The sequence below is a fragment of the Vibrio sp. L85 genome (genome assembly GCF_963871815.1).
GTDB lineage: Bacteria > Pseudomonadota > Gammaproteobacteria > Enterobacterales > Vibrionaceae > Vibrio > Vibrio harveyi.
Window position 1 is genome coordinate 1 of sequence record NZ_CAWMYL010000011.1, and the last position, 181787, is coordinate 181787.

The window sequence follows — 181787 nt, forward strand, 5'->3', positions numbered from 1 at the left end:
AATCGTACCAGCATCACTAATAGATACCGTTGGACGGTCATCATCTGGATCGGGATCAGGGCCAGTACCATCATCGACAACGGTTGCGGTACCCGTGTCAGTGCCTTGGACAGGACCGAGACCGGTCACGTCTACCGTGAAGTTCTCTGGTCCTTCATAAACTTCATCATCAATAGAATCGATTCGTACATCGAACTCAGTTAAGCCTGCTGGTACAGTCACTACGCCATCGACAGGAACGGCAACCCAACCTGAGCCAGTGTTGTACTCAAGGGTACCAAGGTCACCTGCTTCGGTATCACCAAGGTTAAGGTCGAGTTGCACTTCAACTGGGGCTTCAGAAGCGTTAGTTAACGAGACAACGAAATTGGCGGTGTCACCTTCGTTAATTGTGCCTGCATCACTAATAGATACCGTTGGACGGTCGTCGTCCGGATCGGGATCAGGGCCAGTACCGTCATCAACGATGGTTGCGGTACCCGTATCAGTGCCTTGAACAGGACCAAGACCTGTTACGTCTACGGTGAAGTTCTCTGGACCTTCGTAGACTTCATCATCAATCGAAGCGATTCGAACATCGAACTGAGTCATACCGGCAGGAACACTCACCACACCATTAACAGGAACGGCTACCCAACCTGAGCCCGTGTTGTACTCAAGAGTACCGAGATCGCCTGCTTCGGTGTCACCGAGATTAAGATCCAGTTGAACTTCCACTGGGGATTCAGATGCATTGGTCAGCGAGACAACAAAGTTAGCGGTGTCACCTTCGTTAATTGTGCCTGCGTCAGTGATAGATACCGTTGGACGATCGTCGTCCGGATCTGGACCAGGTCCCGTACCGTCGTCGACAATGGTTGCGGTACCCGTATCAGTGCCTTGAACAGGACCGAGACCGGTCACATCTACGGTGAAGTTCTCTGGACCTTCGTAAACTTCGTCATCAATCGATGCAATACGCACATCAAACTCAGTTAACCCTGCTGGCACAGTCACTACGCCATCGACAGGAACGGCAACCCAACCTGAACCGGTGTTGTACTCAAGAGTGCCGAGGTCGCCAGCCTCTGTATCACCGAGGTTAAGGTCGAGTTGCACTTCCACTGGGGCTTCAGAAGCGTTAGTTAACGAGACAACGAAATTGGCGGTGTCACCTTCGTTAATTGTGCCTGCGTCAGTGATAGATACCGTTGGACGATCGTCGTCCGGATCTGGACCAGGTCCCGTACCGTCGTCGACAATGGTTGCGGTACCTGTGTCAGTACCTTGGACAGGACCAAGACCTGTTACGTCTACGGTGAAATTCTCTGGGCCTTCGTAGACTTCGTCATCAATCGATGCGATTCGAACATCGAATTGAGTCATACCAGCAGGAACGCTTACTATGCCATCGACAGGCACCGCAACCCATCCTGAGCCAGTGTTGTATTCAAGGCTACCAAGGTCACCTGCTTCGGTATCACCGAGGTTAAGGTCGAGCTGCACTTCCACTGGGGCTTCAGAAGCGTTAGTTAATGAGACAACGAAGTTGGCGGTGTCACCTTCGTTAATTGTGCCGGCGTCACTGATAGATACCGTTGGACGGTCATCATCCGGATCGGGGTCAGGACCCGTACCATCATCGACGATGGTTGCAGTACCTGTGGCTGTGCCTTGGACAGGACCAAGACCAGTTACGTCTACCGTGAAGTTTTCAGAACCTTCATAAACTTCATCATCAATAGAAGCAATACGCACATCGAACTCAGTTAAGCCAGCTGGTACAGTCACTACGCCATCGACAGGGACGGCTACCCAACCTGAGCCAGTGTTGTATTCAAGAGTGCCGAGGTCACCCACTTCGGTGTCACCAAGGTTAAGGTCGAGTTGAACCTCAACCGGGGATTCAGAAGCATTGGTCAGTGATACAACGAAATTGGCGGTATCGCCTTCATTAATCGTGCCAGCATCACTAATAGATACCGTCGGACGGTCATCATCTGGATCTGGCTCTGGCCCCGTACCATCATCGACGATGGTTGCAGTACCCGTATCGGTACCTTGGACAGGCCCGAGACCGGTCACGTCTACCGTAAAGTTCTCTGGACCTTCGTAGACTTCGTCATCAATCGATGCGATTCGTACATCGAACTGAGTCATACCAGCAGGAACGCTTACTATGCCATCGACAGGCACTGCAACCCATCCTGAGCCCGTGTTGTACTCAAGAGTACCGAGGTCGCCCACTTCGGTATCACCAAGGTGTACCCGTATCGGAACCTTGAACAGGGCCAAGACCTGTTACGTCTACCGTGAAGTTTTCAGGACCTTCGTAGACTTCATCGTCAATCGATGCAATACGCACATCAAACTCAGTTAACCCTGCTGGCACAGTCACTACGCCATCGACAGGAACAGCTACCCAACCAGAGCCGATGTTGTACTCAAGAGTACCGAGGTCACCTGCTTCCGTGTCATCGAGGTTAAGGTCGAGCTGCACTTCCACTGGAGCTTCTGATGCATTAGTTAGAGAGACAACGAAATTGGCGGTGTCACCTTCGTTAATTGTGCCAGCGTCACTGATAGATACCGTCGGACGGTCATCATCTGGCTCAGGCTCTGGTCCCGTACCATCATCGACGATAGTGGCTGTGCCCGTATCGGAACCTTGAACAGGACCGAGACCGGTCACATCTACCGTGAAATTCTCTGGGCCTTCATAAACTTCGTCATCAATCGATGCAATACGCACATCAAACTCAGTTAACCCTGCTGGTACAGTCACTACACCATCAATAGGCACTGCAACCCAACCAGAGCCGGTGTTGTATTCGAGAGTGCCGAGGTCGCCTGCTTCGGTATCACCAAGGTTAAGGTCGAGCTGAACCTCCACTGGGGCTTCTGATGCATTAGATAATGAGACAACGAAATTGGCGGTATCGCCCTCGTTAATCGTACCAGCATCACTAATAGATACCGTTGGACGGTCATCATCTGGCTCAGGCTCTGGTCCCGTACCATCATCAACGATAGTGGCTGTGCCCGTATCGGTACCTTGAACAGGACCAAGACCGGTCACATCTACCGTGAAGTTTTCAGGACCTTCGTAGACTTCGTCATCAATCGATGCAATACGCACATCAAACTCAGTTAACCCTGCTGGTACAGTCACTACACCATCGACAGGCACCACAACCCAACCAGAGCCCGTGTTGTATTCAAGGGTACCAAGGTCACCGGCTTCGGTATCGCCAAGGTTGAGACTTAGCTCGACTTGAACATCATCTTCAGAAACATTCGCCAAAGTAACAACAAAATTAGCCGTATCACCCTCATTGATGACACCAGCATCACTAATAGTAACGCCCGGGCGATCGTCGTCCGGATCTGGACCAGGTCCCGTACCGTCATCAACGATGGTTGCGGTACCTGTGTCAGTACCTTGGACAGGACCAAGACCTGTTACGTCTACGGTGAAATTCTCTGGGCCTTCATAAACTTCGTCATCAATCGAAGCGATTCGTACATCGAACTCAGTTAAGCCTGCTGGCACAGTCACTACGCGCCTGAGCCGGTGTTGTATTCAAGGGTACCAAGGTCACCTGCTTCGGTATCACCGAGGTTAAGGTCGAGTTGCACTTCTACTGGGGCTTCAGAAGCATTGGTCAGTGATACAACAAAGTTAGCGGTGTCACCTTCATTAATCGTGCCAGCGTCACTGATAGATACCGTCGGACGGTCATCATCTGGCTCAGGCTCTGGCCCCGTACCATCATCGACGATAGTGGCTGTGCCCGTGTCAGTACCTTGGACAGGACCAAGACCTGTTACGTCTACGGTGAAGTTCTCTGGACCTTCATAGACTTCATCATCAATCGAAGCGATTCGAACATCGAACTCAGTTAAGCCTGCTGGTACAGTCACTACGCCATCGATAGGCACGGCTACCCAACCTGAGCCGGTGTTGTACTCAAGAGTACCGAGGTCGCCCACTTCGGTATCACCAAGGTTAAGGTCGAGCTGAACCTCCACTGGGGCTTCTGATGCATTAGATAATGAGACAACGAAATTGGCGGTATCGCCCTCGTTAATCGTACCAGCATCACTAATAGATACCGTTGGACGGTCATCATCTGGCTCAGGCTCTGGTCCCGTACCATCATCGACGATGGTTGCAGTACCTGTGTCTGTGCCTTGGACAGGACCGAGACCGGTCACATCTACGGTGAAGTTCTCTGGACCTTCGTAAACTTCGTCATCAATCGATGCAATACGCACATCAAACTCAGTTAAGCCTGCTGGCACAGTCACTACGCCATCGACAGGAACGGTCGCCCAACCTGAACCGGTGTTGTACTCAAGGGTACCGAGGTCGCCTGCTTCGGTATCATCGAGGTTAAGATCCAGTTGAACCTCAACTGGGGCTTCAGAAGCGTTAGTTAACGAGACAACAAAGTTAGCGGTGTCGCCTTCGTTGATCGTACCAGCATCACTAATAGATACCGTTGGACGGTCATCATCCGGATCGGGATCAGGCCCTGTACCATCATCGACGATGGTTGCGGTACCCGTATCGGAACCTTGAACAGGACCAAGACCTGTTACGTCTACCGTGAAGTTCTCTGGGCCTTCATAAACTTCGTCATCAATCGATGCAATACGCACATTCAAGGCTACCAAGGTCACCTGCTTCGGTGTCACCGAGGTTAAGGTCGAGTTGCACCTCAACTGGGGCTTCAGAAGCATTGGTCAGTGATACAACGAAATTGGCGGTGTCACCTTCGTTAATTGTGCCAGCGTCGCTAATAGAAACCGTTGGACGGTCGTCGTCCGGATCGGGATCAGGATCCGTACCGTCGTCGACAATGGTTGCGGTACCCGTATCAGTGCCTTGGACAGGACCAAGACCAGTCACGTCTACCGTGAAGTTCTCTGGACCTTCGTAGACTTCGTCATCAATAGAATCGATTCGTACATCGAACTCAGTTAAGCCTGCTGGCACAGTCACTACGCCATCGACAGGAACGGCTACCCAACCAGAGCCCGTGTTGTACTCAAGAGTACCGAGGTCACCTGCTTCGGTATCACCGAGATTAAGGTCGAGTTGAACTTCCACTGGGGATTCAGATGCATTGGTCAGCGAGACAACAAAGTTAGCGGTGTCGCCTTCGTTGATCGTGCCAGCGTCAGTGATAGATACGGTTGGACGGTCGTCATCCGGATCGGGACTAGGACCAGTATTGTCATCGACAATCGTTGCACTACCTGAATCAGAACCTTGAACTGAGTCCAAACCTGTCACACTAACACTGAACTCTTCAGGACCTTCAAACACTTCGTCATCAATAGTAGCAACGCGAACATCAAACTCGCTTAATCCCGCAGGTACCGTAACTACACCATCGTTTGGTACTGCAACCCATCCTGAACCAGTGTTGTATTCTAGGACGCCAAGATCGCCCGTTTCGGTATCACCAAGATCAAGACCTAGTTCTACTTGGACTGGAGAATCAGCTTCATTAGTTAGAGACACAACGAAGTTTGCCGTATCACCTTCATTAACAACTCCCGCATCGCTAATGGATACCGTTGGACGGTCGTCATCAGGGTCAGGTCCCGGGCCAGTACCATCATCAACAATGGTCCCTGTTCCCGTCTGAGGAATCGCTTGATTGCCAGTGTTTCCAGACAAAGTAAATGTTTCTGAGCCTTCAAAGAGGTCGTCATCAATCGTACTAATAGTGACACTGTAGCTTATATTGTTCGCTGGCACGGATACATCAAAGCTACCATCTGGATTGACGTTTACGACTTGAGTGCTGTTGTCTTCGAAAGTAATCGTAACAGACGTATTGGTGTAATCTATTCCACCTTCAGCGCTACCATCAGCCAGATTCATACTGACCACAGTATCGGTCGTACTTAGGTTACTAAGCGTCACATCTAATATGGCTAAATCGCCCTCATTAACCGTAGTATCACTAATAGATGCAACTGTCGGTCTATCGTCATCCGGATTGAGGCCGGGACCAGAACCGTCATCAACGATGGTTCCCGTTCCTGACGTTGTGCCATTTTGATTCTCTGTTGAGCCCGATAACGTAAACGTCTCCGTTCCTTCAAACAAATCATCGTCTATCGTATTTATCGTGACATTGTAACTAACCTCATTCGCAGGGACAGTGACAGCAAAGCTACCGTCTGGGTTTACATTAACAATCTGAGTGCTGTTATCCTCGAACGTAATAGTGACGGAAGTGTTTGTGTAATCTAATCCACCCTCCGCAGTTCCATCAGATAACGTCATGTTCACCGTCGTTTCTAACGCACTCGGGTTGCTAAGCGTTACCTCAAGCACAGCTTCCTCACCCTCGTTTACGGTTGTATCGCTGACAGAAGCAACGGTCGGTCGATCGTCATCAGGCTCTTCACCCGGGCCAGTACCATCATCTGTTATTGTTGCCACACCTGTAACGGGTTCCGGTTGGTTCTCAGTACCACCGCGTAACGTGAAGGTTTCGTTTCCTTCAAATACGTCGTCATCAATCGTATCCACCGTGATTACGAACGACTCATCTCCAATGGGGATTGAAACAGAAAACGTCCCATCTTCTCCGACATTTATTTGATCCGTACTTCCATCTTCGAAAGTAATAGCAATAACCGAGTTGTCATAATCAGCTCCCCCTGTCGCAGAATCATCACTAAGGGATAGAGTCACCTCAGTTTCTTGTTGTGTCGGTTGGTCGAGAGTGACTTCAAAAGACGCCTGGTCGCCTTCGTTTATTGTGGGGCTGGATATGTCTTGAACAATAACTTGAACAGGGGTGAGTATTTGTTGGTTGATAAATTCAAGCAATGAGAGCTCTTGCGTTTCTGATAGGAGTATTGCGGTACCGACCGTTTCGAAGTCCGTACTTGCGAGAGCTTCTGCACCAGTTCGGTCAATTGCGCCTGTTGATTGAGGACTTGAACCGTTGCTTTCACCCGCTGCAGGTTCAAAGTCACCTTCAAGCTGTGCAGGGTCTTCCCCGGCTGCGATTGCCTCAATTAGTGCGGTGATATCGTCCGTTACATTAATTGAGCTGCCATCAGGGGCTATTTGTTCGAAATTCAATTGAGAAGTGTCAGACACTTCAGTGATAACCAATTCCCCAGATGCAGGGACCTGACCTGGTTCTAAGGTCCTAATTTCCCCGTCAATTCCAATAACTACGATATTACTCGCAAGCGAGCTAAAGGTTACTCGATCCATAAATCACCCCACAAGGCTTTCAAGTTGTCAAAAGTTTGTCACCCCAACAAATACGACTATAGTTTAGTCAAAATCATCGTGTTTTCTTTGTATATGGCGACAACGAGATGGGAACGAGTTCCATAGGCGGGGATCGTTTTACTTTTGGCGCGAAACAGGTTGTAGGACGCTATGATATTAAGAATTCAAGCTTTTCTTCTGATAAAGGCTGCCAACCAAATGAGCACTCTGGCTCATATGTGCTAAGGTTTTATTAGGCGGATCACTGGATTTTCTGAATAAAAGCCTAGGGTTAACAGAATGTTGATTAATTCATCGACGATAAGCTGTTATTTGTGATGTTTCGTCTCAATCTTGAGATGAAATAACTAAAAAGCTATACAAATTTTCTAGGAGAACCACTGTGAAATGGAATCGACTAAAAATAGCTTGCTGCTGCAGTTTCATATTGACGTCACCCGTTTTCGGTCAAACTTTAGAGCAAGCCGTAGCGCTAACGCTGAAGAACAACCCAGATATCAAGAGTGCGTTCAATGAATTCAACAGCCGTAAATACATCAATGAAGCATCGTCTGGTGCTTATTTACCATCCATCGATTTAGATGCGGGCATCGGTTATGAAGGGATTGACCCGGCTGAAGAAGTGAGCCGTGGAGACACGGATTTAACACGAAAGGAAGCGTCCATCACTTTAACCCAGCTCATATGGGATGGCAGCGCAACAATGAATGATATGGACCGAACCGCAGCAGATGCTGAATCGGTAAGGTTTCAACTACTCGCTGACGCTTCAGACACCGCGTTAGAAGTAACCAGAGTTTATTTAGACTCAGTGAAAGCGTATGAAATATTAACGCTGTCAGAGAACAACCTTGCAGTGCATAAGAAAATTTACGCAGATATTAAAAAGCGCGTAAATTCTGGGATTGGATCGACTGCCGATTTAACGCAAGTTGAAGCTCGTTTAGCGAAAGCGCACGGTAACTTGGCGGCTGCACAGAACAACCTTTTCGATTCTCATACCATGTTCACTCGTTTAGTGGGTCAAACACCACAAGGTTTGATCTTTCCACGAGCCGATGAAAACTTCCTTCCTTATACCGTGGACGAAGCAATCGGATTAGCATTTGAAGTCCACCCAGTCATCCAAGTCGCGTTGGCTGATGTGGATTCAGCAAAGTTCCAGTACAAACAATCTAAGGGCGTTAACTATCCAACCATCTCTATCGAAGCTTCTCAGACTTGGCGTGATGATGCCGACGGTCTAAAAGGCAGAAGCGACGAAACACTAGCTATGCTCAGATTGCGTTACAACCTCTACAACGGTGGTAGTGACGCAGCGAACTCCGAAAACTTCGCTTACCAACTCAATAAAGCAAAAGAACTTCGTGAAGGTGCATATCAAAATGTTGAAGAAGGTTTAAGGCTGTCTTGGAGCGCATTGGATCTTACGCTGCAACAAAAAGAGTTCCTATCCGATCACGTAGATTCAGCCGCAAAAACAGTCATTGCTTACGAGAAACAATACCGTATTGGTAAGCGTACCCTACTTGATTTGCTCAACACAGAAAATGAGCTGTTTGAGGCACGTAAGGACTACTTGGATGCCAAATATGCTGAGCAATACGCAAAATACCGCGTAATGAACGCTACCGGTCAACTGCTTAACTCTTTGCGTATCGATATACCACGAGAGTGGCTAGAGAAAGTGGAGTATTAATATGAAAGTAATACCTATTTTTTTAATGGTTGGTTTGATTTCCGCTTGTAGTGGCTCTAATTCAAACAGAGTAACTGGTGATGAATACGAATACATGGAAACACCGACAGCTAACCAGATTGCTGACTTAATCGACGATGACAGAGACGGTGTTATTAATGCACGAGACCTGTGTCCTGGAACACCAGAAGGCTCTTTGATCGATAACGACGGCTGTGGGGAATACGCGAAATCATCCCAAGAAATGCAGATTCGAGTTCTATTTGCTAACGACTCTTCTGAAATCAACCCTGTCTTTGCTCAGCAAATTAGCGACCTTTCTGATTTCCTTAAAGAGTACCCAACAACGTCAATTGAACTGCAAGGTTACACCAGTATCACTGGTACGGATGAATACAATCTTGCCCTTTCGAAACGCAGAGCCGAAAGCGTTCGTAAAGAGCTGATAAAAAATGGAATCTCACCAGATCGCCTAAGAATCGTCGGCTTTGGTGAAACCAAGCTTGCCGCTCAAGGGACAGATGAAAGAAGCCATGCACTCAATCGCCGTGTAACCGCAACCGTGGTTGGATACAAAGGTGAAGTCGAGAAAGAATGGACTATCTTCACAACACTACCTAAGAATTAATAGTTAATAATTAATGGTTAAAGCCACTCTGTTAGGTAACCATCTCAAGCAATAACAAAAAAGCCAGCAAAATATCATTGCTGGCTTTTGTTTGGGCTTTCTACACCGAACTGACCAAAGGTACTTCAATCATCGATGAGTGGTAAAACTTGTAGCGCCCCTTCCCTAGTTGCTTTGCGCGGTACACCGCCATGTCTGAGCAATGGAGAAGCGTCTCAATATCTCGCTCTACATCCTCAGTCATCACAACACCAATCGACGCGGTTAGATTAATATCAATACCTAAACGGTCTGCGGTTGCTTGGAGTTGCTGAAGAAACTGATCCAACTTTAATTCTAGCTCTCGCTTACTTTTAAACTCTTGCGTCAGAACAACAAACTCATCCCCACCAAAACGACCGATGAGGTCTCGTTTGTGAGCAAAGTGTTCTCGCAAGACTGCCACAAACAACGCAATCACTTTATCCCCAGCCATATGCCCATAGGTGTCGTTGATAAACTTCAAGTTGTCCATATCAAAGAAGATACATGCTTTAGGACTGTTACTGAGCGACAGTGACTTTTCAGCGCCACGCAAGAAGTATTCACGAGTCAGCAAGCCACTTCGTGAGCAAAAAACACCATTCCGACTTGCTTGAAGAACTTGTTCAAAATGTTCCTTTAGCTCCATGGACGTGTCGTTGAACACAACTTGGCTTTCTTCTAAAAATCGATCGAGTGGCTGTGTTAAACCTACGACTTGTTTCCCCATCATACGAGCAATCACAACGTAAATAGCAATGATCATGAGAACATTCACACCAAACATCATGGTGCCTTCACCCAACAAACTGCTGAACTTAGCTTTGGATAACAGAATCCAAGGTGTCCCATCTACTTTAGTGAATTCAACGTAAGATAGATCAAATGGCGAACTGTAAGTAAAGAATCCCCCATTATTTGCCCCGGTAAGTGCTTTCAGATTCCCTTTGCGATCAAACAGCTTCTCATAACCGTAGTTGAATAAGTTTACCCCTACATAGAACTCATCTTTAGAGTGGCTAATGATATTCAGATCTTCGTCCAGCAAAACGCTGTAGATATCATTTTCGCTATCGCTTTGGAGCGCGGTTTGAATTTCGCCAAAATGAATAGAAGCTGAGATGGTACCCATTAGGTCTCCCAATTCATCGAACATAGGGCGACATAACACGTATACGATATTGCCGTTTGAGATATCAGTGAGAACGTCGGTCATCACTGCTTTTTTACTGCGAATCACTTGATGAAAGTAATCTCGATGAGCGATGGAGTGCACCTTATTGTTGTGCGTGCTTACCATGTTCCCGACTCCATCACTAAAGCCAATACCCGCAAGCTCAAAGGCTTGCTTGTAAGGGACAGCACGATTTGCCCGTTCTTGCAACGTAATATCGGGTTCGATGAAGTGTTCGTCTTTGCTCATTGCTCGTAGTAAATCGCGGTATCCATCGACGATGGTTCCTAGGTTGATCTCCGCCGATTTTACATGGTATCGAGCTAGGTTTTTCGCCTCATCAACTTGTTGATACGCCCAATAAGTAAAGTTAGTAAAGAGTGCTATCAACACTATTGGGACAGTGTAACGCAGGGTGACTGACTGAAGACTTCGAGATACGTTCATGATTTAGTTATTGTTATTTGCCATCGATTAGCGGTTTATTTAAGCCTTTTTCCAGCTCATGGGCCTTGAATGTTGGCGTACAGATTTTAAAAAATACAAGTACGTTTACACTACGGTCTCACCAGCAAGAAAATCCGCCAATTATACTCACCCCTGTATATCGAAACAGACATTTTAGTAGTCTTGACGACAAAACATTTTAATCATTCAACAAATGAAATTTGTTTATAAATATTAGTAAATTGAATAATTCTCACTGAATGAGAAACGCAATTTTTATTGATAGATTTAAAGTTTTATATCCTTAACAAATCGAACTTTTGTCGCAGGTGTCACAGTTTTCATATGGCAAAAGTACGAATTTTTGTGCTGAATTTCTAACAATTGAGATAGTTAGCCTACACTTTTCATATCAACTTATTGGATATGGACGTGCACAGTGGTCGGATCGTTTTCATGGAATAACCTATCGGTAAAACACAAGCTATTTAGCTTGGTTTTCTTACCCATCATTTTGCTTCTCTTTCTAGCCGGACAGCAAGTTCATCGACTATCTAGCCAAGCGCAAGATCTTGAGAAAGCGCAACTGTTCTCTGACTATATGGACAAAGTCTCTTATCTCTATAATTTGCCGAATAACACTGAAGTTACCGATGTTGAAGCAGAAATAAAATCGGTAACTCAATCACTCAGCAATGGTGCCAATGGCATTTTCTTGGATAAAGGCGCTGAGATGAAAGACCTTCTTTCTAGCCTCGAAGAAGCGAACCTCTCTCTGTCGGCAGCCACCGACATGGACGAGCGTCTCGATATCGCAGAGTGGCGTGCAGATACCTACAAACAGATTTTATTGGCATTAGAAAAGGTGCCATTCAATGATGCAACTTTTGAAATTCAAGCCCACCTTTCAGCATTGATGCAAATTGAGTGGTTAATGTTCTGGTCTCAAGAAGAGAACCAGCTGAGCCAATACCTGATTTACTCCGTTGAACAAAATCAACAATATGACAACGAGCTCAGTGGTGAAATTGAGTCGTTGGTTAAAAACCAACAGCTATTCTTAGAGCGTTTCGTTACGCTCAACGCTAACCAACAACAAGTCGAATTGCTCATTGAAACCTTCACCAATGATGTTTTCGTGCTTAGCCAGGAATTTAGAAGCTTTCTACTTAGAGAAGCAGCTCTAAACACCCTGCCTCCGGAGGAAGTCGCAGCTGGTTTAACAGCTCTAAACGGTCGACTCGCTCTGCTTAAGGCGGTCGACAACAAAATGACGGAGCAATTGCAAGCAGACGTAGAACATGCCATTTCCGCGGCAAACCAACAACGACTGATGTTCATTAGCGTCATGTCAGTCATGACAATTCTCGTCGTGAGCTTAGCCGTGCGTTTGGTTCGAAAAGTAACCAGTAATCTTCAACTGGTTCTTGAGTTCTTACGTCGTGACAGTTATAGCGAAGAATCCCCCCTTGTCGAATTAGTCAAAGGTAAAGACGAGCTGAGTAAGTTTGCCCAAGAAGTCGAGAGGCTCAGTTATGAACGAGAACAAGCCAAGGTTAAATTAACTCAAGCGAAAGAAGACGCAGAGCGCGCAAAAGACGATGCAATTAAAGCAAGCAAAGCGAAAAGCAGCTTCTTAGCCAACATGTCCCATGAAATCCGCACCCCTCTTAATGGCGTTATTGGTATTTCTGAAGTGCTATCTGATACATCATTAACCGCAACACAGCGCGACTATGTTGATACGATTGAAACGTCCTCCCAACTGTTACTTAGCTTGATAAACGACATACTCGATTTCTCTAAGATTGAATCCGGTATGTTATTGATCAGTCCGCACTCGACCTGTGTGCGTGAATCCATTTACGATATTGCTTCTATCGTTTCACCAAAAGCAAAAGAGAAAGGCATCGACCTTAAAGTAAACATCAGCCGCAACACGCCTTTCCGCTTAATGATCGACGATCACCGTTTACGCCAAGTCGTAATGAACTTTATGTCTAACGCCGTTAAATTTACTGATAAAGGAACGGTGCTCCTCTCTGTTACAACTCATGTTGTTTCTGGTTCAAATGCCGTAATGGAGTTTTCTGTTCAAGATTCCGGTATTGGTATTGATGAGCAACAACAGAAAAAGATCTTCGAACCATTTGCGCAAGAAGATGACTCCACTACTCGTCAGTTTGGTGGTACTGGACTTGGTTTGGCAATTAGCACCCAGTTGGTTGAACTCATGGGCGGTAAAATTCAACTCGAATCAGAAAAGGGGCAAGGCAGCCGCTTCTTCTTTCAGTTAAATCCCTCTATCGTACAGCTGGACTTTGATACTAAGCGCGCAGTAAGCAACAACCAAATCTGGTTGGTTTGCGACGATACCAATATGGAGAATACCTTGCTCGATGAACTAAGCTTTTATCGAACCTCTGTTCACCAGCGTGTAAGAAATTTGGATAACCTACCAACGTGGATTAACGATAAAAAACACATCATCGTTATCTACGCCGAAACACAACCTAACGCAGCAATAAAAAATGAAGGCAGTTTCCATAAACTTGAAGCTCAAAATGTGCACGTATGTTTAGTGAAACATCTACATAGCGACCAGTTTGATTTTGGGGAAAGTGTGAGCGCTATTATTACTCAGCCACTTCTCGGTCAACGTTTAGTAAAAGCACTTGAAACTTGTGAGGCTAAATTCAACCAAACATCTCAACACGCTTCTTTAGGAACAACGACCAATACGCAAAACAAAATCCTCATCGTTGACGATAACACGGTAAACCAAAAAATTGCTGGTTTGCATGTTACCAAAGCAGGCTTCTCTTTCGACCTTGCCGCAAACGGCTTGGAAGCAGTAGAAATGTTCAAAAGAAATCAGTATTCCCTCATTCTTATGGATTGCATGATGCCAGTTATGGATGGGTTTGAAGCGACTCAGAAAATCCGTCTATTTGAGCAAGAGCAGAACGGTAGCGATAGGATTCCAATCATTGCTTTAACAGCAAGCGTGGTCGATGATGATATCCAGAAGTGTTTTGATGTTGGCATGGATGATTACGTACCGAAGCCATTCAAAGCAAGCGTATTGAAAGAGAAGTTAGCGAAAGCAACAGATACGCCAATCGTTGAAAGCTCAGAATTACAGCCCCCTTCTAGTCATCATGACAACGCTCAAGCGAAACCTCAGATGAAGCCTGAACCTGCAACGATCAATACGCTCCCTAGCCGCACAGAGCGAATTTTACTTGTTGAAGATAATACGGTGAACCAGAAAGTTGCCTCGTTATTGCTGAGTAAAGCTGGGTATCAGTTTGAGATTGCCGAAAATGGTCAGATCGCCGTTGATATGTTTCAACAAGATAACGGTTTCGACATCATTTTGATGGATTGCATGATGCCTGTAATGGACGGCTTCGAAGCGACGAAAGAAATCCGTGCTTACGAAAAAAATTCGGGATTACCCAAAACGCCGATTATTGCACTGACAGCAAGTGTTGTGGACGATGATATCCAGCGTTGCTACGACTCTGGCATGGATGCATACGTACCGAAGCCTGTCAGAAAAGAAAAACTTCTGCACCAGATTGAAAGCGTCATTTAAGGGGTAATAGTATGGATACCCACTTCTCTATAGCTAAAAATAACGTTCTCAAATCGCTCTCTACAGCTTTGATGGCTTTTGCTTTGCTGATGTCGTTCGATAGTGAAGCTCTCGCAGCCGATAGCTATGCGATTTTTTCCCTCGACTCTAATTTTGATGAGCTCAACATAACCAAAGCGAGAAAACTGTATCGTGGTAAAACCAAGCGTTTACAAGGTAAGCGAATCGAGCTGTCTGATTGGCCGGATGCATCATCTGAACGTTCAGAGTTCTACCGTTATTTACTCAATAAAAACGCGGCGCAAATGAATGCGCACTGGGCGAGCTTGTCGTTTTCAGGAAAAGCTCGCCCACCGAAAGTCATTGATAATTCCAGTATGGAAGCCCTTTTAGAATGGATGAAAGAAAAGCCTAACCGCATTGGGTATGCACCAGTGAGTAGCCTTCCTTCAAATGCTCAAATCCTCTACGTTGTAAGTTCGGAGAAATAATATGAAGAAAACACTCATCGCATCCATCACGGCAACAACACTAAGTAGCGTCGCTTTCCCGAGCTTGGCAGCAATCGAACTCACCGATAACTTATCGTTAAGTGGCTTTGGCTCAACCTCGTGGGCGACAACAGACAACAAAACGCCAGTATTAGTGAATCGTTTTATCGATGACGAAAACTGTTATGACTGTGACACAACATTAGGTGTTCAACTGGATTTTTACTACGACGCGTTTAAAGCATCCGCGCAGGTGGTGAAAAGACCGCAAGACCATTGGAGTGACCCGCAACTAGAGTGGGCTTACCTCGCCTATACCTATGGCAATATTGAGTTTCGTGGCGGTCGCCTGAGAATGCCCGTGTTCTTAGCCTCTGAATACTACTATGTCGGACACGCATTTACCCCTGCTCGCCCACCTAATGAAGTTTATGACAGTATCTTAGGCATCACCGCGTTTAACGGCATTTCATTCTTGTGGAACTATGACATCAATGACAGCATGACACTGACGACTACGCCATTTGTCGGTTTCCACGATGAAAGCACGATCGACTTCAATGACAGGACTGAGCTAACATTTACGACCAATGAAATGTACGGTATTAACTTCATTTTAAGTGGCGATTATTATCGATGGAACTTCACGTACATGGATTCAAGTTATGACCAAGAGACGAAGTTAAGTAACTTCCCGGTACAGTTGCCAGATGGCTCAGTGATGGTTCTACCTTCCTTTACTGATAAACTGAAAGATCAAAGCATAGAGCTGTACTCATTAGGTGCAGAATATGAGTTTGATGCCTTCACGTTAACCGTCGAAGGTCAAACCAATGATATCGCTTCCTCCTGGTACGCTCAGGGCGCGTATAACCTGAACAAATTTACCCCTTACGTGACTTATGGTCAGCAGTTTGATGACCACGAGCACAAGGTTGGGGACAGCTACCTACTTGGTGTGAGATACGATCTTCACTACAACGTGTCACTCAATGCAGAATGGCAACACTTCAAAGCTTATCGCAATGCATCTGGCGCATTCGTCGATACACCAGAGGATGATAATGCAAACATGTACACCATCATGGTGAACTTTGTCTTTTAGCGCCATGGCGGGTCGAGTAATACCGACCTGCCCGCTTTTCCGAAATGCTCAAACGATGTTCATGTAACGGGCTAACCATTAAACATGTTTTGCTCAATCTTACGATCTCTAAAGTAAAACTCTTTATCGTGCTCGCCGATTTCTCGTAATACTCGACAAGGATTGCCAACCGCAACAACATTAGCTGGGATATCCTTTGTCACGACACTACCCGCGCCAATTACGGAGTTTTCGCCGATTGTCACGCCCGGTAATACCACCGAGTTCGCCCCTATCCAAACGTTATTACCAATATGAACTGGGATATTAAACTGAGCGATGTCGCGCCTTAGTTCCGGATCAATTGGGTGCCCAGCAGTCGCGATGGTGACATTCGGTCCAATCATGACATGATCGCCGATATAAATATGAGTGTCGTCAACTAAAGTCAGATTAAAGTTAGCGTAAACATTGTCACCTAGGTGAGTATGGCAGCCCCAGTTAGCTCTCAATGGCGGTTCGATGTAGCAATTCTTTCCAACCGATGCGAGCAAGTGATTCAATATGTTAGAGCGCTTCTCTCCCTCCGAAGGACGTGTTTGATTGTAGTCGTATAAGGTCTCTAGACATTCAGTTTGCATTGCTGCCAACGCTTCATCATTGCAGAAGTACACCTGTTGGCTGTGTAGCATGATTTTCTTATCCATTGCCGTTCCTGTTTAGGATGTTCTTTGCAAAAACTTAGCAAAGAGACGCTCAAAGAATCTTGGCAAAAATCATGAAAGTAGCACCGCATCGCAATCAGAAATAAATAATGCTATCAAGCGCACAATTTCACGCGATACGAGCAACAGACAAAAATGGGAGATGGTTAAACACTAACTGAATGGAGATGAGACAAGACGAAAGAATGAAACGTTGAAATGAAAGTTGCCATCAAAAATGCCGCGAAAATTGAATCTTACGGTTTACGTCCAAGTGACTTTGATATGCGGAGTTTAGAGTGTTGTCATTGATTCGAGGTTACTTGGGTATGTTATCAAACGGTCTTATTTCTTCTTTTTGCGGTTTTCTAATCGAGCTTTAAACTTCTTGTTTCGACGCTTTAGAGCACGGAAAAATTTAGACTCTTCGTGATACCAACCTATCACGCTAATCGGAAAGCCCACCAGCATCACGATAAATAAATCCGCAGGAAACTGCTCCGTGATGTCTTTAAAGGTTTGCAGCTCACCGAATATAAACAAGCCAATGACTTTGCCAAGCAGCAACGCACAGCAGATCATCAAGAAAGACTTAATAATATAGTGCCACTTGCCTTTCTTGCGCTCTTCTCGCCAATACACGTATTTGTGCTCGCGGTTGTACATTGCCCCTCCAAGTTCGTGACATTGTCACGGACACTATCGCGAATGGTTACCTATTTTGTTAATGGGCGTAGGCGCATTGCTTACGCACTACTTCTAATCATAGTGCTGTTGGAGGGAGTTGCTTGTCAGACCAATAAGAAATGACGTGAATTTTACCTAGACTGCCACATCTGCTTGTATGAACGGAGCTCCTTGTTCGACTCATCCAAACCAAAAAGTGCCGCAAGCGCTTCTAACTCTTGCTTATAACGAGCAAGTGAACTTTCGTCATCGGTCATAATGGCGAATTCCGCAAAGTGCCCAATGCCTTCTAGATGGTCGAGAGTAATATGGAACGAGCCGATAAAGTAAATGCTGCGTACTTTTTTGGTTTGAAGAATCACTTCGTAGCCCATGTTTCCTAGCATACTTTTGGCAGCATGTGACTTAGTAATATCGGTGGCTTCACAGCGATCCTCTTCCGGTCCTTTGACAATCCAAAGTTTGATACCAGACGGCTCGATTTCTCGGATTACCAGACTTTTTCCTTCATGACTGAGTTTGCGTTCTGGCGTGTCGTAGAACCAATCAGACTCTTGATTGTCTTCAAACATGACTTCATGTTCTAAACCACTCAACACCGCTAAAAAAGCTTGTTTATCTTGTACACGGTATTTCAATTCGACTTCAAACTGACCTTGAAAATGCTGATCTGCACTCATGTGGCAACCTCATTACTGCTCCACACCTCATACCTCTGGGTGTTTCAAAGCAGCAGGATGGTAGCACAGCCTAAGTCGCGAATCTGATAAACAGACCTTTCTTTTAATGTTTACGAAAGACCCAGATTGGTCCTATCAAAAGAAACTGAATATCTTCGAAAAACGAGGGCTTCTTCCCCTCTATCTTGTGCCCGATAAACTGGAATATCCAAAGGATTCCAAATAGCAGCATTGAGATGTGGAGTACCGGCCAACCAAGTATCTCCATTGACCATATCAAGCCAATACACGCAACCGTGTAGCCAATCATCATCATAAATACGCTTAGGGAGAGTCGGAAATAAAAGATCCAAGCTGGTAGCGCCGCCAGCCATACCCAATTGAGATTGAACCCAAACAAAGGAATCTGCGGAATGGACCATATCAACCCGACGACAGAAAGAAAGATGCCAGGGACAGCAACTTTATGAATTTTCTGGTTGATTGGATTTTGATGGCTTTCACCGTAAGCTTCTAACCATTCAGAGAGTGCACGCATAACTTCACCTTTAACATCACCATAACATTTATATAGTCGGTGCGAGTTAAAGGTGCGAGTTTTTGTTTATTGATATTGATAATAAGCCGAATATCTGTGAGCAATAACAAACTATCTTACTGATATCCCAATGAAATACGCTGAGCTTTGGTTAATTTGGCGACCACAAGATCATATGAGCGTTCACACAAATTTTGTACTAACCCGTCTTCAGGCGTTACTTTAACGCTTACGTACTCTCTCCCATTTCACTCGGCTAGAATGGCGAGCATCTTCTCTTTGATTTTAAAAACCAACGCATCAGGACCGAACGGAAAGTCACTTTCTGCACACATCAATGTATCGAGAAACTGCGCTAACTATCTAATGCTCGCGATTCACCCCTATCCTAAACCTTTGAATTCATTTATTCATATTGAGGCAATAACAATTTTAATGCCTGATTAACCTGTTCTCTTTCGTCACGAGTCAACGACCCCATTAATTCATGCTGAGCCTGTAAATGTTGCTCAATAAGCGCATCGATCAGCTCAAAACCTTTTGAAGTAAGCTGAACACTCACACTGCGGCGATCTTCTTTGCTGTGCTCGCGAGCGATCAATCCTTTTTTTTCCAGCTTGTCGAGTCGGTTGGTCATGGCACCAGACGTTAGCATCATCGATGAGATCAACTCCGAAGGGGTTAAACGATAAGGTTCACCACTACGACGCAACGTAGCTAATACATCAAACTCACCCATTTTAAGATCGTAGCGCTTATGCACCTCGGCAACGCGGTTTTCCATATATTTAGCAATCCGCATTAAACGCCCCATGATCGCCATTGGCTCGGTATCGAGATCAGGCTTTTCCGTAGCCCACTGACTTACCACTCTATCAATTGCGTCCATTTATCCTTTTATCTCCAAAGACATTTTGATTGACCAATTTATTTTAACATAAAGATACTTTACAAGAAGCAATAACGAGCGTACCTTTACATCAAATTATCTCAACGTAAAGATATTTAACATGAACATTTTACTCGCGATGATTCCGGCGTTCTTCTGGGGCACAACGTACGCTGTGACACAGTTTACTTTGCCAGACTGGCCGCCAGTGTTACTTGGTGCACTGCGAGCATTGCCAGCTGGTCTATTGCTACTTGCTATCAAACCTTCTTTACCAAAGAAACAAGATTGGAAGATCTTGCTTGTGCTTGGCACGATTAATATTGCCCTCTTTTTTGGTCTCATTTTCGTGATGGCGTTAACCTTGCCTTCTGCAATCTCTGGTGTGGGTATGATTTCAGTACCTGTCTTTGCCATGCTGTTTGGGTGGGTAGTTTACAAGCGCCAACCGAGCCTTATTCAAGGAGTCAGCGGGGCCACCCTTATCGCCCTGGCTTGGTTTTTGTTCGACCCAAGCTCGATTACACTAAACCCGATCGGTCTAGTGGCTATGCTCTCTGCCATTATGTGTATTGTGATCGGCAGCAGCGTAACTAAGTCTCTAGGTTCAAGAATGCATTGGTGGACGGTACTCACTTGGCAACTTATTTTAGGCGGCGTTGTTTTATCTATCGCGGCAGGTGTACTAGCAAGCATTAACCCTGAGCCATACGTTCAAGCAGTCGAAAACATCACTCTAAAAAACCTAAGTGGACTACTGTGGGTAATCATACTCAACACCGCACTCGGCTACGGCATGTACGTGTGGTTATTGCAGCGTATGTCGGTTGTGGACTTTACTTTCGGTGGCATTGCTAACCCTGTTGCGGGCATTGTTTCTGGTTTGGTTTTGATGGGTGAAAGCTTCACGCCTATTCAATACAGCCTAATGATCGGCATGATTACGATGTCACTTGTGCCTCAGTTGGTTCTTTCATTCAAAGAAAAGCGCAATGTCAGCCTCACTAAACCTTGTGAATCCAAATAACGCAGAGCGTTAACAGATCTCATTAATTCACAATAAAAGCCCGAGTTGATGATCGGGCTTTTTGTTGTTTCGTTAATCCCTTCACCTTTATCGTTCTATAAAAAATGCCCACCGAATCGGTAGGCACTTTGTACTGTTCTATACCCAAGTAACCTCGAGATACTAGATGGCGCTCTTTAAGAGAGCTTCTTCATTTGCATCCCCATAAAGATAAAGCTAATGCCTTCAATCAATAATGAGATACCAACAAAAGTGCCTAGCAATGTAGTCGAGAACGCAGGATCGTCGAGCAACATAAAGAAGTAGCCACCAATCAGAACAGAAATCACGCCACTGAACACGATCACATTACTACTTGGTAAACTGCGATTACTTAAGCCGAAAAATACACGGGTTAAACCATTTAGAATCATCACGATCACCATCAACATAGTAATGGTCACCAAACCTGCCAATGGTTTAAACAGAATGAACAGACCGCCGACAATATACAGCACAGCACTTAATACGTACCAAAGCTTCTCTTTCCACACATTAATAGAAAACGTGTGGTATGCCTGAACCAAACCACTGAACAGTAGTACCGCACCTACGATAGTCGATATCGTTACGCCCGCAAGCACTGGCAAACTCATAGCACCAATGCCCATTAAAGAGATAATAACGCCAACGATAACGAAGTATTTCCAGCCTTTAGACAAAAATGTAGGCTGTTGTGATTGATTAGAATTTTCCATTGAATGCCTCTTGAATTAAACGCGAGCCGCCTTCTCAGTCTAGTCTAATAAAACATAGGGAGTTCACAGACTTAACAGAAATACGTGTCCCGTTTGCATAATTGGATGTTAAACCTGTATCACATCATCGGCTATACGCTATTTTTGAATAATAAGTTTCAAGATTGCTGGATTAAACCAGTGCAAAACAAAGAGATGGAGAGTAGGATGAGCGGCTTTCTAACGCCTGTTGCCTGACCTCTTCAAAGAAGTTCTCACTTCTTCATTCAGGTTACATTTTGAGGATGACATTTTGCTCGATCATCACATTCGCACTTTCATAGCAGACAAACTCAGTTCCGTGGGCATCAATAGTGACCCTTATGGCATCGAACTCACAACCGTTTTCATTCTTGCGAGCTTAACCGCAGCAGCGATCAGCTACTTGATAGTGCATCACCTGATCGTGAGGTCAGTCAATAATGTTCTACAAAAAGCCAATAAACCACTCGCTGAAAGCTTGGCGAAGTATGATGTCTTAGAAAAGCTCTCATTACTGATCCCAATCATGGTGTTGGATGTCTTTATCCCTCTCGCCGTAGGTCACTACGATTGGTTAGCGAACATCTTTGACCGGATTCTAAGCATCTCTATTTTAGTCATTTTTATCTGGATGATCTTTGCCCTGCTTGATGCGTTAAATGACATTGCGACGTTTAAAGGCATCACGAGAAGAATGCCGATCAAAAGCTTCGTCCAACTGATAAAACTGTTCACCTTCTTTGTTGGTGTTGTGGTTTCCATGTCGATTCTTGCCAACGAATCACCGGTGATTTTCCTATCAGGTTTAGGCGTTGCGACGGGCTTCGTCATGTTGGTGTTTAAGGATACGATATTGGGCTTTGTTGCAGGCATTCAACTATCTGCAAACCGCATGATCAGCCTAAACGATTGGATTCAAATGGACTCTTACGGTGCGAATGGCACAGTAGAGGAAATCTCACTCACCACAGTAAAAGTTCGAAACTTCGATAACACTGTGAGCATGCTGCCTGCTTACGCATTGGTGCAAAACGCCTTCATTAACTGGCAAGGCATGTCAGATTCTGGCGGTCGCCGTATCAAGCGCTCCGTGAATGTTGATGTCACATCAATTCGCTTCTTATCTGATGAAGAAATTGAAAAGCTAAAAAGCATTCGAATCCTTCGTCAGTACATTTATGAAAAATCGCGTGAAATCAGTGATTACAATCAAGAAATGAGTGAGGAACCCGCCTTCGGCAACCTACGTCAAATGACCAACTTAGGTATGTTCCGCGCTTACATTAATGCTTACTTGAAAGCGAACAAAGACATTCACCAGTACATGCTGATTATGGTGAGGCAGCTAGAGCCGACACCAGAGGGTATTCCGTTGCAGGTTTACGCTTTTACCAATAATACTGACTGGGCTTACTATGAAGGTGTGCAAGCGGACTTGTTCGATCATATCTACTCAATCATGCCTTTGTTTGGTCTGCGTCCATACCAAATGTTCACAAGTAATGATGCTAAACAAATCGCTTTAGAAAAAGTAACCAGCAAAAGCAATTCATAAGACATCTTAGAGAGTGGAGCTTACTCTTCACTCTCTAAATTTAGGCTAAGACGTTTTCGATCATAACGATGCTCGGCAAGCGCGCCCCCTTCTACCTTATATCTCAAGCCATATTTACCAATACAGCCTCGCAACCTTAAACGGGTTAAGTCCGACAAATCAGAAGCAGTGCCAGCTTTATCAACCAACTGAACCCAATATCTCTCCATTTTATCCTTCACGCCACTTCCCCAACTAACATTTATATATTTAGGGAGATTCTGGCAAATATCCGAGAAAGTCTGGATAGCATACGCTAGAACATTTCTGAAAGAATGCCTATGAGAATTGCATAAAACCGAATTAAAAGGCTAAAAACAGCACTTTCTGCCTGATTTTCTAATCTTAGTTATATACCTCGAGATACCTGATTCAGCGAGAACGACTGGGTTTAAACACGCGGCGGCGATTTAAAGGTCTAGTGGGTCTAAATCAAGAATCGGCTACAAAGCATGCAAGCTAAGCCCCTTACTATTTGCAAAAGATGCCCTTTGGGAGCTTGTCGTTGAAAAAGAGAGATTTACGAAAAGAGAAGGGAAATAAAAGGAAAATGATTGAAAGAGAACAGGCTCTCACCTGCTCTCTTGGGTTTATGAATTAAAGACGGATTTCTTCAACTGTAAACGAGCCGTTATCAAGCTGACGTTTAAGCTCCTGCTTTTGGTTAAAGTCTATCTTTTTCAAATCAACCTTTTTAATTCGGCTGTCATGCATGGTTGTGTAGTAAAGCGCACCATTTCCTTGGTCGATCACTGATGTCCATTGAGTGGCACTTGGCAAATTTGGGATATGCTCACGATATTCGGCGTTAAACTCAGTACCAATTGGAATATCGAAGTTGTTTAGAATATGGAACGCTTGAGAGACCGCTTCTTGCGAGTTTTTTGATTCTGGCGCGGTATTAACAAAGAACGCAGCACGAACAAAACGTGATGGCGGCGTAATGTCTCCCGGCAAACCTAAGAAACCAGAGCCAATACCAAAAGATTTCGCTTCAACGTCACCAAACTTGGTCGGCGCACTGGTGCCCGGTTGCAGATGGATGTAGTTGTTCAAGTTCGTTACTTGCCATGGGAAGGTTGGCGAATTAGTCAGTACACCCACCTCATTGTCGTAAATATGTACCTGACCACCATCCATAATTTCAATTACGATGTTGTTGCCTGCTTTATCAGTAACACGCCAATGTCCGGTTGGTGATGGCTGCCCTTTTTCATCGATATACACTGGCACAATATCGATGTTTTTCATTGCGGTTTTCACTTCTTCAACGGTTTTAAATTGTGACAACATCCAACGGACAAAGTCCATGTCAGCGATACTATTTGCGCGATCTTTCGGGTTGTAAGCCTTTAAAGAACCGTACCCTTTAAAGTAGAACAAACCAGCTGTTAGCCCTTCTTCGTTAATACCTTCGCCAATAAAGCGGTCATCACTCACTGAAATACCAACAAATCCATATTTGCTCTTCCAGCTTAAACCGTGCTTTTGGTCTGGCATGGTTGATGTGAACGTATAGTCACGCGGGGCGACAATCAGTTTACTATTGAGATCGCTCTCGCCCCATTCAATCGTTCGAGCGTGAATATGGTCATTTGCAGTAGTTGAAAGAGAGATGCCAGTACAAGCGATTGCAGGCGCAATAATACTGGCAGAAAGTGCCATAGCTAGGAGGGTTTTCTTTATCATTTTTAGATCCACCAAGGAGGGGTAATATTTCGCGATTGTATTCCTTTTTAAGTAACTTACAATCGAAAATATATAAAATCGGTAGAATATAGAGAATGAACAACTAAAGCGCTCAAAGTGATTAGCTTTGAGCGGACCTAGCTAAGACAAAGGGCTATAAATAAAAAGTGACACTGTCATTGATTTCCAAGGTATAAGAAATCGTCCTCTAACCCAGTCCCTCCCAATTGAAATCACAACAACCCCTAGTTATTACAATCGTAACTAATGCCCTCATACATGGTACTTATGTCGATGTACTTTTCGTAGTTCAGGTACGCGACAATTCGAGCATCGGTATTGAACATCAATCGATTTACCGCATGTATCGCATCATAAAGATCTTTACCGTCCACCCCGGCTTCCTTAAAGCAATGTCTGACATAACGGTAATCTTTGTAGATCTCGTATGCCAAGAGCTGATTATTCGCATCGTTACTCGAGAAGTCGTGTTGCAAAATGCTTGAAGAATATTGTACGTAACGCAAAAGAAAATCGTGATTAATTTCGCTGATTTTGAGTGCTTTCAACACAGCTTCCACGTCGTCACGGATGTGATTGTGATTCTTGTCGATTCCTAACAATGAATCGGATACGTCCTTCTTAATAGAAGGATTTGATATCACCCTCTCTAATTGCGAACTCATACTTGGTCCAATAATGAGCTCCGCTGAATATACTGGGTGGCTAATGAATAGAAAAAAGGTAGAAGCGATAACGCATCGAGAAATAGACATTTTAATTATCGTTGTATAAAAACAAAATTAAATGCTATCGATTAATGATTGAAAAATGAAATAGACATTTATTATTCCATAATAAATATCAGTAATAAAAGAGCTTGGTAAGTACCAAGCTCTTTTACTAAACAACCCCACTTAATAGTGAGCACATAAAAATTATAATGACAACAGCAAAAAGTGGATTACACATTAGTCTATCGTTAATACAACTCGACGGTTACAGCCAGATACTTTGTTTTCATTTACCTTACAAATCGGCGCAGACTCACCGAATGCTTTTTCAACAATCCTGTTGCCTAGACCTAACCCTTGTTTCAGGTATGTTGTTGCGGCATTCGCGCGACGAGCAGACAAGCCTTTGTTATAAGCCTGAGAGCCGACCTCATCAGTATGCCCTTCAACAAGAACACGAGTACCTTCGTCAACCAGTTCCAAGTATTGCGAAATCGCTTGTTTGTGAGTGTCTGTTAAACGATATTTATCAGTATCATAGTTGAGGATCAACGACATCGAGTTCTTATCAAAGGTGCAGCTGTCGGTCGCATTCAACCCTTCAACCTTAACTACTCTCTTATCCTGTACAATAGAGCGTTCTTCATTTACCGTCACCGCTAACTTACCAACAACCTGAGTGACTTTTGTTTCGGAACTTTTAAGAATTTTAGAGCTCACGTAGTTTTCATCATGATTAATACAATTAGCGAGTGCGACATTTGAGGTAAAAATAATCGCGATTGATAATAATTTTTTCATTTTAATCTTTTAATCGTCCTGTCTCTTCGTTAATCAGATTTAATATGTATTTGTAGACATCTTTACCATTTTTTGCGTGATAAATATTTTTCTCGCCAACACAATCACCGAATCCATCGTCCTTTTGTACGTTGTAGTTAACACCTATAACGCCCATAGTGACTTTTGTTTTTTCACCTTCTAACTTCGCGTGTTCACTTTGAAACTTATTTTCTTTGCTAGAAATTCTTTTCTTGAGCTGTTCACAAAGGTTGTGTTCACGCACTAATGACTTCAAGAACTTGTCGTAAACTTGTTGATACTGAATATAACCATAACTGTCTCGATAACTTTTCGTGACCACGTCGTATTTGTTTCTATACGTACTGTTTCGATGGAGATAGTCAGGGAATCGTACGTCTGTATCTGCACCATCAGAAAGGAAGATAAACACCTGTTCTGGGTTACGCTCTTCTTTCTTAACTTTGTCTGCCTCTTTCGCTGCTGCAATCAGGCCTAACCAAGAGTTGGTGCCGCCACCCCTAGCAGGCATTACCTTGTTCGAATTCAAGATATTGATAAATTCCTGATAGTTGTCTGTTATTGGAATATCTCGTGCCTGATTATAATAACTAGAGTGGTACACGTTTTGTTCATCCACAGACTGGTCAAACATATCATCGACAATGCTTTGGAAAGATGCTTCTGTGTGAGAAAACTCACTTGCATAGTCGTAGAATTTTAGTCTGCGATCTTTTTTATCGTATTTCACGTTGTAGGCATTGTAAGTCAACAAGGCAACGCGACTCTTCTTATTCTCACCGGTTTTGAAGTCCTTCAAATCTTCGACAACTTTGGTGATCGTTTCCTTCACCACCTGCATCTGGGTTTTGTTGTTTTGCCCATACCACAGGTTACTCATCGATTGACTGGTATCCAGTATGAAGTAGATATCCACTGGTTGAGGTAAGTATTTCCGGGTGATCGAATCGCCAGACACTTTGAATTTTGGCTCTACGCCGATTTCATTATGTGAAATCCATGAATCATGCTCAGAGGTGGCAACCACGGTGAAGTCTGCAAATGGCGATAACTCATTGGCTTTCTGAACACATCCGTCTTTGTACTCACACTTCTTGGTCGATACGTTGATCTGAATGTCGCTAATATTGTCGGTAATATATAAGTCGACAATTCTCTGCGCATAGTCTTTGTCTTCTTGGTTGTCTTTGCCTGGACTAGCAATCAAGGCAAGACTCGCAACTTCAGCCGCCTCCTCTATTTTTGAGTGCGCAAGCAAACGTTGCGTATAGCCAACAGAAAACGAGAAAGTGATGATTAATATAGGGAGAAACGAAAGAAATATGATCCCAGCAACCCCTTTTTGCTTAGTGAAGCGCTTCATATTAAATCCTTGCAAATGAATAGGAACTGGTCACGACTTTGATCGGCTCACCGCTCATAAGACCGATAATGTTAAACGGCGTTTTGTAGCAAAGAGACACATGATAAAGAGGAAGGCGTCGGTTCTGAGTAGTCAAAGGCAATAGTTTTGTTGCTTTTTCCACTGTAATTTCCTCTAGATCCGGAAAATTACACCCCGCCGTCATGCCTTTTAAGGCGGTGGTTCTAACAAGCTTCTTATCTTTATCAATCAAAGATAGCTCTATGACTCGCATCCCCAGCTCATTTTCGTCAAAATCTGGTAGTGTGCGTTTCAACATGCCTTTCGCCATATCGAACGAATTGTTCATGTGTGTCTCGCACTGCTTACCTCCTGCGCCACAAATATCGAGCTCATTGGCAAACAACTGTCGGCGTTCACTAATAACACTGACGATCGAATACACAACCCTATCCAACTGCCCTTTTTTATTAACGGCGATGGTGTAGTTGATATGCATGGCAATAATGGAGCCAAAAAAGAGTAAGACCAATGCAAGCTCAACAATAAAAGCACCGGTTTGCTTTGACTTAGTTACCACAACTGATCTCCTCTCCTAACTTGAACGTACAGCGCTCGTACTCCTGAACCGCGACCATCTCGCGACTAATGTTCATGCTTGGCATAACAAAGTTAAACAGAGGCTGATAGGTGAAGCTCAATTGGTATATGGCAATTGGCATGTTGACTGAGTTTTCAGCAGTGTCGCCTTTCTTGATGTTTGGGCATTCACTCAACACTTTTCCACTGCGATTACAATGGATAAAGTCAGTTAGGTTTTTAAAGTAATAAACCGATGCCGAAACCGTTGAGTGATCAACAACTTTTGACCATAGTGCACCACCACTTGATTCAAGCTTGGTTTTGATTACGTCTTGGTAATCGATTTTTTCAGTACTGTGAGAGCTGCCTTGCTTTTTACTGCTCATCACTGCTGTGGTTAATGCATGATCCGTCACACCCATTGAGTACGTTAAAACCGACAAGTCAAACCAAGTAAACAGAACCATTAGTAAAACTGGCAAGCCCATTGCGGTCTCAACCGTCAAACTTCCCTTTTGAAACTTGATCATAGCTCGACGTACCTTTTCTTGGTGTAATCAACAACAAAGGCACCTTTGACATCCATGTTTTCAAGAAATTTCTTTGCGTCATTGATGTCACTGAACTCACCAATGCAGTAACGCTTCCATAAGCCGTGCGTGTAGGAATACACACTTCCATAATTGCCTTTCAGATAGTTTAAGTAATCCGAAGGAATCACCTTATAGGTTGCCAAAACTTGAATTCGGTAAATTGACGGCGCTTTAGGGCGTAAATTTTTTGGGTCTAGAACTGAGCGTGCTACGTACTTTGGTTTCAAATCGACTGATTTCGTTTCCATTTCCATATTTTTCTTTTCCTTTACTTTAGCGACCTGCTTTGGTGGAGCTTTTTTCGTTACTTTTTTAGGAAGCGGTTTGACGCTCTGCATGAGTTTTTTCAGTTTGACTCGCGCTTCTTGTTCACTGCTGTCGTGCTTTAACACTTCCAATGCCACATCAGGTCGGTGTGATCGAGTCGAAGCTAATAGAAGATTTGAACGGACTTTTTCATCGTTCGGATTAGCCGCAAACAAGCTGTATAGCAACTCCATTGCAGGTTCTGGACGACCTTGCAGCATCATCACGACGGCAATATTGTTATTCGCTTCTCGGTCAGACGCGCCGTTTTTCTTGCTGTCGTTGAAGTTGGCGATTGCACCGCTGTAGTCTTTCTTACGCGCTAAAATCTTACCCTTTAATAGATAATAATTACCTTCCGGACCACCATTTTCTAAATAATCATCTAAATAACGATCACTTGCGTCATAATTACGCTTTAGATATTCCAACTTAGCTAAGATGTAAATAATCTCTGGATCTTCGAGGTCTTTTTTCTCAAGAGTATTTATATATAATTCGGCAGACTTTTGATCTTTGTTATCGAGATATAAGTTAATCAGTTTTATCTTATAGCTTGGAACTTCAACCAAATTTGCTTTATAAAACTCGATCAATTGTTCAGTTTGTCCAGAGTTAGTCAGCAATTTTTCTTTGGTTACTAATTCCTGATTGATGGTGGAACACCCACTTAAAAGCAATAAAACAAAAAGGGAGATATAGTTTTTTACATTCATTATCCTAGCATCCTCATTATCCCTGGCGCTGCGATTAGAACAACAATAGGAACCATGATAAAAGTGATCATTGGTATGGACATTTTTGCCCCCATCTTTCCTATTCTTTCTTCCAAATCGAGCATGTTTATTTCTCGAATATCAGAAGCGAGGGAGGCTAATACCGCACCTACTGATGAGCCGTACTTCAAGCTTTGAGTAAGTGTCATAACAAAGCTTTGTGCCTCTGGGGTTGGAACCAGATCATAGAACTCAGTAAGTGCTCGATCCAAACCAACAATTTTGGCTCGTTCTGAAGTTTTTTTAACAACATAAGCCAGGTTTTCATCGACTGTTTTTAACTCGTTCGATAAATATTCCAAGCTCGCTTCGAGCGTCATCCCGGTATGCACACACACGTTCATTAAGTCGAGTAAGAAAGGCAGTCGACTACTCACGTGACGAACATTCGCATTCCCTTTCGAAGAGATGTACATATCTGGCGCAATCAAACACACAAGCATCGAGACTGAGAATGAAATAAACGCAGATGAAAACTCCATGTCTCCTTGCATGTAAGAATAGCCAATAAATGCTAAACAAAATAACAGCGGTATAATCTTCAGCAGGTAATAGGCCTGTGCAATAAAATCACTATGAATCCCTGCTCTAACTAAGTTGTTTTTCGTTTCTTCTTTATTAAAAGACAGACGCGAAAGTTGTACTGCTAACTTTTCAGAAAAAGGCGTCTTTTCTTGGGTTGAGTCAATGATCTTTTTTGTCGAAATATTCGCTTTGGTTTTATCAAACACTTTTAATGAGTAATACGCGACAGATAATGAAATAAACAACCCTAATGCTAAAAAGATTAATTTTATATCGACCACTACTTCACCCCTCTTAATATCATGTAGATAAAGAAGAATCCGATGGCTTCACTGATCAACACGTAATAGAAAATAGGCTTTCCCCCATCTTCGAACATCACGAAGTTATAGTTATCTGGGCTTGTGAACTTCAAAATCATGATAAAGATAACTGGCAGAGCCGCGATGATTTTTGCTGAAGCACGCGCCTCTGACGTCAGTGCATTTTTCTTCTTCTCGATCGCCCTTGCTTCAAACATGATTCGGTTGATACGGTTAATGACGTCTTTTAGTTGGCCACCTCGACTCAAGTTGATTCGAATCGTCGCCGCAAAGAAAAAGTACTCAACATAAGGGAAAGACGAAGCACTTCGCGCCAATACATCATCTGGGTCTTCACCGATAAGTAGACGCTCTGACATCTTCTTGAACTCTTCGCCTACTTCATTATCAAGCTGAGTACCCACGTATTCGAACGCATGGACAATACTCTGACCCGAGGAGAGCGCACCAGAAAGAATGTTCAGCGCATCCGGGAAGTTATCCTTGAATCGCTGCGCTTGGATGCCACTAAGTTTGAGAATAAACATCACAAACAATATTGGCTCCAAAGCAAGCAGCACTTTCCAATACTCAAACATGAAGAACCAATCGTTAACGAAGTAAACCGCTAATGAAGATCCCGCAAAAAAGCCAATTAATTTGATTCCTGCATTAGGACTCAACAGCTTTTTCAACTGCTTAAATTTATCCTTAATCTTTTTTCGGTAGCTGATATCAAAGCTTTCTGAATCGATAACCGCTCGAGAGCCAGAAACGCCCTCGAACGTATTAGATTGCTCAATGATCGATGTGATTTCTTTCTGTTTTTTCGAATGCCCAATAAACAGAAACAACGCAATTACAACCCATAGCAAAATGACAATCAGCATCATGAGAACAGCTCCTGCAGCGCCCCATCCAAGCCAAAGAACTTCGCACGCTCATAAATTACAGAGCGCTTAGAAAGACCTGGCGTTCGAAATTCGCCCGAGATTTTGCCTTCATCACCCATTCCGTTGTTTTCAAACCGGAAGATATCTTCCATAACAACGTTGTCACCTTCGAGACCAACAATTTCACTGATAAACAAGATCTTACGACTACCATCATGGAGTCGTCGTACTTGGACTATCAGGTCAACCGCACTCACGATGGTTCGACGAATCGCCTCAAGCGGTAGACTGGCTGTCGCCATCATTACCATACTCTCCACACGAGCAATCGCATCACGAGGGGTGTTCGCGTGAAGCGTAGACATTGAGCCATCGTGACCAGTGTTCATTGCTTGAAGCATTTCAAACGCTTCACCACCACGACACTCACCAACAATGATTCTATCTGGTCGCATACGCAGGGCGTTGATTACCAAATCTCGCGCAGTGATTTCACCCGTCCCTTCAACACTTGCTTGACGAGTTTCCAATCGAACAATGTGTGGTTGTTGCAATTGAAGTTCGGCCGCATCTTCAATGGTAACGATACGTTCACCACTACCAATGAAACCGGACAATGCGTTCAACAAGGTTGTTTTACCTGAACCCGTACCCCCAGAGATAAGGATGTTGCACTTACAATGGCTGGCAATCGAAAGCAGCTTTGCCATTTCAACCGATAGCGCGCCAAACTGAACCAAGTTTTCTAGCTTGATTTTTTGCTCTTTGAACTTACGAATCGAAATGGATGTCCCATCGATTGCAAGAGGCGGAATAACAATGTTTACACGACTTCCATCTTCCAAACGAGCATCACAAAGCGGTTTTGATTCATCAATTCGACGCCCCACATTTGAGGCAATACGCTTAGCAATGGTGTTGAGCTGTTTCTCGTTGACGAACTGAATTGGTGACTTTTCTACCTTACCGTTCAATTCGATAAAAATGTCTGAGGGACCATTGATCATGATGTCCGAGATTTCATCGTTATCGACCAACGCTTGAAGGGGTCCAAGACCTTTCAACTCGTCAAGCAGTGCTTTAACCAGCTCTAAACGCTTTAAGCTACTGATTTGAAGTTGCTTCTTCTCAATAAGAATATTAACGGAATCTTTTAGTTGGCTCTCAAGCTCCAACGGTTCAACGTCAACTAACGAGGCTGCATCTAAGGCGTCAAAGATTTCGTCCCGGATCTCGATATAAACTTCTTTCAAGTGATTCATTTCTTAAACCACGCGAACTTTTTCTGTACTTTGACTTTTTTACCCGTCAACGAATTCACAATATTGGCAATGGCAGGTGCAAACTTAAGCTTTGCCGTGTTTTGAATGCCTTGTTGAATAATGAGCTTCTCTAGATTGGCTTCATAAGCAAAATCAATCGCGTCTTTTGCTTTGATTTTCTCTTTCGCCCCTTGAAGCGGCATCATGTAGTCCTTCTGAGATCGCGTCATCGAGAAAATCACTCGATGCTCAGACTTACCCAACTTCTTCTTGATCGAGTGGTACGCTCTTAGTGACGCCACGGAAGGTTCACAAACAATAAAAATACGGTTGTATCGGTCACTGATGTCTTCTGCTGTCAGCTCATCAATCGCACTAAGCGGCATGGAATCAATGATAAAATTGTATTGATCAACCAGTTCGTTAGAGATGCGAAACAACGAATCTACATGATCGCTCAAGCAAGCAACGTTCTTTTCTAATGTGAGGAAGTTGAGCTTATCTTTAACGGGTTTTACATAGCTTCCAGCAATCGCGGCATCCAGTTCAGACTGGTTCAAATCAATGCTGTTTTGCTGCGCTTTTAGCCCTTTTAAGCCTAGAAATATGTCTGAGTTTAGTGCGATGGTGTCATGCTCAACAAGCAAGGTTTTTAAGTTCGCTTGTTGACTCAAACTGTGTGAAAGAAAGGCACTGATCGTCGACACGCCCACCCCACCTTTGCTACCAAGCACTAAGACTCGCTTGGCAATGCGAGACTTCTTCTTAACTGTTGGTGAGAATGTTGCAGCACTTGACTCTTTAAGCGCCCCTAACAAACCATCGAGTTCAGGGTCCCAAAGAATGTAGTTGGCACCCAATGACAGGACTTTATCTCGCATCAGTATTGAGTCCATGTTACTCACTACAATAAGAGAAATGCTGACGTCTAATCTTGAAGAGATCTCCGCAACTTCTGAAATCAACTCACCACATGCTCTTAAGTCAAGAATGACATGTTTTATTTCAGCGTTAGTTTTATGCCAACTTTCGTCATCAATATCGTCGACTTTTAAAGGTGAAGCGAAACCTTCGATTGCATAGAGCTCGTCGATTGCTTGAAGAAAAGCCAAATCATCTGAAACAACCAGATCAATGGTGTTGTTCTTCTTATCTTTGCTTGATGAAGTCGTTTTGAATAGGTTATCTAAATCCATTTTTTACTCCGCCACAGGATTCGTCATACTCAAGCGTCTGTTGTATTCCAAGCTGCACCCAAATGGATGATGTTTAAGGGTGTTGAATGAAACAGCATCACAAGTTTGCTCTTGCATCTTGTGGTATTTCGCAACGATTTTTACGCCTTTGCTTTCGCTGTTTGCGTTTAGGGTATAACGCAACTTGTTTACGCCTTTGGCTTTGATTTCTTTTACAAAACCATCAACAAACTGACTTTCTTTGGCGTCGTAATTGATCGCAAATGTCGACTTTGGATACTGAAGATTAATTTGATTGACGAAGTTAACTGACTTATCCATCGCCACTTCTTTGTTTGTGACTCGAAACTCAAAGGTTTCTACAATTGTGTCTACGGTTGTTTTGTTTGGTGTTACCGATACCGAGCAACCCGAGAGTAATACAGAAACCACCAACAATAGGTTTGCCTTCATTAGTTAAAGCCTCCCGCCTTTATCGTATTTTCCAGCTCTTCGTCATCAACATTTGAAAGATCAAGTTTCAACAAACGCTCAAGGTCACTTGTTCGTTTAAACTTCGGCAGTTTGATATCGGTTTCTTTAACAGGATCGACGAGGTTAACTGTCGCTACGATAATCAGCTCAGTCTTTCTTCTTTCAGTATTGGTTTTACTAAACAGTGCACCCAAAATCGGGATATCACCCAGGTAAGGGATTTTGGCTAATGATTCCTGTTCTTCTGATGTCAACAGACCCGCTAGAACAAAGCTTTGACCATCTTTCAATTGCACGGTCGTTTGGGCTTTGCGAGTCCTCAAAGAAGGCACACTGATGAGTCCAGAATTTACACCATTGGTCTTATCAATAGAGCTCACTTCCGGTAGCAGTGACAAACGAATGTTTTCAGAATCCGTTACCTTAGCCACCATAGACAGCTTTACCCCGTACTCTTTATAAGTAACAGAGATACCATCGTTATCGCGAACTGTAATAGGGATTTCACCACCAACTAGAAAGCTTGCAGACTCACCGGAAATCACAGATAGATTTGGTTCGGCAAGCACTTGTCCAATGCTGTCATTACCACTCGCTGAAATAACCGCAACGATATCCTCAGCAGTAAAGTCCAAAATCTTATTGACGAACTGACCAGCACCACCAATGGACTTACCGTTTGTTTCAGCGTATGAAACCCCTAGCTCGGTCAAGAATGAACTTGAAACTTCTGCAACCGTCAGCTTTACGTTGATTTGCTCTGTCGTGAGAACTTTCAGGTTGTTAATAATGTCTTCATACACATAGCTCGCTGTGTAATCGAGAGGGTCGCCATCTTCGCCGTTTGCGTTAGTAAGCTCAAAAGTATTTCTTTCTTTGCTCTTTTTCAGCATTTCACCTACGTGGCGATACACCTTGTTTTTGATTTCTTCGCTGCTCACGACACCATCAATGACAACCTGCTCACCAATGTTGGTCAGCTTAATATCTTCATCGGGATATCTTGCAATAAGTGTTTGTTTTAAAAGCCTTAAGCTTTTATTTACGACCACTTCTGCGTTGTAAATTTCGTTTCCTGCTCGGTCGTAAGCGATAATGGAAGTGGCACCACGGCCAATGCCGTAAATCACTAATTTCCCGTTTGCGATGACCTTGTAATCCGCAATTTGGGTATCCGCGACAAACACGGTATCAATGTTGCGTTTTACATTAATCGTCTTCGCTGCACCTTTATCAAGGCTTAATAGATCCCCAGCTGACGCGGAAGCTGGGAGAAGCAAAACCAATCCCAGCGTGACTGATAATATATTTTTATTGAACACCCTTAATTCCCTCTCAGCTGTCGAACGCCAAATCGATGCTCAATCAAATCGCTACTTTTGACAGATAAGTATTTATGAACCATCTTTGCTGGAACCAAGGTAATGGCTCCGATCTTCTGCGCCATTTCTAGCTTAAGTACCTGTTTAACGGTCAACGCGATAATCAAGCCATATTCTTCATTTGATGAATCATCATCTTCAGCAACGTTCATCGCTTGCAAGACCAAAGCCCCGTCAATGATGACGTTGCTTGTTAAGCTATCGATATCGGAATAGCCACTTTCTAATAAATTGGATTGAGATGAGGTTGTGGCTACAAAACTGACGCGATCGCCAGGTTGAATAGGAAGCGCTTCCACAATGCTACTGCCTTGCGACAAGTAGTAATAAGGCACTTGGTCTTTTTTAAGTGAAAGATACATGTAATCTTTTTCACCAGGATTAGAAACCAAGTCTGGTGTTAATTGCATACCTTCTTTGACGTCTTTCGCCCATAGCGCACCTGAATCAATCTTAATGCTCGAGTAAGGAACGTATGAATGCTGTTTTGCTTCCGACTCGGGAAACTCACGAATATCTATTGCATTGGCGTTAACCGGCTCAGCTTTGTTTACAGCTTGATTAACGAATGCGACCTCTACAAACACTTCATTTTCGACCACTGCCACTGGCTCAGGCTGATCAAAAAAATCGCTGACGTAGAAAAAAGCCAAAAACATAGTGATGGCAACAAATACAAAAACTAATGCTCTACTCATAGAATAAAAACCTTAAAAGAGAGGGAATCCCCTCTCTAGGCGCTTTAATTTTATAATTGCCCGTTCGTATAATTAAACAGACCCTTTTCCACTATTTTGCAGCGCTACTCATCGAAGTCTTAATTGCAGTCATGGCTTCAGTAAGAGTGTCTGATAATGTGCCATTCTTGAACACAAGCAAAATGATTGATGACATTGCAACCGCGATGATTGCGTATTCCACCGCAGTTACACCACGTTTGTCTGCCTTGAATTTATTACGGATATTACGAAGTTTAGAATTGATATTTAAAAGCATGTTTACCTCTATTTATTCAAATTAGTCACTCATTTCGTGAACGTAGAAAATCTACCTCAATAGAAACAATCACACCAATTAAGCTTTTTTATTCATTTATAAATAGTTGTTATAAACACATGTAATCCGTTACATAATAATTTATTATTAGGAAGCAATTGAATTCCAATCTCCCTCCATTAAAATAGTAAAATGAATTATATAAAATTTATCTTTTGGCTAACCTGCCTTGCCAGCGTGATGTGTATTTTTTATGGTGATATTCGCTATAGGATTGTGAAGCATCGATTCATTTTTCTTATCAGTGTTACCTCACTAGCTAGCTTGTATTATTCTCCAGCTCCTTTTAATCAAGTTCTGGTGAGTACATGTATTTTTATTGCATTCTTTTTGCTTTGGATGATGAACGTAGTTGGAGGTGGGGATGTAAAATTAATCGGTGCACTATTTTTAGGTGTACATAGTGAATATATGTTATTAGCAATGATTGCTATTGGATTATTGGGCGGAATTCAAATTCTTTTGATGTGGATGACGGCCATTTTTCGTCAAACTCCTCCTTTTAAAAATGGCATTCCTTACACAATACCGATCGGTATTAGTGGACTTTTTTTCTTTTATCTATCCCTTTTTTCTTGACTATAAATACAAACGCCATGCCTATTTATAATAGGCATGGCGTTTTACTACATTACTTCACAACTGGTCAGTAAGGAAGTGGGAGGTTTTCTACTTACCACTCCTTTAGATGTGAGTCGGAAAGTTTCGGTAATCAAACTTCTTAAACGTTCTTGATCAATTTTCTTGGCTGCCGAATCGTTGCACCAAACATACATCTCAATGTATTTTGGTAATAAATATTGGCTACATTTGTGATCACCTAAGGTCCAACTTGGACAAACGACAAACGTGTTTGCTGCTTGTAGTTCGTTAATCATCAGTCGTGATGATGAGGTCGTAAGCCAATGTTTTACCTTAGAAATATCTACACCAAAAGAATCAAGAAGCACCTCGGCATCTCGCCTAGAAAGAGAGTTACAAAAGACGATTCGCTCGGGATAGCACTCTTCAGGATCAACCGCGCAGTCACAAGCTAAAATGTATTGTTCTCTGTTTAGGGGAAATACACGCCCTTCCACAGATGTGGTATCACCGATGGCAAACACCAAATCGTGGTTTTCTTTATCGACACAATTAAGGTCGCTATAACTTGTCACAGCCAACTCGACGTCGTTATATACTCTGAAAGAACTGATTACTTTTGCGACTAACTCAGGGGCGAATGAATCAGAAATCGCAATAGAATACCGATCAAACATATCAACTTGAGCCAACTCATCAAATAATTGATCATATAACGACATCGTCTGATCCGTATAATCTAGTAATATTTGACCATGTTTAGTCAAGTTAAAACCATCCTTTCGGTCAAAGACTTCTGCGCCTATAGTACATTCAAGTTTTTTAATATGTTGTGAAACGGCTGGTTGGGTTAAATATAGACTTTCTGCAGCTGCAGTAAAACTTCTATGTCTTGCAACATGTGAAAAAGTGCGTAAGTACTTTACATCAATGGTTCGTTTATTAGCTTTCATTTAATTAACACCAAGACCCAATAATTATCCGATAGTTATAATTGTTATACATCCATAAAGCTACACATTGAGCCAGTTAATAATTGGCTTCCCGCTATAACTCAGCGTCTTATTCTACGTCTAACTATTCAACAGTTGTATAAGAAACACGTTGCTTATTTCTCAAATTTGCAACTGATCAGAGGAGATTTATTTTGGTGTAAATGACTGTTTTATTTATTATTTCGCATTGCGAAATAATTAGTTAAAAAAAGATAATTTTATAATATTGTGTCTTAATCACCCCCTTTATGAGGCCTAAACCCCCCCTTTATATTTCGAGTGACTACTTAATAATATGCATACAGTTTTAATTTATAACAAACGATATACATTATAAGAACGACAATATTATTAATGGAAATTAAGTCATTATAAGTATCCATGTATGTGAGTATAAGCTAACGTTATTAAAAATCAATCTAAAACCAACTCATTTATATTCGAACGAAAATAGCAAACGTTTGCCATTTTCGTTCGAATGACCGAGCAAGCATTAAACGACTAAAGAAATGATAATCTTATTAATAACATTACATGTAGAGTGGCTATAGACCATAAGATAAATTTATAATTAGACTTTTGCTTGCTTTTTCTTGCGATATTCAAGTGGTGAGCAATCATTTTCTCTCTTGAATATCTGCCTGAAAAATTGTGTATCCACATAGCCAGAACGACTAGCGACCTCATCAATGGACAGTTTTGTTGATCTCAACAACTCTTTAGCGAAAGACAAACGACCTAGTTGAATAAACTTAAGTGGACTAATAGAGGTCGCATCTTTAAAACGGCGCTTTAATTGCCTCTCTGACAAACAAGCTTCATTCGCTAGGTCGCTGATGGTAACGATGTCCAAGTCCATAGTAAGAATCCATTTTTGGATTTTAAGAATTAGCTCATCCTTGTGTTGCATGTAGCGAAAGACATCACAATATGAATGCGAGTTTCCACTCCCTTCTATTGTGCTTAAGAATTGGTTACCTAGGTTTCTAGTCTGTTTTCCGAAGTACTCTTCGACAATCTCCAACATGACGTTTGAGTGAGAGTACGGTCCTGAAGATAAGTAGAGATTCCCATCGATGAGCGCTTTCTGCTCAGTCACTAACATGATCTCTGGGAAAAGCTCTCTAAAAAGGTGGGCGAAGTATGAGTGCATTACCGCTTTGTTCTGCTGCAAAAGCCCCGCCTTCGCAACGACAAAAATACCGGTATCAATGGCAACTATTTTGCTGCCTTTTTTATGTAATTTTTTGATCCAATCAACCAGTGCAGGATCAATCTTATCAAGCGATTCTAAGGGGTCTCCTATGGAGCCAATAATTAGTATGTTAGTAAAATCAAAAGATTGCCATTGAGAAGTTGGTTGAACGCTTATCCCTCCTCGACCGCTCAATGGCCGGTTGTTTGGCGTTACGATATGTGTCATGAAACCCGGGAACTCAGCAAACTCAGCCGCTGTTTCTAGGATCTCTAATGAGCTTATTATTGACGCAAAATACCTCCCTGTCGGAGCTAATGCTACGACACGGAGGTTTTTCTTATTGTTTTCCTTCAATCTGCATTCATCCTGTGCATATAAGGCAATGAATTATAATGCTTTTCTACGGAATATCATTCCTTATTATGAATCTGTACAAATTATTACTCTTTGTTCTTAGGCTAATTAGCATCATACACAAAGTAATCCACAAGCCCATTGAGCCACCTTCTTCACTTTTACCAGGATCGGTTTCCGACACAACAGCTTGCTTAACGACCACTTCAACGGTTTTGGTAATGATCGCGCCATCTTTGTCGTTTACCGCCACTTCAAACGTCAGCTTTTCACTTTTCTTGCTGACTTTCGGTAAAGTCACTTCCACATTTGGTGTCTCTGTGGTGGTAAACTTAGCGGTAGTTCCTGAAACTTGGCGCCATTTGAACGAGTGATCAGCTGAGTCAACATCTTTTAGATCAAGGGCTGATAATGTAACTTTGTCGTTTTCTAGGCCCTCTTTACGGCTTGCTTTTACCACAAACGTTGGCTCATCATTGACCGCTTCAATCGTTATTACAGCCGTTGCAGTGTTAGATTCACGCCCGTTTTCTTTCACAATTGCAAATTCAAACTGGTCGTTACCAAAATAGTTTTCATCACTTTGGTAGGTATCGCCATCTAACTTACCATGCTTAGGCGCGGTTTTAATCACGATGGTGTCACCCTTCTCCAATCCTTGCTGCTGACGTAATTCAAGTGCTAAAGGCTTGTCTTCTTGGGTTTTGTATTGAAGGTTGCTCGCTGTAACAACTGGAGAATTGACGGTGATAACAACTTCACCTTCAGCCGTCGTACCAAAATCGTCAGACACTTGATACTTCATCACTGTTCTCTGCTCAGGAATATCTGAAACAGGTACTGAGTAACGAATTTTCTGCCCAGCAATTTCTGCACTGCCAATCGCTGGCTTTGTCGTAATTTTGTCCAACTTAATGGTGTTATTTGCATCAGAAGAACGATCGTTCGCTAATACATCAATCGTAACGCTTTCACCACTCATTAACGTCACAGAGTCTCTCTGGGCAGTAATGCTCGGTTTTGCTTGAGGTTTTTCTAACAAAGCAGCAAACGGATAGTTACGACCACGACCTTCGCTTAAACCATTCGTCTTGTACGTATTTGTAGTACCGAAAAACTGTTTCTTTTTCTGTCCGTTAGACAAGTAAGCATCCAAGAATGAGTAGCTGTACTCTGGCTTCGCGTTTTCTAACTCAATCACCAACAGCTGTTCGCCGTCATCAATCTCAAATGGTGCAGCAAACATCACTCGACCGCCCGAATCAGGAATCGCACCCGATGACACTTCAACTTGTGTATCAACGTTGATAGATGCATTCCCCCAGCGGTTAGTCGTTAAGTCATACTTAAACATGCGGTAGCGCATATCGGCATTTGGCTGAATTGGTTTCGCATACAAGTAGAAACCTACCAATGTCTTGTAACCTTCGTTGTTATCTAACCCAAACCCTATTGTGTTATTGCGTGAGTCTTCATAAACGTAAGTTCTTGACAGTGAGGTGATCCACGCCGATTTATTGTTTGAAGAAGGAATTGACGCTCGTAGCGATCCATTTTGCGCTGTGCTCGCAATATCATTAATTGAGATATTGGTTTCGCGCCCGCCAGTGATTGTTTTTAGCGAAGGCGATGTATCGTCCGTAACTGTCACTACATTGCTTGAACCAGGGAACACGTCCCCCTGATCAGACCAACCACGCGTTTGTAATTCATCAAGCCCATCCGCTTGGAAAACCTGTACTTGCATTGGACCATTGTCGTTAAAGCGATTGTCCACGCTCACTGCTGTGATTAGTAGCCCTTCACCAGATAACGCACGGTCATATTGGTTTTTGCGGCGGTTTTCGAAGTACGCTCTAGGTCCTTGTTGCTTCAAGTAAGGGTCGAGATACATCACTCCCTCGCCTTGTGCCGTTTCAATGGTCGCGGAACCAGAAGTATCAATGACCTTAGGTTTAATGAAACCAGCAGCTTCCTTACTCCACGCCAGCATATTGACCGGAGTTTCCCCTGCGTAGCTATCGCCTTGTTTTCTTGCCCAGCTTCCTCCGCCCATAAGACCCCATTGGCCCACGGAACCAGAATGCTTGTAGGAGTATAAATCCGGAAGTCCAAGCATCAAGTGTCCAAGCTCATGGGCAATGACCCCCATCGTAGACTGATGATTGCCTTGGAAGTCCGCAAACAAACAGTAATCACGGATCGTCTTACCATCGATCTCAACTGTATTGTGACTGAAGCGGTGAGGCCAGATATATGGTGTGTTAATTGAGCCCGCAGATTTATCGTATCCTGCAAATACAAACATCACCGACAGCTCATCAGGGCTAATTTTGTCATCGTTGTTATCGTCGTAAGTCGACAAATCTACGTAACGATCTAACTTATCGTAAGCCGCCTTGAACGCCGCTTTTAGCTTACCATCACACGTCGAATCATTTTTTGAATGGCAATTCGGATGTGCAATGTCCAGCGTAATATCGATAACACCATCATTCGCTGTGCCTTGTGTTTCTCTTGCCGGTTCAACGATATAACGTCCGTAACTGTTCTTGTGGAAGTAGTCTTTGACGCTTTGTTGGTTGTCACCAAAAATCACATCGGTAAAGTCGTTCACAAACGCTTCATCATTGAAGCTTACTTGGACAACCAACAAAGGCTGATGCTTTGGGTCATCTGTCGCGTTAACCGCTCGAAGTGGCGTTTGCTCAAAATAGGCATCGCTTAGCGGATCAATACGACTAGAAGGTACTAAAGAGGACGTCGGACTGACTTTTTCTTTTAACAGTGCTTTCACTGATTGTGGTGTTTCTAATTTGGCTTCCACACCAATTGAAGTCGCAACAAAGCGACCATCAACCACTTCGTGTTGACCATAAAACCATCCTGTATCTTCGTCATAGACGTAGATAATGCCTTCCCGGTCTTGATACCAAAAAGATTCTTGGTCGCCATAAAGTTTTAGCTCTTTCCTAGAGCCGTCATTTAATTGGAATTCATGCCAAGTAGGTGCAGGTAACGTATTAGCATGGGCAAAAGAAGCCATCAGTGTACTGATGATCGGAAAATATATTTTTTTCATATACTCGTCGACTAAGGTTAAAAAGTGACGTTATGTATATCAAAATCAATTTTTCCTTCCCAATTAACAATTCTACTAACGTTATAAAAAATGGTTATCTGATTAATATCACATTTAAATATCCTCAAGGATCATAAGACATATTTATTTTCTTATTAAATCCTATTATTTAACTATGGATTAGTAAAAATATATATTTAAATCCCATTTTAATTACAATACTAATTCTATGAAAAATATTACAACCGCATGTCTTCTTTTATCCATGCTTGGTGTTTTAACTGGATGTGGTGGCGATGATTCTTCCGGAGGTGTCACGACGGTTCCTATCGCTGATGTGGATTCCGGCGATAAAAATGATGACACCACTGACGCAGATTCAGATTCAGATTCAGATTCAGATTCAGATTCAGATTCTACAGCAGATGATGACGATACGGATACTGTCAACGATGACGACACCGTTACCGATGATGATACAACATCAGACGATGATAAAGACTCAGATGATGACACTACGGGTGATGATGACTCTACCAAAGACGACGGAACCACTGACGACGATACTGACGTAGATGACGATACCGAGCTTTTCCCACACAAAGGAAAATGTACTGTTACGGAACTTAACCTTGACCGAGTTAATATCGAATCACGTGTCGCCAACAGCGACTACGAGTGTATGAGAACTTGGTTCTCCCCTTCTGCTGAACAAGCAGATACCGTTTTTAGCACATTGAGTGTCACACGAATTAGCGCTGGCTTAAAAAAAGCAATTGAAGCTTATAAAGGGAAAAAGGAACAAGCTCAGCAGATTTATTACTTGGGCGAGTTTATCAAAGCAGCGTATAAGAACCGACACGACACGTTTGCACGAGACTTACAGCCTTTCCCTTCGGAATTGGGCGCAGAGATCGCCGCTACGATCCAAGAGTTTTTACGCTCACCACACGCATTAACAGATGGACGTGAACAACAAGAAGCACTGGCATCCATGTTGATTGTTGTTGATAGCATTAGACAACTTGCCATTGCCGCTCCCGATGTATTCGCTGTCCTCGATACCTTTTCTGAAGACAAAAGCGAGAGCTACTATTATCGCAAAGCGATCAACAATGTTTTTATCGCTATGGCAGGCCATTCCCAAACCAAAGCGTTTTACGATCTTATCGAGTCTGACCCACGTTATATTCATCGTTTGAGTGCTTTTATAACCAACAACGAATGGGCGATCGGAACGGATTCTGAACAATTACTCGGCAACGCCGCCCGTGAGCTCGCTAGACTTGTCAAAACCCAAGATGCGAGCACAAAACAAGTCGTCATCGATACTTTACGTAGCTTGTTGGCACGTTACCCACTCGGTGGTAAATCGGACCGAATATGGGTTGGTATTGCTGAAATGGTCAATGCTTATGCGCCGGATTACCTAGAACAACTCGGGCTTGGTAATGCGAAGCAAGATCTAAAACAGAAAATCATGACATTCAGTTACGACTGTCGTGGACCTGCGCAAATACTCGCTCAGGAAATGACTGAAGCTCAAGCAGTGACAAGCTGCGAAACATTGAACCTGAAAGAAGATGACTTCCACCAAATTGTTAACACGGGATATCAGCCTGTCGCTGATGATCATAGCGACAGTGTTGACGTTATTGTTTTTAAAACCAAAAACGACTATTCAACCTACTCTAGCTTCCTATTCGGCAACACGACCAACAACGGCGGACAATTCCTCGAACGAGACCCTTCCAAGCAAGGAAATGTACCTCGATTCGTCGCTTATCAAAACGGATGGGATGACGACTTTTCGATTCTAAACTTAGAGCATGAATACATTCACTATTTGGACGGACGATTTAACCAATACGGTGACTTCCACGAGACAATGCGCGAAGGTAGCATCGTTTGGTGGTTAGAAGGCTTCGCTGAATACATGCACTACAAAGACGGCTATACCGCGGCATTAGTACTTGGTAAAGACAAAACTCATACATTAGATGAAGTGTTCCGTACCAACTACAGCGACGGTTTGAATCGTGTTTACCGTTGGGGCTACCTAGCCGTACGCTTTATGTTAGAAAAGCACCCTGAAGACGTAACCGAGCTTTTGGGATATTCACGTACCGGACAATACAAAGAGTGGGTTAAACTCCTTGAACGACTCGGTCCTGCCTACAATACAGAGTTTCACTCCTGGCTAGATGAAGTAACCAAAGACATCGATGACACGGACATTTCTAAGCCGAAGCCAAAAGAAAAACCGAAGAAAATTGAGCTCAATACCAGTGTTCAAGTTAGTGGTGAAAAGTTCGCAGAGAAACTTTTCTTCGTCGACGTGACGCAGAACTTCAATCAATTGGAAGTATCGATTACTGGTAGCGGTGACGCCGATTTATATGCTTGTTATGACAAAGTCTGTCACTACTTTGAGTACGAGTGGACCAACTTTACTCATGGCAGTAACGAATCCATTTCGATTCCAAAGAATGAAGACGGCACCATAAAAACGGGTCAATACTATTTCAGCATCAGTGGTCGTGACGAGTTCGACGTAGAGCTATCAGTGGTCGCGAAATAAGCCACTCTCAACCTTCATTAAGCACCTGCTTTCCTCACGGTGCTTAATGAACATTAAATATAATTTATAGCGCTATTATAATTCTTAATTTCCTGAAGTAATTACTTTGGATATAAAATGCAAAACAATGCTTAAGTGTAACGTCGTAATATTAAATTGAAAAAGTGAATAATATGCAAAGGAATAAGCCTTACCTGCCTAACTTCAAATTGACTGACTTTGATATAGAAACATTAGTACAACCTATCATTTGCCCTAAAAGTCAAGAAATTCAATATTACGAAACGTTATCGAAGATTTGTACTTTTGACAAAAATAACATTAATAACGACGTCTTCTTTTCAATTGTAGATAATTCGTTTATTCAAACGCTCGCTTTACAGCAAATTCAATTTTCTCTCGCCCAATACCCACACCAGCGACACTCATTTAATATTAAGCTTTCATGTTTGGCTGACGAGCACTTTGTACAAAAGCTCTTAAGCTTCAACGGAGCCAAGTTCGCATTAGAAATCAGTGAACTTGATTGCTATACCGAATCGAAAGAAATACACCATAACTTGTCGCAGTTACAGGCAAACAACATCGAAATTTGGTTGGATGATTATCATAGCAACAACAAACTCGCCAATATGTCGCTCGACACCATCTTTTGGGACCGTATTAAAATCGACAAAAGCTTCCTCAAGTACGCGGATCTAGAGTCTATACAAGCGTTAGAGTACTTCTTAGCACCATTTTGTTCTCGTGGTTTGATTTTTGAAGGTGTTGAAGACGCTCAGCATCATCAGATGCTTAAAGAGTGCCACTCTTTGGTCCAAGGCTACCACTATTCGCGCCCTTACCCATTGCAGTCTGAAGAAGCTGTTTCGTTGTGTTCTTAACAAACGACTTTCTTTTCCTAGCCATTCCTCCAGATAACGAAACGCCCAAAGATTCCCTTTTTGGGCGTTTTCACTTTCAAGCCGCGTTCAAACTCAATCATCCGTAATCTAGCTAAGGTATTGATCTCAGTTTGCACATCCAATTTATGTTGTTTCAGGCCAAGTAACCACACTATAAACATGGAAATATTACCTTTCTGATACAACACTTAATAAAAAGGAGGTGCGTATGAAAAGATTCAAAAACATCTTGTTCGTTAGCCAAGGATTGGCTGGCAAAAGTGACTCACTGGAACAAGCAATGAAACTTGCCACAATCCATGACGCTCGCTTATCTGGGCTTATCGTGTGCCCTGAGATGCCATCCAATATGCGCGAATACCAACAGACCTACGAAAATTCTCTGATAGACTCACTATTTACTGACATTAAAACCGCACAGTTGAACGATCCTTTCTCTGACGATGTAGAGCCGTTCCCAATCAGCGTTGAGAGCGGTGACAAACCTGTTGTCTCTATCATTCAACAAGTTAATAAACACCACTACGATCTGGTAATCAAAGATGCTGAGCCACTGGATGAGGGAACAAAAGGGTTTAAAGCGCTCGATATGAAATTATTGCGTAAATGCCCTTGCCCTGTATGGCTAAACCGAGCAGCAAAACATGTAACGGTATCGAAACGAGTGGCGGTGGCTATCGATCCCATCATTTCCAGTGAAGAGCAGCAAGAATTAACCATCCATCTTCTCCAGTTAGCCCACTCCATCGCAGACTCCTACAACCAACAATTGCACATCGTGTCTTGTTGGGAGTATCAGATGGAAAGCTATCTTAGGCATCATATTTGGATTCAGATTGAAGATGAAGTGCTCGATCAACAAATCGATGCTCACCGAATCGCACACCGTGAAGCATTGGATTCCATCATCCAAATTTCTGAAATTGATGGTGAGTTCTTTATCCATCACTTGCACGGTTCCGCTGATGAGCAGATACCAAACTGGGTCAATAAAGAGGATGTAGATGTGCTTGTAATGGGCACCATTGCTCGAACGGGCATTCAAGGCATGGTCATTGGTAATACTGCAGAGAATGTCTTGCAGTCACTCGACTGTTCTTTGGTGGCGTTAAAACCAAAGAGTTTCGTTTCTCCCCTTTCGGTTTGAATCAAAACTCCAACACCTGGAGGGAATATAAGGACGAAATATGCCTATATGCCCAAGTGACTTCAAGGTATGGATTCTGAGCGTTACGTTAGATTTGAACCCAAGGAGCACAGGTTGCAACAGTCATTAAAAAAGGATGCCACTTGGCATCCTTTTGTTTTAAATCACTAAAGCGCAATTAAACGTCGTAAGTTGTCGACGCTGTGTTACCGCCTGTACCAGTCCAGTTTGTGTGGAAGAATTCACCACGTGGACGATCCGTACGCTCGTAAGTGTGAGCACCGAAGTAGTCACGTTGAGCTTGAAGCAGGTTAGCTGGTAGACGAGCAGTTGTGTAACCATCTAGGAAAGATAGCGCAGAAATCGTACATGGCATTGGGATACCAGACTCTAGAGATTTCGCTGCTACTTTACGCCATGCCGCTAGGCTGCCTTGTAGGATGTTTTTGAAGTACTCATCAGAACCTAGGAATGCGATATCTGGGTTCGCTTCGTACGCATCACGAATGTTGCCTAGGAACGCAGAACGGATAATACAACCACCACGCCACATTAGTGCTACGTTACCGTAGTTTAGGTCCCAACCATTTTCGTTCGATGCTTCGCGCATTAGCATGAAGCCTTGAGCGTAAGAGATGATTTTAGATGCTAGTAGTGCTTGACGTAGTGCATCAACCCACTCTTGCTTGTCGCCTTCAACTGGTGTGATTGTCTTACCGAATAGAGACTCAGCTTCAACACGTTGGTCTTTCAATGCAGATAGGCAACGAGAGAATACAGATTCAGAGATAAGAGTCAGTGGAATACCTAAGTCTAGTGCGTTGATACCAGTCCATTTACCAGTACCTTTTTGGCCCGCTGTATCTAGGATCTTCTCTACTAGTGGTTCACCGTCTTCATCTTTGTAGCCAAGGATGTCAGCAGTGATTTCAACAAGGTAGCTATCTAGCTCAGTCTTGTTCCAATCTGCGAATACAGCTTGCATCTCATCTGCAGACATACCAAGACCGTCTTTCATGAACTGGTAAGCTTCAGTGATAAGCTGCATGTCGCCGTATTCGATACCGTTGTGTACCATCTTAACGAAGTGACCTGCACCATCGTTACCAACCCAGTCACAACAAGGCTCACCAGCGTCAGTTTTCGCTGCAATACCTTGGAAGATAGGCTTAACAGCTTCCCACGCTTCAGCAGAACCACCAGGCATAATTGATGGACCGAAACGAGCACCTTCTTCACCACCAGATACACCAGTACCGATGAAGTGGATGCCTTTTTCACGTAGTGCAGCAACGCGACGGTTTGTATCTGGGTAATTAGTGTTACCACCGTCAATAATGATGTCGCCTTTGTCTAGTAGAGGTACTAGAGCTTCGATGAACTTGTCTACAACTTCACCTGCGCGAACCATCAACATCACTTTACGTGGCGCTTCTAGCTTCTCTACTAGTTCTTCTAGAGAGTATGCACCGATGATGTTTGTGCCTTTCGCCGGACCTTCCAGGAACTCGTCTACTTTAGCAGCAGTACGGTTGTGAGCCACAACTTTAAAGCCGTGGTCGTTCATGTTTAGGATAAGGTTTTGACCCATTACAGCAAGGCCGATTACACCGATATCACCTTTCATTGTTTCTCTCCAATTGTCTTTTATTCGACCAGCGACCGTCTTAAACGATTTTCGCCGCTGCGTCTAAATCTAAATACCATTCCGTCAGACCCGATGTCGCTTGGATCTTCGCCGCCGGATATGGAAGTACGCGTGCTGGTGAGCTGTTAATCTCCTCAATGATATCTGCTTTACCAGCACCAAGTACTAAGTAACTGATGCGCTTCGCTGCTTCTAATACGCGTGCCGTCTTTGATACGCGAATCTGACCAGACTCAGGATGAGACGCCAACACTGATAGGTTCTCATCATCGTAGTTTGTCTGACCTGGGAACAGTGATGCAGTATGACCATCTGCGCCAACACCAAGCAAGATCCAATCAAACACAGGAGTGCCATTTTCAGTTGGAATCACTTCTGCCATCTCTTTCGCAAAACGTTCTGCTTCTACTTTTGGCTCTTCTTCACCACGGATACGGTGAATGTTCTCAGCAGGAATATTGACCTGCGTAAAGAGTAGAGCATTTGCTTCGCCATAGTTGCTTTCTGCATCATCAGGTGCAACGCAGCGCTCATCACCCCACCAGAAGTGGAGGTTTTGCCACTGAATTGACGTCGCGTAAGCCTCTGTTGCCAGAAGCTTAAACAGCATTTTAGGTGTGCTGCCGCCAGAAAGAGAGATGTGAACAGGTCGGCCCATTTCGCTAAACGCTTTCATATCGTTAGCAAGGCTTTCTACTACCTGCTCTGCTGTTTGGTAGATCTTGTGGTTGATCATAGTTCGCAGTAGTCCGTATCTGTTAGGTTTTTACAAGGGAAACGCCATGCGCGGTTAGCTCGCTGTAGTAAGTCGTCCGCTTCTTTTGGTCCCCATGTACCACATGCGTATCCGAATAACGCTTGTGGGTCTTGCTTGAAATCTAGAATTGGTTGCACGTATTTCCAACACGCTTCAACCGCATCGCTACGAGCAAATAGCGTCGCATCACCGTTTAGGGCATCAAGAAGTAGACGCTCATAAGCAGTTAGCATTTGGGTTTCTTGCAGGTCAGCGTAGTGGAAGTTCATTTTCACTTCCTTCGCTTTAAAGCCTGCGCCCGGCTCTTTCAGACCAAAGCTCATTTGGATGCCTTCGTCTGGCTGAATACGAATAATCAGCTTGTTCTCTGGTGCGTTTTGTCCAAACACTGGGTGTGGTGTTTGTTTAAAGTGGATAACCACTTCTGTCACGCGAGTCGGTAGACGCTTACCTGTACGTACGTAGAAAGGCACGCCATTCCAACGCCAGTTGTTGATGTAAGCTTTCAGACCGATGTAAGTCTCAGTACGAGAATCGTCTGCTACGCCGTTCTCTTCACGGTAACCTGGAAGTTGTTGACCACGAACTTCAGACGCCGTGTACTGACCCAATACAAGGTCGTTGCGAAGTGCGTCTTCATCCAGTGGTTTAAGACACTGAAGCACTTTCACGACTTCATCACGCATCGCGTCAGCATTGATTTGTGCAGGTGGCTCCATACCAACCATTGCCAGTACTTGTAGCAAGTGGTTTTGGAACATGTCGCGAACCGCACCTGAACCATCGTAGTAACCGCCACGCTCTTCTACGCCTAAGAATTCTGCGCCTGTGATTTCCACGTAATCAATGAAGTTACGGTTCCACAACGGCTCAAACATAGCGTTAGAGAAACGAAGTACAAGCAGGTTTTGAACCGTTTCTTTACCTAGGTAGTGGTCGATACGGTAGATCTGATGCTCTTGGAAGTGTTCGTGGATCTCTTTATCCAGTAAACGCGCTGATTCAAGGTCGTACCCGAATGGTTTCTCAATGATCAGACGCTTCCAACCATCTTCCTCATTGTTCAGACCGTGAGCTGCAAGGCTTGCAGGAATCACGCTGTATAGGCTTGGTGGCGTTGCAAGATAGAAAAGCGTATTACGTTGTTCGAATTGGTATTCGTTTGCCAGTTGGTCTAAGCGTGTCGCCAACTTGCTGTAATCTTGTGTGTCAGAAGTATTGATTGCTTGGTAATGCAGGTGATTGATAAATGCATTAAGCGTTTCTGGCTCAGTTTTCTCCATTTCCTGAAGCGATTTTTTCAGCTTTTCGCGGTAAGAATCGTCGCTGTACTCAGTACGACTTACGCCAAGAATGGCAAAATTCTCTGGAAGCTGTTTGTTCGCATAGAGGTGGTAGAGAGCAGGAATTAACTTACGGTACGTAAGGTCACCTGAAGCACCAAAAATAACGATGCTGCTGTTTTCTGGTATTACCATCATCTTTCCCTTAAAAACGAGGTACTTATTGTGTGCCCGGATACGGCTAAAGGATTGAGCCAACCCTATCAATGGCACTCAAAAATAGAAAATTGGTCTTACCTATTACGTTGATAGGTAAAGCCTATAGTCTCAAATCACTACAACTACTGAGCCCCTTAAACATAGTCTGGTTCTCAACATTTGGAGGTCATATAAGACGCTTATGTCTCTCGAGTACAACCTTGCACTCTTCGGAGGAGATTTCCGACACGGGGGCGTATTGTCTACGACTATTTGATTTACATCAACACTTGGCGGTGCAAACGTTTAAATAATTTACACGAATCATCATAATTAATTGAATTAAAAGAAATAAATACCCTGCCCAGTCTAGTGATAAAATTTAAGCAAAAACTCTAAAAAGATTATTTATTGTTCAATTTTGCAATCCATTACATAAGCTCTGTGCACTATGCAGAATTTACAACTCTACTTCATAGTTGTTGATAATGATACTTAATTAAAGATAATGGAGAATTCTATCAACACACGTTAGGACTGCTATGAATCAGGGCTCAGCAAAACAGCAATCGACGCATCGTATTCAAGGCGTATTGGATTACATTCATAGTAATCTTGATTCCCCTTTGAGCGTTGATGACATCTCGCAACAAAGTTGCTGGTCTCGCTGGCAGTTGCAGCGCGTGTTTCAGCAGCAAACAGGACTTTCGGTTGCAAACTACGTTAGAGAGCTTAAGTTAAGCTACGCAGCAGAGCGATTAGTCGGCGGAAGTGAGCGCTCTTTGGATATTGCGCTGGAAATGGGGTTTGCCTCCGAGCACGCATTCAGCCGCGCATTCAAGCAGATGTTTTCTGTCAGCCCTCGCGAATATAGAAAGAACCAACAGTTATCAGGGTTACGTAAACCATTTACGTTACGCCACCTTCCAGAAGCGTCACACAATGACGGGCACTTTATCGAAGTAAAGATAGAAACGAAACCAAGCTTTTATCTACAGGGGCTTTCTCAACCAATCAGCGGTTTGTTCTCCCCTTCTCCAAACTTCCATTACAAAGTCCCGCAGTTGTGGCTTCAGCTTTCTCTTATTGCCGATCAAGTCGAAGAGTCACCAGTTCGCCATCTCGGTGTTATTGATGTTACCCACCCTCACTTTGATGGTTCGAATCTTCAATATTGGGCAGGTTATGAACTCGACGACAATGTCCATTTACCAAGCATTCCAAATGCAGTGTCTGACCAGTTAGAGACCTTATTCGTACCACAGCAAACTTATGCCGTAATCACTCACATCGGTAAGGCAGCGAAACTTGCACAAACCCTTGAGTGGTTCATCATGTGTTGGTTACCTGCTTCAAATTATCGCGGCGTCGATGGGTATGAGCTTGAAAACTATCCGGCAGACTACCAACCCGACAGTGATAGCGCCCAAATGCAATACTGGTTACCCGTAGAGCGTTGTTACAGCCGACACTCGAAGTAAGAGAAAAGTCCTATCCTTTAGAGCGAGTTGCACCAAATTGTTAACTTTTCTATTTTTCCTATCTATAAAATACAAATGACAATCATTATCAATAAATAGAAAAAGTAGTGGAATTAGGAAAAATGGAAACCCCGATTAAATTTCATCGCTCAACACTTGCAGTTGTTGTTTCTGCGCTGATCGCAGGACACGCTGTTGCTGACGAAGACGTAACTCAACTCGAAACAATGACCGTATTAGGTAAGACTTACCGAAATACGGCAACAAAAACGTCATTAGAACCAGAAGAAACCCCACAGGCAATCACCATCATCACGAAGGATGAAATGGATTTACGCGGAGTGAGCACGGTCAGCGAAGCACTTCGTTACTCATCTGGTGTAAATACCGAACTGCGCGGTGGTGCCGTTACGCGTCTAGACCTATTCAATATCCGTGGTTTCATTAACTACACCAACTTCTACGATGGTCTCCCTCTCCTATTCAACGGTTGGAACTTACAGCCACAAATTGATGCAGCTGCGGTTGAGCAAGTTGAAGTGTTCAAAGGACCTACGTCTGTTTTATATGGAAACATTCCACCAGGCGGCATGGTCAACATCATCGCAAAGACTCCGCAATCCGAGCCAGCTAACACGGTATCAGTCAGTACTGGCACCAACAGCCTGAAAGAAGTGAACTTCGACACCACTGGGCAAATTGGTGACTCAAACGTGAACTACCGCATCGTAGGGATGGCGAAACAGCGAGATGGTCAAGCAGAGACATCAGAAGACGAGCGTTATCTGATTGCGCCGTCATTCGACTGGCAAGCGACAGACAACACGCTTGTTAATGTCAACGTGTACTACCAAAACGATCCTTCGGCAGGTATTTACACCACAGTTCCAGTAGCGGGCTCCGTTCTCGATAACCCACTCGGTTCGTTGTCTCCTGATACTTACTTGGGCGACAAAAACTGGAACACCTATGAACGTGAAGTGTTGATGATTGGCTACAAAATTCTGCACGACTTCAACAACAACTGGCAGTTCTTGCAAAATGCACGCTACATGACAGCTGACTCGTACCAAGAAAACACGTACAACAGCCCATTAGCCGCTGATAATCGTACGATTGGTCGTAATGCTTACCTCACGGATGAAGATTCAACTTCATTTGTGATTGATAACCAATTATCAGGTTACGTTGCCCATGGCAATTTCGAGCATAACTTGCTACTAGGGTTAGATTACCAATACCTAGATTCTGATGTGAAATACAAAGACACCTTAGGTTACTCACTTACGCAAGACATCTTTAATCCTAATCACAATCAGATTGACCGCGACGCTCTAAAGTTCGCTTACCAGCAGGCACTGGATATCAAGACGAAACAGCTTGGCGTTTACTTCCAAGACCAACTTCGCTACAACAACCTTGTGATGATTGCCGGACTTCGCTGGGATAAATACGAATCCGACACCAACACTGTGAGTGATTACCTAGGCACAGTCACACCGAGCAAGGAAAAGCTTGATGAAAACAACGTATCTTTCCGAGTTGGTGCGTTATACGAGCTTGATTTTGGTCTGTCTCCTTACCTGACTTACTCAGAGAGTTTTGAACCAATCGCGGGGGCTGATGCATCAGGTAAAGCGTTCGACCCTTCTACTGGTCATCAATGGGAGCTGGGCTTCAAATACGCCCCTCTGGGTGGTGACGTATCAGGCAACCTAGCGCTGTTCCATATCACCAAGAAAAACGCGATCTTGACCGATCCTAACAACCCATACGCACCGCAATACCAAGCTGGTGAAGTGGTTTCTCAAGGTGCAGAGCTAGAAGCGAAATGGCAAGCAACGCCGCAAGCTGACCTAACGCTAAACTACACCTATATCAATATGGAAATTAAAGAAGACAGCTATTACCACCAAGAAGGCAAAACGCCAGTGTGGGTACCAGAACAAACCGCTTCTTTATGGGCAAATTACTACTATGAAGGTACTTTAACAGGGCTTCGCACCAGTGCTGGCGTTCGTTACGTAGGTAAAACAGAAATGGATGCACAAAATAGTGACCAAGTGCCAGATTACACCTTGGTTGACCTAGCGGCGAGCTATGACTTATCGGCGGCTTCACAATCACTCGACGGCGCAAGCGTCACGCTGTCTGCGAGCAATATCTTTGATGAGGAATACTACAGCTGTTACGACAAGAACAACTGTTGGTTTGGTGCTGAACGATCTATCGAAGCGAAGCTTGAGTACAAGTTCTAACGCCTAACAAGCCGCTCAAACAAGTTCTTTTTCGAGAACATAAAAACAAACTGTATATTTCACAAATCAAAAGCGGTGGCTACCAATAAGCCACCGCTTTTCATTTCTCTTAGCTTTTACTACAGAGCGCTTCTGAACAGTATTTAAAGTTCGAGTTGAGTTACCTTGTCACTTTTCTGTAGCAACGCTCAGGTCGCCCTACCGTGCCATAATTTAAGTCTGCCTCTAATTCACCAGAACTGATCAAGTATTCCAAATAACGTCTGGCCGTTGTTCGGCTGGCACCAATTTGCTCTCCAGCGTCATCCGCCGTATACATCTCTTCACCGACGAACAATCCTCGAATTTTATCCAAAGTTACCCCATCAATCCCTTTGGGCAATCTGTGCGACGACGTGTCTGGTACCACATTTGATTGCAGCATCTTATCAACTAAATTCTGGTCCAAGCTTTCTGCGACATGGAGTTGTTGGCGTTGCGAAATGTACTTTTGCAATGCAGCCTCCAACCTTGGAAACATCACTGGCTTAAGCAGATAATCAACTACACCACCTCGCATCGCTTGTTGCAGTGTATCTACGTCTCTTGCCGCGGTAATTAAAATCACATCACAAGTTTGATTGTTCGCACGAAGCGTATTGAGGATCTCTAATCCTGTTCCATCGGGTAAATACACATCCATGAGCAGCAAATCAGGCTTGAGCACCTCAAGCTGTAATTCTGCTTCCATCCGTGTCGTTGCAATGCCCACCACTTCCAAGCCAGAGAGTTGGCTCAGATATTTATGATGTAGCTCTGCAATGGCAATATCATCCTCGATGATCATGACTCGCGTTGCCGTATTCATACTTGTTCTTCCTTAGGCAAATACACGGTAATTCTCGTTCCATGTTCTGTATTTGGTAGCATCTCAACATAACCGTGATAACGCGTCGCCAGTTGATTAACAAGATGCAATCCCACACCTCGATTCTGACGCGACTTGGTTGAAATGCCCTTTTTCAAAAGCTCTTGTGGCTCAATGTTTTCCGGCAGTCCACACCCTTGGTCGACAACCTCTAAAATCACTTCGTTGCCATAATCACTGATCGACACATCAATGCTGCGGCGCTCTAATGCAAACGCAGACTCAACACGAATAGCAGACAGCGTCGCATCGAAAGCGTTGTCGATTAGGTTGCCAAGTACCGTGACCAGATCTTCTGCATTTAACCACTCAGGTAATGGCTCCAATCGACTGCCTTCTTCTACCACTAACTGTAATCCCAGTTCACGTGCACGCTCGGTTTTACCCAGTAACATGCCAGCAATAAGCGGGTCTTTGATGGTATCGCGTAAAAACTCTATCATCGCTTGATAGTGTGCTGTCTCTTGCCCAATCAATTGTTGAACCGCTTCGAGTTCTCCCATCTGAACCAATCCGCTGATCGTATTAAGCTTATTTCTGTGCTCGTGAGTCTGAGAGCGAAGCAAATCGGCGTATTCTTTAGTTTGCGAAAGCTGTTCAGTAAGTTCGTTTATTTCATCACGCAGACGGAAACTGGAAACCGCACCGACGATTTTTCCTTCGACGTAGATTGGCGAACGGTTGGCAATTAAACGCTTGTGATTAAGGAAGATCTCGATATCGTGATCTTCTTGCCCTGTTTCCAGCACGGTATACAAATCGCTGTCTCGCAGGGTATCTGTCAGCGGTTTGTTTAGAGCCGATTCCCTTTCAATTCCTAAAATCTGACACGCACTTCGGTTGATGGAACGCAATACACCTTGGGCATCAATACTCAATACCCCTTCTTTAATGGTGCTCATGGTGACGTCGAGTTCACCGTACAAACGTCCAATTTCCTCTGGTTCAAAACCCAAAATGGCACGCTGAAATTTTCGGGATGCATAGTTGGAAACAATCGCGTTGGCAGCAACAACGATCAATGCCATTAAGATAAGGAATGCAAAGAAAGGCTCGATGCGGTCTTGTAAGCGTTCCAGCAAATAACCGACCGAAACCACACCAATGATGTTGCCTTGTTGATCGAAAATTGCCGCTTTACCACGGACGGAATAACCCAATGATCCTTGAGCCGTCGAGATGTATGACTTACCTTCCACCAGCGCTCGTTGGTTGTCGCCGCCTTTCATTGGCTTACCGATGCGCTCGTCGACAGGGTGAATCAAACGCACACCATTTTTATCCCCAATCACAATGAACGCAGCACCAAGTGCCTCAGTCATTTCACGAAACCGCTGTTGATAAGGATCGGTATTCTGAGACTCAATCATTTCGCGAACAATATGAGAAGTAGACAAGAAACGAGCAACGCCAAGCGCTTTCTCCCCCATCTCTTGTTCTTGGTCGAATTTTAGGTAGGTAAAGCCCGCAGCCACCAGAATAAGAAGTTCGATCAAACCCGACAGCGTCATAATAATAAGCATGCGCTTACGAAAGCTGATCCGACTCCAACTCATTGATATTTCCTTTATCTTCGCCAGTTTTCCACGTCACTGTGGCACACTTGCATAAGTTAACACTGAGTTAACATGCTCGCTCTAATCAAATGACAAATCTGTGAACAGACGAAACGTTCTGAACGGTTTACGGTTAATTTATAGGCGTGCCGTGCTTTCTTCAGTTCGAACAAACCCGTTCCAACACTTAGCTCTGTCACTCATGGCTCATTTAGCGCATTTATAGCCGCCGTGAAATATCAAAATTCAATCATAATGCTAACGAAATAATGTTGTAATTTATTCAACATCATACATAAATTGCCATCTAAATCTTGAACATGATCACACCAAATTTAGCGGTTTTTGAGGCGTTTTTAGACTTTCGATCGTATAATTTTTAGTCAAGAAGCCTAGCAGAGCTTCGAATAAAGAAAGCAGCCAACTGGAAGTCTATTTAACGCTCAACACTTGCGTCAGTAAATTGAAGATACATTGATAAAAATACAAATACTGACCGTAGGACAACCACTTAGACACCATCTGCAATTGCAATAACTATAAACAGAGGTGCTTTTATAGTTAGAAGGAACACCAAAACATGGAACGCGATACATTTGGAATTTGCCTGAATAAGGCTATGCTGTCAGAGAATATGTATTCAACGTTTACGCACGTCAGGGCTTATGAAAAGAGTGACACCAGTTCTTCTGATCTCAAGGTGCTGCTTTCATTCCCACAGATGAGTGGTAAAGACTTACTGAATACTATGCGAGGCTCTCGTCAGCTTGAGTGGAGAGCAGAATTTCACTGCCCTTCGATGAAGTGAATCAGTACAAGTCACACAACAACGGTGCGTCCAGCTAAGCCCCACTTAACTGGGCGCAACATTTAACCAACATTTCTTTTGCCCAATCACTTAACACTTTGTAGTGAATACTTTATATTAGAGCTTATACTCTAAAGCAAAGTAGCCACTATGAAACAAACCGGAAAGTTCTGGATTTTGGGTCTTCTCAGCAGCTCAATTTCTCTTGCCTGTCACTCGGCTCCCATCACATTCGATGATGCATGGAATTTGTTGTTAGAAAACAACTATTCCCTTAAAGCACAACGTGCCAATGTTGAAAGCTACGAATACCAACAAAGCGCAACTGATAACCTCAATTTGCCGCAAGTCAGTATTGGTGCGAACTACACACGCTTAGATACCGACGTAACACTGTCTGGTCAGCAAATTCTCGACAGCACTGGGCAACACATTAGCGTGCCACCTGTTTTCCAACCTATTTTTAGCGCTCTTGCGAATACCACATCGACGATCACCGAACGCGACATCTTCTCTTCTTCGATTCGTGCTATCTGGCCGATATTTACTGGCGGTCGCATCAATGCAGCTCAAACCGCCGCAGAAGGTAAAACGGACGAGGCAAAAAGCCAACTCGCAATGGAGCAGCAAGCTCGCTTTGAAGATCTCTCCAAATACTACTTCTCGGTCGTGCTCGCCAAAGAAGTATTAGCAACACGTCAAGCCGTAGAAAAAGGCTTAACCAAGCACCGTGATTTTGCGATTAAAATGGAAGAGCAAGGTCAAATCGCCCGTGTTGAGCGCCTTCAAGCGGAAGCGTCATTAGACAAAGCTAAGGTCGAGACGCGCAAAGCCGCCAGTGACCTGAGTATTGCCCAAGCGGCTTTGGGCAAGATCTTAGCGCAGAGCGATTCAGTAGAACCTTCAGAAACGCTGTTTATCAACAACAACCTTCCACCGTTGAGTGCGTTTGTTGATCAAACACTACTGACCTACCCCGGCTTAGATTTGTTGGATGCCAAGCACAAACAAGCGTCGAGCTTAATCAAAGCCGAGAAAGGCAAATACTATCCGGAAGTTTACCTATACGGTGATTACAGCCTATATGAAGACGATTCCCTTGCCAGCCAAATGAAACCGGATTGGCTAGTGGGTGTTGGCGTTAACATCCCTCTGATTGAGTCCACTGGTCGTAGCGAGAAAGTAAAAGCAGCACAAAGCATGGTCACCCAAGTGGATGCGCTGAAATCACAAGCGAAGCAAGACTTGTCGCTTCTGGTACAAAAGACCTACCTAGAAGCACAACAAGCCATTGATGAAGTGCAAGGTCTAGAATCTAGTATCGCTCTTGCGGACGAGAACCTACGCTTGCGCGAAAAAGCATTCACTCAGGGCTTATCGTCCTCTTTGGATGTCGTTGACGCGCAACTGTATGTCGCCAGCGTAGAAACACAGCAATCAGCGGCACGTTTCCGTTATCTGATTTCTTTAACCAAACTATTAGCACTGAGCAGCGAAATGAACAGCTTCGCTCAATACCAACATACTGCTTACGTTCCAACATCAGCATCCAAAGAGGCAAAATAAGTCATGGCAGCAAAATCTCTAAAACCCGCTCTACTATCACTGTGTGCTTTGGGTGTCGCTTCTTGGGTTGGCTACCAGTTCTACCAAGCATATCAACCAGAACCGGCACGTTTACAGGGGTTGATTGAAGCGCAGCAATACAGCATCTCTTCAAAAGTCCCAGGTCGTATTGATGAAGTCATGGTGCGCAAAGGCGATGATGTCGAAAAAGGTCAGTTGATCTTTACCCTTCACAGCCCAGAAATAGAAGCAAAATTGGAGCAAGCCAAGGCAGGTGAAAAAGCCGCTGGCGCATTGGCCCTAGAAGCAGAAAAAGGTGCACGTGAGCAACAAATTCAAGCCGCAAAAGACCAATGGTTGAAAGCGAAAGCGGCTGCAGATTTGATGGAAAAGACCTACCAACGTGTAAACAACCTTTATAAAGATGGCGTAGTTGCGGAGCAAAAACGCGACGAAGCCATGACGCAATGGCAAGCATCTAAATACACAGAAAGCGCTGCATTCCAAATGTACAACATGGCGAAAGAAGGCGCGCGTAGCGAAACCAAAGTCGCAGCAGCAGAGAAAGCACGCATGGCGGCTGGCGCAGTAGCGGAAGTAGAAGCGTACGCCAAAGACACGCAAATCTACAGCTGGTTTGATGGTGAAGTCTCTCAAGTTTTACTGCAAAGCGGCGAACTTGCACCTCAAGGCTTCCCGGTTGTGACGGTTATTGATACCCAAGATTCTTGGGCAACACTGAACGTACGCGAAGATTTGCTCAAACACTTCACCAAAGGCACGACCTTTAAAGCGTACCTACCAGCGCTGGATAAAGACGTTGAATTTAAAGTGACTCACGTTGCTGTAATGGGTGATTTTGCTACATGGCGCGCGACAGACGCATCGAAAGGTTTTGATCTTCGCACATTCGAAGTTGAAGCTCGCCCTACCCAACCAGAGCCTGAGCTACGCATGGGCATGAGTGTTGTGGTTGAGCTGTAATCGCGTTGGCTTAAGACTATGACGATTCAAATCTCACAACGACAAATCCTGCGGCGCGATAAGTGGTTATTATCTTGCCTGACATGGGTGCCGATCTTATTGGCCGTCACTATTTGGGGTGTTTTCTCTGCAGGTATTGCAAGAGATCTCCCGATTGGTGTGGTTGATTTGCAGCACTCGCAGTTGTCACGCAAGATGATTCAATCTCTTGATGCCTCTTCCACTCTTTCTGTTGATTATCACTACACTAGTTCAACAGAAGCGAAGAACGCGATGATCGAGGGTGATATCTACGCTTATGCTGTGATTCCCCCTCAATTCGACCAAGACATTCTTTTGCATCGACAACCTCAACTATCGGTCTTCTTTAACAGCCAATACATTTTGGTTGCCAAGTTGATTAACTCAGCGGTCGCGCAGTCTCAAGGGTATTTTGATGCGCAGTTAGAAACCATGGGTAACCTAGCAAAAGGCAACACCACAACACTTGCAGCTATTGGTCAAGCCGTGCCGATTTCCACCCAGATTACAGCCTTGTTTAACCGCAACACCAACTACGCTCAGTTTTTGGTAACAGCGATTGTTCCGGCGATCTGGCAGATCTGTGTCGTGGTCAGCACCATTTTGATCCTCGCAGCGCATTTTCGCCTTTATGGTAACGGCAACAATAGTTTTGCTTTCTTAGGCGAGCGCCCTTTCACTCGACTAAGCAAAATTCTAAGCCAGTACATTCCTGTCTTTATGGCACAAGGCGCGCTGTTCTTAGTCTGGTTCTACATGGTGCTTGATTGGCCGATGGAAGGCAGTTATCTGGTGATGCTATTAGCGCAGTTCGTAACGACTATCGCATGCATCATCATGGGAGCGCTTTTCTTCTTCCTATCGATGGACCCAGCACGTGCGATGAGCTTTGCTGGCGCATTTACCGCACCGAGCTTTGCATTTATGGGGATAACCTTCCCGGTTTCCGACATGAACGCGTTGGCGCAGGCATGGCGAGGATTGCTGCCAATTACGCATTACATCGAAGTTCAAGTGGACCAAGCAAGCTACGGCGCAAGTGCGGCACAATCTATCGGCTCACTCTGGCCGATGGTTGGGTACATTATCCCGCTACTGATGACGGCAGCGTTATTAGCAAAACATCGCAACACAGCTTTGCTAAACAGCGCATCTTCAACAGATAGCAAACAGGAGGCAGTATGACACTGTGGCAACTGATTAAAACAGAACTTCGCTCAGTGATGACCAACCCTGTCGTGGTACTGACGGTCTTTGGTGGCGTGGTATTTTACTCCTTCTTATACCCGCTTCCATACGCACAACAAACACCGAGGGAACAGCCAATAGCGATTGTGAATCTCGATGGAAGCCAAACCAGTCTAACCTTAGAGCGCATGGTCGATGCCACGCCTCAGGTTAAGGTAGTGACACGTTTACATACTATTGCCGATGCGAAACAAGCATTCTTAAACCGAGAGATAACTGGCTTCTTGGTGATTCCAGAACACTTCTACAAAGATTTGATGCTTGGCAGCAGCCCTACTCTGGCTTATGCCGCCGACGCTTCTTACTTCTTAGTGTACGGCACAGTCGTCGAAGGTTTAGCACAAGCTGGTGGTACGCTTGGCGCTCAAGTTAAAGTAAGCAAGATGGTGATCGATGGCGTGCCACTAAGCATGGCGAGCCACGACTACTCAGCAATCAAGCTCAACATGAAACCAACCTTCAACCCAACCATGGGCTACATCGAATACGTGGTGCCAGCGGTGTTTGTATTGATCCTTCAACAAACGTTGATCATGGCAGTCGGGTTGCAAACCGGTACTCAGCGCCATGGTCGTGGGTATTGGTCACAAGTGCCAACAGGCGCTCTGTTGCTGGCCAGAACCTTGGTCTTCGTTGCTATCTACTACTTACTCAGCGCCTATTATTTTGGCTTCAGTTTTGAACGCTTGAACGTCAACCATGTTGCCAACGCAGGTGAGCTACTCACCTTGTTATTGCCATTCTTACTTGGTTGCTGTGGTTTAGGTTTGTGGCTCGGATACTTGTTACCGAGACGCGAGTTGGTGACATTGGTCGTGCTGGTTAGCTCAATGCCATTAATCTTCTTAGCAGGCTTTATTTGGCCGGTTGAGTCGATTCCTGCACCGCTGCTTTGGTTTGCTGATTTGAGCCCGAGCACATGGGCAATCAAAGGCTTTTTAGCACTCAACCAAATGGGCGCAACATGGCAGCAAGTCGCAAAACACTGGACTGCTCTTTGGATACTGACGGTACTTTGGGGCGGCGTTGCTTATTGGATCGCCAAACGCAATACCAAACCAGTAGTAACAGAAAGCTTAGGTTAACGGCTTTTCATCCAATTAAGAAAGGGGCTCACGTAGCCCCTTTTTGTTTGTGTCGATGTACTAGTGATTAAGTCAGAAGAGTCGTTGGCTTATTTCTGGACAGAAACGTTTTAGGCGTGCTGCTCTAAACCATTTCGATTAGATTAGAAAAAGTATCTTGAAGCCTTAAACGTTTGTTATAACCCGCCCCCCGGTACATTTGGGTAACTTACAATCCAACGATCAGATGACTCAGAGTTTTTGTACCAGTTTATCCAGGGAGTAGGTAGGACCGTTCACGAAAAGAAGATATTTCATTGCATGACTGCGATAGCAGTGTTCTTGGTATAGAGAAGATACCTACGTTCCTCTTCACCTACCTCGATTACATAATATAGCGATTGGTACAAGTACGGTCTAAGGTCGGGTAAGGTGCGCCTGACTTTGTTTATATTGAGGAAATAACCGCCTCGTGCCATTAATACTGCAAGTTGCACATTTGAAATACGGTCAGTGTCAACAGAGTAATCAATAAATATATCTGACAGGCTAAGCCCTGCACCAACATATGGGTAGAGAATTCCTATACCAAGGTTGAACGCAGATGAATACAAAGCAAATTCTCTATCATCATGATCTCGTCTCTCAAAAAAGCCTTGCCAAAAAATCGTTGACTCTTCATCTAGATATGTCTGCTTTGCTAAGTAACCATCGTATCCCTCACTCTCAATAGTTTTGAGTGTTGACTTGGGTATTTCTAGGTATTGCTTACCTAGTTGTATTTGTCCGGATAAGCGGTAACTTTTCAGTAGGTAACCTTGCCCATATTTTATGATATTGAAAGGGTCCCACCTATCAGGTTTAGCATTTAAATACCATGGGTCGTTATCATATTCACAACTGTCCGGTAATCGCTTAGTCTGATCTAACCTACGGTAGATGTAACTTGCGTTATATTGCCACTTTGTATCCCACTTTAGGTTATAACATCCTCCAAGCAAACTAACTCGAATTGCTCTATTTAAACGTGGGTCATTGTCCTTAACTTGAAGATAAACATAGTCTGTTGTTCGATAAGACTCCTGTACAGCAGTCGGTTCAAATAGCTCCCATACTTTGTCTGGCTCAACATAAAAGCGACGTAGTTGCCATTCATTGGCAACTCTAGTCAAAGTATCTTTTTCTATTGCTCCTTCACTATTGACTATTTCAGAGACATAGCTGAGTGGCTTACTTAGCTCACTCACCTTTAGGGTTCCAACCATGTCTACATCTGGCAAAACACTAGACAAAATTTCAAACGCTGCATTCTGCCCTTTAATTTGCTTACTAAAAGATGTGCCGCGTCTGTTTATTGCTGTTCCGATGAAAAAAGATTCAGCGTGATCTGGTCGCGTAATCAATAGATTGACTTTATCCCCACTAATCTGAATTCGTTCACCATCTAATCTTGATATATTTATGGGATAAGTACCTACAGGTATTGAAATACTTGGCTTCTCCAATGTAAGTGAGATGAGGGTGTTATCGATATAGAGTTCACCAATAGCATGACCTTGAAAGGTAGTGTCAGTCCTCAACAAAGTGAGATCAACCGCGCTTACACTGAAGGTTGCGAAATACAGCAAACATAGGCCAACAACTACCTTTGACATGATCTATTCCTCGATATCATCGAAACCTTCTTCAATTTCAGCATCCGGCACCTCTGTCACATCAGGCACAGTACCTTCAACATCGATTGGGTCAATAAAAGTTATAACCGTTTTTTCATTACCGTGATCATCTATCTCTATGTGCACATCATGTCGGCCGGCACCGGCTTCACTATCCATTTCCTGCTGTGCTAACGTCATGAATGACAATAAGACAGATATCATTAATATGAATATGCTTTTCATAAAGGTTCTCCTATAGAATCCCTATAAAAGTATGATTCATGGAAAACAGTAGGAATTATTTATTGTGGGATATTCATGAACAAGTTGATATAGATCAAGCTTGCATCATCTGAAACGATAGAGATACTTTTTTAGACATGCTCGTCTTAATGAATATTCTAAAAAAACTTTGTCAAGTTCATCGTTAAAAAATAACTGAGACCTTGGACAGTACGTTCTTCAAGGTAAGCTAAAACCGCTTGGATTCAAGGATGTACTAAAAGTTGAATTCGATAAGGCAAATGATGCCTATGTTGAGTTGAAGCCTAATCAGAAATGCTTTTGTGGCTCAGGAGTCAAATTCAAGAAGTGCTGTCGAGGTAAGACAACTGCTCGTCATAAACATTATGAGTTCATTGAGATAGGCCTAATAGACGACTAGGCACTCCGACCACATTATGAAAATCAATCCAAAATTAACATCCTCAGAGCAAGCTGAGCATTTATGCTAACAAGCTTTGGGGCAATTTCGTGTTACATACCTCGTCAGCACGCCTTTGGACAAAGATACGTTACTAAGAATTGACCATTAGCAATTCATGAAGAACATAGTGATTGGAAGAGCAGTTCTTATAAGAGTCTAATCTGTCTGATAAGATCTACACACTAGAGGAAGACGGTGAAACAATATATTTCATCAGAGACATCAAGCTCATACAATGACTCCAACCTCAACCGATACATTAATAATAAGTTCACTGATGGTCTCGCTTTGAACGAGCTACAGATCCAACTTCGGCTGAATAAAATCAATGAACGCAGAAATCCTCTTGGCGACAGAAGAAGATTTATAATAAACCGCATTGATTTGCTCTCGACCGGAATGACTGATTTTCTCTCCCTCTAATAAAGAAATTAATCTTCCCTCAGCAATGTCTTTCTTAACCATAAACCCAGACAGACAGGCGATACCATTTCCCATCAAAGCAAGTTGTCTTACTGTTTCACCATTACTTGAAGTTAGCGTTGGTATTAGTCCAGAAAAACCTTTCAAAGGCCATTCATTAAGCGTTTTCGGCGTTGAAAACCCTATCGTACTATGATGCTCTAAATCACTACTTTGGCTCGGAAAGCCACGCTTTGCTAAATAATCAGGTGAAGCCACAATGTAAAGTAAACTTCTACCCAAAGGCTTCGCATGTAACGTTGAGTCACTTAATGCACCGATTCGAATAGCGACATCGGTTTTCTTCTCTAGCAAATCTACGAACCCTTCGTTGGAGGTCAGCTCCAAATCAATATCAGGGTAAGCTTGATTAAACGACTGTACCAAAGGCACTAACTGATGAAAGACAAATGGACTGGCGGCATCGACGCGTAACTTCCCTTTGGGTAATTCACCACGGGATATGATCTCATCTTCTGCCAACTGCAACTGCATTAATCCTATTCGTACCGAATCAACAAATTGTCGCCCCTCATCCGTTAATTCAATCCGCCTTGTCGTTCTGTTTAATATCGTCACACCAAGTTGGCTTTCCACCTTACTTACCGCTCGCGATGCCCGTGCCACCTGTATATTTAAACTGTCTGCTGCCGCTGTAAATCCGCCAGTATCGATCACAGAAAGTAGAATTTCTAAATCATCCGATTTTGTACGCATTTTTGCCTACCATTTTCTGAACCGTTTAATTTTAATTATTGCATTTATAACAAATATCATTTGCTAAATAACCTATTTTTTGCAATGGAATTTCAACGCAGAATCTCTCCACCAAATCAGGACTCAGCAACATCTTGATAAACACATTCGTTGCTATGTACCTGAACCTAACAAACAAGAGAGTAAATGAAATGCCATTAGCACTACTCGCATTGACGCTTAGCGCCTTTGCCATTGGAACAACAGAATTTGTGATCGTAGGGTTGATCCCAACGATGGCTTCTGACTTAAATGTCTCACTACCATCCGCAGGACTGTTGGTGAGCCTTTATGCACTGGGTGTTGCAGTAGGCGCACCTGTATTGACAGCCTTAACAGGTAAAATGAATCGTAAACACGTGTTACTTGCGGTTATGTCACTATTTGTGATCGGCAATCTATTAGCCTGGCAAGCACCTGGTTATAACACTCTTATCTTTGCTCGCATTTTGACTGGTTTAGCCCATGGTGTATTTTTCTCTATCGGTTCTACGATCGCTACAGGTCTTGTGACTAAAGAAAAAGCAGCAAGTGCGATTGCGATTATGTTTACAGGATTAACTGTTGCGCTAGTGACAGGCGTACCACTTGGGACTTACATCGGTCAAACCTTTGGTTGGCAATCGACTTTTCTGATTGTTGCGTTATTGGGGCTAATTGCGTTGGTTGGTAGTGCTTTCTTAGTTCCCAGCAACCTAAAACAGCCTCCTGCAGCTAAACTGTCATCACAGTTAAAAGTGTTAACTCAGCCAAGACTTCTACTCGTTTATGCGATTACAGCGCTAGGTTACGGTGGTACATTTACTGCTTTCACTTTCCTTGCTCCAATTTTGCAACAGGAAACAGGATTCAACGCCAATGCTATCAGCCTTATTATGCTGGTATACGGTGTATCCGTGGCGATTGGTAACATTTGGGGCGGTAAAATGGCCGATAAGATGGGACCAATTAAAGCGCTGACAATTATTTTTTCTGGGCTCGCCGCTATCCTAGTTATATTTAACTTTACTGCAGTTAACCCTATCACAGCGGTAGCGACCATTTTAGTTTGGGGGGCTTTTGCATTCGGTAATGTACCTGGTCTACAAGTTTATGTAGTGAAACTAGCTGAAAAATACACTCCTGATGCGGTAGACGTCGCATCTGGTCTAAACATTGCGGCGTTTAACGTTGGTATTGCTCTTGGTTCTTGGGGAGGCGGTATGATCGTGTCTGAAATGGGGCTGATGCATACCCCTTGGATTGGTGCCGTGATAGTTCTCGTTGCGCTGGCTCTGACTCAAGTCAGTGGTAGTCTTGATAGACGTACAACAATTCATTTGTCAGAAAAAAGCGTACTTGTGAAATAAGCCTTGTAATGTCCACTAGAAGCTGGTCAATGCTCTGTATTGACCAGTTCATTCTTAATTTGAATGAATTTAGGTACTACACAATGAAAACCATTTTATCACCGGAGCAATTCGGGACCAAAAACGGTTTAGTTCAACAGAACTAAACCGTTTCTATCAGGTTAGAAAAATGTTCTTCAAACCATAAATCGTACGATGAGCCTATCTAACGAAAACTTGGGATAATTGCTGGAATCCCCGGAAGTAAGCCAACCAATGCCATTACGCTCGTTAGCACAACAAACATAATGCCAGGCAATACCCAACGACTCATTTTACTGAGTTCCCCACTACGTTCTTTACAGCCGACTAAGCCTAAATTATCTAGCAACATGGTGAGAGACCAGCCAAATGCAGGGTTAACGAGCGCTGAAGAAAATACAACAATCGCTGCCGATTGAGTGGTTTTACCTTCACGCGTCATTTCCATTCCTGCTTCTAGCAAAGGCACAAATACCCCAACAATAAGCGCAACACAAAGTACAGGTTGCCAGATCGCTAAGTCCATTGGGTAGCCCCAAACCGCGGCGATGATACAGAACAGTGCTGTTAGCAAAGCACCAGCAGGAATTGGGCGTTTAGCGATAGCCGCCGGAACGATGTAAGTTCCCCACGAAGACGTAAAGTTAGTACCACCGAGCAAAGAGCCGAACGTCTGACGAATGGAAGCGGTAGTCATCGTATCGTCGATGTTCATATGTACTTTTTCTGTACGCTCTGGATAGCTGATTTTTTGAAACACTTGATGCCCTAAAAAATCAGGCGACCACATGGCTACGGCTAAAATAGCAAAAGGCAATACCACCATGAAATGCTCAATCGTAGGTAAACCTAGCATCCAACCCGTATCTTCCCCCCACCAATACATCGGATTCATATTAGGTAAGCCGGGCTCGGTTTGAAAAGAAAACGGAGCGCCCATAGCAAAAGCTAAAGTACCGCCTAGCAAGCAACTAAGAGGAACCGCTAGCCAACGCTTACGAAAGTGTTCCAGTAATGCATATAAAATAATGGTGCAAAAGATCACAACAAAAGCAATGTGGCTCATCCCTATTCCCTCTGCCCATGCGAACAGCTTTTTGACTTGAGAGACGGTTCCAACAAAGCCAAGGTAGAGCAATAAACCACCACACACGCCTTTACTGGTGAGATTTGCCAACATGCTGCCACCTTTACTGATGGCTAACAGTATGCCAAAAGCGCCAATCAGCAGACCAAAAGCCATTGGGTGCCCGCCTGCTGCAACGACGATAGGAATTAATGGGATGAGCGGGCCGTGTGTACCCGCGAGGTTTGCAGTCGGCAATAGAAAGCCTGAGAAAAGAATAATGAAAACAGAGGCGATGAGCAGTTCATAACGTACATTTTCTAAAATAAAGCCTTCATTCAACCCTAGCGCTCCGGCAAAGGTTGCAGCAATGGCTCCCACCATAACAACTTTACCAATAGTCGCGGCCATCGCTGGAATGGTGTCTTCTACCTCGAATCGATAATCTTTAAACGGCAAATTGGGACGCCAACGTTTAGGCGCCATGATCTGTAACTCGTGCTCTAAATATTGTTCTCGGGACTCAAACTCCGAGCTAGGTTTATGTTGTTGTTCATAAGTGAGTTCATCCTCACTGGCTTTAGGCTTATCTGTTCGAATATGTACGGACTCTAAAGTGCTGCTCATTGTGATTCCTTTCGTTCACACTCTAAGGTGTGTTTTTCCAACCAACGTTGTTTGCTCAATAAACGAAGATTAAGCAAGTCGTTGTCTCTATATTCTCTGCGACAAGAACTCGATAACTGACGTTTATGAACCCTTTAAATTAAGTTGCTAGTACCTTATACCAAACGAAAAAGTACAAATAGTCTCAGATGGTTAGACATTAGTCGTAGGGTTCGGGCTAACGGTATGAGCGTTGTGATGGGATCTGATAGACCTAGCTCAAGGTCTTTGGTGAAAGCGAACGAAAGGTGTGGAAGCCTGGTGAGCCAACAGCAACAGAAAGCTTGGGTTAGCGGCTTTTTATCCAATGAAGAAAGGGGCTCACGTAGCCCCTTTTAATTTATCGATTCATGTGTCGCAATTAGTCTAACAGCGCATCAACTGGATAATAGTTTTCGAAACACTCGCTGTTTTAATGTCTTCCATCGAGCAAAAAGCAAACCAATAGCGATTAAAATGTAGATCGTCGGCTCTGCTACCTCTGACTTCACCGACCAATAGAAATGAATCGGCGCCAATATCGCAGCTAAGTAAACCCAGTTATGCAGCTTTTGCCATTTAGGACCCATCTTGCGTTGTATAGATTGAGTCGAAGTCACCGCCAGAAGTAACAAGATTACCCACACTGCTGCACCAACGGTCAAGTAAGGGCGTTTGACGATTTCAGAGGCAAGTAAGCTCCAATCTAACCCTAAATCAAGAACAGCAAACGCAACCAAATGAAGCACTGCCCAGAAAAAGCTGTAGAGCCCGAGTAGTCGTCTGACTCGAACTAACAATCCCTGCTTGGTCCAACGCGCAAGCGGAGAAACCAACAAGGTAATAAACAGCGTATTCAGCGCGCTAATACCCGTGTAATGGATAATGCCTTGAACAGGGTCGCCACCTAAGTTGTCGGTATTAATCGCAATAACCAGCAGACCTAAAAAGCCTAAAGAGACAAGATGGATAAGGACCTTAAGCGCAATGATGTGTTTTGGCGTCAGCTTTCTCAATAGAACTTCCTCAGGTCCATATTCTTATAGAGATGCGCCACCTCTTCCTCGTAACCGTTGAACATCAATGTTGGCTGTCTGCGAGTGCTGAGTACACTGCCCTCACCGATGAAACGCTCGCTTGCTTGGCTCCAACGTGGGTGGTCAACATTTGGGTTCACATTAGCGTAAAAACCGTATTCATTTGGTGCTAAACGATTCCACGTTGTTGGCGGCTCTCGGTCAGTTAAACGAATTCGAACAATAGACTTAATGCTTTTGAAGCCATACTTCCACGGTACAACTAAGCGAAGTGGCGCACCGTTTTGTGGTGCAAGCGTCTTCCCGTATAAACCGACAGAAATCAGTGCGAGCGGGTTCATTGCTTCATCAAGACGAAGCCCTTCGACGTAAGGATATTCAATACTGCTAAACGAGCCTTGGGCTGGGAACTGTTTCGGGTCGTAGAGGGTTTCAAAAGCAACGTATTTCGCGCTACTTTTTGGATCCGCCATTTTGATGATGTCTGCTAGAGGAAAACCAATCCACGGAATGTTCATTGACCATGCTTCGACACAACGTAAGCGATAGATTCGCTCTTCTAGTGTGAACTTGTTAAAGATGTCATCGTAGTCGAGCTTAATCGGGTTATTCACCAAGCCGTCGATCTCAACCGTCCATGGGTCAGACACAAATTCAGAAGAGTTTTTCGCTGGGTCAGATTTATCGGTACCAAACTCATAGAAGTTATTGTATTTCAAAACCTTGCTCTCAGGAGTAAGAGAAAGATCCGCTTGATACTGCTGTGGCTTAGTCACACTAAGATCAATTCGATTATCTGAGACTGGCTTTTCCTTTGACGAGAAGATGTCCAAAATACCAGCTTGTGCATTCGCAGCGAGTGGCATACCGACAACCGCAATGCCTAACTTTTTCAATATTTCACGACGCTCTTTATAGACGGACTCTGGCGTCGCTTCGTTTTCAGATAAAGCCCAGCGATGATTCTTCTTAATCCACATAATCTTCCCCGAATGTGTTCATACTTTAGTAAATAGCGAACTGGTAATACGTTGATTAAGACAGACCGTAGCAATGGCAGTTCTATTTCATAGAAAACGAAAAACCGATATGCATATAAGTTTGCAATTACTATTCAGCCGCACTGTGGAACACGCAACGACTTCATTATTAACCAAATCTAAAAACTGATTTAGGGATTACCCCTCTTATCATTAACAATCACAACTCTATACTGGCATTGTTCCCAAACTTTCCAATCATGAGCCTTGTGATGCTAGCGATTTCCTCGACTTTAAAATCCGTTCTCGAAAAAACACTGCCGTTAACGGTCGGTCTCTTTGCGATCATGTCAGTACAACTTATTGATGCAGTGTTTATCGGCAAGCTTGGTGTAAACGAGCTTACGGTGCAAGGTATTACCATGCCTTTCCAAGCTGCATTTATCGGCATTCAAGTCGGCATCGGTGTCGCGGCAACATCGATCATTTCTCATGCTTTTGGTGCAAATGACACACGACGAGCTACCAATACGGCTTCACTTGCATTGCTTGTTGGCAGCGCTTTTATCGCACTTATTGGAGTTACATTGTGGTTGATGGAACAAAGTGTGTTTTCCGCATTTATCTCTGTGGAAGACGGCGGCACCCAGTATCAGCAACTCGAAGTGTTATTTGGTCAGTTCTGGGGCTTGTGGTTGTTGAGCGCACTATCGAGTGCTGTGCTGTATTTGATGACCTGTGTTTATCGTGCGAATGGTGACACTAAAGTCACTGGCTCCGTTTTTGTCATCGCAAGCCTTATCAACCTCGTACTTGATCCAATCTTTATGTTCGTTCTTAACATGGGGATCGCAGGTGCAGCGCTAGCATCTATGCTTGGTTTTGCTATCAGCGCGGGTTACATGATGCAAAGAGCCAAAGGTCGCCATTGGTTCGCTCCTTTCTCTTGTGCTTTAGCCAGCAAAGAGGATTTCAATCTACTGATCAAAACCACGATTCCAACCATGATGAACCAAATCTTACCGTCAGTCAGCGCGTTCGTGACTGTGATGTTCATCGCTCATCTTGGAACCAATGAAATTGCGTTTTGGAGTTTGCTCAACCGAGTCGAGAGCTTCTTGCTAATCTTCACATTGGCGCTCACCATGTCGTTACCACCGATGATTGGTCGTGAGCTCGGTGCCGAACGTTTCGATTCAATCCAAGCGCTTGTTCAATCAGCTTCTCGCTTTGTGATCTTGTTCCACTTGGTCATCGCAACTTTGTTGGTGGTAAGTTTACCAATCGTTGTTCCTCTACTATCGGCGGACAACACAATGCAAGATTGGTTGAAGCTAGCCCTTTGGGTGATTCCGTTTAGCTACGGTCCTTTAGGCTTATGTATGGTTGTCACTTCAATCTTTAACGCATTGGGTAAACCCAAAACCGCCCTTTTCGTTTGCTTCGTTAGATTGCTGGTTCTGTACATCCCAGCGATTGCGATTGGTTCGTTACAGGGTGACATTTTTACTATCGTCATTGCGGCAACAATAGCGAATGTACTCGCTGGATTGTTTTCATGGTTACAGTTAACGAGCTATGCAAAACAAAACTTATCCGCTACTCATGCCCTCTTGATGAAAGTAAAAACAGCAGAACAATAACAGATAATGAATTAGAAAAGAGAAACGCCCACACCTTCATATAAGTGTGGGTGTTTGTGTTTGTAGAACTGAGAACGCAAAATGTTTAGCTGCTCTTTCTTTTGCTTTCTTTTGGCATGTTTTTTGGGCAAGGCGATTTAGCTCTAGCGCGTTAGTATCAGACGAGGTGACATTGGTAAGAATAAATCTTGTTGCACCCTATAAACGAGATCAGTATTCAATCACTTAGACAGTACAACAAAGCGACGCTACATTTTATTCATACGTATTAAACAATCTATCACCTGTATCAGGTCCCTTTCCACCAGAGATGACTTGAACCTTTGCTCCCTCGTACTTGTTATTTGATACTCGTACAGTATATAAATCATAGCTCTCAAGTAGCTCAGTCGAAGAACTTGGGATCACTGTTGTAGCAAGTTTTACAGAGGTAGTATCTGGGAGCTGGTCAATTAGATCAAAAACACTTTTACCCGAATTGATTACTGCATCAACAATTATAATGTCTTTGTCTTTAATAAGTTCGAGGTCTTCATTAGAAACCTTATCATCATAGACGAAAATTATTGATGCATTACTACCCAATTGTTCAAGCTTGTCTGCAATGCCATTGCCAAAACACAAACCTGCACGCATCAAAATCAGTACGGCATAATTTTTTTGTTGATTTGAAGCTTTTGATATTGGTTCTGCAATTAGCTCTCCTAGCTGATAATGTGCGGTTCTAAGTATATAGCCCATCGACATTGAACCGCTTTTACAAGTCTCAATCAGTTGTTCAACATTATTATTTTGAATGCTTTCATTTAATACGTACATAATTATACTTCTTCTAGTTCACAGAATTTTTTAAGGTCATAAGACACTCCAACTTCAAATATTTGCTCAATATTTGTACACACAATCCCAGCTAAGTAAGATTCCACTGCCTTGTTTAATTTTTCGTGAGCAACCAAATACCCTTGATTTGCTGCTTCTAACATTGGAATATCAATCATCGAATCACCAATAGCCACAACGTACTTCCCTTTTTCCCTTAGTAGATTCGCTATTTCCTTCTTGAACAATGGAGTAACAAAATACTCAATTTCTGGTTTACAACTATTCCCCAACAAAACATCAAAAATTTGATGCTTTTCGTTAATTAAGCTCCAAATATCGAATACGCCTGACGTAACACCGATAACGATTGAATCTTTCTTACTCGATAAATAGCTAGATAAACTCTGACTTAGTTTTATCTTTTGCAAGCTTTGATTCGCAGCTTCTTCCACTTTAATAGAGCTATTCTTTTTGTACAGATTCCAAACTTTAAAGAATTGGTATGACGTATACCTATCATTTCTAAATATATATTTTAACTCTTCTTTTCTTAAGCCTAAATGTCTACAGAAATCATAAGTCCCGTCATTAATTGAAACTGTCTTATCACAGTCAACAAGGATAACCTGATTTGATTTTTCTAGTAATTCTTTATGCTTATTATAAAAACTTAGAGCTGAGCTTTGATTGCAAAGCTTTGAAGAATATGATCTCAACCAATAAGAAATAAATTGAATACTAGATCGGGTATCTTCATCTAAGATCACTAACTCTTTTCTCTGATTGTTACATATTTTATCCAATTTACATTTTTCATATTTCTTCCAATTTCGAACTTGTTCCACAGTAATCTCTAAATTTCTTTTATCTCCTTTACTTTTCCTCGAAAAATCTACAACCATTTCTGATGGAGTATCCAAATAAAAGAAGTGATCGTAAACATGTTCATCCTGTTCAGTGAAGACTACTTGGTAAGAATCGCCATCTATAAAAGAATAATGACCATCTACTAGTACGAGATCGTATTCTGAATTTTTTTCATTCACGATATCAGTAAATTTTTCTCGCAATGTTCTTTTTCTTGACTCTTCGAGACTTTTAAAGGGCTGTGAGAACATATCTTGAGCAAGAGCATTCAACGTCTTTGAACCCTCAATATGAATAGCTGTTAACAATGTAGTTTCCTGTAAATAGGCAATTACATTTTTGATTAGATAGTCTTTACCAGATCGAGATACTCCATAGATAGCTAACTTCATCATTTAACCTCAACATATTTGTCATAGTAACATTCACCATCTTGTAGAGGCTTCATCCTACCCATTTGAAATTCTAAATTTTCAAGGTCCATATCGAATGCACCATAGTTGTAATCTTCATTTCCATAGAATCTGCCGCACGGATAGATACCACGTTTAGTGATGAAAATATTGGTTCGACCTACTCCACAGAGTGTGCCATACATTGTACAGTCATATTTCTTTTTATTATTTTCATCAAGTTGACGAACTTCGAACTGGCTACCTCTAAAATCTTCAAGCAAAGACTGGTATTCGTCCTTTGATATTGTCATACTTTGATCGTGAGAATCAAAAAGGCGTGAAAACGTTACATCCTTAAAATTATTATCTTCAAGGTATGTTCTAAGTTTAGTTTTATTCAAAATAGTTTTGCTGTGCACTGTACAGTTTATAGGTGGCTTGTTCCCAAATTTAGATTCATACTTTTTCACTCCACTAAAAACAACATTATATTTCTCCCGACCTAAATTATGAAGCTCTTCATAACCATCCAATGAGAAGCACATCTTTATCGAGTCTTTGTGTTCCAAGAAAAAATCTAATATTTTTTCTGTTAAAATAGTTCCATTTGTAATGGTATAGAATGCTAATCTATCCAGATTATTGTTCTTTACATACTCGATAAGACCAACAATTTTCCTATACTGTAAAATAGGTTCACCAGAACCAACTATTCCAATTTTGAAGGTGGTTAAATTGTTAACTCGTGCATAATCATTTAGTTTTTTTGCTATTTTGATTAACTCATCAGTAGTAAACTCTTGCGGTATTCCACTTAACTTCCCATTATCTTCATTATGAAAATGGCAGTAAGCACATTTTAAGTTACATTGCTCTCCAAGAGATATACAAGCTCGATCAATCACTTCAAATTTCCTTTAAATATTTCAAATATATCGCTACTTTTCGGGTTATTTGCATCTAAATAGTCGATTGCTGTCTTGTTATTTCTACACCTAATCATCAAATCAGTTTTTTCAATTAGCATTCTGACCATTTTTATATCGTGCTTAATACAAGCTTTCATCAAAGGTGTATAACCGTTATTATCTTGTTGATTTGTGCAAGAATCGTGAGACAAAAAGTAATCTGCCGCTTGTAAAAAACCACTCCACGCAGCAATCATTAGAGGTGTGTTGCCAGCATTCTTACCTCCACTCCCATAGTCAAGATCAGCCCCGTTTTCGACCAACAGCTTTATTATTTCCAATTTCTTAACCTGCGTTGCATGATGGATAGCTGAGAAGCGGTATTTGTGTTTATCCCTTACATCAAGGTTTATTTCTTTTAATGTGAGAAGGTATTTGATCATCGGTAGGTCGCGATTTCTTACGGCACAAATCAATGGTGTTAAGCCACTATCAGGACTATGAAAATTAACATCAACACCCAGCATATCGAAATCCATAACTTGTTGAAGTTTCTTCGATTTGACTAAAGAACCAAACTCTATAGAGCGCACGACATCATAATCATTGTCTGCGGTGTGAAACTTCTCTATGTACATATTGGGAGTTATCGCTGTCAGATTTCTTGGTTCTCTAGTCAAAAACTGAAAATAGATATCATCACTTAACAAATAAACATCATCGTAAGGACAGGCTTTAGATCTCCTAATTGCTACATCAGCGATCTTTTCGTCATTGTTTCCATCCGTTTTGATGCTTCTTTCTATGCAGAATTTTGCTTTCTTCTCGGTAATGGATTTCATTACCAACCAAGCTTTTTGTTTTGTAGAAGGGTTGCCCCTGTCTTTCAGATTATTCAGTTCTGAAATCACAACTTCTGGTATTACGACTTCTTCAAAAAACTCTTCAAGCTCATCAATGATCGACGGTCTTTTGATCAACGCAGAGGTATCAACAACGATAACCTTTTTCTTGATTGAGGTATTACCAACCAACTCGTCAGTAGAAGTTTTAAATATTTTCGAGAGTTTTAGCAATTGAGACGAAGATGGCTCGTTTTTACCGTTTTCCCAATTTGATATCACAGGTCGAGCAACGTTAAGTTGCTCCGCAAGTTCTTTTTGAGACAGTTTTTGCTCATCTCTAAATGTTTTGATGTTCTTTCCAATTAACTCTGTCAGCATAATTTACACTCATATCCCTTAGCTATGCAACCAACGCCTTATGTGTATTGAAACATAACAGGGCGTTGCCATGGGCACAAGAAACAAGTTGCTGATGTATAAATACTTTACAGCGTGTAACTATGCGTGACACGTATTCTGTCTAGAATGACCTGATTGGGCGATGTTTTGAACATAACTATCACTAGAAAATGCTTAAATGCTGGGACCTTTCCCCGGGATCTGTATTCAACAAACCAAAATAATCTATTACAGAATCGATTAATAAGCGCATACAAAAATAGTTCCCGATTGAATAAAATCATCAGGTTCACATAGCCATATTGATTATGCATTTAGTTGGGTAATAAAGGCATAATGCTGCCCCAACTCTTTCGAGGCAAACACGTATTCCCAACATTCGCTCCTACACGCCTTTCAACAGAAACAAGCTTCGATGACTAAATATTACCTCTAGAGCATTTAAGTGAGCCGTGCGATTTGCTCTCTGACGGTCTCTAAAGCAGACTGCAATTGTGGGCGGCTTAGTGGACCGGCGAGTGATATCCTCACCGCTGCTGGCACTTCATACCGACCCACGGCAAACATTTCTGCTTCTCTCACTCTGACCCCATGTTTCAACAACGATTGGTTAAAGTGATACCCTGTTAATGGCTCAGGCAAAGGTAACCATACATTGTAGCCAGGGACGCCTATCTGGATTTCGGGAAATACAGCCTTCCAGATCCGATGACGCGCACTGAGTTCCATCGCGATCTCTTCGTCCACCGCCTGCATCGCTCCGCTGGTTAACCAACGACAAACCAGATCGATTATCAAAGGGCTAACATACATACAGCTGGCTCGTAGCGCTCGTTGCAGTAACTCTTTGAAAGACAATGGAAGAATGATAAAGCCCAGTCGCAACCCACCCGCGAAGTACTTAGAAAAACTGCCCACGTATAAGGTAATATCCGGAGCAATAGCGACTAAAGGACTCTTTCGATGAGATGGCGGGCAGTAGAGAACGTCGTCTTCAATAATCAACACATTGTAACGACGGCATATTTCTATGATTTTTAGTCTTCGGCTATCTGTTAATTGAGCTCCGGTCGGGTTTTGTATTCCCGGCGTGAGATAAAGCAGTTTTGGGCGATGCCTCTTACAGTGCAATGCCAGATCTTCTGGATCTAGTCCATGTTCATCGACTTTTACTGGCACTAGCTTTCGTTCGGATTGCTGACATGCATAGATGAACTCTGGATAACACAGCCCTTCGGCAAGAATAGTATCTTTTGGACGGCTTAATGCTTGAATAATCAGCGAGATCCCGTGTTGCCCTCCATGAGTCCACATTAGACGCCGTGCGTCAATATCGATATTAAACTTGCTCATCAGCCATTGTCGAAGAGTCTCGTTATGACCCTGAATGCCATCAGCGGAGTAGTAATCCAGCACGGCTGCCTGCGCGATCTCCTCGTGAGATAACTCTTTCAACGCATTCGCCAGAAATTTCGGCTGCGATAATAACAAAGGTCGGCAGCGGGCCAAATCAATGTCTTGTTCTTCCAATACCGGATGATAGAAATGGTTCAGTTCAGTTTCTCTGTTCCGAACATAAGTTCCACTTCCTACTTTTGGCTCTGTTAAGCCCCTCCGCTCAAGCTCCTGATACGCCCTTGTCACCGTTCCAACCGTCACACCCAAGCGATAAGACAAAATACGCTGAGGGGGTAATTTCGTATCTGGTTCGAGTTCACCACTCTCTATCACCTCAGCAATCGCATCAGCCAGTGCCATAAACTTAGGTCCGGAACGACCCGATATATCAGGGACTAACATTGTCTCTCTCCGAAGGGGTACAATTAATTCTTGTATTCAGGATAAATAAGGCCTGACGAAAATGAAATCAAAGAATTGTCACCATGACGCATTAACTGTAGGTCTCTCTCACTTTGCCCCTTTACTCTTGGCTCAGCTGCACTTATTTGAGAGGAAAGGAAATGACAACATTATGGGACCTAATGCCAGCGATGAGTTTATTTGCGTTTGTTACCGCCATCACGCCCGGTCCAAATAACTTATTGCTCGCCAACTCAGGGGCACAATTTGGTGTCCGGAAATCATGGCGACACCTAATTGGTATCCGTATTGGTGTTATCGGGTTAATTCTGCTTTGCGCGTGTGGTGCTGGCGTTGCTCTCCAGACTCATCCAAGTTGGTATCTCGCCATAAAATACATCGGTCTGGCTTACATGTTCTGGTTGATAATAAAGCTATTGTGTACCAACTCTTTCGCAGGTAAAGCCACCAAAAGCAAACCAATCAACGTAACTCAGGCTACGTTGTTTCAACTAGGTAATATGAAGGCTTGGATGGCATCACTTGCTTTGGTCACAAGTTATAGCCTCCCCTCTAGCTATTGGTTATCTGTCGCATTGATTACTTTCGTGTTTACGACATTCGGACTGCTTGCCAATATGACTTGGGTCTGGGTTGGTCAAAAAATCCGTGTTTATCTCAATACCACATTAAAGCAGCGTATGTTCAATATCAGCCTAGCAGCGATAACATTCATATCATTGTTACCAGTGTTGGAGCACTCAATCTGAGTACTAACGGTTAAGTAATACTGGCTGGTGAATCAAAAGAGATAAAACGCCCACACTGCTGAACAAGTGTGGGCGTTTTTGATTTTGGCGCCGTACCGAGTAACTGGATGAGCTCAATACTCTTCTGCGCGCTCTACAAAACTGGGACGTGGTGCGCTTCCACTTTTGTTTTATGAATATGGCTCATCTTATGGGTATTAACGAAATCTGTTCCATCCGCAAATTTCTTTTTCACGCTATTTGTCAGTATTGTAATGGTGTTACCAAAAACGGCGTCAGTGTGGCGGGGATATTCACACATCGTTGTCTTAACGCCACGTTCAGCAAATTCCTTCTCCATCTTACGAGAATAAGTAACGAATTCAGCCGGCGTGATTTGCTCGTCTAATTTCGCATTATCTACAACCTTGCTTATCACCTCATTTGGCGTTAGTGATTTATCGAGATTGTCTAAGATCTCCACTGCTTTTTTAGGATGCACAGTTGGCGCTCTTTCACAGGTGTACAATCCATAGAGGAACTCGACAACCATTTCGATCGCTTCTTTGTCGTGTCCACCCATCAGATAGCTTCCGTTACCTACTGCACCGCCAGAAAATTTGCTCTCGCCATTAAGGTGCTTAGCTAAATTGCCGTCTGGCTTTATGCTGACACCGATATCGAAGAAATAATCTCCGGCATTTAGGGCGAGTAAGGAGACCATGTTCTTTGCAAAGGCAGGACTACCGTAGTTGATGCTTGCCTCATACAGCTCTGTCATCTTCTTCGCAATGGCAGGTGTTGCCATGTTTTTCTTCGTCAGTAATTCATCAACTGAAACGAATTTAACATTCTCAGGAAGCTCTACACGTGAGTCGTAACAGGTTCGACCTTTCGTACGTCTATCGACATAAATAACGTGTTTCACCTTTGGAGTGACTTTAGCATTACTAATTACATTCAGCAGACCATGTTCTTTTTCAACACTTGGAATAACATTGTCTTCGCCACTTTCTGCTTTTGTATTGACCCAGCAATAAGCAACTGTCTTGGTCGGTAGTTTGGAAAAACTCGGTTTTGCACACAACAATGAACTGAGACCACTCTTTTTCTTTTTTTCTTTTAATGGCGTTAGTGCGACGTCGGTGTTTTCGTTGTTGCGCTCAGCAAGGACTCTTTCTCGGTTAGCAGCCCAGCGTTTATTGTCTGCTTGCGTAACTTTTAGTTCTTCCCTTCGAGCTATACGCTGTTGTTCAGCGCGTTCTTGGACGGATTGTTGTGCTTGTTCGGTGTGGTCACTTGGAGGAGATTGATATCGCATTAAGTTTGCCCTAATTACCAAATGTAAGAATTTGTTACAATATGATAAATTTGACACTTAGAATAAAGAGTGGTGATGAAGTAACCGTTCAAGAAGGTATTATTACTAAACAAAAGCTCATTATGAAGGGGAAAATTCATTTATTTTCTCTTCGACCTGTTCGCTATTAATACGTTAAAACCAATAAATAATTTATAGTTAAGGTCTCGTCAACGACATTTAAAAAGGGACTCAAATGAGTCCCTTTTTAGTTTCAAATCATCTTAAGCATTCGCTAGTTTTTGTAGCTCCGCTTTGTTTGCTTCTAACCAGGCTTCAAAGCTTTGTGGCTGCTTACCAGTTAGCTTTTCAAATGCCTCACTTGTGCCGTCTGAATAGTTTCCACGGTTGTGTTTGTCCATTGTTACACATAACTCTACGATTGGTGCAGGCAATTCAAACGACTCTAACTGTGCTTGGTAATCCTCATCAGACAAGTTCACCATAGTGGTCGATGTACCCAACACTTTATCTATCACCTTCGCCATTTCAGCGTGTGTCATAGATTGCGCACCGTTCATTGGAAGTATAACTTTACCTTGCGCTGGTTTTACTAATGCAGATGCCGCTGCAAAAGCCAAATCTCTACGTGATAACTGAGCCGAGCGACCTTCTGCTGCCGACGTCAACCAATGACCCGATTGTAGAATGCTTGCGAAGTACTCTGCCAAGTTTTCAAAATACCAATTGTTGCGCATGATGGTGGCATGAGGGATGCGACTTTGATTAATCGCATTTTCAGTAGCTTCATGCTCATGAGCAAACATCACTGGCGAACTCTCTGCAGAAGGCATCGACGTATAAGCGATATGGCTCACCCCTACTTTTTCCGCTGCCGCTACAGCATTCAAGTGTGCTTGAGTACGAGGACCAGAAGCGTCGATGCTAATAAGCAGCATGCTGTCTGCGCCGAGAAATGCTTTCTCTAGTGACTCTGGGCTAGAAAAGTCTGCTTCGCGAACATCCACACCTTGGCTTGCTAACGCTTGCAGTTTGTCTGCATGGCGAGTAGTTACAATCAATTGACTTGGTTGAACATTTAGCTCTTCAAGCAGTGCTTTTACTACTTGTGAACCTAGTTTACCTGATGCACCTGTTACTAGAATTTTGCGATCTGACATGATGGTTTCTCCATTCAATTCTTAAATAATTTCTTTTTAATAACGCGGAGATGACCAAGCTGCTGTGGCTCCCCGCTGTCGATGGAGACACTATATCGTTTGATGATTGATAGATAATTACCCTTTGATTAAACTGATTGTTAATTACTACTAAACAATAGTGAATAATAAGAACTTCCGGACAATAAGCTATATGATTTCACTCGATGACATGATGGTCTTTGCTAAAGTGGCAGAGAAACAATCCTTTACTCAAGCAGCGGATGAGCTTGATATCGGTAAAGCGCGTGTATCGCAGATCGTCTCTAAACTTGAGCAAGCGCTAAATACACGTTTACTGCATCGCACTACTCGCTCTCTTTCATTGACCGACGCAGGGTTGCGTTACTATGAGAAATGCAAACTGATTGGCGATATTGCATCTGAAGCGAATGCAGAAACGCAAGATGCTAACCAGATTCCAAGCGGTACGATTCGGATATCCACACCTAGCTCAGCGATGGTGGATATACTGAGTGAGTTCATGCACCTCTACCCGGAAATCAAACTCGATATTATTGAGAGTGACAGTTACAGCAACCTGATTGAATCTCGTTGTGATATTGCACTGCGTGCCTCCTCCGCCCTTGAAGATTCGAGCTTATATTCAATCAAGCTTGGTTATTTCCGAGATATGCTTTGCGCTACCCCAACCTATCTAAGCAAAGTTAAGGCGGTATCCACACCTGAAGATCTCTTAACACTGGATTGGATTAGCCACCATATCGTTCACGGTGATAAGCAGCTTACGATGACCAATAGCAAAGGTCTGGTGACACGTTTGATTCACAGCCCAAAGGTACAAGTGAGGACTGCTGCGACAGTCAAAGCGTTCGTTCTGAATCATCTTGGTTTTGCCATCATGCCGAGCTTTATGATGAAGGAAGAGTTAGCGCGAGGAGATCTCGTACGTATCCTACCTGATGTGCACGATTTAGAAATTCCGATTTATGCGGTGTACCAAGAGAAAGCGCTAATGCCGCTAAGAGTCCGCACACTGATCGAGTTCTTAAAACAAAAGAGTGATGCGTTTGAATAACGTCAATCACGACTCATCAAAACAGCGCCATAAAGCAAAGCCCACCGACAAGTGGGCTTTGTATTTTACTGCTATCGATACTTTCTACTATGCGTAACAGTAACTAGTAACTCGCTTGGATGCTTACACCGTTGTAGCTTGAATAGCCTTGAATCATTACGTGGTAACGTCCGCTTTGAGTGGCATTAACTGTACATGTCTCACTGTTGCCGTATCTGAAAGGTCGACAATCCCAAGCATTAATCGTTGGCTTAGAGCCAAAGCGTAGATACAAATCTGCATCACCGCTGCCGCCATACATTTGTACCGTTAGACGTTGCCCTGCTTCTACATCTACGTAGTAATAAGCTACCTGCCCTGTCGAACCGCTCAAGCCACTCACTGGTACACCAGAGGTCAATTTACCTTCTGGGTCTGGCGTTGGATCAGGACCACCACAATCTTGACCACAATCGGCATCCGTTAAACTGTAAAGCAATTTATTCACACTGCCTCTTGTGTCCGCGACTTTGCCACTGGTTGCGCGCTCAACGATCAGCGCTTCCACTTGGCTTGGTGAAAGTGCACTGTTTTCTTGGAGATAAAGCGCAGCAACACCAGCAACATGTGGGGTTGCCATTGAAGTACCACTTATCGTCTTATAACCGCCATCATACCAAGCAGACTTGATTTGTGATCCCGGAGCGAAAACATCGACACAGCTACCCCAGTTTGAAAAACTAGAACGTGCGTCAGAGCTCGTCGTCGAGCCGACAGTAACACCAGAAGAAACACGCGCAGGTGAGTAGTTACAGGCATCAGCATTGGAGTTACCAGCTGCAAGCATAAAGCTAACGCCGGACTGAACTGCGCTTTGCACTGCGCTATCAAGAGCAACAGATTGCCCACCACCTAAACTCATGTTGGCAACCGAAGGACCAGATGCATTGGCAGCCACCCAATCAACACCCGCAATAACGCCAGACGTTGAACCTGAGCCAGAACAGCTAAGCACTCTGACACCAACAATGCTCACGTTCTTTGCCACGCCATACAAAGATCCGCCGATCGTGCCCGCTACGTGTGTGCCGTGTCCATTACAGTCACTGGCATCCGCATCATTGTCGACAAAGTCATATCCCGAAATGGAGCGTCCGGCAAATTCAACGTGCGAGTTGTTCACACCCGTATCGATAACGTAAGCCGTTACGCCCGTTCCATCAAAGTTGGCGCTGTAATTGTTATTGAGAGGCAGGCTACGTTGATCAATTCGGTCTAGCCCCCAAATTGCATTACTTTGGTTTACTTCTGCCGAGACTATTGGGTCTAGTGTGAGAATTCTGTCTTGCTCGATGTATTCAACACGTGGATCAGCACGTAACGCTTTCAGCTGTTCAGGAGCTAACGTCGCAACGAAACCACTGATCGAATTGTCGAATACTGATTCCACTTGTATTGAGTACAAACCAGACATTCGGTCCACAGATTGTTGTGTGAACTGCTGTAATTCAAGTGAATTATTCATCATCATTTGAGGTTGATGAAATACAACGATATAACGATCAGCGATGGCGACGTCTTCAGGCGCAAGCATCAGTGACGCAGGTGTCTGCGCTAAATCCGCATCATTTGGGAGTTCTGTCGATTGCGAAAAAGCGAGAGAAGAATGGAAACAGAGTGCCGAGGTGATACAACAACTTAGTAGTTTCTTTAACATAGAATGTTCCTTGAAATCATAGTCTTGTTGATTTTTACCTAGTACCAAACTGTCAACACGAAAAGACAGAAAATCAGCGTAGTACGCTCAATACGTGCTGCAGTGACGTTACACCATCAAATTAGACAATAAGCAATAACATGCATAATTGATAATAATTCGCATACTCAAAAACATGATCAATGACCAAGCTTTATTGAAATTGAAATGTAAAAGCCCATCTAGATTTAGAGCAAAATCCCTAAAATGGAATAACTCTAAACATCGGAGTTGTTAGTTGTTAAATATCCTCTATCCAACCTAAGCTAGCGAGATAAAACCTTCAATCGTGGACTTTGCTAGGGACTCCCTCCTATGGTTCTCACTTAATTGCATAATTGACCTAAATCAACGAACCATTCGTTTATATTCTTTACATATTTGTAAATAAAAAGTAACCACCACCGCTGAAAGCAAGCAAAATCAAATCGTGCAAACTTTGTTCGCTTTTAACATCGTTTTTTGCCATAAAAGCCATCGATTTTTTGCATTTTATAGAAAAAAACGATTGCTATACCGTGACTTCCAGAGCGTACCAATAAGAAGTGCGCCGCCCTAGTGAGAGTGAAAAATCACTTAAAAAGGAAGTTATTATGAAAACTCTTATAGCAGTGAGCGTCTTGTCAGTCCTATCTTTCGGTGCTTATGCTGAGCGCCAATCCGCAGAACCCATTAAGGTGATTGAACCGGTTGCTGGTCTTGATGCGAAAAAGGTAGAACTGGGTAAAACGTTGTGGTTTGAACCTCGATTATCCGCCTCCAACACCATTTCTTGTAACTCTTGCCATAACATCGCAAAAGGTGGCGTCGATAACCTACCAAGTTCCATTGGTCATAAATGGGCGATTGGTCCTATCAACTCACCAACGGTGTTTAACTCAGACTTAAACTTCGTTCAGTTTTGGAACGGACGCGCCAAAGATTTGCAGGAACAAGCAGCAGGTCCAATTGAGAACCCACTCGAAATGGCATTCACTCACCAATTGGCTATCGATACGCTAAAATCGATTCCTCAATATCGTGAGTGGTTTAAAGAAGCTTACGGCAGTGAGACAATCACCATCGATAATGTAACCGATGCGATTGCGACGTTTGAGCAAACGTTACGTACACCAAATGCGCCGTTCGATCTTTGGTTGAAAGGCGACGACAATGCACTAACAACAGCGCAAGTCGAGGGTTATAACTTATTCAAGGCAAAAGGTTGTACAGCGTGTCATAGTGGTCCATTGGCTGGCGGGCAAATGTACCAAAAAATGGGCTTAGTGAAGCCATTTGCAACAGACAACCCAGACATAGGGCGCAAAGCGATCACGGGGAATGATTTCGATAAGTTTGTGTTTAAAGTACCGACACTGCGTAACATCGAACTCACCTACCCGTACTTCCACGACGGCTCTGTTTGGGATCTAGAAGAAGCAGTAGCAATGATGGCTGACCTTCAGCTTGGTCAGAAGCTGACGAAAGAGGAATCGGTTAAAATCACTGAGTTCTTACGTTCGTTAACCGGTGATCAACCAGAGGTGACTCTTCCTCACCTACCTCCTTCAACTAACGAGACTGCTCGCCCAAATATCTAACTCGGTCGTAAATGAATAACAAAGGAGCCATGATCGGCTCCTTTGCTTGGTTATCAAACCATTCCAACAAACCGTCTCATCTAGCAAAAATAAGGCTTTTCAGTTTGACCTTCATGCTGATACCCCGAAGGCATTATCTTATCTCAATAATCCCCAAATGGGTTCATCGAGAACTCTCCATTTTCAAGCGCTTTGTCAGCCAATTGCCCGCAAGATAACTGCATACAAAAGCTCGTGGGGCGATTGCATCTAAGCTGCCTTGCGTCGACTCAATATATGCCGCCACTCCTAACCGTTGCATATCTCATCGCATGCGCTCACCCTACTTTTATTAAGAAATACAATGTAATTGAATCTTTTTGTACGAACTTCCAATAATATGTCGATTCGTTGGATTAAGTTCGAGGTCTAAGGATAGAGCAAGATGGGATTCAAAACTTTTCAAACACAATCACATTATGTCGATGGCATACTCGTCATTGCCGAATATCATCGCCTGTCGACAAGATTTACCTTGCGAATTGGCGAAGAGATCCTCTATTCAAAACGGCTTTATGCTATTGCGTTTAGAAATGCCCCAATGACCATTAACAACCAGTGTTATCGTGTTAGGGTCATTTGGTGCTTAATTTGGCGAGCAAGGTTAACTAAAGAAGACACAGTGGTGATAGAAGAACTGATTGATAAACGACGCTCAAAGTCATTATTTACACTTGTATTCTCTACTATCATGCGAAGTTTAAAGTATGTATTCAGTTAAGCAGTTTCAAATAGAGATTCCCCGTATTTAAAACTGCAACATGATCAGGCAAGTCGATTAAGCAACATTCACCGACTTTTTCGCTCCGCGGTCTTGTTCAAAAAACTCTTCATGTAATGCGCAAATCGCTTGTTGGTATTCATCATCACTGACGACAAACTGCACATTCACGTTTCTCATTGATGAATGGAGTGCTATCGGTGTGACTCCTCGATTCATCAGGGCTAACACGCCTTTCGCCAGTGTTTTGTTAGTATCAATTTGAGAGCCAATCACAGAAATCAGCGCAACCATTTTGCCGGTAATAGAAGCTCGTGGATGGCGCTTTTCCGCCTTATAGAGCACTTTATTTAAGCTATCGATACTGCCACCTAGGTAATACGTTATTGAATTCGCATTCATCTCTTTACCGATAAGATTGACGCGGGCATCAGCAATGATTTCCATCAGTTCGTAACTGACATTATCCACTTTTCCAACCATGGTTTGGTCAAACAGGTGAAGCGCAAATACTTTCTGCTTACCCGCAATAATTTCAATGCGGTCACTTTCCGGACGGTAATCCGCAGAGATTAGAGTACCCTTGTGCTCAGGTTCAAAGGTATTTTTGATCTGCAATTCAATACCACTTTCGCGAAGACCTGCGGCGGCATTAGGGTGAATGGCTTCCATACCAAGGTTTGCCAATTGATCAGCCACATCATAATTCGTAAATCCAATCGGATTGACACTGTCGACACCGACCACTTTTGGATCGGCAGAACTTAAATGGTATTCCTTATGAATAATGGCTAAATCGGCTTTGACTGTTGCTGCAATTCGGCTGAAAGTCATCTCGCTGTAACCACGGTCATACGTATGCATCAACCCTTCTTTGCAGTACGCGTAACCTGTCACGATTGGAAGTTCTTGGGTAACATCAATCCCTTCAAAGGCTTCATGTATTGTGTCATCCAAGCTTAGAGGCTGCTGATTATCCCAACCGGACAGATCAACAAAAGTCGAATTAATCCCCATGTTCTTGAGCTTTAATGCCGTATTGTAGGCACTGTGTGCTTCACCAATTGAAGAGAGAAACTCACGGATTTGAGGTAAGTAATGACGCAGAGAGAACTGCCCGTACTGACAAGTTTCTAGGATGTTAGTCACGCAAGTTTTTGCTTCTGAAATGCGAGACCTAATGAACTTATCAGCTCTCATGCGATTCATCGGGTCAGCAAAAATGTGCTCGTTGGTCAGGAGCATACGGCTTTCAACATACGCTAACGCGTCTTGCCACGCTTCATCTCGTTTGGCAATCAATTGGTAGACACCTGGTTTACTGGTCTTTTTGCATTCCAATAGCGCATCGGTCATTCCGCCATAAGCAGAGACAACAAAAATACGGTTATATGGATTTTGTGGACGAAGGAGAATATTGTCGAGCACAGCATCAAATGCTGTCATCGATGTACCGCCGATCTTTTCTACGGTAAGTGTCATGATGGACCTTAATGGTTGGTAATTTGAAAGAATGGATAAGAAAAAGGGGCGAAGCCTCGCCCCTTTAAAACCTTAATGGGTTAATCAACGAGAGGATAAACGCCGTTTTCATCGTGAACTTCTGCGCCTGTGATGGGCGGGTTGAACACACAAGCCATGGTCATTTCTTTGTTTTTATAAGCTCGTAGATAGTGCTCGTCATGCTTGTCAAGAATATATAGCGTACCCGGTTTAATTGGGTACGTTTCACCGCCGACTACTTCGATCTCACCTTCTCCACTCATACAAAATACAGATTCCAAATGGTTTTGATAATGAATGTGCGTTTCCGTACCCTCATAGATAGTCGTGATGTGAAATGAAAAGCCCATGTTGTCATCTTTCAAGAGCATGCGGACACTTTCCCAGTTATCCGATACCACGCGCCTTTCGCTATTGCGACACTCGTCGAGTGTTCTAACGATCATGATCTGTTCCTTATTTATGATGCTTGTTTGAAGTGTTTGTTTGCGATGGCTTCTACCGAGCCCTCGAAGATATTAAGCCCTTGGGTAAGTTCGGCTTCAGAAATGGTCAATGGGCAGAAAAACTTCACCACTTCATCATTTGGACCAGCGGTTTCAATGACCATACCATTGTCAAAACAGGTTTTTGCAATGTTGCCCGCGATGCCACCACTCTTACATTCAATACCAATCATCATGCCGCGACCTTTACGCTGCACGAACAGCTCAGGATAACGCTGTACGCAACGTTGGATCACGCTCTCAACTTTGTTGGAACAAGATTTGATATGAGCTTCAAAGTTACTCGTCGACCAATAGGTTTCTAGCGCTTTGGTTGCCGTTATGAAAGCATGATTGTTACCGCGAAACGTTCCGTTGTGCTCGCCTGGTTTCCATTTATCTAATTCAGGTTTGAGCAAAACAATCGCCATTGGCAGACCATAACCGCCAATAGATTTTGAAAGCGTCACCATGTCCGGCTTGATAGCTGATGGCTCAAAGCTAAAGAAAGTACCTGTGCGACCGCACCCAGCTTGGATGTCATCAACAATCAGTAAAATATCGTGAGCTTTGCACAGCTTACTAAGTCGTTGCAGCCACTCGTTGGAGGCAACATTCAAACCGCCCTCACCTTGCACGGTTTCCAGTAGAACTGCCGCTGGCTTGTCCATGCCTGCCGAATTGTCAGTCAGCATGGTTTCAAATAATTTCAGACCATCAATACCCGCATAGCCTTCGAATGGAATTCGCGTGACGTTGTTTAAACTTGATCCCGCTCCTTGACGGTGGTGTTGATTACCCGTCGCTGCAAGCGCACCTGCCGTACAGCCATGAAAACCATTAGTAAAGGCCACAATGCTGCTACGACTCGTTACTTTTTTGGCGAGTTTAATGGCAGCTTCAACAGCGTTAGTTCCCGTTGGACCTGTAAATTGAACTTTGTAGTCCAGCGCTCTTGGTTGAAGAATGTATTGGTTTAACGCTTCAAGAAAGGCGGCTTTTGCTTCTGAATGCATGTCCAAGCCGTGTGTAATGCCATCCATTTCAATGTATTCAAGCAACGCTTGCTTAAGTACTGGATTGTTATGACCGTAATTGAGAGATCCCGCTCCAGCAAGAAAGTCGAGGTAACGTTCACCCTGATCTGTTTCTAACCAGCAACCTTTCGCACTACGAAAAACAACCGGAAAACTGTTTGAGTATGAACGTACGTTGGATTCCTGCTTTTTAAAAATATCCATGATAAGACCGTTATTTGATTCCTATTAGTGGGTTTATTTGAGGGGGATACGATACAAATATTCAGTATCGTGCTTGCCTTTAAAGTGTTTATCTTCATCCAAGAAGGTGGTCACTTCACCGCCATTGCCATTTTGCGCATCAAGCTTTTTGAATAATGCCCAAGATGCATCATTTGCCTTGGTGATCGTGGTTTCAATGGCATTAACATTTTCGAGAACTTCTCGGTCAAGAATGTTTTTGAGCATTTTGAAAGCCAATCCATTGCCTCTAAATCGCGGTGCGACGGCGACTTGCCAAATGAACAATACATTGAGCTCATCCGGTTTCTGATAACCAGAGATGAAACCAGCGATCTCACCTTTGTGCTCGACGAGAACACAGGTTTTGCTGAAATGGCTAGATTGGAGGAAGTTACAATATGAAGAGTTCATATCGAGCGGCGGACAATCTGCGATTAAACCATAAATATCGTCGCCATCAGACACGACAGGTTCACGAAAAATCCATTTTTTGCTTGGGTCTTCTCCAATTTCTGGATACATCACCCAAGGTGCTGAGGTAATCATATGTAGATACATATCCTTCGTACACTAATTAAATTTCTTTTTTATTATGCACACTGATTGTGCATAAAAATCAAACCAACCGGCTCTAAATACCCGTTTATTTGATCTAGATCGCACGAAGGCAAAGTGCAGATGACTTTAAAAATAGTTTGAGCTCTAATGTATTTATAGGGTTAAGAATATTTTTAGACAGATGCGCTGCACATTATCGATATTGTGGCGTAAAAAAGCTTTGAACAGGAAGAAAGTCGTAGCCAATTTCTGGCTAGATATGAAGAATTCAGAAAAGAAAACGGCACGTTGAGACGTGCCGTTTTTTAGTTGTTATGAAGGACGCTCAAACTACGCTTTCGCTTTCTTCATTGATTTTGATGTTGGGCGAGGTTCATCCATTAAACCTTTCACTAGAGATACCGTTGCAACCAACAATACGATTGTGAATGGTAAACCAGTTGTTACCGCCATTGCTTGTGCAGCCGCTAGACCACCACCAAGCATTAGCGCGATTGCAACTAAACCTTCGAATGTACACCAGAACACACGTTGAGGTGTTGGTGCGTCCACTTTACCACCCGCTGCAATCGTATCGATTACAAGAGAACCAGAGTCCGCTGATGTGATGAAGAACACCACAACCAGAATAATACCCACGATAGAGGTTATTTGAGACAGAGGCATCACATCTAGCATCGCGAACAGTTTAAGTGGAAGCTCTGCATCAAATACCGCTTGGTAACCATCGTTCACGTATTGGCTGATCGCCGTACCACCGAATGCCGTCATCCATAATACACACACGGTTGATGGGATCAGGATTACACACACGATAAACTCACGAACGGAACGACCACGAGAAACACGCGCGATAAACATACCTACGAATGGTGACCATGAAATCCACCATGCCCAGTAAAACGCCGTCCAGCCTTGAGAGTAATTCACGTCTTCACGACCGAATGGCATCGATAGTGCTGGAACATTCGCAAGGTATGACATGATGTTCTCAAAGAAGCCCGTCATGATTGCGAGCGTTGGACCCACGATGATCACGAACAATAGCAATAGTGCTGCTAAACCCATGTTGATTTCAGACAGACGTTTTACACCACTATCTAAACCCGCAACTACCGAGATTAACGCTAACGCCGTAATGATCACGATAAGCACGACTTGCGTTGTCTCTGTCATCGGGATGCCGAACAAGAAGTTTAGACCTGTTGCTGCTTGTGATGCACCGTAGCCAAGAGAAGTCGCAAGACCAAACACAGTTGCAACAACGGCTAGGATATCAATAACGTGACCAACCCAACCCCAAACTCGCTCGCCGAAAAGAGGATAGAAAATAGAACGCATCGTTAGAGGCAAGCCCTTGTTGAACGAGAAGATCGCTAAACCAAGAGCCAACAGTGCGTAGATTGACCAAGGGTGAAGTGCCCAGTGGTAAATCGTCGCTGCCATGCCTAGTGCAGATGCAGCCGCGGTATCCCCCTCTGCTGCGCCTAATGGAGCCCAGTCAGTACGAATACCATTCTCAACGTTCACGCCGCCAAGTGCAGCACTGAAGTGAGACATAGGCTCAGATACGCCGAAGAATACCAGACCGATACCCATACCAGCCGCGAATAGCATCGCTAACCAGCCTGCGTAAGTGTAATCTGGTGTTGCTTCTGTACCACCGATACGAACGCGACCAAGTGGCGTTACGATCAGAATCAAACACACGACGACAAACACGTTGCCCGCAGATAGGAAGAACCAATCAAGGTTAGATACAAGCCAACCACGCAAACCAGCAAAAAACGGTTCTACTTGTTGTTGGAAAGTCAGTGTTAACACTACGAACAGGATGATCGACATGCCTGAAATAGCAAACACACGGTTGTGAATATCAAGTCCGAAAGGACCTACTTTTAACGCGACGTTATCCTGACCAATCTGGTAATCAGTATCGATCGGGTTCACCTTACCGTCGGGGCGCTGTATACCGCCATTATTGTCGGTGCTCACGATTTATCTCCTTAAAAACGTGGCTAGATTAAATTCAAATTAAGCTTGTGTAGGAAGCTGAGTGATGACTTTCTTGTGTCACTTGCTGCAAAGCTTATGTGCGATCGTTGTGTCGCTTTTAGAAGGGTTGCTCTACTTTATAATTTTACCCTCAACCGCTATGATATCGCATTGCATTTTGTAATCAGGACGACTAATTATTTTTGTTGTCAATTCACCGAACCACTATTGCCAAACCACGGACAATGGCATGTCACCGTCAAAGTGATACTGCAGTTGTGCCTGCAACAACTCGGCGGTTGCAAGTGCATCCGTAAGGGCATGATGAGGCTGATAAGCAGGTAAATGGTAACGCTCACGCGCATGTCCGAGTCGCACAGACCCAGGCTTTTTACCTTTGAGTTTATTTAACCAACCTTCACATTGTCGACGCTGAATTGCATATTCGATATCCAAGGTGTCAACGACTGGAAATTGAATCCCCTCACCTATACTGTTTAACAAGGCATTATTGAAGAATTGTCGCTCAATGTTTTTGTAGTGCACGACCACAATCTTACCTGCCAACGCATCAAGAATGGCATCAAGAATTTGTTCAAGTTGAGGTGCATTCTTCACTTCAGAATCGGTAATGCCGTGAATCACCACCGACTCTTCATTCAGTTCTCGATTTGGATTCACAACCCAATGACGAGAGCCACTGCACTGTACGCGGCCTAGGGTAAATGGTACCAAGCCTATGGTGAGAATGGCGTCTTCCTCTGCGTTTAAGCCAGTAGTCTCAAAATCGACGGAGACAAACGGTACCTCTTTTAGTGGCGTATCACCATTCACAATGGGCGTAGAGTAATAACGTTTTAATCGAGTATCTTTCGCTTGTTCGGAAAGTTGCTCGAAGAAAACCGCCCAATCGGGGGTCTGGCTGGTATCAAGCAAATCTCGACTATCTTGCTTCTGTTTAGAAAACCACATCATTTGCCACTTCTCTGGTAACGGAACTTAATGTAGTTCTGTGCGTTGCTTAGGATTTGGAATGCAGCTTTTAAGTTGCGACGCTCAAACTCCGACATTTCTTCTGGCTCGATGTTGTTATCGGGCTCTTCCCCTTTTTCAATATCCAGCGCTTGATGTCGGATTCGCACCATGTAGATCAACTCCATAGCGTCTTTTAAATCCATGCCGCGACCTTTCGGTAAGATGCCCGCATTGTTGATGTCATCCAAACGCTCAAACGAGTTTTGCGAACGAGAGCCAATCGCCAACGCGTGCACCCGAATCAGATCCGCCATTGGTGCGGTACCACGACGCTTCAAGTTGATGGAATTGCGATGACGTCCGTCTTTCTCCATCACAAAGTCTTTGAAGAAGCCTAATGGTGGCGTACGACGGATTGCGTTATAAGCCATACAAGCCAAGAAACGATTGTTCTTCTTAGCACGACGGACAATGAACCCGCTCAATTGCTCAGCCCATTTCACGCGTCCATGTACACCAAGTAAATCGAAGAAAATACTGCTATGCAGAAGACGTTCTGGCGTTGGATTATCAATCCAGTTCGCAAAGCACTCTTCCCATTCTGAGCGCGTTTTACGCCATTGTGGGTTAGTTGCCATAATGTCGCCAGTACAGTAGGTGTAACCGCACTCGGCTAATCCATCACAAACGAATTTCGCGAACTGAGCAAAATACTCACCATGCAATGTTGGGTCGTAGCTGTTGTCTAGAATCAGCGCGTTGTCTTGGTCTGTGACGATAAGCTGTTCATCACGTGCCATGGAGCCCATCGCCAACAAACAATACGGGATGGGCGCAGGACCTATTTCTTGCTCTGCTAGCTCTGCCAATCTTTGCTTAAAACTGCTGCCAATAACCGACATCGCTCGTCCAACCATGTGCGCATTTGCGTCTTCGCTCACCATTCGGACAAAGCAGTCTTTCACTTGTTTAGATACCGCTTTGAGATCTTCTACCGAATTTTGCTGGAAGATAGAGCTCACTAGCAACAAGCTGTTTTGCGACTCATAACGGACGATATCCGTCATGCTGATTACGCCAATCGGCTTTTTATCTTTTAGGATTGGAAGATGATGGACGTTGTAACGCAGCATTGTCAGCATGGCTTCAAACACGTAAGCACTGTAATCGAGCGACACAACATCGTAGCTCATCACTTCACTTACAGGAATATCGCTGTCTCGACCTTCAGCTAAAACGCGAACGCACAGATCTTTCTCGGTCAAGATACCAAGCAGTTGGTCATCGTCGTCTTCAGTAATGTCTTCTTGCGCGCGGACAATCAAAAGCGCAGTGACGCCCTCTTCTGCCATTAATATCGCCGCTTCACGAACCGTTGCACTGGCTTCTAGCGTCACTGGCTCACGACTTAAGATCTTGCGCGCTTTCGCAGTCGTAAAGTCATTCCCATCTGAGTGGTTTGATACAGCGGTACGCAGCCTCGCGCTGTCTTCCAACTCCATGAAATCGGCGAAGTTCTCAAACTCGTCACATAGCTCAGTAAAGATCTTCTCTGGAATGCAGTAAACCAAGGTGTCTTCAATCGCTTTGGCTGGCATACGGACACGGTTGTTCATCAACAACCCCATTTGTCCAAACAAACCACCAGCATCAATACGGTTGTACAACTCCCCTTTACGGCGGAAGATTTCCACCACACCACTGCGGATCATGTATAAATCACGAATGTCATCGCCTTTCTTGAGAATGTCCGTCTCTGCGCGGTAATAGGCGACTTCAGCATTCATTGCGATGTTTCTTAGGTGCTCTTCCGGTAAATCATCAAAAGGTGGGTATTGGCTAATGAAATTGAGTACTTCTAATTGCTCGGCTTCCATTCTTTATTCCATACATTGCCTAAACTAAGGCGATAAATATCACCAAGAAAATAATCAGACAATAAATAAATTGAGACGTCAGATAAAAAGCTGTGCAACCGTCGAAAAGCGGAATAATGACTGATGATTATTGAAACGAGTGTGTCTAAAATTGCTTGTTTTCATCTAAAAATCAGCAGTAAAAAATACAATGCATTCACGCGATAAATATTTACTTTAAAAGCTCTCGCAATCGTTTTCTTGTGATCTAAATTACATATTGAACGCAAGAACAAAAATCCGTATATTGCGCGTGCCTACGCGGCACACCCTACAATGCACAACGCTATCCTGCTTCCACTGGTGCATTGATATTGGTGTTTAATTACTTCCATGCAAAACAAACCTTCCTCTTTTTCTCGCTTTTTTAAAGAATCGGGCGCTTTGTTACACCTATCGATCCCTATCATTCTGATGCAACTTGCCACTCAGTCGATGGGCTTTATCGATACCACAATGGCAGGACAAGTGAGTGCTGCCGACCTTGCTGCGATCGCACTTGGCACCAGTTTATGGCTACCCGTTTCGCTATTGCTTCGCGGCATCATCATGGCATTAACACCTGTTGTGGCTTACCACCGCGGCGCACAAAGTTTAAATAACGTGCGTATCGCGTTTATTCAGATGCTTTGGTTGTCTGCGTTTGTCAGTGCGATTCTGATTGTTTACTTACTACTTGGGGAAACCATTCTCGTTGGCTTAGGTGTTGCACCTGAGATCATCCCTATCGCGAGTGATTACGTTGTCGCGTTGGCGTTTGGTGTTCCAGGCATTGCGCTTTTCTACACTTTGAATGGCTTCTGCGAAGGGATGAACAACACTCGCGCACCGATGTTGATTTCAGTGATTGGTTTGTTGGTAAACATCCCTGTTAACTACATTCTGATTTACGGCAAATTCGGCATGCCGGCTCTGGGTGCGGTTGGTTGTGGCTGGGCTACTAGCTTGGTTTACTGGCTGATGTCGGCCCTGCTGTTTAGCTACATCAAGAGCCATCACCACTATAAAAACATTCTTCACTTCGCAGAATTAAAACCAGTATGGCAAGAGATCAAACAGCTGTTCAAACTCGGGATGCCGATTGGCTTAAACATTGCGGTTTGTGGCAGTATCTTCGCGGTGATTGCCCTGTTGATTGGTCGTATCGGTGCGGAGAACGTTGCAGCGGCGCAAATAGCACTGAATATTTCTAGCATGACGTACATGATCCCAATGAGTCTTTCATTTGGTATCACGATTCGCGTTGGTCATGCATTGGGTGAACAAAAGCTTGAAACGGCCTCTCACCGCAGTTTGGTAGGCATTATTACTGCCGCGCTACTGTCGTTGATTTCAGTCGGCTTCTTCTTGCTGTTCCCAGAGTGGATCATTCGTTTGTACACCACAGATCCTGTGGTTTCAGCAACAGCGGCTACGCTGCTGATGTTTACTGCGATGTACCAATTCAGCGATGCACTGCAGACCTCTGCAAACGGCGCTCTGCGTGGCTACAAAGATACTAAGATCCCAATGATTCTGGCAATTCTTGCTTACTGGGGCTTGGCACTTCCATTGGGTATGTTGCTGGGTATCACCGATGAAATCGTTCCTGCCATGGGCGAAGAAGGCTTCTGGATTGGTATCGTGACAGGATTAACTACCGCGGCAATTGCAATGCTGATTCGCTTGGCGCTAGTGATTAAGAAGTACAATCAAACTGCAGAAACGAATACGGCGTCACAACCTGAGTTAGCGATTCAATAACGACGAGTGCGTTTATCGTTTTCAATTAGAAAGGCTCACTATCGTAGTGAGCCTTTTGTTTTCTGGCTTTCCTAACCTTGTTTACTCACCGTTGAGCTATTACCAGTATCGTTGATTCTATAACCGAGCTCGGTAACTTTCTGACGAATTTCGTCGGCTTGTTGATACTCCTTCTGCTTTTTCATTTGCAAGCGCAATTCAACCAATTCCAAGATCTCGCGAGGAATTGCTTCTTCCTCTACCTTATCAAGTTCTAAACCAAATACACGGTCAAAGTAGCGTATTGTTGCCTTTTTATCCGCGTCGTTTAATGCGCTTCCAAGTAACTCCCACATTAATGCAATCGCTTGTGGCATGGCTAAATCGTTGTTAATGATTGACACAAAACGCTCAACAAACGTTTGGTCGACTTTGCCACCTTCTGGCAATGCCAACACTTTTGCTTTCAGACGCTTAAAAGCGGTTTGTGCGGCGTCCAAGCTCTCCCACGAGAAACTCAAATGACTGCGATAATGACTGGTCAGCACCAGATAACGGTAAGCTAAAGGGTCATAGCCTTTCTCGATTAATGCTTCAAGACGAAGCGATGTACCCGATTTAGAGACCTTCTCTTTATTCAATTGAAGGAAGAAGCCATGCAGCCAGAAATTCGCTTGTATGTGCCCATTCTTCGCTTGGCATTGGGCTATTTCGTTAGTGTGATGAACAGGAATATGGTCTTCCCCACCGACATGAATATCGAATACTTCCCCAAGGTACTTCTCTGCCATCGCAGAACATTCAATATGCCACCCCGGAAATCCCACACCCCACGGACTTTCCCACTCCATTTGTCTTGGTGTACTACCGCTAAACTTCCATAGCGCAAAATCGGTTGAGCTCTTTTTCTCTGCCATTTCGACACGGATGCCCGCCTCTAATCCTTCGCGATCCAGTTTGGCAAGTTTTCCGTAATCCGGAAGCTTCGCTGAATCAAAGTAAACACCGTCTGAGGTTTGATAGGTAAAACCTTTTTGTTCAAGCTCTTGTACAAACTCAATCTGTTCCTCTATATGTTCTGTAGCACGGCAAATGACCGAAGGGCTAATGATATTGAGGCTTTTCAGGTCACCTAAAAACGCGTCTTCAAAATACTTTGCAATCGCCCAAGCAGATTTGTTTTGTTTCCTTGCACCCTTCTCCATTTTGTCTTCGCCAGTATCGGCGTCAGACACCAAGTGACCAACATCTGTGATGTTCATAACGTGATTTACGACATAACCATTGAGCTCTAGCGCGCGTCTTAAAACATCGACAAACAGATAGGTTCTTAAATTCCCAGCATGAGCGTAGTCATATACCGTCGGACCACACGCGTACAAACCTACTTTTCCTGATTCGATGGAATTGAACGGCTCAAGAGTACGTCCCAGTGTATTGAAAAGTTGTAGTTTTTGTTGGCTCATATTGTTATTCCTTTAAATGCAAAAAGACCGCGGATGAAAACATCTGCGGCCTTTAATATGTCGATGAAATTTTTACTAACTAATAGATACGCGAAAGCCGCCGCACGTTTTGGAAGGTGCAGCAGCAGAAAGTCGAGGTAGAAATCGCGAAATAGTTCATAGCTATTACCCTAAATAAGAACTCTATCGAAATCAACCCATGAATATTACCTCCCCCAACGGAGCAAACTTCGTAGCGCATGCCATATCGCATTACGCCTCCTTACAAAGCCGTACCAATCATTACAATTAAATTTATAGATAAGCCTTATATTTCACGTTTGTTTCACGTTTTCTTTGATACAAGACGCATCATAAAAACCAAACACATCAGTAAATTAGGGAATATTTATGAAAAAGCCCACCTTTGGGCCTTTACAGCCTGTTGCTGTATTTGCGCTATTTTCGCTTGTCTTTTTGTCCACTTCGCGGATTTTATTAGCCTTTTGGCTCTCTGACCGGATCGAATCTTTTAACGACCTTATTTACATTCTTGGTCAGGGTTTACGCGTCGATTTTGCAACGATTTGTTGGTTGTTTATCCTGCCAGGCTTACTATCTGCGCTGTTACCGGTGACCGGTAAGATTGGTGAGTGCTGGAAATGGTTACTCCGTTGTTGGATGGTCGCTGGTCTATGGATCTTGGTATACATGGAGCTTGCTACCGCTCCATTTATACAAGAATACGATCTTCGTCCGAACCGTTTGTTCGTGGAATACCTCATTTATCCGAAAGAAGTATTCAGCATGCTTTGGACTGGCTACAAGTTAGAACTGTTCATCGGCACGCTTGGTACGGTTATTACGCTTTTCTTAGGTTGGAAATGGAGTAAGAAACTGACGGATAACGCTCAGCAAGTAAACTGGAAATGGCGTCCTGTTCTTGCAATTTTAGTGGTACTGATTGGTGTCGCTGGCGCTCGTTCATCTTTGGGTCACCGCCCTCTTAACCCTGCAATGGTGGCATTTTCGAATGATCCTCTAATGAACGATCTAGCACTCAACTCTTCCTATTCACTGTTGTTTGCTGTCAACAACATGAAGTCAGAAAAGAGCGCAGAGCAGTTTTACGGAAAAATGGATGATCAGAAGATGCTCGACATCGTTCGCGCCTCTTCTGCTAAGTCTGATTTTGATCCATCTTTACTTCCAACCATGAACAGCAACCAAGCAACATATCAAGGAAAGCCAAAGAACTTGGTTATCTTGCTTCAAGAAAGTTTGGGCGCTCAATTCGTTGGTTCCTTGGGTGGTCTTCCTCTTACTCCTAACTTCGACAAGTTGATGAATGAAGGTTGGCAGTTCACTCAGATGTACGCAACGGGTACGCGTTCTGTTCGTGGTATCGAAGCGGTGACAACAGGTTTCCCACCATCACCATCGCGCGCAGTGGTAAAACTAAGCAAAAGCCAAACAGGTTTCTTTACTATTGCTGACTTACTGAAAAACCGCGGTTACCACACTGAGTTTATTTATGGTGGTGAAGCAAACTTCGATAACATGAAAACCTTCTTCTTCGGTAACGGCTTCGACCAGATTGTGGAAGAAAAAGACTATGAGAATCCAGAGTTTGTTGGCTCTTGGGGTGTAAGTGATGAAGATCTTTACACTAAAGCGGACCAAGAGTTTGAGCGCTTATCAAAAACTGACAAGCCTTTCTTTAGCTTAGTATTCAGTTCGAGTAACCACAGCCCATACGAATACCCAGAAGGTAAGATTGAACCTTACGATGCTGAGCATATGACGCGCAACAATGCCGTTAAATACTCAGACTATGCGATTGGTACGTTCTTTGATAAAGCGAAAAAATCTTCTTACTGGGACGATACTATCTTCATCGTCATTGCTGACCATGATGCTCGTGTATTCGGTGCGAACTTGGTGCCAGTGAAGCACTTCCACATTCCTGCTTTAATCATTGGTAAAGACATCAAACCGCGCAAAGATGACCGCATTGCAAACAACATCGACATGCCACCAACACTGCTGTCTTTGATTGGTATCGATGCAAAAACACCGATGATCGGTCGTGACCTGACTAAGCCTTTGGCTCGTGAAGATGAACGTGCAATGATGCAATATGACAAGAACTTTGGTTACCTAACCCGAGATAACCTTGTTGTATTCTCTCCGGGTGAGAAAGTATCAACAATGCAATACGATTTTGATAAACAAACCATGGAACCGATGGACGTTGATCCAACCGTTATTGAACGCGCGAAAGCCAATGCACTATTTGCTTCTAAGGCGTACCAAAACAACTGGTATGCATCCAAAGCGGTTCAGTAGTCATACCCAACATTCATTGAGCTATAAATGAATAAAAGGAGCGCCCAATGCGCTCCTTTTTGTTTTCTCACATTGTTGTATTCTTAGTGTCTGCAGTCCCTATTCAAGCCACATGTTTTTCAAAGACATCACACCCATTCGGTCAGTTTCTGCTCCATGCAGTTCTTCAGATTGAGAGTAGACAATGTGCTCTCTCCAAAGCGGCGCATAATGGTAGTTCTGTATCAACCAATCCTCCGCTCGGAATAGCTTCTCTAGCAATCCATGACTGTCTTCACTTTCACGCATCAATCCATCAACGAACTGCACTAAACTGTTTTTCTCTTTCTCGCTCAAACATCGAGTAAACGCGTCACTAGCAAGCATCCACTCGTAATACTGATAAGCTCGGTCATCGCCAAATACGTAACAACCATAACCGACATCAGCGATCGCACGTTTCTCGTCGTCTGGACTTTGAATCGTCCACTCAACACCAAGCTCGGAAAGTATCTCAATGAGTGGAGCAAGCTCTGCTTTTAAGTTCTCACGAATTTCGATCACCACTGGACGCTTTGGCTTTGTCATTTGGCTTTCAAACAGGTGAAAACCTTTGTCTTGGTGCTCGTTCATCAGACTATTTGCTAACTCTACGCGCTGATCAGCATGCTTTCTAAAGTGATGAACAATCCAAGCACGCTCTTGCTTGCTCAATTGGTTTTTGTGGTAGAAAAAATGAAGGACAGAACAACCATTTTGCTTACTGTGATCATCTCCGACATTATCAAGATGAATCGCGCGCTGCATTTGCTGAATGTGCGCATGACCCACTTTGCTACAGGGTGACAATGACCAAAATTCAGCCATATCAATCAACCCTCCAATGCCAAAATACCGAGGATTTCTTTTGAGTGTCCAATGGTGACTCTCCAATCGTTCCGCATAATAGGGACCTGTTCCAATAGGCTTATGTGGCTGTTCACAATCCATAATTGCCGTATGTTTGTCACACAATAAATTGAGGAATACAGGGTCATTTTGACGTAGATAAAACGTCACCCATTGCCCTTCGACATTGATAGAATCAAGGTGGCGAAACAGGACCGAAAACGGATGAGCCTCGTTTAATCTTCGCTCAAAGTTCGCTTTAATATCAGTGCCGCTCAATCGCTTGCCATTGTGGAAAGTCACATCACTACGCAAGCGAATTCGAACGTGATCACCCTTATTTTCAAATGCGTGCGCAAGTTCGGGCAAGATGCTTTGAGAGTGAGGGTCAAAACGCAGCAATGTATTGTAAATGCTATCTATTAGCATCACCGAACGCACAGAGTGAGCTTGATGTGGTCGCCACTCTGGTAATTGATAAGGTGCGATATAAACAAGGGTATTTTGCTTGTTCAGTTCGGTTTGCGCATCACCCAACCACAGAGGCAAGTTTTCTTGAAACACCAATTCGCCATCAAACTGCTCTGCAAGTTGATGTGCTTGGTTGATTTTTCCCGCTTTAACCCACTCTTCTAATGCCTGCTTTAACGCCTCTTCAAACGTCACAAGTAGTGTGAGCGTGGACACGTTTCCCCGCCCCTTACCCGGAGCCCAAGTCACCCAACCATATGATTCCATTGCCACCATTAATTTACTGACATTTCGATCGCTACATTGCAGTTGTTCTGCTAGTGATGCGATGGTGACCGGCTTTCTCTCCTGAGTTTGATAGTGCCGACTCAATTGACGTAAGCGGCTCAAATGCGAGGTAGATTTAAAAGATGAACTATCCATATTCATGTGTTCGTTATTTGTTCCCAATTAGACTTTCATACTATCTCTAAAGTCATACAGGAGGTCAATATGAATACCATTTACTACTCTTACTATACATTAAGTGCCGAGCGCCATCGAAATACACCAAAACCAGAACCAGTAAGAACCAACCAATCTAGAGTGAGTTCATTCTTTCAAACTGTGTTTTCGGTCTTACTCTTTGTGTAAGCACGGAGCGTGATAAGGAGCGCCCGACGCGCTCCTTTTTGTTTCACTGTTTCACTGTTTCACTGTTTCACTAGTGTGGTACTAGCCGGTTTTCTTTTGCTTGACGAAGGCATTAACGTAGCACTCAACAGTGCGATCCCCATCCCACCGGCAAGGATGAAATACATCAATACAAACTCTTGTGTTTGAGCATAGGTAGAAGCAATAAGCCAATACGCGATAGGTCCGGTACTAAAGCTTAATGTGTACTTAACGGCGTAGGTCCTAGAGCGCCATTTCGCATCGGAATAACGGCCAATAAGCCAATCGTTCACCGGTATTTGCGCGTACGTACACAACATCAAACCAACAAACACCAGAACCAAAGACCATTCATGAGTAACCGTCGCCAATAGCAGGAATAACAGCTGCCCACCAGTAATGCAGGCGAGCAGCTTCTTGATATCAACACGATCTATCAACTCACCCACAACAAGCTGAATAAACGCAGCACAGACAAAAATAGAGGTGGTCAACGTGCTTGAAAGGCTCAATGATTGGCTAAACTGTACGTCCATGATTTTTGGTAACGAGGTCGTAGTAGATTGAAAGACCAAACCACCGAAGAAGGCAATCACCGCCACACAAGCGAACAGCACTTTGAGTTGTCGCAAAGGTATCGTTACGTCGTCACGTATACTTTTCACATGTTCGATACCGGTAACGTCTTTCGATGCAAACCAGTACATAACGCCAGTTAACAAACATACGATACCTGGAATATAAAATGCGGCTTGCCAAGAGAACCATTGGCATAACAAAGCGGTCCCCATTGCCGCGAATGCCAAACCTAAGTTGCCTGCCAGCCCATTTACCGCGATAGCCCTGCCTGTTTTGTTTGCAGAGCTGAAAATAAGTGCAATACCAACAGGATGATAAATCGCGGCAAACAAGGCAATGGCGCAAAGCCCCAATCCCATTTGCCATGGCGTTTGCGCGAGAGCGGTAAGTAACGCAGAGATGCCCATCCCAAAGTAGAAAACGATCATCATGCCTTTTCTGCTCCAACGATCCGCTAGCCAACCAGCCGGTAGCGACATCACGCCATAAACCAACATGGCTGCACTTCCTACTTGAAGTAGTGTGGCGTAACTCATGTTCCATTCTTTATGCAGCGTTAGTACGACAGAAGGAAAAATGAGCAAGAAATAATGATTAAGTGAGTGCCCCACATTAAGGACACCCGCGTAAATTGAGCGGTTCATCTCGACTCCAAACAAAATAGCGGAAAGCTAATTAATGACAAGCTCAGTTTATCTGGCTAGCATTTGGCGTATAGATTCCATCGAGACAGGTTACTGCTCAAATGAGCCAAAACGTCAAAGCCATCAGTTTGGACGCCAGTATTAATCGCTTAGAGGCGGTGGTCATTCCCAAGCACTACCCCAACGGGCACGTCATTGACTGGCATTGCCACCAACATAACCAATTGGTGTACGCCAGCAGTGGAGTGATGGCGGTCGAGACAGAATTGAAGTTATGGGTCGTTCCGCCTCAAAGGGCTGTGTGGATCCCAGCGTATGAGAAACACAAGGTGTACATGTATGGGGATGCGGCGATGAAAAACGTTTACTTGTTGCCAAGCATCGATATTGAGCTGCCAAATCAGAGTGATGTTCTCAATGTGTCACCAATGCTGCGTGAGATGATCATTCATCTTTCTGAGCAACCTGCCGATCAAGCAACCACGGAACCGTATTGGCGTATTGTTCAGGTTTTGTTGGATCAGTTGAAAGTCGCGCCACAAGCGTCCATTCAAATCCCTCTTCCCAACAACGCCAAACTCGAACAAGTTTGTAACTCACTGTTGGAGACCCCTGCGGACAATCGTTCACTAAAGCAATGGGCAGAAGAAATTAACGTCAGCAGCCGTACTTTGAGCCGCTTGTTTCGTAATGAAGTTGGCATGTCTTTCATCGAGTATCGTCAACAAGCAAGATTATTCCACTCTCTGACTTTGTTGGCGCAATCTCACCCTGTCACTACCGTTGCATTTGAGTGCGGCTTTACGAGCGTAAGTGCTTTTAATCATCTATTCAAACAAAGCTTTGGGGTGACACCGGGCCGCTTCTTCATCAATTGATATTGAGGACGAATAAAGCCCGTATTTGATGCAGAGTTCGAACGGTCGATACTCCGAGTACTTGACATCCTTATCATCTGAAGATTCTACCAGATACGCCGTTTGCGTATTTACTCACTAAAAAGACGTAAATAATCAGAAAGATCGGTTAAAAATGTGCATTTTAGGCATTCCCATTCAGTCAGCAATAAATTAGACTCAAATCAATGCCCAAGAAGTTTGAATTATTGATAAAAAGGAATGCCCATGAGCTCAAGTATGATCCTTAATGAATCGCTGATTGTAAGTGGCCGAGATATCCCACTAAAAGAATTGTTGTATGCGAAACGTGTACTTGATAATTACATGGCAGTAGCAAAAGAAAGTAGTCCACTAGAACTGCTCACCGAAATGAAGTCTGCAGCAAAGCAAGTTGAATACTTCACCACTGACGATAACCCTTGCGAAGCACGTAATGTTATCAGTGGTATGATTGACCAAATCGACAGCGCAGAGTCTTTCGATGCCTTTAAATCACTGGCTGGTAAACCGTCTCAAGCGTTGAATGAACTGATTGAAGACCGAGCACAATTGATTAAACATGAACGTGAATTGCTATTAGCTTCAGGTTATGACGCTTCTCGCATCTAATCGACATCGAATTAGAGTTAATCCGTTCTGACGGATAGACACAAAAAAGGAGCTCATTGAGAGCTCCTTTTGTATTTCTGAATCACCAAGCTGGGGAGTGAAAAGCGCTTGCTCTACAGTCCCATCTCTGCCGTAATGTCTTTGATCTGTTTTAGGTCCATCTTGTGAACTTCAATAAGTTGGTCAACTTGGCTTAAACGAGAATTTGCTTCATCGTGTCGGTCACACGCGTCTGATTTCACGTCCCAAGACTTGCCCTCTAGGAAAACGTCACACTCTTTTTTCAACGTTTCGATCTTAGGCAATAGCGATTCACGCTCCTTCTCTAGAGACTCCAACTCTTGCGAGATTTGCAGCTCCTTACGGAACACTTCACGTGAACGCTCAAAGATGGTCGCTTGCATATCGGCTTGGCGATTAAGCTTATCGTTTTCACTCTTAGTGGTACTTAGCGTCGCTTTCTGTTCTTTCACTTGTGACTCAAGTGAAATATTCACTTTTTCTACTTCAGTTAACTGCGCTTGAAGCGCTTTTAGTTCCGCTTTATGAGCTTCTTCTTTTTCTGCCAATAACGTCGCGACTTTTGCATCGATTTCTTTATCCAAGCTCGCTTCGCGTGTTTTCACTTGAGAAACCAAATCCGTCTTGTCTTGTGCTAGTGCTTGGTACTTTTCTTCCAACACTTGGTAAGTGGACTCCCACTTACTTGCTGTCATTGCCGACCCAGCCAAACCACCAAATGCCAAACCCAGTACTGCCGCAATGGCAATATAAATGTGGGTACGCTTATCGCGCTCCTCAATGACAACTACTTCGTCTTGATCTTCAATATTATTCTGAGAAGTCACCGTATCTTACTCCAAGGACTCTACCGGTTTGCTAGCGAGTGAGTTCCGCAATCATGATTGACGCGGTATAAATTAAAAATGCGCTGATCAGCGTAATGACCGTCGCTTTTTGGACTTTTTCATTGGTACGATAACGAAATAGCACAAACGCTAATCCAATCAATACCGCAATGGCTAACAATCTAGTCATACCGCCTCCTTGTCCAATAATGTGAACTTATCTGATTCCATAGACAGTTTCGCAAAGAAACATTGTAACCTATTTCTACGTCGCTTACGGTCAACTTAGCGTAGATTTTGAAGCGATTGCTCCCGTTTTGATCAATTTTCTATTCTAAACTGAATAACTTATCGACACAGCTCTACTCGCCCATCGTTCAATCGAATTAGATTTCGACCACCCATACAAGTAAACAATGAACAAAAGATTGACTCATTTGTTTAATTAATCGACAAACCTATGAAATTAAGACCACAAAGTCCGCATAATGTGTTGAAAATAAATCGTCATTTGGTGTTGAAATGGTAACAAAACATGATAGAGTTCACACGTTAATGGTGACCAGCATCATTAACTAACCTTTACTCATTTAATTGAGTAAATGTTCCGATGAAGACTGCAGGAGAGTGGTTATTAACTAAATTTTAACATTTAGTTAGGGTAACTCGCCGAAGAATTAACTATTTCAGGTGCTACCTTGGTAGCGGGGACTGTAGTTGGAGGAACCTCTGGAGAGAACCGTTAAATCGGTCGCCGAAGGAGCAAGTCCCGCACATGTGTGCGGGGTGAAACTCTCAGGCAAAAGGACAGAGGAGTGGAAAGTAACAACCTAACTATTTGGCGTTCCCGCCTTATTTTGTTTTGAATAGCATAGCTATTAGAGATCCTTGATCTCGTCCTTTCCCTCTTCTCCTTATTAGTTGTTTTATTAAGGGGAAATCATGAACGACCTACAATCTTTACTTCAAACCATTGATAACTTTGTCTGGGGTCCACCACTGCTGCTTTTGCTTGTGGGAACCGGTGTTTACTTCACTTTTAGCCTAGGCTTGATCCAATTTAAACACCTACCAACTGCGTTAGCGATGGTATTCAGTAAAGATAAGTCATCTGATAAACAGGGTGACGTTTCTAGCTTTGCAGCGCTATGTACTGCGCTGTCTGCAACTATTGGTACAGGTAACATTGTTGGTGTTGCAACAGCAATCAAACTTGGTGGTCCTGGTGCCCTATTCTGGATGTGGCTAGCTGCCCTATTTGGAATGGCAACCAAATACGCTGAGTGTCTTCTTGCTGTGAAATACCGTCGTGTTGACGACAAAGGCCAAATGATTGGTGGTCCTATGTACTACCTGCAATATGGTGTTGGCTCGAAAGCGCTAGCTATCATGTTCGCGGTATTTGCACTGGGCGTAGCCTGTTTTGGTATCGGTACCTTCCCTCAAGTGAATGCAATTCTTGATGCAAGTGAGATTTCTCTTGGTGTAAACCGCGAGCTGTCTGCCTTCATCCTGACGCTATTAGTGGCATTCGTAACCTTGGGCGGTATTAAGTCGATCGCTAGCGTTGCAGGTAAAGTCGTGCCAGCAATGGCGCTGTTTTATGTGCTAGCGTGTTTGAGTGTGATCATCATGAATGCAGACCAATTGCTAAATGCAGTTGAGCTTGTATTGGTGTCTGCATTTACTTCGACAGCGGCAACTGGTGGTTTCTTGGGTGCAAGTATTATGCTGGCAATCCAATCTGGTATCGCTCGTGGCGTATTCTCAAACGAATCTGGTTTGGGTAGTGCGCCTATGGCTGCGGCTGCTGCGAAAACGGATTCTTGTGTTAAACAAGGTCTGATTTCTATGACGGGTACCTTCTTCGATACCATCATCATCTGTACGATGACTGGTCTTGCTTTGATCCTTACGGGTGCATGGCAAAGTGACCTTGCAGGTGCAGCGATGACAACACACGCATTTGCGGTTGGTCTTAACGCAGAGACATTAGGTCCAATGCTGGTGTCTATCGGTCTTATGTTCTTCGCATTTACCACCATTCTTGGCTGGAACTACTACGGTGAGCGCTGTGTTGTATTCCTATTCGGTACAAAAGCAGTACTTCCGTACAAACTGATTTTTGTTGGTTTGGTGGCTTCAGGTGCTTTCCTTCACCTAGATATGATTTGGCTACTGGCTGATATCGTAAACGGTTTAATGGCAATCCCTAACCTAATTGGTTTAATTGCTCTGCGCCACGTGGTGTTGGAAGAGACAAAACTGTTCTTCAAACCGTCTTCTCAATCAGATGATTTTGATGCAGTAAAAGCCTAATCCAAGTTAGAAACGTGAAGTTCACTTTAATTAAGAGCCCCCTAAGTTGAATGACTTAGGGGGCTCTTCTTATATAGGTATGCCCAAGTGACTTCAAGATGCAGGATTCAGAGCGTTGTCATTGATTCGAGAGTAAGGAAAACGACGCAGTGTAATAACTAGATCTTTAAATCGCCGCCGCGTCTACAAACCAAGTCATTCTCGCAGAACCTAGCATCTCGAGGTTACTTGGGTATATTACATTTTACTGCGATACCTTCGCTTTAGAAAAAGCCTAGCGGATTGACGTCGTAGCTGATTAATAGGTTCTTCGTGTTCTGGTAGTGATCGAGCATCATCTTATGGGTTTCTCGACCAATGCCTGATTTTTTGTAGCCTCCGAACGCAGCATGTGCAGGATACGCGTGATAGCAGTTAATCCAAATGCGCCCTGCTTCGATATTACGCCCCATGCGGTAAGCAAGGTTTTGGTCGCGCGTCCACACACCAGCACCCAAACCATATTCCGTGTCATTGGCAATCGCTAGCGCCTCTGCTTCGTCTTTAAAAGTAGTCACAGCAATGACCGGACCAAAGATCTCTTCTTGGAATACGCGCATCTTATTGTGACCTTGTAACAAAGTCGGTTGAATGTAGTAGCCTTGCTCCAAGTCGTTTTCCTGTTTCGCCACATCACCACCAAACACGACTTTGGCCCCTTCTTGGCGTCCGATTTCTAGGTAGCTCAGGATCTTATCGAATTGTTCTTGCGATGCCTGTGCCCCCACCTGAGTGTCAGTATCTAATGGGTTACCTTGTTTAATGGTCTTCGCGCGCTCCGCAACCTTCGCAATAAACTTGTCGTACACAGATTCATGTACCAAGACACGTGATGGACAGGTACACACCTCTCCTTGGTTAAAGAACGCAAGCAGCGTGCCTTCAATACACTTATCTAGGTATTCATCTTCATGATCAAACACATCTGGGAAGTAGATATTTGGAGACTTACCACCAAGCTCAACGGTTGATGGAATGAGATTCTCTGCTGCGCATTTTAAGATATGGTTACCTACTTCGGTTGAGCCCGTGAATGCCAGCTTTGCAATTCGGTTACTGGTTGCTAGTGCTTGCCCTGCTTCTGAGCCAAAACCGTTGACCACGTTCACCACTCCTGCTGGCAAGAGATCACCAATCTTTTCCATCAGAACGAGAATCGAAGTTGGCGTTTGTTCGGCAGGTTTGAGCACCACACAACAGCCAGCAGCCAACGCAGGAGCAAGCTTCCACGCCGCCATCAACATTGGAAAATTCCAAGGAATGATCTGTCCTACAACGCCAATTGGTTCAGGGAAATGGTAGCTTGCAGTGTGTTCATCAAGCTCAGCCGCACTGCCTTCTTGAGCACGGATACAGCCTGCGAAGTAACGGAAATGGTCGACCACTAAAGGAAGATCCGCCGCCAGTGTTTCGCGCACAGGTTTACCATTTTCCCATGTCTCTGCTACCGCAAGTTCTTCAAGGTTTTGTTCAATGCGGTCTGCTATTTTCAGTAGAATGTTGGCACGCTCAGTAACGCTGGTTTTGGCCCATTTTGCTCTTACATTGTGCGCTGCATCCAATGCAAGGTTGATGTCTGCCTCGCTAGAACGAGCAACCTTACAATACGCTTGACCATTGATTGGTGACGTATTATCGAAGTACTCCCCACCCCTCGGTTTCACCCATTCGCCACCGATGTAGTTGTCGTAATGTGATTTAAAACTCACGACGGCATTTTCACTACCTGGCTGTGCATAGATCATAACTCTTCCTTTTGTTCTCGTTCAGTTTTTTGTTTTAAACAACCGAGTGTTCAACTCAGCGATGTTGTCACTTCATTACTCAAGTCACATGCCAACAACACACGTCTTGTTGTTAATTAAATGTAAAACTATGATTATCAAGCGATAACAAACTAAGTGAGTGACGTTTGAGCGGATGTATGGTGTGAACACCAGTGTTCAAGTGTTCCAAAATGGCACACCCTCACTGTGACAAAATGGTACAGTCATGGAACTTCAACACATTACCAACAACAACTGGCTTTCTACTTCATGGGACAGAAGTGAACAAGCGGGTTTAAAACAGCGACGTCGACCTGACGATATTCGCGTCACTTCTGCGTTTCTGCAGGACAGACGCCACCAGCTTAACTTCTTAATCGATGCCGTGAAGCGGTTTGCCCTGCCTTTGTTTAATCAGTTGTTTGCGCACAGCGACAGTCGGTTAATACTGACCGATGCGGATGGCGTGATCATCGGTAGCTGGGGGCAACCTAAATTCCGAGAAAAACTGACCGAAATTGCGCTCAGTTCTGGCGCGTGCTGGCAAGAAAAACTGAAAGGCACCAACGCCATTGGCACTGCTTTAGTAGAAGCCAAACCGGTGTCTGTTATTGGTGATCAGCACTTTATTCAACATCATCGCTTTATCAGTTGCTCAGCAAGTCCAATCTTTGATCATTTGGGTAACTTAATGGGCGTGTTGGACATTACCAGCGAAGAGAAAAAGCACGATATCTCAACGCAAGTACTGGTCCAGAATATGGTTCAGCAAGTCGAAAACCAACTCCTCAATCAAATCCCTCAAGGACATATTCGAGTCGATTTAGCATGCGAAAAAGGGTTACTCAGCAGTGGGTGGCAAGGCATTATCATCGCCAATGAGGAAGGGCAAATCCTTGCGCATAACCAAGTCGCCTCGCAATTGCTTGATCAACCGAATGTGATTGGACAATCTCTGGATTCGATACTCGATAATTCGCTAAGCCGTCAATCACTGGTGTTTAAAACTCAACCTCTGTCAGAGAGTAAAACGTCTTCCCGCTCTCTTTCTGCATCCAACGATCTTCATTATGGCGACACCACGGTCGAGCATTGTTGGCAACAAGCAAATCGCGTTATCGACAAAGACATTAGCTTACTTATTCTTGGAGAAACCGGTGTAGGGAAAAACGAATTCGTCAAAGCGTTACACAAAAACAGCCAACGTAAGAGTGGTCCTTTGGTATCAGTTAACTGTGGGGCATTACCTAAAGACTTAGTTGAATCTGAACTGTTTGGCTATGTTTCAGGTGCATTTACTGGTGCAAACAGCAAAGGATACCAAGGTAAAATCCGCCAAGCGCACAACGGCATCTTGTTCTTAGATGAGATTGCAGATTTGCCTCTAGAAGCGCAAAGCCGCCTACTCCACGTACTACAAGACAAAACCGTACTTCCTGTTGGTTCAAACCAAACCATCCAAGTTGATACGCAAATCATCGCCGCAACACACAAAGACTTAGAGTTGTTGATTGAACAAGGCGTATTTCGTCAGGATCTTTACTACCGCCTCAACGGACTTATCGTCGAGCTACCTCGCTTTGAAGAGCGCAATGATAAGCAAGCACTGATTGAGAACATTCATCGACGCCATTCTGATTCGGAACAGACCATTTGTCCCCACCTTCTTTCATTGATGATGACTTACGTGTGGCCTGGCAATCTGCGAGAACTCGATAGCTTAATCAAAGTCTCTTCATTGATGGCGCAAGGAGAGCCGCAACTAGAACTTAGCCATGTGCCAAATCATCTTGCTAAGAAGCTTAGTCATACCAGTATGATTGAAGACGTTAGCGTGCCGAAAACCAAAGATATGCGTTCGACTGTCGAAGATAAGCTGGTAAAAACTTATCAAGCGAACCAAGGTAATATCAGCAAAACCTCACGCATGTTGGGATTAAGCCGCAATACCATTTATCGCAAGCTTAAAAGCCTTGGGATGCTAAAGTGATAGATGTTCAGAGATAAAAAAAGAGCACCGCTTCGGGTGCTCTTCTTATTTTGAAACCTAGCCTTACAGTCCGCCTTCTTGCTGCGCCTGTTTTACTAAAGCCTGACGTTGAGTTTCCGTTTCAGATATCACTTTCTGTTCCTTGTGTGTTTCCTGATCCATATCAGTCGGAATGAAAACAAAGTACTTGTTAAGAGTCATCGTAAGAACCTCAATTATTAGTGTTAAATCACCTTCTTGGTAAATGTAAACAACACCAGCAAAAACAATTTATGCCGGATCCTTGTTGTAGGTTTCAAAAAATAGAGGATGTTTGACCATCAAACATCCTCCATATGCAACCTAATTATAGGATGAGTTCAAGGGCTTACCTAGCACTGTTTTTCACCTTTTACGCAATCTTAGTTTCGCCTTCCGATTGAGCACATCATACTCTTACAAGCTAACCCCATGTCACAAAAGGAAAAATTGTTTTAAATTTTATTGGAACAGAGGATGAGAGACACCGATACTTAAAGCTCAATAACCTCAGGTACTGAGCTCGTGAAAAATACTATTGATTTGAATTTGTATCGCTTTCTTTATCTACTCAGCCAGCAAAAATCGCAGGCGAAAGTGTGTCATACCCTCGACATTAGCAAAGCGACATTCACACGACAATTGGCTGAATGTCGTCAAAGATTTGATAACGAACTCTTCAATGCAGAAAAAGGCATTTATACCCCAACCCTGCTTTGCCAGCAGCTGTGTGAATTCATCAGCGAACCATTAGAACGCCTAGAGCAAATCCCCCAGCTGGCGCAAAGCTTCAATGCAAATCAGCAAGCCAATGAGTACATATTCAGCATCATTAATCCGTTATCTGGCATGTTGACGACCCCTTTAGTCTCCGCCCTTACAACGGAAGATCAAAAGCCGAAGATTTCATTTATTGATTGGTCGATAGAAAGTATCGAAAACCCAAAACGAGGGGCCGTCGTCATTGGAATTGGCGGTTTTCCAAATGAGCTCAATGAGAGAATGGTTGAGCGCAAAGTTGCTTCTGTTCCCATCTTTGCGTACGTGAATGATCAACACCGACTTAGCCAACATAACGAGCTAGAGCTAAGTGACATTGAAAACCTCGAGACGGTGCGCGTGTCTATGGGCTCTCTTGATGTCAGTGCGTACTATGAACGAATGCGAAAACTCACTGGGGTAAATTTGGAACAGAAACTAACGGTCTCTTCTATGGCGGCAGCGCTTGATTGCGTAAAAGTCAGCCCGTATGTATTTGTCGGGATGCACATTAACGATGATGCCCTACCAGAGGACGTTCTCCGATTGCCGTTAAGGCTGAATGCTAAACCAATGATGTTTGATGTGGGCGTTCAATATCACCGAGCATTCTACCAGCACCCGATCATTGCTCAGGTAGAAGCCTTTATTAAACAAGCACTGCAAGAAACAAATTAGAACGACTATCACTTGTCGTCGCAAATAAACAATCCCTCAAGCAAGACCAAACAAAGCCGCAACAGAGCCATAAGAACAAGCCAAAAACAAGCAACCGGTCTATCAATTGACCGGTTGCCTCTTCAATTATCTTACTTCACTTCCGTGATATCACTAGGCTTCCACGAGCCGTCATACCAAGGTTCTAATGGACCGTAGACACGCAAGATAGTGAACCAGCCTTTGTTCGGCACAGTCTCAATCCAGTTTGCTTCTTTGCCTTTTGGTGCTTTCGGACCAAAATACAAATCAATCGAGCCATCTGCATTTGTCATCATGTCGTCACGCTTGTCGTTCTTACTCGGGAAAGGTTGACTGGACTGTAATTCCGAACGCGTTTGTGTATCGTAAGCCACAACTGACCAGAAGTTCTTCGCCGGAACATTCGCAGGAATGGTCAGCTTGTAGTTTTTGCTGCCATCAAAGAACTCTCCCTGAGCAGATTTATCAACGATTGCGTACTTAGAACCTTTACCAACCATTTTGAGCGCCATTGCCGGCGTATTAACCGTCGCCATATAGAAGAAATAAGTGCGCGCATCTAGATTGCGACCACCGTTGCCTTCTTCAATCAGCCATTGGTAATCATTACCAATGAACGCTGTCTTCCAATTACGATCATCCCAAATGTAAGCGTTCTGGGTACGAGGGTTAAACATCAACGCTCGTGCGGTTGCATTACCTATTGCTGCACCGTCTTCCAATATGCTCTGCATTCGTGCATCTGGGGCAAACGGCTTACCTTTTTGTATGCCGATGGTCGCTATCAGTCCACGCATTTCTGGTTCGATAAACTCAATCGGTTCTTTGTCGATCACCGTTTTGATTTCATCGTAAAAATGCTCATCATTTGCATGAATGGTATTAAACGATTTACCACTACCAGAGATGAATTCCATCTTCGGCGGCTCGCCTTTCTTAGATAATGGATAAATCTTTAAACCACTATGGTATGAATTCACTGCCGCGTCTGTTTTACCGTCTTTCAAAAAGCCACGAGCAATAAACCAGTTCACGTAACTTGTTGATTGAGAAACGTGATAACCCTCTGGCACTGGACCTTCATAGTTCGGAGGCAAAATAAGGTATTTGCCACCTTCACCTTTATCTGGTCCTACAACGCCCATGTCCGTCACAAAACGAAAGAATGCATCATTGACGGTCGTTGGTCCCATACCCGGTGGGATTTCGACCACCGTTGGACCATCACGCTCGAGATCGAGAAATGCGGACGCGTATACCGTATCTGTATTTCCGGTTAAGAACAGCGGATTCGAATCCATCAGATCATCAAACAGCATCACCTGATTGGATGTGGTTAACCCCATTTTCTCATGCCCGACTCTTAACGCTTCCAGGGATGCCATAGGAATCGCGTTCATAAACACTTCTGTTGCTCGCATGGTATCGAGGTTGTTGTATAGCGTATCCATCGTCTGCTGGCTTGGTACGCCATCCTTGAAATTCAAAGTACCAATGCTGGTTTCAACCTTATCAGGTGTCATGATACTGGTAGGAATATCTGTATTGTACGCATTCGTGCTTGCCAGAACAGATGATGAAACCAGTAGGCTAGTGATAACAACGACACGTTTAAGTTGAGTCTTGAACATAAGAGTTTCCTGCTTTGTCAGTGGGGATGCATTAACTGTAGCCAAAGATGGGAATCAATTTTGACGTTCAGCAGAATCAAAAATGTTGGCATAGACAATGAGCAATGAAACTCATATAAAATCACAAGTAAAAAACTGTCTACCAGGTCAATATTTAATCTTTTTTGAGAAATATTTAGCCTGTTTTTTGGGTAAATTCCCCCTAGAAGAGAGACAATACGAATGCGGAGTGAAAGCACTCTGGTTCTACCCACTAAGCTTTGGGAGGCGTTATGAAAAGTAACAAACTTGGTCATGTAATGTCATTCAGCAGAATGTTTTCCTTCATTGCCTTTCTGACTGCCACATTCGCTTGGGTATTAAGTATGTATGCCCTCTTCACGGTTTCCGTCGTGGCACTCTTCGTCAGCGGACTGCTCTACTTGAATGACAAGTTCGGTCATCACCCAAAAGGCAGTACAAAAGAAAAGAGCGCTTAGGCGCTCTTTGAGTTTCAAGCTCTTACATAGCACTAATATCACTCTGTCCGTTCGTTTCAGCCTATTGTCTTTATTTATTCCCAAGTGACTTCAAGATCCAGAATTCAGGGCGAGGTTACTTGGGATAGGGACGATTTTCTGCCCATATTTGCATTTGGTGATATCACCTCACTTACCCCGTCAGTTTATGAACGACGTAAAAAAGCCACTGTCTTTAACTCAAAACAGTGGCTTTCATGCTTGCCTTAGCCAATTCCATTTGGCTACAACCAATGATTAGTTAGCTGGACGCCAAACGCCCCACTTATCTTTTTGGTAAGCCGCTTGTGGGTTATCACCACCTTTAATCCACCATTGTGCTTTCCAATTTTGGTCAGCATACACGACAACTTCACCACCTAGGTAAGTTTTTGCTGAATCCCATGCGTCATCGCTTGGGTCTGGTGTTGGATCAGGATCTGGCGTTGGCTCAGGGTCTACACCACCATCGTCGACAATCACTTCAAACGTAAATGTCTCTGCACGTTCGCTGTTTACTGCGTTCGCAACAAACGACAAGGTCTCATTCTGCGTAATCGCACGAGTATCAACGACAATCGACGCAGTGCCGTTATTTTGAATACTCACAGAAGAGCCTTGAGTTTGAGTTAAGTTCGCAGCTTCGCTGGTAGAAATCACCACTTTGTCCCCAGCGCTAACTACTTTGTCGCTCTTCACTAACTCGTAGATGTCACCTGCCAATGGTTCAACATTACCGTCATCACCATCAATCACTGAAATCACACCCGACGCTCGACCATCTTTCGAGTTAAAGAAGTTGCGTGATGGATCGTTTTGGAAGTACATGTAATGAGACATTTCTTCATGCCAATCACCAATGAACACCGCTCCATCTTTGAACTCTTCGTGCCAACCATTGATCTCTGACGCCAATAGACGTTGCCAGTCGTTGATGTTCGATGAATTCACTTCAATATCGAAGCTACGTGCAACATCTCCGTATTTATTGATGATGTCATACTTAACCGTATCACCAAGGTCTGGGCCAACAAAATTAACTGGGATGTATAGCTCACCTTTCACGAGATCTGGTTGAGGTGTTGGCTCTGGTGGAGGCGTTTCGCCGCCCACAATAGTGATGTCAGAACAGTTGTAGAAGCCTTCACCCGCCGCATCGCTACGCTGCCAGCGCACAAAAAGAATCGCGTCGCCTGAACGATCAGAAGGGATGGTCACATTCATACGGTATTTACCACCTTCAACTGGGACATTACCTTCGGTTTGAATCAAATCAAGATCGCTCCACGCCAACGCTTTGCTTAGGTCTGCATTTGGTTTGGTTAGGTAAAACTCCCAAAAAGACGGGTTATGTGGTGCCGTCGCATTAAATACAAATTCGAATGTACCCGTATTTAGCTCTGTGCGAGTCCACGCGGTGTGTGGTGCGCCCATGCCCTTTTTCTGAGGGTCATTTGCGTAACACAACGTACCATCTGGAATCGCCGCTTTCACTGCTGCCATATTGTTGTAATCGGTAATGTTCTTCGCGTACTCGTTGCGCTGAACAAACGGATAGGTACCAGAAATTTCTTTTGCTTGAGCACAAGCTGCATTTGGTGGGTTACCTGACCAAATTCCGCCTTGCTCGTAACACGTGTTTTGACGTGCACTAGGAAACTCTGACCAGCCATGAGCATTGGCTGCTGTTGGCAAGCCAGATAGCATTGCCATACCTACTGCTGCTTTAAGAATGTTTTTATTTGCTTTCACTTTTTCACTCTCTACCATTTTATTATGCAAGTCAGCCACAACGGATACTTTATAACCACTGTCACCTATTGCGTGTTTATAGTTTTAATCTGGAAACAGTTAAAAAGAATATACGTAAATTTTATCAATGAAAGTTTTGAGGTTATTGATAGGAATTAACATCACAATTTTAAATACCCTGACATTAACTAACCGAATTATCACCAAAGCAATATAACCCTATTTTTCATCAACTTATAAGGCTATAAAATTTCAAAACATATTTATAATTAGAGTAATCACGTTATTAAACAAACTTATAATAAACATTAAATGCACTTAACGAATCTGTGATTCACTGTCCACTTTTAAAACTTGAGCAAAATACATTAAATATCAATAAGACAAACACTAATATAAATATTAGATATATATCACTCCTTTTATTTCATTCAGCGAATAAGACATTAAAAAGCCCGCTAATTTGCGAGCTTTTTTTGTTCTCTATTGGCTTAAACTTAAAGCACTCTTTGACTCACATAAGAAAAGCCTGTCGCTTCATACTGCGACTTCTGTACCATGCCGAGCACATCTTTTGGTTGGTATAGGTGGCTGTCATACACAACAACCACACTTTCATCGCCTCTTTCCAAGAAATTCTGCTCACCATATTCGGTGTAGCGCGTTGCACCCACTGCGACCACTAGCTGGCTTGGGAGATTTGCTTGTTTGAGTAATGCGTGAATGTTTTCCATCGGACCACGATCCACTTGATGATTCATCTGATCACGTATCCAATCCAGCAGATCCGCATAGAAATAGGAGTATTCGTTTACCGCGCAATCTTCCCCGTAGGCGAATACCTGCTCTCCTCGCTTATGAAAGCTCGCGATTCTAAATCTGCCGATATCGCTATCAGGAGTGAGTCGTTCTAGTTCAATAAGTTGCGATGCCAAGCCTTTTGACGCTGCACCCCAATTTTTCTTCTCACTGATTTTATTCGCATCAGGGCGTCGAATCGAACAATCATTAAATGCGCCAAAATGCGTCGGCGTGAGCTGTAAGACCTGACCACCTTCATAAGAAACATCACAGATCAGAGCGAGCTCTGGTTCAATTTGTAAGTTCAAAATATCATTTGGCAACTTGGTCGTATCGGCACTTATTGGATATGTCGACAAATACGGATGTTCGATAAAAGGCACATAAATGGGGAACAATGCTTGAGGCTTATTAGCGTTCACATCTCCGTAGAGAGCAAAGTCATCAGCCTCACCAGCTTGTTGCAGGTGACCTGCGAAGTTTCCCGCGATACCTAAGATCATCGCATCTTCAAAATTGTGCATACGTTTACTTGTTCCTAATTATTCGTCGTTATTCGCGATGATATGTCTCGTCAAATCATCAATTTCTGCCAGCAACCAAGTCAGCGCGAGCAAATCTGCACTGCCGCCCGGACTCAGGTTTTTTTCAATAAGCTGGCGGTCAAAATCCAGTAGCTGCTCTTCAAGGTTTGGATTATGCCAACCACCACTCTCAATAAGCTTCGATGCTATGTTCTGCACATAACGCAAACCATGCATCCCACCACGAGATACCACGTTGGTATCTTGATTGTGCACCATTAGCGTGAGCAACACTTGCCATAATGCTTGTTCTGCGGACGCGCCTTCATACAGCGCTTGTTGGTATGCAGGCAAACTGTAAGTCATGATCGTTTGATAGCCAGACGCCGCCTCACCTCTTGCTCCAGTTAAACCAAATTCTCGATACAGCCGCTCACCATGAGTTTCCTTTTTAGAGTCGGTATTTTTCAGCTCTTGAAATACCATTAACGCACAGCTGCGCTTGATAACTTGGCTAATGTGCAAAGAATCGACCGCAATGCCTTTGCCTTTTAACCAGCCGATCGCACCACACACCAGTCCAAGTCCAAAGATCATCCCTTTGTGGGTATTCACACCACCAGTCGCGGTAAACATTGCGCGTTCAGCTTGAATTCCAATCGGGCGCAACACAGCCAGTAATGTCTCTGCCGAGTGCGTTGCATGCGCAAGACCAGCGTTAAGAAAGCCATTGAGAAAAGGACGAATCGCACTCGCGCTGGCTTCAAACAGCGGCACATTCATATCTGAGTGAGCACCGTTGCTAATAAGGTCAACAAGCCCCGGTTTTGGGGACAAGTGCACTTCCACCAGCATCGCGTGATACGCTAACTCAGAAACCAAAGAGAACAGATTCACCTTTACAGCAGAGCGATGCGTAACGCTTGGAACACGCTCGATATTTTGGTCGAGCAACAGTTTAAGAGCAACATTCGTCATAACACACCATCGACTCTATGTGAGAAACCAAGGTTTGAAGATCATGTTTACGCGAGCGCGCGCAAATCACGGCATCTTGTTCGCAAATAAGGCATTTTCTTCGAGTCATCCCTTGCCCTTTTCTTGAGATGATCTTTCCATCGACATCGATCACATCTAAATCCATTAACCGACCGAGACGATGGTTATTCTCTATCTCAATCATGGCTCGTTTGAGCGCCATGGCATTCGGTGCTTGGACCGCAAAAATTGCCTCTGGACCTGTGACTTGTCGCAGCAATTGTCGTCCTGCCATTGACCAGCCTTTTTCGAGACAAGTGGCTTGAATCGCTTGCACACCCTGTTCGAAGATTCGCTCCGTGCACTCCGTCATTTTCTGCGGACCTGGCATATTGACGGTAAACGACAGCAAAGGAAGGGAGTGGCGTTTTAACCACTCACCTTGTCGTTTCACACGAGCTTCTTTGTTGCTCAAGACATCATCGAGACCAACTTTCAGCCCATAGCGAATGCTCATTCAGATTTAACCTTTCTGATGACATCAATCACAGAGCCATCGCGATAACGTACATAACCCACCACTTGATCGTCATATTCAATTGGTTCCGCTTTGCCCGTTAATGATTGCGCTCTCGCAACCAAGGCTTCCATATCAAGCACAGGCAGTCCTGCGTTCAACAAACGCTCTTTTACTTCTGGGCGTCGAGGATTTACGGCAATACCATGGTCAGTCACCAACACATCTATCGATTGACCCGGCGTTACCACGTTTAACACTTGCTCTACGACCGTTGGAATACGACCACGCACGAGCGGAGCCACAATCACGGCAAGGTTTGCGCCTGCCGCTGCGTCGCAGTGACCACCAGACGCGCCACGAATCACACCATCAGAACCGGTGATAACGTTGACATTGAAGTTCACATCAATTTCAAGCGCGCTGAGAATGACCACGTCTAGACGATCAACCACTGCGCCTTTGGAAGATGGGTTAGCGTATTCATTCGCTGAGATTTCAATATGGTTTGGGTTTCGAGCAAGTGAGTCCGCAGCACCAGAGTCAAAACACTGCACGTCGATTAGATTTCGGATCAGCCCTTTCTCGTGCATAGAGACCATAGTTGAGGTAATGCCACCCAGCCCAAACTCAGCAGTTATACCTCGTTTTTCCATGCTATTTTCTAGAAAACGTGTGACGGCAAGCGACGCACCACCAGACCCAGTTTGTAAGCTAAAGTCTTGCTTAAAGTAACCAGAATTAATAATCACATCGGCAGCACGTTTTGCAATAAGCAGTTCACGTGGGTTACTGGTAAGACGCGTTTCACCGCCACCAATTTTGCTCGCATCACCAACTTCTTCGACTTCGACTACGGCATCCACCAAATCTTGTGTGATTGATGCTGGGTGATTTGGATAACCGACGATAGATTCAGTAAGCATGACCACTTTACGCGCGTGTTGAGCATCGATTTTGGCGTAACCCAAAGAGCCGCAGCGAGATTTGCCGTTCATGCCATTTGCATTGCCAAACTCATCGCAACAAGGCACACCGATGAACGCCACATCGATGTTTAGCTCGCCTGATTTAATCAAGTGCACACGTCCTCCATGGGAGTGAATATGCACAGGTTCTTTGAGCAAACCATGAGAAATGGCTTCACCAAGCTCACCGCGAATACCTGATGTGTAAATCTTACTCACTACGCCGTTTTTGATGTGCTCAACAACCGGCGAATGAATACCCGTTAAAGAGCTTGAAGCCAGTGTCAGATTCTTATATCCCATCTGAGCGATAGTATCTAACACCAAGTTAACCACCTTATCGCCACCTCGAAACGCGTGATGGAAAGAGATCGTCATACCGTCTTTAAGCCCAGAATCTAAAATGGCGGAACGCAGATCTGACTTTAGTTTTCTCGACTTTTTAGAGTTTGAGTCTTTGAGATGAGGCGTTAACGCATTTGCCTCTGAAAACAGTGACAACGTCTCTGGCAGCAATGCTGGTTTGATGGATTCCATTTGTTTCATGTTCGTGCCCTACTCTTTAATTTCAGATTGCGCTTTTTGTAACGTCCAACGAGCTCGCTCGATAATTGGTCCATCGACCATTTTTCCGTTAAGTGAAACCACACCAAGCCCTTGCTCTTGCGCTTCTTCTGCTGCCTCGATAACTTGAATCGCGTAATCCACCTCTTTTTGAGTCGGTGCAAATACGTTGTGAAGTAGCTCGATTTGCCTTGGGTTAATCAGCGATTTTCCGTCGAAACCTAACGACTTGATGTGTTCCGCTTCATTGAGGAATCCTTGCTCGTTATTAGCGTCGGAATAAACGGTATCGAACGCCATAATGCCCGCAGCACGCGCAGCTTGCAGAATAGAACAACGGGCGAACAGCAACTCTGTCCCTTCTGGGCTACGTTGCGTTTTTAAGTCCCTGACATAATCTTCAGCACCCAGTGCAATGCCAATTAAACGCGAAGACGATTGAGCAATTTCGATGGCGTTATTCACACCTTGCGCACTTTCGATTGCCGCCATCATTTTGGTGCTGCCAACTTCTCTACCACATACACGTTCGATGTCTTCAATACAGCGCTCCATTTCTTGCACGTCTTCTGCACTGTCTGTTTTTGGTAGACGAACTACATTGACGCCCGCACGTACAACGGCATGCAGATCTTTTAAACCAAACTCAGACTCTAGTGGGTTCACACGGACTACTGTTTCAATCTCTTGATACAAAGGATGTTGCAGCGCGTTAAACACCAACATGCGGGCGGTGTCTTTTTCTCTCAGCGCCACAGAGTCTTCCAAATCAAACATGATTGCATCAGGCTGATAAATGAAGGTATTACTTAACATGGCGGCGTTTGCCCCTGGAACAAACAACATGCTACGGCGTAACTTACTCATGATAATTTGCTCCATTGAATGTCATTGCTGTCTGCCGCGCGCATGACTGCAGCCTGAACGCGAGCCTTAATCACACAATCTAGTGCGCCTTTGTCTTCCACTTCTAACGTTGCGGAAGTCACGCCCATCGAATTGAGCACATCATGAATCAACACTTCGATGGCTTTGCCAAACTGCTTTTTCACTGTGCTATCAAGAGAAATGTCGATATCACCTTCTGGATTGGGTGATATACGAACTTGCAAGTCACTGGATTCCAGTGTCCCTGCAAAAGCGGGTTTTATTATTTTCATTGAAAGACCTTTAACACCTTGGTTAAAAATTAATTGGGCTGTTAAGCAGCCACTGTTTCTTGGGTAAGACACGGTAAAGCGTCCGTGTGCCTTTGTAGGTAGTCGATAGAGGTTGAGGGTAAAAAGTGAACCAGTTGATCCAATTGCCCTTTCTGCAAGAGTTTTCGCACCGTTGACGCTGAAATCGTGGTGCCTGACGCACACTTACGCTCTATTTCAATAACGCTGATTGGTGCGCCGTTGAGATCCTTGGTGGTTAATCTGTGTTTCATTTGTTGGTTGTAATACTGAGTCACAACACAGTCTGGCTCCGTCCCAACAAATCGGTGTGTAATGCCTAATGCTGGCGCAATATGCTGACGATATAAATTTAGATCAATAGCGGTATGACAATAATCAATCAATCGCTTCTCTTTAATAAAGTAAGTAGGAAACGTTGCTTTAGATATTATATATTTTGAACCATGATGAATCGTAAGATTAGGAATATGCTTAGTGCCACTTTCAATCATGTTCAAACGATCGTGATAAGAAAAACCTTTACCCTCTTCGCTGACGACAAATAAATGTAGCCAATCACATTGTGACGCCGCCGTTTCAATTAAGTATTGATGCCCTAAAGTAAACGGGTTTGCATTCATCACAATGCTGCCTATTTTATCACCGTCTTTCTTTTTCTTTCTTAATGAACGTACAAAGTTTCTTAAATTGGTCTGACTATTTTCCATCAAGACTAATTTATCGTCCGCAAAAGAAATGGGGAAAAAACCAGATTCACGAAACCTTTGCATATTCTGAGGCTTGGTAAACAAGAATAGATCAAAGCGCCCCATTTCATAAGCCATCGTGGTCAACTCAGTCATTAACCGCAGAGAAAATCCAGTACCTTGTAAGGCAGGATCAATCGCAATAGATTTTAGTGTTGAGCCAGCAAGACCGCCGCAAGCAATGATTTGACCTTGAGACTTCGCCACCACAAATCGCTCTACATCAGCGTCAACATCCAAATCATAACAAGTTAGAAACTCGGTAATAGCACCAAACTTCTCGTATTGATTTCGGTTCACTCGACTAAATGCGTAGGTGTCAAACATGATCATCATCCTCTTTCGTGTTGCCGCCATCATGCGTCACTTGAATTTGAAAAATGATGATCCGTATCGACTATTTTCTTCTACTAAACGTCATTTATGAATTTAATGAATTTAATTACTTAACTATCTGTAAATTAAGTGATTGAATAATTAAAAACTTTAAATTCATAAGTGTGTATATATTCCACAAAGTAAAATGATCACACTCACAGTTAGGTTTTTCATTCAAATTTAAATTACGCCATGTTAAATCAACACGGAATAATAATGATGAACGAAAAGACCCTTTCAATAACTGAAACAAGAAGCCCGGGATTAGACTTATTATCTCAAGTCCGAATCTTTGGCTTACCATTACCGCTATATGCATTTATGTTCGCGGTCATGTTAATTGCACATATGACAGACACCATCCCTGATAATATTGTCGGCGGTTTTGGTTTTATGTTTGTTGTTGGTGCGCTATTTGGCGAACTGGGTAAACGCCTGCCTATTTTTAACAAATACATTGGCGGTGCGCCTGTCATGATCTTCCTTGTCGCAGCTTGGTTTGTTCATGCAGGTTTACTAACCCAAAACGAAATTGACACTGTTACTGCAGTCATGAAGAAGACCGATTTCCTCGACTTGTTCATTGCCGTTCTGATCACTGGCTCGATTTTGGCGGTTAACCGTAAGCTACTGCTTAAATCATTAGTTGGTTACATTCCGACCATTCTTGCAGCCGTTGCAGGTGCTTCAATTCTCGGCATTCTTGGCGGAATGATGTTTGGCATTTCTATCGACAAAGTCATGATGCTTTACGTACTGCCTATCATGGGTGGTGGTAACGGTGCAGGTGCGATTCCACTTTCTGAAATCTATGAGTCAGTCACGGGTGGCTCTAAAGAACAGTACTACTCGGTTGCAATTGCAATTTTAACCATCGCTAACATCGTAGCGATTGTCGCAGCAGCCGTTCTAAACAGCATCGGTGAAAAAGTACCGTCTTTGACTGGTAATGGCGAGCTCTTGCGTAAGTCTAATTTCGATGTTGAAGAGAGCGAAGCTCCAAAAATCACTCCCCGTGAAATCGCGATTGGCTTGATGATGGCGGCATGTATTTACACCTTCTCATCCGCCCTTTCTAAAGAAATACTGCCAGGTTTTGGTGACGTAAAAATCCACACTTTCGCTTACATGGTCATCATCGTTGCGATTGTTAACGCCTGTGGTATCTGCTCTGAAGAAGTGAAAGAAGGCGCAAAACGCTTGTCTTCATTCTTCTCAAAACAATTGCTTTGGGTGCTCATGGTGGGCGTTGGTATCGCTTATACCGACCTTGGCGAAATCATGAATGCACTAACCTTCACGAACTTAATCATCGCAACACTGATCGTTGCTGGCGCAATCATTGGTGCCTCTGTCGGTGGTTGGTTAATGGGCTTTTACCCAATCGAGTCTTCAATCACTGCTGGTCTATGTATGGCAAACCGTGGTGGCTCTGGTGACCTTGAAGTTCTTGCTGCTTCAAACCGCATGAGCTTGCTGTCTTACGCGCAAATCTCATCTCGTCTTGGTGGCGGTATTGTACTGGTCATCGCAAGTGTCGTGTTTGGCATGTTGGGCGGTTAATCCCCTTCTTATTTTGTCAAAGAGCAAAGTCTTCCTTTGCTCTTTGTTTTGTCCAATGGGAGATATTAATGGAAGTTAATTTATTCGCCGAAGGCTTAAACCTCATGACTCTGGGTATGGGTTTTGTCTTCACTTTTCTTGTTTTCTTGGTCTTTGCTGTCAAAGCCATGTCTCGCTTTTTGGGGCGCTTTCATGTCGAACCAACTCCCCCTCCGCAAAAGAAAGTGGGTGCTGCCAAACCATCAAACGATGATAACCAACTCGTCGCTGTGATTGCTGCCGCTATTCATCATCAAAAAATCAAACAAAGCTCGCTATAAGAGGAATTCGAATGTCTGAGTCTACTAAACGCATTGGCATCACTGACGTTGTATTACGTGATGCCCACCAGTCATTATTTGCCACCCGTTTACGCATCGACGATATGCTGCCAATCGCCCAACACTTGGATGACATCGGCTATTGGTCACTTGAGTGTTGGGGTGGCGCTACGTTTGATAGTTGCATTCGTTTTCTAGGGGAAGATCCTTGGGAAAGACTGCGAGGACTCAAAAAAGCGATGCCAAAAACGCCGTTGCAAATGTTGCTTCGAGGTCAAAATCTATTGGGTTATCGCCATTACGCTGACGACGTCGTTGATAAGTTCATTGAGCGCTCCGTGGTAAACGGCATGGATGTATTCCGTGTATTTGATGCGATGAACGATCCACGAAACATGCAACAAGCGATTGCTGCGGTGAAAAAACAAGGCGCACACGCTCAAGGTACACTCTGTTACACCACTAGCCCTGTTCATAACCTACAAACCTGGGTCGACATCGCACAACAATTGAGTGAACTAGGCGTTGACTCGATCGCAATCAAAGACATGGCGGGCATCCTGACGCCAACCTTAGCCAGTGAGCTGGTTTCAACATTAAAACAGCAAGTGGATGTCGACCTTCACCTGCATTGCCACTCGACCGCTGGCATGGCTGATATGACGTTAATGAAAGCCATTGAAGCTGGTGTTGATCGTGTGGACACTGCGATTTCTTCCATGAGCGGCACTTACGGTCACCCAGCAACAGAATCTCTGGTTGCATCACTTCAAAACACTGAATACGACACAGGTTTGGACATTTCAGCGCTGGAAGCTGTCGCTGCATACTTTAGAGAAGTACGTAAAAAATACGCCGCTTTTGAAGGTCAGTTAAAAGGCTCAGACTCTCGCATTATTGTGGCGCAAGTCCCTGGCGGAATGTTAACCAACATGGAAAGTCAGTTGAAACAGCAAAATGCCGCAGACAAGCTTGATGCGGTGTTAGAAGAGATCCCGAAAGTCAGAAAAGAGCTGGGGTATCTACCGCTTGTCACGCCAACGTCGCAAATCGTCGGCACACAGTCTGTCATCAATGTCCTTATGGGTGAGCGCTACAAAACCATTACCAAAGAAACCGCTGGTGTCTTGAGAGGCGAGTACGGCAAAACGCCTGCCCCTGTCGACACGGAACTGCAACAGCGTGTGTTGGAAGGTTCAGAACCAATTACTTGCCGCCCTGCCGATAAGTTGGAGCCAGAACTGGAGCACCTGACCACAGAAGTGACCACTCAAGCAAAAGCGCAAAACATTCCGCTCTCCGGCAGCGCCATTGATGATGTACTTACTATCGCGCTTTTCCCACAAGTGGGTTGGAAGTTTCTAGAAAACCGCAACAATCCAGACGCCTTTGAACCCGCACCTTGCAATGAAGCAGCAAGAGCAACAGCACAAACAAAAACTAACACCAAACCAGAGAAACAAACCATGAATGCTACCTCAGAAAGCGGTGTTTACACCATTACCGTCAACAACCAAAGTTATGTCGTTCAGGTTGACGCAGGTGGCGATATTCAAGCCGTGTCAGCCCCCCAACCTGCACCATCAAAGCCAGTGACAACCGCTCAAGATGCCGAGCCGATGAACGCCCCACTTGCGGGTAACATTTGGAAGATCCACACCAAGCCTGGTGATGAAGTTGAAGAAGGCGATGTGCTGCTGATTCTTGAAGCGATGAAGATGGAAACAGAAGTTCGCGCACCACGTTCCGGAAAAATCGCCAGCATTGATGTGTCTGAAGGCGACGCGGTCGATGTAGGCGAACCTTTACTTCAACTGGCGTAACGAGGCATTAGTCACATGGAAAATGTCTTAGCGTTAGTGAATGACTTTGGTTTGTTCCACCTCGAATGGGGGCAAGCCATCATGCTTATTGTTGGCTTGATTCTGCTTTATCTCGCTATTGTTAAACAGTTCGAGCCTTTGTTGTTGGTGCCAATCGGCTTTGGTGGGATTCTTGCTAACCTACCTGATGCAGGCTTAGCCTTGTCAGCGGTAGAAAACGCGCTCCATGCTGCGAAACCTGAGGTAATGTCAGCATTTGGCTCTGTGTTGAACATTGCGACGGACTCCGCTGCCGAAGTAAAAACGGCACTTGCAACGGCGACACCAACTCAACTTGCCAATATCCACTTACTCGCAGAAGAGTATCAATACTCAGATGGCATGCTGTACCTATTTTACAGCATTGCAATTGCATCTGGCGCTGGTCCTTTGGTGATATTCATGGGCGTAGGCGCAATGACGGACTTTGGTCCATTGTTAGCCAACCCTAAAACCTTGCTTCTTGGTGCGGCAGCTCAGTTTGGTATCTTCGCAACTGTGCTCGGCGCTTTGGGTTTGAGCTCTATGGGCTTGATGGATTTCAGTGTCGCACAAGCCGCTGCTGTGGGCATCATTGGTGGCGCAGATGGTCCAACAGCAATTTACGTATCTAGTCTGCTCGCACCAGAATTACTGGGTGCTATCGCTGTAGCAGCTTACTCTTATATGGCACTTGTACCTTTGATTCAGCCGCCAATAATGCGTGCGCTGACCACAGAATCAGAACGCCAAATCACGATGCAGCAATTGCGTCAAGTAAGCAAGTTAGAAAAGATATGCTTCCCTTTGCTCCTGTTGATTCTGATTGCCATGTTGCTTCCTTCGGCGACACCGCTACTAGGTATGTTCTGCTTTGGTAACTTAATGCGTGAATGTGGCGTAGTTGAACGTTTATCGGATACTGCTCAAAACGCGTTGATCAACGTCGTCACCATCTTTTTGGGTCTTTCTGTGGGTTCCAAATTGGTTGCCGATAAGTTCTTACAGCCGCAAACCATCGGTATTCTCGCACTTGGCATCGTCGCGTTTTGTATTGGCACAATGGCAGGCGTATTGATGGCAAAACTAATGAACCGTTTCGCGAGTGAAAAAGTGAATCCACTGATTGGCTCTGCGGGTGTCTCTGCGGTTCCGATGGCAGCAAGGGTGTCAAACAAAGTGGGTCTAGAAGCAAATGCACAGAATTTCCTACTAATGCACGCGATGGGACCAAACGTAGCCGGCGTTATTGGCTCGGCGGTTGCAGCAGGCGTGATGATCAAATATGTGATCGGTTAGACAGTTACACAAGGAACGAGGCTCGATTGACTATCTTCAATAGATCTCGATCAGGTCTCTTCCTTGTTTCATTTGATAATTTACCCTTCAATCAATAAGAAGCTTACCATTCATGCCAGACCGAACATTTCACGACTACCTCTGTCGTAACCTCTCTTTTAGACAGCGTGTATGGGCGCTGCTTTTTGTGGTTGTTTCGTTTCAATTACTCCTTATCGGTGGCTATTTCCACCACATCCTTTCTGATACGTTAAACCACCAGGTCAGTGCGCGCGCAGTCATACAAGCTCGTGAAATTGCCAGCGACCCTCAACTGATCGAAGCAGTCTCTTTACGAGATACAGCGCGGGTACAAAAACAAATTAAGCGCCTACAAGGGATTTCCGATGCCAACTTCATCGTCGTCGGCGATAGTAAGGGCATTCGCTTAGCGCATCCAGACATCAAAAAAGTTGGCTACCCGATGCAAGGTGGAGACAACATACGCGCCCTTCAACAAGGATTGCACTACTACTCAATACGAGAAGGCAGCTTAGGTTTTGCGATACGTGGGAAATCCCCCATTATTTCCTCAACTGGCGAGATCATTGGTGTTGTTTCAGTGGGCTACTTACTGGATACCGTTAGTAACTTACTGCTCCTCTACTCCACACCGTTTTTCTTTGCCTTATTGATCATTCTAGTTTGCTCATCTTTAGGCGCTTGGTTCTTCTCGCGTCATATCAAAAGTCAGATGTATGGTATGGAACCGGAAGAGATCGCCCTCTCCCTCCGCGTGCAAAACTCGGTGTTTGAAGCGGTTTACGAAGGCATTATTGCGGTCGACAAACAAGGTCGTATTTTGTCGGCAAACCAGAGGGGACTTAAGATTTTGGGAATTGCGCGTAATCTTTCCCACCTCCAAGGTCGAATGGTGAACGAATACGTCACCCCTGCTGACTTTTTCTTGGGAGCAAAGATGGGAGAAGACTCGGAGGAGTCACAGAGACAGCATCAAGTGATTACCTGTAATGGCGAAACCTTGGTCGCGACTCGTGTAAAGATTTGGGAAGACAATCAACACTCTGGCTGGGTCATCAGCTTCAGACCGCGCAATGATTTAAGCACGCTCACATCGCAACTTAACCAAGTTCAGCAGCAAACCGACAATTTACGAGTATTGAGCCACGAATACGCAAATAAGCTTTCTACAGTGAGTGGGCTGATTCAAATTGGCGCGTACGAAGAGGCGCTCAGTGCTATAAGGCAAGAAACAGAAACACATCAAAAGCTGATTGATTTCATTTCTCGTACGTTCAACTCCAAAGTGATTGCGGGTCTGTTATTAGGCAAATACAGCCGAGCAAAAGAACTTGGTCTCGCTCTCCATTTTGATCCGTACTGTCACCTAAGCGGTACACCAACCAAACTTACTGATGATGAGTTAGCCGCCATCATAGGTAACCTACTCGACAATGCTTATGAAGCAACGTTGAAAAACCCTGACAGCAACAAATGCATCTCGATACTAATTTCTGACGCCAACGAAACGGAATTGGTGGTCGAGGTTGCTGACAATGGCACTGGAATACCCGATGAAATCGCAGAATCCCTATTTGATAAAGGGATCACCAGCAAATCGCAACCGGGACACGGTATTGGCCTGTATTTAGTCCACCAGCTTGTCAATAACGCTGGCGGTGCAATCCTCGTCGACGATGCCGAACCAACCGGAACAATCTTTTCTTTATTTATTCCTAACGAGAGTTTGAAAGATGGAAATTTATGACGTTTTGATAGTAGAAGATGAATCCAATATCGCGGACTTTCATTCTTACTATCTTCAGCAAACACAACGTTTCAGACCTATCGGAATTGCAAAAAGTATCGCTGAAGCCAGAAAGATGATTCAGTTACTGAAGCCAAAACTGGTCTTATTGGATAACTACTTGCCTGACGGCAAAGGCATCGATTTATTGAAAGACATAACCGCTGCCAAGCAGTCACCAGATGTTATTTTTATCACCGCCGCCAATGACATGGAAACAGTAAGAGAAGGCGTAAGGTGTGGCGTGTTCGACTATCTGCTAAAACCGATCTCTTATGATCGCTTAACCGATTCTTTAGAGCGCTATCTGAAGTACACCAGTTCGTTAAAAGCAAATGACAACATCAATCAACGCCACGTCGACGAGCTGTTTAACTTTCAATCCAAATCATCACACATGCAAGCCTTACCCAAGGGGATCGATGAGCTCACGCTCGATAAAGTCACGAATGCCTTTGATGATGGCGAAATTATTTACACGGCGGAGTCTCTAGGCAATGAAGTCGGCATCAGCAAAACAACAGCAAGACGTTATCTTGAGTTTTTAGCCGCAAAAGGGTTTCTACTTGCTGTGATTCAACATGGTAAAGTTGGTCGCCCTGAAAGGGTTTATCAAAAGAAAATGTAACCTCCCCCTTGCTTAGGAAGAACGCTTTGAAACCCTACGATTCAAAGCGTTCCCTAAACGTCGTTGAAGCAACAACGTAAATCACAAGGTCAGATCCGCGGAGATAATTTCTGTGCCGTCGGAGACTTCCAATCGTTCAAGATTATCACTGTGCGCCTTGCATAATGGCACCACGAAAACCTTACGCTCTTCCCCGTCTTTTCTAACCAGAACACCATAATCATGCTCTGCGGTACAGTTGGCTTCGCAGCAAAGGCGATGCTTAACGGTGCTAAAGTGGCGCCAGTACGCTAGCCACTCTAGTTTTGCTTTTTCCGTAATTAGCTCATCAGATATCTTACTTACTATCATACTCATACCATTTGTTTAGTAGACAGAAGCATTACACCGGATCATCGAGTTTGAGTTTCTAAGCGCGTTCAAAGAAAAGCGCAGATTTAATGCATGATTTAATTTCTATGGTTTTTATTCTCTTTACACTCCCAAAGGGCACTCTTTGCAAATATAAGGGCCTTGGCTTGTATACTTTGTTGCCGATTCTTGATTTAGAATGACTAGATCTTTAAATCGCCGCCGCGTCTACAAACCAAGTCATTCTCGCTGAACCTAGCATCTCGAGGTTACTTGGGTATAGAACACCCATTAAAAACAAAGCGTATTCAAATGTTGATTTCAAAAAAGATCACTAAAAACAATAATATCAACAATGATTTTGTCGATATGCAAAATCTAAGATTCAAATAATAGCAAGTGAAATTTAGTTCAATAAAAATAAATAAAGCAAAATCCAATCAGTGTTATATCTATGGTAAATAAAACATAGAGAATGGCTTATTGACACAAATGTAACAATATGTTTCCATAAAAACATCAAGTTCAACTTTTCATCAAAAGGTGCCTGATAGCCATGGAAAAACTAAGTAAAGAAGAGCTTAATGCGATTGCAACAAGAATGTTGCAAGACCTTATTATGTGTCGGATGCTTGATTTCCCCGAGCAAGGAAAAACAGCAAAAGAAATATCATTACTTACGAGAATCGATATATTCTCTGCATTTAGCATTCTCAACAAGCTAATCGATTGTGGTTTGATAGAAGAAAATAAATATCGGGATGACATTTATTATCGAGCGATCAATATTCCCGAATATTTTCACGTAAGTGTGCATCCCAATATTATTCTTGATTATGCAACAAGAAAAACAGAGCACATAAAGTTCTCTGGCACTTCAAAGCGATTATACAAAAAGCACTATATTTCTAACTGATACGAAGGCTAATCGTTATCCTAGCCACAACAAAAATGAAGGCTTACCGTGGCAAGCCTTCATCTTGATGATATTTAAAAGAATATTGATTTAATAGACGTGGTATCGAAGGGACTAACGGCTAGGAGCCATGTTTGTTAATGTAAACGTCCGGCATCAAACAAGACGTGATGTCTGAGTTTTCGTACTCTACACTGTTCATTAGCTTTCCGCCTTGTAGATCAACGTTCTTCACTCCCATTTGTTTAAGGTCGTTAAGTGAGTAGTACCAACCTTCTGTGAGCTTGTTTTTTTGGCAACTTCTGTCTCTTATCTGACCATAAACCGTGATATAAGGGTCGACATTGATGTAATTAAAGTACGCCTTTTCTTTGACCCTCAGATGGTTGAGGTAACCTTCATATTGATTCCAATAACCGTTTGGAATGGTTTGTTTCCACAGTTCATCAGATTGTAACGCACCACCGTGCCACCCTATCAAAGCATCCTTTTTAATGGTAATACTATTGGCAGCCGTTAAGACATAGTTTGCGCATGCTGAAAAACATAGACGGCTGACTTCCACATCAAGATTATTTTCTTTTACAAAGTACCCAAACTCGATACCGGTATCAATCTCGCCTCCAGGACTGGTAATTCTGAGCTTTTTAATCTTCTTATCGCTAGATTTTACTAACCGAATTGCTTTTAAAACGTCACCGCCAGAAATGACACCATCATAAACCAAAGTATCATCAACAATGATGACTTTACTCGCGGTTGGAACCATCAATTGTTGTGATGCACAGCCTGACAATATTACTGACAAACCAACAAGAATATACTGACGCTTCATAAACTGTTCTCGTTTTATATTACGATTAAGCCGCAGAAAAACAGCAAAAAGAGACACTTTACATCTTTTTTGCTTAGTCTTTTCATGAGGAAATAAAGACACGAGAAGACAATTCGTTATATCTTCTCCAATTGATTCATAAAAGCACAGTTTGATCTCACAAGATAATAGATATCAGATAGTTATGCGATCAGGTTCAAACATTAATTGCAGGGAAATATATTTACCTCATTGACACATAAGACATAAATATAGTTAAGCACAGAATCTAATTGAATATATGAATGACATATGCTCAAGTGACTTCAAGATGCAGGGTTCAGAGCATTGTCATTGATTCCCTGTTTACCGAAATTAAGTAATAAAAGTCATTTTTTATCAATAGTCGACAACGTGTTGAATTGAAGGATACTTATTAACATCGGCTTCACGTTCTGCCTCTCCTCTCTTCCACCTTAATTACTCGCTGTCTTGCAGCTGTCACTCGCTTTGTCTGTGTATTGTTCATCTCAGCCAAAGAATGATTTCACTTATTCCCTAATTATCAGAGAGTTAATAAGGCGTATTTTATTGTTCAGACACTCACTACAAATTCATAAACCTGATGAGGACAGGATGACTGCTCTTACTGGTCACGAGATGGAGAAACTATCAATGAACAATAAAAACAACACGTGGGTCGGGTTACAAATAACGTCTTTAGCGTCACTGGCAGCGATCGTGTTTAAACTCAATACCTACAATGATGTGTGGCTAACCACATCCCTTCTATTCTTTGGCGTATTGACACCTATCCTTGTTTTCGCCCTGAGAAATCGCAACAGATTGTCATTTTTGATGACCATTGCTCCAACCATAGTCATCATTCGTATCGGTGATCAAAATGACATTTCATTGGTTGGGTGGTTAACCGCCTTATCGTTGATCCCGTTGCTTGTTCAGTTCATCGGCATTGCGAAAGAGATATACAAAGAGAGCCCAAACGAATTTGCCCTTACCTGTATACGTCTATTTCTCGGATTGAACTTCTTAACCCACGGAACGGAAAAGTTGTTTGCAGGAACCCAGATACACAATGGCATGCGAGGTTACTTTGGGCAGGTTGCTGGCTTTGATGCGGTCGGTCCTTGGTTCACTGACTTAATGATCTACGTAGGTGGTATAACGGAAATTTCAGTGGCGCTATTGATTGGCTGGGGATTGTTTACACGCATCGGCGTTTTATGGGCAATTGCGTATTTAATTGCGGCGGAGCTCTTCTCGGGTCACTTCTTCACAGGATATACGTGGGCACTGCCGGGTGGTGGATGGGAGTTTCCTTTCTTCTGGGCAATGGCATTATACCCATTCTTGTTCCTGCATAATCAAGGGGCGTTATCTCTAGATAGCATGCTTCGTCGAGTTCGCGCTTAAGCTGGTTTTCTCAGCTTAGCCACCCTTGCCGATTTCCCCCGTCCAAAAAAGAGAGTTTGAGTTTCGCAAATCTCACGAAACTCAAACTCTTATCTAGCAATAAGCTTATTTCGCTTTGATGTACAGATCTTTGGTGTAGATCTTATCCTCAGCGTTGCCTTTCGGATAACCACCGAGAAGTGGAGAAACCAAACGAGTCGTCACGTACTGATAGATAGGCGCTAATGGCATGTCTTTCGCCATCTGAGTTTCTGCCGCGTAGTAAAGCTTGGTTCGCTCTTCTTCTGAGGTCGAGTTCAACGCTTTTTCTATGATGTCATCGTACGCTTTGCTCTTATAGTGAACTCCGCCATTGACGTTAGAGCCGATCATCAAAGTCAGGAAGGTTGATGCTTCGTTGTAATCCCCACACCACGCGGCGCGCGTAACATCAAAGTTCCCTTCATCACGACTGGCTAAATAAGATTTCCACTCTTGGTTTTCTAAGTGAACTGTCACGCCCAGTGTTTTCTTCCACATTGATGAAATGGCAACGGCGAGTTTCTTGTGGTTTTCTGATGTGTTGTACAGCAGATTAATATCTAGAGGATGTTGTTTGTCATAGCCCGCCTCTTTAAGCAGTGCTTTTGCTTTTTCATTACGCTGCTTTTGAGTGAGTTTGCCGTATTCAGGCAACTGAGGGGAAAATCCGGCCGTGATTTCTGGCGTCAGGAAGTACGCAGGCTTTTGTCCCTGCCCGAGGATGGCTTTGGTAATAATGTCTCGGTCAATCGCATAAGACAGCGCTTTACGTACTCGAACATCATCAAACGGTGCACGTTGAGTATTGAACTGATAGTAGTAGCTACATAGATTGCCTTTTATCGACAAGTCCTCAGGGTACTCTTTTTGAAGTCGACGGAAGTGTTCGTTTGGCACTTCGTTGGTCATTTGAATCTCACCTGACAAGAAGCGGTTCATTTCTGACACCTGATCTTCAATAGGCAGATAAGTCACTTTGTTAATGACGGTGTGTACATCATCCCAATACTTTGGATTTCGCTTAAGCACGAGACGCTCGTTGACCACCCATCGGTCTGGCACATATGCACCATTCCCCACAAAGTGTTCCGGCTTGGTCCACTTATCTCCCCACTTCTCTACCGTTGCTTTATGGACTGGCATCATGGTGGTATGAGCGAGCATCTTAACAAAGTATGGTACTTCAGCATCGAGCTCGACCTTAAGGGTATAGTCATCAAGCGCTTGGACACCTAACTGACTGATGTCTTTCTTGCCTTCTATGATGTCTTGCGCGTTTTTCATTTTGGTCGAAGAAAGATACCAAGCGTAAGGTGACGCAGTTTTTGGGTCTACGACTCGACGGAAGCTATAAACAAAATCTTGCGCTGTAACCGGGTCACCATTAGACCATTCTGCGTTGTGGCGTAAATGAAAAACGAAGGTGCGATTGTCCGTTGTTTCCCAAGACTCCGCGACGCCAGGGATGGTGTTACCATCGGCATCTTGCGTTACTAAGCCTTCCAGTAAATCGCGAATCACATTAGATTCTGGAACGCCCTCGGACTTTTGTGGATCAATAGTTGCGACTTCGGTGCCATTACCTCGAACAAACTCCTGCTTTTTAGCTAGCTTTACTCCGTCTGGCACGTTCGCGGCGAACGCAGGTTGAGTAACGGCATAGCCGATGATACTGGTACTGATAAGGAGTGTAATTTTAGTATTGTTATTAATGAACATGGTTGTGCCTGCTTGTTTGCTGTGAAACTTTTTATTAACAACCACTATTCACTACAATATCCCTCTTCAAAAGATAATAATTATTCACAAAATCAGACGCTCTACATCACTTCATCACCACAACTTATCTCTTGCTAATTAGATTCAATAAAATAGTCACGTTGGAGCTTTGAGCTTTGAGCTTTGAGCTTTGAGCTTTGCACTCACGGATTATCAAAAATTATTAGAAAATAAATCAAATATAGAACTGTTTTTTATGGACTATTCCGAGGCTAGGATTTCAATACGCACTGAATGAGATACTCAACATCTCATTCGAGTCGCCAAAATCCATACATCAAACTGTTCATTTCAAAATGGAAATAAAATGAAAAAGCATCTTTTAACTACCAGCCTCTTCACTGCTGTTGCCGCAATTTCAGCGGTGGCATCCCATTTAACTTACGCTGCGGAAATCGGTTCTCTAGAAGCCGTGACACAATTTAACGATTACCGCGGCGCAGGTGTCACCGTAACACCCGAAGGTCGCTTGATCGTAAGCATGCACCCTTTGGATAATCCCAAATATCGAGTCGTCGAAGTGATGGCGAATGGTACTAAAAGACCCTTCCCAACCATGGACTGGTCAGACGGACCAGAGGTCGGCGATGTAGGCTTAAGTGCGGTTATTGGCGTTCACTCCGACAGCAAAGGTACGGTCTGGATGCTCGATATGGGCAGCGAAACCTCACCAGCACAATTGGTCTCGTGGGACACGTCTAAAAATAAGTTGAGCAACCAAATTACAATTAACTCATCTGCACTAAGAGACAACTCGTTCCTGCAAGATTTTGCCATCGATGAAAAGCACGCGAAGATCTACATCGCTGACATGACCTTTGGCAACTTCATTGGTGCAACAAACCCCGCTATTGTCGTGGTAGATTTAAAAACGGGTCAGTCGACACGTGTATTAGAAAATGCGCCCCAACTTATGCCAGAAGACAGAGATATAGTCATCGAAGCTTCTCTATTGGCATCGAAAACAGAACAAGGTGCCACGAACCACTTACGTTTTGGGTTAAACCCAATCGCTATTGATAACAATAACGAATGGCTCTACTTTGGCGCATTTACTGGCACAAAAATCTATCGAGTTCCGACTTCAGCCCTAGAAAATGCAAAAAACACAGATAGTAAGCTGCAGAATAAAATCGAAGTATATGGACCAAAAAGACCCAGCGATGGCATTGCGTATGCGCCAGGGGGTGGCATTTTAGCGACCGATCTCGAACATAGTGGTGTTGGTTTGGTAACCAAAGGCAAATATCAGACACTTATTCAAGACAAAAAGCTATCTTGGCCGGACAGTATGGCAGTCAGCGGCGATTACATTTATGTCACCCAAGACCAGCTTCATCAGCACCCAGCATTCAGTCAAGGTCTCGGTAATGCAAAGGCGCCTTACACCCTGTATCGCTTCAAATATCAACCTTAACGGTCATCTATTACGTGTGAACAATGTTTCTCTTTACATACGGTCAGTAGCGACATAACGTCGAAGGAGATAAAAAGCGTTTCAATCCCAAAAATTCAAGGAGTTATCATCAATGAAGAAGATCAACATTAATGAGAAATTTGGGCTTTTTTCAGAGCAGTGGACACCCAAAATATTAGCTGAGTCGAACGGTCAGCTAGTTAAAATCGCAAAAGGCTCTGGCGAATTAGTTTGGCATAAACATGACAACGAAGATGAACTATTTATCGTCTTTAAGGGTGAACTGACGCTGAAATTACCAGAGCAAGAAGTGGTACTAAAGCCGGGTGAAATGTTTGTTGTACCGAAAGGTGTCGAGCACTGCCCTGTCGCCGAGCCAGACACTCACTTCATGATGATTGAGCCATCCACAACGGCGCATACTGGTGAGCTGAAAAGTGATATTACCGTATCGGCTGAAGAACAAGAGTGGATATAGCGCGATAAAATTAACCACTAGTCATTATATCCCTGCACTTTGAGGTTACTTAGGGATTAGTATCAAAGCTGGTCTAGAGCTCAAAACTAAACCAGCTTTTACCAAAGGGGCAACGCTACGGCTCTCTATTCAGCGCTAGCTTGGAAAAGCACATCTAGTTCGGTTTGTGCTTTTAGCAAATTCTCTAAAGGCAAAAACAGAGGCTCCGGAAGCTTGTCTAAGTCAAACCATTTCCATTGCTTACACTTCTCCGGTTCAGCGACCTGAGGCTCTCCAACCTCACATGAAGCAGCAACAAACAAAGTGACATAGTGCTTACCCTCTTTCTCGAAAACATCATTCGTGAAGCTCAACTTCTTAAAAGACCCAACAACTAAGCCGGTTTCTTCGAGTGTTTCGCGCTTAGCACAATCTTCAATAGATTCACCCCATTCAAGGTGTCCTCCGGGTGTAGCCCAAGTATGAGCCCCGTGTGAGCCAATACGTTCACCAAGTAGCACTCGTCCTTCACGCACAATCACTGCCGCGACACCTACTCTTACTGCTTTATCCAATCTAATCCCCTTTTTAATTACTGCATAACGCCGCAATACTTTGCTATGTATTTAATACCGATAGAAAAGCATCCTGCTACAACGAGTAATGTTGCCTAAGCGCCTGCCATAACGCTGTTTTGTATCAATGCAAAACCAAAAATCAACAGTCCAAATGCTTGGCAACCTGCCCTAATGCGTATGTAGATTTCTTCGTTATCTCGCTTATCGAAATGGTCGATGATTTCTACCAAACAGTAAATACAGCCAAGTATAAAGGCAGCAAAAGCGATGTATATGGCATCACCGTGTAGCGTTACCTCTGTACGCCTTCCTAAAAACACATATAACTCGCCGGAATAGATGCCATAAGCGCCATACACCACCAGAAAGACGCCGACTACTAAGTTGAGGACTAACTTATGTTTAGGGAACGAGTTAGGAACATGTTTTTCTCCCGCTTTTCTATTTTTCTGTATGAAAAAATCAGTAAACATAGTTATTCCTAAATTAAGTTGGAACGTAAGTGGTATCGCGACGTCAATCGTTGATTAAATTGCCACATTACACATTTCTAGGGAGGTCTGTGGAGAACGATGACAATCTAAGAGCGAAACCTTTCATTTCCCTCTCTCTTAAACGCCACTATGTACCTAAACACTCTAAATCTTGTTGCGTAGCGCATATTATTGAACACAAAAAAGAATATCTACTCGCAATTCATTCTTTTGGGCTATAGATTCAATTTCAACGTTTATGTTTATAAAATATTTAAATAAAAATGAAAATGAAAATGAAAATGAAAAACAATAACTTTAAGAAACTACGAACTGCATTACTTCTTACGCTTACCACTTCAATGATGGGTTGTTCTTCTTTGGATACTCACCTTGTGGGAGGGTATGGAGCGCCGTTTTCAGGAACAACACTGGCAGTCGCGTCCCAACCTTGCGCTTTTAGAAACGACTCGGTGGTCGACTATGTCTTTTACCCTTTGACTTTCATCGACATCCCGCTCTCTTTAGCAGCAGATGTCGTCTTTCTTCCGGTTGATTTAGCAATGGTGTTTACGCCAACGACGGACTATCGATTTGCATTAACACAAGGCTGTGGCACACATAGCATGATCTAAAGTTTGTTGTTAACTCGACAGCTAGCATTTTTATAAAAGCCCTACACATAAGGAACCAGACGCAGATAAACATGTCTATTAATGCGGTTCATTAATCAGGTAAATTTATGTGTGTTAAGTTAACAAAAATGGTTCTCCCTTTTCTATTGCTGCCGGGAGCGCCCGTTTACAGCGCAGAAACAACCAACGTTACACTTGTGGGTGACTCGATTCACTACACCGGTACATTAACCTCCGAAGCAAACGACGCTGTTGTGGAAATCTATGCTGATGCGGCAGTAAAACCAACCACTCTTGTGATCTCAAGTGACGGCGGTGATGTGGAGCTGGGAATGGCCTTAGGTGAATGGGTTTTTGCAAATAAAATAGATATTGAAGTCAACGACTATTGCCTTTCCTCTTGTGCAAACTATGTATTTACCGCAGGCAAAAACAAATATATATCAAACAAAGCAATTATCGGTTTTCACGGAGGCTTAAGCAGTCAGGAGTTTGATACCTCAGATATTGAGGCTTCATTTAAGGGCTTACCCAAAAGACAAAGGGAAGAAGAAATTCAAAAAGTCTTACATGAAATGCAAACGTATATTGGCAAAACTAAGGAAAAAGAAGATTCGTTCTTCAAAAAAATCAAAGTAAAACAAGAAATAACAACCCTTGGTCAATCTCCCCGCTACGATAGTTTTTCCGATTCGGATTACTCCGGTTGGACCTATAACCCAAACGATTATTCGAAACTTGGAGTGAAAAACGTTTTTGTTAAACAGCCACCTTGGGAACTCGAACAACTCAAAAAATTTGGAAAAGTTTTTATAGTCGAAGTCGAATAAACTTCTCGCTAAAGCCCTGAAAAATAGCACCGGGAAAACCCGAGAATAAGAGATATCTAGGCTTGATAGTGCATTCAATCAAGCCTAGCTGCGAGATACGCTTCAAACCTCTATTGCCAGGTAGAAATAATCTGTCTCAGCTTACGTTCTTGTCTTAGTGCTTCAAACCAAAAACCACCACAAGTCAACGCGATTCCAAACAAAAACATACCGAGTGGTATGAGCAAAGGTAAGCTAAAAGTATCAACACTCAGAAGAATGTAAATACCGGCACCTCCGGTAACGGCAAGCCAGAACAGCATAAAACCCATCACAAACAAGTTTAACCGCATGGAGACGCTCACCCGAGTACCATCTTTATTCGCCTCTACCTTTCCCTTCATGACAGGTAAAAATGAATTTCTGTAACGAATGTTTCCCACAAGATCGAAGCCCGTTTCGTCTACCTTTCCACAAAATGCTGAAGAGGAACTAGGCTTGAAAAAAGCTCGTTCTGATGTGTTTTCTTGTATTCGCTTTAAAACTTCAGGTGCAGACAAGAACGTATCGATTTGAAACCTATTATAGGGAATTAACTTCATAATGATCTCTATATTGAACATATACCCAAGTGACTTCAAGATGCTGGATTCAGAGCGTTGTCATTGATTCGAGTGCAAGGAAAACAACGAAGCGGAATAGCACGCTCTTTCCAAGTTGTTTGACGTAGCAATCGGGTCAATGACACGCTCCGGCCCTCTTTGCAAATAGTAAGGGCCTTTGTTTGTATACTTTGTTGCCGATTCTTGATTTAGACCCACTAAGCCTTCAAATCGCCGCCGCGTCTACAAACCAAGTCATTCTCGCTGACCCAAGCATCTCGAGGTTACTTGGGTATATCATTCAAAACTACTCAAAAATGCCACACGTTGCGAATCAACATTAAAAAACTGTATCCATTCAAACTTGAGAAATAACGGTTTACTACCCTTATAACATTGAAATAATTGATAATTTCCAGATTTATTATTGAATATTCCAATTACCGCAAAATAAGCTTGAGCGATTGTGGAGGTAAACCGTTCACCTCCGCTTGACCTTTACCTTGGGTGAAGCCCTAGCCTTTCTTTATCAGGTAATGAGAAAGGGGATTTCTTATGGGCATGTGTCATCACAACGGTTCAGACGTTTCTGAAACCAAGCCAATTTGGCGAATACTACTCATCCTAAGTTCAATCGTTCTATTGCTCGTTTTGTTGTTTGGATAAAAGGCGGGATGGCATGTGAAAGTTGCGTACGTCAGGACACTCGATGAATCACGTACCTGAACATCGAATAGCGGAGAGCTGTGCCTTAGAGGGAAATTAGCGCGATTTGACAAATTTCAGGTAAAGAAAAGCCCACCTAAAAAGGTGGGCGCTTCTTTAAATTTGGTGGGTCCGGGCGAACTCGAATCGCCGACCCCTACCATGTCAAGGTAGTACTCTAACCAACTGAGCTACGGACCCAAATTTTATGTTCGGCATACTTTGGTTTTAGTATGGCTTTAAGGAGTGGTGGGTCCGGGCGAACTCGAATCGCCGACCCCTACCATGTCAAGGTAGTACTCTAACCAACTGAGCTACGGACCCATTCCTTAAGAACGAGAAGGATATTAGCTATATCCCATTGGGGGTGCAAGCATAAATTCACTAACTTTGAATCGTTTGGCGAAAATCTAAACTCAACACCCGTTTTCAGATGATTTTATCGTCAAGGCTCGACCTGAACGGTGTTAAAAGTGTGATCTACTTAACTTTTGTTGTTTGACCTAATTGTCGTAAGGCACTTCACTGAGCATCCAAATTTGCAAAACTTGCGATACGTTTGGACAATCACCAAACAAAATTTGGTATTTAGGCTCAAATGGTTCACCAATAAACGTCGTACGTATCAACTTGCCCGTTTTGAGATCCACTTGAGTACTGACTCGCCCTTTGAAATTTTGAAAAATCGCAAACTGCTCACTGTGGTAAACCATCTGTTCACGATAAAACAAGAAGTGATCCTGAGGTGTATCTGTTAATTGGCATTCAAGTGGTTTGAGTGACTGCTGTGCATGGCTACTGAACGTGAGCAGTAGTGCTGAAAGAATCCATCCATATCGCATAACGCTTCCCTATTCTTCTTTCTTTATCAAAGTATAGGAGCTACCAGAATGGATGCTGCGAAGTGCTCTTCTTTGTTCAACGGTAAAACAAAAAAGGCTTCAACTAATCCAGTTGAAGCCTCTCTCTATTTCACTATCTAGGGAACAAAATGCTTATTCGTCTTCGGTATCAAACACCACATTGTAGTTTTCTGTGTAGGTACAGTTTGGTTGGCGACTACAAGTAAAGAAGCGTCGACCTTTAAACTCGCCTTGGCTCGCGGTTCTGATGATCATCGGACTGCCACACTTTTTGCAAAAGCGGATTTCTTTGTCCGGCTCAATCAGATCAATGTGTGCTGCCAATAAACGACGTAAACGCCCCACTTGGTAACTGTGTTTTACCGATGCACCAATCAAAGGAAGGTTCGCCGATTTACACACGTGCATCAGCAGTTTTTGGCGCTCGACTTTGCCTTTATGCAATTGCTGACCATTATCAAGCTCAATAATTACACGAGGTTCAAGCGTTCTAGGATCGCAGATAACGTAATCAAAGTAGCTACGTGAAATTCGGTTACTGGCAATGAAGAACTGCTTCTTATTTTTGACTTCTTTTGGTGCAATCAGCGTTGCCATGTTTACTTTGGCAAACACCACTGCGTGATCACCAACCGCCGCTCTCAAGGCATTAAAAAACGCCCCTTCCTGCCCTTTTAATAGTGGACCTTTCGAACGGTATGGGAAGTCTCGCGTGTCATCGTTTTTGATCACGTACTTTTGAATGATAAAGAAGAAAACAACAAGAAGAACAACAATGATAAAGATGTTGGTCATAGATAAAGTGCGCCCAAAACAACTAGTTGCTCAAAGCCTAAATGGAAATTCTAACCAGAGCAACAAAACCGGTAAATTTTGCGGAGTGATAATAACAGCCGCAAAGCTTTTGAGCACGATTTACGTTAATCAAACAAGAACAAAAACGGGCTCCGTCAAGAGCCCGTTTGTTATTCGTTAAAATATAGAGAAAGTACTAGCTGTTTGTGTCGGGTTGGTTTTCTGGCATGGCATCAATAAACGCTGGCAGTTGATTACATGCTTCTACAATCGAGCTAATTACCGGATAAGGAGTCATATCCACCCCAAAACGTAATGCATTGTACACTTGAGGCACTAAGCAAATATCAACAACAGAGGGAGAGTCAGTCACACTGTAGATACAGTTTCCATGTTGTTGTCGATGCTGGCTTAGCTTCTCTTCTAATGCCATAAAGCCTTGGTTAACCCAATGATGAATCCACTCAACTTTCGTCTCTTGATCACACGACAGCTGCCCTTCTAGGTACTGCAACACGCGCAAGTTATTGAGTGGGTGGATCTCCATCGCGATATCCTGAGCCATAGCCAAAGCTTGGTAACGAAGTGGCGATGGTTCTGGAACCACTCGAACTTGCGGATATTGCTCATCAAGGTACTGAATGATGGCAAGAGATTGGTTGAGTTGGATATCACCATCCACCAGCACTGGCACAAGCTCAGAGGCGTTTAACTCATGGTACTCCGCGCTATGCTGCTCGCCGCCATTACGAACCAAGTGGACCGATTTAGACTCGTAACTCAAGGCTTTTAAGTTTAAACAAATGCGAACTCGATAAGCCGCAGAAGACCGCCAATAGCCATAGAGGGTGATGTTATCGCTCATACTTCCCTTACCTCTCACTCTCAGTGTTTTAGGTATTGGCTGACTTGCTGATCAATCGCACCAAAGATCGAGTTGCCATCTGCGTCAAACATCTCTAGCTTGATTGAGTCACCAAACGACATAAAGCTCGTCGACGGTTTGCCATCACGAATGGTTTCAATCATGCGCACTTCTGCAATACATGAGTAGCCTACGCCACCCTCTTCGATAGAGGTGCCGTGCTCCGTGCCTTGTTTGTTCGATACTGTACCCGAGCCAATGATTGCACCTGCAGAAAGTGGACGTGTTTTGCTGGCATGGACAATCAAGTCAGCGAAATCAAACGTCATATCTATGCCTGCATTCGGGCAACCAAATGGGGCATTGTTGTAGGTTGAAACAAGCGGCAGGTGCACTTTGTTCTCATACCATGCTTCACCCAGCTCATCTGGCGTTACTGCAACAGGAGAAAACGCTGAAGACGGTTTTGATTGGAAGAAGCCAAAACCTTTTGCCAGCTCTGCCGGAATCATACCACGCAACGATACATCGTTAACTAGCATGATAAGACGAATTGAATCTTGTGCTTCTGCAATGCTTGCTCCCATCGGCACGTCACCGGTGATCACGGCAACTTCACCTTCGAAGTCAATGCCCCACTCGTCGCTGGCAAATTCGATCTTGTCGCAAGGACCAATAAATGCGTCAGAACCACCTTGATACATCAAAGGATCGGTCCAAAAGCTTTCTGGCATTTCCGCACCACGCGCTTTACGCACTAATTCGACGTGATTGACGTAAGCACTGCCATCCGCCCATTGATAGGCGCGAGGCAATGGTGACTCTAGATAGTGGGATTCAAACTCTTCACTTCCTGAAACCGAACCATTGTTTAGCGCGTTATAAAGCTCTTCCAGTTGTGGAGCGACTTTATCCCAGTTATCCAATGCCACTTGCATGGTTGGCGCGAGATGCATCGCGTGGAAAATTTCAGTTGCCGGAACACATTGTGTCAGGTCTTTGCTCACGACCATCAACAGACCATCGCGAGTGCCATTTTTCTTGGTTGCTAATTTCATCCTTGCCCCTTACTTCTCTTGCCAGCTATAGACGTATTCTTTGTTTTCAACCTTATCGAGCTCATCAGAGAACTCGAGCGCATGGCGTGTATCAATCATCACTGCCACTTCATCGGTAAACTTCTTCTTATATTCCTGACCCGCTTTGAACGCTTTCGGATGAGGGCCATGAGTAAAGCCTGCCGGATGGAAAGTCACCATACCTGCTTCTATGTTGTCACGGCTGAAGAAATCCCCTGCGTGGTAGAACAAGACTTCGTCATAATCGTCATTGTTATGATAGAACGGCACCTTCAGTGCGCCTGGGTCACTCTCGATTGGACGTGGCACAAACGTACACACCACAAATCCAGCACCAACAAATGTCGTGTGGGCAGAAGGTGGTAAGTGATAGCGATGCGACATCAAAGGTCGAATATCACGCCAGTTCACTTTCACCACTGCCAAGTCACCGTGCCAACCAATCGCATCAAGCGGGTTGAATGGGTAAGTAATCACACTGACTTTGTCATGGCGCTTCACATGAACTTGGGTTTGCTCTTCTGAGTATTGCGCGCGGAATTCGTCATTAATTGACGGCGTTTCCAGAACTGCCGGGTCAAATACAGCATGATTACCCACCATGCCTTTTTCTGGCAAAGAATAAGCGGCATCGGTGTTTTCAATCATCAGAACAAACATTGGCTCACTTGGTTCTAATCGCCAACTGGTTGAGCGTGGAATCATTACGTAATCACCTTCGCTCACTTTGAGGTGACCATAGTCGCAATAAAGATCTGCCGTGCCTTGATGGATGAACAACAGCTCATCGCCATCGGCGTTACGCACCAAGAAGTCCATCTTCTCATCCATACGCCATACACGGATCTTACAGTTGGCGTTGTGTAGAAGATGCGGCACTGCCCAAGGCGAAATCTGACTCGCCGTTTCGACTAGGTTGAAATCGAAAGCTCGCGGGCGTAAATCGCCTTCCCACTCCGACCAACCTGTCGGTGCGTGTTGATGATGAAAGTGTGCCGCAGGACCGAAGAACCCACTTCGACCTGCTTCACGTTCGTAAATTGCCTCTTCCGGGAAATCAGCATGTGCTTGCTTGGAGCACACTCCCTCCCGATGAGGGAATGTGATCCATTTATGCATCGCTTAGTACTCCTCGGCGGATTTGGTCTTCTTCAATTGATTCAAACAAGGCTTTGAAGTTACCTTCGCCAAAGCCCTCGTTGCCTTTACGCTGGATGATTTCAAAGAACACTGGACCAATAACGGTCTGGGTGAAGATTTGCAGCAAGATGCCGTCTTTGGTTGGCGCGCCATCAATAAGAACTTGTAGATCGCGCAGTTTGCTGACGTCTTCCCCGTGTCCTTTTACGCGCTCGTCGACTTTCTCGTAGTACGTATCTGGTGTTGGCATAAAGTCCATTCCGCGATCACGCAGTGTTTGAACGGTTTGGTAGATGTCATCGGTGGTCATCGCGATGTGCTGAATACCTTCACCGTTGTATTCACGGATGAACTCTTCAATCTGGGATTTGTCGTCAGAAGACTCATTGATTGGAATGCGGATCTTGCCACACGGAGCAGTCATTGCGCGGCTAACAAGCCCTGTCAACTTACCTTCAATGTCAAAGTAACGAATCTCGCGGAAGTTACCAATGCGCTCGTAGAATCCAGACCACACATCCATGTTGCCTTGCTTCACGTTATGAGTCAGATGGTCGATTTCGTACATACCAACATCAGCTTTCGCTAGGCGCTCATCTGCATCGTCATAGAAACGGAAGTCGACATCGTAAATGCTCTGTTTACCGTAACGATCCACGAAGTACAGAAGGCTTTCACCAATGCCGTAAATTGCTGGAATGCTCAGCTCCATCGGACCGATTTCTGTTTTGTACTCTTCACCGCCGTTATCCAGCGCCTGCTTGAGTGCTACGTTCGCGTCTTTCACACGAAAAGCCATGCCACAAACTGAAGGGCCATGAACTTTAGCGAAGCCTTCTGCCTGGCTGTGCGGCTGAGCATTAACGATAAAGCTGATGTCACCTTGTCGGTACAGCCAAGCCTCTTTAGAACGGTGTTTTGCGATCTCTGCAAAACCCAACGAAACAAACAGCGCTTTCAGTTGTTCAATACCTTCGCTATCCGCCGCTGTGTATTCCACAAATTCGAATCCATCCGTGCCTAATGGGTTGTAGGTGTCCACCATGACTTTCTCCTTATGTCATTGTTGTGTTTGAACATGCGTTCTCGTTCGATATTTCTAACTTGGCGCAGGAGGAGAAAAATTGGAATACACGAATGGAAATCTGACTTTACGCAGTTTTAGCTATTGATTGTAAAATTTATGTTACAGTAAATTTAAACATCGCAAACGTTTACGGCAACCATAAGGAAAGCATGTTATATCAATGCATTATCATATCTCTCATCAATTTACACACTCCATCCAAATGTAAATAGTTTGTTACCATAGCTAAATTTATGGGCAGTAACGCGCATTTATCACGCAAACAACGTCAATATTAGTTTGTTTATATGGAATGGTAGACGATAAGTGTTAGTATGATTTTTTAATCACAATACTGGCAATAGTTATGGCACGCCGAACACACGAAGATACCCAGATCACCATCAACACCATTCTCGATGTGGCAACAGAGCAGTTGATCACGCTTGGTTACGAGAAAATGTCTTACACAACGTTGAGTGAACAAACAGGTATATCGAGGACGGGGATAAGCCACCACTTTGCAAAGAAAGCCGACATCCCGCGCGCCCTGCAAGGTAGACTACTTAAGATGATGATGGATAAACTCGACCTCTCTAACAACGAAGTCACTTTTATCCAAAGTTGGAAAACTCGCTTAGAAGACGCCGAGTTCATGGCGATTTGGCGTTTGGCATTCTTGATGACAGTTTGTGAACATCACACACCTTATCTCTGTGACTTCCAAAGTCAGGTAGAAGCGGTTACCTCTTTTAAGCTAAGCAAAGACAGTCAACGCACTATTGAATGGCTGATCGGATTAACCCTATTGACTCTTCACAGTGACAAATAGAAAAGAACCATCAAAAAAGCCGAGCACCCTGCCCGGCTTTCTTGTTTTTGTTTTTTAGTTATCAAGAATAATCCGTTAATAGAATTCTAATTAAAGCGACCGAACCCTTTGCAGAGTTCGGTCTATCCAGAAAGGCAGTGCGAGAGGACATGAATAAACAGAGATTGTATTAATCCACATTTGTGATATTGCTTCAATAAATAGACGGTAAATTACAATCCACTCTACAGATATATTGGTAACTTTTCATCAGTTACAAAAATAGCTCGACTCTGTACATAAATGCAGCGTTAATTCTGTTGAATCATAGACTTTCCATCTCTCACTAAATTCGTCAAAAGCTCATACGATACCCAAGTAACCTCGAAATGCTTGGTTCAGCGAGAATGACTTGGTTTGTAGACGCGGCGGCGATTTGAAGGCTTAGTGGGTCTAAACATTGATTGACTAAGTAAACTCGCTTTTAACTCGCTTTCGCATATTTCTACATTCATTGTGTACTTTCGTGACCGCCGCATCAGATCCGGTAATTAGCAGGTCAGAATAATGTCAGGCAGAGGCGTTTTTTGATTCAAGACAGCTTTCACTCGGATTAGCTGTGTAATAAGAGGTGTTCTGTTCCCTTTCGGGCTCGCACTCTATACCGCTGCGATCTCGACCAAGAAAGAAAGAGACATCCAAATGACACAAATTAATCAAGAACGTCTAGTTGAACATTTCTGCCAACTGGTTCGCATCGACAGCGAATCTATGAATGAAAAACAAATTGCAGAAACTCTGGCTGAGCAACTGGGCGAACTAGGCTTTACGGTTCACAAACTACCAGTACCAGAACACATTTCTAACGGCTTCAACGTGTACGCACGTCTAGAAGGCAAGAAAGAAGGCTCTATCCTAATGAGCTGCCACATGGATACAGTAACGCCAGGTATCGGCATTGAGCCGATCATCGAAGATGGCATTATTCGCTCTAAAGGCAATACGATCCTTGGTGGTGATGACAAATCAGGCATCGCAGCGATCATGGAAGCGGTTCGCTGCATCCAAGCTGAAAACCTAGAGCACAAAACGCTAGAGCTTGCTTTCACTGTGCATGAAGAAGGCGGTTTGTTCGGCTCTGAGTACTTCGACATGACGCACGTAACGTCTAACGAAGCGATCGTACTGGATACAGGCGGTCCTATCGGCACCATCGTGACTGCGGCACCTGGTCAGCAAAAAATCGTTGCGACAATCAAAGGCCGCCCTGCACACGCGGGTCTAGCACCTGAAGAAGGCATCAGCGCAATCATGGTAGCGGCAGATGCAATCAACCAGATGAAACTGCTTCGTATCGACGAAGAAACCACAGCAAACATCGGTATGGTAAACGGCGGTCAAGCGACAAACATCGTGATGCCAGAACTGAAGATCGTTGCTGAAGCACGCTCTCTAAACGGTGAGAAGCTAGAAGCGCAAGTGAACCACATGATCTCTACCTTTGAGTCAGTATGTGAAAAACACGGCGCAGGAGTTGAAATCGAATCAAGCCGCGCGTACGACGCTTTTGTTATCGAAGAAGACAATGCTCACGTATCAGCAATCAAAGCGGCATTCGCTGACATGGGCATCAATGCATTCACAAAAGGCACTGGTGGCGGTAGCGACGCAAACAACTTCAACAAGAAGGGTCTAACAACGGTAAACCTTTCTACTGGTATGGCAAAAGTACACACCACTGAAGAATTCATTGCCGTTGACGACATGGTGAAAATCACGGAATTCGTTAAGCACTTCCTAGTGAAATAATCTAGACAATAAAGCGCAACTTACGCTGAATTTGAAACGCTAATGCTGATCCCCTTCTTGCTTCGAGCATGAAGGGGATTTTTCGTTTCTATCCGCTTTATTCTCTTCACTCTCTCTTTGCCCTGCCTTCTTGGCAGATAATCTGACTGTGCCAAGTCGGTATAAATTCATGGATTGAAATTCTATTGGCTCACTTTTTGAGACCAAAAAGCTCAGCTTTCAACACCCTGTTACAGGTATGTTAAAACTCGATTGTCTGAACAATTTATACAATATACATTCAACTCACCTTCAAGGATGAATCGAGTGAGGAAAGGATGAAACTACCCAAGCTACTTTTGTTGGCATCTATCATGAGCCCAATGTTTGCCGCTCCGACTTACGCCGTGCCGTACCCATCGGGCGTGACACTCGCCGAAGCACAAGAGATCACGCTTAATAACGGTGCAGAAGTGACGTCTATCGATCCGGCGAAGCAAGCAGCTGAGCCCGCATTTAACCTTGGTCGAGACTTGTTCGAAGGGTTAACCATTCAAGACAAACAAGGAAAAACCATTCCCGGCGTTGCGAAATCTTGGTCGGTGAACGACAACAATACGGTCTACACCTTTCAGCTTCGTGATGCAAAATGGTCGAATGGTGACAATGTCACTGCACAAGACTTTGTCTACAGTTGGCAGCGCCTACTCGACCCCAATACGGCTTCCCCTTACGCTTGGTTTGCCGCGATTCCAAACATCCAAAACTCACAAGCGATTATGAAAGGCGAAGCAACACCGCAAACACTTGGCGTAAAAGCACTGGACGAAAAAACCTTCCAAGTGACGCTTGAAAAGCCAATTCCATTTTTTATCAAGCTGCTTAGTCATCCGGTTCTTGCTCCGGTGCATCAAGCCATGGTTGAAAAATACGGCAGCAACTGGACGCAACCAAAACACATTGTTACTAATGGCGCGTTTACCGTTTCTGAGTGGAAGGTAAACGAAAAAATGGTGATGGTGAAAAATCCATATTATTGGGACGCAAGCAACGTCGTGTTGGATAAAATCACGTGGCTGCCGATTGGTGATGCCAATGTTGTGCTCAATCGCTATTTAGCGGGGGAAATAGACCAAGTGATGTCGATTCCTTCTGCGCAAAAGAAAAAGCTGATCACCAAGCTGCCACAAGAAGTCGCAGACACCAGTGCGTCACTTGGCTCGACGTTTTATTACCTCAACACCCAGCAGGGTCCAACCAAAGACCTGCGTGTTCGACAAGCCCTATCCTATGCCATTGATCGCAAGATCTTAACCGACGCAATTTTAAGAAACGGTGGTATCCCAATGTTTACCTTGGTGCCGCCACAAACCGATGGCTTTCAATCACACACCCCAGAATACGCGACATGGACAACAAATCAGCGTATCGACAAAGCCAAACGCTTATTGGCACAAGCTGGTTATAACAAAGCGAATCCACTCAAACTCACTTTCACTGTTCCTACCTTTTCTAAAGACGTGAAAATGGCAACAGCAATGGCAGGCATGTGGAAAAGCCGCTTAGGCGCGCAAATCACCATTAAACAACTCGAGCCTAAAGTGTTCTACGCATTAAAAGAGCCAACTGAAATCACTCGTGGCGGCTGGACTGCAGACTACAACGAAGCTTCAACATGGCTCGATATCTTCGTCTCCAATGGCGAGTATAACGATTCACGCTACAACAACCCCAAATATGATGAGTTGATGTCGCGTTCTAAAACCATGAATGATCCCTCAAAGCTGTATCTACAAGCAGAAAGCATGCTGATTGAAGATATGGCGATTATCCCGGTTTACCGTCCAGGCAACGATCAATATTTGATCAAGCCTTATGTTGGTGGCTACGAGCGTACTAACCCCGAGTCCTCGTACTACCGCAAGAATGTCTATGTGAAAGTCCACTAATGGCATGCTTTTGGCCTGAGTCGGCTCGGTAACACGCACTGACATTGCGAGTACATGGCATATCGTGTCGAACTTCTCTTCTCTCGGTGATGAGCTCAGGCCAATTTTTTTCTCTTTCTCGACGTGACGACATGTAACGTCGAATGACCAAAGGATGATGGATCATGATTTGGTACATTCTCAGACGATTAGCCATCGCGATTCCGACGTTGTTGTTTATCGCTTTGGTCTCTTTTTGGTTGATGCATATCGCACCCGGTGGACCGTTTGACATGGAGCGTCCTATGCCGGAGGTGGTTCGCGCTAACATCGAAGCCAAATTTCACCTCGACGAACCATTTTTGGTTCAGTTCTGGATTTATATTACCAACTTCGCTCAAGGCGATTTAGGACCAAGTTTTGTCTATCAAGACTTTACGGTGACTCAGTTGGTCGCTCAATCTTGGCCGGTCTCTGCCCTGCTCGGCGTTCTTTCTTTTTGTATCTCAGTGCCACTCGGCATGTTGCTCGGCACCATTGCTGCGTTAAAGCGCAATAGCCGCTTAGATTACGGGTTGATGACCCTTTCCATGACGGGTGTTGTTGTGCCTGCTTTCGTCCTCGCGCCAGTATTGGTGACGATATTTGCGATTCATTTAGATTGGCTACCTGCCGGTGGTTGGGAAGGAGGACAGCTCGCTTTTCTCGTACTACCAGTGCTAAGCCTTGCGATTGGCTCTATCGCCAGTATTGCTCGTGTTATGCGCGGCGCCATGATTGAAACACTGAATCAACCTTATATTCGCACTGCAAAAGCCAAAGGGTTATCGACTGCATACATCTTGTTCCACCATGCACTGCGACCGTCATTGATCCCCGTCGTCGCCATGCTGGGTCCAGCTTTTGTCTCGGTTGTCACAGGCTCGGTCATCATCGATATCTTTTTTGGTACTGGCGGTATGGGTCAACACTTTGTCTCCGGCGCACTGAATCGCGATTACGGCTTAGTCATGGGTATTACTCTCATCGTTGCTTCACTGACGATCTTTTTCAACCTTGTGGTCGACTTACTCTACACCGTTATCGACCCGCGTATCCGAGTTTAGGAGCCGAGCATGTTATCGATTAAAAAGCTGGATACTCAATCCTTACAAGACCGAGTTGTTGATAATATCGAAGCTGTAGAAGGTCGAAGTCTATGGCAAGACGCGTGGACTCGCTTTCGCAGAAATCGCGCGGCAATGACCTCTGTTTACGTGCTCGCGTTCATCATCTTGTGTATCACCTTTGGTCCTTCACTTGCTGCCTTTGGGCATGATGAGATTGATTGGAACATCCTCGCTGACCCTTACGAGTTGGGGAAGCCCTCTTTGAGCAGCGGGCACTATTTTGGTACCGACGACCTAGGACAAGACCTGTTTGCCCGCACGATGCAAGGTGGTCGCCTGTCGATTTTGGTTGGCTTTGTTGGTGCCTTGGTTGCCGTTGTGATTGGCACTATTTGGGGCAGTATTTCTGGCTATCTTGGTGGTGTGGTAGACAGCGTAATGATGCGCATCATCGAAGTGCTCGACTCAGTGCCATTTATGTTCATGGTCATCCTGTTTGTGACCTTATTTGGCAACAACATCTATCTGATCTTTATCGTGATTGGCATGGTGTCATGGCTGGGTATTGCCCGAGTGGTACGGGGCGTAACCTTCGGCATCAAAAAGCGCGAATTTATTGAAGCAGCACACTCCATCGGCGTATCTAAATTCACCATTGTGCGTCGTCATGTACTGCCAAACGTGCTTGGGATCGTGATGGTTTATTCGTCCTTAATGGTGCCCGGCTTCATCATGTTTGAATCCTTCTTGAGTTTCTTAGGCTTAGGTGTTCAACCGCCAGACACCAGTTGGGGAATCTTGATTTCAGAAGGCGCAAAAACCATCGATGTGGCATTGTGGATGCTACTTTTCCCATCGCTGTTTTTGGTCGCAACCCTGTTTTGTTTTAACTTCATCGGCGATGGTTTACGCGACGCCCTTGACCCGAAAGATCGATAAGGACTTCCCATGCTATCAATTGAAAACATGAACGTGCGCTTCGATACGCCAGACGGACAAGTGCAAGCGGTCAGCAACCTCTCCTACACAATTCAAGCGGGAGAAACGCTAGGCGTCGTTGGCGAGTCCGGCTCAGGCAAAAGCCAATCGGTATTTGCGCTAATGGGGCTAACGGCTGATAACGGGAACGTCTCGGGCGAAGCGCGTTTTCATGGCGAGAACTTACTCGCGATGTCGAAGAAGCAACTCAACCGCATTCGCGCAGAGAAAATCGGCATGATCTTTCAAGATCCGATGACCTCTCTTAATCCATTTATGAAGATTGGCAAACAGCTCAGTGAAGTGCTGATGGTGCACAAAGGAATGAGCCGAAAACAAGCCATTGCAGAATCCATTCAGATGCTGGATGCAGTGCGTATCCCTTCTCCGGAAACGCGCATGAACCAATATCCACATGAGCTTTCTGGCGGCATGCGCCAACGTGTAATGATTGCTATGGCGTTGCTATGTAAACCTGAGTTACTTATTGCCGATGAGCCCACAACCGCACTCGACGTAACAGTACAAGCGCAAATCCTGACGCTATTGCGTGAGTTACAACAAGAGTTCAACACCGCCATCTTGCTCATCACTCACGATATGGGCGTGGTCGCTGAAATGTGTGACCGAGTTTTAGTCATGTACGGCGGACAGAAAATGGAACAAGCAGATACGGACACGTTATTCACCCAGCCAGCTCACCCGTATACTCGAGGGCTTCTAAAGGCGATCCCATCGATTACCGAAGACATGCCTCGTTTGCCAACCATTGCCGGTAACCCACCGAGCGCCCTGATCAATCACAAGGGCTGCCCGTTTAGAGAACGCTGTGACTATCGTGAACCACGTTGCCAAACACAAACACCTCGGTTCGCGCCCCTTAACGGACGCCAATCCATCGCCTGTCATGTAAAAGCGCAAGGCAGTATTTCTCTTATTCATCAATCGGCTTAAGGAAACGTTATGACCCAGCAAGAAGTGTTATTGTCTGCCCGCGACCTGAAAGTCCACTTTCCAGTATCGCGCCATATCATTCCTAGTCGAAGAAAGATCGTCAAAGCGGTGAATGGCATTGACTTAGATGTGTACCGAGGCGAAACCCTTGGCATTGTCGGCGAATCCGGCTGCGGCAAATCCACATTGGCGCGCGCCCTACTTCGTTTGGTTGAACCGACACACGGCGCCCTGACATGGAAAGGTGAGGATATGCGTGGCTTTGGCAAAAACGCACTCGCCCTTCGTCGTCGCGAATTCCAGATGATATTTCAAGACCCGTCAGCTAGCTTAAACCCACGCTTAACCATTTCAGAATGCATTGCCGAACCACTACTAACGCACGAACCAAGGCTCAAACGCGCCGAAGTCGAAAAACGAGTCATCGCCATGATGGACAAAGTAGGACTACTCGCAAGCCAACGTAACCGCTATCCGCATGAGTTTTCTGGTGGTCAGTGTCAACGTGTCGGCATCGCACGAGCGTTGATTCTTAACCCCGACTTGGTGGTGTGTGATGAACCCGTGAGCGCACTTGATGTGTCCATTCAGGCGCAAGTGATCAATCTACTCGATGACCTCAAACAAGAAATGGGACTGACGCTGGTAATGATTGCTCACGATCTCAGCGTGGTACGTCATATTAGTGATCGCGTAATGGTGATGTATCTGGGTAAGCCGATGGAAGTCGGACGTTACGACCAAGTATTTGATGATGCGCAGCACCCTTATACCAAAGCGCTGCTTTCTGCTGTGCCAATCGCTAATCCTCAATTAGCACGCAACCGCGAGATCCAATTGCTGCCCGGAGATCTCCCTTCCCCGCTCAGCCCTCCGAGCGGTTGCGTCTTTCGAACCCGATGCCCAGAAGCAACCCAACTCTGCGGGCAGCAAAGCCCTGCAAAAATCGGCTCTGAGCAACATCATATCTATTGTTCAAACATGATTTCAGGAAGTCTTTCATGAATACAACAAACTCGGTAAATCAACGTCTTTCATCGCTGCGAGATGCGATGGCAACTTATCACGTTGCAGCTTATATCGTAACGAATAACGATCCTCACAATAGTGAATACTCTGCGGATCATTGGGCAGGTAGAACATGGATTTCTGGTTTTACCGGCTCGGCAGGCAATGTTGTTATCACTACTCATGGCGGTGGATTATGGACCGACGGTCGTTACTACATTCAAGCTGAAGAACAACTTCATGGTACTGGACTCAACCTATTTAAAGCGCGTCAACCAGAGACGCCAAGTATTCCCAAATGGTTAGCCAGCACGTTAGAAGCCAATAGTACCATCGCGTTAGATGGGCGCTCTATCAGCTATGCATTTTACCAAGAACTCAATCAAGCGCTTGAGCCTAAAAACATCCAGATTATCCTCGACCTCGACTTACTGACACCAATCTGGCATGACCGCCCTAGCAGACCAACTGAAAAGATCTTTGAACACCCTGTCGCCTTTGCAGGCATAGAGACCAAGCAAAAGCTGGCAGACCTTCGCTCTTGGCTTGGCGATAACCGCGTTGACAGTTTGTTGGTGTCAACGTTAGACGATGTAATGTGGACGCTAAATATTCGCGGCGCAGATACTCCTTACTGCCCGGTATCTGAAGCGTATCTTGTGGTGGAACAAACGCGCGCTACCGCATTTATCGACAAAGCGAAATTACCAGCTGAGATAGAAAAGCAGCTCAATGAGCAAAGTGTCAGCGTTCGTCATTACGACTACGTGAGCCAATATTTGAATCAGCAATGTGAAGGGCTGTCTCTCGCGTTTAACCCAAGCTACACCGACAGTTTATTGGTCAGTGCAATTGAGCAAAACGTTTCACTAAAGCCAATGGCTTGCCCGGTCACCGACATGAAAGCCAGCAAAAACCCGACCGAGCTAGCCAATCTCGAGCAGTCATTGAAGGACGATGGTGTGGCAGTAGTGCGGTTCATGAGTTGGCTAGAAGACCAAGTCCCAAGTGGGCTTGTTACTGAATTGTCTGCTGAGGCGCAGTTAAAAAGTTATCGCCGTCAAACTCGCCATTATGTGAGCGACAGTTTTCGCACCATCGCAGGCTTTGCTGCCCATGGTGCCAAAATGCACTACGCTGCCGATGAAGAAAGCAATGCCGTCATCAACGAGACCAACTTCTTTCTTGTCGACTCTGGCGGTCAGTACCTTGGCGGCACTACAGATATCACCCGTACTTTCCATTTCGGGTCACCGACCATTAAACAGCGCAAAGACTACACCTTAGTGCTAAAAGCGGTCATCCGACTGACTCAGACTCGATTTATGAAAGGCTCTACGGGTGCCAATCTCGACATCATGGCTCGCGGTGTGTTGTGGCAGCATGGCATCGATTATAAATGCGGCACGGGACATGGCGTTGGCATTTGCTTAAATGTTCATGAGGGTCCGCAAAACTTTTCGCAAAGCCATCGCGAAGTGGAACTGAAACCAGGCATGGTGATCACCAACGAGCCGGGCGTGTATCGCGAAGGTGAATACGGCGTTCGTATCGAGAACATCTTGAAAGTCGTGGAAGTCGAGCAAAACGAATTTGGCACATTTTACGGTTTTGAGACCATTACCCTCGCCCCAATTGCCACCAGCATGCTCGATGTCACCTTACTTAGCCAAGACGAAGTGGATTGGTTAAACCACTATCACACGCAGGTTTACAAAGCGCTCAGCCCATCATTAGATGCGCATGACAAAACTTGGCTACAAGGTGCAACCCAGATGGTTGAAAAATAGCGTTTTATTCATCTCTAATTTCATTTTCATTTCAAACTCTTGTTAATTTCAAATAACTTAGTTTGATTGCCAGTCCTCGGGCTGGCTTTTTTCATTTAAAGTCTAACTTATTATAAAATAAAGGCATTTTATTAAATTACTATATAAGGAACCCTATTTTGTATAGATAGATAAATACGAATTTGGACATAAGATATCAATTCGATTTCGTGATCAAATCAGAGCTGGAAGCAGAGTCACAAGTCCGATTTATCCCACCTATTTAAAACTCAAATCCCATCAGATAATCAAATTTATCATCCGTTCATATTGAAATGGATGATGCAACTCCCCTAAGTGCCGAGCTTCTGGCGGCATGTTTAATGTCTATTCCATTGGCAAAAGTAGAGTCTAATATGAAGAAAAACACGCTCGCTTGGCTGATCTCATCCTTATTAGGAAGTACAGCCGCTTTCGCAAACGCGAACCACGACCTAACCTTGGTCGAAGTTGGTAAACAAACCTTTGAACGCATAGAAATGCTCAAACAGTTAGCAGACAAAGGTCAAGGCACGTCCCAACGTGATGGCGAAACCTACCTTGATTTTCAAGGCTATGAATACTGGGTTAACTTTGATGGCTACCCTAACTTCCCATTCTTATTCAGCGATCAAGACCAAGCCTACCGCAACGTGGTGGACTTCGTCGGTCCTGAATGGGAATTCATCATGTACAACGGTGGCTTCTACCTGATGCACAAAGAGTTTGGCGTGATGAACCCAGACGACACAGGCTGTTACGTAGAATATATCCCTGCAGCCCGGGGCTCGAAGCGTCCAAATGGCGAATACATTTGGCAGTCAGATATGATTCAAAACATCGAGACTTCTGACTGTGGTGACCTATCTGCGCCAAGCATCAATGCATTGAACGTAGCCAGCGTTTCAGATCAAGGTGTTCAACTAAAATGGGCTACGCAAAACGCGAATGACAATGTGGTTTTGACGTTGACCGAATCGGGTTCAGAGCCTGTTCGTTATGACAACGTTCACTCTGGCTTGTTCATTGGCAACCTGAAACCAGACACTCGGTACACGGCGGAGCTTTCTTCGTGCAATGCGATTGATTGTATCGAGCCACAAAAAATTGAGTTCACGACAAGTGCCGCACGCCTTGGTTACGCAGATGAATTGCCGCTAGTAAATCATTTGAATGGCGATTTGACTGGTTCTATCCATTTTGCTCAAACCCATACGACCACCGCCCCAAATCAAAACGATGTTAACCTGTTCCCTGACTTGGTGATCGACCGTGAAGCTCTGCTTTTATTCACGCCAGAAGACAAAAACGTTCAACAAGTTTGGGTAGAAGTGAGCTTTGAAGGCACAGTAATCACTCGCCTTCCAATGCTGCCACCAAGCGCGCTTGCGGCTTCTGATCAGCCAGATAATGGACGTTCTAAAGTGGTATTCTCCCATCACGCGTGGTCACTGCCGCTGCAATGGGATTGGATGAAGCCAGGCTTGTCACTGCGCTTAACCGATAACACCGATCGACAAGGCGATTTAGCTGCTAATGAACTTGTATTTGGCGGCGCGCCGGAGCTTATCATTCAAAACATCGACATGGGTATGCTCACGGCGCCGCGTGATGGCAACACCATGATCAAAAACATGGCAAAACTCAGCGCCGATTACTTCCAGAAAATCCCAGCATCTAAACTGGTGATGGCGGATTACACTGCCGCTTATTTCCCGAAAGTGACGCTGCCAAACGGTAAGGTTTACACCACAAGCTCAGACGGTGAAGGTGGTTGGCACGGCGGTGACATGCGTGAAGCCATTGGTAAAGCACTGGTATCTACAGGTGTGAATAACGCGAATGTCGGCATTACCGATAGTGCTGGTTATTCGCAAGCTTACAATAAACGCTTCAACCATATTACTGCGCACACCAACCGCGGCGTGTACACCAACGGCGTTATTGACCATGGCGGCAGTGGTGGTGGCGGCATAGTGACGTTAACGGCAACAACAGGTAACGAATGGTCGCACGAACTGGGACATAACTATGGTCTCGGTCACTACCCTTGGTATGCTTCTACGCACGATTTAGAATCTGGTTGGGGTTGGGATGCTCTGCATCGCCGCTTTATCGGTAACTTACACTGGACCGGTGAAGCCACGACAAACGATGTGGGTGGTGAAGTGGTGCCACCATTTGCGGGTGAATTCCGCTTTATGCGTGACGCTCAAGCCGGTGGCGAAGCCGCACTATTAGGCACTATTAGTCATTACACGTTAGAGCATCCTTCTCAGTCTCGCCGTGTACAAACTTGGCTCAATAACGGCTTTAACGTCAATTTAAACAGCTCGACTGGTTATGTTCGTTGGAATCAAGAAAGCCAAAGTTACGAAGAAGCACAAACCGACACGCCAGTACCTACTGCAGCAGGCGTGCCTGTTGTCACCATGTTAGGCATTTACGATCCGCGTAACGAACTTGCAAGCCAAGTTTACCCGCTGATTTACTCCAACTACGGCAACGTGTTTGAGCTGCCTTCTTCACCAGACGTAACTTATCATCCGGAAGGCTGGCAAGCGGTGTATTCTTTGTCTGACGAGCAAATTCAACAAGATTTGTGGCAGACGATGAAGGTCAACAATCAGCAGGCTCGTATTTGTCAGTTCACCTACACGGCAAGCAACGGCGAAACTGCAAACTTCGTCGGTACAGTCAGTGCGGATATGGCGCGTTGTGAAAGCAGCGAAGATATGTACTGGAACATCAATGGTCAGCGTGAGCGCATGATATCTCAAGATCATGACTATTCACTGCTGTCTAAATACGGTGAAGGTGCTGTGACTTACACGCCGAACACCGAAATTGGTGAAGTGCCACTTTGCGTGCTTGATAAATCTGGCACGAGCCATGATGGTGCGGGCTACTTTACCTCTTCCCATTGCCAACAGTTTAGCGGCGTGAAACACAACAACGGAGCAGATTGGCGTTACGCACGACATCAAGGTGGAATGCATCAACCGAGTATGATCTCTCAACGTAGCTGTGCAGTTACTGTGGAGCGCCAAGATGGCTCAGTACAGAACATTGCGGTTGCAAGTAGCCGATTAAACGACTCACAAAGCAATAAGTTCCACTTTAACCTAGAGCAACTGCCACTACCGACTCGTGTCACCTTAAGTTGTACTGACGTGAATGGTGAACAAGTGCTAGATAGCTTGATCCCTGATCAAAACCCAGCGATCGATAAGCTTGTTGGTCCTATCTTTGTTGGTCAGGAGCACGGTTACAAACAATACGTTGATGAACAAGTCATGTTTGCCGACAACGCAGCGTTAAACCGCATCGACTTTGGCTTTGTGGCTGACTTCGACAAGTTCGTAGCAGACTACTACGGAGCGGGTGTGCTGAACAATGGTGAGACAAGCGCTGAACGCCGCGCTGGTTCACTTTACGTGCACCCTAACCCAGTCACTGGCACTCGCGATTACTTCCTAATGCGTGATATCTCTGCGGCGGATTTCCCAACCAATCAAGCAAACAATGAAGGCTGGAAGTACCTAGGCTCAGCGGAAAACCATGTCCAGTTTGGTTTTAACCCACTGAAAGTCGATCGTAGTAACATCGACAATGCACAGCGCATTGCCAACTACTTCAATCAACCGCAGTTGCTAACGTGGGAACAAGCGAGTTCAACGGCATGGGGACAATCTGAGAACGCTATTTTCATTGATACCGATGAAAGTGGTGAGCGCCGCTACTTTATGCAAAAACGCCCGGGCGTAAACAGTGCGCTGCCAGCTCAAAACACCTCTGACGCTGATTGGCGCTTTATTGGTAGCGATACGGATATTGAACAGTACATTGCTGAGCTCAACAGTGACCTAGCTAAGTTTGAAGCCGAAATCTTAAACTGGCACAAGCAAGATCGCATGGGAGTTTGGGGCGAGAACAACAACACGGGAACGATAAACGATATTTACGTGTACCACTTCCGTGGTGGTTACCATTACTACCGCCTCATTGACGGCAAGTACTGGTACTTCCCTTGGCCAACGGAGGCGAACCCAAACAACGCTGATTGGCAGTACTTGGGGCACTTCTAAGCCTTAACCGATATTCAATATGAATAAAAACGCCCAGCACAATGTAAACTCGTGCTGGGCGTTTCATTTTCTGTTGTTACTAGGACCAGTTGATCTTAATTAACAGAAACAATGTTTACTGACGACAACCTGAGGTATCAAAGTCCACTACAATCGCGGCATTTTCAAACTCACCAGAGACTTTAACATACCCCCAGTAATTGCGCTGATTGGACAAGGTAATACACTCAGCATTACCCGCATTGTCTGACCACGCATGGTGATTTGAACCGTTTGGCCAACCATCATTGCTGTACTCAATTTTCAGGTCGCCTATCCCATTTGCCGTGGTGATTGCCATGCTGGTGTGCTCATTGACCGCTGGGATACTCAACCAAATGGTTTGTTGCGTCGCCAAACACGCCGCTTGTCCCACAGTTAAGCGTCCACCACTGATTTTACTTTGCACTGCACAATCTTGTGGTAGCGCATCAGAACCGCCCTGCGCCGTAATAGTAAGACTGTGTGTCGTGCTTGCGGTTAGCCCATCATTATCAGTCACGGTTAAGCTGATCGTGTACTGCCCTTCACTGCCATATTGGTGCGACGGCTGGGTTTGTGTGCTGGTCGTGCCATCACCGAAATCCCACAAGACGCTGACGATCTTCCCGTTTGCATCCGTGCTGTTTTCACTGCTAAATGTAATGCTTTCACCGACTTTACCCTCACTGTTTGCGGTTATGACTGCATTAGGAGCATCACCAGAAACAAGAGCTTGTTGCCACTGTTCAAACTCGCTCTGGTATAAGATTGCCCACTGATTAATGGTTGCTTTGTAATTTGCCCAGTTACCCTGACGAGTTTCTATCAGCATTTGATTTACGTCGTCTTTATGTCGCTCAAACATGAATCGAACCGCCAAGTAACCCCAGCGATAAATTCTATCGACATCAAAGCCATCATAACTGGTCTCAAAGATCTCGCTGAGCGTAAACGTTGACCCATCTTTGATGGTGTCTATCGCAGCTTGGTTATCGTTCTCCTTCGACACATATTCGGCAATGCCCTCACTCCACCACACGATTCTTTCAGTTGGATGACCGAAGCCACCATAAAGGTCAAATCGTCCATCAAGGTAATGAACATACTCGTGCTCTAGGTTCCACACAAAGTGATCTGGGTTGGCGTAAGGCGCTTCATAAGCAACAAAATTAGGGATGTTCCCCGGCGTTGCTGGATCGCCCTCAAGGTACATTCCCCCATTGTTGGTACTGATGTTAAAAATCGGTCCAGCGTATTTGCCGTAATCATCGCTTGAATCAAAGATATTGACCTGCAACTGCGTGTTGTAGTCATCCGCAACAGGCTGTCTTCCTGTCTCAAGTGAAGTGTGGAAATACCCCTCTTCGTACCCCATCTTCGAACAAGCCGCGACGTGCTGATCTTGCGTCATGTTCTGCGACAAAATACGAATGGTAGGACTACATGTGTACGATTGAGAAAGCACCAAACCTTTCAACTGGGACTCAAAGTTACAAATTCCATAGTCACTACAATCCGCGTAATAAGAGACCGTATCGGCAGCGCCAAGCCAAATGACATCGCCTCTACCGTACATCTCGTATTGAGCAAAGATCTCGGTCAGTTTGCTTTTCACTGTACTGGAAGCACTACCGGAATATTTGGTTAATCGTCCTAACTCACGACCAGCATTCGCTGCCATAAACTCATCACTAGCACCGATAGCTGACGAGCGTAGCGCAAAGTCCCCTAGTGCTTTAACAAGCTCAGTCTGATTACCAATGGCTTGCACAAATTGCTCATTCCACTGACCACCAAACAAAATGGTAAATACGCCATTCACTGCATTCCGCATGTACCAGTTCTGAGCGTATTGACTATCCCAGCGAGTGAGCCACTGCGTAACCTGTGGTAGGTAGGCATGCTGCAGACCTGCACTGTCCATAGTGATAATGACTTCACTGAGCACCTTGCCATGGGAGTCACTGTTCTCATAGAAGTTCGCATTGTTAACGAAGGCATCGACGGCTTCTTTTACTGCAGGGGTCACCCAAGAAAGAAACGAGACCTTGCTGTTGTAAAACTCAGCGTAATAACCTGCTCGTAAATACAGGAACAAAGCTTCAAGCTCATCACTGCCGCCCCCAGCGTAGGCTTTCGCTAAATTGGTCGTGTGCTTTGCAATGTTGTACATGTGCCCAGATTCGAACGCAGCTTCTTGTATTCGACTCTCGGCTGAGAAAAGCGCATTAACACAACTTGCTCCTTGGGTTTTGATTGCGTTGAGCACATCGTTGCTACTGTTCGAAGTGAAAGCTTCTACATCACAAACGTTTGCTGCCTGCTCCGCAGACCGAGTAGAAAGGGTAAGAAGGGTCGGTTTCGGTTGCTGGGGAAGCAGCTTAGTTGGTGCATAATCTGGCAACGCTCTATCATTACCGTGTTGATGAGCGTGATGTTGATATATTTCTGTGACTTGCTGCGATGGCTCACTTAAAGCAAGCGCATTCGTACTAGCAAAGAAGGTCGCTATTGCGACGGTGAGATTTTTTAGTTCCATCTTTATTCTTCTATATGATGAGTTCCTTAAATGCCGTTACCACTTAGGCATCACCATTTACTCTTCTCACGACAAAGAGCACTCTCATATAAGGGCGATTGAGCTTTAAAATAAACAAATCCGTTGTACTCAAAAACTTTGGTCTCAGTTTCTAGCACCAGATCTGCCATAGCACGAACTTTATAAAATCTATTTGCTTGATAGCGATTGATCACCTACCACCTCCCTTTAGCAAGCTCAAAATCAGCCACGTTGCTTACTTTAACGCCCCGCGCTCAATTGAACTTGCTCGTTGGCTTCGTCCCTTTTTAAAACTCCCGTAAATCAATCGTTGAAATAATCAGCAACAACATACACTTGTGTGATTTTAAGGTTAATTTTCAAGCCATAACGCTCCGTTCTCATTACCTAAACACAAAGTTGTGGTATTCATTCTGCGATTATTTGATCGACTTAAATTAGGATTATCAATATGACTTTGGTTAAGAGATTTATGTTAGGAACATTGCTGTTTTTACTGTCGCTTAGCTATGGCGGTGATTTTGTTTACGTTTGCTCTCTAAAACCTTTTATGGATACATTTTCTCAAGCAGGTCGAACTGAAGCAGAGGCAAGACAAAACGTACGAAGCAGTTGTGAAAAGCAATATGGGGAAGGCAGTATCTTTTGTAAAACGTCTGATGCGAAATGCGAAGGCTCCTCTCTTCGTGGCAGTAGTGATAGTGATGTGAGTGATAATGCGTCAGCCGTGATTTATCAGTATCGACACCAAACAGGTCCATCACTGATGCTTAGCCATGACATTTCCGACCTCAGTATGTACAAATTCGATGACAAAATGAGCTCGTTTTCTATCCCTCGCGGATGGCGTGTCCGTTTTTATGTCGATAAAAACTTCCGAGGTGATTACTACACCCGCGATCATGGCTCATACAATGCCGATGACTTTGAAGATAAGATCAGTTCAATCAAGATCATTTCTCGTTAAGCTTCCACGTTTGTGCTTTGCTTAAAAAAGACTTTCTGTACATGTTTCTTTCTCACAATCAGATAACACGTTTTCGTCACTTAGCTTGAATTCGCTCCCAAGGACGGAGCAGTGTGAGAACGGAAACTAGCAGCGGCTTGGTTAAGACAGGGTTAAGAGACCAAGCAATATCAGGTAATAACGTAAAGAGGGCGACATGCATGTGACTTTTCGAATACCTTAAACACAGTTACACTACGCCCTCTTTTCCTTTTCTGATTCATTCCCATGACTGACGCTGATATCGAGCTGCAACACCTTTGGTTAGAAGTCCAAGCTGAGCGCTGGCAGAGCCTGTCACGTTTTTTGTTTAGCTATTACTGCTACAAACACAACCTCGTGAGTAAGACCAATAAAGTGTGTTGGGAAACAGCCCGTGCTTTACTGCCTTGTTCTAAGACGATTACCGGGCGCAAACATGCGGTTATTGAACCATTGATACCGGAAGATACGGTCGTTGGACTATTAAAAACCATTAGTAAAGATGGAGACATGAGCTTTGAGATAATGGCGAACACACTCGACACATTTTTGCGCTATGTTGTGATCAGCAAACAAGAAAAAGCCCAGCTTAAACCCAACATGCCAGCAAGTTGGTATCAGCAAGAGAGCAAGCCATTAATGGCACGTTTTGAGCTCGCGGGAATTGTCATTTAAGGTACGTCGATGCAATTACAAACCCTAGGTAAAGGACGCTTTGAGGCGCAATGGAGTGAAGATAAACATCTCATCGAAAAAACGATCCGAGATTGCATCTGTACGCGCCGAATTTTTGATGAAAACGAAAAGCTCCTTACCCAAGGTGAGCATGTCGAAAACTTATATCTGGTCGATTCAGGGCGCATCTCTATGGGCGTTACAGCAAGAAACGGCAAAACCTTTCTGCTTGGCACGCTTGAGTGTGAACAACAAGTCTTTGGTGAGTTGAAGCAAAATCTTCTGCAGAACCTGCGATATGAGCAGTCATAATATTTTCCTCGTTCGTTCTGATGGCGCAATCATAATGAGGAAGCAGGACAAAGTTTCAGGACAAAAGTCCGGTTTGAAAGTACGAGCTCTCATAACTGAGCAAAGCGTCAGTATTCAAAGAAAAAGCGCCCACAAGGAGGCGCATTCGGTCAAAAAAGTGAGTAATTCTTTGCAGAGAAAGCTCAGGGTAACCGCAAACTGGCTTGTTGCTTTAACCAGATTTATTCTTGAATGCCGCGGATACGCACGTTTCGTCTGCGTAGTATTTCTAGCGTGATGAGTAGACACACCGACATAAAAATCAACAGTGTCGCGACGGCAAGTATGGTCGGGCTGATTTGCTCGCGAATGCCAGACCACATTTGTCTTGGTACGGTTTTTTGCTCCGCCCCCGTTAAGAACAACGCGACCACCACTTCATCAAACGAAGTGCCGAAAGCAAACAAGCCACCGGAGATCATACCCGGACGTATCAGAGGAAAAGTCACATGCCTGAAGGTATACACCGGATTAGCTCCTAGGCTAGCAGCGGCTTTAACTAAGCTGTGGTCAAAACCGCTAAGTGTTGCCGTTACCGTGATCACCACAAACGGTGTACCAAGTGCAGCGTGAGCCAAAATGATGCCGATGTAAGTTTGGGAAAGTCCTAAGCGTGTATAGAAGAAATACATAGCTGCCGCCGAGATGATCACCGGAACAATCATTGGCGAGATCAGTAGCGCCATAATGGCATTGCGAAACGGCAAATTACTGCTGGCTAATCCTAGTGCCGCTAATGTGCCAAGCGCTGTAGCAATCAAAGTCGCCATCAAAGCGATGAAGGTACTGTTTTTGAGTGCTAACAACCACTGCTCGTTGGTGAACATCTCTTGATACCATCGCACTGAATACGCCTCAGGATCAAGATTCAGCATGCCCTCAGTAAAGGTGAAATAAGGTGTGGCATTAAACGACAGAGGAATGATGGTTAAAATCGGTGCAATAAGGAAGAACAGCACCAAGCCGCAAAAAACCAAATACCCAGCGTAGGCAACTTTCTCGCCTTTGGATGCATAATTCGGCAGACCCATGATTACCCTCCTACCTTGATATTGTTAATGCCCACGACGCGGTTGAACACATAAAATAGCGTTAACACCACAAACAGCAGTAGACCGCCTAAAGCCCCTGCCATGCCCCAGTTCAACGAGGTTTGCATGTGATAAGCAATCATGTTGGAAATCATCTGTCCACTTCGTCCACCCACCAATGCTGGCGTGATGTAAAAACCGATGGAAAGGATGAAGGTCAAAAGTGCGCCTGCGCCAATACCGGGTAGCGTCAGCGGCATATAAACTTTGGTAAACGCCACCAAAGGCGTGGCACCGAGTGAACGAGCCGCACGAAAGTAAGTCGGACTAATGCCCTTCATCACGCTGTAGAGCGGTAAAATCATAAACGGCAAAAGGATGTGGACCATAGATACCACGGTGCCAAATGTATTGTGAATCATTTGAATCCGTTCCGACGTCAAGCCAGACCAAATCAGTAAGTCGTTAATCACACCTTGGTTTTGCAACAACACAATCCAAGACGTAGTCCGAACAAGTAGCGAAGTCCAAAATGGCAAAAGAACAACGATCAACAATAGGTTTGCGCGCTTATCTGGTAAGTTTGCTAGCAAGTACGCTACGGGGTATGCCATTACCAAGCAAATGAGCGTGATTAAGACCGACATCCAAAAGGTTTTAAAGAAAAGGTCGACGTAGATCTGGCGTTTTTCTGGTTGCGCTTCAATTTCACCAAACTCATTCACTTGCATGTCTAATGCCGCTAAATAGTGGCTCAATGTAATGGCACCACTGAGGTTCTTAAACGCCGCCCAATACTTAGTTTCTGCCCAGCGTTTATCGAGCTTAGATAACTCTGTCATCGATGCTGGCAATGACTCAAGACGAGATAGCTTTCTTCCGGTTTTCATCATTAAGCTGCGCATTCCGGAAACTTCAATATTCATGCGATTGGCGATTTTTGGCAGCGTTTTGCTTTGATACAAACCCAATAGCTCATGAGAAAACGCAGCGATCACTTCTGGGTGCGGCTGACCGCGATAGTCCCAGCTTTCCAGCGCTTGAATTGTTTCTGGCAATGCTTGTGGTATGGCTCGATTGTCGACACTGCGATACAGCATTTCTAAGATGGGAAATGCAAAGGTGAGCAAAATGAAACACACCAAGGGCACAGTAAGCATGATCGAACGGATGGTTTTTCTCCGTTCTGCTTTTTGCAGCTGAGCTTTGAGATCGTGTTCTTGCTCATGAACTTGGCGCTCGATTTCCAATACCGAGTCCAACGAGGTTAGCTCTCGACTCATGCTGCCTCCTCATTGCATTCCGTTTGCGGTTGAGATTGAGGTTGTGAGCAATCAAGGGCGTGACAATCTTCACTTTGCCAGCCGATGCGGCATTGTGCGCCCGGAGTAAGTGAGAGATGGGTGCGATTGTCATTTGACACTTTGACGACGAGTTTACCCACCGTCTCAACGTCAACCACTAAGCGATAATGGTCACCATGGTAAATGAGCTCACGCAAGATACCGGAAACTTGGTTATCACACTGATCGCCATCAGACTGAAGGATGATTTTTTCCGGTCGAATTGAAAGCGTGGTGCGCTGCCCTCGCTCTGTGACTCTTACCGGTTTCGCATTGAATGCCGCTTTCCCGACCTGCACTTGGCAGCGAGCATCATCTAACGTGTTTACAATACCGGTAAGTTGATTGTTCTCACCAATAAACTGCGCCACAAACGCATTGCTTGGCGATTCGTACAACTCAGTTGGCGGCGCCAATTGCTGCACTTCGCCATGGTTAAATACCGCAATGCGATCAGACATCGTCAGCGCTTCATCTTGATCGTGCGTCACGTACAAAATGGTGATGCCGAGCTTTTCGTGAAGATGCTTTATTTCCATCTGCATTTGCTCGCGAAGCTGCTTATCCAACGCACCCAACGGCTCATCCATCAACACAAGTTTTGGCTCGAACACCAAGGCTCTGGCGAGGGCGACGCGCTGTTGCTGACCGCCAGATAACTGCTTGGGATAACGACTGGCAACGTGCCCTAGCTCCACCATGTCTAATGCGCTTTGCACTTTACTCTCAATGGTTTCACTGTCGAGCTTGCGAACCTTCAGCGGGAAGGCAAGGTTTTCAGCAATGGTCATATGGGGAAAGAGCGCATAGTTTTGAAATACCATGCCGATGTCTCGCTTATGCGGAGCAAGGTTGTTCACCGGCACGCCATCAATATAAATTTCGCCGCCAGTGGCAGTTTCAAACCCTGCCAGCATCATTAAGCACGTGGTTTTGCCCGAGCCGGAAGGTCCAAGCATGGTGACAAACTCACCAGGGGCAATATCTAAGTTAAAATCTTTTACAACCAAGTTGGTGCCATCGTAGGTTTTCTTAACGTGTTGAAAGCTGACATAGTCCTTGTTCGCCGAATTCATGGCTTCCCTCCTCTCACTTTTTTGAACATCAAGAATAAGCAGAGCGTCAGTTAACGCCCTGCTAAGCAGCTTGGTTATAAATTGTATTTAGTTAGGTCTAAACGAGTAGCAAGCGCATGCTCGACCAATTGAATCACCTGCTCACGCTCTGCGCCTTGCAAGATTTGACGAGGGGCACGAACTTGCTCAGAGCCGCGTCCGCACACTTGCTCCGCTAGCTTGATGCACTGAACCAAAGTCGGGATGGTGTCTAAACGCAGCAATGGTAGGAACCAGCGGTAAATCTCTAACGCTTCTGCGTAACGACCTTGACTTGCCAACTTGTAAATCGCGACCGACTCCTCAGGGAATGCGTTAGTTAAGCCGGAGATCCAGCCTGTTGCACCTAGCATTAGTGATTCAAGCGCAATGTCATCTACTCCGCTGAACACGGTAAAGCGGTCGTCAAATTGATTGTAGAGTTCTGTAATGCGGCGCGTATCCGTGGTGGATTCTTTCACCGCCACAATGCTTTCAAATTCAGCCAACTTCGCCATGATGTCGAGATTGACATCCACCCCGTAAGAAACTGGGTTGTTGTAAATCATAATTGGCATTTCTGGCGTCGCTTGCGCCAAAGTGCGGTAGTAATCAAAAGTCTCGCTTTCTGATGTACGGTACACCATTGCAGGCATCACCATACAGCCATCAATACCGATTTTTTGAGCGTCTTGCATATAGTCAATCGCTGCAGTGGTGATGGACTCTGCCGTACCTGCAATCAAAGGAACACGACCATTGACCACTTCTTGTGCTGCCTGCAATACCTGACGTTTTTCTTCTGGATACAAGGCGCAGTTTTCTCCTACCGTCCCCAAACAGATAATGCCGTTGACGCCATCTTTAATTTGGTTATCGATAACGGTTTGCGTCGCGTCTAAGTCAATCGACTGATCGTGACGAAACTGAGTACTGACCGCTGGATAGACACCTTTCCATTCTACTTTCATGAACTTTCTTCCCTATATGTATATTGTATGCAATTTTAGAAGACGAGCGAAAATGCTCAAACTAAGCTGATGCCGCTTTCTTTCAATACCGCTTGTACAGCGGCTAAATCGGCTAAGGCACTGCCCACCGATTTGTATAAAGTGATCGCCTCATCACTCTGACGCCCTCTTACTTCTTTGGCGCAAAGCTGTGGCAACTCTCCTTTAATCTGCTCGGCGTTAAACACGCCCACTTGGATTGGGAGCAGTAAATCCCCTGCTTCCGCTAACACATTAATGCGGCTATCGACATACACCTGCGCGCGTTGCACAACTGTCGAGTCACACTCTCGTTTATCCGAATCATGATTGCCCACTAAGTCGATATGCGTGCCGGGTAGAACTTTTGCACCATCAAACAATGGTGTAGCGGAAGCGGTTACACAACTAATGATATCAACGTGTTCAAGAGTCTCATCGACGCTCTCAACCACCGACACCGCAAACTGACGTTCGATTGGCAAGGATTGATACTCTGGCGAAGAGACAACGCGATCGACAGTCGCCATCGCTTTGCCCAAACTTCGTCCCCAAACATAAACCTGTTTAAGCGGTCGAACTGCGGCGTACGCCCACGCAAAATATGGTGCCAAATTGCCAGTTCCGCATATCAGCAACCGAGAAGCGTTTTCACGCGCTAGGTAATCCGCAGCTAATGCAGACGCCGCTGCTGTACGCCAGAAGGTCAGCACTTTTCCATCGACCAATGCGACAGGTTGACCGTCTTCTCGTTTAAACACCAAGATTTTGGAAGCCAGCGTATCTTTGCCATGTGCTGGGTTCTGTGGGAAATAGGTAAAAGCTTTAACCGCGATTAAGTCTTGGTTCCATGCGGGCAGCAAAGCGAATGCCTCATACTTACCTTCTTCCAAAGGCATCACTCTTCGTTGGGGAATAGCGGCAGGCTGGGCATAAGTTTCTCGCATGGTTTCAATCAATGACTTCATGCTCAAACACTTGGCAACTTGCTGCGCATCGATAACGTTCATGGTTTCTCCAAAGCAAATAAAGGGGAACGTCAGAGGCGAAACTTTTGTTTATCAAGCCCGCCCCTTCAGAGGTAACACTCAACTGAGTTAGCGTTTGATTAACGCCTAATTAAGCAGCCAAGTATTGAACTCTTCATTGAGTTCATCGGCATAATCCGACCACCACTCGTCATTAATCAAAAAGGCTGTTTTAAAGTTCTGCGGTGCGGTAGGCAGGTTTGCCAAAATCTCAGGGCTTACTTGCGCCGACGACGATTTACGGGTTGGACCATAGGCAACGTATTTTGCTTGGTCAGCTAAAGGCTTAGTACCCGACGAAAAGGCGATGAAATCGAGCGCTAACTTGGTGTGCGCACTGCCCTTTGGAATCGCCCAGCCGTTCATGTATCCCATTTGGTGATCCCAAATGATACGAAATGGCTGACCTTCATCTTGTCTGGCATTATGGATACGACCGTTAAATGCTGAGGCTATTACCACTTCTTTGTCGGCGAGCATTTGTGGTGGCTGAGCACCTGTGGTCCACCACAACACTTGTGATTTGATGGTATCGAGCTTGGCAAATGCTCGCTCGCGCCCTTGTTCGGTCTCCAGCAAAGCATAAACCTCTTCAGGCTTCACACCATCCGCCAGCAGTGCCCACTCTAAGTTACCTTGAGGCTGCTTTTGCAGCGCACGCCGACCAGGAAAGTTCTGCAAATCAAAAAGGTCGGTCAACTTGCTTGGTGCGGCTTTACCTTTGAATGCCTCTTCATTAACGGCAAGCACCGTCGAAACCACAATCGAGTTGATAGCGCATTCGTGAATCGCTCCTTCAATGAAGTCTTGTTCTGCTGGCGTGCCATCCGCACCCGGCGGCAAAATACTTGGATTAACAGGCTCCAACAGCCCTTCTGCACAGCCGCGTACAATGTCTGGCTTGTCTAGCGATACCAGATCCCAGCGCACATTATTAGCTTCTACTTGCGCTTTGATTTCGGCTAAACCACCACTGAAGTCTTCTGAGACAATCTCAACGCCCGTCTTTTTGATAAAAGGTTTGTGGTACGCCTCAACTTGGCTCTTGGTAAACGCACCGCCCCAAGACACAATCGTTAATTTCTCTTCTGCGTGTGCAGAGGTCCCCAACAGCATTCCTGAAATCAACATCGCCAGTGGTGCTTTCGTCATTCGTGACATGTTTTACTCCTTTGGTCGTTTTCTGGAGGTATCCGGATACGGCTGCTGGACACCTTGTTGTTAAATTTTCGTTAACATTAGCATTAAATATATTTTATACAATATTTAATCTTAAAATTTTTTAAGCGAATCGCTTGAGCGTAAATGGTGAAAGATCAACCGATGTTTTTTTGCCTTCGACAAGCTCCAAAATGAGATCGGCGGTGATTGCAGCTTGGGTTAATCCAAGGTGCTGATGTCCAAATGCCAGCAGCACTTTTCCTTCACAAATCTGGTCAATCACAGGTAACGAATCCACTGTTGAAGGTCGGTTTCCCATCCACTTTTCTTGTTGTTTGAGTGGATTTAATCCACTCTCGAACATCGCATCACCTTGCTGATACAGCATCTCGGCACGCTTCATATTCGGGGGAGATTCTACGTGCGCATACTCTACTGTCCCCGCTAAACGCAGCCCACTCGCCATCGGTGTCATAATAAATTTTCGGTCGGCAGAGCTGATCGGAAACGGCAGCACTTGCCGTTTATCATCCACCATTAAGTGATACCCTCGCTCTGCTTGAATAGGCACAGCGATACCAGTTAATTGCTCCACTAAAGGCTTGGAATGTACTCCGGCAGCAACGATGATACGGTCGAATGAATATTTACTTGAATCCACCGATACTTGTCCAGACTGACTTAGAGAATCAATCGTTTTATTAACAATGGTTCCACCCTGCTTCTCAAAGGCATCATAGAGCTCAATGCAGATGGAATAAGGGTCTAACGTATGTCCCGTCTCAGGAAAAAACACGCCATGACGAACCTGGCGACTGATTTCGGGAAGCTGTTCACGGATGGTTTTCTGCGTCCAAACTTGATACTTCACGCCGTGTTTTTCTAGCTCTTCTAGCGTACTTTGATAACGTTCGAACAGCCGCTCGCTTTCAAAGGTCAATAACGAGCCATCCATTTTGATCAGGTCTGTTTTCTCGATGGAATCGAGCAGCTGTTGCCAGCTTTTTACTGCTCTTGAATTGAGACTCTTGATGGCGTTGGTCGAAGGTTCTGTCGACGATGGTTTGGCTCTTGATAAGAATCGGAGCATCCAACCCATAGTGGAAGGGAGATCTTGCCAACGGATAGAGACCGGACTTTTTGGGTTCAATAGCATCTTAGGTAACTGAGGAATAAGACCCGGTGTTGCGAGTGGAAAAACTTGCTCAGTGGCAATGTGCCCAGCGTTCCCTTTCGAGCAACCATTTCCCACGCCATTCGGGTCGAATAGCGTCACCTGATGCCCTTGTTGCTGCAATTTTAAGCCAATTGCCAAGCCGATGATCCCCGCGCCTACTATCGCTATATTTTGATTTCCAGTTTCTTCCTTGACCAACATGAATATGCTCCAAGTCACATTTGAAAAAGCAGATTGTATACAATATATTTTACATCACGATAACATTAAGACCGTTCGATTCAACCCATTTTTTCAGCAAGGAGCGAAAAATGAGACAAGGAACCTTTTTCTGTATCGATGCCCACACCTGTGGCAACCCTGTCCGATTAGTGGCAGGCGGTGTTCCTCCGCTTAAAGGCAATACCATGAGTGAGAAGCGCCAATATTTCTTGGAACACTATGATTGGATTCGTCAGGCATTGATGTTTGAACCTCGTGGTCACTCCATGATGTCAGGTTCCGTTGTTTTACCGCCTTGTAGTGACAATGCTGATGCCTCGATTTTGTTTATCGAAACCAGCGGCTGCTTACCAATGTGTGGGCACGGCACAATAGGTACCGTCACCACCGCAATTGAGAATCGGCTGATCACACCGAAGGTAGAAGGTCGTTTGATCCTTGACGTCCCTGCTGGACAAATCGAAGTGCATTACCAAACAAAAGGTGACAAGGTCACGTCAGTTAAGATCTTTAACGTTCCTGCTTACCTTGCTCATCAAGATGTTACCGTTGAAGTAGAAGGACTCGGAGAAATCACTGTCGATGTTTCTTATGGAGGCAACTACTACGTGATTGTCGACCCACAAACCAACTATGCCGGTCTTGAGCACTACTCACCTGATGAGATTTTGATGCTCTCCCCCCGAGTTCGTGAAGCGGTTTCAAAAGCGGTGGAATGTGTGCATCCAGACGATCCAACCGTGTGTGGTGTCTCTCACGTGCTTTGGACGGGTAGCCCTACTCATGAAAACGCAACCGCTCGCAACGCGGTGTTTTACGGCGACAAAGCCCTCGACCGCTCCCCTTGCGGCACAGGCACCAGTGCCCGTATGGCGCAGTGGCATGCCAAAGGCAAACTTCAACAAGGCGAGGACTTTGTCCACGAAAGTATTATCGGCAGCCTGTTTAACGGACGTATTGAAGGCGTCACTGAAGTGAACGGGCGAGCAGCCATTCTGCCTAGCATCGAAGGCTGGGCGCAAGTGTATGGACACAACACCATCTGGGTGGATGACGAAGACCCATACGCGTATGGATTTGAAGTGAAATAAGGACAGTAAGGAATCACAATGAACCCGCAAACCGACAACGTTTTTTACGCGACCAACGCCTTTACCGGTGAGGCGCTCCCTTTAGCTTTTCCTGTTCACACGGAAGTTGAGGTCAATCAAGCCGCTATTGCAGCGGCAAAAGTCTCGCGCGATTTTCGCCGCTTAAGTAACAGCAAGCGCGCTAGCCTGCTTCGCACGATTGCCAGTGAATTAGAAGCAAGAAGCGATGACATTATCGCCCGAGCCCATTTAGAAACGGCGCTTCCCGAAGCTCGTCTGACAGGAGAAATCGCTCGCACGGCGAATCAACTTCGCTTATTCGCTGACGTAGTCAATTCTGGCAGTTATCACCAAGTCATTCTTGATACGCCAGATCCAACTCGTGCCCCGTTACCTAAGCCAGATATTCGTCGCCAACAAATTGCACTTGGTCCTGTCGCGGTATTTGGTGCATCCAACTTCCCTTTGGCTTTCTCTGCTGCTGGTGGAGATACTGCTTCTGCCCTAGCGGCAGGTTGCCCGGTGATTGTAAAAGGTCATACTGCGCACCCAGGTACAAGCCAAATCGTTGCAGAGTGCATCGAGCAAGCGCTGAAACAAGAGCAGCTACCACAAGCGATTTTCACCTTGCTGCAAGGAAATCAGCGTGCTTTAGGACAAGCTCTGGTGAGCCATCCTGAAATAAAAGCGGTGGGCTTTACTGGTTCGGTTGGTGGTGGACGCGCCCTGTTCAACCTAGCACAGCAGCGACCTGAGCCAATCCCGTTCTATGGTGAACTTGGAGCCATTAACCCGACGTTTATTTTACCTTCTGCAATGAGAGCCAAAGCAGATTTAGCGGATCAATTTGTTGCCTCAATGACCATGGGCTGTGGACAATTTTGTACGAAACCTGGCGTAGTGTTTGCGCTGAACACACCGGAAACACAAGCGTTTATCGAAACCGCGCAAGCCCTTATTCGCCAACAATCTCCTTCTACTCTACTTACTCCCGGAATCCGTGATAGTTACCAATCACAAGTCGTCAGCCGAGGTTCTGACGACGGAATTGACGTCACTTTTTCTCAAGCGGAGTCCCCTTGTGTTGCATCGGCTCTCTTTGTCACGAGCAGTGAAAATTGGCGCAAACATCCTGCGTGGGAAGAAGAGATTTTTGGTCCACAATCGTTGATCGTCGTTTGTGAAGATGTGGCTGATATGCTTTCGCTCAGTGAAACGCTGGCAGGATCGCTAACCGCGACAATTCATGCAACGGAAGAAGATTACCCACAAGTATCGCAGCTCATCCCTCGTTTGGAAGAGATTGCCGGACGATTGGTATTTAATGGCTGGCCGACAGGCGTAGAAGTCGGTTATGCCATGGTGCATGGCGGTCCATATCCAGCATCAACCAATTCGGCTTCGACTTCTGTTGGTGCAGAAGCCATTCACCGCTGGCTACGTCCGGTGGCTTATCAAGCGTTACCAGAAAGCTTACTGCCCGATTCGTTAAAAGCAGAAAATCCATTGGAGATCCCGCGCGCAGTAGATGGCAAAGCAGCTCACAGTTAAGTCATTGGCTCAAAAAGGCACCAGTTGGTGCCTTTTATTTCACGCCACATCTCAAAACCTTCGCTTGCAGTTGGCTTAATCCAGAAAAACAATAAACTAAAGAAATTGGATACAATATTTATTTTTGACGGGAGACTTCAATGTCACAAAAACCTGTTTTTAAGACCCGCACTCAACTGGTTGAGGAAGCGATTCGAACTCAGATCCTTAAGGGCGAGTTAAAAACTGGTCAACCTTTACGTCAGGACGCGTTGGCAAAAGAGTTTAATGTTAGCCGTATTCCCGTTCGTGAAGCGTTAGTGCAATTGGAAGCACAAGGATTAGTGAGCTTTGAGCCTCATAAAGGGGCAACAGTAACCGAGCTCTCTCCAGATAAAATCGACGAGTTGTTCGAACTGCGTGCCGTAGTGGAATGCCACATTTTAGAGCGTGCGATTCAGAACATGACTGACGAAGATCTCGAACGCGCACGTGAAGTCCGTGAACGTTTTGAAGCGGTAGTCAACAGCGGCGATGAAGTAGAAGAATGGAGCAACTACAACTACGAATTCCATAAAGCGCTGTATACCCCAGCAAACATGCCAGAAACCATGGATGTGATTTACAGCCTCAACACTAAGTGCGACCGCTACATTCGCATGCAACTGCTGTTCACTACGGGCATTCAAAAGGCAGAGCAAGAGCATTTGACCTTGTTCGAAATGTGTCAAAACCGCGATGTGGACGGCGCTAAGTATCTGCTGAAAAAACACATTTTGGAAGCTGGTACCGCCATTCGTAACTTGTTGTTGGAACAACAGAACACATCAAAATAAGCTCAGCAGTTAAGGTGGTGTTAAGAAATGAATGTCGGACCTAAATTTCTATTAGCGGCGCTGCGACAAAAGATCAAAGATGAGGGGCTGTGCTACAGCTCTTTGTCGGAGAAAAGCGGTATTCCCTTGTCGAGCATCAAACGCCACCTTCATAATCCTTCTTTGGGCTTGGATAAAATCCTTGTCTATCTCAACTATTTAAACACCGATCTTATTGAACTAGCCAACCTCGCCAATCAGCTTCAGCATGAGAACGAACAAATGCTGACTGAAGAGCAAAGCGCGTTATTTCTTGAACACCCCTACCTTCTCGACTTTATCTATATGGTGACGTCTCGTAACCTTGCTCCGAAGGATATTGCAAAAGCCTATCAGCTATCAGAAACCAGTCTGCGTTTTTATCTGCGCTGTCAATCCCCGATAGAAATGTCCTCTTTTCTCCCCATTAGAAATGTC

151 protein-coding genes, 2 tRNA genes, 3 pseudogenes and 1 riboswitch are annotated in these 181787 nt (G+C 44.4%); of the genes and pseudogenes, 61 read left to right on the top strand and 95 right to left on the bottom strand.

Annotated features, from left to right (window positions below; all coding sequences use genetic code 11):
- From AACR11_RS29820 to AACR11_RS01280, 4 genes are all read right to left on the bottom strand, one after another.
- Positions 1-2139, bottom strand: a 2139-nt coding sequence (locus AACR11_RS29820; RefSeq protein WP_445286005.1) for a Calx-beta domain-containing protein, incomplete at its 3' end; no start/stop codon positions are given.
- A gap of 94 nt (positions 2140-2233) precedes the next feature.
- Positions 2234-3538: a Calx-beta domain-containing protein gene (locus AACR11_RS29825; protein ID WP_189338784.1), complete on the bottom strand. Its 1305-nt coding sequence runs from the start codon at positions 3536-3538 to the stop codon at positions 2234-2236.
- Positions 3538-4680 carry a Calx-beta domain-containing protein gene (locus AACR11_RS29830; protein ID WP_445286003.1) on the bottom strand — a complete coding sequence of 381 codons (1143 nt, stop codon included), beginning with the start codon at positions 4678-4680 and terminating at the stop codon, positions 3538-3540. The genes AACR11_RS29825 and AACR11_RS29830 overlap by 1 nt, the downstream gene beginning before the upstream one ends.
- Positions 4625-7234 carry a Calx-beta domain-containing protein gene (locus AACR11_RS01280; RefSeq protein ID WP_445286004.1) on the bottom strand — a complete coding sequence of 870 codons (2610 nt, stop codon included), beginning with the start codon at positions 7232-7234 and terminating at the stop codon, positions 4625-4627. Before AACR11_RS01280 ends, AACR11_RS29830 begins: the two co-directional genes overlap by 56 nt.
- A gap of 403 nt (positions 7235-7637) precedes the next feature.
- Here AACR11_RS01280 and AACR11_RS01285 point away from each other — a divergent pair, with 403 nt between their 5' ends.
- Positions 7638-8954, top strand: coding sequence for a TolC family outer membrane protein (locus AACR11_RS01285; protein ID WP_079325469.1), 1317 nt, complete (start codon positions 7638-7640; stop codon positions 8952-8954).
- Position 8955: 1 nt separating this feature from the next.
- Positions 8956-9582, top strand: a complete 627-nt coding sequence (locus AACR11_RS01290; protein ID WP_029788158.1) for an OmpA family protein — start codon at positions 8956-8958, stop codon at positions 9580-9582.
- A 100-nt stretch (positions 9583-9682) separates the two neighbouring features.
- Here the strand turns inward: AACR11_RS01290 and AACR11_RS01295 are convergent, their stop codons facing one another.
- Positions 9683-11224 carry a diguanylate cyclase gene (locus AACR11_RS01295; protein WP_079325471.1) on the bottom strand — a complete coding sequence of 514 codons (1542 nt, stop codon included), beginning with the start codon at positions 11222-11224 and terminating at the stop codon, positions 9683-9685.
- A 439-nt stretch (positions 11225-11663) separates the two neighbouring features.
- Between AACR11_RS01295 and AACR11_RS01300 the strand changes: the two genes are divergently transcribed.
- The 3 genes from AACR11_RS01300 to AACR11_RS01310 are packed head-to-tail and all read left to right on the top strand — an operon-like array spanning position 11664 to position 16421.
- Positions 11664-14825 (top strand): response regulator, encoded by a 3162-nt coding sequence (locus AACR11_RS01300; protein WP_029788156.1) that lies wholly within the window; start codon positions 11664-11666, stop codon positions 14823-14825.
- A gap of 11 nt (positions 14826-14836) precedes the next feature.
- Entirely contained in the window at positions 14837-15316 is a 480-nt protein-coding gene (locus AACR11_RS01305; RefSeq protein WP_005445931.1) for a hypothetical protein, read from the top strand.
- A gap of 1 nt (position 15317) precedes the next feature.
- Positions 15318-16421, top strand: a complete 1104-nt coding sequence (locus AACR11_RS01310; RefSeq protein WP_029788155.1) for a porin — start codon at positions 15318-15320, stop codon at positions 16419-16421.
- A 71-nt stretch (positions 16422-16492) separates the two neighbouring features.
- On the opposite strand, the gene AACR11_RS01315 is transcribed toward AACR11_RS01310, so the two are convergent.
- The 6 genes and pseudogenes from AACR11_RS01315 to AACR11_RS01340 all read right to left on the bottom strand — a co-directional run bounded on the left by AACR11_RS01315 (position 16493) and on the right by AACR11_RS01340 (position 19898).
- Positions 16493-17107 carry a sugar O-acetyltransferase gene (locus tag AACR11_RS01315; RefSeq protein ID WP_005445935.1) on the bottom strand — a complete coding sequence of 205 codons (615 nt, stop codon included), beginning with the start codon at positions 17105-17107 and terminating at the stop codon, positions 16493-16495.
- Positions 17108-17449: 342 nt separating this feature from the next.
- Entirely contained in the window at positions 17450-17770 is a 321-nt protein-coding gene (locus AACR11_RS01320) for a hypothetical protein (protein WP_005445937.1), read from the bottom strand.
- A gap of 152 nt (positions 17771-17922) precedes the next feature.
- On the bottom strand, positions 17923-18471 hold the full coding sequence (locus AACR11_RS01325) for a class IV adenylate cyclase (protein WP_017190198.1): 549 nt from the start codon (positions 18469-18471) through the stop codon (positions 17923-17925).
- A 103-nt stretch (positions 18472-18574) separates the two neighbouring features.
- Positions 18575-19009, bottom strand: coding sequence for an Mpo1 family 2-hydroxy fatty acid dioxygenase (locus AACR11_RS01330; protein WP_005445940.1), 435 nt, complete (start codon positions 19007-19009; stop codon positions 18575-18577).
- Between the two features lie 116 nt (positions 19010-19125).
- Positions 19126-19344, bottom strand: a pseudogene (locus AACR11_RS01335) (MmcQ/YjbR family DNA-binding protein).
- 71 nt (positions 19345-19415) lie between these two features.
- Positions 19416-19898 carry a MarR family winged helix-turn-helix transcriptional regulator gene (locus tag AACR11_RS01340; RefSeq protein WP_029788154.1) on the bottom strand — a complete coding sequence of 161 codons (483 nt, stop codon included), beginning with the start codon at positions 19896-19898 and terminating at the stop codon, positions 19416-19418.
- Between the two features lie 121 nt (positions 19899-20019).
- On the opposite strand from AACR11_RS01340, the gene AACR11_RS01345 reads away from it, so the two are divergent.
- A complete protein-coding gene (locus AACR11_RS01345; RefSeq protein ID WP_005445950.1) occupies positions 20020-20925 on the top strand; it encodes a DMT family transporter in 906 nt (301 codons plus the stop codon).
- Between the two features lie 176 nt (positions 20926-21101).
- Here AACR11_RS01345 and AACR11_RS01350 read toward each other — a convergent pair whose 3' ends face one another.
- The gene (locus AACR11_RS01350; protein ID WP_005445951.1) at positions 21102-21662 is read right to left on the bottom strand and encodes an HdeD family acid-resistance protein; all 561 of its coding nucleotides are present in this window, start codon (positions 21660-21662) and stop codon (positions 21102-21104) included.
- Between the two features lie 292 nt (positions 21663-21954).
- On the opposite strand from AACR11_RS01350, the gene AACR11_RS01355 reads away from it, so the two are divergent.
- Complete coding sequence (locus tag AACR11_RS01355) at positions 21955-23238, top strand: mechanosensitive ion channel family protein (RefSeq protein WP_009697516.1); 1284 nt, start codon at positions 21955-21957, stop codon at positions 23236-23238.
- 20 nt (positions 23239-23258) lie between these two features.
- On the opposite strand, the gene AACR11_RS01360 is transcribed toward AACR11_RS01355, so the two are convergent.
- The 16 genes from AACR11_RS01360 to AACR11_RS01435 form a co-directional block, all read right to left on the bottom strand.
- Positions 23259-23447, bottom strand: a complete 189-nt coding sequence (locus AACR11_RS01360) for a hypothetical protein (protein ID WP_079325473.1) — start codon at positions 23445-23447, stop codon at positions 23259-23261.
- 427 nt (positions 23448-23874) lie between these two features.
- A complete protein-coding gene (locus tag AACR11_RS01365; RefSeq protein ID WP_079325513.1) occupies positions 23875-24966 on the bottom strand; it encodes a linear amide C-N hydrolase in 1092 nt (363 codons plus the stop codon).
- 245 nt (positions 24967-25211) lie between these two features.
- Complete coding sequence (locus tag AACR11_RS01370; protein ID WP_017818106.1) at positions 25212-25652, bottom strand: hypothetical protein; 441 nt, start codon at positions 25650-25652, stop codon at positions 25212-25214.
- A 285-nt stretch (positions 25653-25937) separates the two neighbouring features.
- Positions 25938-26501 carry an OmpA family protein gene (locus AACR11_RS01375; protein WP_005445957.1) on the bottom strand — a complete coding sequence of 188 codons (564 nt, stop codon included), beginning with the start codon at positions 26499-26501 and terminating at the stop codon, positions 25938-25940.
- A 1-nt stretch (position 26502) separates the two neighbouring features.
- Positions 26503-27885 carry a TadE/TadG family type IV pilus assembly protein gene (locus AACR11_RS01380; RefSeq protein ID WP_005445959.1) on the bottom strand — a complete coding sequence of 461 codons (1383 nt, stop codon included), beginning with the start codon at positions 27883-27885 and terminating at the stop codon, positions 26503-26505.
- A 1-nt stretch (position 27886) separates the two neighbouring features.
- Positions 27887-28465: a tight adherence pilus pseudopilin TadF gene (tadF, locus tag AACR11_RS01385; protein ID WP_017190205.1), complete on the bottom strand. Its 579-nt coding sequence runs from the start codon at positions 28463-28465 to the stop codon at positions 27887-27889.
- On the bottom strand, positions 28455-28997 hold the full coding sequence (locus tag AACR11_RS01390) for a TadE family protein (protein WP_029788146.1): 543 nt from the start codon (positions 28995-28997) through the stop codon (positions 28455-28457). The genes tadF and AACR11_RS01390 overlap by 11 nt, the downstream gene beginning before the upstream one ends.
- Entirely contained in the window at positions 28994-30082 is a 1089-nt protein-coding gene (locus AACR11_RS01395; protein ID WP_061065036.1) for a tetratricopeptide repeat protein, read from the bottom strand. Before AACR11_RS01395 ends, AACR11_RS01390 begins: the two co-directional genes overlap by 4 nt.
- Positions 30082-30948, bottom strand: a complete 867-nt coding sequence (locus tag AACR11_RS01400; protein ID WP_005445966.1) for a type II secretion system F family protein — start codon at positions 30946-30948, stop codon at positions 30082-30084. The genes AACR11_RS01395 and AACR11_RS01400 overlap by 1 nt, the downstream gene beginning before the upstream one ends.
- Positions 30948-31862, bottom strand: a complete 915-nt coding sequence (locus AACR11_RS01405) for a type II secretion system F family protein (protein WP_053053433.1) — start codon at positions 31860-31862, stop codon at positions 30948-30950. Before AACR11_RS01405 ends, AACR11_RS01400 begins: the two co-directional genes overlap by 1 nt.
- Positions 31859-33124, bottom strand: a complete 1266-nt coding sequence (locus tag AACR11_RS01410; protein ID WP_005445970.1) for a CpaF family protein — start codon at positions 33122-33124, stop codon at positions 31859-31861. The genes AACR11_RS01405 and AACR11_RS01410 overlap by 4 nt, the downstream gene beginning before the upstream one ends.
- The gene (locus AACR11_RS01415; protein WP_017190208.1) at positions 33121-34320 is read right to left on the bottom strand and encodes an AAA family ATPase; all 1200 of its coding nucleotides are present in this window, start codon (positions 34318-34320) and stop codon (positions 33121-33123) included. Before AACR11_RS01415 ends, AACR11_RS01410 begins: the two co-directional genes overlap by 4 nt.
- Before the next feature lie 3 nt (positions 34321-34323).
- Entirely contained in the window at positions 34324-34773 is a 450-nt protein-coding gene (locus AACR11_RS01420; protein WP_005445974.1) for a hypothetical protein, read from the bottom strand.
- The gene (locus tag AACR11_RS01425; protein WP_029788144.1) at positions 34773-36116 is read right to left on the bottom strand and encodes a type II and III secretion system protein family protein; all 1344 of its coding nucleotides are present in this window, start codon (positions 36114-36116) and stop codon (positions 34773-34775) included. Before AACR11_RS01425 ends, AACR11_RS01420 begins: the two co-directional genes overlap by 1 nt.
- A 2-nt stretch (positions 36117-36118) precedes the next feature.
- Positions 36119-36874 (bottom strand): pilus assembly protein CpaB, encoded by a 756-nt coding sequence (locus tag AACR11_RS01430; protein ID WP_017190210.1) that lies wholly within the window; start codon positions 36872-36874, stop codon positions 36119-36121.
- Positions 36875-36965: 91 nt separating this feature from the next.
- Positions 36966-37172: a Flp family type IVb pilin gene (locus AACR11_RS01435; protein ID WP_005445979.1), complete on the bottom strand. Its 207-nt coding sequence runs from the start codon at positions 37170-37172 to the stop codon at positions 36966-36968.
- A gap of 192 nt (positions 37173-37364) precedes the next feature.
- Between AACR11_RS01435 and AACR11_RS01440 the strand changes: the two genes are divergently transcribed.
- Complete coding sequence (locus AACR11_RS01440; protein ID WP_005445980.1) at positions 37365-37811, top strand: A24 family peptidase; 447 nt, start codon at positions 37365-37367, stop codon at positions 37809-37811.
- Between the two features lie 47 nt (positions 37812-37858).
- Here the strand turns inward: AACR11_RS01440 and AACR11_RS01445 are convergent, their stop codons facing one another.
- From AACR11_RS01445 to AACR11_RS01455, 3 genes are all read right to left on the bottom strand, one after another.
- A complete protein-coding gene (locus AACR11_RS01445; RefSeq protein WP_009697503.1) occupies positions 37859-38767 on the bottom strand; it encodes a LysR family transcriptional regulator in 909 nt (302 codons plus the stop codon).
- Positions 38768-39380: 613 nt separating this feature from the next.
- Entirely contained in the window at positions 39381-40361 is a 981-nt protein-coding gene (locus AACR11_RS01450; protein WP_017190213.1) for a GlxA family transcriptional regulator, read from the bottom strand.
- Between the two features lie 46 nt (positions 40362-40407).
- A complete protein-coding gene (locus AACR11_RS01455; RefSeq protein WP_029788143.1) occupies positions 40408-43443 on the bottom strand; it encodes a M6 family metalloprotease domain-containing protein in 3036 nt (1011 codons plus the stop codon).
- 265 nt (positions 43444-43708) lie between these two features.
- On the opposite strand from AACR11_RS01455, the gene AACR11_RS01460 reads away from it, so the two are divergent.
- From AACR11_RS01460 to AACR11_RS01470, 3 genes are all read left to right on the top strand, one after another.
- Entirely contained in the window at positions 43709-46024 is a 2316-nt protein-coding gene (locus AACR11_RS01460; protein WP_079325475.1) for a M9 family metallopeptidase, read from the top strand.
- A gap of 173 nt (positions 46025-46197) precedes the next feature.
- Complete coding sequence (locus tag AACR11_RS01465) at positions 46198-46908, top strand: EAL domain-containing protein (RefSeq protein ID WP_005445992.1); 711 nt, start codon at positions 46198-46200, stop codon at positions 46906-46908.
- Positions 46909-47137: 229 nt separating this feature from the next.
- Positions 47138-48076, top strand: a complete 939-nt coding sequence (locus AACR11_RS01470) for a universal stress protein (protein WP_050921390.1) — start codon at positions 47138-47140, stop codon at positions 48074-48076.
- A 178-nt stretch (positions 48077-48254) separates the two neighbouring features.
- Here the strand turns inward: AACR11_RS01470 and gnd are convergent, their stop codons facing one another.
- The 3 genes from gnd to zwf are packed head-to-tail and all read right to left on the bottom strand — an operon-like array spanning position 48255 to position 51959.
- Complete coding sequence (gnd, locus tag AACR11_RS01475) at positions 48255-49703, bottom strand: decarboxylating NADP(+)-dependent phosphogluconate dehydrogenase (protein ID WP_005445995.1); 1449 nt, start codon at positions 49701-49703, stop codon at positions 48255-48257.
- Between the two features lie 40 nt (positions 49704-49743).
- The gene (gene pgl, locus AACR11_RS01480; protein ID WP_009697496.1) at positions 49744-50460 is read right to left on the bottom strand and encodes a 6-phosphogluconolactonase; all 717 of its coding nucleotides are present in this window, start codon (positions 50458-50460) and stop codon (positions 49744-49746) included.
- Positions 50457-51959: a glucose-6-phosphate dehydrogenase gene (gene zwf / locus AACR11_RS01485; protein WP_079325477.1), complete on the bottom strand. Its 1503-nt coding sequence runs from the start codon at positions 51957-51959 to the stop codon at positions 50457-50459. The genes pgl and zwf overlap by 4 nt, the downstream gene beginning before the upstream one ends.
- Before the next feature lie 545 nt (positions 51960-52504).
- Between zwf and AACR11_RS01490 the strand changes: the two genes are divergently transcribed.
- Both AACR11_RS01490 and AACR11_RS01495 read left to right on the top strand, forming a co-directional pair.
- Complete coding sequence (locus AACR11_RS01490; protein WP_029788138.1) at positions 52505-53443, top strand: AraC family transcriptional regulator; 939 nt, start codon at positions 52505-52507, stop codon at positions 53441-53443.
- A 122-nt stretch (positions 53444-53565) separates the two neighbouring features.
- A complete protein-coding gene (locus AACR11_RS01495) occupies positions 53566-55701 on the top strand; it encodes a TonB-dependent siderophore receptor (protein WP_079325479.1) in 2136 nt (711 codons plus the stop codon).
- Between the two features lie 160 nt (positions 55702-55861).
- Here the strand turns inward: AACR11_RS01495 and AACR11_RS01500 are convergent, their stop codons facing one another.
- Positions 55862-56548, bottom strand: a complete 687-nt coding sequence (locus AACR11_RS01500; RefSeq protein WP_029788136.1) for a response regulator — start codon at positions 56546-56548, stop codon at positions 55862-55864.
- A complete protein-coding gene (locus tag AACR11_RS01505) occupies positions 56545-58164 on the bottom strand; it encodes an ATP-binding protein (RefSeq protein WP_005446007.1) in 1620 nt (539 codons plus the stop codon). The genes AACR11_RS01500 and AACR11_RS01505 overlap by 4 nt, the downstream gene beginning before the upstream one ends.
- A gap of 580 nt (positions 58165-58744) precedes the next feature.
- Between AACR11_RS01505 and AACR11_RS01510 the strand changes: the two genes are divergently transcribed.
- The 5 genes from AACR11_RS01510 to AACR11_RS01530 all read left to right on the top strand — a co-directional run bounded on the left by AACR11_RS01510 (position 58745) and on the right by AACR11_RS01530 (position 63876).
- A complete protein-coding gene (locus AACR11_RS01510; protein WP_005446009.1) occupies positions 58745-58972 on the top strand; it encodes a hypothetical protein in 228 nt (75 codons plus the stop codon).
- Positions 58973-59122: 150 nt separating this feature from the next.
- A complete protein-coding gene (locus AACR11_RS01515; RefSeq protein ID WP_029788135.1) occupies positions 59123-60538 on the top strand; it encodes a TolC family protein in 1416 nt (471 codons plus the stop codon).
- 3 nt (positions 60539-60541) lie between these two features.
- Positions 60542-61522, top strand: a complete 981-nt coding sequence (locus AACR11_RS01520) for an HlyD family secretion protein (RefSeq protein ID WP_005446013.1) — start codon at positions 60542-60544, stop codon at positions 61520-61522.
- 18 nt (positions 61523-61540) lie between these two features.
- Positions 61541-62728 carry an ABC transporter permease gene (locus AACR11_RS01525; protein ID WP_029788134.1) on the top strand — a complete coding sequence of 396 codons (1188 nt, stop codon included), beginning with the start codon at positions 61541-61543 and terminating at the stop codon, positions 62726-62728.
- Positions 62725-63876 carry an ABC transporter permease gene (locus AACR11_RS01530; RefSeq protein ID WP_079325481.1) on the top strand — a complete coding sequence of 384 codons (1152 nt, stop codon included), beginning with the start codon at positions 62725-62727 and terminating at the stop codon, positions 63874-63876. The genes AACR11_RS01525 and AACR11_RS01530 overlap by 4 nt, the downstream gene beginning before the upstream one ends.
- Before the next feature lie 293 nt (positions 63877-64169).
- Here AACR11_RS01530 and AACR11_RS01535 read toward each other — a convergent pair whose 3' ends face one another.
- Positions 64170-65510: a hypothetical protein gene (locus AACR11_RS01535; RefSeq protein WP_079325483.1), complete on the bottom strand. Its 1341-nt coding sequence runs from the start codon at positions 65508-65510 to the stop codon at positions 64170-64172.
- 3 nt (positions 65511-65513) lie between these two features.
- Entirely contained in the window at positions 65514-65756 is a 243-nt protein-coding gene (locus AACR11_RS01540; RefSeq protein ID WP_029788130.1) for a hypothetical protein, read from the bottom strand.
- Positions 65757-66054: 298 nt separating this feature from the next.
- On the opposite strand from AACR11_RS01540, the gene AACR11_RS29835 reads away from it, so the two are divergent.
- A complete protein-coding gene (locus AACR11_RS29835; protein WP_079325485.1) occupies positions 66055-66177 on the top strand; it encodes an SEC-C metal-binding domain-containing protein in 123 nt (40 codons plus the stop codon).
- A 339-nt stretch (positions 66178-66516) separates the two neighbouring features.
- On the opposite strand, the gene AACR11_RS01545 is transcribed toward AACR11_RS29835, so the two are convergent.
- Positions 66517-67398 carry a LysR family transcriptional regulator gene (locus tag AACR11_RS01545; protein ID WP_005446023.1) on the bottom strand — a complete coding sequence of 294 codons (882 nt, stop codon included), beginning with the start codon at positions 67396-67398 and terminating at the stop codon, positions 66517-66519.
- Positions 67399-67589: 191 nt separating this feature from the next.
- On the opposite strand from AACR11_RS01545, the gene AACR11_RS01550 reads away from it, so the two are divergent.
- Positions 67590-68786, top strand: coding sequence for an MFS transporter (locus AACR11_RS01550; RefSeq protein WP_029788129.1), 1197 nt, complete (start codon positions 67590-67592; stop codon positions 68784-68786).
- A gap of 205 nt (positions 68787-68991) precedes the next feature.
- Here the strand turns inward: AACR11_RS01550 and AACR11_RS01555 are convergent, their stop codons facing one another.
- The 3 genes from AACR11_RS01555 to msrP all read right to left on the bottom strand — a co-directional run bounded on the left by AACR11_RS01555 (position 68992) and on the right by msrP (position 72535).
- Complete coding sequence (locus AACR11_RS01555; protein WP_050932498.1) at positions 68992-70500, bottom strand: DUF3360 domain-containing protein; 1509 nt, start codon at positions 70498-70500, stop codon at positions 68992-68994.
- A gap of 416 nt (positions 70501-70916) precedes the next feature.
- On the bottom strand, positions 70917-71534 hold the full coding sequence (msrQ, locus tag AACR11_RS01560; protein ID WP_005446026.1) for a protein-methionine-sulfoxide reductase heme-binding subunit MsrQ: 618 nt from the start codon (positions 71532-71534) through the stop codon (positions 70917-70919).
- A complete protein-coding gene (gene msrP / locus AACR11_RS01565; protein WP_005446028.1) occupies positions 71531-72535 on the bottom strand; it encodes a protein-methionine-sulfoxide reductase catalytic subunit MsrP in 1005 nt (334 codons plus the stop codon). Before msrP ends, msrQ begins: the two co-directional genes overlap by 4 nt.
- Positions 72536-72807: 272 nt before the next feature.
- On the opposite strand from msrP, the gene AACR11_RS01570 reads away from it, so the two are divergent.
- Positions 72808-74178 (top strand): MATE family efflux transporter, encoded by a 1371-nt coding sequence (locus tag AACR11_RS01570; RefSeq protein ID WP_029788127.1) that lies wholly within the window; start codon positions 72808-72810, stop codon positions 74176-74178.
- Positions 74179-74433: 255 nt separating this feature from the next.
- On the opposite strand, the gene AACR11_RS01575 is transcribed toward AACR11_RS01570, so the two are convergent.
- The 5 genes from AACR11_RS01575 to AACR11_RS01595 form a co-directional block, all read right to left on the bottom strand.
- The gene (locus tag AACR11_RS01575) at positions 74434-74997 is read right to left on the bottom strand and encodes a uracil phosphoribosyltransferase (protein ID WP_009697478.1); all 564 of its coding nucleotides are present in this window, start codon (positions 74995-74997) and stop codon (positions 74434-74436) included.
- Between the two features lie 2 nt (positions 74998-74999).
- Entirely contained in the window at positions 75000-76262 is a 1263-nt protein-coding gene (locus AACR11_RS01580; RefSeq protein WP_079325487.1) for an HAD hydrolase family protein, read from the bottom strand.
- Positions 76259-77167 (bottom strand): radical SAM protein, encoded by a 909-nt coding sequence (locus AACR11_RS01585; protein ID WP_009697476.1) that lies wholly within the window; start codon positions 77165-77167, stop codon positions 76259-76261. The genes AACR11_RS01580 and AACR11_RS01585 overlap by 4 nt, the downstream gene beginning before the upstream one ends.
- The gene (locus AACR11_RS01590) at positions 77164-78393 is read right to left on the bottom strand and encodes an ankyrin repeat domain-containing protein (protein ID WP_009697475.1); all 1230 of its coding nucleotides are present in this window, start codon (positions 78391-78393) and stop codon (positions 77164-77166) included. The genes AACR11_RS01585 and AACR11_RS01590 overlap by 4 nt, the downstream gene beginning before the upstream one ends.
- 462 nt (positions 78394-78855) lie before the next feature.
- On the bottom strand, positions 78856-80214 hold the full coding sequence (locus AACR11_RS01595) for an aminotransferase-like domain-containing protein (RefSeq protein ID WP_029788124.1): 1359 nt from the start codon (positions 80212-80214) through the stop codon (positions 78856-78858).
- A gap of 161 nt (positions 80215-80375) precedes the next feature.
- On the opposite strand from AACR11_RS01595, the gene AACR11_RS01600 reads away from it, so the two are divergent.
- Entirely contained in the window at positions 80376-80984 is a 609-nt protein-coding gene (locus AACR11_RS01600; protein WP_005446042.1) for a LysE family translocator, read from the top strand.
- A 133-nt stretch (positions 80985-81117) separates the two neighbouring features.
- Here AACR11_RS01600 and AACR11_RS01605 read toward each other — a convergent pair whose 3' ends face one another.
- Together AACR11_RS01605 and AACR11_RS01610 are read right to left on the bottom strand one after the other, a co-directional pair.
- Positions 81118-82284, bottom strand: a complete 1167-nt coding sequence (locus tag AACR11_RS01605; protein WP_079325489.1) for a hypothetical protein — start codon at positions 82282-82284, stop codon at positions 81118-81120.
- A gap of 263 nt (positions 82285-82547) precedes the next feature.
- Complete coding sequence (locus AACR11_RS01610) at positions 82548-83444, bottom strand: SDR family oxidoreductase (RefSeq protein ID WP_079325491.1); 897 nt, start codon at positions 83442-83444, stop codon at positions 82548-82550.
- A gap of 193 nt (positions 83445-83637) precedes the next feature.
- Between AACR11_RS01610 and AACR11_RS01615 the strand changes: the two genes are divergently transcribed.
- On the top strand, positions 83638-84522 hold the full coding sequence (locus AACR11_RS01615; protein WP_079325493.1) for a LysR family transcriptional regulator: 885 nt from the start codon (positions 83638-83640) through the stop codon (positions 84520-84522).
- A gap of 103 nt (positions 84523-84625) precedes the next feature.
- Here AACR11_RS01615 and AACR11_RS01620 read toward each other — a convergent pair whose 3' ends face one another.
- The gene (locus tag AACR11_RS01620) at positions 84626-86218 is read right to left on the bottom strand and encodes a S8 family peptidase (protein ID WP_017818077.1); all 1593 of its coding nucleotides are present in this window, start codon (positions 86216-86218) and stop codon (positions 84626-84628) included.
- A 632-nt stretch (positions 86219-86850) separates the two neighbouring features.
- On the opposite strand from AACR11_RS01620, the gene AACR11_RS01625 reads away from it, so the two are divergent.
- Together AACR11_RS01625 and AACR11_RS01630 are read left to right on the top strand one after the other, a co-directional pair.
- The gene (locus AACR11_RS01625) at positions 86851-87837 is read left to right on the top strand and encodes a cytochrome-c peroxidase (protein WP_017818076.1); all 987 of its coding nucleotides are present in this window, start codon (positions 86851-86853) and stop codon (positions 87835-87837) included.
- A 424-nt stretch (positions 87838-88261) separates the two neighbouring features.
- Positions 88262-88597, top strand: a complete 336-nt coding sequence (locus tag AACR11_RS01630; protein WP_079325495.1) for a hypothetical protein — start codon at positions 88262-88264, stop codon at positions 88595-88597.
- 57 nt (positions 88598-88654) lie between these two features.
- Here AACR11_RS01630 and AACR11_RS01635 read toward each other — a convergent pair whose 3' ends face one another.
- From AACR11_RS01635 to AACR11_RS01665, 7 genes are all read right to left on the bottom strand, one after another.
- Entirely contained in the window at positions 88655-90079 is a 1425-nt protein-coding gene (locus AACR11_RS01635; protein ID WP_047516825.1) for an aspartate kinase, read from the bottom strand.
- 80 nt (positions 90080-90159) lie between these two features.
- On the bottom strand, positions 90160-90546 hold the full coding sequence (locus AACR11_RS01640; RefSeq protein ID WP_005446054.1) for an ectoine synthase: 387 nt from the start codon (positions 90544-90546) through the stop codon (positions 90160-90162).
- A 14-nt stretch (positions 90547-90560) separates the two neighbouring features.
- Complete coding sequence (ectB, locus tag AACR11_RS01645; RefSeq protein ID WP_017818073.1) at positions 90561-91826, bottom strand: diaminobutyrate--2-oxoglutarate transaminase; 1266 nt, start codon at positions 91824-91826, stop codon at positions 90561-90563.
- Between the two features lie 33 nt (positions 91827-91859).
- The gene (gene ectA / locus AACR11_RS01650; RefSeq protein ID WP_005446058.1) at positions 91860-92393 is read right to left on the bottom strand and encodes a diaminobutyrate acetyltransferase; all 534 of its coding nucleotides are present in this window, start codon (positions 92391-92393) and stop codon (positions 91860-91862) included.
- Positions 92394-92735: 342 nt separating this feature from the next.
- Positions 92736-94400, bottom strand: coding sequence for a BCCT family transporter (locus AACR11_RS01655; protein WP_079325497.1), 1665 nt, complete (start codon positions 94398-94400; stop codon positions 92736-92738).
- A gap of 225 nt (positions 94401-94625) precedes the next feature.
- Complete coding sequence (locus AACR11_RS01660) at positions 94626-95375, bottom strand: 3'-5' exonuclease (protein ID WP_050938211.1); 750 nt, start codon at positions 95373-95375, stop codon at positions 94626-94628.
- Entirely contained in the window at positions 95372-97252 is a 1881-nt protein-coding gene (locus tag AACR11_RS01665; protein ID WP_079325499.1) for a DUF294 nucleotidyltransferase-like domain-containing protein, read from the bottom strand. Before AACR11_RS01665 ends, AACR11_RS01660 begins: the two co-directional genes overlap by 4 nt.
- A 372-nt stretch (positions 97253-97624) precedes the next feature.
- On the opposite strand from AACR11_RS01665, the gene AACR11_RS01670 reads away from it, so the two are divergent.
- Positions 97625-99034, top strand: coding sequence for an MATE family efflux transporter (locus AACR11_RS01670; RefSeq protein WP_069218098.1), 1410 nt, complete (start codon positions 97625-97627; stop codon positions 99032-99034).
- A 71-nt stretch (positions 99035-99105) separates the two neighbouring features.
- On the opposite strand, the gene cysS is transcribed toward AACR11_RS01670, so the two are convergent.
- Entirely contained in the window at positions 99106-100479 is a 1374-nt protein-coding gene (gene cysS / locus AACR11_RS01675; protein WP_079325501.1) for a cysteine--tRNA ligase, read from the bottom strand.
- A gap of 390 nt (positions 100480-100869) precedes the next feature.
- Between cysS and AACR11_RS01680 the strand changes: the two genes are divergently transcribed.
- Positions 100870-102807, top strand: a complete 1938-nt coding sequence (locus AACR11_RS01680; protein ID WP_079325503.1) for an LTA synthase family protein — start codon at positions 100870-100872, stop codon at positions 102805-102807.
- Positions 102808-102906: 99 nt separating this feature from the next.
- Here AACR11_RS01680 and AACR11_RS01685 read toward each other — a convergent pair whose 3' ends face one another.
- On the bottom strand, positions 102907-104574 hold the full coding sequence (locus tag AACR11_RS01685) for an SgrR family transcriptional regulator (RefSeq protein ID WP_079325505.1): 1668 nt from the start codon (positions 104572-104574) through the stop codon (positions 102907-102909).
- A gap of 263 nt (positions 104575-104837) precedes the next feature.
- Positions 104838-106022, bottom strand: a complete 1185-nt coding sequence (locus AACR11_RS01690; RefSeq protein ID WP_079325507.1) for an MFS transporter — start codon at positions 106020-106022, stop codon at positions 104838-104840.
- A 101-nt stretch (positions 106023-106123) separates the two neighbouring features.
- On the opposite strand from AACR11_RS01690, the gene AACR11_RS01695 reads away from it, so the two are divergent.
- On the top strand, positions 106124-106900 hold the full coding sequence (locus tag AACR11_RS01695; RefSeq protein WP_047516852.1) for an AraC family transcriptional regulator: 777 nt from the start codon (positions 106124-106126) through the stop codon (positions 106898-106900).
- A gap of 246 nt (positions 106901-107146) precedes the next feature.
- Complete coding sequence (locus tag AACR11_RS01700; protein WP_005446079.1) at positions 107147-107530, top strand: hypothetical protein; 384 nt, start codon at positions 107147-107149, stop codon at positions 107528-107530.
- Positions 107531-107643: 113 nt separating this feature from the next.
- Here AACR11_RS01700 and AACR11_RS01705 read toward each other — a convergent pair whose 3' ends face one another.
- Together AACR11_RS01705 and AACR11_RS01710 are read right to left on the bottom strand one after the other, a co-directional pair.
- Positions 107644-108378 (bottom strand): hypothetical protein, encoded by a 735-nt coding sequence (locus AACR11_RS01705; RefSeq protein WP_009702107.1) that lies wholly within the window; start codon positions 108376-108378, stop codon positions 107644-107646.
- A 31-nt stretch (positions 108379-108409) separates the two neighbouring features.
- A complete protein-coding gene (locus tag AACR11_RS01710; RefSeq protein WP_005446082.1) occupies positions 108410-108568 on the bottom strand; it encodes a hypothetical protein in 159 nt (52 codons plus the stop codon).
- 529 nt (positions 108569-109097) lie between these two features.
- A riboswitch (glycine riboswitch) is annotated at positions 109098-109199 on the top strand.
- Between the two features lie 121 nt (positions 109200-109320).
- Between AACR11_RS01710 and AACR11_RS01715 the strand changes: the two genes are divergently transcribed.
- A complete protein-coding gene (locus AACR11_RS01715) occupies positions 109321-110697 on the top strand; it encodes an alanine/glycine:cation symporter family protein (protein ID WP_005446084.1) in 1377 nt (458 codons plus the stop codon).
- A gap of 263 nt (positions 110698-110960) precedes the next feature.
- On the opposite strand, the gene exaC is transcribed toward AACR11_RS01715, so the two are convergent.
- A complete protein-coding gene (exaC, locus tag AACR11_RS01720; RefSeq protein ID WP_009697454.1) occupies positions 110961-112481 on the bottom strand; it encodes an acetaldehyde dehydrogenase ExaC in 1521 nt (506 codons plus the stop codon).
- Between the two features lie 247 nt (positions 112482-112728).
- Here exaC and AACR11_RS01725 point away from each other — a divergent pair, with 247 nt between their 5' ends.
- Positions 112729-114492: a sigma-54-dependent Fis family transcriptional regulator gene (locus AACR11_RS01725; protein ID WP_029788104.1), complete on the top strand. Its 1764-nt coding sequence runs from the start codon at positions 112729-112731 to the stop codon at positions 114490-114492.
- A gap of 63 nt (positions 114493-114555) precedes the next feature.
- Here AACR11_RS01725 and AACR11_RS01730 read toward each other — a convergent pair whose 3' ends face one another.
- Positions 114556-114693, bottom strand: coding sequence for a hypothetical protein (locus AACR11_RS01730; protein WP_005446090.1), 138 nt, complete (start codon positions 114691-114693; stop codon positions 114556-114558).
- 342 nt (positions 114694-115035) lie between these two features.
- Here AACR11_RS01730 and AACR11_RS01735 point away from each other — a divergent pair, with 342 nt between their 5' ends.
- Positions 115036-115947 (top strand): LysR family transcriptional regulator, encoded by a 912-nt coding sequence (locus AACR11_RS01735; protein ID WP_029788103.1) that lies wholly within the window; start codon positions 115036-115038, stop codon positions 115945-115947.
- 131 nt (positions 115948-116078) lie between these two features.
- On the opposite strand, the gene AACR11_RS01740 is transcribed toward AACR11_RS01735, so the two are convergent.
- Positions 116079-117599 (bottom strand): DUF1254 domain-containing protein, encoded by a 1521-nt coding sequence (locus tag AACR11_RS01740; RefSeq protein WP_029788102.1) that lies wholly within the window; start codon positions 117597-117599, stop codon positions 116079-116081.
- A gap of 272 nt (positions 117600-117871) precedes the next feature.
- Between AACR11_RS01740 and AACR11_RS01745 the strand changes: the two genes are divergently transcribed.
- Positions 117872-118078: a hypothetical protein gene (locus AACR11_RS01745; protein ID WP_005446094.1), complete on the top strand. Its 207-nt coding sequence runs from the start codon at positions 117872-117874 to the stop codon at positions 118076-118078.
- Between the two features lie 276 nt (positions 118079-118354).
- On the opposite strand, the gene AACR11_RS01750 is transcribed toward AACR11_RS01745, so the two are convergent.
- From AACR11_RS01750 to citC, 8 genes are all read right to left on the bottom strand, one after another.
- Entirely contained in the window at positions 118355-119866 is a 1512-nt protein-coding gene (locus tag AACR11_RS01750; protein WP_029788101.1) for a lytic polysaccharide monooxygenase, read from the bottom strand.
- Positions 119867-120345: 479 nt separating this feature from the next.
- Positions 120346-121173 (bottom strand): DUF5718 family protein, encoded by an 828-nt coding sequence (locus tag AACR11_RS01755; protein ID WP_009697449.1) that lies wholly within the window; start codon positions 121171-121173, stop codon positions 120346-120348.
- Positions 121174-121191: 18 nt separating this feature from the next.
- Positions 121192-122151 carry a triphosphoribosyl-dephospho-CoA synthase CitG gene (citG, locus tag AACR11_RS01760; protein ID WP_029788100.1) on the bottom strand — a complete coding sequence of 320 codons (960 nt, stop codon included), beginning with the start codon at positions 122149-122151 and terminating at the stop codon, positions 121192-121194.
- The gene (gene citX, locus AACR11_RS01765; protein WP_009702086.1) at positions 122132-122668 is read right to left on the bottom strand and encodes a citrate lyase holo-[acyl-carrier protein] synthase; all 537 of its coding nucleotides are present in this window, start codon (positions 122666-122668) and stop codon (positions 122132-122134) included. The genes citG and citX overlap by 20 nt, the downstream gene beginning before the upstream one ends.
- Entirely contained in the window at positions 122665-124173 is a 1509-nt protein-coding gene (gene citF, locus AACR11_RS01770; protein ID WP_370445481.1) for a citrate lyase subunit alpha, read from the bottom strand. The genes citX and citF overlap by 4 nt, the downstream gene beginning before the upstream one ends.
- Before the next feature lie 18 nt (positions 124174-124191).
- Positions 124192-125067, bottom strand: coding sequence for a citrate (pro-3S)-lyase subunit beta (citE, locus tag AACR11_RS01775; protein WP_029788098.1), 876 nt, complete (start codon positions 125065-125067; stop codon positions 124192-124194).
- Positions 125064-125360 (bottom strand): citrate lyase acyl carrier protein, encoded by a 297-nt coding sequence (citD, locus tag AACR11_RS01780; protein WP_029788097.1) that lies wholly within the window; start codon positions 125358-125360, stop codon positions 125064-125066. The genes citE and citD overlap by 4 nt, the downstream gene beginning before the upstream one ends.
- A gap of 41 nt (positions 125361-125401) precedes the next feature.
- Positions 125402-126454, bottom strand: a complete 1053-nt coding sequence (gene citC, locus AACR11_RS01785) for a [citrate (pro-3S)-lyase] ligase (protein WP_033001190.1) — start codon at positions 126452-126454, stop codon at positions 125402-125404.
- A 270-nt stretch (positions 126455-126724) separates the two neighbouring features.
- Between citC and citS the strand changes: the two genes are divergently transcribed.
- The 6 genes from citS to AACR11_RS01815 all read left to right on the top strand — a co-directional run bounded on the left by citS (position 126725) and on the right by AACR11_RS01815 (position 133963).
- Positions 126725-128068 carry a citrate/sodium symporter CitS gene (gene citS / locus AACR11_RS01790; RefSeq protein ID WP_079325515.1) on the top strand — a complete coding sequence of 448 codons (1344 nt, stop codon included), beginning with the start codon at positions 126725-126727 and terminating at the stop codon, positions 128066-128068.
- 68 nt (positions 128069-128136) lie between these two features.
- Positions 128137-128388, top strand: a complete 252-nt coding sequence (locus AACR11_RS01795) for an OadG family protein (RefSeq protein WP_009697443.1) — start codon at positions 128137-128139, stop codon at positions 128386-128388.
- Positions 128389-128399: 11 nt separating this feature from the next.
- Complete coding sequence (oadA, locus tag AACR11_RS01800; RefSeq protein WP_029788094.1) at positions 128400-130211, top strand: sodium-extruding oxaloacetate decarboxylase subunit alpha; 1812 nt, start codon at positions 128400-128402, stop codon at positions 130209-130211.
- A gap of 15 nt (positions 130212-130226) precedes the next feature.
- Entirely contained in the window at positions 130227-131528 is a 1302-nt protein-coding gene (locus AACR11_RS01805; protein WP_029788093.1) for a sodium ion-translocating decarboxylase subunit beta, read from the top strand.
- Between the two features lie 112 nt (positions 131529-131640).
- Positions 131641-133296 carry an ATP-binding protein gene (locus tag AACR11_RS01810; RefSeq protein WP_029788091.1) on the top strand — a complete coding sequence of 552 codons (1656 nt, stop codon included), beginning with the start codon at positions 131641-131643 and terminating at the stop codon, positions 133294-133296.
- Complete coding sequence (locus AACR11_RS01815) at positions 133283-133963, top strand: response regulator (protein ID WP_005445452.1); 681 nt, start codon at positions 133283-133285, stop codon at positions 133961-133963. The genes AACR11_RS01810 and AACR11_RS01815 overlap by 14 nt, the downstream gene beginning before the upstream one ends.
- Before the next feature lie 81 nt (positions 133964-134044).
- Here the strand turns inward: AACR11_RS01815 and AACR11_RS01820 are convergent, their stop codons facing one another.
- Positions 134045-134320, bottom strand: a complete 276-nt coding sequence (locus AACR11_RS01820) for a hypothetical protein (protein WP_230677359.1) — start codon at positions 134318-134320, stop codon at positions 134045-134047.
- Positions 134321-134870: 550 nt separating this feature from the next.
- Between AACR11_RS01820 and AACR11_RS01825 the strand changes: the two genes are divergently transcribed.
- Entirely contained in the window at positions 134871-135230 is a 360-nt protein-coding gene (locus AACR11_RS01825; RefSeq protein WP_029791025.1) for a hypothetical protein, read from the top strand.
- Between the two features lie 121 nt (positions 135231-135351).
- Here the strand turns inward: AACR11_RS01825 and AACR11_RS01830 are convergent, their stop codons facing one another.
- Positions 135352-136065: a hypothetical protein gene (locus AACR11_RS01830; RefSeq protein ID WP_029791027.1), complete on the bottom strand. Its 714-nt coding sequence runs from the start codon at positions 136063-136065 to the stop codon at positions 135352-135354.
- A 615-nt stretch (positions 136066-136680) separates the two neighbouring features.
- Here AACR11_RS01830 and AACR11_RS01835 point away from each other — a divergent pair.
- The gene (locus AACR11_RS01835; RefSeq protein ID WP_029791028.1) at positions 136681-137478 is read left to right on the top strand and encodes a DoxX family protein; all 798 of its coding nucleotides are present in this window, start codon (positions 136681-136683) and stop codon (positions 137476-137478) included.
- A gap of 105 nt (positions 137479-137583) precedes the next feature.
- On the opposite strand, the gene AACR11_RS01840 is transcribed toward AACR11_RS01835, so the two are convergent.
- Positions 137584-139218 carry an ABC transporter substrate-binding protein gene (locus tag AACR11_RS01840; RefSeq protein WP_029791029.1) on the bottom strand — a complete coding sequence of 545 codons (1635 nt, stop codon included), beginning with the start codon at positions 139216-139218 and terminating at the stop codon, positions 137584-137586.
- Between the two features lie 367 nt (positions 139219-139585).
- On the opposite strand from AACR11_RS01840, the gene AACR11_RS01845 reads away from it, so the two are divergent.
- Positions 139586-140695, top strand: a complete 1110-nt coding sequence (locus AACR11_RS01845) for an L-dopachrome tautomerase-related protein (RefSeq protein WP_005445459.1) — start codon at positions 139586-139588, stop codon at positions 140693-140695.
- 112 nt (positions 140696-140807) lie between these two features.
- Positions 140808-141173, top strand: coding sequence for a cupin domain-containing protein (locus tag AACR11_RS01850; protein WP_017818051.1), 366 nt, complete (start codon positions 140808-140810; stop codon positions 141171-141173).
- Between the two features lie 125 nt (positions 141174-141298).
- Here the strand turns inward: AACR11_RS01850 and AACR11_RS01855 are convergent, their stop codons facing one another.
- Together AACR11_RS01855 and AACR11_RS01860 are read right to left on the bottom strand one after the other, a co-directional pair.
- A complete protein-coding gene (locus AACR11_RS01855; protein WP_005445461.1) occupies positions 141299-141727 on the bottom strand; it encodes a nucleotide triphosphate diphosphatase NUDT15 in 429 nt (142 codons plus the stop codon).
- A gap of 95 nt (positions 141728-141822) precedes the next feature.
- The gene (locus AACR11_RS01860) at positions 141823-142203 is read right to left on the bottom strand and encodes a hypothetical protein (RefSeq protein ID WP_017190266.1); all 381 of its coding nucleotides are present in this window, start codon (positions 142201-142203) and stop codon (positions 141823-141825) included.
- A gap of 302 nt (positions 142204-142505) precedes the next feature.
- On the opposite strand from AACR11_RS01860, the gene AACR11_RS01865 reads away from it, so the two are divergent.
- Positions 142506-142838, top strand: coding sequence for a YceK/YidQ family lipoprotein (locus AACR11_RS01865; protein ID WP_005445462.1), 333 nt, complete (start codon positions 142506-142508; stop codon positions 142836-142838).
- A 107-nt stretch (positions 142839-142945) separates the two neighbouring features.
- Positions 142946-143668, top strand: a complete 723-nt coding sequence (locus AACR11_RS01870; RefSeq protein ID WP_029791032.1) for a peptidase — start codon at positions 142946-142948, stop codon at positions 143666-143668.
- Between the two features lie 110 nt (positions 143669-143778).
- Here AACR11_RS01870 and AACR11_RS01875 read toward each other — a convergent pair whose 3' ends face one another.
- From AACR11_RS01875 to hppD, 9 genes are all read right to left on the bottom strand, one after another.
- Positions 143779-144249, bottom strand: a complete 471-nt coding sequence (locus AACR11_RS01875) for a hypothetical protein (RefSeq protein WP_029791034.1) — start codon at positions 144247-144249, stop codon at positions 143779-143781.
- An 829-nt stretch (positions 144250-145078) separates the two neighbouring features.
- A tRNA-Val gene (locus AACR11_RS01880) sits at positions 145079-145155 on the bottom strand.
- A 46-nt stretch (positions 145156-145201) separates the two neighbouring features.
- Positions 145202-145278: transfer RNA gene (locus AACR11_RS01885), tRNA-Val, on the bottom strand.
- 179 nt (positions 145279-145457) lie between these two features.
- Entirely contained in the window at positions 145458-145796 is a 339-nt protein-coding gene (locus AACR11_RS01890) for a hypothetical protein (protein WP_009697431.1), read from the bottom strand.
- Positions 145797-145949: 153 nt separating this feature from the next.
- A complete protein-coding gene (locus tag AACR11_RS01895; RefSeq protein ID WP_009701558.1) occupies positions 145950-146612 on the bottom strand; it encodes a DUF2726 domain-containing protein in 663 nt (220 codons plus the stop codon).
- A gap of 196 nt (positions 146613-146808) precedes the next feature.
- Complete coding sequence (gene maiA / locus AACR11_RS01900) at positions 146809-147477, bottom strand: maleylacetoacetate isomerase (RefSeq protein WP_029791036.1); 669 nt, start codon at positions 147475-147477, stop codon at positions 146809-146811.
- A gap of 20 nt (positions 147478-147497) precedes the next feature.
- A complete protein-coding gene (locus AACR11_RS01905) occupies positions 147498-148535 on the bottom strand; it encodes a fumarylacetoacetate hydrolase family protein (protein WP_029791037.1) in 1038 nt (345 codons plus the stop codon).
- A 9-nt stretch (positions 148536-148544) separates the two neighbouring features.
- On the bottom strand, positions 148545-149675 hold the full coding sequence (locus AACR11_RS01910; RefSeq protein WP_029791039.1) for a homogentisate 1,2-dioxygenase: 1131 nt from the start codon (positions 149673-149675) through the stop codon (positions 148545-148547).
- On the bottom strand, positions 149668-150741 hold the full coding sequence (gene hppD, locus AACR11_RS01915; RefSeq protein ID WP_005445472.1) for a 4-hydroxyphenylpyruvate dioxygenase: 1074 nt from the start codon (positions 150739-150741) through the stop codon (positions 149668-149670). Before hppD ends, AACR11_RS01910 begins: the two co-directional genes overlap by 8 nt.
- A 388-nt stretch (positions 150742-151129) precedes the next feature.
- On the opposite strand from hppD, the gene AACR11_RS01920 reads away from it, so the two are divergent.
- The 9 genes from AACR11_RS01920 to AACR11_RS01960 all read left to right on the top strand — a co-directional run bounded on the left by AACR11_RS01920 (position 151130) and on the right by AACR11_RS01960 (position 165234).
- On the top strand, positions 151130-151594 hold the full coding sequence (locus tag AACR11_RS01920; protein WP_017190275.1) for a TetR family transcriptional regulator: 465 nt from the start codon (positions 151130-151132) through the stop codon (positions 151592-151594).
- 681 nt (positions 151595-152275) lie between these two features.
- A complete protein-coding gene (locus AACR11_RS01925; RefSeq protein ID WP_029791042.1) occupies positions 152276-153382 on the top strand; it encodes a M20/M25/M40 family metallo-hydrolase in 1107 nt (368 codons plus the stop codon).
- A gap of 317 nt (positions 153383-153699) precedes the next feature.
- The gene (locus AACR11_RS01930; protein ID WP_029791043.1) at positions 153700-155310 is read left to right on the top strand and encodes a peptide ABC transporter substrate-binding protein; all 1611 of its coding nucleotides are present in this window, start codon (positions 153700-153702) and stop codon (positions 155308-155310) included.
- Between the two features lie 164 nt (positions 155311-155474).
- Entirely contained in the window at positions 155475-156395 is a 921-nt protein-coding gene (gene oppB / locus AACR11_RS01935) for an oligopeptide ABC transporter permease OppB (RefSeq protein ID WP_029791045.1), read from the top strand.
- A 9-nt stretch (positions 156396-156404) separates the two neighbouring features.
- Positions 156405-157337, top strand: a complete 933-nt coding sequence (locus tag AACR11_RS01940) for an ABC transporter permease subunit (RefSeq protein WP_005439955.1) — start codon at positions 156405-156407, stop codon at positions 157335-157337.
- Positions 157338-157346: 9 nt separating this feature from the next.
- Positions 157347-158330 carry an ABC transporter ATP-binding protein gene (locus AACR11_RS01945; protein WP_029791048.1) on the top strand — a complete coding sequence of 328 codons (984 nt, stop codon included), beginning with the start codon at positions 157347-157349 and terminating at the stop codon, positions 158328-158330.
- A gap of 9 nt (positions 158331-158339) precedes the next feature.
- Complete coding sequence (locus tag AACR11_RS01950) at positions 158340-159335, top strand: ABC transporter ATP-binding protein (RefSeq protein ID WP_029791049.1); 996 nt, start codon at positions 158340-158342, stop codon at positions 159333-159335.
- Complete coding sequence (locus AACR11_RS01955; protein WP_079325511.1) at positions 159332-161128, top strand: aminopeptidase P family protein; 1797 nt, start codon at positions 159332-159334, stop codon at positions 161126-161128. Before AACR11_RS01950 ends, AACR11_RS01955 begins: the two co-directional genes overlap by 4 nt.
- A 395-nt stretch (positions 161129-161523) precedes the next feature.
- Complete coding sequence (locus AACR11_RS01960) at positions 161524-165234, top strand: M66 family metalloprotease (RefSeq protein WP_029791054.1); 3711 nt, start codon at positions 161524-161526, stop codon at positions 165232-165234.
- Between the two features lie 115 nt (positions 165235-165349).
- On the opposite strand, the gene AACR11_RS01965 is transcribed toward AACR11_RS01960, so the two are convergent.
- Positions 165350-167794, bottom strand: coding sequence for a collagenase (locus AACR11_RS01965; protein WP_029791056.1), 2445 nt, complete (start codon positions 167792-167794; stop codon positions 165350-165352).
- Between the two features lie 493 nt (positions 167795-168287).
- Between AACR11_RS01965 and AACR11_RS01970 the strand changes: the two genes are divergently transcribed.
- The 3 genes and pseudogenes from AACR11_RS01970 to AACR11_RS01980 form a co-directional block, all read left to right on the top strand.
- The gene (locus AACR11_RS01970; protein ID WP_223295798.1) at positions 168288-168782 is read left to right on the top strand and encodes a beta/gamma crystallin-related protein; all 495 of its coding nucleotides are present in this window, start codon (positions 168288-168290) and stop codon (positions 168780-168782) included.
- Between the two features lie 267 nt (positions 168783-169049).
- Positions 169050-169478, top strand: a complete 429-nt coding sequence (locus AACR11_RS01975; RefSeq protein WP_009703517.1) for a hypothetical protein — start codon at positions 169050-169052, stop codon at positions 169476-169478.
- A gap of 9 nt (positions 169479-169487) precedes the next feature.
- A pseudogene (locus AACR11_RS01980) lies at positions 169488-169751 on the top strand (cyclic nucleotide-binding domain-containing protein); the annotation flags it as partial.
- A gap of 260 nt (positions 169752-170011) precedes the next feature.
- Here AACR11_RS01980 and AACR11_RS01985 read toward each other — a convergent pair.
- The 7 genes from AACR11_RS01985 to AACR11_RS02015 form a co-directional block, all read right to left on the bottom strand.
- Positions 170012-170860, bottom strand: a complete 849-nt coding sequence (locus AACR11_RS01985; protein ID WP_029791061.1) for an ABC transporter permease — start codon at positions 170858-170860, stop codon at positions 170012-170014.
- 2 nt (positions 170861-170862) lie between these two features.
- Positions 170863-172143: an ABC transporter permease gene (locus tag AACR11_RS01990; protein ID WP_029791063.1), complete on the bottom strand. Its 1281-nt coding sequence runs from the start codon at positions 172141-172143 to the stop codon at positions 170863-170865.
- Positions 172140-173279 (bottom strand): ABC transporter ATP-binding protein, encoded by a 1140-nt coding sequence (locus tag AACR11_RS01995; RefSeq protein ID WP_029791064.1) that lies wholly within the window; start codon positions 173277-173279, stop codon positions 172140-172142. The genes AACR11_RS01990 and AACR11_RS01995 overlap by 4 nt, the downstream gene beginning before the upstream one ends.
- Positions 173280-173353: 74 nt before the next feature.
- Positions 173354-174268, bottom strand: a complete 915-nt coding sequence (locus AACR11_RS02000) for a dihydrodipicolinate synthase family protein (protein ID WP_009705942.1) — start codon at positions 174266-174268, stop codon at positions 173354-173356.
- A gap of 56 nt (positions 174269-174324) precedes the next feature.
- Entirely contained in the window at positions 174325-175296 is a 972-nt protein-coding gene (locus tag AACR11_RS02005) for an ornithine cyclodeaminase family protein (protein WP_029791067.1), read from the bottom strand.
- Positions 175297-175401: 105 nt separating this feature from the next.
- The gene (locus tag AACR11_RS02010) at positions 175402-176475 is read right to left on the bottom strand and encodes a polyamine ABC transporter substrate-binding protein (RefSeq protein WP_029791071.1); all 1074 of its coding nucleotides are present in this window, start codon (positions 176473-176475) and stop codon (positions 175402-175404) included.
- 121 nt (positions 176476-176596) lie between these two features.
- Positions 176597-177853 (bottom strand): NAD(P)/FAD-dependent oxidoreductase, encoded by a 1257-nt coding sequence (locus AACR11_RS02015; protein WP_029791073.1) that lies wholly within the window; start codon positions 177851-177853, stop codon positions 176597-176599.
- A gap of 110 nt (positions 177854-177963) precedes the next feature.
- On the opposite strand from AACR11_RS02015, the gene AACR11_RS02020 reads away from it, so the two are divergent.
- The 4 genes and pseudogenes from AACR11_RS02020 to AACR11_RS02035 form a co-directional block, all read left to right on the top strand.
- A complete protein-coding gene (locus tag AACR11_RS02020; protein WP_029791074.1) occupies positions 177964-178965 on the top strand; it encodes a 4-hydroxyproline epimerase in 1002 nt (333 codons plus the stop codon).
- A gap of 18 nt (positions 178966-178983) precedes the next feature.
- Entirely contained in the window at positions 178984-180516 is a 1533-nt protein-coding gene (locus AACR11_RS02025) for an aldehyde dehydrogenase (NADP(+)) (RefSeq protein WP_029791075.1), read from the top strand.
- Positions 180517-180656: 140 nt separating this feature from the next.
- Complete coding sequence (locus AACR11_RS02030; RefSeq protein WP_029791076.1) at positions 180657-181331, top strand: GntR family transcriptional regulator; 675 nt, start codon at positions 180657-180659, stop codon at positions 181329-181331.
- A gap of 27 nt (positions 181332-181358) precedes the next feature.
- Positions 181359-181787, top strand: a pseudogene (locus tag AACR11_RS02035) (hypothetical protein); the annotation flags it as partial.

Coding starts and splice junctions, on each gene's coding strand:
- AACR11_RS01280 (WP_445286004.1), bottom strand. CDS start 7,234: ATGGATCGAGTAACCTTTAGCTCGCTTGCGAGTAATATCGTAGTTATT.
- AACR11_RS01290 (WP_029788158.1), top strand. CDS start 8,956: ATGAAAGTAATACCTATTTTTTTAATGGTTGGTTTGATTTCCGCTTGT.
- AACR11_RS01295 (WP_079325471.1), bottom strand. CDS start 11,224: ATGAACGTATCTCGAAGTCTTCAGTCAGTCACCCTGCGTTACACTGTC.
- AACR11_RS01305 (WP_005445931.1), top strand. CDS start 14,837: ATGGATACCCACTTCTCTATAGCTAAAAATAACGTTCTCAAATCGCTC.
- AACR11_RS01310 (WP_029788155.1), top strand. CDS start 15,318: ATGAAGAAAACACTCATCGCATCCATCACGGCAACAACACTAAGTAGC.
- AACR11_RS01315 (WP_005445935.1), bottom strand. CDS start 17,107: ATGGATAAGAAAATCATGCTACACAGCCAACAGGTGTACTTCTGCAAT.
- AACR11_RS01320 (WP_005445937.1), bottom strand. CDS start 17,770: ATGTACAACCGCGAGCACAAATACGTGTATTGGCGAGAAGAGCGCAAG.
- AACR11_RS01325 (WP_017190198.1), bottom strand. CDS start 18,471: ATGAGTGCAGATCAGCATTTTCAAGGTCAGTTTGAAGTCGAATTGAAA.
- AACR11_RS01330 (WP_005445940.1), bottom strand. CDS start 19,009: ATGCGTGCACTCTCTGAATGGTTAGAAGCTTACGGTGAAAGCCATCAA.
- AACR11_RS01340 (WP_029788154.1), bottom strand. CDS start 19,898: ATGGACGCAATTGATAGAGTGGTAAGTCAGTGGGCTACGGAAAAGCCT.
- AACR11_RS01345 (WP_005445950.1), top strand. CDS start 20,020: ATGAACATTTTACTCGCGATGATTCCGGCGTTCTTCTGGGGCACAACG.
- AACR11_RS01350 (WP_005445951.1), bottom strand. CDS start 21,662: ATGGAAAATTCTAATCAATCACAACAGCCTACATTTTTGTCTAAAGGC.
- AACR11_RS01360 (WP_079325473.1), bottom strand. CDS start 23,447: ATGGAGAGATATTGGGTTCAGTTGGTTGATAAAGCTGGCACTGCTTCT.
- AACR11_RS01365 (WP_079325513.1), bottom strand. CDS start 24,966: ATGATAAAGAAAACCCTCCTAGCTATGGCACTTTCTGCCAGTATTATT.
- AACR11_RS01370 (WP_017818106.1), bottom strand. CDS start 25,652: ATGAGTTCGCAATTAGAGAGGGTGATATCAAATCCTTCTATTAAGAAG.
- AACR11_RS01375 (WP_005445957.1), bottom strand. CDS start 26,501: ATGAAAAAATTATTATCAATCGCGATTATTTTTACCTCAAATGTCGCA.
- AACR11_RS01380 (WP_005445959.1), bottom strand. CDS start 27,885: ATGAAGCGCTTCACTAAGCAAAAAGGGGTTGCTGGGATCATATTTCTT.
- AACR11_RS01390 (WP_029788146.1), bottom strand. CDS start 28,997: ATGATCAAGTTTCAAAAGGGAAGTTTGACGGTTGAGACCGCAATGGGC.
- AACR11_RS01395 (WP_061065036.1), bottom strand. CDS start 30,082: ATGAATGTAAAAAACTATATCTCCCTTTTTGTTTTATTGCTTTTAAGT.
- AACR11_RS01405 (WP_053053433.1), bottom strand. CDS start 31,862: ATGATGCTGATTGTCATTTTGCTATGGGTTGTAATTGCGTTGTTTCTG.
- AACR11_RS01410 (WP_005445970.1), bottom strand. CDS start 33,124: ATGAATCACTTGAAAGAAGTTTATATCGAGATCCGGGACGAAATCTTT.
- AACR11_RS01415 (WP_017190208.1), bottom strand. CDS start 34,320: ATGGATTTAGATAACCTATTCAAAACGACTTCATCAAGCAAAGATAAG.
- AACR11_RS01420 (WP_005445974.1), bottom strand. CDS start 34,773: ATGAAGGCAAACCTATTGTTGGTGGTTTCTGTATTACTCTCGGGTTGC.
- AACR11_RS01430 (WP_017190210.1), bottom strand. CDS start 36,874: ATGAGTAGAGCATTAGTTTTTGTATTTGTTGCCATCACTATGTTTTTG.
- AACR11_RS01435 (WP_005445979.1), bottom strand. CDS start 37,172: ATGCTTTTAAATATCAATTCTAAACTTCGTAATATCCGTAATAAATTC.
- AACR11_RS01440 (WP_005445980.1), top strand. CDS start 37,365: ATGAATTATATAAAATTTATCTTTTGGCTAACCTGCCTTGCCAGCGTG.
- AACR11_RS01445 (WP_009697503.1), bottom strand. CDS start 38,767: ATGAAAGCTAATAAACGAACCATTGATGTAAAGTACTTACGCACTTTT.
- AACR11_RS01455 (WP_029788143.1), bottom strand. CDS start 43,443: ATGAAAAAAATATATTTTCCGATCATCAGTACACTGATGGCTTCTTTT.
- AACR11_RS01460 (WP_079325475.1), top strand. CDS start 43,709: ATGCTTGGTGTTTTAACTGGATGTGGTGGCGATGATTCTTCCGGAGGT.
- AACR11_RS01465 (WP_005445992.1), top strand. CDS start 46,198: ATGCAAAGGAATAAGCCTTACCTGCCTAACTTCAAATTGACTGACTTT.
- AACR11_RS01470 (WP_050921390.1), top strand. CDS start 47,138: ATGAAAAGATTCAAAAACATCTTGTTCGTTAGCCAAGGATTGGCTGGC.
- gnd (WP_005445995.1), bottom strand. CDS start 49,703: ATGAAAGGTGATATCGGTGTAATCGGCCTTGCTGTAATGGGTCAAAAC.
- pgl (WP_009697496.1), bottom strand. CDS start 50,460: ATGATCAACCACAAGATCTACCAAACAGCAGAGCAGGTAGTAGAAAGC.
- zwf (WP_079325477.1), bottom strand. CDS start 51,959: ATGGTAATACCAGAAAACAGCAGCATCGTTATTTTTGGTGCTTCAGGT.
- AACR11_RS01490 (WP_029788138.1), top strand. CDS start 52,505: ATGAATCAGGGCTCAGCAAAACAGCAATCGACGCATCGTATTCAAGGC.
- AACR11_RS01495 (WP_079325479.1), top strand. CDS start 53,566: ATGGAAACCCCGATTAAATTTCATCGCTCAACACTTGCAGTTGTTGTT.
- AACR11_RS01500 (WP_029788136.1), bottom strand. CDS start 56,548: ATGAATACGGCAACGCGAGTCATGATCATCGAGGATGATATTGCCATT.
- AACR11_RS01505 (WP_005446007.1), bottom strand. CDS start 58,164: ATGAGTTGGAGTCGGATCAGCTTTCGTAAGCGCATGCTTATTATTATG.
- AACR11_RS01510 (WP_005446009.1), top strand. CDS start 58,745: ATGGAACGCGATACATTTGGAATTTGCCTGAATAAGGCTATGCTGTCA.
- AACR11_RS01515 (WP_029788135.1), top strand. CDS start 59,123: ATGAAACAAACCGGAAAGTTCTGGATTTTGGGTCTTCTCAGCAGCTCA.
- AACR11_RS01520 (WP_005446013.1), top strand. CDS start 60,542: ATGGCAGCAAAATCTCTAAAACCCGCTCTACTATCACTGTGTGCTTTG.
- AACR11_RS01525 (WP_029788134.1), top strand. CDS start 61,541: ATGACGATTCAAATCTCACAACGACAAATCCTGCGGCGCGATAAGTGG.
- AACR11_RS01530 (WP_079325481.1), top strand. CDS start 62,725: ATGACACTGTGGCAACTGATTAAAACAGAACTTCGCTCAGTGATGACC.
- AACR11_RS01535 (WP_079325483.1), bottom strand. CDS start 65,510: ATGTCAAAGGTAGTTGTTGGCCTATGTTTGCTGTATTTCGCAACCTTC.
- AACR11_RS01540 (WP_029788130.1), bottom strand. CDS start 65,756: ATGAAAAGCATATTCATATTAATGATATCTGTCTTATTGTCATTCATG.
- AACR11_RS01545 (WP_005446023.1), bottom strand. CDS start 67,398: ATGCGTACAAAATCGGATGATTTAGAAATTCTACTTTCTGTGATCGAT.
- AACR11_RS01550 (WP_029788129.1), top strand. CDS start 67,590: ATGCCATTAGCACTACTCGCATTGACGCTTAGCGCCTTTGCCATTGGA.
- AACR11_RS01555 (WP_050932498.1), bottom strand. CDS start 70,500: ATGAGCAGCACTTTAGAGTCCGTACATATTCGAACAGATAAGCCTAAA.
- msrP (WP_005446028.1), bottom strand. CDS start 72,535: ATGTGGATTAAGAAGAATCATCGCTGGGCTTTATCTGAAAACGAAGCG.
- AACR11_RS01570 (WP_029788127.1), top strand. CDS start 72,808: ATGCTAGCGATTTCCTCGACTTTAAAATCCGTTCTCGAAAAAACACTG.
- AACR11_RS01575 (WP_009697478.1), bottom strand. CDS start 74,997: ATGTACGTATTAAATGAAAGCATTCAAAATAATAATGTTGAACAACTG.
- AACR11_RS01580 (WP_079325487.1), bottom strand. CDS start 76,262: ATGATGAAGTTAGCTATCTATGGAGTATCTCGATCTGGTAAAGACTAT.
- AACR11_RS01590 (WP_009697475.1), bottom strand. CDS start 78,393: ATGCTGACAGAGTTAATTGGAAAGAACATCAAAACATTTAGAGATGAG.
- AACR11_RS01595 (WP_029788124.1), bottom strand. CDS start 80,214: ATGTTAGTCCCTGATATATCGGGTCGTTCCGGACCTAAGTTTATGGCA.
- AACR11_RS01600 (WP_005446042.1), top strand. CDS start 80,376: ATGACAACATTATGGGACCTAATGCCAGCGATGAGTTTATTTGCGTTT.
- AACR11_RS01605 (WP_079325489.1), bottom strand. CDS start 82,284: ATGCGATATCAATCTCCTCCAAGTGACCACACCGAACAAGCACAACAA.
- AACR11_RS01610 (WP_079325491.1), bottom strand. CDS start 83,444: ATGTCAGATCGCAAAATTCTAGTAACAGGTGCATCAGGTAAACTAGGT.
- AACR11_RS01615 (WP_079325493.1), top strand. CDS start 83,638: ATGATTTCACTCGATGACATGATGGTCTTTGCTAAAGTGGCAGAGAAA.
- AACR11_RS01620 (WP_017818077.1), bottom strand. CDS start 86,218: ATGTTAAAGAAACTACTAAGTTGTTGTATCACCTCGGCACTCTGTTTC.
- AACR11_RS01625 (WP_017818076.1), top strand. CDS start 86,851: ATGAAAACTCTTATAGCAGTGAGCGTCTTGTCAGTCCTATCTTTCGGT.
- AACR11_RS01630 (WP_079325495.1), top strand. CDS start 88,262: ATGGGATTCAAAACTTTTCAAACACAATCACATTATGTCGATGGCATA.
- AACR11_RS01635 (WP_047516825.1), bottom strand. CDS start 90,079: ATGACACTTACCGTAGAAAAGATCGGCGGTACATCGATGACAGCATTT.
- AACR11_RS01640 (WP_005446054.1), bottom strand. CDS start 90,546: ATGATCGTTAGAACACTCGACGAGTGTCGCAATAGCGAAAGGCGCGTG.
- ectB (WP_017818073.1), bottom strand. CDS start 91,826: ATGGATATTTTTAAAAAGCAGGAATCCAACGTACGTTCATACTCAAAC.
- ectA (WP_005446058.1), bottom strand. CDS start 92,393: ATGATTACCTCAGCACCTTGGGTGATGTATCCAGAAATTGGAGAAGAC.
- AACR11_RS01660 (WP_050938211.1), bottom strand. CDS start 95,375: ATGATGTGGTTTTCTAAACAGAAGCAAGATAGTCGAGATTTGCTTGAT.
- AACR11_RS01665 (WP_079325499.1), bottom strand. CDS start 97,252: ATGGAAGCCGAGCAATTAGAAGTACTCAATTTCATTAGCCAATACCCA.
- AACR11_RS01670 (WP_069218098.1), top strand. CDS start 97,625: ATGCAAAACAAACCTTCCTCTTTTTCTCGCTTTTTTAAAGAATCGGGC.
- cysS (WP_079325501.1), bottom strand. CDS start 100,479: ATGAGCCAACAAAAACTACAACTTTTCAATACACTGGGACGTACTCTT.
- AACR11_RS01680 (WP_079325503.1), top strand. CDS start 100,870: ATGAAAAAGCCCACCTTTGGGCCTTTACAGCCTGTTGCTGTATTTGCG.
- AACR11_RS01685 (WP_079325505.1), bottom strand. CDS start 104,574: ATGAATATGGATAGTTCATCTTTTAAATCTACCTCGCATTTGAGCCGC.
- AACR11_RS01690 (WP_079325507.1), bottom strand. CDS start 106,022: ATGAACCGCTCAATTTACGCGGGTGTCCTTAATGTGGGGCACTCACTT.
- AACR11_RS01695 (WP_047516852.1), top strand. CDS start 106,124: ATGAGCCAAAACGTCAAAGCCATCAGTTTGGACGCCAGTATTAATCGC.
- AACR11_RS01700 (WP_005446079.1), top strand. CDS start 107,147: ATGAGCTCAAGTATGATCCTTAATGAATCGCTGATTGTAAGTGGCCGA.
- AACR11_RS01710 (WP_005446082.1), bottom strand. CDS start 108,568: ATGACTAGATTGTTAGCCATTGCGGTATTGATTGGATTAGCGTTTGTG.
- AACR11_RS01715 (WP_005446084.1), top strand. CDS start 109,321: ATGAACGACCTACAATCTTTACTTCAAACCATTGATAACTTTGTCTGG.
- exaC (WP_009697454.1), bottom strand. CDS start 112,481: ATGATCTATGCACAGCCAGGTAGTGAAAATGCCGTCGTGAGTTTTAAA.
- AACR11_RS01725 (WP_029788104.1), top strand. CDS start 112,729: ATGGAACTTCAACACATTACCAACAACAACTGGCTTTCTACTTCATGG.
- AACR11_RS01730 (WP_005446090.1), bottom strand. CDS start 114,693: ATGACTCTTAACAAGTACTTTGTTTTCATTCCGACTGATATGGATCAG.
- AACR11_RS01740 (WP_029788102.1), bottom strand. CDS start 117,599: ATGTTCAAGACTCAACTTAAACGTGTCGTTGTTATCACTAGCCTACTG.
- AACR11_RS01745 (WP_005446094.1), top strand. CDS start 117,872: ATGAAAAGTAACAAACTTGGTCATGTAATGTCATTCAGCAGAATGTTT.
- AACR11_RS01750 (WP_029788101.1), bottom strand. CDS start 119,866: ATGGTAGAGAGTGAAAAAGTGAAAGCAAATAAAAACATTCTTAAAGCA.
- AACR11_RS01755 (WP_009697449.1), bottom strand. CDS start 121,173: ATGCACAATTTTGAAGATGCGATGATCTTAGGTATCGCGGGAAACTTC.
- citG (WP_029788100.1), bottom strand. CDS start 122,151: ATGACGAATGTTGCTCTTAAACTGTTGCTCGACCAAAATATCGAGCGT.
- citX (WP_009702086.1), bottom strand. CDS start 122,668: ATGAGCATTCGCTATGGGCTGAAAGTTGGTCTCGATGATGTCTTGAGC.
- citF (WP_370445481.1), bottom strand. CDS start 124,173: ATGGAATCCATCAAACCAGCATTGCTGCCAGAGACGTTGTCACTGTTT.
- citE (WP_029788098.1), bottom strand. CDS start 125,067: ATGAGTAAGTTACGCCGTAGCATGTTGTTTGTTCCAGGGGCAAACGCC.
- citD (WP_029788097.1), bottom strand. CDS start 125,360: ATGAAAATAATAAAACCCGCTTTTGCAGGGACACTGGAATCCAGTGAC.
- citC (WP_033001190.1), bottom strand. CDS start 126,454: ATGTTTGACACCTACGCATTTAGTCGAGTGAACCGAAATCAATACGAG.
- citS (WP_079325515.1), top strand. CDS start 126,725: ATGAACGAAAAGACCCTTTCAATAACTGAAACAAGAAGCCCGGGATTA.
- AACR11_RS01795 (WP_009697443.1), top strand. CDS start 128,137: ATGGAAGTTAATTTATTCGCCGAAGGCTTAAACCTCATGACTCTGGGT.
- oadA (WP_029788094.1), top strand. CDS start 128,400: ATGTCTGAGTCTACTAAACGCATTGGCATCACTGACGTTGTATTACGT.
- AACR11_RS01805 (WP_029788093.1), top strand. CDS start 130,227: ATGGAAAATGTCTTAGCGTTAGTGAATGACTTTGGTTTGTTCCACCTC.
- AACR11_RS01810 (WP_029788091.1), top strand. CDS start 131,641: ATGCCAGACCGAACATTTCACGACTACCTCTGTCGTAACCTCTCTTTT.
- AACR11_RS01815 (WP_005445452.1), top strand. CDS start 133,283: ATGGAAATTTATGACGTTTTGATAGTAGAAGATGAATCCAATATCGCG.
- AACR11_RS01820 (WP_230677359.1), bottom strand. CDS start 134,320: ATGAGTATGATAGTAAGTAAGATATCTGATGAGCTAATTACGGAAAAA.
- AACR11_RS01825 (WP_029791025.1), top strand. CDS start 134,871: ATGGAAAAACTAAGTAAAGAAGAGCTTAATGCGATTGCAACAAGAATG.
- AACR11_RS01830 (WP_029791027.1), bottom strand. CDS start 136,065: ATGAAGCGTCAGTATATTCTTGTTGGTTTGTCAGTAATATTGTCAGGC.
- AACR11_RS01835 (WP_029791028.1), top strand. CDS start 136,681: ATGACTGCTCTTACTGGTCACGAGATGGAGAAACTATCAATGAACAAT.
- AACR11_RS01840 (WP_029791029.1), bottom strand. CDS start 139,218: ATGTTCATTAATAACAATACTAAAATTACACTCCTTATCAGTACCAGT.
- AACR11_RS01845 (WP_005445459.1), top strand. CDS start 139,586: ATGAAAAAGCATCTTTTAACTACCAGCCTCTTCACTGCTGTTGCCGCA.
- AACR11_RS01850 (WP_017818051.1), top strand. CDS start 140,808: ATGAAGAAGATCAACATTAATGAGAAATTTGGGCTTTTTTCAGAGCAG.
- AACR11_RS01860 (WP_017190266.1), bottom strand. CDS start 142,203: ATGTTTACTGATTTTTTCATACAGAAAAATAGAAAAGCGGGAGAAAAA.
- AACR11_RS01865 (WP_005445462.1), top strand. CDS start 142,506: ATGAAAAACAATAACTTTAAGAAACTACGAACTGCATTACTTCTTACG.
- AACR11_RS01870 (WP_029791032.1), top strand. CDS start 142,946: ATGTGTGTTAAGTTAACAAAAATGGTTCTCCCTTTTCTATTGCTGCCG.
- AACR11_RS01875 (WP_029791034.1), bottom strand. CDS start 144,249: ATGAAGTTAATTCCCTATAATAGGTTTCAAATCGATACGTTCTTGTCT.
- AACR11_RS01890 (WP_009697431.1), bottom strand. CDS start 145,796: ATGCGATATGGATGGATTCTTTCAGCACTACTGCTCACGTTCAGTAGC.
- AACR11_RS01895 (WP_009701558.1), bottom strand. CDS start 146,612: ATGACCAACATCTTTATCATTGTTGTTCTTCTTGTTGTTTTCTTCTTT.
- maiA (WP_029791036.1), bottom strand. CDS start 147,477: ATGAGCGATAACATCACCCTCTATGGCTATTGGCGGTCTTCTGCGGCT.
- AACR11_RS01905 (WP_029791037.1), bottom strand. CDS start 148,535: ATGAAATTAGCAACCAAGAAAAATGGCACTCGCGATGGTCTGTTGATG.
- AACR11_RS01910 (WP_029791039.1), bottom strand. CDS start 149,675: ATGCATAAATGGATCACATTCCCTCATCGGGAGGGAGTGTGCTCCAAG.
- hppD (WP_005445472.1), bottom strand. CDS start 150,741: ATGGTGGACACCTACAACCCATTAGGCACGGATGGATTCGAATTTGTG.
- AACR11_RS01920 (WP_017190275.1), top strand. CDS start 151,130: ATGGCACGCCGAACACACGAAGATACCCAGATCACCATCAACACCATT.
- AACR11_RS01925 (WP_029791042.1), top strand. CDS start 152,276: ATGACACAAATTAATCAAGAACGTCTAGTTGAACATTTCTGCCAACTG.
- AACR11_RS01930 (WP_029791043.1), top strand. CDS start 153,700: ATGAAACTACCCAAGCTACTTTTGTTGGCATCTATCATGAGCCCAATG.
- oppB (WP_029791045.1), top strand. CDS start 155,475: ATGATTTGGTACATTCTCAGACGATTAGCCATCGCGATTCCGACGTTG.
- AACR11_RS01940 (WP_005439955.1), top strand. CDS start 156,405: ATGTTATCGATTAAAAAGCTGGATACTCAATCCTTACAAGACCGAGTT.
- AACR11_RS01945 (WP_029791048.1), top strand. CDS start 157,347: ATGCTATCAATTGAAAACATGAACGTGCGCTTCGATACGCCAGACGGA.
- AACR11_RS01950 (WP_029791049.1), top strand. CDS start 158,340: ATGACCCAGCAAGAAGTGTTATTGTCTGCCCGCGACCTGAAAGTCCAC.
- AACR11_RS01955 (WP_079325511.1), top strand. CDS start 159,332: ATGAATACAACAAACTCGGTAAATCAACGTCTTTCATCGCTGCGAGAT.
- AACR11_RS01960 (WP_029791054.1), top strand. CDS start 161,524: ATGAAGAAAAACACGCTCGCTTGGCTGATCTCATCCTTATTAGGAAGT.
- AACR11_RS01965 (WP_029791056.1), bottom strand. CDS start 167,794: ATGGAACTAAAAAATCTCACCGTCGCAATAGCGACCTTCTTTGCTAGT.
- AACR11_RS01970 (WP_223295798.1), top strand. CDS start 168,288: ATGTTAGGAACATTGCTGTTTTTACTGTCGCTTAGCTATGGCGGTGAT.
- AACR11_RS01975 (WP_009703517.1), top strand. CDS start 169,050: ATGACTGACGCTGATATCGAGCTGCAACACCTTTGGTTAGAAGTCCAA.
- AACR11_RS01985 (WP_029791061.1), bottom strand. CDS start 170,860: ATGGGTCTGCCGAATTATGCATCCAAAGGCGAGAAAGTTGCCTACGCT.
- AACR11_RS01990 (WP_029791063.1), bottom strand. CDS start 172,143: ATGAGTCGAGAGCTAACCTCGTTGGACTCGGTATTGGAAATCGAGCGC.
- AACR11_RS01995 (WP_029791064.1), bottom strand. CDS start 173,279: ATGAATTCGGCGAACAAGGACTATGTCAGCTTTCAACACGTTAAGAAA.
- AACR11_RS02000 (WP_009705942.1), bottom strand. CDS start 174,268: ATGAAAGTAGAATGGAAAGGTGTCTATCCAGCGGTCAGTACTCAGTTT.
- AACR11_RS02005 (WP_029791067.1), bottom strand. CDS start 175,296: ATGAACGTTATCGATGCGCAGCAAGTTGCCAAGTGTTTGAGCATGAAG.
- AACR11_RS02010 (WP_029791071.1), bottom strand. CDS start 176,475: ATGTCACGAATGACGAAAGCACCACTGGCGATGTTGATTTCAGGAATG.
- AACR11_RS02015 (WP_029791073.1), bottom strand. CDS start 177,853: ATGTTGGTCAAGGAAGAAACTGGAAATCAAAATATAGCGATAGTAGGC.
- AACR11_RS02020 (WP_029791074.1), top strand. CDS start 177,964: ATGAGACAAGGAACCTTTTTCTGTATCGATGCCCACACCTGTGGCAAC.
- AACR11_RS02025 (WP_029791075.1), top strand. CDS start 178,984: ATGAACCCGCAAACCGACAACGTTTTTTACGCGACCAACGCCTTTACC.
- AACR11_RS02030 (WP_029791076.1), top strand. CDS start 180,657: ATGTCACAAAAACCTGTTTTTAAGACCCGCACTCAACTGGTTGAGGAA.